This is a genomic window from Mesorhizobium sp. UC74_2, from assembly GCF_042701485.1.
Classification (GTDB): domain Bacteria; phylum Pseudomonadota; class Alphaproteobacteria; order Rhizobiales; family Rhizobiaceae; genus Mesorhizobium.
On sequence record NZ_CP170562.1, the window covers coordinates 115,109 to 338,070 of the forward strand.

Consider the following 222,962-nt stretch of genomic DNA (forward strand, 5'->3'; position numbering starts at 1 on the left):
CCCCGGCGACGGCAGTCCCTGCTCAAGCAATGGCGAGCGACATTGGAGAATGCACCCCAGCGCTGATTGCTACTGCCAGAATCTGACAGTGGACGCACCTATGTTCTCTCCATCGCAACACGGAGAGCAAGCATGCAAAGCCCCAACTTCACTATCCTCTTTGTCGACCAGCCGCAGGCGAGCGGTGCCTTCTACCAGGCCCTGGTCGGCCGTGAGCCCGTTGAATCGTCGCCGACCTTCGTGCTGTTCGTGCTGGACAATGGCTTCAAACTGGGCCTCTGGTCGCGCCACACGGCTGAACCAGCTGTCAGGGTCGCGGGCGGAGGCTCCGAGATCGTCTTCCAGTGCGAAACGCCTGAAGCCGTAGATGCAACGCACGCCAACTGGGTGGGCCGTGGCCTTTCCATCCTGCAGCAGCCAACCGAAATGGATTTCGGCCGCACCTTCGTGGCCCTGGATCCCGACCAGCACAGGCTGCGCGTCTATTGGCCGAACATCGCGCAAGACGCTCGGTCATGACGCGATACTGGCTCGCCGTAGCCTGTGCCGCGCATGTCAGGCGTGGCCGCGCCGAAGGCTTCATGCAGGTGAACCATGGCAAGGCCGCACCTTTGCGTCGTATCAATCCCGGGGACGGGGTCGTCTATTACTCACCAAGCACGACAATCGGCGAAAAGGACGGCCTGCGCTCCTTCACCGCCATCGGCCGGGTGCGCGACGGTGAACCCTATCAAGGCGTCATGGCCAGCGGGTTCCAGCCGTTCCGGCGCGATGTCGCGTGGGAACAGTCGCACGAGATGTCGATCATGCCGCTGCTCGACAGGTTGGAATTGACCGCCGGAAAGTCCAATTGGGGCTATCCGCTGCGGTTCGGGCTGATCGAGTTGACCGAGCATGATTTTCAACTGATCGCCGGGGCAATGGGAGTTCCGGCGATCAGTGATCAAAGGTAGCTCGTGAGCGGAGCGGATCACTCGACCAGGATGCGCGCTTCGCGAGCGGCTTCGACGAAGGCTTCTCTTGCCGTGTCACCGGCGGCGTTGCCGTTGATGACGGCCTGCGAGGCACGCTTGGCATCGAGATGTTTGCGCGTGCCCGCATCCGGCCAATGATTGGTAAGCAGGTCGATCGCCTGCCTTGCGTTTGAAACATGACGAATATCACCCAGTATGCCGGTGGCTACGGGCACGACTTTCGAAAACCAGCCTTCGTTCATGGCTTTGGTCCTTGGCTGTTACTGCCCGCAACAAACGCAGAACTCGACAGCCGGTTTCCCGAAAACGAAGACGATAACCGAAGCGTGAATGTCGGTCAGGATTTCAAGGCTTTGTAGACGGCGATGCCAGCTGCGAGGTCTTCCAGTGCCGCGCCGACCGACTTGAACAACGTGATATCCTGCGCGTTTTCACGACCTTTCTTATGGCCACGCGCCAATTCGTGCAGGTCGGCGATGATGGCATCGGGTTTGAGCACGCCGGAGGCGAGCGGCTGGACGATGTCTCCAGCCTCCTTGGTGGCACCCGCACGCGTGTCGACATAGACGCGGGCGCGCGCGATCGCCGCGTCGTCGGCTTCGCGCATGGTCGGCGTGAAGCCGCCGACGAGGTCTATATGGACACCCGGCTTGACGTTAGCGCCCCTGACCAGCGGTTCGTTGGAAATGGTGGCGGAAGAAACGATGTCGGCCCTGGCAAGCTCTGTATCGAGATCGATCGCTGCTTCCGCCGGCAAGCCCTCCGCGCGGAGACCGGCAGCGACTTTTTCGGCATTGGCCGGCGTGCGGTTCCAGATGCGGATCGACGTGATCGGCCTTACCGCCGAATGTGCCTTGGCCAGGAATGGCGACAACGCACCGGCACCGATCACCAGAAGCCGCGACGCATCCTCGCGCGCGAGGTAGGAGGCGGCGAGCGCCGAAGCGCAGGCGGTGCGCCATTGGGTGAGCCGCTGGCCGTCGATCAACGCCTGCGGTTCGCCGGTCTTGCCGTCGAGAAGCAGATAGAGCCCCATTACCGCAGGTTTGGCGATGGCATTGTTATCGGGTGAAACCGTGACGATCTTGACGCCGATATGGCCATCCTTGGAAGTGCCCGTGGCATTGAAGTCGGTCCAGGCCGGCATCAGCAGCAGCGTGGAAGCAGCACCGTCAGGCCGTTCGACCGTGTGGTGGTGGCGCACCGGCTGCACGGCGCCGTCATGGAAAGCGGTGCGGAGCGTCTCGACCAGACCGGAGAACGTCAGCGCGCGATCGACCTCGGCGGCCGAAATGGTCAGCATGGAAGGGTCTCCCGTTCGATCTTATTGATTTTGTCGCACGATCTTTTCCGAAAAGCCTGCAACTTTTCGGATCGCGCTCGATGAAGCGCCGATCAACTGGTCGGTTTGGGCAGAGCCGGCCCCTGGCCGGCGGAAGGCGCGCGCGCGATCGCCTGGCGCAGGTTCTCTGCTTCGACCCCGCGCTGGCGCGCGAGCTTGCGATAGCGGCCCTGGCGCATCCAGGTGGCGAAGGAGCCGACGAGGATGCCCACGGCCAATGCCAGGAACAGCATGACGAACAGCGGCAGAGTGAGCGTCAGCGCCGGATTGCCCGGGTTGAACGGGTCAAGCGTGAAGGCAACCAGCTCGCGGTTCGCCACAGCCAGCGCGATCAGCACAATGGCCAGCGGGACAAAGATGACGATGACAGCGAAGCGGTTGACCATGGCGTCTCCAGTCGGAAGGCTGGTTGCGGCCATCCGACTGGAGGCCGGAGTGGCGCTCAGGCGATTTGAAATCGCCTTACTTGTCGCCGTTCAGCCTTTCACGCAATTCCTTGCCGGTCTTGAAGAACGGCACCCATTTTTCCTCGACCTCGACCGATTCTCCGGTGCGCGGGTTGCGACCGGTGCGAGCGGGGCGATTCTTGACCGAGAAAGCGCCGAAGCCACGAAGCTCCACGCGGTTGCCTTCCGCGAGCGCGTCGGTGATTTCGTCGAAGACCGCGCCGACGATGTTTTCGACATCGCGCAGGAACAGATGCGGATTGCGGGTGGCGATGATTTGGACGAGTTCGGACTTGATCATGCGGACGGTCCCCGTAAAGGCGCGGCGGCCAATTTTATGCGGATGATTTTATTCGCTTTTTGACTTATGCCCCACGCCAGATCAAGGGTGCCAGACCGAGACGAGACCGTCAAGGAACAAGCGGTCGGCGCCGATCTGGCGTAGTACCTCTTCGCTCTCCACCGGCAGGCCAAGTGCGCGGCCGATCTGGCGGACCATCGCGTTGGGAAGAAAGAGGCTGCTGCGCTCCGTGCTTTTCCACTCCACGACCTTCAATTTTTCGTCGACGCCCTTGGTGCCGAGCCACTTCACGGCTTCCTGTTCGCCACCCAACGCGTCGATCAGCTTGTTGGCGACAGCCTGGCGGCCGGTAAAGATCGAGCCGTCAGCCAGCGCCAGCGCTTGCGGCCTCGGCAGCTTGCGCCGCTCGGCGACGATGTCGACGAACCAGTCATAGCTGTCCATGATCAGCTTGCGCACCATGGCGCGGGCTTCCTCGGTGGTCGGCGCAAAAGGCGAGGGCGATGCCTTGAGCGGCGACGATTTCACCTCCTCGAGCTTGACGCCGATCTTGTCCATCAAACCGGTCACGTCAGGATACTGGATCAGCACGCCGATCGAGCCGACGATCGAGGTCTGGTGCGCGACAATGTAATCCGACGCACTGGCGATCATGTAGCCGGCGGATGCCGCCAGCGTGCCGACTTCGGTCACGACCGGCTTTTCGGCGGCAAGCTTGCGTACGGCATCGTAGATGGTCTCGCCGCCCACGGTGGTGCCGCCCGGCGAATTGACCAGCAGGATCACGCCTTTGACATGCGATGCCTTGCGCACCGCCTCGATGCGGCGGATCAGTTCATCGTCCTGAGTGATGGTGCCTTCGATCTTGATCTTGGCGATGTGATCGACGCCGGTGCTCTCGCCACCGCGATAATACCAGGCAGACAGCATGGCCAGCCCGATCAGCAGCACGGCGATGGCGGCGATGCGCCAGAAGGTCAGCTTGCGCCGCAGGCGGCGTCGGTCGATCAGGTCGTCGGCTCTCAGGGTCATGTCAGCCTCAGTTTCTGGGCACGCAAGCAGACGCTTTTAATGCAACCGCCAATTCAGGGCTACCGCTTTCAGGCCCGTGCGCCGTGCGGCATCGTTGCCGCAAGCATTCGGGATCTGCGGATGAACTCTTCATTAGCGATCTGGCAATACTGGGCAGCGTGATAGTCGAAATGTAGGCATGGCGGTGAAAAAGGCGTCATGCTAGTCTTGACCGACCCCCTGGCGGTTTTCTCCGCTGCAGGGGTAAGTCATATTTTTGCGATTTTTCTTCGCATGCGCTTGCTTGGGCGCAAACCGGCACCAAATAAGGCGCGGGTTCGGCGGGCAAAAGGACCAGAAGGTTTACATGTTGGCACGAACGACCGACCCGGAAGGCAAGGACGAGGTTATTGTCGCGCCGAAACGCGGCGAGCTCCCGTCCGAACGCGCGGTCGCCTTCGACAGCGCGCAGCGCCATTCGCGCCGCGTTCGTATCCTCAAGCTCGCCTTGCCGGTCATCGCTGGCATCATCGCGATCGCCTTTCCGGTCTATTCCTATCTGAAAACCCCGCCGGCAGCCCCGGTTCAAGCGGATGGCAGCGCGTTCTCCAATGGCAAGCTGGTGATGGCCAACCCCAAGCTCGAGGGTTTCACCAAGCAGAACCTGCCTTATTCGATGAAGGCGCTGCGGGCGATCCAGGATGTAGCCAAGGAAAGCATCATCGGCCTTGAAGGCATCGATGCCAAGCTCCCGCTCGACAAGGATACGTCGGCGGTGGTCGGCGCAGCCAGGGGTGTCTACAACCGCGACGCCAACACGCTGGAGTTGGCCAACGACATCACCATGACCACCACCAGTGGAATGGTGGTGAAGATGAAATCGGCCTTCCTTGATATGGCGAAAGGCAATATGAAGACGAACGACCCGGTCGACATCGTCACGCGCGGCTCGCATATCCAATCCGACTCCATGTCGGTGGAAGACAGCGGCAAGGTGCTGGTTTTCGAAAAGCGGGTTCGAGTCAACCTGGAGCCTGGCGTTTTGAAGACGACCAGCGACAAGAGCGGAGAGCCGAATGCGGCCCAATAACATGAAGTGGCTTGCTGCTGCGGCATTTCTGGCAGCTGCATCCGTGCCAGCCTTCGCGCAGTCGGCCCAGACCAACATGTCCGGCCTGAAGCTTTCCGGCGACAAGCCGATTCAGATCGAGAGCGACAAGCTGGAAGTGAGGCAGGAACAGAACCTCGCCATCTTCACGGGCAATGTCAGCGTGGTGCAAGGTCCGACCCTGCTGAAGGCCGGAGTCCTCAAAGTGTATTATCTGAAGGATGCCGCCGCGGGCAAGGACGGCTCGAAGAGTGCGGCCATGGCTGGTCCCGCGCTTGGCGGCTCCACCAATATCGACCATCTCGAAGTCGACGGGACTGTTTATCTCAAGTCCGACGACCAGATCGCCACCGGCGAGCGCGGCACTTTTGACATGAAAAGCCAGGTCCTGGTGCTGACCGGTTCCAAGGTTGTGCTGAGCCAGGGCGACAATGTGCTCACCGGCTGCAAGCTGACCGTGCAGATGAAATCCGGCCTTGCCAATGTCGACGGCTGCAGCAAAGGCGGTTCCGGCCGCGTCATGATGCAGATCAACCCGGATTCGACCAAGAAACCCTGACCGAAAGCGCGATGCAGTTGCTGAAACAAACCGACGCCAAGCCGGCCGCGCCTGCCATTGTCGGTGGCGAAAAGGTCAAGCTCAAGGGCACGCTGATGGCCCGCGGCCTGTCCAAGAGCTACAAGGGGCGGCGCGTGGTGAATGGCGTTTCGCTCGGTGTACGCGCCGGTGAAGCCGTCGGACTGCTCGGGCCCAATGGCGCCGGCAAGACCACCTGCTTCTACATGGTGACAGGGCTGGTTCCAGTCGACGAGGGCAAGATCGAGATCGATGGTTTCGATGTCACCTCCATGCCGATGTACCGCCGTGCACGGCTCGGTATCGGCTATCTGCCGCAGGAAGCCTCGATTTTCCGAGGTCTCAATGTCGAACAGAATATCCGCGCCGTTCTTGAGGTGGTGGAAAAGAGCCGCAAGACACGTGAGCGCGAACTCGACGCATTGCTGGAGGAATTCCACATCACCCATCTGCGCAAGGCACCCTCCATGGCCTTGTCGGGTGGTGAGCGGCGCCGTCTCGAAATCGCGCGCGCCTTGGCGACCCGTCCGGCCTACATGCTGCTTGACGAGCCTTTCGCAGGCATCGATCCGATCGCCGTGGCCGACATCCAGCAATTGGTCCGCCATCTGACGGCTCGTGGCATCGGCGTCCTGATCACCGACCACAATGTGCGCGAGACGCTGGGCCTGATCGATCGTGCCTATATCATCCACGCCGGTGAAGTGCTCACGCATGGCCGCGCAGAAGAGATCGTCGCCAATCCGGACGTGCGGCGGCTCTACCTCGGCGAGGCCTTCACCCTTTAACTCCGGCACCGGGCGCGTACCTGGCAAGCTCCGGATTTGCATGCGGTTTTCACGACCCGCCTAACCTCACGGCCATCCGGCGTGCTAAGGTTCGTTGCTTGACAAGCAAAAGCCGGGCCATTTGATTGCATTGCTGCCGACGGCTCCACCGAATAGGGATTTCGCATCCAGAACATGGCGCTTGCTGCCAAACTACAGCTGAGACAATCGCAGTCGCTGGTGATGACGCCGCAGCTGATGCAGTCGATCCGACTGTTGCAGCTTACCCATGTCGAGCTTGATCGTTTCATCGACGAGGAAATCGAACGCAATCCCCTGCTGGAGCGCGCTGATCCGCAGCCGGATATCCCGGTGGAACCAGCGCAGCAGAGCGAAGGTGAGCGGAAGCCCACGGATGCCGACGAATGGTTCGAGGCGGAGACGGCCTGGAGTTCCGAGGCGATATCGGAAAAGCTCGATTCGTCGCTCGAAAATATCTTTCCGGATGATCCAGGTGTCAGTGAACGGGTCGGGCCCGACCTTTCACAGCAATGGAAGTCGGCGCCCGGCGGTGGCTCCGGCGCTTCCGAGGGTTTCGACATGGAGGACGTGGCTGCCGCCGCCGTTACCCTGCGCGAGCATGTCGGCGAGCAGATTGCCTTTACCTTCCTCGATGCGGGTGACCGGCTGATCGCCGCTGAACTTGCGGATGGACTGGACGAGGCTGGTTACCTGCATGCCGAGATGGGTGAAATCGCTGGACGTCTTGGGACGGATGCGGTTTCAGTCGAACGTGTTCTTGCCGCCTGCCGCGGCTTTGAACCATCCGGCCTGTTCGCACGCGATCTGGCCGAATGCCTGTCGCTGCAGCTCGTCGCACGTGACCGCTTCGATCCGGCAATGGAGGCACTTGTCGCCAATCTGGAACTGCTCGCAAGGCGGGATTTCCAGACGTTGAAGCGCCTGTGCGGCGTTGACGAGGAAGATCTCCTCGACATGCTGACGGAGATCCGGGCACTGGACCCAAGACCGGGCCTCGCTTTTTCCGGCGGTGCCAGCGATGCCATCGTCGCGGATGTCGAGGTGCGCCCGGCCGCCGATGGAAGCTGGGCGGTGGAACTCAACGCCGATGCGCTTCCGCGCGTCCTGGTCGATCAGGTCTATTTCTCCCGGGTGTTCAGCCAGACCAGGGTGCAGGCAGAGAAGGATTTTCTGTCCGAATGCCTGCAGAACGCCAACTGGCTGACCCGCAGCCTGGATCAGCGTGCGAAGACCATCCTCAAGGTGGCTTCCGAGATCGTGCGGCAGCAGGATGCATTTCTCGTCCATGGCGTGCGCCATCTGCGGCCGCTCAACCTGAAGACGGTGGCGGACGCCATCGGCATGCATGAATCGACCGTCAGCAGGGTGACGGCCAACAAGTACATGCTGACGCCGCGCGGTGTGTTCGAGTTGCGTTATTTCTTCACCGCATCGATCGCCGCTGCCGATGGCGGCGCCGCCCATTCCTCGGAAGCGGTGCGGGATCGTATCCGGCAGCTCATCGATGAGGAGAAGGCGGAAGACGTGCTCTCCGACGATACGATCGTCGACCTGCTCAAGGCCGACGGGGTCGATGTCGCGCGCCGGACGGTTGCCAAGTATCGGGAAGCAATGAACATTCCGTCTTCGGTGCAGCGGCGACGTGAAAAGCGAGCGCTCGCGGGCGTCGGTCGTTGAGAAGCCGCGGATTTCCACAGTTTTTCGTTTCGTTGACAAGCGCCGGGGAGTTGGCTAGAAGCCCGCCCGCATGAGACGGGCTACGGCCCGGAGGTGGTCGGTCCGTCGTGAAGTTGACCTGGGGGCGGTCAAGGTACGGTCCAATGGCCAGCGACAAGGTTCGGTTACAAAATCGGGCGCGGACGGTGCCGCGAAGCTTGTCTGCGCGGACCACAGGTATAAACTCCAGACAGTGTGAAGCCTGAGCAGGAAAGGTCAATTTTCAATGACGCTGCGCATTTCGGGGAAACACATGGACATCGGCGATGCGTTTCGTACGCGCATCACCGATCGGATCGGCGAAGCCATCGGGAAATATTTCGATCGCGGCTTTGCCGGACATGTGACGGTGGTGAAATCCGGTTCGCGTTACACCGCTGATTGCATGATCCGTCTGGATTCGGGCACCGCGTTGCAGGCAACTGGCGATGCCCAGGAGCCGACCGCGGCCTTCGAGGCTGCAGCGGACCGGCTGGAGACCCGCCTGCGCCGCTACAAGCGCCGCCTGAAATCGCATGCCTCGGGTGCCGGCAATGGCGCAGCCACGGATATTGCCTATACGGTGATGGCTCCGCTCGCAGATGACGACGAGGAAATCCCGGAAAATTACGCGCCCGCCATCGTCGCGGAATCGACCCTGGTCCTCAAGACCATGTCGGTCGCCTCAGCGGTGATCGAGCTGGATACCAAGGACACTCCTGTCTTCGTTTTCCGCAACGCCGGAAACGATCACCTCAACATCGTCTACCGCCGGCCGGACGGAAATATTGGCTGGATCGACCCTTCGACAACAAAGGTCGCACAGGGATAACGACCCTTGGCTGTGCTTCGGCACGGTCGAGGGTGGTGGGCGAACAAGGGATTTTTCAGATGGATCTGAGTGATCTGATCGACGTTTCGGCGATCATGCCGGCGTTGAAGGCGAACTCGAAAAAGCAGCTCCTGCAGTTGCTCGCCGAGCGCGCCGCCACGATCTCCGGCATTCCGGAGCGCGAGGTTTTCGACATCATCCTGCAGCGTGAGCGGCTGGGCTCCACCGGCGTCGGCAACGGAATCGCCATTCCGCACGGCAAGCTGCCGGGGGTAAAGCGCCATCGCCGGCGTGTTCGCCCGCCTGGAGACGCCCGTCGATTTTGAATCGCTCGATGACCAGCCTGTCGACCTGGTGTTTCTTCTGCTGGCGCCTGAAGGTGCCGGGGCAGATCATCTCAAGGCGCTGTCGCGCATCGCGCGGCTGCTGCGCGATGCCGACACGGTGGCCAAGATCCGCGGTACGCGCGACGCCAATGCCATCCTGGCGCTGCTTTCGCAGGCACCGGCTTCGCACGCAGCCTGATATCTCGGAAAATTAAAGCTTCCAGAGCAATTCCGGGAAAAGTGTGTAACGGTTTTCCGTCCGGAATTGCGAAAAACAAATACTGAGAGCGATTCCGCGTTTCCGTGAAGAACGGAAACGCTCTAAGGGCGGCGCGTGCCGCCCGTTTTCATTCCAGACAGGTGACTACCGTCCTTTATGCGGCGCATGATCCTTTCCGAAAATCGAGCCCGATTTTCGGGGTCATGCGTCAGTGGATGGCGACGGTCGTCAGGTCGTTCTCCATCGCGCCGGCAAGGGCACGGTCGCGAGCATCCGACAACAGGATCGGCTGGCCGTTTGCGGCAAACAGCGCCCACAGTTCCATGCCAGGCTGGATTTCCTCGAGACCGGGGAAGCGGCCGCGCAGGTCATCGCTCGACACTTTTCTGAGATAGGCGACCGAGCCTTCGCCAAGGTGGGCGAGTTCGCTGTTGGTCATGGTCAGTCTTTCGATAGTTCTGGGCATTTTAAGCCTCCTTTCAGCGAGGCGCCTGTCCAGGGCCGCCACGCGTAAGAGCCATCGGCAAAGTCAGTCTTTCACCGATATGTTTATTTTTCGTACCAGCCTCTCGGCTTCCGGCCGGTCGAGGTCGATCGACAGGAGGCCGTTCTTCAACTCTGCCGCCAACACCCGCATCCCGTCGGCCAGCACGAAACAACGCTGGAACTGGCGGGCCGCGATACCGCGGTGAAGGTATTCGCGCTCCGTGTCGTCGCTCTGACGTCCACGCACCACCAGCTGATTCTCTTCGGTGGTCACGTCCAGATCGTCTTCCGCGAAGCCGGCAACCGCCAACGTGATGCGCAGCCTTTCGGCATCGCCTTCGCTGCCGCGCAGCCGTTCGATGTTGTAGGGTGGATAGCTGTCGCCGGATTTCGCCAGGCGTTCCAGCGTCTTTTCCATTGCATCGAAGCCCAAAAGAAGCGGACTGGAAAAGGGCGTCATTCGACTCATCGTACCGTTGTCCTCCAAGAGCGACATGTACCGGTGAAAACCCGACTGGCATTTTCCCGGTCTTCATTGATATGGTCCGCCGCGCGGGCGAGTTCAAGCCATCAAAGGCCCCGCCAACCAAGGACACAAAATGCCGGATAAACGCAAGATCATCATCGACACCGACCCTGGCCAGGACGATGCCGTGGCCATATTGCTCGCACTGGCGAGCCCTGAACTGGATGTGGTCGGTATCACTGCTGTCGCCGGCAACGTGCCGCTGCGGCTGACTGAAAAGAATGCCCTCAAGATCTGTGAGTTGGCCGGCCGCCGCGACGTCATGGTGTTCTCCGGCGCCATCCGGCCATTGGTCCGGCAACTGGTCACGGCCGAGCACGTGCACGGCAAGACCGGCCTTGACGGCCCCGATCTGCCGGAACCGACGATGAAACTGCAGGAGCAGCATGCAGTCGATTTCATCGTGGAAACGTTGATGCGCGAGGAGCCCGGTACGATAACGCTTTGCCCGCTCGGACCGCTCACCAATATCGCGCTCGCTTTGGTACGCGAACCGAAGATCGCGCCGCGGATCAAGGAAATCGTGCTGATGGGCGGCGGTTTCTTCGAAGGCGGCAATGTCACGCCGGCAGCCGAATTCAACATCTATGTCGACCCCCATGCGGCGGACGTGGTGTTCCGCTCCGGTGTGCCGATCGTGGTCATGCCGCTCGATGTCACCCACAAGGCACTGACGACCGCCAAGCGGGTCGAGGCGTTCCGCAGGATGGGTTCGAAAGTCGGCGACGCAACCGCCTCGCTGCTCGATTTCTTCGAGCGTTTCGATGAGGAGAAATACGGCACCGATGGTGGACCGCTGCACGACCCCTGCGTCATCGCCTACCTGCTGAAGCCGGAACTGTTCAAGGGCCGTCATTGCAATGTGAGCGTCGAAACGGCCTCGGATCTGACTATGGGCATGACCGTGGTCGACTGGTGGGGCGTTACCGACCGGCCGAAGAACGCCACCGTCATGCGTGATATCGATTCAGACGGCTTCTTCGGGCTGCTGACGGAAAGACTGGGACAACTGAACTGAGATTGCGCCAGAGCGTTTCCGTTTTTCACGGGAACGCTTTCCCTGTTTTACGCAGCTCCGAACGGAAAACCGTTGCGCACTTTTGCTGGAATTGCCCTAGCGGGTCGAGCCGGCCACCCTGTAGCTGACGGTTCCATCCGCATGCATGCTGCGCTCCAGCAATATTTCTGATCCGCGCGGATGCGGTCTCGACACGTGATCGTTCACGAAAGCGGTCGTGCCGTCAGAGGCCAAGGCGACCATATACCTATAGCCTTCTCCCACGAGGCTGCCCGCCGCTGGCTGGGGGATTTGCGCGATGGATTTCACGGTTGCGCTCACGGTCGATCTGCTGACGATCGGGCTCGCTGAAGACGATAGCCACAACGGAAACAGGGCTATCAGCAAAATCAACAAGGCTGCAGCCAACAGCCGCCCGCTCGTAAGCAAGGGCTTAAGCCCGTGTGGCCCAGCGAGTGGCATGATGCGGAAACCTATTTTGCTCTCGAGAATGCCAGCCACAGACCGCCGCCGACCAGGAAACCGCCGCTGATCTTCGACAGCAGGCGGATGCGATGTGCCGAGAGCAGGCGCCCCGCACGACCGGCCGCGAGCGCGTAACAACTGTCGGAAACGGCAGCGAAGGCGAGGGCGGTCAGGCCCATTACGGTCATCTGCAGTGAAAAATTGCCGCTCGGGTCGATGAATTGCGGGAAGAACGCGCCAAAGAACACCAGTGTCTTCGGATTGCTGACAGCGACCAGAACGCCCTGCAGAACGAAGCCGCCGCGCGGCTTCCTGACCGATCCATCCGGGTTCAGGCTACCCTTGTTGCGGAACATCTGGATGCCCATCCAGATAAGGTAGGCGGCGCCGATGAGACGAACCCATTCGAACCAGTGCCCCATGCCGGCGATCAGCGAGGTCAGGCCGATGGCGACGACGCCGATCGTCATGGCGAGGCCGATCTGCGTGCCCACGACATTGCCGAGACCGGCGCGGGTGCCATGGCGGATCGAGTTGGCGATGATCAGCGTCACCGTCGGTCCCGGCACCAGGACGATGACGATGCAGGCCACGACATAAGCGGCATAAAGCGAAGGCGACATGGACGATCTCCCAATTCGATGCCGGCCTGAGCCGGCTTCGAGATCAATGCACGCTGCCTTTGGAGGTGCAAGGGGAGGGCAAGCGAGTTGTTGAGGCCCCAGTCATCGGTCGGAAGAAGGCCTGCGGAGCTTCAAGCCTTCTTTGATGTCTTCCCTGCCGTGTTCACCGCCACGGCGGCGTGGATGAGCGCCTTGAAGGCTTCTTCGTCGACTACGTCCCCTTCGTGAAAATCGATGGCGCGCCTTGTGTTGCCGTCGAGACTGGAATTGAACAGGCCGGAAGGGTCTTCCACCGAGGCGCCTTTGGCAAAGGTCAGCTTCACGGCTGCCTTGTAGGTCTCGCCGGTACAGATCATGCCGTCATGTTCCCAGACCGGAACGCCCAGCATGGAGTTGGACGGCTTGCGCCACTTGACCTCTTCGACAACATCGGGATCGGCTTGCCTGATCAGCGCGCGCAGCCGGGCGAGCGTCTCGCCGCGCCAGTCACCCAGCGCCTTGATGGTCTGGTCGATAAGTTCGGAAGGCGGAGTGTCTTCGTGAGCGGTCGAGTTCTTTGTCATGATGTCTACCCTTGGACCGGCCGAATTTCGACGCCGCCATATTGCGCGCCGGGCACACGCTTGGCGAATGAGGTCGCGGCAACCATATCCGCGACCTCTATGAGAAAGAAGCCGGCAATCCGGTCGCCGGACGCCTGGTAGGATCCTTCCGTAACGAGCGCGTGGCCATCCTGCGAGCGGACGGTCGCGACGCCGGCGGGCCATGTGGCCGTTCCGCGCAAGGCGCCGCTTTTGGCCAGGAACGTGTTGAATTCGCCGTAGTCGCGCCCGATGGCCTGCTGTTCGTCGGCGGTTGCAGCCGCGATCTTAGCGTCGTCCTGATAAATCAGCACCAGAAAGAGCATTGTGCCTCCTCGATCCCATCGTCTTTTTCAGTGGGGATTGGGTGCGCTGGCCTGGGGCTGCGCACCGGTTACATCTTCTCGCCCGGCAGCCGGCTGGCCTGCCTGACCCAATCGGCAAATTGTGCTTCGTCGAGCCTGTCTTCGTAGACGTCGTAGTAGCGCACCTCCTTCTGTTTGGAGGCGCCCGGCGGGACGGGATTCAACGACGCGCCGCGAAAGAAGGACACCTTCACGTATTTGGTGAAGAGGTGAATGCCGAGGAACCAGCCCATGCCTTCGTCGGCGACGCCGTAGAGCGGCGAGTTCCATTTCACGGCCTTGCGCAGACCGGGAACAGTGTTCTCGATGATGACGTCGAGGCGACGGGTGACATCGCCCTTCCAGCCGGGTGATGCGGCTATGTATGCCTGCACTGGCGCGTCGCCGTATCCCTTGGCGATCTGAGGGTTGCCACCCGAAAGCAGGACCGGCTTGTCCGGATCGACCTTGGTGGTTTGCTTGATGCTCTTTGCTGGTTTTGGAGCTTTTCCATCCGGCATGGCTGTCGATCCTATCCGCTGGTCGGTTGGCCGTCGCGGCCCTTGGCGATGTAAGGCAGGACGAACATGTAGAGCCCGCTGAACAGCAGCAGGAAGAGCGGAAGCAGTGGAGAATAAACGATCCATGCGGGAGGCTGTCCCATCGCCATGGCGATGAAATTGGCGGCGACGGTGGCGGTGAAGATGATCGACAGCCAGCGATGGGACTGTCGAATCCATTTGTTCCAGATCATGGTTCCCTTCTTTCCAAAGTTGGGTGACGTACCTGCCTGAGCAGCTAGAGCGTTTCCGTTTTTCACGGAAACGCGGAAACGCTCTAAGTTTTTGTTTTCGTCGCATTTTTGTAACGCCAAGTGATTCCACTTGGCTACAAAATGCTCTAGTCGCTCTTCACCAGCAGCTGTTCGAGATTTGTGAAGAACTGCTGCCAGCCGGCCTTGGCGCCGCCGAAGGCCTGCTTCTGGTCTGGCCGGAAGCCGGCCTGCTCCATGCGCAGATGCGTTCCCCTCTCCGTTGCAGTCAGTGTGAAGGTGACCACGCTTTTCATGCCGTAGGCAGGGTCGTCATGGGCGAAGTCCCAGCGGTAGGACAGGGTCTTGTGCGGTTCGATGGCCAGCACTTCGCAGTCCAGCACGCCGCCCCATTCGCCACGCAGGTTGAAGCGGTGGCCGACAACGGGCTTGAAGTCGTTCTTCATCAGCCACTCCTCGATCAGATGCGGCTGCGTCAGCGCGCGCCACAGTTTTTCCGGCGGGAACGGGATCTCCCGTTCAACGACGACGGTGCGTGTTTCGCTCATTGATCCATCCTTTTCAGCAGGTCTTCGAGGTCGTCGAAACGACTTTCCCAGAAGCCGGCCATCTCCTTTGTCCAGTCGACCAGCGGGGCCAGCGCACCAAGCTGCACGCTGTAATGTGTCTGGCGGCCTTCATGGCGGTCGCGCACCAGGCCTGCCTGTTTCAGCACGCCCAGATGTTTCGAGACGGCGGGTTGAGAGACACCGGCATGCGTTGTCAGGGCGCCGACCGTCTGCTCTCCGCCGCGACACAATCGCTCGAAGATAGCCCGACGTGTCGGGTCGGAAAGCGTTTTGAACAACAGGTCGTGCGCATCCGTCATCGAAATCAATAACCCGCTGGCTATGGATTGACATATAGCTGGCGAGTTATGGATTAGTCAAGCGCGAATCTTGGAGATCGAGAAACGACTAACTCTCGGGAGAAGCGCCGATTTTCCAGGGCAAAACGGCTTCATAGGCAGCAGCGGCACGCAGGACGGCAAGGTCGCCGCGCGGCCGGCCGATCAATTGCATGCCCATCGGCCTGCCCCTGGTGTCGAAGCCTGCCGGCACATTCACGGCTGGACAGCCGCCCAGCGTGGCAAAGGCCGTGACCTGCATCCAGCGATGGTAGCTGTCCATCGCTCGGCCCGCGACCTCGTGCGGCCAGTGCGTCGACACTTCGAACGGAAACACCTGCGCTGTCGGTAGCGCCAGCAGGTCGTAGTGCTCGAACAACGAGAGTAGCGTGCGATGCCAGGTGGTACGCCGCATCGCTGCGGCATGGATTTCGGACGCCGACAGCCGGGACGCGCCTTCCGCTTCCCAGATCGCTTCGGGCTTCAGCAGCGCGCGTTTTGCCGGATCGTCGTGGAGCAGTTTCAGTCCGCAGCCGCTCGAAGACTGGCGCAACGTCACGAAAGCCTGCCACAGGGCTTCGAAATCTGCATCCGGCAGCAGAGGCTCTACCTCGAAACCAATGTCAGAGAGGCGCTGCAGCGCTGCCTTGCAGAGATCGAGGACGCCGTCCTCCATGGGCAGATGGCCGCCGAGATCAGCCAGCCAGCCGATCTTGCCACCGGCTGTCGTGCCGTCGCCGATGCCCTTCAGGAAGGATCCCTGCGGATCATAAGATAGCGGTGCTTGCGGGTGATAACCGGCCTGCACGTCAAGCAGGAGCGCCATGTCACGCACGCTGCGGCCCATCGGTCCTTCAACGCCCATCTGTGCGTGGAAGACCTCGAAACCGGGACCGCCCGGCACAAGTCCTTGCGACGGGCGGAAGCCGAAGACGTTGTTGTAGGCGCCCGGATTGCGGAGCGAACCGCCGAAATCGCTGCCGTCGGCCAGCGGCACGAGGTCGAGCGCCAGGGCGACAGCTGCACCGCCACTGGATCCGCCAGCCGTCCAGGCGGGATCGAAGGCATTGAGGGTTGGCCCGAAGACTGGGTTGTAGGTGTTGGAGCCGAGACCGAACTCCGGCACGTTGGTCTTGCCGATGACGATGGCGCCGGCCTTGCGCATGCGCTCGACGAAATACTCGTCTGCCTCGGGCACGAGATCGGCGAAGATCGGCGAGCCGAACGTGGTCTTGAGGCCTTTCGTCTGGGCGAGATCCTTGATGGCGATGGGCAGGCCGAAGAGGCTGCCGGTCTCGCCACCGGCAGCAAGATGGGCGTCCGCCGCATCCGCCTCGACGAGGAGCTCGGCGCGATCGCGCAACGAGACGATGGCGTTGACCTTGGGATTCAGCGCTTCGATGCGATCGAGGAAGGCAGTCATGACCTTTCGCACAGAGAGCCGTCGTTCGCGGATCGCTGCGGCGAGGTCGACCGCGCTCAGGGTGCAGATAGGACCCGCCGGTGGAACGGCGTGCCGGCTCGCAGGACGAGAATTGCCCATATCAATGGTTGTCCGCGCCGAGTGCGGCTTCGACTTCCGCTGCCAGCGGGATTGCCGGTTGGGCGCCGGGCTTCAGGCAGGCGAGCGAGCCGGCGGCCGCCGCGCGGATCAGAGCCGCCTCCAATGCCAGGCCGGATTCCAGTCCTGCCGCCAGATAGCCGCAGAACGTATCGCCGGCACCGACCGTATCCACCGGAACGATCTTGAGAGCCGGCACTTTCAGGAACTCTTCGCCGGCCGCAGCCAGAACGCCTTCGCCGCCGAGGGTGACGACAATGGTGCGGCCGGTTTTCCTTGCATAGGCGCGCATGCGCTCCGGACGATCCGCTCCCGTCAACCCGAGCGGCTGGCAATAAAGGTCGAATTCGGTCTCGTTGGCCACGACATAGTCGGCCTTGGCGAGCAGCCCGGCGGCTTCGCTGCGAGCGGGTGCGGTGTTGAGCACGGTGATCGCGCCAACCTCTCTTGCCGCTTCGAGTGCCGTTTCCACGGTCTTGAGCGGGATCTCGTGCTGCAGCAGCACGACATCGCCTTTCTTGAGCTGTGCCTTGACGATGTCGCCGGGCAGCACGGCGTCGTTGGCGCCGGCCACCACCGCGATCATGTTCTCGCCATCGCCGCCGACCAGGATATGGGCGGTGCCGGTGGAGCTGTGCGTTCGGGCGACGGCCGACAGGTCGACATCGCCAGCTTCCAAGAGCGCCAGCGCATCGCTGGCGAAGCCATCCTTGCCGACTGCCCCGACCATGCGCACCTTGGCACCGGCACGCGCCGCGGCCAGTGCCTGGTTGGCGCCCTTGCCGCCAGGCGCGGTTGTGAAGGAGCTTCCCGGCACTGTTTCGCCAGGGCCAGGCAGGCGCTCGACCGTGACGATAAGGTCGAGGTTGATGGAACCGATGGTGACGATCAAGGCAGGCCCCTCAGGATTGTTCTGAGCTTGTTTTGGCGCGGACCCTAGCGTTTCTCCTGCTCGAAGGAAACCGATTTGCCGGTAAGCCGGCCATCCTTCCCCTGCGCAATTGTTCGGACATCAAGAGCGATGCAGCCGGCAAGCGGGGCACCTTGCGGATCTGTCGCCGTGCCGGTAAAATAAAATAATAAATTCAATTATTTAAATGATTCCATCAGGAAAATTGAACCATGCGCCTGCGTCATCTTCTGCTGGCCCTCGGCATCGTTTTCATCTGGGGTGTCAATTTTGCCATCATCAAGCTCGGGCTGAGACAGGTCTCGCCGTTGGCGCTGGGCGTGGCGCGATTTGTGCTCGCGGCCTTTCCATGGGTGTTCTTCATTCCGCGTCCAAAGGTGCCGTTGCGTCTGATCGCACTCTATGGCCTTCTGATCTTTGCCATGCAGTTCGGCTTCCTGTTCACCGGCATGAAGCTTGGCATGAGCGCGGGGCTGTCGTCGCTCATCCTGCAGTTGCAGGTGTTCTTCACCATTGGCCTGTCGGTGCTGCTGCTTGGCGAACGGCCGACGATATGGCAACTGGCCGGCGCCTTGCTTGCCTTTGCCGGCGTCGGCGTGGTGGCCTTCAATGTCGGCGGCGATGTCAGCGTGATCGGTCTTGTCCTGCTCGTTGCAGCAGCGGCTTCCTGGGGCGGAGGCAACATCGTTTCAAAACGGATTTCGCAGCTCTCGACGACTCCCAACGTGCTTGGACTGGTGGTGTGGGGCAGCCTTTTCGCACTGCCGGTCCTGCTGGTGGTCGCACTGGTGCTAGATCCCGATCACCTCGTTTCGAGCTTCACCAGCCTCGACTGGGTATCAGTCGGCTCGATTGCCTACATCGTCTACCTGTCGACCCTGCTCGGGTTCGCGGTCTGGGCGAGTCTGCTTGCCCAATATCCGGTATCGACGGTCGCGCCGTTCACGTTGCTGGTGCCGGTGTTCGGTTTTCTGGGCTCGGCCGTGCTGCTCGGCGAACCACTGCAAGGCTGGAAGCTCGGTGCCTCCAGCCTTGTCATTGCGGGCCTGTGCATCAATCTGTTCGGGTCGCGGATAACAACGCGGCGCGTTCGCTCAAACGCTTAGAGCGGCACCGACCGTCTCAATCAATCCGATCTTCAGGATCAGGCTGTGCCAGCCGAAAGCTGGCCCGCCTCCCAACCCAGAATGGCCCGCTTGCGGGTCAGGCCCCAATGGTAGCCGGTGAGCGCGCCGGACTTGCCGAGCGCGCGGTGGCACGGCACCACGAAGGACAATGGGTTGGCGCCCACCGCAGCACCGACAGCACGGCTGGCGGTTGGCTGGCCGATCTCGGAGGCAATCGCCGAATAGGTGCAGGCCTTGCCCATGGGGATGCGCAGCAATGCCTCCCAGACGCGCAGCTGGAAATCCGATCCGATCATCACCACGCGCAGCGGCTGGTCGGAGCGCCAGCGGGCCGGATCGAAGATGCGCGCGGCATAGGGAGCGGTGGCGCTGATGTCCTCGACATAGTTCGCATTCGGCCAGCGGCTCGACATGTCCTTGAACGCGGCCTGTTCGCTGCCGGCGTCGTTGAAGGCGAGGCCGGCCAGGCCACGATCGGTGACCATGATCAACGCCACCCCGAAAGGCGAGAGGTGGAAGCCGTAGCGAATGGTCAATCCTTCGCCGCGGGTCTTGTAGTCGCCCGGCGACATCGCCTCGTGCGTCACGAACAGGTCGTGCAGCCGCCCCTGGGCCGGACATGCCGACTTCGAGGGAGGTTTCCAGCAGCGGCATGCCCGAATCGAGCAGTCTGCGCGCATGGTCGAGCGTTACGGCCTGCAGGAAGGCCTTCGGTGACAATCCGGCCCAGCGGGTGAACAGTTTCTGCAAGCCGGTTGGCGTTTCGCCAACGTCCTCGGCCAAAGCCTCCAGGGATGGCTGGTCGCGGTAGTCGAGGCTGATCTTCTCGATGGCGCGGCGCACGACCTCATAGTCACTGCCGTCGGGCGTGATGTCCTTCTCAAGGGTCGGGGCGATCTTCATCGGCATCCTGGTATTCATAGCGAGATGAGCGTTCATGGCAATTTCTCCCGAAGCAGAATGCAGCGCATTCTGCTCCTTCTTCCTGTTTCGCCGCATGATCCTGTCCGGAAAGTCTGCAACTTCCCGGGATCGTGCTCTTGAACGCGAATATCGGGATTTCCGGGGACGGTCTCCACCCGTTTCCTGCGAAGGTCAGCGTGCCTTTACTGTGGCGAGCGCGCGGGTGAAAGCCGTGGCGAAACTCTCGCGGTCGTCGGGGTTGAGGAAGCCGCCGATCGCCACGCTTTGACCGCGCAACTCGACAGCCATTGCGGTGATGCCGATCTCGGTGTGGCGGGCCACCGAGAAGCGTGACCAGAACGGGTTGAAATGGTGTTCCTCGGTCCTGCCCGAAGGGGCGGTCTTGCGGATATCGAGCGCTGTGCGCGACACCGAGACCTCCTCGCGGGCGCGTGCCGCACGATAGTTCAGGCGGAAAGCGACATAGATGGCCAGAATGTCAAGGCCGAAGAAGCCGAAGATCGGCCAGGCGCCGTTGGCCAGGAAGACCACGCCCGTGACAGCCCAGCAAAACAGCAACGCACCGATCAGGATCGCGAAGCCCGTGCGGCCAAGCGATCGGTGCGGCATGAGCAAAGCCTGAAAGACCGGCTCGTCAGCGGCGAAAGGGGCGTTTGTATCGCTCATCGCGTAATATTATAGGAAGCGCATGGCAGTCCCCAAGCTCAAAGATCGTCGCAGTTCGGAAAAACGGTCCGCGTCCAAACGCAACGCGGCGTCGCCGCCGGCTGCAAGGAAAGCGTCGAGGAACAAGTCGGCGTATACGCCAGCCGAAGTGCACGAGATTTTCCGTCGTTTTGCCATACAAAGGCCCGAGCCCAAGGGCGAACTCGAACATGTGAATGCATTCACGCTTCTGGTGGCCGTCGTGCTGTCGGCGCAGGCCACCGACGCCGGTGTCAACAAGGCGACCCGCCCGCTGTTCAAGATCGCCGACACCCCGGAAAAGATGCTGGCGCTTGGCGAAGCCAAGGTGGGCGAATACATCCGCACCATCGGCCTGTGGCGCAACAAGGCCAAGAATGTGATCGCGCTTTCGCAGGCGCTGATCGACGATTACGGCGGCGAGGTGCCTGACAGCCGCGACGAACTTGTCAAGCTGCCTGGGGTGGGCAGGAAAACCGCCAATGTCGTGCTCAACATGGCGTTTGGTCAGCACACGATGGCTGTGGACACGCATATCCTGCGCATTGGCAATCGGCTCGGGCTTGCTCCCGGCAAGACGCCGGAACAGGTCGAGGAAGGGTTAATCCGGATCATTCCGGACGAATACATGCGCCATGCGCATCACTGGCTGATCCTGCACGGCCGCTATGTCTGCAAGGCGCGCAAGCCCGACTGTCAGGCTTGCATCATCGCCGACATCTGCAAGGCCGCCGAAAAGACCAATGCCATTCCGGCACCTCTGGTCGAACTGGCTCCGCTGGAACCTGCCGGTGAAGTGCTCTAGCGATAGGTCCTAGAGGCCGTAACCGCGCGCCATGGCAGCAGCGAACGCGGGGATCGCCAGGAAAAGCAGAGCTTCCAGCCAGATGTAACGGCGCACCGAAGTCAGCTCGTGGCCAGGCGGCTGGAACGCGGGGCTCGCTGCCGCCTGCCGGTTCCAGGAAATGAAGCGGATGGTGGGCACGATGGAGAGCAGGCCGACTGTCGCAAAGATCGCCATCTTCACCCAGAACACCCAGTTGTAGACGTAGAATTCCCAGCCTTTCAGGCCGTGGAAGACGCGGCCGATGCCGATAAGGATGATCAGAACGGCGAGCATGCCGTAATGGCGATCGACGCGGGCGAGGCGGCGCAATGTGCCGGGCGTCAGTTCGTTGCGTATCAGCACGAACTCGGCGGCGATCACACCTGCCAGCGAAAAGGCAAGCAGGTGATGCAGGATGGTCAGGACGAGATCGGTGGTTTCCATCTGCATTCCCCCTTCGCGATGGCGTTTCATACGATGTCAGCAGAGAAATGCCCAGCAGGCTTAATCGCATGCCGCTGAATTGACCTCCATCCGCGGCCGACTAATGTTGCCGGATGACGAAGCTGACACGTGCAATCAATCCCATGCCTGAGGATGTCAGGGTCGCGCTCGATCAGAATGGGCTCGAGGCCGCATATGCCGCGCGGCCCGACTACCAGCAGAATGATTATCTGGGCTGGATCTCGCGAGCCAAACGCGAAGAAACACGGCTGAAGCGGCTCAACCAGATGCTGGATGAGTTGAAGCGCGGTGGCGTCTACATGAACATGGCCTGGCACGGCTGAGCCTGCCTAATTGAGTTGCCGGTTTCTGGCCGGGGCGTGCCCTGTCGACTGGCTCTTGTTCACCACACTGCGCCTGCTAGGTGCGCCCGAGATCAAGAGGCGACAATGACCACGACAATCCGCACCGCACCGGTCCTCGAGACCGAAAGGACCATCCTGCGTGCTCACGCTTTGGATGATTTTGACGCCTATGCACAGATGTGGGCCGATCCCGTCGTGTGTCGCTTTATCGGCGGCAAGGTGCGTACGCGCGAGGAAAGCTGGATGCGCTTCCTGCGGCACGCCGGCCTGTGGTCCCTGATCGGCTACGGCTATTGGGCGATCGAAGACAAGGCGACCGGACGCTTTCTCGGCGAAGCTGGGTTTCACGATATGAAGCGTGACATAACGCCCTCGCTGGAGGGGATGCCCGAAGCCGGCTGGGTGCTGGCCTCCGAGGCGCATGGCAAGGGTATCGCCGGCGAAGTGGTGTCGCGCATGGTCGCTTGGGCCGACCAGACATTCGGCGGCGCCCGCACGGTCTGTATCATCGACCCCGAAAACGGACCTTCGCTGAGTGTGGCGGTCAGGGCCGGCTACGCGGAGGTGTTGCGCACGACCTATCATGGGGCGCCCACGATCCTTCTCGAGCGGCTGCCCATGTGATCAGGCTTTCGCTGCTTCGCGCCGCGAGCCAGAGCATTTCCATTCTTAGGGAAACGCCGAGACGCTCTAACTCTTTGTTTCTGTGCGCAATTCCGGACGGAAACCCGCCACCCACTTTTCCTGGAATTGCTCTAGTCAGCAGGCAGGCGCAGCGTCTTCAGAAGCGTCGCCAGTTCAGGCTCGTCGATCAATGTGGCCGCATCGTCGGCCTTGAGCCAGGCACGTTGACGCGTACCGGCTTCAGGCCAGCTCGCGAGCTCATCGCTGACAGAGAGCAGATAGACCGTGACGTTGACGCGCGCGAAACTGGACGTCAGGCGTTTCCAATAGGAATAGCTGCCGGCAGGCTGTTTCAATGTCTTGCCGATGACGCCTGCTTCTTCCTGGGCTTCGATGGTGGCGGCCTTGCGGCCGCTCTTGCCCGGCATCGGCCAACCCTTGGGGACGATGAAACGTTGAGTCTGGCGCGATGTCACCAACATCACTTCAATCCCGCCATCCGCTCCCTGACGAAAGGGGATGGCAGCGACCTGGCGGATTGTCTTGCCTTTCTTGGCTTGCTCGACCGCCTGTTTTTTCGGCAACGGCTTTGCAACCGACGGCTTGGTGGCGGTCGGGGCGGTATTTTTCCTGGGCGCATTTTCGCGCCCGCTCTTTTTCTTGGTTGCCGCCATGGCACTTCCAATCAAACCCGCCTGGCGGTTCAGGCAGACCTCAAGCTAACATAAACATCTGCGGTGCGCGCGATCGCTCGCGCGCTGCAATCCCATTATGGATTCTAATAGACGGCTAAGCAAATTCCATGCTGTCTTGTCAGCGACAGCCACCCACCACGCTACCGCCATTGGCCGACGATTGGCAAGGTTGCCGCAGCGCCGGCGCCACCGGCTGCGGTGGTATGACGACCTGCCGGTCGATCTCACGATAAATCTGCTGCTGCTGCTGGAATTGCTGCCGCTGGATCTGGTTTCGCAGTGCCTGCAGGTCGGCCTGGCCGATCGAGTTGATGCCAGGGCGCACAGGCTGGAGGGATTGGGCTCCGGCTGGCAAACCGGCGATAGCCGCCAGGCTCAGTCCACAGATAACGGTCGCGCAATGCCGTTTCATTGTCCGTCACCATATCGTTGGGCATTCATGCGGACTTATATAGTGCAGGCAGCCGGGAGGTCCATGTCGGCCTCACCCTGTATAGGCATAAGGTGGGCTGCGGCCGCTGCAATCGGACATGCGACGGAGTTTCCAGTGTGCAAGCGAAACGGGCCGCCCGAAGGCAGCCCGTTTCAGTGCACAGCCGGCAGGCTATCGAGCCATCATCTGACCTGGTCGGAGATGTTCTTGAACTGAGTGTTCAGCTTATCGCCGAGCGTGGTTGCCCCAGCAATGATCGCAAGCGCGATCAAGGTGGCAATCAGGCTGTATTCAATGGCGGTCGCGCCCGAATTATCTTGAACGAAACGCACAAGAAGCTGGGGCATCGTCGGACTCAATCAAGTAAGCCCAAGGTCAACAGCGTCTCCGGTATCGGCCGGAGACGCCGCGAAACCATTACTTAAGCGAGTTGGAGATGTTCGTGAACTGGCTGTTCAGCTTGTTGCCAAGCGTGCTGGCGCCGGTGATGATCGCGAGCGCGATGAGAGCGGCGATCAGGCCGTATTCGATGGCGGTGGCGCCCGATTCATCCTTGAAGAAGCGCGAAAGAAGGTTGGTCATGGTGGTACCCTTTGCCCGGTTGTGACTTTTCGTTCGACGGTCTCTTTTCGAACCGTGGCCCATCTTGCGAGACTTCAATTGCGGACCGGTTAAGGCGAATGGTAAACAAAGTGTAGATCAGGTGTTTGCTTAACAAAGCACGAACGAAAGCAGAGAAATTTCGATAAAATATTGAATATTACTTGGTCCTTAATTTCGGTTCTGGCAAATCTTCCGGAGCGAGGCCGATTAGATGCGCACTCCTATCCTGAGCAGGTTTGGCCCGGAGCGCAGGCGATAAGCCGTCACATCAGGTTCACCTGGCCTAAATAGGGTTCCCTTCGAATTTTGCTGCACTGCAAAAGGAGCGGGACAATGGTGGACGTAACTTCAAGTGAAATAGGAATTCCGCGACCCGAGCATCCGCTTGAGGGACCAAGCGTGGTCGGAAAATGGTTCATGCCGGTCTTCCTGGCGATCGTGATCGGCGGACTGGCCTATGTCGGCTATGCGCTGAGCCAGGATCTGACCAGCGCCGTGGCCGTGCCGTGGATCCTGCTCGGCCTGGCGCTGCTGATCGCGCTCGGCTTCGAATTCGTCAACGGTTTCCATGACACCGCGAATGCGGTGGCGACTGTGATCTACACGCACTCCATGCCGGCGGAACTCGCCGTGATGTGGTCGGGCTTCTTCAATTTCCTTGGCGTTCTCACCGCCAGCGGCGCCGTTGCCTTCGGCATCATTTCGCTGCTGCCGGTCGAACTCATCCTGCAAGTCGGCTCGAGCGCCGGTCTTGCCATGGTGTTCTCGCTGCTGACGGCGGCGATCATCTGGAATCTCGGCACCTGGTATCTCGGCCTGCCGTCCTCGTCCTCGCACACGCTGATCGGTTCGATCGTCGGCGTGGGTCTCGCCAACCAATTCCTGGCACCGGCCGGCAGCGCCACCAGCGGCGTCGATTGGTCGAAGGCGACGGAAGTCGGCATGTCGCTGCTGATCTCGCCGCTGTTCGGCTTCGGCATGGCGGCGCTGCTGCTTCTGGTCATGAAGCTGCTCATCCGCAACAAGGCGCTGTACGAGGCCCCGAAAGGCAATACGCCGCCGCCATTGTGGATCCGTGCATTGCTCATCTTCACCTGCACGGGCGTGTCCTTCGCGCATGGTTCCAATGACGGCCAGAAGGGCATGGGCCTGATCATGCTGATCCTGATCGGCGTTGTTCCGACCGCATTCGCGCTGAACCGCACGCCGGACGTGAACTACCTGGAGGCCTACAAGACTGCGGCTGCACAAGTAGACACGGTGCTTGGAAAGTATGTGAAGCCGGGCATAACTGTCACGGATGCCAAGGCTGTCGTCAGTGAGGCCGTCCGCACAAAGACCTGGACCGACCAGACGACGCCGGCGCTGCAGACCTTCATCCAGCAGACCAACACGCTGGTGTCGCCTTATCCGTCGGTAGAGAAGCTGCCGATCGAGCTGGTCAGCAACGCACGCAATGACATCTACCTGATCGGTGAAGCGCTGAAGCTGATCGACAAGAAGAAGCTGTTGCCGATGCAGGCCGATGACCTGAAGGTGGTGACGGCCTATCACAAAGCCGTCGACAACGCGACCAAGTTCATCCCACTCTGGGTCAAGATCGCGATCGCGCTGGCACTCGGCCTCGGCACCATGGTGGGCTGGAAACGTATCGTCGTCACTGTTGGCGAAAAGATCGGCAAGACGCATCTGACCTATGGCCAGGGCGCTTCCGCCGAACTGGTTGCCATGGGTACGATCGGCGCCGCCGACATGCTGGGCCTGCCCGTCTCCACCACCCATGTTCTGTCGTCGGGTGTGGCCGGCACGATGGCGGCGAACGGCTCCGGCCTGCAGTGGTCGACGGTGCGTAACATGTTGCTGGCCTGGGTACTGACCCTGCCTGCCTCGATCGCGCTGGCCTTCGGCCTGTTCGTGCTGATGCGCGCGCTGTTCTAGGTGCGCGCTGGTTCAGACAAGCAAGGCTGGCGCGGCTTCACCGCGCCAGCCTTTTCGTGGTTTTCGTCGCATGATCTTCGTCCGCTTTCGGATCGTGCTCGACCCAATCAAGGCTCCCAGCATCGATGAATGAAGCGCCGCGTTTCAACCTTCCGGGACATGAAAACACCGAGCAGGTGCCCGGCCTGATCTTTGCCTATCGCGCACTGCCAGGCCAGCCGGCCACCGTTCTGGCGCAGCAGGACATCGAGGCCGCGCTCGCCTCGGAAGAAGGATGGGTTTGGCTGCACGTCGATCTGGTCGACCAGCGTGCGCATGGCTGGGTAGGGCACGCCTGCCAGCTGCCTCATGCGTCGCGCGCCATACTGGAAGGGCACGACAGTCTCGTGCTTGGTCATGAGGATGGGGTGGTGCATGGCGTGTCGGCCGATATGCACAAGGATATCGAGCGTCGATCGAGCACCATCGGCCGGCTGCATTTCGCGGTCACCGAACGCCTGCTGGTGACCGGACGCCGGCATTCCCTGGAAGGTGTCGACCAGTTGCGCCGTGCGCTCGGCGACGGGTTGAAGCTGCCCACGGCCTTCGATCTGTTCGAGGCGATCGTCGGAGCCTTCTGCAAGAACACCGGCCTGAGGCTCGGCGAGGCGGCACGACAGCTCGATGAAGTGGAAGACAATCTCGTCACCGAACGGCTGAGCGATGAACGGCGGCGGCTCAAGGAAGTACGCCGGCTGGCGGTTGCCTTGCACAGGCCGGTTTCCGGCATGGTGGCTCTGTTCGAGGATGAAGACCGCGAAGAGTGGCAGCTTTCCTCGACTGCTCATGCGGTGTTGCAGCGCCTGTCGACACGGCTCGAACGGCTCGACCGCGAGATCGTCATGATCAACGATCGCGCCAGGTTGCTGCAGGAGGAAATGGCGGCGGAACTCGCCGACGAATCCAACCGCAGCCTCAAGGCCATGGCCGTGATGAGCGCACTGCTTCTGCCGGGTACGCTGGTGGTCGGAATTTTCGGCATGAACACCGCAGGGTTGCCGTTCACGCACAGCGAGACCGGCTTCCTGTGGGCGGTAGGGCTCGGCGTCGGCGCGACCGCGCTGTTTTATTGGCTTCTGCGTCGCGCCGGTGTCAGCCTGCGCTTCTGATTTCAGGATCCGACCTTCAGGTCGGATCCTCGCGATGCAGGTCGTGAATGGCCACGCCTTCCACATTCGTCGGCGGCGTCAGCCATTGATGGTGGCGCAGGGTCCGCTGTGTATCTTCCAGCCCCATGTCCCAGTGCTCGCGCATCGAAGTGCCGGAGAATTCGTAATCCTTCGCGTGCCCCTCATAGCCCTTGTGCTGGTAGATGAGGTGGATGATGTTGACGATTCCGGCGTCGGAATAGTCCGCGATCAGTGCCTCTTCCTCGGGAGTGCGCATCTCCGCCGGCACGCGCTTCAGCGCGTCGAGAAGCTGCATCTTGAGGCCATGGATGCGCTTGAAGTTGTCGGTGTTCTGGCGCGTGCGGCTGGAATACATGATGTCCTTGTGGCGCGACAGCACATCCGGCATGCCGCGCGGCAGCACACCGCGAGCGCTGAACAGATCGACCTGGAAAACCAGCGAGCTGCGGTCCTCTTCCTGGTCGAGCAGATATTGCAGAGGCGTGTTCGAGACGATACCGCCGTCCCAATAGTATTCGCCTTCGATGCGGATCGCGGGAAAGGCCGGCGGCAAGGCACCGGAAGCCATGATATGCTCTGGCCCGATACGCACCTTGTCGGTATCGAAATAGACGAAGTTGCCGGTACGAACGTTGACCGCACCGACGCTCAGGCGTTTGCGGCCATCGTTGAGCACATCGAAGTCGATCAGTTGCTCAAGGGTGTCTTTCAATTCCGCCGTGTCATAAAAACTGGTTGCGCCCTCGGCCCCAGACTGCTCCAGCCATGGGTTGGGGAAACGTGGCTTGAAGAAGCCAGGTTGTCCCATCGTCATTGTCATCCAGGAACTGGTGCGGTTGCGGATGTCGCGATAGATGTCGCCTTCCGGCGTATAGGCCCAGATCTTGCGGCCGGAAATCGTCTGCCAGAACTGTTCGAGCCGCTGCAGGCGTCGGCTCGGCTCGTTTCCGGCGATGATCGAGGCATTGATGGCTCCGATCGAAACCCCCGAAAGCCATGTCGGCTCGCAACCGGCATCGGACAAGGCCTGGTAGACGCCGGCCTGATAGGCGCCGAGCGCACCGCCGCCCTGCAGCACGAGCGCGACCCGATCATACTGCGAAGCGATTTCCTGGATGGTGGCGTTGTTCGCCTTCGTTTTGTTGCGGTCCAGCACGGTCAACTCCGGCAGATGATGGGAACGGTCAGCGCGCGCCGGCGAGGTAGTCGTGGACGACTTCGCCGAGGCAGAGGGTGAGGTCGGCAGTGAAATGCAGTGCCGAAACGACTTCGAGCACCGGCAGGCGTGCCACGTCGGCCATGACATGCGGGCGCAGGTCGAGTGCCGCAGGGGCGGTCCAGGCCTCTTTCAACGTGATGTCCGTCAGGTGGTAGCGCACGAGCTCGCAGATGCGCGGCGTGCCGTCGACATGCGGAATGATCTTGACCAGGAAGTTCGGCGCGGTCAGCGCGGCCATCACCTGTTCGCGGTCGGCTTCGCGGTGCTTGTAGCCCATCGTGCCGGTAGCACAGAGCACGGAACCATAGTGCAAGGTGCCGACGACGACCTCGCCTTCATTGACGATCTTCGGATTGGCCAGCTTCTTCGGGAAGCCCCACAATTCGCGGCCGCCGGCGATCGGAGCATCGTCGTCCAGATACATGGAATGGACGTAGACGCCGTGCTCGCCATTGAAGCGTACGGGAATGACCTGGCCGCTTTCGGTGTAGTCGCCGAAACCTGTGGAGTCCGGCATGCGGATGAATTCGTATTTCACCAGCGGTTCGCCATCTATTTCCAGCGGCGCCGGCACCACCGCTTCCAGCGCTTCACGCGTGGTGCGGTAGGTGATGATGACATATTCGCGGTCGAAGAAACGATAGGGGCCCGGCGGGAAAGAGGGATTGGTCAGCGGCATGGCGTAAGCGCGCTTCACGACGTCGGCGATTTCCAAGCTGTCACCTCGGGACTGAAGGATGTCACATCAGAAATAACGAATGTCATGTTGCATGGCAGCATGACGGGTTTGTGTCGGGTCGATGAACGATTCCAGTCGTTTGTCGGTTCCCGGATGAAATCGACACATGTTTGTGATGGAAACTTGCTGCAATGCACCTAGTTAGAATGTCACTTCAACCGCCAGCCGAGAGATCATCATGGGTTCCCTGACTTCAAAGAACGCACTCGTCACCGGCTCGACCAGCGGCATCGGTCTCGCCATTGCCCGAGCCTTTGCCGCCGAAGGCGCCAACATCACCATCAACGGGTTGGGCGATCCCGCCGACATCGAGAAGGAACGCGTGGCGATCGAAGCGGATTTCGGCGTCCAGTGCCGCTATTCCGGCGCCAACATGCTGAAGGGCGAGGAAGTGACCACGATGGTGCAGGAGGCCGAAAAGGCCTTCGGCAGCGTCGACATCCTGGTCAACAACGCCGGCATCCAGTTTGTCGCGCCGATCGAGGAGTTTCCCGACGACAAATGGGAAGCGATCATCCGCATCAACCTGCTTGCGGCGTTCTATGCGATCAAGGCGGCACTGCCCGGCATGAAGACGCGCAAATGGGGCCGCATCATCAACACGGCATCCGCGCATGCATTGGTCGCTTCACCTTTCAAGTCGGCCTATGTCTCTGCCAAGCATGGCATCGCCGGCCTCACCAAGACGGTGGCGCTCGAAGCTGCGCAGGATGGCGTGACCGTCAACGCGATTGCACCGGGATATGTGTGGACGCCGCTGGTCGAAAAGCAGATTCCCGACACGATGAAGGCACGCAACATGACGGAAGAACAGGTCAAGCATGATGTGCTGCTGGCGGCCCAGCCGACCAAGGAATTCGTGACGGTGGAAGAAATCGCGGCGCTTTCGGTGTTCCTCTGCTCGGATGCCGCGAAACAGATCACCGGCACGACGCTGCCGGTCGATGGCGGCTGGACGGCGCAGTAGGCCTCCCACAGCACGGACGACAAACCCGGCGCGGGTTGGCTGCGCCGGGTGCTCAGACCAAGCAGATCAGTGACTGGGCGAAACCAGCAGCGGCATCATTGCCTCGTTGATCCATTGCCACTCGTTGCCGGGTTTCTGGCCCGCCTGCTCGCCGCGCAGAATGGCAAGCATTTCCTGGTAGTGCGCCGAACGGGCGTGATGTTTTCTGTATTGGCCGAGATGCCAGTCGAGGAAGGCGCGGTCAGGTTCCCGGCGCATCGCTTTCGCCGATTTCTCCAGCCACTCGCGGGCGATGGCCGCACCTGTCGGCGAGAGCGGGTCCTTGCCTTCGTCGATCGCGGCCCTGACCCTGGCCAGGGTTGAATTCGCCGCTTCCGCGTAAGACTCCGGGTCGAATTCACCGTTCCACATCGTGGCTGTGTCTGCCTGCATTTCTACCAGGAAGCTCTCGTCGGTGATCATTGCGGTGATCTCGTTCCAGGCATCGATCTGGCGTGCCGTCGGATCGTCCGGCAACTCCGGCATGGAAGCGTCGATCATCTGCCGTTTCCAGTCTTCGCCCATGTCGGCGTGCACGGCCACCTTGTCGTAGAACCGTTCCATCATGCTTCGCATCTGCGTCTGGGACAGGGTTGTCATCGTCCAAAGTCTCCTCAAGTCGGTTTCGGTTGGCTGGTCGATCCTGAGCGTGGTGCGCAGCACGGAGGCGATGCGGCGGCGGGATGCAATCTCGGTTTCCAGTGTATCGAGCCGCATCGCCAGGACCTCTTTCAGCGAAAGACGCCGGCACAGGATCTTGCTGATGGCGGCCAGGCTGATGCCGGCTTCCCGCAACGCACGGATCAAGTCCAGGCGGGCGACATCGGCATCGGAGTAGACCCGGTAGTTGCTGAATGTCCGGGTTGCCGGAGGCAGCAGTCCCTTGTCGGAATAGAAACGGATCCGCCGCACCGAGATGCCGCTCAGCCGTGAAAGGTCGCCGATCGTGTGCATTTTCTCGCTCATGGAATCGTCCTAACGTCTCCACCAGGTGGAGGGTCAAGCGCGGTTACAAGGCTTTTTTGCGCAGGGCTCTTCGCGGAAGCTAGCCGTCGCTTTTCCTGTCGGCCGGCGCCGTGGAGTTGCGTATGACAAGCGCTCCGGAAAGCAGATCGTCGTTTCCGGCAGCTGCTCCGCTCCCATCGATCGCCGCCGCGACCGCGCGTTTGGCGATCTCCTCGACAGGCTGGCCGATGGTTGTGAGCCTGGGTGTTATCAGCCCGGCGAGCGGAATGTCGTCGAAGCCGATCACGGAAAGCTCATCGGGCACCTTGATGCCGAGATCGTCGGCCGCGCGCAGAAGGCCGATGGCCTGCTGGTCGTTGGCGGTCGCGATCGCAGTCGGGCGCTCGGCCCGAGCGCGATCGAGCAACCGGCGACCGAGCGCTTCGCCGGAGACGTAGTCGAAATGGCCTTCGATGATCTCCGGCTTTATGCCCGCGGCGTTGAGATGATCGACAAAACCTGCTCGGCGCGCTCGGGAAACCGGTGCGTCGGCAGGGCCCGCAATGTAGGCAATGGTGCGATGGCCGAGCCCGATCAGATGGTCTGCCGCAAGTGCGGCGCCACCATGGTGATCGACGGACAGCAGGCCATGGCCAGCCAGGCGACGATCGACAACGACGGTCGCCGTATCGCCTTTCCAGCCCCGCGACTGGCCGGATTGGATCGGCACCACGATCAAGCCCGTGGGGCGGCTCTTCAACAGACTTTCGATCTGCGCCACCTCGATCTCGGGATCGTCGTTGGTGATCGACAGAAGCACCGACAGGCCGGAGCGGAAGGCGATGGCCTCGACATGCTTGGCAAGCTCGGCAAAAAACGGATTGGTGATGTCGGGGATCACCAGGCCGATCATGTCGGTGCGGCGGCGGCGCAGGCCGCGCGCCACATGGTTCGGCTTGAAGTCGAGTTCGCGGATCGTCGCCTCGACCCTTTCGCGCAGCGCGGCGCCCACGGTTTCGTTCTTGGCCAGAACGCGCGATACCGTTCCGATCGAAACCCCCGCCTGCCGGGCAACGTCCTTGATGTTGATCACGCTGGTTCCACCCGAATGTCGTGGCGATTGTGCCACATTAGAGCGCCGCGCGTCTCTTCGGACGCGCAAAGGTCGCTCTAACATTTTCATCTGGCGCATGATCCTTTCCGAAAATCGATTCCGATTTTCAGGGTCATGCGCTAGGCTTTCGTTAGCCTTTCGCGATATTTGTCAAGAATGACGGCGAGGATGATGACGAAGCCGGTGATCATCTGGCGCATGAAGTCGCTGAGGCCGAGCAGGATAAGGCCGTTGGCCAGCACGCCGATGATGCAGGCGCCAAGCAATGTGCCGACGATCGAACCACGGCCGCCGCTCAGGCTGGTGCCGCCGATGATGACGGCAGCGATGGCGTTGAGCTCGAAGCCGATGCCGATGATCGGGCTCGCGATGTTGAGGCGCGCCATATAGATGATGGCGCCGATGCCCACCGCCGCACCGCAGATGGTGAAGGCCGCAACCTTGTAGAAGAACACGTTGTGGCCGGCGAGCCGGGTCGCTTCTTCGTTGTTGCCGATGCCGTAGAGCACGCGCCCGAACACTGTGCGGGTCAGCACGAACCAGCCGATTGCCACAAGCAGCAGCGCAATCAGGAACAGCACCGGCACGCCGTAGATCGTCTGTGAGCCGAAGGCGTTGAAGGCCGCCGGGAAGGAATAGATGGTCGACGCGCCGGTGACCTGGAGCGCGGCACCGCGGGCGATGTTCAGCGTTCCCAGCGTGACGATGAAGGAAGGGATGCCCCACCAGGCGCTGACCAGGCCATTCAACAGACCGAACAGGATACCTGCCGCAACGGCGCTTATCGTTGCCAGCATGACGGCAACCGTCGGATCGAGACCCGGAAGCGTCATCACCGTGCCGGCGACGACGGCGGCAAAGGCCAGAACCGAGCCGACGGACAGGTCGATGCCGCCGATCAGGATGACGAAGGTCATGCCGATCGAAAGCACGAGGTTGATCGTCACCTGGGTCAGGATGTTGGTGATGTTCGACGAAGTCAGGAAGTGCTGGGTCGTCAGGGAAAAGACAATGATCAGCACGATCAGCGCAATGCCGATGCCGGCCTCCCGCAGCACGGTCTTGGCGGTGGTGCCGAGCGAGCCGGTCGAAGGGCCGTTGTGTTCAGTGGCGTCCATGATTGTTCTCGTCCTTGTAGGCGAGGGAAAGGATACGCTCTTCGGAGAAGTCCTCGCGTGCGACCTCGCCGGCGATGCGGTGTTTCGACATCACCAGGATGCGGTCGCAGAGCGTGATCAGTTCAGGCAGTTCCGATGACACGACAAGCAAGGCCAGGCCCTTGTCGGCGAGACCGCGCAGCAGCGCGTAGATCTCCGCCTTGGCACCGACGTCGACGCCGCGTGTCGGTTCGTCAAGCAGCAGGATCTTCGGATCGTTGGCAAGCCATTTGGCCAGGACCACCTTCTGCTGGTTGCCGCCCGAGAGCGTCGAAGCCGCATCGGCGGTCCTGCCGTATTTCAGCTTGATCTCCTTGCCGAGTTTCTCGGTAAGCCGGCTCTCCGCATCGGCGTCCAGCAGCCCGGCGCGCGAGACCTTGCCAAGATTGGCCAGGCTGACATTGGCGGCGATGGACATGGCGAGGATCAGGCCCTCCTCCTTGCGGTCTTCGGTCAGGAAGCCGATGCCGTCGCGGATCGCCGCCTTGGGACTTGTATAGCGGCGTGGCTGGCCGTCGCGCTCCAGCGTGCCTGACAGTGGCAGGTCGGCGGCAAAGATCGCACGCAGCAGTTCGGTGCGGCCGGCGCCGACAAGGCCGGCAATGCCGAGGATTTCGCCGTAGCGTACGTCGAGTGAAACACCTTCGGCGTGCGGCGATGCCGGATGCCGAAGGTTCTTCAGCGACAATGCGATGCGGCTGCTGGCGTCGAGGTTGCGCGTCTCGGCCATCTGGGCGGCAAGCTGGCGGCCGACCATTGAAGCGACCAGTTTCTCCTGCGTCATATCGGCGATGTCGGCTGTCATCACGGATTCGCCGTTGCGCAACACCGTGACGCGATCGCAATTGGCGAAAACTTCGTTGAGATGGTGCGACACGAAAACGATGGCGACGCCCTTGGCGCGCAGACCATCGATGATGGCGAAGAGCCGTTCGGTCTCGCGCGCCGTCAACGTCGCCGTGGGCTCGTCGAGGATCAGGATGCGGCTTTCGCCCATCAGCGCGCGGGCAATTTCGACCAGTTGGCGATGCGCGACGCCGAGCGTTTCGACCGGTCGCCGGACGTCGATGTCGTCGAGCCCGATGCGAGCGAGTGCCTGACGGGCCTTGTCGTGGACGGCCCCGTAGTCGACGATGCCGAAGCGTTTGCGCGGGATGTCTTCGAAACAGATGTTCTCCGCCACCGACAGATAGGGCAGCAGATTGAATTCCTGGTGCACGACCCTGGATGCCATGTGCCTTGGCGTCGGCCGGGGAGTGGGGTGCATAGGCGATTCCGTCGAGTGCGATGTGGCCGTCGTCCGGCTTGACGATACCGCACAGGATCTTGATGAGCGTCGACTTGCCGGCACCATTTTCGCCGACCAGCGCGTGCACTTCGCCGGCCCGCAGCGAGAAGGAGACGCCGTTAAGCGCGATGACGCCACCAAAACGCTTGCGCACATCCGACAGTTCGAGCACCGGGCGCGCCTCAGTGGAGGCTGTCAGGACGGCAGCACTTTGCATTGGATTTGCCATGGGTTGTTCCGCCTTCCGCTGCCGCGCCCAGCGCAATTCCAGACGAAAAATGTGTAACAGTTTTCTGTCTGGAATTGCTTAAAAACAAAGGGTTAGAGCGTTTTCGTGTTTCCGTAGAAACGGAACCGCTCTGCTGAAGGGTGCGGCAGCAGGTCTAGGAGATTACTTCACGTCGTCCGAGGTGACGAGCTTGATGTCGGTCTTGACCCAGCCCTTGAGCGGTGCGCCCCCCTTAAGCACGCCAAGTGCCTTGTCGATGGCATCGGCCGCCATCTGCTGGCCGAACTGGTCGACGGTCGCCAGCATCTTCTTTTCCTTGAGCAGAGGCTGCACGGCCGGGATGTTGTCGAAGCCGACAACCTCGATCTGCCCGGTCTTGCCTGCAGCCTCGATGGCCTTGACGACGCCGACGGCCATGGAGTCGTTAGCGGCCATCACACCCTTGATGTCAGGATTGGCGGTCAGCATGTTGGCGAAGACCGAATTGGCTTCCTCGGTTTCCCAGTGAGCGGTGCGGGAATCGATCAGGCTGAGCTTGCCGTCCTTGATGGCATCCTCGAAGCCGAGCTTGCGCTGCGCGGCGTTGTCGGCACCGGGGTTGCCCTCGATGATGACGACCTTGGCGCCTTCGCCGAGCTTCTTGGCGAGCGCGTCGCCAGCCAATTTGGCGCCGGCGCGGTTGTCAGGTCCGACGAAGGCGAGTTCGACGCCGGCTTCCTGCTTGGCCTTCTCGTCCAGCGCCACGTCGAAATTGACGACGACGATGCCGGCTTCCATGGCGCGCTTCAGCGGTGGCACCAGCGCGCGGGAATCTGCCGGCGCCACGACGATTGCGTCGACCTTTTCGGTGATGAAACTTTCGACAGCGTTGATCTGGGTTTCGATATCAGTCTCGGACTGCATGCCGACGGCTTTCAGCGTGTAGTCACCGCGCTTGGCTTCATGCGCTTTGGCGCCTTCCAGCATGTTCTTGAAGAACTCGTTGGCGAGCGACTTCATAACCAGACCGACAACAGGTTTGTCGGCGGCGAAAGCGACAGCAGGCACGGTCAGCGAAGCCGCCAGGATGCCGGCGGCGATAATCTTTCCGAACTTCATTTCTTCCTCCACGATTTGCCATCGCGTCCTTTCCTCCCGAACGCGATGAAACGTTTCATCGCAGACTTTCAACAAAGCTGTCAAGGATATCCAGCAGGGCAAATGATGTGATCATTTCCAATGTCCTTGATCAACGCAGCCCCTTGAACGGGAAGAAGTAACTGTTCTTGCAAACGAAAAGCCGCCGGCAGGGTCGGCGGCTTCAGCTTCGTTTGCGAATACTCAGGCGGAGAGCAGAGCGTTCAAGCGATCCCAGCTCTCGACTGCTCCGGACTCAGCGCCCGACTGCACCATGCCGTCACGCGCTTCGATGGACTGGAACACGGATTGCGCGACGATCCTGGTCTTGCCGCCTACGTCTTCGAAGGTGACGGTTTCGAGCAGGACATGGCCGGGCATGCCTTCGAATTCAAAGGTTCGCACCATGCGGGCAGGGGCTGTGATTTCATGGTGAACGCCATGGAAGCCATATTCGTTGCCCGCCTTGTCGCGCTGCACGAAGCGCCAGACACCACCTTGCCTTGGCTCGAACTTGTCAATCGTCGTCGTCAGCCAGCTTGGGCCCCACCAGTTCGGGATTGCCTTGGGATCGGTGTAGACGGCGAAGACCTGTTCACGCGGCGCATCGAACGTCCGCGTCATGACGATCTCGTATTTGCCCGTTTCGGCGGTAAAGGTGGTCTTGGACATGAAAACTACTCCATTCTAAACAAAACAATTGGTTGGGTTGAGGTAACGGGGTGTTCGGCTAGTTCTTGGTGGCTTTTCCTGCTGCTGCGATATCGCTCAGAAAGGCATCGAGCCGATCGAAGCTTTCCTCCCAGTGCGTGCGGTAATTCCAGACCCAGTCGGCCACCTCCTTCAGGGCTTTGGCTTCGAGATGGCAGTGCCGTCGCTGTGCTTCGCGGGTCTGGGAAACGAGGGACGCTTCCTGCAGCACCTTGAGGTGCTTCGAGATAGTGGGAAGACGGAGGTCGAATGGCTCCGCCAGTTCGTTGACGGTGGCGTCGCTCTCAGCCAGCCGCATCAGGATGGCGCGACGGGTCGGATCGGCAAGCGCATGAAAGGTGAGGCTGAGCTGGTCCATTATTTTTCCGATCGGCTAATTAGCTAATTGGTAAAATAAGAAGGGAAACAGCTTTGTCAAGCGGAGCGTCCCCGATGACGGGAGGCGAGCACATCTTTCGTTTTTCGTGAGTGGTGCGGGACCATCACGAGATTTCCAACATGGATTGTCGAGGATGAGCCCAAGAACCCCTGCCTTGCCGGCCTGATGGTAAGGTTAACAGTTGGTTTCCCGGCAGAAGCGCAACAAACGTGATGTAAGGGCGGTCGAGGCTAAAAGCCTCATTGGGGGGAAACGATCTTGGGGTATGCTGGTGGCATCGTATTTGGAGACGATCTCGGATATTGAAGCGCGCATGCTGAAGCCCACGGCAAGAGATATCGGGATCGATGCGCGCAGCGGTCGCATAGAAGGCGCGAGCCTGCATGAGGCTGTCGCCTTGCGGACACTGCGGTTGGCGATGCGTGTTCTGCTGCCGCTGCGCCAGTTCGGGTTCTCTTATGTGGCGCGCGGCGTTCGTGCCTTGCTGCCAAGCAAGCGGTCGATGGTCTTTGCATTGACGCCTGGTGCGTCGATGCGTGTTCCTTATTGCGATCCGTACTGGTCGATCCTGCTTTTGCCCGACTACTCCTACGAGCGCTCGATGCTGACGCTGCTCGACGCTGCGCGTGACGTCGAATACGGATTCATCGATGGCGGCGCGAACTACGGCTACTGGTCGATCCTGGCGAGTGGTCCTGAAGCCGGCAACAAGCCGACCGTGGCGATCGAGGCGGCGGCGGATACATTCCGCGTGTTGGAAGATAATCGTTCGCTCAACGGCGGACGGTACAGTGCCCTGAACCGGGCTATCGGCGCGGCGAGCGGTGAGCACGTGCGGATCTTCGGCGTCAAGCATGAGGCGCGCACCACCGTCGATCCTGCCGACGGCTCACGCCCCATTCTCGAATGCGACACGATCAGCGTCGACGATCTTGCTGCACTGCCGCTTTTTGCCGGGCTCGACAAATTTATCGTCAAGCTCGACGTCGAGGGGGTGGAGATTGCCGCATTCTCCGGCGCAACGATGTTGCTCGGAGGCGATAGCGTTTTTGTCTATGAGGACCACGGGTCGGATATCGACCACGCCACCACGCGTCATGCGCTGGATGTGCTGAAATTGCGCGTCTTCTGGCTGGGGCATGGCCGGCGCCGCGAGATCACGGCGCCGGAGCAACTGGCGGATATCAAGAAATCGCGGCGTTTCGGCTACGATATCGTTGCCACGCGCAGTCCGTTCTGGATCGAACGGCTGGAAGGGCTGATCAACGAATAGAATGCCTGACGACGACAACGTCGCCTTGGCCTTTCATTCCAGGCCCTTGGCCCGGTTCCATGCCTTGGACCACATCTTCAACGCCTTCTGATCGAGCGCCTTGGGCAGATGAAAGCGCTTCTGGGCTTCCGCTGACGGATAGAGATCCGGATCGGTGCGCAGCTTTTCGTCGAGCAAGGCAAGCGCGGCCTTGTTCGCGGTCGAAAAGCCGGTGTCCCGGGCGGCCGACGCGGCAATCTCGGGCCGCATCACGAAATCGATGAAAGCGTGCGCGGCCTCCGGGTGGGGGGCGTCGCTTGGCACGGCCAGCACGTCCGCCCACATCAGATTGCCCTCGTTCGACAGCCGGTAGGTGATCGAAAACGGCCGTTTTGCTTCCTTGGCGCGGATGTCGGCGATGTGCATGTCGCCGGAAAAGCCGAGCGCCACGCAGGCATCTCCCTCGGCAAGATCATTGATGTAGCTGGAACTGTGGAACTTGCGCACATAGGGGCGGACCCTGGTGACGACATCCACCGCTTTCTGCAACTCGTCGGGATTGGTGGTGTCCGGGTCGAGGCCGAGATAGATCAGCGCGAGGCCCAGGACCTGTTCGGAATCGTCGAGCATGGTGACGCCGCATGGGGCGAATTTGCTGACGATTTCCGGGTCGAAGAGCATGCGCAGCGAGTCGACCGGCGCGTCGGGCATGATGGCTTTGATCTTGTCGATGTTGTAGCCGACACCGGTCGTGCCCCACATCCATGGCACGCCATGCGCGCCGCCCTTGTCGATCTCGTCGACACGCGCAACCACCGCCGGGTCGAGATTGCCAAGGTTGGAAAGCCGGCCCTTGTCGAGCGTGGCCCAAACGCCCACAGGCAATTCACGCTGCAGGTGTGGCGACAGGTTGATAGTGATGGCGTCGTAGCCGGATCCGCCGGTGAGGATCTTGGTCTCGACCATATCGTTGGAATCGAACAGGTCATAGGAGACCTTGATGCCGGTTTCCTTCTCGAATTTGGAGATGGTGTCGGGGCCGAAATAGGATTCCCAGGAATAGAGGTGCAGCACCTTTTCTTCGGCCAGAGCCGAGGTCGCAAAAAAGCATGCCGCGGCAAGCGCGGGCCAAAATTTCATCATTTCCTCCCTTGGTATTGTACTCCGGTTCGTTGCCGGAGCCATTCAATCAGAGCGTCGCGCAGGCCTTGCGGACGCTCCGATGGTCTTCATCGGAGCGGGCTGGACGCCGCTTGCCATCAGGCCGCATCCCTGGCGAGCAGCCGCTCCGGTGTTGTTTCGAGAAGCGTCTGATACAGATCGGGACGTCGATCGCGGAACACCCCCCAGCTGCGCCGGGCAGCCGCGATCTCATCGAGATCGAGAGCGGCTGTGATCACGCTCTCGGAGACGCGGTCGGCTTCGGCAAGCTTGGCGCCGGTGTGGTCGGTGATGAAGGAGGAGCCGTAGAACACCACCTCGTTGGTCTCACCCTTTTCGACGCCGATACGGTTCGCGGCGATGACCGGGGTAAGATTGGCGCCGGCGTGTCCTTGCATGACACGTTGCCAATGATCCCTCGAGTCCCAGCCGGGATAAGAAGGCTCCGAACCAATGGCAGTGGGGTAGATCAACACCTCGGCGCCCATCAGCACCATGGCGCGGGCGGCCTCGGGAAACCACTGGTCCCAGCAGACGCCGGCGCCAATCTTGCCGGCGGCGGTTTCGAAGACCCTGAAGCCGGTGTCGCCATCGGCGAAGTAGAGTTTTTCGGAATAGCCGGGGCTGTCCGGGATGTGGCTCTTGCGATAGTGGCCGAGCACCTTGCCGTCGGCGTCGATCATCACCAGCGTGTTGAACAATCTCGAACCATCACGCTCGAACAGCGATACCGGCAGGACGGTGCCCGTCTCGCGTGCCAGTTCAGCCATGCGGGCGATGGTCGGATGGCCATCGAGCGGGCGGGCACGGACATTGTGGCGCCTGTCCTCGTCCATGCAGAAATAGACGCCTTCGAACAGTTCCTGCAGTACGACAAGCTTCGCGCCGCGCCTGGATGCTTCGCGTACATGGTGCCCGAGCTTGTCGAGATTGGCCTCGACATCGTCTGTGCAGGAAATCTGGACGGCGGCCGCAATCAGCTGACGCATGGTTCACCTCACAAAGGTTGCTGCTGGGTGACGCAATGAATGCCGCCACCATTCTCATAGATGCGGTCCATGTCGAGCTGGACGATGCGGCGTTCCGGATGCAGCCGGCCGAGTGTTTCGCGGGCCATGGCATCGGCTTTCCTGTCGCCGAATTGCGGCGTGTAGAGCGCGCCGTTGCCGACATAGTAGTTCGCATAGCTGGTCAGGAAGTCCTCGCTCGCGGAACGCGGATTCGTTGCGGAGGGAATCGAGATCACTTCGAAACCGCGTCCCCGCGCGTCTGCAGCGTTGGCCAGGATGGCGAGCGCCTCCTCGTGAGCCCGACCCCATTCGGACGTATCGCCTGGCCAACCGCTGGCGACGAGCAGCCCGGGTTTCACGAAGCGGATCGAACCGTCGATATGCCCGTCGGTGATGTCCTTGCCGCGAACGCCAGGGACCCAGATCACGACCTCGACGCCGAGCGCCTGCTTGAGGTGCTGTTCGATCTCGGCACGACTGAGTCCGGGGTTCCGGTTGTCGTTGACCCAGCAGCTCTCGGTCAGCAACAGGGTGCCGTCGCCGTCATATTCGATGCCGCCACCTTCGCCTCTGACCGGAAAGACCCGACGATCGACGCCGGCGGATTTGGCGACACTGGAAGCTATTTCGGCATCGCGCGGATGCGCCTGCTTATTGCCCCAGCCGTTGAAGCGGAAATCGACCGCGGCAATCGTGCCGCCTGAAGCGCGCACGAATACCGGTCCGGAATCGCGCATCCACATGTCGTCGGTCGCGATGTCGACGAGCCCGACCTTGGGACCGCACAGCTCTGCCGCAAGGGCGTGATGTTCCGCTGCCGCGGCCATCGTCACCGGCTCGTTCTCGGCGATCGCCGCCGCCAGTCGACCGAGCGTCTCCTGGACACTTTCGTAATAAGCCCCTGGCCCACCGTAAACGGCCGGCGTGCTTGGCCATGCCATCCAGGTTCTGGCATGTGGTTCTGCTTCCGAGGGAACTGTCACCTTCCGGTTCTCCGCGTTCGCCGGCTTGATCGCGATCTCAGGCATGAGCGCCAATCCTGCTGTTGCCATGATGACGTGACGACGTGTCCATGATGGCTTCCTTGGTTGGTCCATTACAGTGGTTGTTCCTGGGTGATGCAGTGGATGGCGCCTCCGGCAGGCACGACAGCCCCGACATCGACGGTGACGATGCTTCGATCCGGAAAGGCGCGTGCGACCGCTGCCATGGCCTCTTCGCCCGAAGGACGGCCGAAGGTCGGCATGACGATGCCGCCATTGGCGATGGCAAAATTGATGTAGGAACGTGCGAAAACGTCGCTGGTCGCTTCGACATCGTAGGCCTCGGGGATGGGGATGACTTCGAAGCTGCGTCCACGTGCGTCGGTCTGACTGCGCAAAGCCGCAAGATTGTCGGCAAGTATGCGCCCGTGCAGATCTGCTGGGTCGGGATTGTACTCGAACATCACCACGCCGGGACGCACGAAGCAGCACATGCCATCGACATGGCCGTCCGTTTCGAGATCCAGCGGGTCGCCTGGCAGCCAAACGACTTTTTCGAGACCGAGCATGCGAATGAGTTCCTTCTCCACCCATGCCTTCGACAGGCCGGGATTGCGATTGGAATGCAGCAGGCTGGTTTCGGTCGCGATCAGCGTTCCTTCACCGTCGGTGGTCAGTGAGCCGCCTTCGCAATAGAGGAAGGAACGAAGGGCAAGGGCATTCTCTCGAGCCAGGATGCGTTCGGCCAGCGCATTGTCCTGGTCATAAGGCTCATGCTTGCGGCCCGCGGCGTTGAAGCGCCAGGATACGCCGCCGAGGCTGCCATCGGCGAGTTTCAGGAAGGTCGGGCCTGAATCGCGGATCCAGCAATCGTCGATCGGGATCTCGACGACGGTGATGCCGCTTCCAAGCATGGCGAGGGCACCACCGGCATGATCGGGATGAACCACCATGCTGACGGGTTCGAACCGGGCAATGGCCTGTGCGACATCGGCGTACGCCCGCTGCATTGCCGATAGACCGGCACCGTACAGGTCCTGACGATGAGGCCACGCCATCCACGTCTTCGCGTGGGGCTCGAATTCCGCCGGTCGACGAAATTTCAGCTGTTGCGCGGGCCACTCAATGGCATTCATGAAAACTCTCCATTCATGTGTGGAGCTCATTGTTATGCCGATGGTGATCCCATACAACTGAGAAGGATTCCTGCTATTATTGAATGGAATTCATGAATGGTGCGGTTTCGACATATTCCTCCCACTCAGTTCCTGAAGGGGTTCGAAGCAGCTTCGCGGCTCGAAAGCTTCAGCCGTGCCGCCGAGGAACTCGGCCTTACCCAGTCGGCAATCAGTCATCAGATGCGCCTGCTCGAGGGCCATGTCGGACAGCCGCTGTTCCTGCGCATCGGCCGTGAGGTTCGGCTGACGGATGCGGGGCGCGAGTATCAACGCACGGTACGCCGCTGCCTCGAATTGATGGAGGAGGGCTACCGGCGCCTGGAGCCCTATCGAAAGCCCGGCAGCGTCGTCATCTATGCGCCGCGGGATTTCAGCCGGCGATGGCTGCTTCATCGCTTGCCCTCCTTGCAGGCGGCTGTCCCTGCCTGCGAGCCCTGGCTCGATACCAGCGGCACTGCGATCGATTTCCAGACGATGGAGATAGACCTGGCGATCATCCACGCCGAAGCGCCGCCTGAGGGGTACGAGAACCTGCTTATCGCAAAGGACATCCTGTCACCGGTTGCATCTCCGACGCTGGCGGGAACACTGGACGAACCGTCCGACCTGCTTCGGGTCCCGCTCATCCATGACGAGCGGCCGCTTGGCTGGGCAGATTGGCTGAGGGGCGCTGGCGTCGAGGCGAATGGCAGTTGGCACGGTAGCAACTTCAGTGATTGCGATCTTGCACTTGCTGCGGCCGAACACGGCCAGGGCGTGGCGCTGGGCAGCCTGCCGCTGGTCGAGGTTGCCCTGGCAACGCGGGCGCTCGTGCACCCTTACGGCTACGCCCTCGAAACCGGCCGCGCATGGTATGCCCTGTCCACGCGGGACCGGCTCAGGGATGTCGATGTTCAGGGGGTATGGGATTGGTTGGCTGGACAGGCCATGCATGGAGGCGATCGATGACAAGTCCCATGGCATCGGCCGAAGCGACAACAGTGTAGCCATATCGATTTGAATGTCAGCGACCGAGTTCTCGCAGCCATTTCTCGAAAGTTGGCGTCGCCGATTGATCGATGTGGGTAACCGCAGGCACCTGGCCGGCAGCCGCCTTCCGGACATCGCTTGGGCTTAGCCTGAATTCGTGGATGAACGCGCGCGTGAAATTCGCTGCAACGTCGAAACCTGCTTCCTCGGCAATGTCCAGCACGCGCTGGTTGTTGGCCGGATCGCTGAGCGCCGCATAAGCATCCTGCAGGCGCCTCCTGCGTATATAGTTGAGAACCCCACCGCTTGCCTCGAACAACTGGTAGAGGCGAGTGCGGGAGATACCCATCGCACGAGAGATGCTGTCGGGATTGAGATCCTGCGAGCCGAGGTTGCTGTGAATGTAGTGGTGCACCCGCTCCATCGCGCTCAATGTCAACGGGTTGACGCCGTTTTGGCGACTGGCCGCTGCCTCCGCAAGGCAAGTCACAAGCATGTCTCGTATTGTGTAGACGATCTTCACAAGGTCGCTGGCCACAAGTGTCGGCAGTCTTGTTTCGACGCTGCCGATATAGTCGATCAAAAGGGTCGCGTAGTTGCCCGTGAAGACTGAATTGTTGGCTGCGACCAGCATACCGGCGTGACCGGCGAACAGGTCGTACGGCATATAGAGCAGGGTCACCTCGCTTTCGGTGGCCCTTCCGCGATAGGGGTGGCCGAGCGAGCGAAATGTGACCGTGTCGCGGCGGCTTTCCACGACATGGCCATCGACCTCGGTCCAGGCATTTCCTCTGTGTGGAATGCCGATGTACCAATGGTCTATGGAGCTCGAACGAAGTTTTTCAGCCGACCGTGCGTAGCGATACGCATCGGTGCGCTGCCGCACGAGCAGCATCTTGCCAAGATTCCAGGCCGTATGTTCGGCGGCAAAGCCATTCTGCGGAGTCACCCCGTCAGGCAGGTTGACTTCGACTATGGGCTCCAGGTGAGAACGCCAGATGGAGAATTGTTCTGCCGGTTCGAGTGGCGCTGTTGAAAAACGCAGCGGCGTGAGGGCCGGCGGCGCGGAAAAAGCCGCACCGTTCGCCTGATCGGGTTCGCGTGGCCAACGTCGCCGCTCCACGCGGGGCGTCCCTTCCGGGTCGGCCGACGCGTTCACCCTATCAGGCTGGTCTGAACGATCGCTCACTCAGGACCTCCAACCCGGACCATCTTGCCGAACAAACGCTGCAACCTTTCAAAAAGTTGCAGAGCAAAAGCCGGTTTCTTCTACGTGCCTTAGATTCATGGCGACAATTTGTGGCTGCGGAACCGTCCGGACTGGCCCGCATTTCACGCACGCGTCGTCGCCAGACTTGGCTGAGAGAAATGTACACCGGGATAACATCTCGGATTCAAGGATAACGACAGCTCCAAGAACATATGCTCTAAATATTTAATGCCTAATTACCAATTAACATCGTTAAATATTGGCAGGTAGATGGAGTATAACAAATAATATTTGGAAAGAATTCGAATTGCGAAACAAATAAGCAAAAAAACTGAGTTTGCGTAAAATCGTTGGAGGCGTTGTTGAGTAGAGTAACCAACTATTTATTTCGTTCCGAGCCGGCAAATATTGAGCCGACTTGGAACGACATTTTGCGGACACCGCGTCCCAAATCTTCCAGGACAATTCTCGTTGCCGGTGGTGCGGGATTTCTGGGCTCGCATCTGTGCGAGCTCTTGATCCGCAAAGGACATCGGGTCGTCTGTATCGACAATTTCTCCACGGGCAGGCCGGAAAACGTCCGGCATCTGAGGTCGTCGGGGGCCTTCACATTGCTTCGCCACGATGTCGTTGATCCGATCGATCTGAAGGTCGACGAGATCTACAATCTCGCTTGCCCGGCTTCGCCGCCGCACTATCAGGCCGATCCGATCCACACCACCAAGACCAGCGTGCTTGGTGCGCTGAACCTGCTGGAAAATGCTGCCCGCTACAACGCCCGCATCCTTCAGGCCTCGACTTCAGAAGTGTATGGCGATCCGAACGTTCATCCGCAAGTCGAGAGCTACTGGGGAAACGTCAATCCGTTCGGGCCGCGCTCCTGCTATGATGAAGGCAAGCGTTGCGCCGAGACACTGTTTCACGACTTCAGCAGAATGCGTGGCGTCGAGATCAAGATTGTCCGCATCTTCAATACCTACGGACCGCGCATGCGGCCCGACGATGGCCGCGTTATCTCCAATTTCATAGTCCAGGCTCTCCAGGACAGGGATATCACCATTCATGGCGACGGTTCGCAGACGCGTTCCTTCTGCTTTGTCGATGACCTGATTGACGGTTTCCTGCGCATGATGGCGTCGCCGCCGTCGCTGACGGGGCCAATTAATCTGGGCAATCCGGTCGAGTTCACAGTCGGCGAACTCGCCGAGCAGGTGCTTGCCCTGACCGGGTCGCGATCGCGCGTTGTTCATCGCCCGTTACCGACAGACGATCCCCGTCAGCGGCGTCCCGATATTTCGCTGGCGATGCGCGAACTGGGTTGGCAGCCCAGGGTGGTGCTGGCCGAGGGGTTGAAAAAAACCATTGCTCATTTCCAAGCCGTCCTCGCCGCCGAAGGGCGCGAGCTTACGGAGGTGGCATGATGGGCAGCCGGCGTATCCTCGTTACCGGTGGCGCCGGCTATATCGGAAGCCACACAGCCAAGCTGTTGCGGTCGAGAGGCATGGAGCCGGTGGTCTATGACAATCTGGCAACTGGAAACCGTTCGGCGGTACGCTGGGGGCCGTTCGTGCACGGCGATGTGCTGGATACCGTTCATCTGACGCGCACGATGGAGCGTTTTCAGCCGACGGCGGCCATTCATTTCGCCGCTTCCGCCTATGTCGGCGAATCCGTCGAGGATCCTTCAAAATATTACCACAACAACGTCGCGGGGATGCTGTCGCTGCTCGACGCCGCCCGGCAGGCCGGGCTGGAAAAGGTCATCTTCTCATCCAGTTGCGCGACCTATGGCGTGCCCGCCAGTCTTCCGATCGCCGAGAACATGCCGCAGGTTCCGATCAATCCCTATGGCAAGACAAAGCTGATCGCGGAACATATGCTGGCCGACTATGCCACGGCGTTTGGCCTGCACTATGTGGCGCTGCGCTATTTCAACGCCTGTGGAGCCGATCCCGAAGGTGAGCTTGGCGAGTGGCATGATCCCGAAACGCATCTCATTCCACGGGCGTTGCTGGCTGCCGCCGGCCGCATCGAAAGGCTCGAAGTGTTCGGCGACGACTATGACACCGCCGACGGCACCTGCATACGCGACTACATTCACGTCAGTGATCTCGCCTGGGCACATGTACTGGCCTATGAGCATCTGGCGCGGGGTGGCGGCAATCTCGCCGTGGATCTCGGCACCGGGCACGGTGCCTCCATCCTCGAAATCCTCGAAACCATCGATCGCGTCACCGGGCACAGCGTCCCGATCGCCATCCAGCCGCGCCGCGCCGGTGATCCCCCCGTGCTCTACGCAGATCCGAGTCTTGCCCGCTCGACGCTTGGCTTCTCGCCGCAATATTCGGATCTCGACACCATCGTACGTACGGCAGCGCCTTTTTTCGGTCTGGAGGTGCAGCCATGATGAGATCCTCCATCATCGAAAACCGCTGTGCCCGACCGGCTCAGAAGCCGTTGATGGCTCCGGTCCTCACTGGTCATCGCCGTGCGGAGTATTTCGTAGGCGTCGCGCTCTGGTTCATGGCGCTGCTTTATTTCTGGGTCTGGTGGCTCCAGCCGTCCCATCACTTCAGCCTGTTCGGAAGTGCTCTGACCACCTACGAACTTGCCTGGATCACACTGATGCCGGTCTATCTGATCGTTGTCTTCGCGCGTGCCCGCCATCCCACCGGTTCCTTGCGGATACCTGCAGGCAGTCGCGTCGCCATGGTGGTGACCAAGGCACCCTCGGAGCCGTTTTCGGTCGTTGCCGAGACCTTGCGCGCGATGCTGGCGCAGACCGTTCCGCATGATACGTGGCTTGCCGATGAAGATCCTTCGCCCGACACAATTGATTGGTGCCGTTGGTATGGCGTCTTCATTTCGACCCGTCGCGGCCGACCTGACTATCATCGCCCCGCATGGCCACGGCGCACGCGCTGCAAGGAAGGCAATCTCGCCTTCTTCTACGATCACTACGGTTACGACCGCTACGATTTCGTTTCGCAGCTGGACGCCGATCATATCCCGGAACCCGACTATCTATGGAACATGCTGCGGCCTTTCGCCGACCCGTCGATCGGCTATGTTTCCGCGCCGAGCATCTGCGATCGCAATGCTGACCGAAGCTGGTCGGCTCGGGGGCGGCTTTATGCAGAGGCAAGCCTGCATGGGGCGATGCAGGTTGGCCACAACGCCGGGCTCGCTCCACTCTGTTTCGGATCACACTATGCGGTGCGCACGGCTGCGCTCAAGGAAATAGGCGGCCTGGGGCCGGAACTGGCCGAGGACCATTCCACGACCCTGATGATGAATGCACACGGCTGGCGTGGCATTCATGCGGTGAACGCAATCGCACATGGCGACGGGCCCAGTACTTTTGGCGACCTCGTTACCCAGGAATTCCAGTGGTCCCGCAGCCTGGTGACGCTGCTTTTGCAATATTCGCCGGTCTATGTGCCTCGCCTGCCGCGGCGCTTGCAGTTCCAGTTCCTGTTTTCCCAACTTTGGTACCCGCTTTTTTCTTCGCTGATGGCTTTGATGGTGGCGACGCCGGTCATTGCGCTGCTGCGCGACGAAAATTTCGTGGCTGTCACCTATCCGGACTTCCTGGCGCATTTCCTGCCGCAATGGCTGATCCTCATAGCGCTGTGTTTCCGTTGGCGTGCCGCAGGCTGCTTCAGGCCGGTCGATGCCAAGATCTGGAGCTGGGAAAGCGCATTCTTCCTGCTGGCCCGCTGGCCGTGGGCCCTGGCTGGCAGTGTCGCTGCCGTGCGCGACTGGATGACGGGAACCTTCGTCGAGTTTCGTGTTACTCCCAAGGGAGCTTCGGAAGTCGATCCGTTGCCCTTCAAAGTGTATGCGCCATACGTGGCGATCGCCGTTGGCTCCGCCTTGCCGGCCTTGTTGATCGAAGACGCGGGCGCAGGCCGCGGTTTCTATCTCTTCGCAATCATAAACAGCGCTTTCTACGCCATGCTGACGGTGGTCATCCTGGCCAGGCACGGTCGCGAAAATCGCATGAAGGTGGTCAGCCGGTTTTATCGCCCTGCCGTGACCGCGGGCGTTCTTTCGATGATCGCGCTGCCTGCTTTTGCTGCTGTCCTGCACGGCCGTGAGAGCGTCGAAGTTCTCGCCTGGGGCGCGCAACACCTGCAGTTGTTCGAGGAGCGCTATTCGGCTGCCGGTGCCGGGATCGGCCGCACGGAACTGCGCAAGACGGTGTTCAGGCCACATTGGCGCTGGGCCGTCGAGGATACGACGGAGTGAGTACTGAAACTTGAAACGGGGGCGCCGCAAGGCGTTGGGTGCCATGAAAATCGCAGTCATTGGAACCGGTTATGTCGGCCTCGTCAGTGGGACATGCTTTGCTGAATGGGGTCACGAGGTGATCTGCGTCGACAAGAATGTCGACAAAATCTCGGGTCTCCTCAAAGGGCGATTGCCGATTTACGAGCCGGACCTCGACAAGATGGTTGCACGCAACCAGGCGGCGGGACGACTTGCCTTTACCTGTGATCTTGCCGCGGCGGTGACGAATGCACAGGTCGTGTTCATTGCGGTCGGCACGCCTTCGCGGGCAGGGCAGGGCGATGCCGATCTTTCGTTTGTCTACATGGCGGCGCGCGAGATGGCGCCGTTCCTGGCCGAAGGCGCAGTGGTCGCGGTCAAATCGACGGTCCCTGTCAGTACGGGCGATGCGGTGGAAAAGATTATCGCCCGTGCGCGTCCGTATGGGTCGTTTTCGGTAGCCTCCAACCCGGAATTCCTGCGCGAAGGCGCGGCGATCGGTGATTTCATGAAGCCGGACCGCGTGGTCATCGGCGTCGAGGACGGTCGCGCGCGGGCTGTGATGGCAGCCCTCTATCAGGGGGCGCTGGGCGATATTCCGCTCGTCTTCACGGACAGGCGCACGTCGGAGCTCATCAAATATGCCGCCAACGCCTTTCTGGCCACCAAGATCACATTCATCAACGAGCTGGCGGACCTCTGCGAGAAGGTCGGCAGCAACGTGGGCGAACTGGCGCTGGGTATCGGGCTCGATCGGCGCATCGGCACCAGCTTCCTCAATGCCGGCCCAGGTTACGGCGGATCCTGCTTCCCGAAGGATACGCTGGCGCTGCTGAGGACCGCTCAGGACTACGGCGTGGTTCTGCGCATCGTGGAGGAAACGATCGTCGCCAACGAGGCCCGTAAACGCAAGATGGCGCTCAAGGTCATCGAGGCTGTCGGTGGTGACGTCGAGGGGCTGACGATTGCTGTGCTCGGATTGACCTTCAAGCCGGACACCGACGACATGCGCGAAGCGCCTTCGGTGCCGCTCATCGAGACACTGCAGCGTTATGGGGCCATCGTCCGTGCCTATGATCCGGTCGGACTGGAGAACGCTGCACGTATGCTGGAGGACGTCACCTTTCTGGACGATCCCTACGAATGTGCTCGCAATTCGGATGCGGTGGTGGTGCTTACCGAATGGGACAGCATCCGCCGCATCGACCTAGGCCGTCTCAGGCGGCTGGTGCGGACGCCGGTGCTCGTCGACCTGCGCAATGCGCTGGAACCGGGCGCGGCGTCCGCCGCAGGATTCCACGTTTCGGTGGTCGGGCAATGCTCCGAGCACGCGGAATGGGCGACACCCACAACGGACGAACCGGATTTCGAAAAGACAGCTTCCGGCTTGCCGCGGATGCTGCGTGGAAAGTGAGGCGCGGATGAACAGTCATCACATCGATTGCCTGCGGCGCGGTGGTGTTGCACCTGGCGCATGGCTGTTGACGGTCGCGGCTTTCGGCCTCGCGCTGTGTTGTGGAACGGCGACCTCTGCCGCCGAGCCAGGCGCGCTGCCTGCCCAAGCGAGAGCCATGACCGCCCTCGAACTCTATGACCTCTACCGGGACAAGACCTGGCAGTGGAGCGATGGCGCGGGACGCTTCCAGGAAGAAGGTCGCATTTTCCGGGCCTGGTCTGGCAACGGAGCCAATGCCAGTTGGGCAGAGGGACGTTGGACCCTGACCAATGACGGGCAGTTGTGCCTGCGGGCTGTGTGGCACGGCTCCAGCGGCAGCTCCCCCAACAAGACCTGCTTCCGCCACATGGTTCATGACGGCACGGTCTATCAAAAGAAGGAACCGTCCGGAGGCTGGTACGTGTTCAGGCACACGGCGCCGGACAAGGACGACGAGTACGGAAAGCTCGTCAAGCAAGACACAGTGAGCGCCAAGGTGATGGCCTACCGGCCGGTGGCGCAAGCGACAGAAACCCCAAAATTCGCACCATTGCCGACGCGGGCGCCGGTCGGTGCGTTTTGACAGTGGAGAACGACAATGAAGAGGAAACTTGCAGCTATCGCGCTCTCGTGCGCGGGACTGATGCTGACTGGGGTAAGCCTGGCGGCCAACAAACGTCCACTTGGAATCCCCAATGAAAACTCGGCGACGGCAACCATGCCTTCCGACAAGCGTCCAGTGATCACCCCGACCTCTGTCGGCTTTGGGGCTTATGACCCCCATGGTGATTTCGGCACCGACGCCAACTCGAAGATCGAGCATCTGTTCCTGCCTTGGGAGGACGTCGACCTTCGCACCCTCGCACTGGCGGACGACTACGCGCAGAAACGCGGGCGGTCGCTGCTGGTCACCGTCGAACCATGGTCGTGGTCGCCCAACTGGCGGCTGTCTTCATCGCAACTGTTGCACAGCATCCTGAGCGGTGAACGCGACGGCTACATGGCCGCGGTCTGCTCTGAAGCGGCCAAGTTGAAGAGCGATGTCACCATCCGCTGGGCACAGGAAATGGACGAGACCAACAACCAGTTCACCTGGGCGCACTGGAATCCAGCTGACTATGCGAAAGCCTACCAGCGCATGGTGACCGTGTGCCGTGAGCACAACAAGACCGCCAAATACATGTGGTCTCCATTGGGGAACGCAGGGCTGGAAGCATTTTATCCGGGCACGAATTTCGTCGACATCGTCGGCCTGTCGGTGTTCGGCTATCAACCCTACGACCAGGGTGTCGTCGGTCACGAAACGAGTTTCGTCGAGCAGATGCGGGAGAAGTACGCCCGCGTCAAAGGCTTCGGCAAACCGATCGTGGTTGCAGAGCTCGGTTATGAAGGGGATGCCGGATACGTCAAGGATTGGGCGCAGACTGTCGCCAAGTCCTATCCCGAATTTCCCGAGCTGAAGGCGATCGTCTATTTCGATGACCGCGAGGTCTATCCGTGGCCGAAGGGATATGGCCTGCCCAACTGGCGTGTCGTGCAGACGCGCGAAGCATCCAACTGATGAGAACCAGGGCGGGAGAAAAGAGATGACCATTGCACAGAGACTGATCATGGTTGCGGCATTGGTCGGCGCGGCGGGGGCCGCGACGGTTGCCGCTTCGGCCGCGCCAAGCGCTGCCACGATCAGACAGGCCGAACCGCTCAGCAACGAAGATCTCTATCGGCTCTACAGCCAGCGGTCGTGGATATGGAAAGACGGCGCCGGGTATTTTGCCGTGCCGCAGCGCCGTTTTTCGGCATGGACTGGGAAGGGCAAGGACGCTTCGTATGGGGTGGGAAGCTGGTTCATTGCCGATGCAGGCCGGCTTTGTTTCAGAGCCGACTGGTACGCCAAGAGCGGCGCCGCGCCAGCCCTCACCTGCTTCAGCCACCGCAGGAAGGGCAACGTCATCTACCAGAGGCGTGAGCCCAAGGGCGATTGGTACGTCTTTGCAAACGCGCCGGTCCGGAAGGGTGATGAAATCACCAAGCTGCGTCGGGGCGACTATGTCGTCGCGAAACTGGGCAAGGTCGAGGACAAACTGACACTCGGGCGCTGACCCGAGCAATTCCAGGAAAAGTGTGTAACGGTTTTCCGTCCGGAATTGCGTACAAACAAAGAGCCTGAGCGTTCCCGTGTTTCCGTGAAAAACGGAAACGCTCCAGTCCGGCAGCTGTTCGAGCAGCTGCCGGTTCCCTCTTGAGGACATCTGGCGTCAGGTTCTGAGGAAACAGTGCGAGGTCTGCCCGAAGCCGCTTGGCGAGCAGATATGCGGCGCGCGACCATAGAATCGCACGTTATCGGAAATGTTCTGCGTGCTCTTGGCCACCGCAGCGCGGCGGCTGACCGTCGCGATCCTGCTTTTAGGCTTGATGACCTCCGCCGTGAAGGCATGGCTCGTCTGCGTGGTAACGGACACGGATCTTACATTGCTGTCGGTAATGGAGTTGCAGCCCGATAGGGCCATTGCCACGATCGCGGCACAAAGCAGCGGAACCGTGTGAAGCTTACTGCCGGCCCGGGAGGGGGCAGCCTTCGAAATCGAAGCCATCCTGTCATTCCTCATTGGTTGGGGCATGCACGTATGCAACCAAGAGATACACCGAGTCGCTTAAGACACCGTGGAAACAACGCTGCAAATGCACAGCTTTCGCGGAGCCTGTTCTTAACGACTTGCGTGGAAGTGGGCGACGGTTCCGTACTGCTACAGCGGCACCGTCTTGATTGCCGGGGCCTTCTAGCGTCGCTCTCCCTCGCCCGACAGTAAAAAATAATCGCAGCGCGAAACAATCGAAGAGTGTGGACGTTGGAAGAAGCCTCCGTCCGCCCTGCTCGGATGATGGATCGCTTACCGTGCCTCGGTGAGGCGGTCATTGCCGTGCAAAGAAACATTCACAGGCGCCGTTCCGAAACTCTGGCCGACGGGGTCCGCGCAAAAAACATTCGATATCGATGGCATGGAAAGAGGCGTTTTTCTTTCCCATGAACTCAATTTCCGTAACGATTATCGATATCGAACATTGAATGGCGACGGCCCCTTCCGGTTTCATTGCCCGGGAGAAGTACGGTCTTCCGGAGAACGGGATATTGCCTTGACAACAACCGACCAGCAAAAACCGCGCCTTTTTCTGCTTTCTCCCAATTTTGAGGATGCGGCATATCCTGAGCAGCGCTTCTTTTGTCGCCATTCGGCGCTGGTCGAAGGGGTCATTGCTTCGTTTCCGGTACTTGAGGATCTGCTGGATATCCGACGGATCGATTTCAAACGGCCGCGTGCAGAGGTTGTTGCCCTGGTCGGAGAGGCGAACCGGGCATTGCCTGTTCTCATACTCCGGTCCGGTGAAACATCGGGACAGGCTTCAGGTGAAGCCGGTGGCAGGCAGTTCGTTGCTGGTGCCGAACCGATCATCGCAGCTCTTGTGGAGCGCGAACTCATCCCGCCGCCTCATCCCTAGAGGTCGGGTGGGAGCCTTTCAGCGAAGTGAGCGGGGCATTCCGAATTTCGCTCATCCGCTGAAAGGCTTTTCTCCATAAGCGGTCAATTTCGCCAAATAGACTATAAAGTCTATAGAATTAATCGACTAAAATCCCGGGAATACGCGATCAGAAAGGGGATGACATGTCCTACGTCCTGAGTGCACTGGATAAGAGCCCGCTTGCCGGCCAGGACAGTCCGACGGATGCCCTGAAGCGCACCATCGCATTGGCACAGCTGGCGGAGCGCCTGGGCTACCATCGCTTCTGGGTGGCCGAGCATCACAATGTTCCCGACCTTGCCAGCTCCTCGCCGGAAATCCTGATCTCCCATCTGCTCGCCCACACCAACCGTATCAGGATCGGTTCGGGCGGTGTCATGCTGCAGCACTACAGCGCCTACAAGGTGGCGGAGAACTTCAACCTGCTCGCGTCGCTGGCGCCAGGCCGCGTTGACCTTGGTGTCGGCAAAGCGCCAGGCGGCCTGCCGCTGTCGACCCGTGCACTGCAGGCAGATCGCGATCCGTCCCGCAAGTCTGACTTTGCGCAGCAGATCGCGGAATTGGGTGCCTATCTTGACAGGCAAGGGCCGGTGGAAGGGTTGGCCGCAACGCCCTTGCCGACGATTGCGCCGCAGCGTTTCCTGCTCGGCGCCAGTGTCGAGAGCGCCGAACTTGCCGCGGCACATGGCTGGGAGTTTGTTTTTGCCCGCCACCTCAACGGTGACGATGCCCTGCTCGATGCGGTCGCGTCGACCTATCGCAGCATTGCCGGTAAGGCGCCGATCGTCGCCGTATCGGCGATCGTTTCGGAATATGCCGGCGAGGCCATTGCCGAGGCGGAAAACACCAAGCTGTTCAAGGTGCATGTGCCGGGTGCCCAGAGCGTAACGGTCGGCAGCGCGGAGCAGGCCGAGGAATATGCCCGTCAGGTGGGCGCCGCCGAGTATCGCATCGAACCGAAGCAATCGAGCGTGATCGCCGGCACGCCCGATCAGGTGTGGTCCGAATTCGATCGCCTGGCAGATCGTTACGGCATCGCCGAATTCATCGTCGAACCGGCCGTCAACGGCTCGTGGCGTCTCGCCACGCTGGAGCTCCTGGCGCGTCGACGCTCGGCTGTCGCCGCGTAAGGCGCAACCCGACCAGGAAGAAGGATTTCGCGCATGAGTGAAAAACGCATTCCATTCGGCATCATGCTGCAAGGCCCCGGGGGGCATATGAATGCCTGGCGGCACCCCAGCGTGCCGGCCGACGCCAGCACCAACTTCGACTACTATGTCAGGACTGCCAGGCAGGCCGAAGCCGCTGGTATCGCTTTCGCGTTCGTCGCCGATGGGCTCTACGTCAACGAACAGTCGATCCCGCATTTTCTCAACCGGTTCGAGCCGATCGTGCTCCTGTCGGCATTGGCCGCGGCGACGGATCGCATCGGCCTGGTCGGAACGCTTTCCACATCCTACAGCGACCCGTTTACCGTCGCACGGCAGTTCGGTTCGGTGGATCTGGTCAGCGGCGGCCGCGCCGGCTGGAACGCCGTTACCTCCCCTCTCGAGGGGTCGGCCAGGAACTATGGCCGGGACAAGCATCCCGAGCATGCGCTGCGCTATCAGATCGCCGCCGAGCATATCGAGATCGTCAAAGGCCTGTGGGATTCCTGGGACGACGATGCCTTCGTGCGCGATCGCGAGACTGGCCAATATGCCGATTTCTCCAGGATGCATCGTCTGAACTACAAGGGGCGGTTCCACTCGGCGGAAGGGCCGCTCAATCTGGGCCGCTCCGCCCAGGGACAGCCGGTGCTGTTTCAGGCCGGCGCCTCCGAGGACGGTGTGTCGTTGGGCGGCCGTCATGCCGACGCCGTCTTCGCCGGCGCCGACTCCTTCGAGGAAAACCAGGCGCTTTCCCGGCGGCTCAAAGATGCTGCCGTGGCGCATGGGCGCGGTGCCGACGACATCAAGATATTCCCGGGCATTGCACCGATCGTCGGAGCGACCGAGGCAGAGGCGGAGCGCAAATATCAGTTGATCCGCGATCTCGTCAGCGTGCCGGAAGCGCTGCGCTATCTCGGCCGCTTCTTCGATCATCACGATTTCGCGGCCTATCCGCTCGATGAGCCGTTCCCCGATCTGGGCGATATCGGCCAGAACAATTTCCGTTCGACCACCGATCGTATCAAGCGGACCGCAAGAGAGCGGGGGCAGACGCTTCGGGAGGTCGCCCTGGAGGTTGCCACGCCGCGTACGCGCTTCATCGGGACACCGGAAAAGGTGGCGGACGAGATCATCCGCTGGGTCGATGGTGGAGCTGCCGACGGTTTCGTTCTTTCGTTCCAGGTGATCACCGAAGGTCTCGATGACTTTGCCGAACACGTCCTGCCACTGCTCGAGGCGCGCGGCCGACACAGCAATCAGCTCGCTGGCGCGACGCTGCGCGATCATCTCGACCTGCCCTTCAAGCAGAGCCGCTACAACCAGTCCGCCGAGGAAGCCAAATCCGCAGCGGAGCGCGCGGCCTGATGACCATTCATCAAGCCGCTCCGCTCAAGGATGACGTCGCGTCGACGCTGCTTGCCTATCGTGACGAATTCGTCGCTCTGCGGCACAGGCTGCATAGCGAGCCGGAAATGGGTTTTCGCGAGGTGAAGACCTCGGCGCTGATCGCGGAACTGCTGGAATCCTGGGGCTACGACGTAACCCGCGGCGTCGGCAAGACCGGCGTCGTCGGCACGTTGCGCAATGGCGCTGGCGATGCCTCGATCGGCATCAGGGCCGACATGGATGCTCTGCCGATCCTGGAGGCGACGGGCCTGGCCTATGCCAGCACGACATCAGGCACCATGCATGCCTGCGGCCATGATGGTCATACGACGATCCTACTGGCAGCCGCGCGATACCTTGCCGAGACGCGGAAATTCTCCGGGACGTTCCGGGCGATCTTCCAGCCTTCGGAAGAGGGTGGCGCCGGTGCCCGCGCCATGATCGCCGACGGCCTGTTCGACCGGTTTCCCGTCGACACGGTTTTCGGGCTGCACAACTGGCCTGGCGTGCCGGCCGGCCAGTTCGGTTTCCGCTCCGGCCCGACGATGGCTTCGGTCGACCTTGTCATCATCCGTGTCATCGGCAGGGGCGGCCACGGTGCAAAGCCGGCGCAGGCGGTCGATCCGGTTGTTGCAGCGGCCTCGCTGGTGCTGGCGCTGCAGACGGTCGTCTCGCGCAACGTAGATCCGCTCGAGACCGCCGTGGTGACCGTCGGCACCATCAATGGCGGCATTGCCGCCAATGTCATTCCCGACAGCGTCGAGCTGAAACTGACGGTTCGCACCTTCAACGAAGCGGTGCGAGAGCAGATCAAGGCCCGCATCATCGCCTTGGCGGAAGCGCAGGCTGCAAGCTACGGCGCGCGTGTCGAGATCAGCTATCCGCGCGGTTATTCCACGCTGGTCAATCACGAGCGAGAGACGGCATTCGCGCGACGGGTTGCTTCCCGGCATTTCGGTGAGCGCCGGCTGGAGACGGATTTCCGGCCGATCACCGCCAGCGAGGATTTCGCCTTCATGCTGCAGGAGCGGCCAGGCAGCTACCTCTTCATCGGCAACGGCGACAGCGCCGACCTGCACAGCCCGCGCTACGACTTCAACGACGAGATCCTGATCGATGCCGCCGGCTACTGGGTGCATCTGGTGCAGGACTATCTGGCCGATCGCAACGGCAGCCATCCAACTCCTGAAGGAACCGAGGTGCCATGACCGACGGCTTTCTTTATACCACGCCACTCGATCCGCGCGCGCAGCCGCTGATCGAGGCCCTTACCTGGGAATATGAGACACGCTACGGCAACTACTGGGGTGAACCGGCCGGTGCAGAAATGGCTCGCTATCCTGCCGAGCTGTTCGCGCCACCGCACGGCGCTTTCGTCCTGCTGATGCGCGGCGGCACGGCCATCGCCGGAGGCGCCTTCAAGCGCTACGACGAGCGCACCGCCGAGCTCAAGCGCGTCTGGACACATGTCGATCTGCGCCGGCAAGGACTGGCGCGTATCGTGCTGGCGGAACTCGAAACGCAAGCCGTGCGGCAAGGCTACAGCAGGATCTACCTGACGACCGGCTTTCGCCAGCCAGAGGCTGCGGGTCTCTATCTCAACAATGGTTACACCGCGCTGTTCGACACGACAGTCGATCCGGAGATCCACGGCTCGCTTCCCTTTGAGAAGGACCTCAGCGCACTGGTGACAGGCGTGGCTGAGCCCATTCGCAAGGCAGGGTGAGTACATATTTCACGAAGAGGTTCTGTAATAATGCATGGAATTTGGATGGCAATGTCAATTCGAAGTGAAAACTTGAAAAAACTTGCCGTGACCGAGAGAAAATAATTCTGAATATAAAATCATAAAACCGAGAAAATCTGGCGATATACATACTTTTTCTGGAGAGGCGGAATCGAAATGACAACAGTTACGGATGTTGGCGACATTTCCGCTGCCGGGCGATCACGATCCATCGAAAGCCACACCGGCTATAAGGTCGTGCCGGCCAAGCATCACTGGCGCACGGTCGGCACGATCGTCGCGGTTCTGGTGATCGCGGCCACACTGCATTCCGTCCTGACCAATCCACGCTGGGGCTGGGATGTCTTTGCGAAGTTCTTCTTCTCCGAACCGGTGCTGGTTGGCCTCGGCCGCACCTTGCTTCTGACGGTGCTCGCTTCCGCGCTCGGCTTCCTGCTCGGTACGGTGCTGGCCTTTGCGCGTGTGTCGACCTCACCGCTGCTGTCGGGCGTATCCTGGGCCTATATCTGGTTCCTGCGCTCGATCCCGCTGATCGTGCTGCTGCTGGTTCTGAACAATCTCGGCTACCTCTATCCGACCGTCGATGTCGGCGTGCCGTTCACCAGCATCCTGTTTGCGCAATACAACACCGTCGAGGTACTCAGCCCGTTTGCGGTGGCGCTGATCGGCCTCAGCCTCAACCAGGCCGCTTTTTCGGCCGAGATCATTCGTGGTGGCATCCTGTCGGTCGATCACGGACAGCATGAGGCCGCTGCCGCGCTCGGACTGTCACGGCGGCGGCAGGCGCTCAACATCGTGCTGCCGCAAGCGATGCGCGCGATCCTGCCCAGTGGCTTCAACGAGATCATCGGCCTCGCGAAATCAACCTCGATGGTCTATGTGCTCGCCCTGCCGGAGCTGTTCTACACAGTTCAGGTCATCTACCGCCGCAACCTGGAAGTCATCCCGCTGCTGATGGTGGCCACGGTATGGTACCTGGTCATCATGAGCGTGCTCTCGCTCATCCAGATCGCGATCGAGCAGTATTACTCCAAGGGTGCCACCCGCAAGGCGCCAGGCCCCGTGTTCAGGCGCATTGCCGCATTCCTGTCGGGGCTGCCCTTCGGACCGGTTTTGGTCGGGAAGCAGATTGCGGTGGAGACGAAGCAGGCCGTCGTCCGCAAGCCCCTGGCTGCCGTCAATCTGGGCGATCGTGGTGCCGGCCGCATCGAGATCCGCGATGTCAGCAAGCGCTTCGGTACCCTGACCGTACTCGACCAGGTCAGTCTCACTTTGGCACCGGGAACGGTCACGGCCATTATCGGCCCGTCGGGCGCCGGCAAGTCGACGCTGCTTCGCACGATCAACCATCTTGAACGCACGGATGAAGGCTTCATTTCGATCGATGACGAGTTGATCGGCTATGCGCGCGACGGCAACGTGCTCTACGAACTGAAGGAAGGCGCCATCCGCCGCCGCCGTTCGGCCGTCGGCATGGTGTTCCAGAATTTCAACCTGTTCCCGCATCTGACGGTGGTCGAGAACATCATCGAGGCACCCGTTTCCGTGCATGGGATTCCGCGTGCCGAAGCGATCGAAACCGCTCTCGACCTTCTGGCCCGGATCGGGCTCTCCGATAAGGCCAATGCCTATCCGCGCCATCTGTCGGGCGGCCAGCAGCAGCGTGTGGCCATCGCCCGGGCACTTGCACTGAGGCCGAAGGTCCTGTTGTTCGACGAGCCGACCTCGGCGCTCGATCCGGAGCTGGTCGGCGAAGTCCTCGACGTCATCAAGGAACTGGCGGATTCCGGCACGACCCTGGTGATCGTCACCCACGAAATCGGCTTCGCCCGCGAGATCGCCGACACCGTCGTCTTCATGGAAAGCGGCAAGGTGGTCGAGGTGGCGCCGCCGGCCAAACTCTTCAGCGAACCGGCCCATCCGCGCACCCGCGCCTTCCTGGCCAAGGTTCTCTAGCCCGCATTCTTTCCTTCGCCAGTCACATGTCCGGAGCACCGGCGCGCCCGTCCTTTCGTGACGGGCAAGGTATCGTACGTCTCGAAACAGGAGCAGGCACATGACATTCCATCGCAGTCGGTTTTCCTTCGTAGCAGCGGGGCTCGCCAGCCTTGGGCTGTGGGCGACGACATCCATGGCGGCCGAGTTCGATCTCAGCCCGGAACAGCCAACGCGCATTCATGCCGAGAAGAGCGAAAAGGCGATCGCGGCGATCCCTAAGGACTACAAGTTCGTCGAGCCCGGCGTCCTGACCATCGGCATCAATCCGTGGGATCCACCGGTCGCCACCTATGCAACCGACGCCAAGGCCGTCGTCGGCACCGACCCGGACCTGGCGGTTCTGCTTGCCGAAACGCTGGGTCTCAAGCTCAACCTTGTCGCCGTTGCGTGGGAAGACTGGCCGCTCGGCCTGTCCTCCGGCAAGTTCGATGCCGTCATCAGCAATGTGACGGTGACGGAGGAGCGCAAGGAGAAGTTCGACTTCTCCACCTACCGGCAGGATGTGCTGGGCTTCTATGTGAAGAAGGACAGCGCAATCACGTCGATCAAGGAGCCGAAGGACGTTGCCGGGCTGAAGGTCATCACGGGGGCCGGCACCAACCAGGAGAAGATCCTGCTGGAATGGGACCGCGAGAATGTTGCTGCGGGCCTGAAGCCGGTTGAGGTGCAATATTATGATGACCGCGCTGCGAGTCAGCTGGCGATCCAGTCGGGCAGGGCGGACGCTGAATTCAATCCGAATGCTACCCTGGCCTATGGCGCGGCAGTGAACGGCGGAACCAAGCTGGTGGGCGTCGTCAGCGGCGGCTGGCCGCGTACCGCCGAAATCGCGGTGGCCACCCGCAAGGGCAGCGGGTTGGCTGACCCGTTTACGGTTGCTGTCAACGAACTGATCGCCAGCGGCAAGTATGGCGAGGTCTTGAAGAAGTGGAGCCTGACCGAGGAGGCGATCGACAAGTCGGCCACCAATCCCCTCGGCCTGCCGAAACCCAACAGCTGAGTAGGGGCTGAAAGCCGCGGGCGTCTCGCACGCCTGCGGTCCAGTCCGCGGTTTATCTTCAGAAAGAGTCACGCCATGCTTTCCAGAACACGCCTTCTTGCTCCCGTTTTCCTGGCTACATTGCTTGTGGCTGCGGGTGCTGCCGCCACCGCCCAGTTCGATCTCAGTCCGGAGCAGAGTGGCCGTGTGCGCGCCGACAAGGACGACGTGCTGGTCAAGACCATTCCGAAAGATTTCCATTTCGTCGACGAAAGCGTGTTCACGGTGGCGGTGGCTCCGTCCGGTGTGCCGCCGATCGCCAGCTACGCCACGGATGCCGCGACCGTCATCGGTGCCGACCCGGATATCGCCCAGCTTGTCGCCGACAAGCTCGGCCGGCCACTGAAGCTGGTGGCCGTCGCCTGGGAGGACTGGCCGCTCGGCATTGTCTCCGGCAAATTCGATGCCGTCATTTCCAATGTCGGCGTGACCGAGGAACGCAAGCTCAAATATGATTTCTCCAGCTACCGGCAGGGCCTGCACGGCTTCTATGTCCGCAAGGACAGCCCAATCCAGAAGATCGCCGAGCCGAAGGACATTGCCGGGCTGAAGATCGTCACCGATCCCGGCACCATCCAGGAGAAGATCATTGTCGAATGGGATCGGCGCAACCGTGAGGCCGGGCTGAACCCGGCCGAGATCATCCTGTTCGACGACGAGGCGGCGTCGAACCTGGCGCTGCGGTCGGGGCGAGCCGATGCCGTCTTCAGCGTCAATGCGGTGCAATCCTATCAGGCTGCGGTGACCGGCGACGCGCGGCTGGTGGGCACCGTCAATGCCGGCTGGCCGCTGACCACGGATGTCGGCGTGGTAACGCGTCGTGGCAGCGGTATCGCCGATGTCGTCACGGCGGCGCTCAACGAAACGATCAAGGACGGCAAATACAAACAGGTTCTCGATAAATGGAACCTTGGGCCCGAAGCGATCGATCAGTCGAGGACCAATCCACCCGGCCTGCCGAAATACTGATCTCCAACCCGATGCGGAAACGTCCAGCCTGGCGCGAGTACAATCGATGACGAAGCCCATCATTCGACGTCTCGCTTTCCTCACGCCGGGCAATTATCCGGACAACGATCCAGCCGCCGGCTTCGAGAGGACGCTGCAGCTGTTCGAATTCGGCGAGGACATCGGTTTCGATGGCGCCTGGGTCAGGCAGCGTCATCTGGAACCCGGGATCTCGTCGGCCGCTGCCTTTCTGGCGGCGGCAAGCCAGCGTACCCGCAGGATCGAACTCGGCACTGCGGTCATCCCGATCGGATATGAAAGCCCTTATCGGCTGGCGGAAGATCTTTCGACCGTCGATGTCCTGGCGCGCGGGCGGCTCAATGTGGGATTGAGTGCCGGCACGCCACCGCACGCCGAGACGCTGGGGCCGCTGGTGTTCGATGGCGACTGGCGCGGTTTCGATTTTTCATATGAGCGGGTGCTGCGTTTCGTCCGCAACCTCAAGGGCGAGCCAATCGGCGCGCCCGGCGCGATCGTCGAATTTCCGGGCGGTCGCGTCACGCCGAGGCTCCAGCCCTATGCGGCTGGCCTTTCGGAGCGGATCTGGTATGGCGGCGGCTCGCTACGATCCGCCGAATGGGCAGGGCGCAGCGGTCTCAATCTCTTGATTGGCAATGTGACTTCGGGTGAGGGTACAGACAATTTCTTCGAAGCCCAGGTTCGGCAACTGGAAGTTTTCAAGGCTCAGGCCGGCCACGGTCGTGTCGCGCTCGGCCGTGTCATCGTCCCTTTCGATGGTGCCGACGCAGTGACGCGCCAGCGCTATCGCGCCTATGGCGAGGGCCGGGACGATAGGACAGGCAAACCACATGGCGAGCGGCGCACATTGTTCGCGCGCGATCTGGTAGGCCCATCACAGGCCATCGTGGAGGCGTTGCTCAGCGATCCCGTGTTCGCCGAAGTGGAGGAATTGCGCCTCGAACTGCCTTACAGTTTCCGGCACGAGGACTACGAGCAAATCCTGTCCGACGTGGTGGAGCACATCGCGCCGGTTTTCGGATGGGCGGAAAAGATTGCCGAAACAAAGTCGGCACCTGCTTCAGCCTGACAATTTGCGCGAGTCGGCGGCGTTCAAGATACCGTCTGGGCGGCGTCAGCGCTCGTCAACGTCGACACGCTCCTGGTCTTCGCTCGAGATGCTCGGTGCCATCCGATCATTATGGTCGGTATCGAAGGCCAGTTTGCGCTCCCAGGGATCGAAAAACTTGACGATCGAGCGCGCTGTTTTGGCCTTATGGCCAAAGTGGTTTTCTTTCATACTGAACATGGCGCAGGTTTCCCTTCTGCGTTACTCACCCGAAAAGCCGTCGAGTCGACAGGATATCCAGACGGCTTGCCTTGCAGTGTCTGCCCCCCCCGCACCATCAAGGCAGTCTACATCTAAACGGACCAAGATGAAGGCGCTTACTCCATTTGGGGCATCAGCCGTGACAATTACGTGTCTGTCTGTAACGTATTTGGCAGAATGCTGTGCTCAATCGGTAAATGCCACAGAGGCGCGGCTACCGGGTACGGTCACAGCACTCCGAACCGTTTCCTGGCGGCATCGGTGGCAGGCATGAACAATGCGACGATCGTGCCTTCGGGGTCGCGGAACTGCATCGAGCGGTTCCCCCAAGGCATCATCTTGGGTTCGTGCACCAGCTCGACCTTGCCCCTCAGCCGGTCAAACTCGGCATCGACGTTGTCGACTATGAATTCGATGATCGCCGTGCGGTTGGCGGATGGCTCGGCGCTGCCTTCCTTGAACAGGGCTACCGTCTCCGCACTGCCGATCGCAAGCGTGGCCGATGGCATGACGATCTCGGCAAAGACAGGGGCCAGCCACTCGGCGTGTTGGCCGGTCACCGTTTCGTAAAAGCCGACCATGCCTTCCACGTTGGAGGCGATCAGGCGAATGGATGCAAATTTCATCGTTTGTGATCCTTCATTTGGCGCGACGGATATGACGTCGCGACAAGCTTGTGGCACACGCCTGTTGCCACCATAATGGCAGCAGGAGTCAGCATCGCATGCGTCGTGCCGATCGATTGTTTCAGATCATCCAAATCCTGCGGCGGTCGACCCGCCCGGTGACCGCCGCGGCCCTGGCCGCGGAAATAGAGGTATCCAAGCGCACTGTGTACCGCGACATCGCCGACCTCATCGGCCAGAGGGTTCCTATCGTGGGGGAGGCTGGTCTCGGCTATCTGCTTGCTCCAGAATATGACATGCCACCGCTGATGCTGACGCCCGACGAGCTCGAGGCCGTCGTGTTGGGATCGCAATGGGTTGCGGCACGTGGCGACAAGGTTCTCTCAGCCGCGGCCAATGATGTCGTGGCCAAGATCGCGGCAGTCGTCCCCGAACGCCTGCGGCAGTTCATCGTCGCACCGAGTGTCGGTGCCAAGCCGGGAAGAACCATGTCGCCGGACCCGGTCGACACGACGGAACTGCGGACGGCGATCCGCGAAGGCAGGAAGCTGCGTTTGCGTTATCGGTCCGAAAATGGCGTGGAGACGGACCGCATCGTCTGGCCGGTTATCCTGGGCTACGATGAGGCGACACGGCTGATCGTCGCCTGGTGCGAGTTGCGGCAGGGGTTCCGACATTTCCGCACCGACCGGGTGATACAGGCCACCGTTCTTTCGGATGCCAATGGCCTGCGCAAAGGCGAGTTGCGTCGCCGCTGGGAGCTTTGGCGCGAACAGCAGCGCCGGGATCGAATTCAGCACGAGTGAGGTGCTGACTTTGTCCGCCAGCCAAAAGCTGGAACCCGGCCATTGGGCCGGGTTCCGAGATCCAATTCAGGACGACATTTTAGAAATCGCGCTGGAAACGAAGCACGCCGCCGACCCCGTCGCTCTTGGCGTGGTACTTGCTGGCAGACTTGTTGAAATAGTCCACTTCGCCGGTGATCGTGAACCCCGGAACCAGCTGATGCGCGATGTTTGCCGCCAGGGCGAAGGTCTTGCCCTGGTCATAGGAGGCCTGGATGTTGAACGCGGTCTTCTCGTTGAACTTGTAGGTACCGCCACCCCAGATGGCCCACTTGCCATCCCATGTCTTGTAGAAATTGCGCAGTGAGTTCTTCTCGGTGCCGTAGCCGCCGAGCACGAACAGCGAAATCTGATCGGTTGCCTTCACGTCCAGGCGGACCTTGCCGGCCCATTCTTCATAAGCGCTGTTGTAGGCTGCAACGCCGGAGATGGATCCCCAGCCCTGGGTGTATTTAGCGCCTGCGACCACGTGCGGAACGTAGCTGTCGATGGTCTGGTTTGCAGCCCTGGCGACCCACAGGCCGGCTTCATTCTTGACACGGGTATTGTAGCTGCCCGATCCCTGTTCCAGCGAGACGATCGCCGAGAAGCCGTTGCCGGCATCGAAGGTGTAGCTGATCAGGTTGGTGTCGTACTCGCCGAAGGGGATGAAATCGTCGTTGATGACGTTACCGGCATAACCCGAGAAGGTGTTGAAGGCCGATTCATCCTTACCGACACGCAGGCCGCCAAGCTGGATCCACGCGAAATTCAGCGTCACATCCTTGTTGCGGGCATTGGCGTTGTCGCCGCTGTTGCCGAAATTGAAGCGGGTTTCGGTATAGGTCTTCAAGGTGCCGTATTCGGTTTCCTGGCCGGTCCAGGTCTTCAGCGTGAAGCGGGCGTTCTTGGCATAGGTATCACGCTCGCGGCCATTCAGTCGGTCTGTCGTCTTGACGCCGCCAAAATCGCCGAGACCGACGTCATAGCGTACGTAACCACCGACGCGCAGGCAGGTTTCGGTGCCCGGGATATAGAAGTAGCCGGCGCCGTAGACGTCGCAGATCTTGACGTATTCCGCCGGCTCCGGTTCGGCGACGACGACAGCGTCGGCGGCGCGCGCACCGGAAACCGCGAGCAAAGCCGCAGCCGAGCCGAGGAGAAGGCTCTTAACGTTCATTTTCAAACTCCTGTCTTTGGAAAAGTGTCCTCGAAAAGGCAGAATCTTTTTCCTTTTCGAGCGAAGCCTTCGCATCGAATTCGGTCTTCGGCAAATTGATTTCAGTTTTTTCTGATTATTTCTCGTATAGTTTCTTCAAATGTTGTCACAATGACACTATTTATTTCGGAATCTAACCATATTCATATTTAAAGTCAGGAATCTAATTAAATTTATTTTACGACTTGTATTTATAAGAGTCGTCATTTGCTCGTCTTCGTAATATATAAAAACCACATCGACCTCCAGTCGATGGGGTGGTTCCGCATCGATGTATCCCCTGCAATCGATGCGGAGCTACCGTCTAATAAAATGCTGACCAAATCGGAGTATTGTTCGCCGACTAGATGAAGTTTTTCTGGATAGGTTTGTCGTCCCGCGCCCGATGGCGAAAGGAACGCAAAATTTTGCTAATCAGAATTTCGTGTTGCTTTCGCGCGCTCGATCCTGGCCCGGATGCGACGATCTTTCTCGCCTGTTGGCGAAAAAACGATTGGATTTCGGTTGTCGCATCGAAATGCGGCGAAGGATCTTGGTGGCGATTTCCAGCTCCGAAACATCGAAATCGGACAAGATGTCTTCATGCAGTTCGCAAAGCACGTCTTCGAGCTTGGCAGCCAGGGCGGTGCCTTCTTCAGTAAGCCAAAGGGCTTTTGCGCGTTGATCCTTCGGATCTTCGCGACGTTCAATCAATTTGGCAGCCTCAAGCTGGGTAATCATGTCGGCAAGCGTCGCTGCGCGGATGCCGATACTGTTCGCTACCTCGGATTGCCAGACGCCATTTCCCAGTCTTGAAACCCAAATCAAGGGCATTGCACGGGCTTCGGAAATGTCGTGGCGCATGAATTTCCGCTCTGCGTGGGAACGCCAGCATCTGTCAGCGCGAACCAATTCCGATACCAAGTCCCGACGCGCGCTATTCAAATCGAACCGCCTTTATTCCAAATGCACTCATATTCTTCGGGCAGTCCTGCTGACCCCTCCCGACTTCCCTTGCTCCAATGTCCAATCGAAAAGACGTCGCGGCATTGGAAGTGCATCTTCCACTCCAGGCTGCAAAGGTCGCGATTCCGTGAATGGTTCGTGGAGGTTCCGTGGAGGAAAGGCCTTTTGACGTCACATGGATGCCGACGAACGATCCTCTCATGCAAGCGGGCAAGCGCCGACAAGCAAGCGATTGTGAGCCGGCTGATCTTGTGTCAGGCAGAAACCGATTTCCCATCCATGCCAGGGGCAGGGGAAAGCGGCAGCGAAACCTCGATGACCAGACCGCCGCTTGGCGACGATCTGGCCACGGCATCTCCGCCATGCGCGCGCAGGACGGCTCTCACAATGGCCAATCCCAGTCCGCTGCCGCCACTCTTGCGAGAGCGGGATTCGTCCGCACGCCAAAATCGCTCGAACATTTTTTCATGGCTACCAGGAGGTACACCCGGACCGGAGTCGGAGCAGCGAATGATGCCGACCGAGCCGGAGACGAAGGTCTGCATGTGTACCGTGCTGTGCGGAGCGTAACGGCGCGCATTGTCGAGCACGGCCAACAACGCCTGGCGCACGCGATTGCGGTCAATTTTGCACGGAACGGACTGCAGGTGCCGTTCCAGCTTTATGTCAGCCGCCGCCATCTCCGGTTCCATGGCACCGGCAATAGCCTCGACCTCACGCGCCAGATCGACCGTTTCCAGCTTCAGCTCGAGATGGCCGGCGCTGGCTAGGCCAAGGGTCCGCAAGTCTTCGACGAGATATGTCAAACCGTCGACATGCGCGATGAGATTGCCGTACAGCTCTCTGGTCGGCGGAAAGACACCGTCGGCCAATCCTTGTAAACGCCCGCGGAGGATCGTCAGCGGCGTGCGCAGTTCGTGTGCGATGGCGGAGTTCGAGAACCGCAATTCGGATTCGGCGGTCTCCAGGCGCCAGGCCATCGCGTTGAAATCGCTGATCAGCGTTTCGGCCTCTCCAAAGCCATTCTGCACCACTTCGGCGCGGGCGCTGAAGTCCCCGCTGGTGATGGAGCGAAGCGCTTTGGCAACGGTTTCGAGGGGGCGTAGAATTCGACGCGCCAGTCTCCATCCGACGATCCCTGCTGCAACCAGGCTGATCGCGACGAAAATGGCAAGCGCGACGAAATCGGTGAATACCCAATCGCTCTCCTCACCCTGGATCGAAACGGGGACGAGCCATTCATAGTTGTAGTAGTAGAAAATCCCGCCGAAGAACATGACCGCGAGCGCCAGCAGCGTCACGGCACTGATCGACAGCATGACCTGACTGCTGAGGGTCCCTTTTTTCATCGACGTCCGGTCAATTGTTCGGCTTCGCAGCGGATATGGCGCACATCTGGCGTCCTAGCGATAGCTGGTGACCAGCTTGTAGCCTACCCCGCGCACTCCGGTCATGAGACCATCGGCTCCAGCCGCGGCAAGCTTGCGTCTCAGATTGCTAACATGGCTGTCCACCGTGCGCTCCAGTGCCTCTCCTTCAGGGAGGCACGCATCGACCAACTCGCTACGCTCGAAGACCCGGTTCGGTGAACTGGCCATGTGGGCCAGAAGGCGAAACTCGGTCCGGGTCAGCTCCAGCGAGACCTGACCCTTCACGGTTTCCACCGATGCCATGTATGCGTCGGGATCAACCGTCAGCGGTCCGACCCTGATCGCGTTTCCCGCATCTCTCCTCCGGGTTCGCCGCAGCACGGCCTTTGCGCGAGCGACAACCTCGAGGGGGTTGAACGGCTTGACGACATAGTCGTCGGCGCCGATGCGGAGAGCCTGCAGCTTGTCCAGGTCTTCGGCAAGCGCCGTGACCATGATAACGGGCGTGTCGCCTCGTCGACGCAGGGCGGCAAGCACCTCATAACCGTCCTGTCCCGGCATCTTCACATCGAGAATGATGATGTCGGGCCGAAGGCGCAGATGGTGCGCCAGTCCAGTCGGGCCGTCATTCGCGCTGACGGTCCGAAAGCCTTCCCGGCCGAAATAGGTTTCGAGAATGTCGACGATTTCGGGCTCGTCCTCGACGATCAGCACAAGTGCGTTTTCCATCATCATCGGCAAGTTGTCTTCCGGCGTACTGTCGCCCGGTGTTCCGTCGTCTGGCGATGGTTGGGCGGCAAAATTTCAAGAGCGCTCATGTCGCAGCCCGCCTAGACGGGCGCTTGACCGCGCTGCGTTCAGGATGTGTCGATATTGTGTGGAGTTTTTGTGGAGCGCCGAGGGCGTTTTGGAGAGGAAGCAAACCAGGTCTGAAGGAGCCTGAATAAGGGGGTCGGTTCACTGTTGGTAAACCATCCATGGCCGATCGTCCGGACATGGCTGAATTGATTCCCTTCCCTCTTCATTCTCGTGCAACCCTGGTCCGCTCGATCTCCGATGATTTGGAGGTCGTTCATGGTCCGAGCGCCAACGCGTTCTGGCGAGAGCGCATCGCTGGTATCGTCGCCGGGTTGCGCGCCGACGGTGTCACTGATGACGCGATCCGAACGGAGATCCTTGGCCTGCAGTCCGCTGTTCAATGCGAATTGCAGAGACGCGCCAGCTCGGCCGCTGCGGTCTAGATCTGATCCCTGCTGTCAAACACTGCTTGTTTGGCTGAGCAGCAATCGACGACTTCGCCCAAGTCTGAGACTTACCATCAACGCCTTTACACCCTGCATTCACGCAGGAAGGGATGAAGGGTGGTGGGGAAGACGTGCAGGTCGTCCTGGCGTTCTGTCATCCGGCCACGCATCCTGATGGCAGATGGCGGCACCGCCAGTGGAACCGGATCCTCTCGCAGAACTGGGTGCATGAGACCGTCACCGGCGGCCGAAAGCGCTTCCGTGTCATGGCTCCCGGACGGCCGCTATCACAACAAATGATATCAGACCGGCAGCGGTGCCTTCTTCGCGCTCTGCATCCACGGGCAATGGCTCTACATCGATGCGCTGGCATCGATTGGCTGAGCGGCAGAACCCGCAGTTCTTTCACCCAAAAGACCGGGATGGCAAGGTTGGCCGCGGATTGCCCAAGGATTGCCCAGCGCAGCCGGCATCTAGATAACCTTCCGCACATCCTCTTCAAAACTCAGGACATGATGTAGCGCGATGCGTTCGGCGGTTTCGCCGTCGCCGCGGCAGACCGCTTCGAGCATCTGGGTCTGCTCGTGCAGCACCTTATCCAGGCCAGACATCAGCTCGGGGAAGCGCCGTGTCGCCACATGCAGGATGCGCAGCGACAGGTTGTGGTAGTGGTCGAGCGTGTCGAACAGATAGGGGTTCTTGGCGGCGCGGTAGATGAAGCGGTGGATGCGGCGGTCGAGCGCCAGCAGCGGCTCGGCTTCGGGCGGGTTCGAAAAAGCCGCGAGTTCTTCCAGCAGTTTGCGCGCTTCGCGCCGTTCCGGTTCGCGCAGGCGCTCCGCCGCCAGCCGTGTCGCCCAGGACTCGATGGTGGCGCGCGCTTCGTAAATCGCCGATAGGTCGCTGATGTCGATCTTGCTGACGGACGTGCCGCGGCGGCCGTTGACATCGACGAAGCCGTCGCGTTGCAGCCGCAGCAGCGCCTCGCGCACCGGTGTGCGGCCGACGTCGAGCCGCTGCATCAATTCGCTCTCGCGCAGCAGCGTGCCCGGCGCCAGCTTCACCGTGATGATGTCTTCCCGCAGCTGCAGATAGGTGCGCTCGGCCAGCGTCGCGCCGGCCTCGTCTTCCTCATGCATCCACGCGTCCATCGCCCTGTCTCCGCTGCGCCGGCGCCCGATCGCCGGGAATCGCTTGACAATGGATATGTATAATATACTGATCGATATATTACAAATATATTGATCAGATTGCAGGGAGGTATCGGTCATGAAAAAAAGGAATTTTTCGTCGTCGTCGCTTAAGGGAGGTTTCGCCGCTGTGCTCGGCTTCGGCATGGGATTGCTTGGCGTGTTTCCGCCTGCCTCGGCGGAGGATCTGGAGACGCTGAAGCCGGGTGTGCTGCAGGTCACCATCCAGCCCTACATGCCCTATACGGCGATGAAGGATGATAAGCTGGTCGGGCTGGACAGCGATATCCTCGCCACGGTTGCCAACAAGCTCGGCCTCAAGATTGAAGTCAACGTCACCGATTTTCCCGGCATGCTCGCCTCGGTGCAGTCGCGACGCGCCGACATCACGATCGGCGGCATCGCCTGGTCGGATGCGCGCCAGAAGGTCGGCCTGTTCACCGATCCGCCCTATTATTCGCCCCCGGCCATGGCTGTCGCAGGCTCCGACACATATCCGGACGTCAAGAGCCTGGAAGGCAAGGATCTCGGCACGGTCACCGGCTATGTCTGGGCGAAATCGATCGCCCAGGTGCCGAATGCCACGCCGCATACCTATCCTTCGGCCGACAGTGTGTTCCAGGACCTTGCGTCGGGCCGGCTCAATGTGGGTTTCCTCGATCCGTTGCTGATCGTCTACCAGCAGAAGCAGCGGCCGGACATGAAGTTCCGCGTCGAATACCTGACGCCGCCGACTGCCGACGAGGTCAAGGAGTATCCCGACTACCAGTATTTCCAGCCCTACATGACCGGCTTCTACCTGCCCAAGGAAGCGCCCAAGCTGGCCAACGCGGTCTCCGACCAGATCGATGCCATGTACAAGGATGGCTCGCTTGCCGCGCTTATCACCAAATGGGGCGGCGACCCCAAACAGTTCCTGGTTCCGTCGCCGGAGATGGCGGCGCAGCGCCGTGGCGTCGATCGTCCCGCGGACTGGTCGCCGCCCTCGATCGCGCCTTGACGGGCGGAGGGCCGGACAATGTCCCCTTCCGACGTCTTCAGCGGGTTCCTCCAGGTTCCCTGGGGCGACTACATGGGCAATATCGGCTGGGGTCTGTTGAGGACCCTAGCCTACACCATAGCCAGCTTCGCCGGCGCGGCACTTCTCGGCCTTGTGCTCGCGCTGATGCGCCTCAACCGCCTGCGTCTGGTGCGGCTGCCGGCCGCGCTCTACACGGAGGTCTTCAAGAACGTCCCGCTGCTCGCCATCATCTTCGTCACCTATTTCGGCCTGCCGTCGGTGGGGGTGAAGCTCAGCGTGTTCGCTGCCGGCGTGCTCAGTCTCGTGCTGTTCTACGCGGCCTATCTGTCCGAGATCTTCCGCGCGGCCATCGCCGGTATCCATTCCGGCCAGAACGAGGCAGCACAGGCGCTGGGTCTCGGCCGTGGCGCCACCTTCGGCAATGTCGTGCTGCCGCAGGCGCTGCGTCTGGCGCTGCCCGGCACCAACACCATGTTCGTCGACCTGCTCAAATCGACCTCGCTGCTGGTGACGATCTCGGCTGCCGAACTGATGACCCAGGCGCAACTGATCGCCTCCGAGACGTTCCGAGCGCTGGAGGTCTACCTCGTCATTGCCGCCATCTATTTCGCGGTCTGCTATCCGGTCTCGCAAAGCCTGCTCTGGCTGGAGCGCACGATCCAGGCCGGTGTGCCGTTGTCGCGCGGCCGGCGTCGGCGGCTGCGGCTGGCGAAGATCCTGCTCGCGGGAGGAACTGCATGACCCAGCATCCAGTCAGCATGACGCAAGGCGTCGCGATGGCGGCCACCAAACCGGCCGTCACCATCCGCGGCCTCCGGAAATCCTTCGATGGCAGGCAGGTGCTCGGCGGCATCGATCTCGATGTGCCGGGCGGCCGCATCGTCAGCATCATCGGCCAGAGCGGCGGCGGCAAGACGACGCTGATGCGCTGTGTCAACCTGCTCGAACAGCCTGACGACGGCGTCATCGAGGTCAATGGCGAGGCGATCTGCGCCAGTGGAGCGGTGACATGCAAGGATCTCGCCAGGCTGCGCCAGCGTGTCGGCATGGTGTTCCAGCGCTTCAACCTGTTCCCGCATCTGACCGCGGTCGAGAATGTCGTGCTCGCGCAGATGCACGCTGCGGGGATCGGCGAGCGCGAAGCGGTCGAGCGCGCCGTGCGGCTGCTCACCCGCGTCGGTCTGGCGCATCGGGCGACAGCCTATCCGGAGCGCATGTCGGGTGGTGAGCAGCAGCGCGTGGCGATTGCCCGGGCGCTGGCGCTTGGGCCTACCGTGCTGCTGTTCGATGAGCCGACCTCGGCCCTCGATCCGGAATCGACCGGCGAGGTGCTGCGGGTCATGCGCGAACTCGCCAATGACGGCATGACGATGATCCTGGTCACCCATGAACTGCCCTTTGCCCGGGAAGTGTCGGACTGGGTCGTCTTCATCGATGGCGGCAAGATCATCGAGCAAGGTGCTGCGGCGGATGTGCTCGACCGGCCACGCGAGGCGCGCACGCGTGCCTATGTCGCGAAATACGCTGCATCCGGCTGAATGCCGGCGTCAAACCATCGCGCGGCGGCACCCCCGGCGTTGCCGCCGTCCTCCTCCCAACTGGTATGGATTCGATGAGCAGGATTTCGACCGACGTCGCCGTGATCGGCGGCGGCGTCATCGGTCTGGCGATCGCGCTTCGGCTTCGCGCCGACGGTCGCGAGGTCGTGGTGATCGAGCCAAACGAACCCGGCAGCGGCGCCTCCTACGGCAATGCCGGTACCATCGCCGACTATGCGGTCCTGCCGGTAGGAACGCCAGCGGTCCTGCGCAACCTCTTGCCGCTGCTGCTCGATGCCGACAGTCCCCTGTCGATCCGAACTTCCGCCTTGCCCACTCTGTTTCCCTGGCTGGCGCGCTTCGCGTGGGAGTCGCTGCCGCACCGCTATCGTGACAATACCCGCCGGATTGCCGAGCTCCTGTCCGACGCCCCGGCGGCATGGCGTGAGTTCGCTGCGGAAATCGGCGCATCGGACCTGCTCTCGACGAGAGGTTGCCTCTATCTCTACAAGACGCAAAAGGCTTTCCGGGTGGCCGCGACCGATATCGCGCTGCGCCGCAGCTACGGCGTTGCCCAGCAGCTGCTTTCCCCCGACGAGGTGCTGCGACTGGAACCCCGGCTGCCGCCTGTCGAGGGCGGTGGCCTGTTCTTTCCCGGCGCGATCAATCTCATCGATCCGGGCGAGACGATGCGCCGTCTGTCCGCGAAGGTTCACCAGGCGGGCGTGACACTCATCCAGGCTTCCGCACAGAGGATCGTGCGCCAACCGGGAGGAACCCGAATCATCGCCGCACCGTTCGAAGTCCGTGCCCGTACTGCCGTCATCTCTGCCGGTGCCCGCTCGCAGAAGCTGGCTGCTCAGATCGGCGACCGGGTCCGGCTCGATACGGAACGCGGTTATCATCTCGAGTTCGATATGGACGAGCCTCCAATCGAACGGCCTGTCTGTCCAACGGAACGCGGCTTCTATTTCTGCCCCATGCACGGCCGGTTGCGCGTTGCAGGCCTGGTGGAACTCGGGGGCCTGACAGCGCCCGCCACCCCGCGGCTTGTTCAGAAGCTGACAGCGAATGCGCGCGGGATTTTTCCGAACCTCGGTGAGCCGAGCCGGACCTGGCTCGGGTTCCGGCCTTCAATGCCCGATTCTGTCCCGGTGATCCGTCCATCCAGGGGAGGGCGAGACGTCATTCTTGCTTTTGGTCATGGCCATATAGGATTGACCCTCGCTCCCCGTACGGCCCGACTGGTGAGCGCTCTCATTACCAGCTGATCCCACAGCGGATTCCCCACCGACGGGATGTCAAGGAGGGGGCGCCTGCCGTCAGGCTAAGTTCTTGAGGAGCATTGTAGCATCTGAATAGTTCTGGCGGAGAGAGCGGGATTCGAACCCGCGGTACGGTTTCCCGTACACACACTTTCCAGGCGTGCGCCTTCAACCACTCGGCCACCTCTCCGTCGTTTGCGCTGTCGCGGCCGGTTTCGCCGCGCCGGTCTTCGGGAGCGCGTCCCTTGCTGGAACCGAACCGTGGTTCGCGTGGGATTGCCTCGACCGATGGCCAATCCGTTCCTGCGCCCTGAGCCGTCGAAGCTTCGGGTGCGGGGCTCATCTAGTCGATCCGGCAGCGAATGCCAAGTCATATCGGCGGTATTCCGGGCGCTTCTTCATGCTTTCTTTTTGAGATCCGCTCTTCGCCATCCCGGCATGTGACCGCAGGAAGGGCACCGTTCCGGATGAAACGTCACCGCCAGGCATCCAGAGAGCGCGTCGATGGATGCGAACATTGCTTTTATCGGCTGCACGCCGATTGCGTGGGCCGGCGTCACGCCATATCTGTAAAGGCGAAACAGACGCTGGAAAGGTCTGCATGTTTCGTTTCCTGTTCCGACTTGCCGCCATGGTGGCACTGGCGATCGCGGTCATCATGGCCGTGCTCGACGCCACTCGCATGGTTGCTGCCTCGCATCTGGTGATGACCCCGCTCAAGGTCAGCTGGAGCGCGGTTTCGCCTGACACCCTGGCCAGGACGGAAGCGTTCGTGCGCGAGAAGGCGGGTGCCGTCGCCTGGGATTCGGTGATCGACAAGGCGCTCGACCTGCCGGGCTTCGTGCTGTTCGCGGCGCTGGCCTTCCTGCTCTATGCGATCGGCTACCGCAGGCAGCGGCGTGCGGGAAACTTCGCGGTCAATGCGTAACATTCCGGTGTCTGCGACGAACTAGAAGTCGAAGAAACAGGGAGACAGCTCATGTTTTTCCTCAGTGACATGCTGAACAAGAAGATCAATCTACCAAAACCCGAAGAGGCATTGCCCGGCCGCGAGCGGCCGATCCCGACCGCCTCGAAACACTATGTCTCGAAACGGCCGCTGAAGGGCCCTTATCCCGATGGGCTGGAAACGGCCCTGTTTGGCCTGGGCTGCTTCTGGGGCGCGGAACGGCTGTTCTGGCAGACGGACGGCGTCTGGGTAACGGCCGTCGGCTATGCCGGTGGCATCACCCCCAACCCGACCTACCAGGAAACCTGCACCGGGCTCACCGGTCACGCCGAGGTCGTGCTGGTGGTGTTCGACCCGAAGGTCGTCTCCTACGCGGAACTGCTGAAGATATTCTGGGAAGCGCATGACCCCACGCAAGGCATGCGTCAGGGCAATGATGTCGGCACGACCTATCGTTCCGCCATCTACACGTTCTCGGACGCCCAGCAGCAGGCCGCGATCGCCTCGCGCGATGCCTATCAGGCCTCATTGCGTGCTGCCGGTCGCGACAGGATCACGACCGAGATCGCGCCGGCGCCGGAGTTCTACTTCGCCGAGGAGGATCACCAGCAGTACCTGGCGAAGAACCCCTACGGTTATTGCGGGTTGAAGGGCACGGGCGTGAGCTGCGCCATTCCAACTCCCGCCGCGACGGCCTGACGACAGCCGGCGGGGCAGCAGGGTCTGCCCCCTCGTTGCCGCTAGCACCCTATTCAGAAACGATTTTCCATGGCGCCGCTTCGGCGCCATGCTTTTTCCAAAGGGTCAAAATTCCACGTGAATTTTGTCCCTAGCCGTGCAAGATAAAGCTTGAGCGGGAGGGAACAGCTCCTGCCGGACGTCGCAAGCCGGGCCGGAACCCGGACCTGCGGCAGACTGGAAAAATAAACCTCAGGGGTGTGGATCCTATGAAACGTATCGTTCTCGGCCTTCTGGCCGCAACCGCGCTGGCCTTCCCGGCAATGGCCGAAGACATCAAACCGGCGCTGCTTTACGATCTCGGCGGCAAGTTCGACAAATCCTTCAACGAGGCCGCCTACAACGGCGCCGAGAAATTCAAGAAGGAGAGCGGCGTCTCCTATGTCGAGTTCGAAGTCTCGAACGCCTCGCAGCGCGAACAGGCTCTGCGCCGCTTCGCCGAAGACGGCCGCAGCCCGATCGTCATGGCCGGCTTCTCCTGGGTCGATTCCCTGACCAAGGTTGCCAAGGAATATCCGGAGCTGAAGTTCGCCATCATCGACGATCAGGTCGACCTGCCGAACGTGCGTTCGCTGAAGTTCAAGGAGCAGGAAGGTTCCTACATCGTCGGCCTGCTGGGCGCGATGGCCTCCAAGAGCAAGAAGGTCGGCTTCATCGGCGGCATGGATATTCCGCTGATCCGCAAGTTCGGCTGCGGTTATGTCGGCGGCGCCAAGGCCAGCGGCGCGACCGACGTGATCTACAACATGACCGGTGACACGCCGGCTGCCTGGAACGATCCGGCCAAGGGCGGTGAGATCGCCAAGACCCAGATGGACCAGGGCGCCGACGTGATCTACGCCGCGGCCGGTGGCACCGGCGTCGGCGTGCTGCAGGCGGCCGCGGATGCCGGCAAGCTCGGCATCGGCGTCGATTCCAACCAGAACGGCCTGCAGCCGGGCAAGGTGCTGACTTCGATGCTGAAGCGCGTCGACGTAGCCGTTTACAGCGCGTTCATGGATGCCAAGGATGGCAAGTTCACCGGCGGCATCAACAATCTCGGCCTGAAGGAAGGCGGCGTCGACTACGCCATGGACGACAACAACAAGGATCTCATCACCGCCGACATGAAGGCGGCCGCCGACAAGGCCAAGGAAGAGATCATCGCCGGCAAGATCGAAGTGCACGACTATTCCAGCGACAACAAGTGCCCTTATTGATCTGCCATTGAACAGGGAATGAAGACCGCCGGGCGAAAGCCCGGCGGTTCTTTTTTGCCGGCGAACGTGGTCCATCGACGCTGTGCGATTGGGGCTTGTCGGCTTGCAAGAGCGCAGGCAGGTGGCTGCTCTCGTTCGGGAGACGTCCATGTCCATCATCATCCGCATCATGCGGCATTCCGATCTCGCATCGCTGGCGGCATTGCGCCATGTCGCCTTCTTCGCCGATGGCAAGCATGCGCGGGAAGCGGATGTCCTCGCGCTGGCCCGGCTGGTCGAGGGCGACGGCTTCGAGGCAGGGTTTGTTGCAGAGGTTGACGGCGAGCTGGCCGGCTCATGCCTGTTCGTGCGCGAGGAGATCGAGCCGTTGCATGATGTTTCGCCATGGCTTGCGGGACTGGTCGTCGCGGAACACCATCGCGGGCGCGGGCTTGGCCGCATGCTGATCGAAGCTGTCGAAACGCATGCCCGATCAGCTAACTGCAGGGAACTCTATCTCTATACCGATGCCGCGGTGGCACTTTACGCCAGGCTCGGCTGGATCGCCGTCGAGCGGATGGTCGTCGACGGGGAACCGCTGGTGCTGATGCAACGGAAATTTTAGCACGCTTCGAGAAGCCGGCTGTCGAGGCGTCTCTAAGCACTCCCTTACATGCTAAAGTCGTTGCAGGGGCGGTGCTGCAAGGGAGAGACGGCATGGCAAAGGTAACCGGTATCGGCGGCATGTTCTTCCGTGCCCGCGACCCGAAGCTGCTGGCCGAATGGTACGAACGTCATCTCGGCATCGACGACATCGCCAGGACGGTTTGGCGTCAGGACGCGGGACTCACCATATTCACGCCATTCGCCGAGGACACCGAATATTTTGGTCGTGCGGAACAGCAGTGGCTGATCAATTTCCGTGTCGATGATCTGGACGACATGATCGCCAGCCTGAAGGCCGCGGGCATTGCGGTCGAAACGCGCGAAGAGTGGGATTCGGAAGTCGGCCGCTTTGCCCGTATCCACGATCCGGAAGGCAATCCGATCGAATTGTGGGAGCCGTCGGCGGACGCCGCACCGATGACGGAAGAAGCCGACAACCCCTGAGCCTTGTTTCAACCCAGGCTCAGACGCCCGGCGAGATAACCAAAGGCGAAGGCGATGATCAATCCCGCGGCCACCGCGATGGCGAGCCGCCCCGGCAGGGCATGCAGGCCGATGCCGACCGGCGGAAGCGGCGCGCTGATGGTCCGGTTGCCTGCCTTTGCATTGGCCAGCGGCGACATCTGCGGCAATTCGGCAATGCGTGCGGCGACTTCCTGCCAGGGACGGTTGGTCTCGTCCGTGGCGCCGCGGTCGAACAGATGCATGCGTTCGGCCAACTGGATCACCGCGTTGCGGAAGGCGGGATCGATCTCGAGATCGCGTTCGGCCCGTTCGCGGTCGCGTTCATTCATAAGACCGAGCACATAGTCGCTGGCGCGCGCGATACGATCGCTCTCCCCGGTCATCGCTGTGCTCTCCTTGCCAATCGGATGCCTTTACCAGTGTGGCGGCTTGGTCACCGGAACGTCCGGTGCGGTCTGCTCTTCCAGGGCCAGGAAGCGGTTGGTCAACGCATCGAGCTTTTTCTGCAGGCGCTCGATCGTCTTCCACTGTTCGGCGATCTGGCCGGACAAGTCCTCGATGGTCTTGTCTTGTTCGGCGACGTGGATTTCCAACGTCGTCAGTCGTTCTTCTGACATGTGAATTTCCCTGGGGACCCTGCTTTGGCGGGCTTGAGTTGCGGTACAGCGGCTGCCAATGGCGCATGCCCCGTGTGTTCGAAATTGACAAGCATGCCGGGATTTGTCGAGAGTGGATGCCATAGCCGGCCAATTGGCAGGGGACGGGCGCCGTGCTAGTCAATTTGACCAAACGATAAAAAAATTGTGGGAACGATCGCATGGCGGAAGCCGCAATCGAGCTGGTCGGCATCAACAAGAGTTTTGGCGCGGTGCGTGCCAATCGCGACATCAACCTCGAGATCGCTCGTGGGACGATCCACGGCATCGTCGGGGAAAACGGTGCCGGCAAGTCGACGCTGATGTCGATCCTCTACGGCTTCTACCAGGCTGACAGCGGCGAGATCCGCGTCAACGGCAAGCCGGCCTCGATCAAGACATCCAATGATGCCATCGCCACCGGCATCGGCATGGTGCACCAGCATTTCATGCTGGTCGACAATTTCACCGTGCTTGAGAACATCATCCTCGGCGCCGAGAGCGATGCACTGCTCAAATCCTCCATCGCCAAGGCGCGTTCGGAACTCGAACGGCTGGAGCGCGAATACGGGCTGGAGGTGGACCCCGACGCCATCATCGAGGAGCTGCCTGTCGGACTGCAGCAGCGCGTCGAAATCCTCAAGGCGCTTTATCGTGGCGCCGAGATCCTGATCCTGGACGAGCCTACCGGCGTTCTGACACCGGCCGAGGCCGATCACCTGTTCCGGATCCTCAAGCAGCTCAAGGATCAGGGCAAGACGATCGTGCTGATCACGCACAAGCTGCGCGAGATCATGGCGATCACCGACTCCGTCTCCGTCATGCGCCAGGGAACGATGGTGGCGACGCGCGAAACCAGGAAGACGACCGTCGAGGAACTGGCCGAGCTGATGGTCGGCAGGCGCGTGCTGCTGCGGGTCGAGAAGGGCGAAGCCAAGGCGGGCGAGGTCAAGCTTTCGGTCAAGAACCTGGTCGTCAGGGACCAGCGCGGCGTCACCATGGTCGACGATGTTTCGCTCGACGTGCGTGCCGGGGAGATTGTCGGCATCGCCGGCGTCGCAGGCAACGGTCAATCGGAGCTGCTGGAGGCGATCTCGGGCATCCGCAAGGCGGTTTCGGGCAGCGTGACGCTGGACGGCAAGCCGATCGACCTGACCGGCGCCGCTGACCCCGGCGAACTGCGCCAGCGCGGGCTGGCGCATGTGCCGGAAGACCGGCACCATGTCGGCCTCGTGCTGGCTTTCGAGGAAAACGAGAACTCGATCCTCGGCTATCACAATGACAAGCGGTATCTCAAGGGACCATTTCTCGACGTCGATGCCATCATGGCCGACGCCAAGGACAAGATCGCCAAATACGACATCCGTCCCGCCAATCCGCGGTTGAAGACCGCCAATTTCTCGGGCGGCAACCAGCAGAAGATCGTGCTGGCGCGCGAAATCGAGCAGGACCCTGGCGTATTGATCGTCGGCCAGCCGACACGCGGCGTTGATGTCGGCGCCATCGAGTTCATCCACAAGCGGCTGATCGCCATGCGCGACCAGGGCAAGGCGGTGTTGCTGGTCTCGGTCGAACTCGACGAGATCCGCTCGCTGTCCGATCGGATCCTGGTGATGTTTGCGGGGCGTGTCGTCGGCGAACGTGGGCCCGAGGCCAGCGAAGGCGAACTGGGCCTGCTGATGGCCGGCGTCGAGCAGAAGGAAGCCGCCGAATGAGCACGCCTTATGCCAAGCTGCCGGCCTGGGCCGATTACGGGCTGATCCCGCTGATCAATCTGGCAGTGGCCTTCATCGTCGCGGGCCTCGTCGTGCTGCTGGTCGGCGAAAATCCGTTCCGGGCCGCGGTCATCCTCGTGGAAGGAGCCTTTGGCCGCGGCCAGGGCATTGCCTACACGCTGTTCTACGCGACGAATTTCATCTTCACCGGCCTTGCCGTTGCCGTCGCCATGCATGCCGGGCTGTTCAACATCGGCGGCGAGGGCCAGGCCTATGTCGCCGGCCTCGGCGTGGGCCTGGTCTGCCTGGCACTCGACAGGGTCGTGCCCTGGTACGTCACTTTTCCCTTCGCGATTGCCGGCGCGGCGCTCTTCGGCGCGGCATGGGCGTTTCTTCCCGCCTATCTGCAGGCCAAGCGCGGCTCGCACATCGTCATCACCACCATCATGTTCAACATGATCGCGGCAAGCCTGATGATCTATGTGCTGCGCGACATCCTGAAGCCCGAGGCGATGCAGGAGGTGAAGACGCGCATGCTGGAGGCGGGCGCACAACTGCCACGGCTGAACTGGATCATCGAGATGTTCGGGACAGCCAAGATCCGTTCCGCGCCCTTCAACGTGTCCTTCCTACTGGCGCTGGTGATGGCCTATCTGGTCTGGCTGCTGATCTGGCGCACCAAGCTCGGTTACGAGATACGCACGTTCGGTTTCAGCCAGAAAGCGGCGCGTTATGCCGGCATTTCGGAAGTGCGCGTCACCATCATCGCCATGCTGATCTCAGGCGCGCTCGCCGGCATGATGTCGATCAACGCGATCATGGGCGACCAGCACAGCGTTTATGTGGATCTCGCCGGCGGCGCCGGCTTCATCGGCATCGCGGTCGCGCTGATGGGGCGCGCGCACCCGGTCGGCATCATCCTCGCCTCGATCCTGTTCGGCATGCTCTATCAGGGCGGCGCAGAACTCTCCTTCGAGATGCCGGCGATCAGCCGCGACATGATCGTCATCATCCAGGGGCTGGTGATCCTGTTCGCGGGCGCGCTCGAGCACATGTTCCGGCCGTACATCCAGACGCTGTTTGCTTCGATCAGCCCGAAGTCTGTCGGCTTGGCCGCCGTGAAGGGCGAGGGGGCCTGAGATGAGTTTCTTCGACGTCATCATCCAGACGCTGGACTCCACAATCCGCCTGTCGGTACCGCTGCTCCTGGCCTGCCTTGCAGGTCTCTATTCCGAGCGGTCGGGCATCTTCGACATCGGCCTGGAAGGCAAGATGCTGGCAGCCGCCTTCGCGGGCGCCGCAGCCGCTTCTGTGTTCCATTCGGCCTGGATCGGCCTCGGCGTCGCCATCCTGGTCTCGGTGTCGCTTGCCCTGGTGCACGGCTTTGCTTCGATCACGCATCGCGGCAACCAGATCGTTTCCGGACTTGCCATCAACTTCATCGCCGCCGGCTCCACCATCATTCTCGGCCAGGCCTGGTTCCAGCAAGGCGGTCGTACGCCGGCGCTGGCGCCGAACGAACGGTTCGAGGCGATCACGCTTCCTGGTGCAGACGCGATACGCGACGTGCCGATCATCGGCCCGATCTATGCGGAGCTGATCTCAGGCCACTCGCTGCTGGTCTATGTCGCCTTCCTCGCCGTGCCGTTCACCTGGTGGGTGCTGTTCCGCACACGCTTCGGCCTCAGGCTGCGCGCCGTCGGCGAGAACCCTGCCGCGGTCGATACGGCCGGTATTTCCGTCGCCTGGCTGCGCTACCGTGCCGTGATCTGCACCGGCGTCCTGACGGCAATCGCCGGCGCCTATCTTTCCATGGTGCAGAGCGGCGGTTTCGTGAAGGACATGACGGCAGGCAAGGGTTACATCGCGCTGGCCGCGCTGATCTTCGCCAAGTGGCGGCCGGTCAACGCGATGTTCGCCTGCCTGCTGTTTGGTTTCCTCGACGCGCTGGCGATCCGCCTGCAAGGCGCCCCCCTGCCGATCATCGGCAAGGTGCCGGTGCAGCTCATGCAGGCGCTGCCTTACATCCTCACCGTGATCCTGCTGGCCGGTTTCATCGGCAAAGCGATCCCGCCGCGCGCCGGTGGCGTGCCCTATGTGAAAGAACGCTGATCCATGTCGCATGACCTCTACCTCGCCGCCAAGGCGGCCATGGCCAAGGCCTACGCGCCCTATTCGAAGTTCCCGGTGGGGGCGGCGCTTCGCACCGAGGACGGTCGGGTCTTTGCCGGGGCCAATATCGAGGTGGCCTCCTATCCAGAAGGCTGGTGCGCGGAGACGACTGCGCTCGGGCACTACATCATGGGCGGCGGCGGCAAGATCGTGGAAATCGCCGTCATCGCCGAACGCATGGCGAAGTGCTCACCCTGCGGCGGCTGCCGCCAGCGGCTGGCCGAATTCACCCGGCCCGACACCAAGCTCTATCTCTGCGACGAGACAGGCGTGGCCGAAACCGTCACCATGGGCGACATGCTGCCTTATGGCTTCAGGGGCGACATCCTCAAATGAAGGACGCAATCGATCGCCTCGTCGAACGGCTGGATGGCCTCGTGCCGAGTGTCGCGCTGGTGCTGGGCTCGGGTCTCGGCGGTCTCGTCGACGAGATCGAGAATGCCGTGCGCATTCCTTACGCGGAATTGCCGGGTTTTCCGAAGAGCGGCGTGACCGGTCATGCCGGTGCGGTGGTCGCGGGGCATTTCGCCGGCAAGCCGGTGCTGATGCTGGCCGGCCGTTCCCACTATTACGAGCACGGCGATGCGGCCGTCATGCGCCCGGTGATCGAGGCGCTGGCCGGCATCGGCATAACCAAGCTGATCCTCACCAACGCCGCAGGCTCCGTCGATCCCGACATGCCGCCGGGATCGGTGATGCTGATCAACGACCACATCAATTTCTCGGGTTCCAATCCGCTGTTCGGCGAGCCGACCGACCGCCGCTTTGTCGGCCTGACGGAAGCCTATGACCCCGGCATGCGCGCGGCGATCGAGCGGGCCGCGAAAGCGGCCAATACCAAGCTGCACCAGGGAGTCTACATGTGGTTCTCGGGTCCTTCCTTCGAGACCCCGGCGGAAATCCGCATGGCGCGCATCATGGGTGCCACCGCGGTCGGCATGTCGACCGTGCCGGAGGTGATCCTGGCTCGCTTCTTCGGGCTCAGCGTGGCGGCCTGTTCCGTCATCACCAATCTCGCCGCAGGCATGACCGGCGCCGAACTCTCGCACACCGAGACCAAGGACATGGCGCCGATCGGCGGTGCCAAGCTCGCCAAGGTGCTGAAGAGGGCGTTCCAGGACGGACTGCTGGACGCGGCCTGATGCTGCCTCAGGAAATCATCCGCAGGAAACGTGACGGGCTGAAACTGTCGGCCGAAGAGATCGCGGCTTTCGTTTCCGGCATGACCTCCGGCACGGTCACGGAAGGGCAGGTGGCTTCCTTCGCCATGGCTGTCTTCTTCAACGGCATGAACCGCGACGAGGCGGTGGCCCTGACCACGGCCATGCGCGATTCCGGTGATGTGCTCGACTGGTCGGACCTGCCCGGTCCCGTGACCGACAAGCACTCCACCGGCGGCGTCGGCGACAATGTCTCGCTGATGCTGGCGCCGATCGTCGCGGCCTGCGGCGCCTATGTGCCGATGATTTCCGGCCGTGGCCTCGGTCATACCGGCGGCACGCTGGACAAGATGGATTCGATCCCCGGCTATGTCAGCCAGCCCGATCTCGCCTTGCTGCGCCGGGCCGTGCTGGAGGCAGGCGCCGCGATCATCGGCCAGACCGGCGACCTGGCTCCGGCCGACAGGCGGCTCTACGCCATCCGCGACGTCACCGCGACGGTGGAATCGGTGCCTTTGATCACGGCCTCGATCCTGTCGAAAAAACTCGCGGCCGGGCTGCAGTCCCTGGTTCTGGATGTGAAGCTCGGCAACGGCGCCTTCATGGAAAAGTCGCGCGACGCCACCGCGCTTGCGACCAGCCTGGTCGAGGTCGCCAACGGCGCCGGGTTGAAGACCAGCGCGCTGGTGACGGGTATGAACGAGCCGCTCGCCTCGGCTGCCGGCAATGCCGTCGAGGTGCAGAATGCGGTTGATTTCCTCACCGGGCGCAGCCGCGACAGGCGCCTGCAGACGGTAACGCTGGCCCTGGCCGCTGAAATGCTGCAATCGGCCGGCCTCGTTGCCTCCAATCAGGACGGGCTGCAGCGCGCCATGGAGGCACTGACCAGCGGTCGAGCCGCGGCGGTATTCGGCCGCATGGTTTCGGTGCTGGGTGGCCCGGCGGACTTTGTCGAGAAGGCCGCGAAATACCTTCCGCAAGCGCCCGTGCGGCTTGAGGTGAAAGCGGATCGCAGGGGATTTGTCACCGGGATCGCGACACGCGCAATCGGGCTTGCCGTCGTGGCCCTTGGCGGCGGTCGGACGCGGCCGGAAGACAAGGTCGACCATGCGGTCGGGCTGACCCACCTTTTGCCGGTTGGCGCGGAAGTGCGTCCGGGTGAAGCCATCGCGCTCGTCCATGCGCGCTCGCCGGGGGATGCCGAGCAGGCGGCGGCTGCCGTTTCGGCTGCCTATTCGGTTGGTCCGGCCAAGCCAGCCACCGAGAAGGCGATCCTGCGTCGCGTTGGTCCACGCGGCTAGACTGTCGGCGGTATCATTGCACCATCAGCAGTTCGCCATCCTCGACCGCGTATTTGCCGAGGCGGCTCAGGAAGCTCATGCCGATCAGGTTGGTGCTGAGTGCCCTGTCGTCGATGACGACGGCGTCTATGTTGTCCAGCGCGATCTTGCCGACCTGGAGACTCGCAAGCCGCACCACCGCTACCTTGACCGGGCCATTCGCCGTCGAGACCTGCTGGGTGAAATCGGACGGGCTGATCGAAAGCCCGACACGCCGCGCCGTCGAGGTGTTCAGCGCCACCAGCGTCGCACCCGTATCGATGAGTGCGTCAACCTGCCTGCCGTTGATCTTGAAGGGTGAGCGGAAATGACCGGTGGCATCGGCCTTGATCAGCACCTTGCGGCCGAGCGGTTGCTGAGCGGCCTGTCCGGCCGTGCCTGAACTGCCCGGCAGGTTCACTGCCGTGGCAGATACGTCGCCGCCCCTGCCGAATAGGGTGTTGAGCAGATCGGGGTTCGATTGGAAAACGGAAGGGATTGCCGCCGTGCCGCCGGCAAAAACGCCCAGAATGACCAGTTTACGCAGCATCAGAACGCCCCCACTCGGGGTGATCCTAGGCAGCCTTGGTATCCGGCACTTTAATTTCGGGCCTTATTGGCCCTGAAACCACGCGAATGCGTAAACAAAAGGTTAAAAGCCTATTTCGTGCCGAACATGCGATCGCCGGCATCACCCAGGCCAGGCAATATATAGCCCTTCTCGTTGAGCGCGCGGTCGATGGAGGCGGTGTAGACCGGCACGTCCGGGTGAGCTGCGGTGAAACGTTCGATGCCTTCAGGAGCGGCGAGCAGGCACAGGAAAAGGATGTTGGTCGCACCGCGTTCCTTCAGCTTGTCGATCGCCGCGATTGCCGAATTGGCGGTGGCCAGCATCGGGTCCACCACGATGATCAGACGGTCGGCAAGATCGCTCGGTGCCTTGAAGAAATATTCCACTGCTTCCAGCGTGTCGTGATCGCGGTAGAGGCCGATATGGGCGACGCGGGCGGCAGGTACGAGGTCGAGCAGGCCTTCCAGCAAACCGTTTCCGGCGCGCAGCACGGAGGCGAAGACCAGCTTCTTGCCTTCGAGCGTGGGGGCTTCCATCGTCTCCATCGGCGTCTCGATGGTGGTCTTGGTGAGTTCCAGGTTGCGTGTGACCTCGTAGCCGAGCAGCAGCGAGATCTCGCGCAGCAGCCGCCGGAACGACGCCGTCGACGTCTCCTTGTTGCGCATGATGGTCAGCTTGTGCTGGACAAGCGGATGGTCGACGACGGTTACGCCCTTCATGAACAACTCCGGCACAGGACAAGCTTCCCAATGAATAGTGAACGTCGTTGGCCTTGTGGAGTCATCTGACGAACATTTGCCGGGGATAGTTCCCCGGAACTCGGGTCATTGACGACCGATGGCCGATTTTCGTGCAGCTAGCCCAGCTTTCTGAAGATCGCCCAGATGTTGCAGTCCGCATGATGTTCTTCAGGGTGCAGTCGTTTCAAGTCGTGTTGAATTTGGGTTGCGCGCTCGAAATCCAGGATAAGTCCCTGGCTTGAGAGTTCGTCATTCCGAAAAACGTCCGGGAAACCGCCGCAGTTGGTCAAGGCACTGATGTCGTGATCCTGGTCGAGCAATTCATAGCCGCAGAATGTGAAACCGTCCCACGCAAAGCTGCTCACATCTTCCGCCGGTGCTTTAATGGTGCCAATGATATTCAGGTTTCGAACGTCATCTATTTGGGAGAGCATGAAGTCCGGATCGGTGAAAAAATGTAACATAAAGTCTTCGTTCACGATTTTTTCCCAATAAATGTCCTTTACCTCCGCAAGTACAATTTCATTCAGCATTCCATCCAGGCCGACGACTTCCGTGAGTTGAGGCAAGCCTGACCATTCTATGTAATTATGCCATACGGCACCGTTCGACGGATCAAATTTCTCCATCGCGGTATAGAGTTTCTGAAATTGTTCCATGGCTATCCGGGGGGCTCGATGCGGCCTCTATGATTTCCCGAGTCTTGCCAGGAGACCAGCCCGAGTCTTCTTGTCGACGAAAGCCGCCTCGATCGCCGCGCGCGTCACTGCCGTCAGCGCCTTGTCGTTCAGGCCGAACTGTTCGGCTGCGATATCGTATTCGCGTTTCAGCGACGTCCAGAAATAGGGCGGATCGTCGGAATTCAGCGTCACCTTGCAGCCGGCCGCCTTCAGCGCCGGGAAGGGATGGTCGGCAAAGCTCTCGAACACCTTGAGTGCGATGTTGGATCCGGGGCAGCATTCCAGCACCACGCCTTCATCGGCGATGCGGCGCACGAGGTCCGGGTTCTCGATCGCGCGGACGCCGTGGCCGATGCGGGTGGGGCGGATGTGGTCGAGTGCGGCCTGCACGCTTTCCCAGCCCATCAGTTCGCCGGCATGGATGGTGATGCCGAGACCGGCTTCGCGCGCGATCTCGAAGGCGCGGACATAATCCTCGAAATCACCCATGCGCTCGTCGCCGGCAACACCGAAGCCGGTGACCAGCGGATGTCCGCATCGGGCGGCGAAGCGGGCGGCCTTCTCGATCGACTCGACGCCGACATGCCGCACGCCGGTGACGATCATGCGCCCTTCGATGCCGGTCTTGGCCCTGGCGCGCGTCATGCCTTCCCCGAGTGCGTCGGTATAGGCCTTGGGCGACAGGCCGGCGCGTACGGCATGGTCCGGGGAGGTGAAGACTTCCGAATAGATGGCGCCGTCGCGCGCCAGGCTGGTCAGATAGTGCTCGGCCAGCAGCGCATAGTCCTCTTCCGTGCGGAAAAGGTCGGCGGAAAAGTCGTAGGCGGCGAGAAAGGAGGTGAAATCGTGCCAGACGAAGGAACCGTCACGGATGAAGGGAGATGGGTCCTTGCCGTATTTCCGTGCCTGCCGCACAACGAGCTCCGGGGCTGCCGCGCCTTCGATGTGGCAGTGCAATTCGGCTTTCAAGACCATGAGGCATTCCTGTGAACGGGGCCGTCCGGCGCGGCCGAACACCGCGCCTTTGACAATAGCGTCGCCTACTGCGATCGGCTATGGTCCGGCCGATTTTATGGCGGATGAAAAAGATGTCTGTTGAGAGAACCACCGCGACCGGAGGCATGGAGACCTCCTACGGCTTCCGGCAGGTCGGAAGCGGCGAGAAGCAGCCGCTGGTCAACGAAGTGTTCCACAAGGTCGCCAAACGCTACGACCTGATGAACGACCTGATGTCGGCCGGCATGCACCGCCTGTGGAAGGATGCCATGGTTGCCTGGCTCAACCCGCCGAAGCGATCGGACTGGAGGGTGCTGGACGTGGCCGGCGGCACCGGCGACATCGCTTTTCGAATCATCGATGCCAGCCACGGCCAGGCCCAGGCGACCGTACTCGACATCAACGGTTCGATGCTGGGCGTCGGCCGCGAGCGCGCGGAAAAGCGCGGATTGGCCGCGAACATCGATTTCGTCGAGGCCAATGCCGAGGACCTGCCTTTCGCCGACAGTTCCTTCGACGCCTACACGATCGCCTTCGGCATCCGCAATGTGCCGCGCATCGAAGTGGCCCTGAGCGAAGCCTTCCGGGTGCTCAAGCCCGGCGGACGCTTCCTGTGCCTTGAATTCTCCGAAGTGGAGATGCCGCTGCTCGACAAGGTCTATGAAGCCTGGTCGTTCAACGCCATTCCGAAGATCGGCAAGGCGGTGACCGGCGATGGCGAACCCTATGCCTACCTGGTCGAATCCATCGCCAAATTCCCGAACCAGCAGAATTTCGCGGCGATGATCGGCAAGGCCGGCTTCGGGCGCGTCAGCTTCCGCAACTATACTGGTGGTATCGCCGCCGCCCATTCGGGCTGGAAGCTTTGAAGCGGGTGCGTTCATGAGTTCCGTCGGAGCGGCGTTCCGGCTCGTTCGGGCCGGCTGGGTGCTGGTGCGCGAGGGTGTCGTCGCGGCAATCCCTGGCGACCAGCTGACTGGAATGCCGAAGTTCGGCTGGCGGATGGCCAGGCTGTTCACGCGCCGTCGGGCCTTGCGCGAAGGCCGAAGCGATCGCATGGCGCATGCCGTGGCGCGGCTGGGCCCGTCCTACGTCAAGCTCGGCCAGTTCCTGGCGACGCGGCCGGACGTGGTCGGCAACGACATCGCGCTCGATCTCGCCCTGCTGCAGGACAAGATGGGCACGTTCCCTCAATCGCAGGCCGTGGCGGCGATCGAGTCCTCGCTCGGCCGGCGGGTATCCGACCTGTATGCCCGCCTGGAGGAGCCGGTTGCCGCGGCCTCGATCGCGCAGGTGCACGAGGCCGAAGTGCTGCGCGACGGCATTCCGACCAAGGTTGCGGTCAAGGTGATCCGGCCGGGCGTGCGCAAGCGCTTCCATCACGATCTCGAAAGCTATTTCCTGGCCGCGCGCCTGCAGGAAAAATACATCCCGTCGTCGCGGCGCCTGCGTCCGGTCGAAGTCACCGAAACGCTTGCCCAGACCACCAAGATCGAAATGGACCTGCGGCTCGAGGGGGCGGCCCTTTCGGAACTTGGCGAAAACACCAAGGCCGATCCCGGCTTCCGCGTGCCGGCCGTCGACTGGGAGCGTACCGGCCGCGACGTGCTTACCATGGAGTGGGTCGACGGCATCAAGATGAACGATATCGCCGGTCTCGCCGAGGCCGGCCACGATCTCAAGGCGATCGCCGCCAACCTGATCCAGTCCTTCCTGCGCCACACGCTGCGCGACGGCTTCTTCCATGCCGACATGCATCCGGGCAATCTGTTCGTGGAAGCCGACGGCACCATCGTCGCGGTCGATCTCGGCATTGCAGGCCGTCTCGGCAAGAAGGAGCGGCGCTTCCTGGCCGAGATCCTGTACGGCTTCATCACCCGAAACTACCTGCGCGTGGCAGAGGTGCATTTCGAGGCCGGCTATGTGCCGCACAAACATGATGTCGCCGCCTTCGCGCAGGCGATCCGTGCCATCGGCGAGCCGATCCATGGCCAGCCGGCGGAGACCATTTCGATGGCCAAGCTGCTGACGCTGCTGTTCGAGGTGACGGAACTGTTCGACATGCAGACGCGGCCGGAACTGGTTTTGCTGCAGAAGACGATGGTGGTGGTGGAAGGCGTCGCCCGCACGCTCGACCCGGCGTTCAACATGTGGAAGACGGCCGAGCCGGTGGTGGGCGACTGGATCCGCTCCAATCTCGGTCCGCGCGGCATGCTGGACGATGCGCGCGAGGGCGTCGGCGCGCTGGTTTCGCTGGCCCGGCAGGCGCCGGATCTTGCTGCGCGCGCGGAGCGGCTGTCGCGCGAGATCGACCTGATGGCCGAACACGGCCTGCGCTTCGACGACGCCACCGCAAAGGCGATCGGCAAGGCCGAGGCGCGTCACACGCGCTCCGGGCGCGTGGCGCTGTGGGTGATCGCGCTGACCTTGATCTTCATTGCCTGGAAGCTAATCTGACAGCACTGCTGTTGAGAGCAAAGCATGACCCTTTCCGGAAAGCGTATCCTTCTTGTCATCGGCGGCGGTATCGCGGCCTACAAGTCGCTTGATCTGATCCGCCGCCTGCGCGAGCGCGGCGCTGCCGTGCGTTGCGTGATGACTTCGGCAGCGCAGGAATTCGTCACCCAGCTTTCCGTCGGTGCGCTTTCGGCGGATCATGTCTTCACCGATCTGTTCGACCGGCAGGACGAGCACGATGTCGGCCACATCAGGCTTTCGCGTGAGGCCGATTTGATCGTCGTGGCGCCGGCCACGGCCGATCTGATGGCCAAGCTCGCCAACGGCCACGCCAACGACCTTGCTTCGACGGTGCTGCTTGCCACCGACAAGCAGGTGCTGATGGCGCCGGCGATGAACCCCAGGATGTGGGCGCATCCGGCGACGCGGCGCAATCATGCCACGCTTATCAAGGACGGCGTGGCATTTGTCGGCCCGGCCAGGGGCGAGATGGCCGAAAGCGGTGAAGCCGGTGAGGGCCGCATGGCCGAGCCGCTGGAGATCGTCGCGGCGATCGAGGCACGGTTCGACGATCTGCCGAAACCGCTGGCCGGCAGGAAGATCATCATAACGTCCGGTCCGACGCATGAGCCGATCGATCCCGTGCGCTACATTGCCAACCGCTCGTCGGGCAAACAAGGTCATGCGCTGGCCGGCGCGCTCGCAAAGCTCGGGGCCGATGTCCATCTGGTCTCCGGTCCGGTGACGGTCGCCGATCCTGCCGGTGTGGCGACGATACATGTGGAGACGGCGCGTCAGATGCAGGCCGCCGTCGAACAGCTGCTACCGGCTGACGCGGCGGTGTTCGTGGCGGCTGTTGCCGATTGGCGGACGGCGAATTCCGCCGGCGAGAAGATCAAGAAAGTGGCGGGCGAGGGACCACCCGCGCTGCAGATGGTGGAGAATCCCGATATCCTGGCCGGTGTCGGGCACCATGCGAAGCGGCCCCGGCTGGTGGTCGGCTTTGCCGCCGAGACCCAGGATATCCAGAAGAACGCCGAGGCCAAGCTGAGCAGGAAAGGCGCCGACTTCATTGTCGCCAACGATGTCTCGCACGACAGCGGTGTCGGCCCTGCCGGTGTGATGGGCGGTGACCGCAACCGCGTCCGTATCGTTTCCAGGGGCGGCGTCGAGGAATGGCCCGAACTCACCAAGGCGGAGGTCGCCTCGCGTCTGGCGGAGCTGATCGCAGAACGCCTCAAGGCAGTCTGACCGGTCTCAGGCTTCCTGTGGCTGTCGCGGCCGTCCCGGTACCGAGAAGAGTCTGTATGCCGCGATGGCGCCGAGCAGGCCGAGCGGCACGAAGGCCAGGAACAGCCAGATCCCCGCATTTGCTGCCGCTGCCCGGTTGAGACCTTCCGAAAAGCCGCTGGCGTTGGCGACAATGCCGGCACTTGCGGCACCCACCGCATAGCCGATGCGCTGCATGGTCGGCACCGCCGACGATGCGATGGTCTGTTCGCTGGCGGGCGCGGAAGCGACGATCATTCGCGTCACGAAAGGCCAGGCGATGCCGAAGCCGCCGCCTTGCAGCAACGCGCAGAACAGGATGAGCGGGATCGAGCCGTGCGGGACCGCATAGGCGAAGCCGGCAATGCCGGCGGCGATCATCGATGCGCCGCAGACGATGATGGTCCGCTCGCGCTCAGGTGGTGCGTTGGCTACGAGGATCGACAGGATCGACCAGGCGATCGATTCCGCGGCGATGATGTAGCCCGTGGTCAGCATCGGGATGCCGTGCAGATTGGTCAGGATCAATGGTCCGTAGACCGTGAAGGAGCAGGTGGCCACCGAGAACGCAGCGATCATCGTCATGCCGCTGCCGACCGGCGTGCGCCATGAGAACAGGTTTGCCGGAAACAGCCTGGATTGCGGCTTCAGCGCATCGATCCGGAAAAACAAGGCCAGCCCGCCAAGTCCCAGGCCGAGCAGCAGGCTGGAGCGCAGCAGCGCGACATCGATCCCGGCCGAAGCGATCAGGATCACGCTGACCGCCAGGCAGGCCAGCGGCAAGGCCGGAAAGGGCGGTAGCGCTGTGTCGCCGCTTTGCGTGCGTCGTGCTTCCGGTGTGTTCAGCACAACAAGGCTCGCCGTGGCCATCACCACGCCACCAATGACAAAAACACCAAAGGCCCAGCGCCAGGAAAGCAATTCGGCCATCAATGCACCGATCATAGGGCCGCTGAAGGCCGCGACGCCCCAGATCGCCGACATCAGGCCGAAGAGTTGCGGCCAGATCGCGCGCGGAAACAACCGCTCGACCGAGACAAAGGCAAGCGAAACCAGTGCACCGCCGCCGAGGCCTTCGATGAGGCGGCCGGCGAGGAAGGCCTGCATGGATGGCGCGGTCGCACAGATCAGCGCGCCAGTCGAATAGAACAGGGCGGCGACCATGACATTGCTGCGCAGCGCGACATAGCTGACCATGCGGCCCGCTGCTGCGCCTGCAACGATGGCGCCGAGCTCGTAGATCGCCAGCGACCAGCCGACCAGTTGCACGCCGGACAGATCGCCCACCATCGCAGGCATGATGGTCGCCACCATCGTCTCGTTGGTGGCGTGCAGCAGGATGCCCAGCGAAATGAAGCAGAAGCGCGCGAGGTCTCCGCTGGCCCACAATGCACGCCAATCCACCCGGTTCGCCTTGTCCTGTGCCATGCGCTTTCGTCCGAAATCGCCAGCTACGACCGGCGTTTTAATTTTCCAAGTAGTTACTTGTAAAACCTCAAGCGCGGTTGAATGCAAGCGTTATTTTTGCAGTTCGCCAGCGGAGTCCCGACCGCACCCTGCCTGTTGCCGGAGATCTGTCTTTCGTTCATCACATCGCCACGAATAGTCTGCAGCGTCGCCGAATCTGATGAAACGAGGTCCTCGATGCGTCTTTTCACCCTCATTCTGCTTGGAGCAACCGCGATGACTGCCCCTGCTCATTCCGCCGATCTTGTGCTCAAACGGGCGGTCCTCGGCACCGGGGGCGTCGGTTATTTCGAATATGAAGCGACGGTCACCGGCAAGGAGACGCTCACTCTGCGATCGCGGCTCGACCAGGTCGACGATATTCTCAAGAGCATGATCATCCTCGATCCCGCCGGCACGGGTTCGGCCACGCTGCCGGGCAAGGCCGGTGCCGACGAAGCCTTCAACGCGCTGCCATTCTCCCGATCGGATCTGGACAGCATGCCATCCCTGATGACGGCGCTTAAGGGTGCGGAGATCAAGGTCGCGGCGCCGCGCAGCATTGCCGGCCGTATTGCCAGCATCCAGCCGGAGCAGGTCATCGACAAGGACGGCCGGACAATCACGCGGACACGCGTCTGGGTGTTTTCCGGCGCTTCGATGGATCAGTTTGTTCTTGAAGATGCGCAAGGTCTTGAGTTTGCCGATGCGCGTCTGGGCGAGCAGGTTTCCGGCGCGCTGACCGCGCTGCGCAGCGCACAGGATCGCTCCGGGCGCGACATCTCCATCCATCTGGCGGACGGTGCGCAACGCACCGTGCGCATCGGCTATGTTGCTGAAGCGCCTGTCTGGAAAACCGCGTACCGTCTGACCCTGCCGAAAGCCGGTGAAGACAAGGCACAACTGCAAGGTTGGGTGGTGCTGGAGAACATGACCGGCGATGCCTGGAAGGATGTTGCGGTGACACTGTCGTCGGCCGCGCCTGTCACTTTCCGCCAGGCGCTCTACGATCCCTATTATGTTTCGCGCCAGACCATCGCGCCGCCGGTGAGTCAGGCTGCCTTGCCGCGAACCGATCAGGGGCAGGTCGCGCTCGGTGGGGCCGGCTATGCCGAAATGGCTGTACCCGCAGCGCCGGAACAGAAGCAGATAATGCGCAGCAGGAAAATAGAAGCTGTTCAGGACGAGATGGTCCAGCAGTCCGAGACCGCGCCGCCGGCATCGACGGAAGAGAACGCTGCCGGCGCCAGCTTCACGCTGTCGATTCCGGTCAGCGTCGGATCCGGTGAAAGCCTGACCATACCGTTTGTCGATCAGAAAGTGCCGGCGGAAGCCGTGTCCTGGTATCAGGGCGGCGGGCGCAATCCCTGGCAGGGGATGACCCTCAAGAATGATGGAACGACGTCGCTGCCCGCCGGATCGGCCACCATCTACGAGGCGACCGACGCGGGTCCGCTGTTTTCGGGTGAAGCGCAATTTCCGCTTCTGCCGGCGGGCGATTCCCGCCTTGTCGGTTTCGGTGCGGAGCAGAAGATCCTTGTCGACCGCGAAAACCGGACGGCCTCGTCCGTTACCAAGGTCAAGTCGGTCGATGGCGCATTGCAGATCGAAAGCAAGCTGCGCGAGACAACGCTCTACCGCGTCAAGAACATCGCCGCCGAGGCGAGGCGCATGGTGATCGAGCAGCCGCGCGCCCAGGACTGGCGTCTGGTGCAGCCGAAAGCCGAGGAAGCGACGCTGGCCGGTTCCGCCTACCGGATGCGTTTTGAGGTTGAGCCTGGCAAGACCAGGGAATTTCCGGTGGTGATGGAGCGGCCTGTCGTCGAGACCGTCGCCATTCAGGAACTGACCGCCGAGCGCATCCTCGCGCTGATCGCCAGCACGGAGCTTGATGCCGAAAGCAAGGCACGACTTGCCGCGATTGCGGAAGCGGCCAAGGCGAGCGACGAGGCAAGTCTGGCATTGGCGAGCCGGCAGGAGCGCCGTGACGGAATCACCGCCGATCAGGAACGCATTCGTGAGAATATCGGCGCCGCGCCCGAAGGATCGGATCTCGCGCGCCTTTATGCGCAGAAGATGCTGGATCAGGAACGAGCGCTGGAGCAATTGGACAAGGATATTGTCGATGCTCGTGCGAAGTATGAAGAAGCGCGCCGGGTGCTGGGCGATCGGGTGCGGGCGTTCTGATATTCGTCTTGGCGGGGCGCAAGACGCCCCGCGCCAAAGCAATTCCAGGAAGCGTGCGTAACGGTTTCCCGTCCGGAATTGCGTGAAAACAAAGAGTTAGAGCGTTTCCGTGAAAAACGGAAACGCTCCGGGACCGAAACCCAGCCTATTTCAACGAATGCTGCAATTCCAGTGACGTCACCGCGGCCGCGACATTGAGGCCGGTCTGTGCCTGCACCGAGAGTGGCTGCAGCGCATAGGAATTGTCGAAACCGCCGACCAGTACGTTGAGGCCGCCGCCGGTCACCACGCTGGCCTCGGCGTTGACGCCGAAATACTTGCCGGCAAGGGCGCCGGAATCATAGCTGCTCGAGGCGGCCAGGACCGCCCAGGACAGTTGACCCTGGTGGGTCATGCCGAGGTCGACGCCGAGCTTGGAGATGACCCCGGTATAGAGCTCGGACTTGCGGCTGTTGTAAGGACGGTAGGTGCAGGTGACGCCCTTGTTGGAGGCGACGATATAAGACTGGCCGCCGTCGATGACGCAGTCGAGAACGCCAAGTTCGACCTTGCCGGCGCTCGCCGGCGCGGCAACAGTCGTCATGGCCAGGGCGGCTAAACAAGCAAGTTTCTTCATGGTGGCGATCCTTCTGTAGTTCATGCCGGACAACGGCCTAATGCCAAGACCGTTCCCTCAAAACCGTGGCGCGATGGTGGCGCAATCGTGGTCGAGTTGTCGCGTGGTTAAGATGCGCTACCTGCCGTTGCCGATTGGCCACGGTTCAAACGCGTCCGTTCAGACGCGCGCCGGCACAAATGGATGAATTTTGTGGCTTAGACCCCGCCCACGCGCGACAGGCCGTCACGCGCCGGCTGATAGGTTGGCGCCAGTCGGGCCGCTTCCTTGTAGGATTTGATTGCCTTGGCCTTTTCGCCCTTGCGCTCGTAGATGAGCCCCTGGTTTGTCCAGGCTTCGGCATTCTTGCCGTCAAGCTTGATGGCCATGTTGAAATCCGCGAAGGCGTTGTCGTCCTGGTTGAGCGCCAGATAGGACAGGCCGCGGCCGTTGTAGGGCTCGGAAGCTTCCGGCGACAGCGAGATCGCGGTCGAGAAATCCTCGATGGCGAAAGTATGCTGGCCCTGGCTCTGATAGATCAGGCCGCGGTTGTGATAGGCGCGGGCATCGGTCGTATCGAGCTGGATCGCCTTCTGGAAGTCGTTGAAGGCATCCTGGGTGCGGCCGGCTTTGCGGTACAGGTTGCCGCGACCGATATAGGCAGCATCGTAATTCGCGTTGATCTGGATGGAACGATTGTAGTCGGCCAGTGCCTTCTGCTGGTCACCGATGAAACGGTAGATCAGCGCGCGGTTCGAATAGGCCTGGTAGAAATCGGGCTTCAACTGGATCGCGGTGTCGAAATCCTTCAGCGCAGCCTGGTAGTTGCCGCCGCGACCGTAGGCCGAACCGCGCACGTTGTAGGCTTCCGGATCGCGTGGGTTGCGGTCAACGACCGAAGACAGCGAAGAGATGTTCTGGCTCGATCCCTGGGCCTTGTCGATCGCATTGAGTTCGCCTGTCGGGGTCGACTGGCAGCCGGCCAGCGCCAGGCCCGCCATCAGGGCGGCGCTCAAGACAAAACCATTCAAGGAGTTTTTGCGCTCCGTGGTCAAAACATGCATCGGCTGCCGCATCCTCAACATCGACGCCCGGCATCGCAGGCGATCGCTCCGGCCCCTGTCCCGCCGTCCTGCGTTATACAAATATCCGCTTGCGTCAAACAAAAAGGTGGCGGCGATTTACATCGCGCCACCTTGGCGATCCTTCGAAAAGGATGGGTGAAGGCAGGTTTAGCGCGGAGCGCGCGCTGCACCGGCGCCGGTCGGAGCCGGGCGCGGGGTCGAGGGCAGCAGGCCTTCGCGCTGGGCGCGCTTGCGAGCCAGCTTGCGGGCGCGGCGCACGGCCTCGGCCTTTTCACGCGCACGCTTCTCGGACGGCTTCTCGTAGTGACCGCGCATCTTCATTTCACGGAAGATGCCTTCGCGCTGCATTTTCTTCTTGAGCGCGCGAAGCGCCTGATCAACGTTGTTGTCGCGGACGAGTACCTGCACGGGCGATCCTGTCTTTCACTTTGAAATCAATAGGCAAGCGGCAATAGCCACAAGCCTCCGCGGCGGCTTCCACCACGAATTCCGGCGGCTGATAGCAGAATCAGGACTGAATGTCCACAGTTGCTTGTCGGGCTTTCGCGGTTTTTGCCGCGTCGCGCCTTTCATTGCCGCCAATACAGCCAGAATGAAGCGCCCGGGTGCAGCCGTCAATTCAAACAGTCGCGATTGCATCCGGGCGTTTCGTCGCTCCTCGTCGCTCCCTGTTCAGGTGCGGTTGATCGAGACGCCACCATCGGCGAACAGCGCCGTGCCGGTGGTGAAGGAAGAGGCATCCGAAGCCAGATAGAGAGCCGAGCGGGCGATTTCCTCCGGCCGCGCGATGCGTTTCAGGGCATGCAGGCCTTCAACGAAGGCGCGTTCGTCGGCGGTCTTGAAGGTTGCAGCGGGTGTATCGGTGCCGCCGGGCAGCAGCGCGTTCACGCGGATGCCTTCGCGGCCATATTCGGCGGCAAGGACCTGGGTGAGTCCCACCAGGCCGGCCTTGGCGGCGGCATAGGCGGCCATGCCGGGCATGCCGGCGGTGACGCCGACGAAGCTCGATGTGAAGATCAGCGAACCGTTGCCGCGTGCCAGAAGCGCGGGGATCTGATGCTTGGCGGCGAGGAAGGCGCTGGTCAGATTGGTGTCGAGCACGTTCTCCCAGGTCTGGCGCGGCATTTCCGGCACCGGTCCCATCGGGCCGACGGCACCGGCATTGTTGAAGGCGATGTCCAGTCCGCCGAAGCGGCCCTGCGCCAGCTCCACCAGGGTCCTGGCATAGGCTTCGTCGTTGACGTCGCCGGCAAGAGCGACTGCCTCGCCACCTTCCTCGGCGATCTCGGTGACCAGGGCATCAAGTTCAGCCTCGCGGCGCGCGGCGGCAACGATCCTGGCGCCTTCCCTGGCGAAAAGCAGCGCGGTGGCACGACCGATGCCGGAGGAGGCGCCGGTGACGATGGCGACCTTGTTGGTCAGTGCGAGCATGGTTTTGTTCCTTTCCGATAAGTGGATGGCGCTTGCTCGCAGATCGGCGAAAGGCGAACCACCCGAAACCCGCTTGGCGGATCGGGGAACGACACGGCGCAAAACGGCAATTGCCGTCGCAAATGGTGCAAGGATGGCTGCAAGGTTTCGCTAGTGATACTCCTCGCGCATCGGACCCCCGACTGCCATCCGCGAGGCTAGGTAACGTGAAGAAATATTCAGTATTCGCCATCGCCCGCGAGGCCATGCGTGGCCACAAGGGCTGGGAAGAGCAATGGCCTTCGCCGGAGCCGAAGAAGAGCTACGACGTCATTATCGTCGGCGCCGGCGGGCACGGCCTGGCGACAGCCTACTATCTGGCCAAGGAACACGGCATCACCAATGTCGGCGTGATCGAGAAGGGCTGGCTCGGCGGCGGCAACACCGGCCGCAACACCACCATCATCCGCTCCAATTATCTCTACGACGAGAGCGCGGGCATCTACGACCACGCGGTGAAGCTGTGGGATGGGCTTTCGCAGGATCTCAACTACAACGTCATGTACTCGGCGCGCGGCGTGATGATGCTGGCGCACAACGTACACGACATCCAGGTGCTGAAGCGCCATGTCCATGCCAACCGCCTCAACGGCATCGACAATGAATGGCTGACGCCGGAAGAAGCCAAGGCCTACTGCCCGCCGCTCAACATCTCGCGCAACGCACGCTATCCGGTGGTGGGCGCCACGCTGCAGCGGCGCGGTGGCACTGCCCGTCATGACGCGGTTGCCTGGGGTTATGCCCGTGGAGCGGCGGCGCGCGGCGTCGACATCATCCAGAATTGCGAGGTCACCGGCATCCGGCGCGACGCCAGCGGTGCGGTGACCGGTGTCGAGACCTCGAAGGGTTTCATCGGCGCACGCAAGGTCGGCGTGGTCGCAGCCGGCCACTCCTCGGTGATCATGCAGATGGCCGATGTGCGCATGCCGCTGGAAAGCTATCCGCTGCAGGCCCTTGTCTCGGAGCCGGTGAAGCCGGTGTTCCCCTGCGTGGTCATGTCCAACACGGTGCATGCCTACATCTCCCAGTCCGACAAGGGCGAACTGGTGATCGGCGCCGGTACCGACCAGTACGTTTCCTATTCGCAGACCGGTGGATTGCATATTCTCACCCACACGCTGGATGCGATCTGCGAGATGTTCCCGATGTTCACGCGCATGAAGATGCTGCGCTCGTGGGGCGGCATCGTCGACGTGACGCCGGATCGTTCGCCGATCCTGGCCAAGACCCCGGTCAAGGGGCTCTATGTCAATTGCGGCTGGGGCACGGGAGGCTTCAAGGCGACGCCGGGTTCGGGCCATGTCTTTGCCCACACGATCGCACGCGATGAACCGCATCCGATCAACGCGCCCTTCACGATCGAGCGTTTCCGCAATGGGCGTCTGATCGACGAGGCGGCAGCTGCTGCCGTGGCGCACTGATGCAGACGCTGGCGGCAACCATGGCTCTTGCTGCACCCTTCGTGCTGACCGGCGAGAAGGGCATGTTCCATCTGCCCGACGCAAGCGAAGTCCGGCTGCAGGAAGTCAGCCGGGCCGCCCATGAGGACGATTGGCCTTTTTCGGTCCCGTCCGGCTACCTCGGTTGCGTATGGAGTGCCGGCCACAGGACGGTTTCCTTTGTCGAGAAACTCGTATCGCCCGGCGAAGGCAACGCAAAGGATCCACGGGTCGTCATCGTTACGACCGACCCGTTCCAGCTCACCTTGCTCAACATGGCCAATCGCGACCTTTTTGCACCGGCGGACTCGGTGGAGACGCTGATCAAACGCGTCGCGCCTTTCGAAACACTCGGCGAGAAACTTTGCGACCAGCCGCAAGGCGCGCGCATCGGCGACGGCGAACTCTAGGATCAAGACAATGCTTCTCATCCGCTGCCCCTATTGCGAGGAAGAGCGTCCGGAACTCGAATTCCGCAACGCCGGCGAGGCGCACATCGCGCGCCCGACCGATATCGCCGCCGTCAGCGACGACGATTTCGAAAAGTTCTTCTTCATCCGCGCAAACCCCAAGGGGATCATCTACGAGCGCTGGCGGCACGTGCATGGCTGCGCCCGTTTCTTCAACGCGGTGCGCGACACCGTCAGCGACAAGTTCGTGATGACCTACAAGGCCGGCGAGCCGAAGCCTTCCAAGCTGCCCGGAGTTTCCAAATGAGCGGTGCCTTTCGCATCAGCAATGCCGGCCGGTTGACACCCGCCAGGACCGCCCGCTTCACCTTCGATGGCAAGGCCTATACCGGTGTCGAGGGCGACACGCTGGCTTCCGCGCTGCTGGCCAATGGCGTGCATCTGGTCGGCCGCTCGTTCAAATACCACCGGCCGCGCGGTTTCCTGTCCGCAGGAGCGGAGGAGCCGAACGCGCTGGTGGAAATCGCACGCGACGGCGCCCGCAAGACGCCCAACGTGCGTGCCACGGTGCAGGAGCTCTATGACGGGCTGTCGGCCAGGTCGCAGAACCGCTGGCCATCGCTGTCCTTCGATGTGGGTGCGGTCAACGACGTTGCTTCGCCGTTCTTTTCGGCGGGCTTCTACTACAAGACCTTCATGTGGCCGAAATCGGCGTGGAAGAACCTCTACGAACCGAACATCCGCTCGGCCGCCGGCCTCGGCGTGGCGCCGGACCAGCCGGACCCCGACCACTATTCGTCCCGCTTCGCGCATTGCGACGTGCTGGTGCTGGGCGGCGGCGCTGCCGGGCTTGCTGCCGCGCTCGCGGCGGCGGAAACCGGCGTGCGTGTGATCGTCGCCGACGAGCAGTCCGAATTCGGCGGCGCGTTGCGCTTCGAAAGCGGTGCACGCATCGAAGGCCAGGGTGGCTGGGACTGGGCACAGGGTGTCGTGGCCAGGCTGAAAGGCATGGGCAATGTGCGGGTGCTGCCGCGCACGACGGCTTTCGGCTATTATGCGCAGAACTTCATCGGACTGGTGGAGCGCGTCAGCGACCATCAGGCGGATCCCGGTCACGACGTGCCGCGTGAGCGGCTGTGGCAGGTGCGCGCCAAGCGGGTGGTGCTTGCCACCGGCGCGATCGAGCGCCACATGGTGTTCGCCGACAATGATCGTCCGGGCGTGATGCTGGCATCCGCTGCGCGAACCTATCTCAACCATTATGGTGTCGCGGTCGGCCGCAATGTCGGCGTCTATACGGCGAACGATTCCGCCTATGCCGCGGCGATCGACCTGAAGAAGGCCGGCGTCAATATCGCGGCCATCGTCGATCTGCGCGACAATCCTTCCGGTGCGCTGATCGACCAGGCGCGCGCCGCCGGCATCGAGATCCATGACGGCCGCGCGGTCACGCGCGTCGGCGGCAAGTTGCGCGTCTCGTCCATGACCGTGCAGCCGAAGAATGGTGGCGGCGAGCGCACGATTGCCATCGACGCGTTGCTGATGTCGGCGGGCTGGACGCCGTCGGTGCATCTGTTCTCGCAATCGCGCGGCAAGGTCGCCTTCAACGAAGACAAGCGTTTCGTGCCCGGCACCTATGCGCAGGATTGCGTGTCGGTCGGCGCCTGCAACGGCACCGACGGCCTCGCGGCTTCGATCGACGAGGCCTACGCTGCAGGCGCCAAGGCCGCGAAGGAGACCGGGGGCAAGGCCGCCAAGGCGGGCAAACCGAAGGTCGATGCCGACGAAATCTGGTCGCGCGGCATGCTGGGCTCCGCTCCGGGCGCAGGCCCGGATACCACGGTGAAGGCCTTCGTCGATTTCCAGAACGACGTCACCGCCAAGGATATCCGCCAGGCGGTGCGCGAAGGCATGCGTTCGATCGAACATGTCAAGCGCTTCACCACCAACGGCATGGCTACCGACCAGGGCAAGACCTCCAACATGCACGGCCTGGCGATCGCTGCCGACATGCTGGGCAAGGCCATTCCGGAAGTAGGCCTCACCACGTTCCGTGCGCCCTACACGCCGGTCACCTTCGGCGCCATCATCTCGCACGCACGCGGGCCGCTGTTCGATCCGACACGCCGCACGCCGATGTATGGCTGGGCCGAAAAGCATGGCGCGGTGTTCGAGGATGTCGGGCAATGGAAACGCGCCTGGTATTTCCCGCGCGCCGGGGAAGACATGCACGCGGCCGTCAACCGCGAATGTGTCGCGGTGCGCAAGACGGCGGGCCTTTTCGACGCTTCCACGCTCGGCAAGATCGAAGTGGTCGGGCCCGATGCCGCCAAATTCATGGAACTGCTCTACACCAATCCGTGGGAGAAGCTGGAAGTCGGCCGCTGTCGCTATGGCATCATGCTGCGTGAGGACGGCTTCATCTATGACGATGGCGTGGTCGGCCGCCTCGCCGCCGACCGCTTCCACGTGACGACGACGACCGGTGGTGCGGCCCGCGTCATGAACCATATGGAAGACTATCTCCAGACCGAATTCCCGCATCTCGATGTCTGGCTGACCTCGATTTCCGAACAATGGGCGGTGATCGCGGTGCAGGGACCGAAGTCGCGCGACATCATCGCGCCGCTGGTCGAGGGCATCGACATGTCCGACGAGGCGATGCCGCATATGTCGGTGCGCGAAGGCAGGATCTGCGGCGTTCCGACCCGACTTTTCCGCATGTCGTTCACCGGCGATCGCGGCTTCGAGGTCAATGTGCCGGCCGACTACGGTCAGGCCGTCTGGGAGGCCCTTTGGGCCGAGGGGCAGAAGCATGGCGCCGCGGCCTATGGCACCGAGGCCATGCATGTGCTGCGCGCCGAGAAAGGTTACATCATCGTCGGCCAGGATACGGACGGTACCGTCACGCCGAATGACGCCGGTCTCGACTGGGCGGTCGGCAAGAAGAAGACCGACTTCGTCGGCATCCGTGGCCTGACGCGGCCTGACCTCGTTGCCAAGGGTCGCAAGCAGCTCGTCGGTCTCAGGACCAAGGACCCGAAGATCGTTCTGGAGGAAGGCGCACAGGTCGTCGACAACCCGAACCAGCCGATCCCGATGAAGATGATCGGCCATGTCACGTCGAGCTACTGGTCGGAGAACTGCGGACGCTCGATCGCGCTGGGGCTGGTTGCCGGCGGACGTGACCGCATGGGCGAAACGCTCTATGTGCCGATGCCGGACAAGGTGATTGAAGTGGAAGTCACCGGCATGGTGTTCTTCGACGAAAAGGGAGAGCGCCTCAATGGCTAAGGCTGCCCAGAAAACCGGTATCGTCCAGGCGGAGCGCCATCCCGCACTTGCGGGGCGCAATGCCTCGGCTGCCCATGTGACGCTGACCGCGTTCGAACCGGCTGAACGTGTTTCGCTGCGCGCCCCCGAGGCTTCGCTTGCGGCCTTGTCCAAGGCTCTCGGGCTGACCCTGCCCAAGAAGCCGAAGAGCTCGGCCTCGAAGGGCGGCCGCCTTGCGCTTTGGCTCGGGCCGGACGAATGGCTGGTCATCGATGATGCCGGCGGCGACCCGCTGGCCGATTGCGCCAAGGTCAAGCAGTTGCATTCGGCGGTCGGCGTCTCGCACAGGAACGTGGCGATCGGGGTGACCGGCCCGGGTGCGGAAGCGACGCTCAGCGCCGGCTGCCCGCAGGACCTGTCATTGGCTGTCTTCCCCGTCGGGGCCTGTTCGCGCACCATCTTCGGCAAGGTCGAGATCGTGATCCATCGCACGGCGGAAGACGCTTTCCGCGTCGAATGCTGGCGCTCCTTCTCGGACTATGTCTTTACTTTCCTTTCCGAGGCAGCACGCGACGCGGCAGCATAGAGCCGCGCGTTCGTCTGAACGCGCAAGGCGAGGAACCAAAAGGCTGGCCGTGCCGTTTCCTGCCCGAACAGAGGGAAGATCCATGGCCAGTGCACCCAAATCCGCCGCATCGCCGAAACCGACAAAGACGGATGCGGTGCGCTCGTTCGAACATGTACGGCGCAGCGGGCATGATGCCGAAGAAGAACTGGAAGAGGGGCTGGAAGATACGTTCCCGGCCAGCGATCCGGTCGCGGTAACGAACACATCCATCTCGGGAGCGCCGGCAAAGCCGGGCAAACCAAAGCGATAGGTTGCTTCGGCCGATCATCCGTCGCTGATCCACATCCAAGGAAAAAGGGCGGCTGGTCAACCAGCCGCCCTTTTTGCCGTCAGCTTGTAAGGGAGGGGGGATGCCTTACCGGATTGACGGCATGGTCCAAGGGCTGCCCTCAACGCCGAGGCGCGGGCCGTTGGTGGTCTTGCCCTGTTCAATCGAGCCGGTCGACGAATAGTCGACATTACCGGTGGTCTGGGCGTGAGTGGCGGGGGCATGGGTCTTCACGGTTTCGCCAGCGAAGGCGGCGCCCGAAAGGGCAACCAGGGCGGCGAGGGCAAGAGCTGTCGTTTTCATCGACTTTCTCCGGTTCAAGATCTGAATTCAATTTCCGTACGTGTACGCTGCATCGCACATGTATGCCTGCCAGGCTGAAAGTTCAAGAGAAAATTGTACGCGTACGAAAAATTTCTTTGAGAATGTGTAGATGCCGCCGTTGACGCGGCGTGTGTGTCCACGCCAGGCCATTGAAAAGACTGGGTGAAACTACCTGGGGAGTGGGGGTTGGCGCGGTTTGTCGCAGGTGCCGGGACTGGCTTTGGCACTGCATATGAAGCCAGAAATACCGGCGGCGCAGTTGGCCGCAGCCTTCGGGCTCATTGCGATATCGACTGTTCCGCTTGAGCGTTTCCGCTTTTTACGGAACCGCGGAAACACTTGAGATTGCTCGAGCGTCTCAGCACTTCTTGGGAGGCTGATCCCCAAGCGCAGGAATATCCTGGCCTTGCAGGGCCGCCAGCCCGAACTCGCACATCCGCTTCACGAAAGCCTGCTGGTCGCCGAAATGGTAGAAGGGGAAAGTGATCAGCAGTGAGATCGTACCGTGCCCGGTCGCCCACAACATGGTGGCGATGGCGTGGGGATCACCCTTCAGCTTGCCGGCAGCGACGCAGGCTTCGACGCGGTCGATGAGCAGTTTCATCGCCGGGTTTTCCTCGTCGAGCTTTTCGAATGAGCGGCCTTCGGGCAGCTTTGTCTTCTCGGTCATGAACACGGTGCGGTATTCATTCGGATTGCCAAGGCCGAATGCCGCATACTCGGTCATGACCGCGCGCAGCGCATCGATCGGATCATCGGGAGCATTCTGCTCGATGCGCCTGGCCAGTATCTGGAAGGCGTCTTCGGCCAGGGCAAACAGGATGTCCTGCTTGTCGGCGAAGTAGGAATAAACCGACATCGGCGCATAGCCGACCATCTTGGCCAGCTTTCGGATGGTCAAACCTTCGTAGCCTTCCTCCTGTACCAGCTTGTGAGCCGCGGCCACGAGTTCCGATCGCAATGCCGCCTTTTGTTGTTCACGGCGTGTTTGCGCATTCTGGGGCAATCTTGTTGCCTTTCTTTTTTGTTTTGCTCCCATTCCCCTCAGGCTGACAGTATATACTCAGTACAGTCATCCGCAAGATATCGTTGGGGAAATTGCCTTCCAGGACCTTACTCAAATGGCTCCAATGCCACCATCGACGGCAAGGGAATGGCCAGTCATGAAGGTGTTTCTGGGATCTGCTGCGAAAAGCATCGCTTCGATGATCTCCGGCACTTCACCAACACGTTTCATAGGCACGCCGCGCGTCAGTTCCGACAGGGCCAATGTTTCGGGAGCGCCCGATAGTTTTATGAAGTCGTCGACCATTTTCGTGCGCGTATGCGCCGGACATATGGCATTCACCCTGACCCCCTTGGTGGCATATTCGGCGGCCGCTGATTTCGTGAGGCCGACGACGCCGTGCTTTGCCGCGGCATAGACCGAAAGCTTCGGCGCGCCGACCAGTCCCGCCACGGAGGCGACGTTGACGACCGCGCCGCCTTTGCCACCCGCCTTGAATTGCCGTTCCATCTGCGGGATCTGGTGTTTCATCGCGTAGAAAACGCCGAGCAGGTCGATTTCCAGGATGCGGCGCGCCTCATCGGAAGCAACCTGCGGCAGACGCACGAAACTCTGCGCGATGCCGGCATTGTTGACGGCGACGTCGAGCCTGCCGAACCGTTCGACAGCAAGCCCGACCAATGCTTGCGAGAGCGTTTCGTCGGCGATGTTGCCGGCCAGCGTTGCCGTTTCAGTGTCGAGGGTCGCTGCAAAGTGCTGCAGTGCATCGCCGTCGATATCGGAGAGGACCAGCCGGGCGCCCTCGGCGGCGAAGCCTTTGGCCGCACCCTGACCGAGGCCGCCCGTGGCGCCCGTGATGAGCACCGTCGCTCCGTCGAAACGGCCCATGGTCATTTTCCTTTTTCGATCAGTTGTACGGAAAGGTGGGCGAGCAGCTTGACCGCGTCGGCATAGGTCTTCGCCTTGGCGGGGTTGGAAGCGTTGCCGTCCAGGGAGCGTTTGTAGACGCCCTGGCAGATCGCCGCGAGCCGGAAGAAGGAGAAGGCAAGCAGGAAGGTCCAGTTGTCGATGCCGTCCAGTCCGCGGCGGCGGCAATAGGAAGCGACATAGTCTTGTTCCGACGGCAGTCCGGCTGTTGCGCGATCGATGCCGCCGAGTCCCTTGAAGCCGGATTGATGCGGCAGGCGCCATTGCATGCACTGATACGCGATGTCGGCAAAGGGATGGCCGAGTGTCGACAGTTCCCAGTCGAGCACGGCAATGACATCGGCACCCGCCTGCGCAAACATCATATTGTCCAGCCGGTAGTCGCCATGCACGAGGGCGAGTTGCCCGTCGTCGGCAGGCTTGTTCGCCTCCAGCCAGGTGATCAGGGTCTCCATCTCGGCATTGGGCTCGGTTTCGGAGGCGCGATACTGGCTCGCCCAACGTCCGAGCTGGCGTTCGAAATAATTGCCGGGCTTGCCGTAGTCGGCGAGGCCGACCGAGTTGATGTCGACATTGTGGAGTGCCGCCAGCGTTGCGTTCATCGCGTCATAGATCGCCGCCCGTTCCGGTCCGCTCGAGGCCTCGGGCAGGGCCGGATCCCAGAATATGCGGCCTTCGACAAAGGCCATGACGTAGAACATGCGTCCGATCGGCGAATCCTCTTCGGACAGATGCAGCATGCGTGGCACCGGCACGTCGGTTTCGGCCAGTGCCCGCATGACACGGAACTCGCGATCGACCTGGTGAGCCGATTTCAGCAGCTGCCCGGGCGGCTTGGCGCGCAGCACATAACGACCGCTTGCCGCGGTCAGCAGATAGGTCGGGTTGGACTGGCCCGACTTGAACTTCTCGATCGACCGCAGCTTGGAGAAGCCATGAATTTTCTGCTCCAGGTAAGGAGCAAGCAGTGTCGGATCGAGCGTGTTCGGGTCGGTCATGCGTCCTGCGCTTCGGGTTCGACGAAGGTCAGTGTCAGCCAGCGCGCGGTGAGCGCGGGTTTCAACGAGCCTTCGATCTCGATGGTCACGTCATGGGCCGTCTGTACCCAGCCGGATGGCCGTGCCTTGACGTCGGCCAGCACGAAACGGGTGCGAATACGGGCGCCGGTTTTGACCGGAGCCAGGAACCGGACTTCGTCGAAGCCGTGATTGACACCCATCTTGCCCTTGGCAAGCGGCGGCAGGGTTTCGAACGTCATGGCCGAAAGCAGCGACAGGGTGAGGAACCCGTGTGCGATCGTGCCGCCGAACGGCGCTTCCGCCGCGGCGCGCTCCGGATCGCAATGAATGAATTGATGATCGTCGGTTGCGTCGGCGAACTGGTCGATCATGGTTTGAGTGACCACACGCCAGGGCGATAGGCCGACTTCCTTGCCGACACTGGCGAGCAATATTTCGAGGCTGATGGGTTGCACGGATATCTCCTGGCGCCGTCGCGGCTTCATTCCTTGAACAGGGTCAGGCCGTGCTGCACCGATTGTCCGCCATCGATCGGCAGGATCGCGCCGGTGACATAGCTGCCAGCCCGGCTGCACAAATAGAGCGTGGCGCCGCCAATGTCATCCGGCTGCCCGATGCGGCCGATGGGAACATGGCCGCCGACATGCCTGGCTTGTTCCTCCGTGCCGGTGGCAAAGGCTGTCATGCGGCTCTGGAAAGGCCCGGGGGCAAAGGCGTTGACGGTGATGCGTCGGGCGGCAAGTTCCATGGCGAGCGTTCGGGTCAGGTGGTGAACCGCGGCCTTGGAGGCCGTATAGGAATAGGCATCGTCTGCCAGCGGTTGTGTTCCCATCACCGAACCCAGATTGATGACACGGGCCGGGTCGGCATCGGAAGCCGCCTTTTCCATCAGCGGCAGCAGTTCACGTGTCAGGTGGAAGACGGCGGTGACGTTGACGCCGAATACCTTTGCCCAGGCGTGATACGGGAAGCTCTCCAGTGGTGCGCCCCAGGAAACGCCGGCATTGTTGATGAGGATGTGCAGCCGGTCGGTTCGTGCCTTCACGGCTTCAACCAATGCCGCGATTCCGGCTTCGGAAGAGACGTCGCCGCCGAAGCCTTCCGCCCTGCCGGATGCGCCAAGCGCATTCAAGTCATCGGCGACTTTGACGCAGTCCTCGCCTTTGCGGGACGCGATCATGACCGTTGCGCCGCCGCGTACCAGAGCGGTTGCGGCCATGCGGCCGATACCGGTTGCGGCTCCCGTCACCAGCGCGGTCTTGCCCGCCACCGAGAACAGTTCATCGAGATAGCTCATCGGTCCTCCCGCTGCTTCGGTCCGATCGGAGTTTGCACGTCCTCGGATTGACAACATACCGAGTAGTATGTTGAACTTCGACCCTTGTAAAGCCGGCAAAAATCGAGGGGCAATGGCAGCGGGACCGCACTTGGCGGAGCGGGAAGAGGAGGCCAGGGCCGTCGGCGGCGCCACCGCCGCCGACGGCTCCCGTACCGCGATCCTCGATGCCGCTGCCGCCTGTTTCATGGCCAAAGGTTATGCGGCCAGTTCCATTGATGATGTCGCGCGCAGCCTCGGATCGACCAAGGGGCGCATCTATCACCACTATCCGTCGAAGGGAGACCTCTTCGCCGATGTCTTTCGCGCCGGAATGGACATGAACTACGCCGCGATCGAACCGGTGCGCGACACTGCCGGACCGGCGGTGGCACGCTGGCGGCGCATGGCGGCGGTGCACACGCGCCAGATGATCGTGACCAGGTCCTACCAGCGCGTCGTCTGGGAAGGTGTCGAGCTTTACCTGCGTGGCGCGACCACGCCGGAACAGCGCGAGGAATTCGCGCGGCTCATGCAATACCGCAACGACTATGGCGCGATCTTCCGGCAGGTGATCGTCGCCGCGCGCGAGGCTGGCGACATGCGTTTCGACGATCCGCGCATCACCGAACAGCTGATGTTCGTCTCGCTGAATTCGCCGCTGTTCTGGTACACGCCGCGTCCCGGCGAAAGCGAGCACGACATAGAGGCGATCGTGGCACAGGTTGTCGACTACACTGCGCGCGGGTTGGGTATCAGCGCATGACCGCGAAAATTGCAGTTTCCGTAAAAAGCGGAAACGCTCCAGGGAAGGGAGCCCATGATGGCTGACATGAATCTCGGCATGACCGAACGGCTGAAGCCGATCCATGCCCAGGTCGCCGCGATGGTGCGTGACGAGGTGACGCCGCTCGACGAGGAGTTCCTGGCCGAAGTCGGCAAGGCCGGCGATCGCTGGGCCTATACCAGACGCCAGACCGAGATCCTCGAAGGGCTGAAATCCAGGGCGCGCGAGCGCGGCCTGTGGAATTTCTGGCTGACCGGTTCTGAACGCGGCTACGGGCTCACCACGGTTGAATACGCCTATCTCGCCGAAGAGATGGGCAAGGCGCATCTCGGTGCCGAGACCTTCAATTGCTCGGCACCCGACACCGGCAATATGGAGGTGCTGGAGCGCTATGGTTCGCAGGCGCAGAAGGACAAGTGGCTGGCTCCGTTGCTCGACGGCAAGATTCGCTCCGCCTATCTGATGACGGAACCGGACGTGGCGTCCTCCGATGCCACCAACATTTCCATGCGTTGCGAACGCGACGGCGACGATTATCTGCTGAACGGTGAGAAATGGTGGGCTTCCGGTGCCGGTGATCCGCGCTGCGCCATCTACATCGTCATGGTGAAGACCGGGGGCGACGGCGAGCCCAGGCACAAGCAGCATTCAATGATCCTGGTGCCTGCGGACAGCACGGGTGTCGCCAGGGTGCGCGCCATGCAGGTCTATGGCGACGACGATGCCCCGCATGGGCACATGCATCTGCGCTTCGACAATGTTCGGGTGCCGGCCGCCAACATGATCCTCGGCGAGGGCAGGGGCTTCGAGATCGCCCAGGGCCGGCTGGGCCTGGCCGCATCCATCACTGCATGCGCGCCATCGGCCAGGCCGAAATGGCACTCGAGCTTCTGTCCAGGCGCTCGATGCGTCGCGAGGCGTTCGGCCAGCCGCTGGCCAGGCTCGGCGCCAATTTCGATATCATCGCCGAATGCCGGATGGAGATCGAAATGGCGAGGCTGCTCTGCCTCAAGGCAGCCTGGATGATCGATCAGGGTGATGCACGCGCCGCCGCGCCCTGGATCAGCCAGATCAAGGTGATCGCGCCGCGGGTCGCGCTGAAGGTGGTCGACGAGGCGGTGCAGATGCATGGTGCGCAAGGCATCAGCCAGGACACCCCCTTGGCGCGTAGCTGGACGCATCTTCGTACATTGCGGCTGGCCGACGGACCCGATGCCGTGCACCGTCGCCAGGTCGCACGCGAAGAACTCAGGAAATATACGCAGGAAAAGTTCTAGGGTTGGTTCAGCGTGCAAGTGGGGAGAAGAGCATGAAAGCCATCATTGCCCGTGCCTTCGCGCCGCTCGAACAGCTCACCTATGGCGATTGGCCGGAACCCGAGGCGAAGGGTGATGCCGTGGTCATCGAAGCCGAGGCGATCGGCGTCAATTATCCCGACGGACTGCTGGTCCAGGGTCTCTACCAGATGAAGCCGCCGACACCGTTCGTGCCTGGCATGGAGGTGGCAGGCCGGATCGCCGCCATCGGTCCGAAGGTGACGGGTCTGAAGGTCGGCGACAGGGTCGCCGCACTCACCGTCATCAGCGGCTATGCCGAAAAGGTGGCCGTTTCCGAAGCCGTGACCATGAAGCTGCCCGATGCGATGGACGCCGCGGATGCCTGCGCGCTCATCTGCGGCTATGGTACGTCGCATCATGCCTTGAAGCAGCGCGGCCAACTCATGCCCGGCGAAACGCTCTGCGTGCTGGGTGCGGCGGGCGCCACCGGCATTGCTGCCGTGCAGATCGGCAAGGCCCTTGGCGCCAAGGTCATCGGCGTGACCTCCTCGCCCGAAAAGCAGCGTATTGCCCTTCAGGCCGGTGCCGACATCGCGATCGGCTACGAGAACCTGAAGGATGCCCTCAAGGAGATCACTGGCGGCAAGGGTGTCGATGTCGGCTTCGATCCCGTCGGCGGGGACGCGTTCGAAGCGCTGGCGCGCGCCATGGGCTGGAACGGGCGGTTGCTGGTCATCGGCTTTGCCTCCGGAACCATTCCCAGGCTCGCGGTCAACCTGACATTGGTGAAGGGGTTCTCCGTCGTCGGCGTCTATTGGGGCGATTTCACCATCAAGGAACCGCTGGCCTATGCCGACAACATGCGCGAGCTGGTCGGCTGGTATCTTGCCGGCAAGGTCAAACCGGTGATCGAAGGCATCTATCCATTGGCCGATGCGGCCAGTGTCCTGAAGCGTGTGCTGGGGCGTGGCGCCTCCGGCAAGCTGATCCTCAAACCATAACCTCAGGCAAGGAATGCAGCCATGACCATTCCCTCCGAAATGCAGGCACTTCTTCTGGTCGGTGACGGCTATGCGCGCGAGCCGAGCGGCAGTGTGCTGGAAGCGATGGCACCCTATGTGCGATCGGGCACCATCGGCGTGCCGGTGCCTGGGGCGACACAGGTGCTCATCAAGGTGAGCCTGGCTTCGATCAATCCTTCCGACGTGATGTTCGTGAAAGGGCTCTACGGCCAGCCTCGGGTGCAAGGCCAGCCCGCCGGTTTCGAGGGCGTCGGCACCGTTGTCGCTGCAGGCGAGGACAGCTATGCGCAGAGCCTCGTCGGCAAGCGTATTGCCTTTGCCACCGGTCTCACCAACTGGGGCGCCTGGGCCGACTACGCGCTGGCCGAAGCGCTGGCCTGCATCCCGCTGATCGACAGTGTTCGCGATGAGGATGCAGCGGCGATGATCGTCAATCCGCTGACGGCAATCGCCATGTACGGCATCGTCAAGGATGAAGGGCACAAGGCCTTCGTCATGACCGCCGGCGCCAGCCAGCTCTGCAAGCTGATCATCGGGCTCGCAAAGGAGGACGGCTACCATCCGATCGTGACGGTTCGTCGCGACGACCAGATCGCGCCGCTGAAGGAACTGGGTGCGGCACATGTGCTCAACGAGAAGGCGCCGGGCTTTGCCGGCACGTTGCGCGAGGTGATGAAAGCCGAGCAACCCCGCATCTTCCTCGACGCCGTCACCGGCCCGCTCGCCTCGCTGGTGTTCGACGCCATGCCGAAACGTTCGCGCTGGATCATCTATGGGCGGCTCGATCCGTCGGATACGCTGATCCGCGAACCTGGCCAGCTGATCTTCCAGCAGAAGCAGGTGGAAGGCTTCTGGCTGACCGATTGGATGCGCAGGCACAAGGATCGCCGCGGCCCGGCGGCGCTTGAGGTGCAGCGGCGTTTTTCCGACGGGCGCTGGTCCACCGACGTGACTGCCGTGGTGCCGCTGGCGGAGGCGATGGAGCGCGTTCCGGCCGAACTTGCCAAACCCAATGGCAAGGTCTTCATCCGGCCCTGATCGCAATCCTGCGGCAATGTTGGCCGCCTAGACAGGCTGCTTCTGGACTCGCCGGCGCGGGACATCGGCGCGTGGACTGTACCGCACAGCCCAGGCCATGATATGCCCGCGCCGAGTTCGAGGTGGCTTCCGGTTGCGAGAAGCCGCCGGCATTGGGCAATGTTGGGCGATGGCAAAAGTCAGGCAGTCTTGGGACTGGGGTGGTCTTGCCCTGTGGACGGGCGGCTTTGTCGTCATTCTCGTGATGGCCGGCATGGCACCCGATCACCGCTCGGTGATGCGCGCCTACCGCATTGCCAGCGACATGTTTCTTGCCGGCAAGCCGCTCTACGATCTCGACGTCGCCATGGGCTATCTCTACTCACCTGCCTTCGCGGCACTGTATGTGCCGTTCATGAAACTCGGACCGGTCATCGGCGATAGCCTGTGGCGCATCCTGGGTTTTGCGGTACTGACTTATGCGGTCTGGCGGCAGGTTCGAACGATCGAGCCCGAAAACCGGCTCTGGATGTTTTCATATGCGCTGTTCCTGGCCGTGCCGATCACGGCCGGCGCGCTGCGCAATGGCCAGGCCACCATCCTGCTGACGGGCGCCTGCTGGCTGCTGGTACTTTCGGCACTCGAAGGGCGGCGTGCGGAGACATTCCTGTGGGCAACGATCGCGGTGATCGCCAAGCCGACCGCCCTCATCGTTTTTCTGCTGGTCGGAGCTCTTCGGCTGCGGCTTGTCCCAGTCCTTGCCCTGTCGCTGCTGTTCGTGCTGGCGCTTCCCTACGCCTTTGCGCCAGTAGCCTATATCAACCAGCTCTATCGCGACTTCGCCACGCTGATGACATCGATGTCGGTCGACAAGTCGAGTGCCTTCGAGATGGCTGACTTCACGGCTCCCTTCACCGCTCTCGGCCTGACTGTCTCCACCCAGGCCGCCACCGTGGTGCGGATCGTTGCTGCTGTGCCGACGCTGCTTCTGGTGCTGTGGTACGATCGTCATCTCGACCGCCGGCTTGCTGGTCTGGCGGTTTTCCTGACCGCGGCTTTCTACATGAGCGTGCTCAACCCCCGGGTCGAATACAACACCTTCGCCTTGCTGGCGATGCCGGCCGGTGTCGCCCTGGCCGTAATCTGGGACAATGAAGAAGGTGGCACTCTGCGCGGCATTCTGGCCTTGGCCTTGTTCGCCACGGGTCTCAGCGGCATCAACCCGCATCTCAGGAGGCCTTGCGCCTCTGGTTCCGCCCTGTTGCGATGACGGCGATCACACTCCCCATCCTGTGGTGGTTCTGGTCGGTGGCGCAGGGCAAGTTCAAGCGCCAGGGGACGATGGCTCATGTCTGAACCCAAGCCGACGCTCGACATCGTTGCGCCTTTTCTGAACGAGGCGGCTTCCGTGCCGGGCTTTGCGCGGCTGCTCGCGGAACTCGAGGCAGAAGTCCAGCAACGTTTCGGTCTCAAGACACGCAAGATCCTGGTGGACGACGGCAGCACCGACGACAGCGCCGGGCTTTTCGGCAAGGCACTGACGGGTGACTGGGAAATCGTGCGGCTCAGCCGTAACTTCGGCAAGGAGGTGGCCGTTCTTGCCGGTCTCGACAGGACGCGGGGCGACCTGGTGCTGATCATGGATGCCGATCTGCAGCATTCGCTGGATGTCAGTCTGAAGCTCATCACCGAACTGGTCGAAAACCCCGACATCGACGTTGTCTATGCCCGTACCAATCGCGAGGGCGCGAGCTGGAAACGCAGCCAGCTGGCCAAATTGTTCTACAGCCTGATCAACTCCAGCCAGCGTTTCGATATCCCTGAAAATGCCGGCGACTTTCGTGTCATGCGCGCGCCGGTGGCAAAAGCGTTCACCCTGCTGCGTGACAAGCGGCGCTTCAACAAAGGCCTCTACGCCTGGGCTGGTTTCCGACACAAGGCGCTCATCTACACGCCGGCGGATCGCGCCGGCGGCACCAGCAAATGGAGCCGGGGCAACCTGCTTGCCTTTTCACTCGAAGGCATTGCCTCCTTCTCCGTGGTGCCGTTGCGCATCCTCACCCTGAGCGGACTTGCCGCGGCCCTGGCCGGGGGCGTCTATGGCCTGAAGATATTCTTTGAGGTGTTTTTCTACGGCATCGCCGTGCCAGGCTTCCCGAGCCTGCTGATCGCCGTCGTGGTCTTGGGTGGCTTCAACCTCGCACTGCTCGGCCTCATCGGCGAATATGTCTGGGTGGCATTGAGCGAAAGCAAGGACCGTCCGGTCTATATCGTGCGCGATGTGGTGAGCGACGCAAAGGACGGCAAAGAGCCGTGACACGGCAGATCCGCCTGATAGCCGACGACTACGGGCTGGCGCCTGGGGTATCGGACGCCATCCTCGACCTGCTGCAAAGGGGACGCCTCACCGGCACCGGCTGCATGACCGGATTTCCGGAATGGCAGCAGGCAGCGGCGCATATCAGACCCTTCATCGGCGAGGTTCCGGTCGGACTGCACCTCACCCTGACCGATCAGCCTGCTTTGACAGCCGGTTCCAGCCTGGTGTCTGAAGGGCGGTTGCCGCCGCTCTCCAGGCTGGCGGCGCCGTTGAGGCAGAGACGTATCAACACAGGCGACGTTCACGCCGAACTCGATGCGCAGCTTGCCCGCTTTGTCGACGCGCTTGGCCGCATGCCGGATTTCATCGACGGGCACCAGCATGTGCATTTCCTGCCTGCTGTCCGAGACTGGCTGAAGGCGCGCTTTGCCGGTTCCGGAAAGCCGATGCTGCGCGGCGCACCCAGGGTGCCGCTTCAGGTCGGCGCCACCGCCATCAAGACGGCAGTGATTGCGGCGCTGGCGCGTGGCTTCGACCGGAGCATGGAGGCTGCCGGGTTCGTGGTCATGAAGCCGCTTGCCGGCATCTACGACTGGAAGCGGCCAGATGATTTCGAGCCGACCTTGCGCGCCGCTGTTTCGACTTTGCGCGAAGACGGGGTTTTCATGTGTCACCCGGGCCATGTCGATGCCGAGCTCGTGTCGCGCGACCCGATGCAGAAGGTGCGCGAGGTCGAATATGCCTTCCTGGCCTCGGACGCGTTCGGTTCGTTTCTTACAGCGAATGATGCCGGCGTGCGGAGTGGCCTGTCGTGAGCAGCGAGCCAGGCCGTTCGCTCGGCAACAAGATGATCCGTTTCGCTGTTGTCGGTGTCGCGAATACGGCAATCGATCTCGTCGCCTTCACCGTATTGCTGTGGCTAGCCGTTTCGCCGCTGGCCGCCAATGTCGGCGCCTGGCTCGTCGCCGTCGCGTTCTCTTTCGTGGCCAACCGTTTCTGGTCGTTCGAGCGCGACCGCTCGATCCCGCTCAGCCATTCCGTCTTCCGTTTCGTCTCGCTGGGCGCGCTGATCTCGCTTGGCGTTTCCAGCGCCTTCATCGTCGGACTGTCCGGATGGATCGGTGTCTGGCCAGCCAAGATCGCCGGCGTCATTGCGGCGGCGGTGCTGAATTTCCTCGCCGCGCGCTGGTCGATCGAGGGGCGGTTGCTTCGCTAGAGCATTTTGTAGCCAAGTGGAATCAGTTGGCGTTACAAAAATGCGACGAAAACAAAAACTTAGAGCGTTTCCGCGTTTCCGTGAAAAACGGAAACGCTCTAGGCTGTATCGATCAACGCAGACCTTCCATTTCGCGGATGCGCCGCGCGCTGTCCGGTTCCATCTGGCGGGTAACCGCACCGATCAATGTCTCGGCGACCACGAAGAGTGCGGCGGACGAGTCCCAGGGCGAAGGAACGGCCGTGCGTCCGGCAATGACGTGGCGGGCGAAGCGGGCAATGGGCGATAGCCACTGGTCGGTGAACAAAACGATCTGCACACCGCGTTGATGGGCTTTCTCGGCGAAGCGGATCAGGCTGTCCTGATAGCGGCGGATGTCGAAGATCACCAGCACGTCGCGCTTGCCCATGTCGATCAGCCGATCCCGCCACATGCTTTCCTGACCGACAAGGTGGAAGACGTTGGGACGGATGATGGCAAGGTGGGCGGCCATGTAGCGCGCCAGCGGGTCGGTGAAACGCCCGCCGATCAGGAACATGTGGCCGCGATGGTCGGCCATCTTTTCCGCGATCTCGTTCAGCTGCTTGTCCGAAAGGTGGCGGAAGGTCTCGCGCAGATTGTCGAGGGTGGCCTCGATCATCGGCGATGCTGCGTCGCTTCGGCTGGGAGCCGTGGTCGTGCGCGAGGCCGGCGACTGCAACTGCGCGGCGAGCTCGTCCTGGAGAGCGGATTGAAATTCCGGGTAGTTCTGGAAGCCAAGCCGGGCGACGAAACGCAGGATCGTCGGCGAGGATACCCCGGCCTGCTGGGAGAAGTCGGCCACCGTTTTCAGGCCGATGACGGGGTAGTTGGCAACCAGCGTCTGGGCAGCTCGGCGTTCGCCTGCCGGCATGGCATCGATACGGTCCGCGATGAGCTCTGCGATGGATGTGGTTGTCGTCTGCGTTCCCAACCCGGTATCCCCCACGCATTTCGGAAAAGGCGTTTGACAAAGACGGACAAAGTGTATGAAATCATTCATGGGAGCGCAATGAAACAAAATACGTAACATACGATACGTTCCCGGGGACGGCGGATCGGATGGAGAGGACAAGCCACAACAGGCATCCGGATGCGGATTCCGTAAGGGTGACGAACCCTGGCGGCGCGGGTGCCTTTGTCTTCACCTGCGACCACGCTTCAAATTTCCTTCCTGCCGAATTCGGCACGCTTGGTCTTCCGGTTTCCGACCTTGCCCGCCACATTGCATGGGACCCCGGCGCGTTGCCGGTGGCGCAGATATTGAGCGAGCGGCTCGATGCGCCTCTGGTCGAAACCTGTGTCTCGCGACTGGTGCTGGACTGCAATCGGCCCCTTGATGCACCGGATCTGGTGCCACCGGTCAGCGAAACGACGGTCATTCCCGGCAATGAGAACCTGTCATCCGAAGCGCGCCAGGCGCGCATCGATCGTTGCTGGAAGCCTTTTCACCAAACGATCGAAGACCTGATCGAGGCGCGGACGGCGCGTGGGCTGGAGACACGACTTGTGTCGGTGCATTCCTTCACGCCGGTCTACAAAGGCATCGATCGTCCCTGGCATATCGGCATCATCCACGACGAGGACACGCGGCTGTCGGCGCCGCTGATTGCCGCGCTGGAGCGGGAAGGCGGTTTCACCGTCGGCGCCAACCAGCCCTATTCGCCGGCGGATCGCGTCTACTTCACGCTGGAGCTTCACGCGCGCTCGCGTGGCCTGTTGTGCGCGATGATCGAAATCCGCAACGATGAGATCCGGGATCAAGCCGGACAGAAAAAATGGGGAGAACGGCTGGCGGGCATCTTCACCGGCCTCGAACCGGCGCGGCTGCCAAAGCCGCCGCCATTGAAAACGCTACAAACGATCGAAGGCACCATCTGAAAGTATAAATAAGGGAACACTCTTATGGCAGCGCCTGGTTACTCTGAACACGACAAGAGCGAGGACGTCAAAGTCCTCCATTCCATGGGCTACGCCCAGGAACTGGAAAGGAGAATGAGTCAGTTCTCCAACTTCGCCGTTTCTTTCTCGATCATCTGCATCCTGTCCGGCGGCATCAACTCGCTGGCGCAGGCGACGTCCGGCGCCGGCGGCGCCGCCATCGGCATCGGCTGGCCGCTCGGCTGTTTCGTGTCGCTGGTGTTCGCGGTGGCGATGGCGCAGATCAGCTCGGCCTATCCGACGGCCGGCGGCCTCTATCACTGGGGTTCGATCCTGGGCAACCGCTTCACCGGTTGGTTGACCGCCTGGTTCAACCTGCTCGGCCTGGTCACCGTGCTGGGGGCCATCAACGTCGGCACCTATTATTTCTTCATGGGTTCTTTCGGCACGCCCTATTTCGGCCTCGAGGACACGACCACAACACGCATCATCTTCCTTGCGATCATCACGGGCGCGCAGGCGCTGGTGAACCACATGGGCATTGGCCTCACGGCCAGACTCACCGATTTCTCGGGTTACCTGATCTTTGCCACGGCGATCGCGCTGTCCATCGTCTGTCTGGCGGCTGCGCCCAGCTATGACATCGCCCGTCTGTTCACCTTCGCCAATTATTCGGGCGAGATCGGCGGCAATGTCTGGCCGCAGAACTCGACAATGTGGGTCTTTCTGCTCGGCCTTCTGCTGCCGATCTATACCATCACCGGCTACGATGCGTCGGCGCATACATCGGAAGAGACGCTGAAGGCGGCCCATTCGGTGCCACGCGCCATGGTCAGCTCGGTGCTGTGGTCCGCGGCGTTCGGCTACATCATGCTCTGTTCCTTCGTGCTGATGCTGCCGAACATGGAAGATGCGGCGAAGCAGGGCTGGAACGTGTTCTTCTGGGCGATGAACGAACGCGTCAATCCGGTGGTCAAGGACATCCTCTACCTCGCCATTCTGCTGGCGCAGTGGCTGTGTGGCCTGGCGACGGTCACCTCGGTATCGCGGATGATCTTCGCCTTCTCGCGCGACGGCGGCCTGCCCGGTTCCAAGGCCTTGTCCAAGGTCAGCCCGACCTACCGCACGCCGGTGGCCGCCATCTGGACCGGATCGATCCTGGCGGTGCTGTTCGTCTGGTTCTCGTCGCTGGTCTCGATCGGCGACACGCCGGTCTACACCATCGTCGTGGCCTGCACCGTCATCTTCCTGTTCTTCTCCTTCACCATCCCGATCGCGCTCGGCCTCTTCGCCTGGGGTACGTCGAAGTGGAACGTGATGGGGCCGTGGAATCTCGGCGAAGGCGTCTTCAAACTGTTCGCCGTGCTCTCGATCATCGCCATGATCCTGATCTTCGTCATCGGCGTGCAGCCGCCCAACGACTGGGCGCTGTACATCACCGTCGGCTTCCTGGTCGTTACCGCCATTGTCTGGTTCGGCTTCGAGGCCCGTCGTTTCCAGGGACCTCCCATCGGTGACGAGGTGGCCAAGCGCGCCGCCGAAATCGCTGCCGCCGAACGTGCGGTCGGCGAGACCGGTGGGGCTCACTGAGGCCCAGCAGCTACGACCGTGGCCGTCTCCGGCCACGGTCGCCTTCCGCAAAATATGTTCCAGAAAAATTGAAGCCGGAGTGCTCTAAGAATGGCAGGCAACCTTTCGTTCGATCAGTTGAAGAAGGCGGTCCAGGCCGGGGAGATCGATACCGTTCTCGCCTGTGCTGTCGACATGCAGGGCCGACTCGTCGGCAAGCGTTTCCTGGCGCAGTATTTCGTCGATTCCGCGCATGACGAAACGCATGGCTGCAACTATCTGCTGGCGGACGACATCGATATGGAGCCTGTGCCCGGCTACAAGGCTGCGAGCTGGTCGAAGGGATATGGCGACTTCGTCATGAAGCCCGACCTGGCGACGCTCAGGCAGATACCCTGGCTCGAGAAGACGGCGCTGGTGTTGTGCGACCTGCTCGACCATCACAGCCACGAGGATCTTGCCCATTCACCGCGCGCCATCCTGCGCAAGCAGGTGAAGCGGCTGACCGAACGCGGCTATATCGGCTATTTCGCATCCGAGCTCGAATTCTACCTGTTCAGCGAGAGCTATGACGCTGCCCGCAAGAAGCATTGGCAGGGTATCGACACGGCGTCGCCCTATATCGGCGACTACCAGATCGGCATCACCACCAAGGAAGAAGGCATCATGCGCCGCCTGCGCAACGAGATGCAGGCTGCCGGCATTCCGATCGAGAACTCCAAGGGTGAGTGGGGTCCCGGCCAGGAAGAGATCAACGTGCGCTATGCCGAGGCGCTGGAGATGGCCGATCGCCATGTCATCCTCAAGAACGGCGCCAAGGAAATCGCCGACTCCGAAGGCAAGGCGATCACCTTCATGGCCAAGTACAATTACGGCCTGGCGGGAAATTCCAGCCACATCCACAATTCGCTGTGGAGCGCGGACGGCAAGACGCCGCTGTTCTACGACAGACAAGGCCCGTGGACGCTGTCGGCGCTCGGTCAGGCCTGGTCGGCCGGACAGCTGAAATACGCCAAGGAGTTCACCTGGTTCCTGGCGCCTGACATCAATTCCTACAAGCGCTTCCAGTCCGGCACGTTCGCACCGACCAAGATCATGTGGTCGGAAGACAACCGCACTGCCGGCTTCCGCCTGTGCGGCGAAGGCACCAAGGGCATCCGCATGGAGTGCCGCATCGGTGGCGCCGACCTCAATCCCTACCTCGCTTTCGCGGCGCTGATCGCGGCAGGCCTTGCCGGTATCGATGAGAAGCTGGAACTGCAGAAGCCATTCGTCGGCGATGCCTACCAGGCCTCGCGCCTGCCGGAGATCCCGAAGACCCTGCGCGAGGCGACCGAGACCATGGCCAAGTCGAAGATGCTGAAGGCAGCTTTCGGTGAGGACGTGATCGAGCACTATGTGCACACCGCCCGCTGGGAACAGTTCGAATACGACCGCCGCATCACCGATTGGGAGCTGCACCGCGGCTTCGAGCGGTATTGATCGCCAGAGCGTTTCCGCTTTCGCGGAAACGCCATCCGCATGGAGCCGGACAGGGCTGTTTGACGAAATGCATTTCGTATAGACGCTGCTGTTCGGCTTATCCCGTTCGCGGGCTCTTTGAAAAAGAAGCGGCGAACCACCTTTTTTGATATGAAGGACATCGATATGACCGAAACGGTCAAGCTCACATCTCCCATCGACGGCTCGATCTATGTCGAGCGACCGGTCGCGACGGACCAGGCCATCAACGCCGCGGTGGAGCGCGCTCGTACCGCCCAGGCAGACTGGGCGCGGCTGCCGGTGGCGGAGCGTGCCAAATACATGCTGAAGATGCTGGAGGCGCTCGTCGGCATGGCCGACGAGATCGTGCCGGAGCTGGCCTGGCAGATGGGTCGGCCGGTACGCTATGGCGGCGAGTTCGGCGGCGTCAAGGAACGCACGCAGTACATGGTCGAGATTGCCGAGCGTGCTCTGGCGCCGGTGCCAGCCTCCAATCCGAAGGACGGGTTCCGTCGCTATGTGAAGAAGGATCCGCTCGGCGTTGTCATGGTGATCGCGCCGTGGAACTATCCCTATCTTACATCCGTCAACACCATCGTGCCGGCGCTGATCGCCGGTTCCACCGTCATCCTCAAGCACGCCGCGCAGACCTTGCTTGTCGGCGAGCGTTTCGCCAAGGCTTTCGAGGCTGCCGGACTGCCGAAACATGTCTTCCAGAACATCGTGCTCAACCATGCGCAGACCGAGAAGCTGCTGGGCTCCGGCAAGATCGACCATGTCAACTTCACCGGCTCGGTCGCCGGCGGGCGCGCCATCGAGAAGGCGGCGGCGGGCACCTTCATGACGCTTGGTCTCGAACTCGGCGGCAAGGACCCGGCCTATGTGCTGCCGGACGCCAAGCTCGATCATGCGGTCGCCAATCTCGTCGAAGGCGCCTTCTTCAATTCGGGCCAGTGCTGCTGCGGCATCGAACGCGTCTACGTGCACGAGAAGGTCTATGATGATTTCGTCGAGGGCTTCATCGCGGAAACCAAAAGCTATGCGCTGGGCAATCCGCTCGATCAGGCAACCACGATGGGGCCGATGGCGCAGGCGCGTTTTGCCGACTTCATCCGCGAGCAGAAGGCCGAGGCCCTGCGCAAGGGTGCAACCGCGCACATGAACACCAGGGACGCCGCGGACAAGGCCGGGTCTCCCTATCTGCCGGCCGAGGTCCTTACCAACGTTGATCACCAGATGAGCGTGATGCGCGAGGAGAGCTTCGGCCCGATCGTCGGCATCATGAAGGTGCGCAACGACGAGGAGGCGATCGCGCTGATGAACGACAGCCCATACGGGCTGACGGCCTCGATCTGGACGGCCGACACCGACCGTGCCGTCGCCATCGGCGATCGCGTCGAGACCGGCACCGTGTTCATGAACCGTTGCGACTACCTCGACCCGGCGCTGGTGTGGACCGGCGTCAAGGACACCGGCAAGGGCGCAGCGCTGTCGCAGATCGGCTACGACAATCTGACCCGGCCGAAGAGCTACCACTTGCGCGAGAAGGTATGAGCCAGGAAAGGCCAAATCCCAACCCGATCGCCGGGAACCTCCGGACGGATGTGAACCATCCGTTTCCGGACGGCCCCGTCGGTCTGGGCGGTTGGCTGGTCCTGCCGATCATCGGACTGCTGGTAACACCGCTGCGCGGCGTATTTCATCTGGCAGGCTACGGAGAGTTGCTTGCGTCGATGCAGCGCCTGCCGGGCAGTCTGTCGGCCTTCCTGGTACTGGAGTTTGTCGGCAACATCATTGTCCTGATTGTGCTGCCCGTTATCCTGCTGGTGCTGCTGTTTCGGCGGAGCGCCTCCTTTCAGCGCCTGTTCGTCATATGGGCTGCCGGAGGCCTGGCCTTCATCGTCCTCGATCTGATCGGAACGCAGGTCCTTTTCGGGGATCTCCTGGAGGCAACCGATCAGACGCTGCTGGATGAGCAGACGATAACAGAACTCCTCCGTAGCGTGGTCTTTTCGGTGATCTGGATACCGTACATGAGGCTCTCGCGACGCGTCGCCAACACATTCACCAATTGAATTCATCCAATAGGCAAACAACACATGTCCAAACTCGTCTCGAAATGGAATTACCCCACCACCGTGCGTTTCGGCGCCGGCCGCATTTCGGAATTGCCGGATGCGCTGGCCGCGACCGGTATCAAGAAGCCGCTGTTCGTCACCGATCCGGGCCTTGCCAAGCTGCCGGTGGTCGCTTCCACGCTCAAGATCCTCGACGAGGCGAAAGTTCCCTACGCCGTCTTTTCGGAAGTGAAGCCGAATCCGATCGAGTCCAACCTCACTGCCGGCATCGCGGCCTTCAAGAAGGGCAAGCATGACGGCGTCATCGCCTTCGGAGGTGGCTCGGCACTCGATCTCGGCAAGCTGATCGCCTTCCAGGCTGGCCAGACCCGTCCGGTCTGGGATTTCGAGGACATCGGCGACTGGTGGACGCGCGCGAACTCCGACGCCATCGTGCCGATCGTTGCCGTGCCGACCACTGCCGGCACAGGCTCGGAAGTCGGTCGCGCCGGCGTCATCACGCATGAGGAGAGCCACACCAAGAAGGTGATCTTCCACCCGAAGATGCTGCCGGGCATCGTCCTCGCCGATCCTGCGCTGTCGGTCGGCATGCCGGCCTTCATCACCGCCGGAACCGGCATGGACGCGCTCGCCCATTGCCTGGAGGCCTATTGCGCACCGGGCTATCATCCGATGGCCGACGGCATCGCCGTCGAAGGCGTGCGGCTGGTGTTCGAGAACCTGCCCAAGGCCTACGCCGACGGCAAGGACCTGACTGCGCGCGCGCATATGATGAGCGCGGCTGCCATGGGCGCCACCGCTTTCCAGAAAGGTCTGGGGGCGATCCACTCGCTGTCGCATCCGATCGGTGCGCTCTATGACACCCATCACGGCATGACCAATGCCGTCTTCATGCCCTACGTGCTTGCCTTCAACCGCGATGCCGTCGAGGGCAAGATCGAACGCCTGGCTGCCTATTGCGGGATCAAGGGCGGCTTCGACGGCTTCGCCAAGGCCATCATCAAGCTGCGCAAGGAACTCAAGGTTCCCCACACGCTCGGCGGCCTGATCAAGGGGCTGGACATGGACAAGAAGCGCAAGGCGCTGATCGCCGACATGGCGATCGTCGACCCGACCGCCGGCGGCAATCCTGTTAAGCTGACTAAGAAGGCGGCGTTGTCGCTGCTGGAAAACTCTTTGTCGGGAACGGTATAAGAGACGCGCGAGACAGGTGCGACTGTCTTTCGCAAGCTTGCGAAAAATAAAAAAAGCAAGGGGAACGAAAGAGCTGGGAGGAGGCGCCAAAAAGTTTAGCCGGAAAATGATTGGGCACCCGATTGCGGGTGTCCGGCAGTTGTAGTTAACTTTTTCCTGCCCTTCGGGGCGCGGGGGCGGTCCGCCTTCATCGGACTGTCATATATCGAGGATACCAGCCAGTTGCTGGCGTCCCACGGCGCAGTTCAACGGAGAGACAAATGTTCAGATTCACGGGAAAAGTGCTTTCCCTTACGGCAGTGGCCCTGATGGTCACGACGGCGATCTCGTCGGCCGAGCCTTCAGCTGAGCTCGTTGCCGCGGCCAAGGCCGAAGGTCAGCTCACCACGATCGCGCTGCCGCACGACTGGTGCGGTTACGGCGCCGTCATCGACGCCTTCAAGGCTAAATATCCGGAAATCAAGGTCAACGAACTCAACCCCGACGCTGGTTCGGGCGATGAGATCGAGGCGATCAAGGCCAACAAGGACAACAAGGGCCCGCAGGCGCCTGACGTCATCGACGTCGGCCTCTCCTTCGGCCCGTCCGCCAAGAAGGACGGCCTGATCCAGCCTTACAAGGTCTCGACCTGGGACTCGATCCCCGACAGCGCCAAGGATGCCGAAGGCTTCTGGTACGGCGACTACTACGGCGTGCTGTCCTTCATGGTGAACAAGGACCTGGTCAAGAACATCCCCGCCGACTGGGACGACCTGCTGAAGCCGGAATACGCCAACTCGGTTGCGCTGGCCGGTGATCCGCGCGCGTCCAACCAGGCGATCCAGGCTGTTCACGCCGCCGGTCTCGCCTCCGGCGCCGCCGCTGGCAAGGCCGCGGGCGAAGCTGGCCTCGAGTTCTTCAAGAAGCTCAACGCTGCCGGCAACTTCGTTCCGGTCATCGGTAAGCCGGCGACGCTGGCCCAGGGCCAGACGCCGATCCTGATCAACTGGGACTACAACAACCTGTCGGGCCGTGACACGCTGAACGGCAATCCGCCGACCGAGATCGTCATCCCGGCCAAGGGCGTTGTCGCCGGTGTCTACGTGCAGGCGATCAGCGCCTACGCGCCGCATCCGAACGCTGCCAAGCTCTGGATGGAGCACCTCTATTCCGACGAGGGCCAGATCGGCTGGCTGAAGGGCTATTGCCACCCGATCCGCTTCAACGATCTCGCCAAGAACGGCAAGATCCCGCAGGAGCTGCTCGACAAGCTGCCGCCGGCCGCTGCCTATGAAAAGGCCGTGTTCCCGACGCTGGACGAGCAGGGTGCCGCCAAGGAAGCGATCACCAAGAACTGGGATTCGGCGGTCGGCGCCAACGTCAAGTAATTTGCTGATGACAGTCCGGGCGGCTCCCTGCCGCCCGGATTCTTCTTGGGTAGGGACAGGCCGGCATGACTGATATCAGCCTTTCAGGACCGGCCGCCGCCGGGAAGACCCTACCGCCGGCGCAGGCGCGCACGATGCGGCTGCCGACGCAATGGCTGGGCGTGGCGCCGTTCATCATCTTCTCGCTGATGTTCCTGATCCTGCCGACGCTGTATCTGATTGTCGGCGCATTCCAGAACGTGGATGGCGCCTTTACGCTGGAAAACATTGTCGAGCTCTCGCAGCCGACGATTATTGCCGCCTACTGGATCTCGATCAAGGTTTCCGTCGCGTCGTCGCTTCTTGGCGCGTTCATCGGTCTGGCCATCGCCATCGCGATCGTGCGTGGCGGGCTGCCCAACTGGACCCGCTCCGCGACGCTCACCTTCTCCGGTGTCGCCTCGCAATTCGCCGGCGTGCCGCTGGCTTTCGCCTTTCTCGCGACGCTGGGCCGTTTGGGCCTCGTCACCGTGCTTCTGCGTTCGGTCGGTTTCGATCTCTACCAGCACGGCTTCAACGTGCTCTCCTTCTGGGGCTTGACGCTCACCTATCTCTATTTCCAGATTCCGCTGATGGTCGTGATCATCACGCCGGCCATAGACGGTATCCGGAGGGAATGGGGAGAGGCCGCCGCCACGCTTGGCGCCACCCAATGGCAATACTGGCGCATGGTCGTCATCCCGGTGATCTGGCCGAGTTTCCTCGGTACGGTCATCCTGCTCTTCGCCAATGCTTTCGGGGCCATCGCAACCGCCTATGCGCTGACCGGCTCATCGCTCAACATCGTGCCGATCGTGCTCTACGCGCAGATCCGCGGCGACGTGCTGCACAATGCCAATCTGGGCTATGCCATCGCCTTCGGCATGATCTTCATCACCGGACTCGCCAATGTCTTCTACATCTGGTTCCGGACCCGTTCGGAAAGGTGGCTGAAATGAAGTCGGGCAAGTTCTGGGCCTGGGTCACCTTTATCCTTGGCGCTGCCTATTTCTTTGTTCCGCTGATCGCGACGATGGAATTCTCCATGCGCATGAAGCGTGGAGAGTATTCGTTCGAAGCCTACAGGGTGGTGCTCGGCGATGCGCGCTTCCAGGAAAGCTTCACCTTCTCGGTGGTGGCCGCCGTCTTCACCATCATCCTTGGCGTTCTGCTGGTGGTGCCTACCGCTTATTGGATCAGGCTGCGCCTGCCGCAGCTCCGGCCGGTGGTCGAATTCGTGACGCTGCTGCCGCTGGTCATCCCGGCGATCGTCATCGTCTTCGGCTACATCCGCATGTACGGCTCGAATTCGCCGCTGCCGTTCCTGTCGAGCGATATGGGTACCAATGCGCTGCTGGTCATCGGCTACGCGACGCTGGCGCTGCCTTACATGTATCGCGCGGTCGACACCGGCTTGCGGACCATCGACGTGCGCACCCTGACCGAAGCCGCGCAAATCCTCGGCGCGGGCTGGACGACGATCATCAGCCGCGTCATCCTGCCCAACGTGCTGATCGCCGTGCTTTCTGGCGCCTTCCTGACCTTCGCCATCGTCATCGGCGAATTCACCATAGCCAGTTTGCTCAATCGCCCCGCCTTTGGTCCTTATCTGCAGAACATCGGCGCCAACCGTGCCTATGAGCCGGCGGCACTTGCCATCATCGCCTTCGCCATCACCTGGGGTTGCATGTCCGTGATCCAGGTACTCTCCCGTTTCGCGCCGAAATCGGCGAACCGCCCGAATTGAGCCCCGAGAAAGTCCAGCCCATGGCCGATCCATTCCTCTCGATCCAGCATGTGAAGAAAACCTTCGGTCCCACCACCGTGGTCGAGGATTTCAACCTCGATATCGAACGCGGCGAGTTCGTTTCCTTCCTCGGCCCGTCGGGCTGCGGCAAGACGACGGTGCTGCGCATGGTCGCCGGCTTCGAGGAACCGACCGCCGGATCGATCATCGTCGGCGGCAAGGATGTGACCCGGCTGAAGCCCAACCAGCGCAATGTCGGCATGGTGTTCCAGGCCTACGCACTGTTCCCGAATCTCACCGTGGCGCAGAATGTCGCCTTCGGCCTCAAGGTCGCCGGCGTCGCCAAGGCCGAGAGTGACCGCCGCGTCGCCGAGATGCTGGAACTGATCAAGCTGCCGCAACTGGGCGATCGTTACCCCTACCAGCTTTCCGGCGGCCAGCAGCAGCGCGTCGCCCTGGCCCGCGCGCTGGCGCCAAAGCCGAAGCTGCTCCTGCTCGATGAGCCGCTGTCGGCGCTGGACGCCAAGGTGCGCGTGTCGTTGCGTGATGAAATCCGTTCCATCCAGAAGGAGCTGGGCATCACCACCATCTTCGTGACGCACGACCAGGAAGAGGCGCTGTCGATCTCGGATCGCATCGCGGTGATGTATGGCGGCAGGGCCGAACAGGTCGGCGCACCATTCGAAATCTACAACCGCCCGGCCACAAAATTCGTCGCCAATTTCGTCGGCACCCTCAACGTGCTGGAAGGCGTGGTCAGCGATGCCGGTTCGGGCCGCGTACGCATCAATGCCGAAGAGATCGGCCTCAAGGGCAAGCTGAACGGCTCCAAGACCGGCGACACGCTTTCGCTGGCGCTGCGACCCGAAGCGATCGCGCTTGGACCGCGCCCGGGCCACGACGCCACATTGTCCGGCGAGATCGCCGACGTGCATTTCCTGGGGTCGGTGATCCGCGTCAGGGTCGGCATCGGCGCTTCAAAGATTTCGCTCGACACCTTCAACAACTCCTCGACCCCACCGCCGAATGTCGGCGACAAGGCGGAGATTTCCTTCTCCTCAGGCGACGTGCTGGTCCTGCATTAAGATCGTTTCGCCGCCCGCTGGGCTGCCGCGCATCTCCGGTTGAGGCGCGCGGTACCCGCTCATCTGGTCCAAAGTCTCGCCTGCCGGCTGTCCATTGCGGCGTGCCGCGCAAAGGCGTATTCCGGCACAAGAGATGAGCCGGATAACGAATTCTCGAGTTGATGATGTATCCGGCGAATGGCTGTGCGTCCGAGGGCGCGCCGCCTGAAGGGACCGGATACGCATGAGCCTTGCCGTCTTCCTCGCCGTGCTGGCTGCTGCCGCCATGCACGCAAGCTGGAATGCGATGGTCAAGGTACACCCCGACCGCTTCCTCTCGGTCACCGTGCTGACGCTGGGCATGGCTTCGATGGCGCTGCTGGCTCTGCCCTTTGTCGAATTCCCCAGGAGTGAAGTCTGGCCGTGGATCCTGGCTTCGACCATGTTCCACATGGGCTACAAGCTTTGCCTGATCGGTGCCTACAAGGCCGGCGATCTTGCCCAGACCTATCCGCTGGCACGTGGCACCGCGCCTTTGCTTGCTGCCATAGGTGGCATCTTCGTCGTTTCGGAAGTGCCTGGGCCGCTGTCGATCATCGGCATCCTGCTCCTGTGCGCCGGCACGCTGGTCATGTCTTTTCGCGGCGGCAGTGATCTTGAGAAGCTCAATCCGCACGCTGTGGGCTATGCGCTCGCCACCTCCGTTTTCATCGCCAGCTATACGTTGTCCGACGGCAGCGGCGCGCGCCTTGCCGCCAGCGCTTCGAGTTACGCCGTCTACCTGTTCCTGGCCGACGGCATCTGGTCGTTGATCCTGTGCCTTCTGGTGCGTGGGCCGCAGTCATTGCCCGCGATGGCACGCGACTGGAAGGTCGGTGTCGTAACAGGCGGCCTGAGTGGTGCAGCCTACTGGATCGTCATGTGGGCAATGACCAAGGCGCCGATCGCATCCGTGGCCTCGCTGCGCGAGAGTTCGATCCTGTTTGCGATGCTGATCTCGGTCGTCGCGCTCGGCGAAAAGATGACGGTGTGGCGCTCGGCGGCCGCACTCGGCATTGTCGCCGGCGTCGTCGCCTTGAGACTGGGCTGAGCGCAAAAGCCGCGGATCTGAGAAGGGAATGCAGATCGCATTCCGCCGCATCAGTCCTCGCTGATCTGCAGATCGAAGACCATCAGGCCGTCCGTGCCGCCATCAAGCGCGGCGACAAGGCGTCCGCCGGCTAGTCTGTGCGCTTCGTGAACCAGATAGGCATCACGGGCGACGGCATCAGTGAAGTCGATGGTGAAGCCATGCGTGAAACCGCGAGCGAAGGGTTCGGGGCTGATGTTGCGGTTGAAATGCACAGCGCCCATGCCGTCGATCACAGTGCGAAGTGCGGAGAGGTCTGCATGAATTGCCGATCTCTCCGCCGCGGGAACATCATCGCGGAACTTCACGAAAACACAGTGGCGGATCATGGCGTTCCTACGCGATCCTTTCCTGCGTCGCCGGATCGAAAAACACCGCCTTGGTCAGGTTGAAGGTAAGCGGGGCGGTGGCGCCGGGCTTGATGCGTGCATCGGCGCGCAGGCGAGCCACCACGCCCTTGCCGCCGAGATTGGTGACCGCGAAGGTGTCGGAGCCGGCAGGTTCGACGACTTCTATGTGGCAATCGGTCGTCACCAGATGTTTCGCGTTGCGGTCGGCGCCATCGGGATCGGTCAGGGCTTCGGGGCGGATACCGAACACCACTTCCTTGCCACGATAGGCCGACAGGGCGTTTGACGCGCCATTGAGCGCGAGCGAGACGGGGGCGGCTCCGGCACGGGCGAGCTCGACGGTGGCTTCGCTGCCGCTCTGGCCGATGGTTGCAGGCACGAGGTTCATGGCCGGCGAGCCCATGAAATCGGCGACGAACATGTTGACCGGATTGTTGTAGATTTCCGCCGGCGTGCCGAACTGCTGCAGGATGCCGTCCTTCAACACCGCGATCTTCGTCGCCAGCGTCATCGCCTCGATCTGATCGTGGGTGACGTAGACGATGGTCGTCTTCATGCGCTGGTGCAGGCGCTTGATCTCCGTGCGCATGTCGATGCGCAGCTTGGCGTCGAGATTGGACAGCGGCTCGTCGAACAGGAAGACCTGTGGCTTGCGCACCAGGGCACGGCCCATGGCGACGCGCTGGCGCTGGCCGCCGGAAAGCTGGCTGGGTTTGCGGTCGAGCAGGTGGCTGATCTGCAGGAGCTGCGCCACTTCGGCGATCGCCTTGTCGCGCTCGGGCTTGGCGACACCGCGGATCTCCATGCCGAAGCCGATGTTTTCGCCGACGGTCATGTTGGGATAAAGCGCATAGGACTGGAACACCATGGCGATGTCGCGCTTCGAGGGGTGCAGTTCGTTGACACGTTTGCCGGCGATGCGGATCTCGCCGCTGGTGATCTGTTCCAGCCCGGCGATGGTGTTGAGCAATGTCGACTTGCCGCAGCCGGAGGGGCCGACCAGCACAAGGAAGCCGCCTTCCTCGATGCCGAGCGTGACGCCCTTCAGGATCCTGGTCGTGCCGAAGGATTTTTCGAGATTGTCGATCTCAAGAAAGGACATGGTGCCTTAGCCTTTCACGGCGCCGGCCATCAGGCCGCGCACGAAATAACGTCCGGAGACGATGTAGACGATAAGGGTGGGAAGGGCCGCCAGGATCGCGCCGGCGAAGTGGACATTGTATTCCTTCACGCCGGTCGAGGAGTTGACCAGATTGTTCAGCGCCACCGTGATGGGAATGGAATCGACGCTGGAGAAGGACGATCCGAACAGGAAGTCGTTCCAGATATTGGTGAACTGCCAGATCACGGTCACCACGATGATCGGGCCCGACGAGGGCAGGAGGATTCGCCGGAAGATCTGGAAGAAGGAGGCGCCGTCGATCTGCGCTGCTTTGACCAGCTCGGTCGGGAAGGCTTCATAATAGTTGCGGAAGAACAGCGTCGTGAAGCCGAGGCCATAGATGGCGTGGATCAGGACCAGGCCTGGCACCGTGCCGGCCAATCCAAGCAGGCCGAGGATGCGTGCCGAAGGGATCAGCACGATCTGGAAGGGGATGAAACAGGCGAGCAGCATCATGCCGAAGACGATGTTGTCGCCCTTGAAGCGCCACTTGGTCAGCACATATCCGTTCAGCGCCCCGAGTATCGTCGAGATCGCCACCGCTGGCACCACCATCAGCACCGAATTCAGGAAATAGGGCTTCAGGCCGGTCGGCGAGACACCGATCTGCGCTGTCGACCAGGCCGACAGCCAGGGTGCGACAGTCCATTGCTGCGGCAGGGCCAGCATGTTGCCCTGACGGATTTCGTCGAGGGGCTTCAGCGAGTTCACCACCATCACGTAGAGCGGCAGCAGGTAGTAGACCGCGAACAGGATCAGCAGCGCATAGATCAGCGCACGGACGACAACGCCGTTGCGCGTGGCGACGTCTTGCGAGGGGGCGCTCATTTCTTCTTCCCCCCGAGTTCGGAGTAGAGATAGGGAACGATGATGGCGAAGATCATCATCATCATGATGATCGCGGACGCAGCACCCATGCCCATCTCGTTGCGGCCGAAGGTGAATTTCTGCATGAACAGCGCCGGCGTCCAGGTCGCGGTTCCCGGGCCGCCATCGGTCATGGCCACCACCAGGTCATAGGATTTGATGGCAAGGTGGGCGAGCACGACGAAGGCGGACAGGAAGACCGGGCGCATCAGCGGGATGATGATGCGGCGGTAGATGACAAAGGTGGAGGCGCCATCGATCTGGGCGGCCTTGATGATCTCGTTGTCGACGCCGCGCAGTCCGGCGAGGAACATCGCCATGACAAAACCCGACGACTGCCAGACCGCGGCGATGACGATGGTGTAGATCGCCATCTTGCCGTCCTTGATCCAGCGGAACGAGAAGCTTTCCCAGCCGATCGACTGCATGACATGCTCGAGACCGATGCCGGGGTCGAGGAACCATTTCCATGCGACGCCGGTGACGATGAACGACAGCGCCATCGGGTAGAGGTAGATCGGACGCAGCACGCCTTCGCCGCGGATCTTCTGGTCAAGGAAGATGGCCAGTGCGAGCCCTATCACCGAACAGATGACGATGTAGAGGATCGAGAAGATCGCGAGGTTCTTCAGCGCGACCATCCAGTTCGGATGATTGAACAGGCGCACATAGTTGCCGAAACCGACCCAGGTCGAGAAATCCGGCAGCAGCTTCGAGCCCGAGAAGGACAGCACGGCCGTAAACGCGATGAAGCCGTAGACGAAGATCAGGATCACCGCGAAGCTCGGGGCCAGCACGATCTTCGGCAACAGGTCCTGCAGGGTGGCGCGCGGATTTGCTAGGGCATTTCGCCCGGTCATGGTGGCGTCGGCCATGGGTCGCCTCGGTTCGAAAAAGAATGGGTGCCCCGGCCGAAGCCGGGGCACGGAAGTTCAGACCTTGTCAGCCCTTGGCGGCGGCAACGGCTTCGGCCAGTGCGGCGGCGGCAGCCTTGGAGTCCAGCTCGCCGTTGAAGTGACGGGTGATCACGTCATACATGGCGTTCTTGACCGCTGCCGGTACGGCATAGCCATGGGCCATCGAGCCGAACAACTTGCCGGACGAATTGGCTTCGGCGAGATCCTTGATGCCCTTCTTGCCGCAGTCGTCGAAAGCGGTGTCCGGCACGTCGGTGCGTGCCGGCACCGAACCCTTCACCACGTTGAACGACGACTGGAAGTCGGGGCTCTCGATATCGGAGGCCATGGTGAGCTGTGCCGCCTTCTTGTCGTCGCCGACCTTGAACATCATGAACATGTCGGAGTTGAAGGTGACGGACCCTTGAGTGCCTGGGAAGCGGATGCAGACGAAGTCCGAGCCCGGCTTCTGGCCGGCCTTGAGGAATTCGCCCTTGGCCCAGTCGCCCATCATCTGCATGCCGGCCTTGCCTTCGATGACCATGGCCGAGGCCAGGTTCCAGTCGCGGCCGGAGAAGTCCTTGTCGACATAGCTCTTGAGCTTGGCCATGCGGTCGAAGGCTTCGACCATCTTCTCGCCACCGAGGGCGGCGGGATCGTTGTCGATCATCGAGGCCTTGTAGAAGTCGGTGCCAAGCGAAAGCACGACGGCGTCGAAGATGGTGGCGTCCTGCCAGGCCTGGCCGCCATGGGCTAGCGGCGTGATGCCGTTTGCCTTCATCTTGTCGAGCACGGCGATCAGCTCGTCCCAGTTCTCGGGAACCTTGCCGCCAGCGGCATCGAGTGCCTTCTTGGAGATCCAGACCCAGTTGGTCGAGTGCACGTTCACCGGTGCCGCGATCCACTTGCCGTCATGCTTGGCGAAATTCTGCAGCGCGGTCGGGACCACCTTGTCCCAGCCTTCCTTGTCGGCCACTTCGCCGAGATCGCCGACGACGCCCTGCTTGGCCCAGTCGGTGATGTCGAAGCCGAGAGCCTGCACTGCGGTCGGCGGATCACCGGCGGTGACGCGGGCGCGCAGTGCAGTCATCGCCGCTTCACCGCCGCCACCGGCCACCGGCATGTCCTTCCAGGTCACGCCCTGGCTTTCGAGCTTTTTCTTCAGAACGTCGAGCGCGGCCGCCTCGCCACCAGAGGTCCACCAATGCAGCACTTCGACCGAGCCACCAGCGGCATAGGTCGATGCAGCATAGCCGGCGGTGAGTGCCGAGCCGAGCATCGTTCCGATAAGCAGTTTGCGCAACATGAACTTCCTCCCTTGTTGCAGTCACATGACCGGCTGTCGCCGGCTACCTCCCAACTCGGTTCGAGCACCAGGGATGCGCGGACCGTGATGAAACCTGAATGTCTTTCCCGGTGTAATTCCTCGGCCCGCGACTGGGCCGGCCGGCCATCCCGATGCGCCCTCCCTGATCGCGTTAGGATGTCTGGAACTTCGTGAATCCAATCGATCGCGAGCATCGGTCGGAATTATTCATGGAGTATGATCAATTCCGAAATGCCTGGCAAGAGCAGCGTTTGATCATTCTCGCCGGAGACAGGCTTAGCCAGCTTCGAAAAGCCACGCGGTGCGTCGAACACAGTTTCGTTACCGGATATCCGCTGCTGAAAGGCGCCTTTATCCCGCCCAAATCCGGGCGGAGCAAAAGGGCGAGGGGAATTCTGTCAGAAGATCCATGGAGGATGAAATGCTTCGTAAGGTTGTTCTAGCAACCGCGGCGATAGCCGTGTTCGGCATGCCCGCTTTCGCCGCAACCGAGTACTGGGTGGCGAAATCCGCCGCCACCAAGAAGTGTGAGATCGTCGACAAGAAACCGGACGGCACCAAGCTGATGGATGTTGGCACGAAGGCCTACGCAACCAAGGGCAATGCCGAGAAGGCGCTGAAGGAACTTAAGGAATGCAAATAAGCTGAACCTTCGGGTTCAAGCTACCCTTGCCCGTCTCGGTCTTCCGGACGGGTTCTTTTTTCCCGCTTTGTTCCCGAGGAGTCGCAATCCAGTTCCCGCAGAGCGCAAAGCCGGCTTCGCGGGCGGGTCCCCCGGGACTATCGTGAGTGTTCTCATATCCACCATCGGCTGCAGGAGCGAGCGCGTCGTGGCATCCAAATCGCCATCTGAAAGCCCTTCGGTTGGCGCAGGCGGCGGGCCCATAACTTTTGCCGCGCTGATCTTTCCACAGTTTCCAATGATGGCGTTCAGTTCGATCATCGAACCGCTGCGCGCAGCCAATACGCTGGCAAAAAAGGAATGCTACCGCTGGATCATCGTCGGGGCCGACAGCGGGGTGGTCGAAGCATCAAATGGTGTCGTTATCCAGCCGGGCTTCGCGGCAGCGGCCAATCCGAAAGCGGACCGCATCGTCGTCTGTTCCGGCGGCAATGCCGATCATCTGGTCGCGACAGACGCCGTCAGCTGGATTCGCAAGAGCCTGCGCGGCGGCGCGCATCTCGGCGCGGTGGCCGATGCGGCCTTCTTCCTTGCACGGGCCGGCCTGCTCGACGGGCACGCCTGCACCCTGCATTGGACAAGCCAGGCAGCCTTCACCGAGGCATTTCCCGAGATCGACCTTCGCCGCGATCTCTACGTCATCGATCGTCGGCGTTTCACGTCTGCGGGCGGGGTCGGCAGCCTGGACATGATGTTGGAAATCGTTGCCGGCGACTATGGCGCCGAACTCGCCGCTGGTGTCGCCGAATGGTTCGTACACAGTCCGCTGCGCTCAAGCGTCGATCGCAAGCTGATGCCGTTGCGGCTGCGTACCGGCGTGCGCAATGAATTGGTGCTGTCGGCCATCGCCATCATGGAAGACGCGGTCGAGGAACGGCTCGCCATGGGGGACCTGGCAGAGCGCCTTGGCGTTTCGCCGGACCGGTTGGAACGCAGTTTCCGCGCTGAACTTTCCACGTCGCCGAACAGTTATTATCGCCGGCTGCGATTGAAGCGCGCCGCCGATCTGCTGGCGCATTCGACACTCGCAGTGCGGGAGGTTTCGCTGGCCTGCGGCTTTGCCTCGATGTCGAGCTTTGCCCGTGCCTTTCGCGAACAGTACGGCCATACGCCAAAGGCGGCGCGACGAAACTAGCGACGCGGATCACCGCACGATCCTTGCGGCTTTCAGCACAATTCCGATCGGCCATTTGCCCCATTGTCCAAAGCCCCAGGAGGCAGGCATGAGCATTGTGGTTTTCGACCCCGACAGCACCGACGACGTCGACTTCAAGGATCGCATGCGTCACCCGGCGACAGCAGATCCCGCCGGTGGCATGTGGCTTTCCGACACGGAGCCTTCTTTCATCGACGCGGCGGCGCTGAGGAAGGAACGGCTCGAGCGGCTGCGCGGCTGGATGCGTGAGGCAGGTTATGGCGCCGTGGTGCTGTTCGATCCCTACAACCAGCGCTACGCCACCGGCTCGCGCAACATGTTCGGCTATTTCCTGCGCAATTCGACACGCTACTTCTTCATCCCGACCGAAGGGCCGATCGTGCTGTTCGAATATCCGCAGAGCTACCATGTCTCCATGGTGCTCGACACGGTGGACGAGGCCAGGCCTTCGAAACTGGTGTGGTCCTCGGTTTCCGGCCGTGACGACGAGACGGCCGGGCCTTTCGCCGACGAGATCGCCGATCTGCTGAAGACGCATGGCGGCGGCTCGATGAAGCTTGGGCTGGACCGCTGCAGCCACCTGCAGGCATTGGCGCTGCAGAAGCGTGGCTGCGAGGTGAAGGACTGCCAGGGTGAGATCCTGGCCGTGCGGGCGATCAAGACACCGCAGGAGGTGAAATGCCTCGTCGCCTCGATGGCCGGCGCAGAGGCCGCGGTTGCCGCCGTGCGCGAAGCGATCAAACCCGGCGTCGCCGAAAACGAGCTCTTCGCCATCATGTATCACGAAGTCATCCGGCAGGGCGGCGAGTTCATCGAGACACGGCTCCTGACCTCTGGCCAGCGCACCAATCCCGTTCAACGAGGCGAGCGGCCGCAAGGTACGGCCTGGAGAGCTGGTGGCGCTCGATACCGATACGATCGGCTGCTATGGCTATTATTCGGATTTCTCCCGCACCTTCCGTTGTGGACCGGGCAGGCCGAGCGACTACCAGAAGATGCTTTACCGCATGGCCCATGACCAGGTGCAGCACAACATTTCGATCGTGAAGCCGGGGATGGCGTTTCGTGAGATCGCCGAGAAAGCCTGGAAGATCCCGGACCGTTTCGTCGACCAGCGCTACACCTCCGTCATGCACGGGGTCGGCATGCACGGCGAAACGCCTTTCATCGCGCACTCCATGGATTATGAAACCTATGGACGCGACGGCATCATGCAGCCCGGCATGGTGGTTTCCGTCGAAAGCTACATCGGCGAGAAAGGCGGACGCGAGGGCGTCAAGCTGGAGGACGAAATGCTGATCACCGAAACGGGGACGGAATTGCTGTCGCGCTTTCCCTACGAGGATGAGTTCCTCGAAGGCCATGCCTGATGAAGGCGCCTGTTTCGATCCGGCGCGGCACCGCTGCCGCCGTTTTCATCGACCTGCAGGAAGAGCACCGCAAGGACAGCCGTTATCTGGTCGAAGGCTTTTCCGGCCTGCTTGCCAATGTGCAGCGGCTGCAGGCCGCGGCGCGGGTGAACGGCGTGCCGCTCTATCATTGGGCCTACATCGTCGATCTCGACACGCAGGAGCGGCCGTTTCACCCTCTCGATGGAAATGGCAAATCGGCCTTCTCCAGCAAGGACGATCCGCTGACGGCAATCTGCGCTGAAGTGGCACCGGCAGCCGGCGAAACGCTGCTGATCAAGGCGCATGCGAGCGCCTTCCACACAGCGGAAGCGATCGAGCTTCTCAAGGCTGACGGCATCGAGTGGCTGATCGTTGCCGGGGTCTGGACCGAGGCCTGCATCGACGCGACGGTGCGCGACGCGGTGACCGCCGGCTTTCGCGTGCTGCTGGTCAAGGATGCCTGTGGCAGCGGCAGTGCCGCCATGCATCAGACGGCGATCCTCAATCTTGCCAACCGTCTCTACGGCGGCGCCGTGGCCGATACGGGCACGGCATGCCGGCTGATGGCGGGCGAGGTGGTTACCGCCTGGCAGGTGGAAGGCTCCGTGCCGATGCGCTTCACCTATGAAAACGCGGCGGAACTCTATCAGTCGCTTTGAATGCCGGGATCACCGGAACGCCCGGCCGGAGTTGAGGGATGATCGATCGCGGAAGATACGCGGCACTGCTCGATCCGGAGTACTGGACCTACATCGACGCGGTGACCGCAAGGCATCTCCCGGCCGTCGTCGACATGCCTGTCGACCAGGAGCGTGCATTTTATGACGAGATGGCGGCCGCCTTTCATGCCGGCCGCCCTGCCGGTGTCGAAACCGAGGATGGCGCGATCCCGTTGGCGGATCGCACCATCCCATTTCGCCGTTACCGGCTGGATGGCCGCCCGCCGCGGGCGGCCATCCTCTATTTTCACGGCGGCGGTTTTGTCTTCGGCGGATTGGACAGCCACGACGACATCTGCGCCGACGTCTGTGACGAAACCGGCTTTGCCGTGATCTCCATAGATTACCGTCTGGCTCCCGAACATTTGCATCCTGCCGCCTTTGAAGATGCTGTCGCCGCTTTCGACTGGCTTGTGGCCGGAACCGAACTTCCGATCGTGTTGTGCGGAGAGAGTGCCGGCGGCAATCTGGCCGCCGCCGTGGCCCATGCCACGCGTGAGCGGCCAAGACCGGCAGTCGGTCAGGTCCTGATCTATCCGAGCCTTGGCGGCGATCCTTCGGCGGGATCCTATGTCGAGCATGCCGAAGCGCCGTTGCTGTCAACGGCCGATCTCGCTTTCTACAAGCAGGTACGCACCGGCCAGGCGGCTGGACCGGGCGACGCGACACTGGAACCGCTGTTGGACGCCGACTTTGCCGGATTGCCACCGACGGTGATCGTGACAGCCCAATGTGATCCGTTGTCGTCGGACGGCGAAACCTATCGCGACCGCATCCTCGCCGCCGGGGGAAGAGCGGCATGGCTCAACGAAAGACGGCTGACGCATAGCTTCCTGCGGGCTCGCAAGCGCGCACCGCGAGCGGGCGAGGCAATGACAGATATCGTCGCGGCGATCACGGCGCTGGGTGAGGGCCGCTGGCCGTATTGATCGGCTGCGTTGCCTGGCGTCTGTCGTTTTGCACGGGCGTCGCGCTTTCCAGCCAACAGGCGCGGAACAGCGCACAAGATTTACGGGAAACGGAACATTTCCGGTTCCGCTCCGGACTTATCCTTCGCTCTACCGAGAACGCCCGGCAATTGCCAAGCCGTGAACAAGCCGGGGTCAGGCAGGGGAGAGCCATGATCAAGCTGATGTTGACCGACCGGCCGCTGCACCCGCGCGCCGAACCGATGGCGCATGACTTCAGGAAAGGCGGGATGAACAGGCGAGAATATCTCGCCGCGATGGCCGCGCTCGGAGTGAGTGCAGCCGGCGCTTTTGCGCTTGGCGGGATCGCGCCGACACCTGCCCGCGCCGAGGAGCCGAAGAAGGGCGGCGTGCTCAAAGTCGCCATGAACGTCAAGGGTTTCAAGGATCCGCGTACTTTCGACGGCGTCGAGATGTCGAATGTCGCACGGCACTGCAACGAATATCTGGTGCGCTGGAACCGCGACTTCAGCTTTGAGCCCTGGCTGCTGGAAGCCTGGGAGATGAGTGACGATGCCAGGACGCTGACGCTGAAGGTGCGCAAGGGCATCACCTGGTCGAATGGCGACGCCTTCAATGCCGACGATGTCGTCCACAACCTGACCCGTTGGTGCGAGGCCGATGTCGCCGGCAATTCGCTGGCCGCGCGGATGGGGGCGTTGGTCGATGGCAATTCCAAGAAGGCTGTGGCGGGCGGCATCGAGCGCGTGGACGACCACACCATCCGTGTCAACATGCCGAAACCGGACATCTCGCTGATTGCCGGCATGGCCGACTACCCGGCGCTGATCATGCACCGCTCCTATCAGGGCGACGGCGATCCGAAAAAGGCGCTGGCCATCACCACTGGCCCATTCGAACTGGTGAACTGGGATGCCGAAACCGGCGCCGAGGTCAAGCGCAAGGAGAAATGGTGGAAGGGCGAAGTCCATCTCGATGGGATCAAGTGGATCGACTATGGCTCCGATCCGAGCCCGATGCTGTCGGCCTTTGAATCCGGCGAGATCGACACCAACCATGAGACGTCGGCCGATATCCTGTCGCAGACCGAGGCGATCGGGCTCGGTCAATCCGAGATCGCGACCGGCTCGACGATCGTGGCGCGTTTCAACGTCAACAATGCTCCTTATGAGGACGTCAGGGTAAGGCGCGCGGCACAGCTCGCAGTGGACAACAGCGCGGTGCTCAAGATCGCGCTCGATGATCGCGGCAAGCCAGCCGACAACCATCATGTCGGGCCGATGCATCCCGAATATGCCGATGTCGGTCCCGCGATGCGCAAGGTTGATGAGGCCAAGGCTCTGCTCAAGGAAGCCGGCAAGGCCGATCACGAGTTCGACCTGATCTCCGTCGATGTGGAATGGCAGAAGTCGTCAGGCGACGCGATCGCGGCGCAGATGCGCGAGGCTGGGTTGAAGGTGAAGCGAACGGTACTGCCAGCCGCCACCTTCTGGAACGACTGGAGCAAGTATCCCTTTTCCTGCACGGAATGGCTGGGGCGGCCGCTGGGAGTGCAGGTGCTTGCGCTCGCCTACCGCTCCGGCGCCGCCTGGAATGAAAGCGCTTACTCCAGCAAGGAATTCGACGAACTGCTCGACAGGGCGCTGGCGATGCCAGAGGCCAGGCAGCGACAGGAGGTCATGGGCAAGATCGAGCGGAATCTGCGTGATGCCGGCATCATCATTCAGCCATATTGGCGCTCGGTCTTCCGCAGCTTCCGCAGCGGCGTGCACAATTGTGAGCAACACCAGGCGCTTGAGCAGCATTTCGAGAAGGTGTGGCTGGAAGGGTAAGGCGCCGCAGAGCGCCTGCGTGACCTGTCACAAAACCCCACAAAACATGGTGTAGGAGCGCTTCGCGGAAGCGTTCCTGCAGATGGGTATGATGCTGAAAGGCGATTTCCCAATCTGCACCAACAAGGGAACGCCGGACGCCCCAAAGCCGCCAATGTCGCGGTGCATTGGGTGTTGCGCATATTTTGTGCGCTTGGGGTTTTGGGGGTTATCGTGCATTCGTTGAAAGCGCTCTATGAGCGCAGCGGGTTCGTGCTGTGGTTTCTGACCGTCGTAACCGCGGTCTGCCTGGCGGCCCTTAAACCGCTGTCACATTCGGTGCTGCCAGCCTATGAATTCGGCACCGCGATGTTCCACGCGGGACGTCCGCTCTACGACCTCAACAGCGCGATGGGCTATCTGTATACGCCCGCCTTCGCCGCGCTCTACAGCCCGTTCGCCTGGCTCGGGTCCGAACTGGGCGGAATCCTGTGGCGGCTTCTCGGCGTAGGTCTGCTCACCTTTGCGATCGTCAAGCAGGCTCGCGTCTTCGACAAGGTCAAGGCGGAGCACATTGCATCACTGGCTTTTTTCCTGGCCATCCCGCTGTCGCTCGGTGCCATCCGCAACGGTCAGGCAACGGTGCTGCTGACGGCGGCCTGCTGGCTGTTGACCTTGTCCGCCCTGGACAATCGTCGCGCCGAAACGATGCTGTGGGCGTCTGTCGCCTTGATTGCCAAGCCGACAGCGATCGTCATGATCCTGCTGGTTGGAGCCATGAGACTGCGGCTGCTCCCTTTCCTGCTCCTCGCGATCGGTCTGGTTTTCGCCATCCCCTATGCGTTTGCGCCGGCAGACTATGTGAATGCCCAGCATGCCGAATTCTTCCGGCTGCTCACATCAATGGGGGCAAATCGGTCTGGAACCTTCGAAGCGGCTGATTTTACGGGGCTTTTCGCTGCTCTGGATATTTCCGTTCCAGCCGGCGTGACCATCGTCCTGCGTTTGGCCGTGGCTGCCGCCGTGCTGCTTGCCTCGCTCTGGCTGGACAGGAAAAACGATCGCCAGTTGAGCGCCTTCGCCATTTTTCTGCTGGCGGCGTATTACATGACGGTTTTCAACCCAAGGGTCGAATCCAACACCTATGTCATGCTCGTCGCGCCGGCCGCGCTTGCCATTTCCCTGATGAGAACCCGGGATGAGGGCTGGAACCTGCCACTGGTCCTGGGAGCCGTGGTCTTCATGTGCGGATGGACCGGGATCGACCGCAGCCTTCACCTCGCCCTGAATCCCTGGTTCAAACCGCTGGCTATGACGCTGGTTCTTGTCCCGGTTCTGCATTGGCTTTACCGGCAGGTCACAGCCGGTGCAGACCAGCGGCTGTCGGCGACGATATCGCGAGCCAGGACGGGTTAGCAGCAGAGCTATCGCTGCCAGAAGGGTAGCTTGGCGATCTCGTCCTCGACCTGTTCCCTGGTGAGACCCAGATCATCGATCAGGTGAGGATTATCTCTTGCCAGCCGTTTGAGTTCCCACCGAAAGCGTGTGCGTTCCTGCCAGGCCGCAATGCTGTCGAACAGGTTCAACAGACGGTGGCGTGGGTGCGGCGCCCGCCTGGCTGATGGTCCTGTTCGCCCTGATGGTGAAGGGCTGACGCAAAGGGAGTCGTTCATGGCAACCTCCTATCGGCTCGAGGGGCTAGGCCCTCGCCTGGGAAATGAGGTTGAATTCTGCCGGACGCAGCCAGCGTCGTAATTAAGGCCGTCCAAATAGTTCTCAAAACTTCCAAATGAGCTAGGTTTGTGGTTCCGAAGACCTTCGGACGGGATATCGGCAAGCGAGCCAGCCCACTCCTGAATTCAGTGAAACCCTCATCGCAGCGGTCAAGAGATGCCCACTTCACCATCCTTTCTCGGCTTTTCCAGTCACCTCGCCGATGGTCGCATGCCACGTGCGGTCATCTTCGGAGCTGGGTATGGCAGCACCTATCCCGGCGAGGACAGCAGCGGTTACGTCTCGGCTGCCAATGCGATCCGCGCGGCCAGCCAGGACGATGCAGGGCTTGTCGGACACTGGGACTTCGATCTTGGCGGTCCGCTGTTCGGTGGCGGACCAGCCTCCTGTACCGATGTCGGCGACATTGCGACGACCATGCACGACAATGCCGGCAACCGGGCGGGGATCGAAGCGAAGACCCGCGAGGTCCTGGCGCTGCAGGCCGTGCCGATCCTGCTCGGGGGTGACGATTCCGTGGTCATCCCGTTCCTCGCCGGTTTTGCGGAGCATGGGCCGGTCTGGATCCTGCAGATCGACGCCCATATCGACTGGCGTGACGAAGTGCATGGCGAACGCTACGGCTATTCGAGCCCGATGCGCCGGGCGAGCGAGATGCCGCACGTCGCAGGCATGGTGCAGGTCGGCCTGCGCAGCGTCGGCAGCGCAGGGCGGTCTGAAATCGAAGCGGCGCAACACTATGGCAGCCGCTTTGTCACCGCCCGCGACGTGCATGCCAAGGGCGTCGAAGCTGCTCTTCGGCATATTCCAGAGGGTGCAAGGGTGGTCGTTACCCTCGACTGCGATGGCCTCGATCCCGGCATCATGCCGGGTGTCGCGGCACGCACGCCTGGCGGACTGACCTACACGCAGGTGATCGATCTGATCGCGGGCGTCGGCGACCGGGCCAGGATCGTCGGGTTCGATCTCGTCGAGTTCTATCCTCCGGCCGACATCGATGGCCTGACGGCGCAGACCGCGTCACGCCTTCTCGTGAATGCGATCGGTGCCATTGTCAGGCAAGCGTGATCCGGCCAGTCGACCGCCGCCGGTCAGGATTTCTGCCCAAGGCGGGGCTCCGTCCCTGACAGCAGCCGGCGAATGTTGGCGCGGTGGCGCATGATCACGTAGACGCCACCCGCAAGCACCAGCAACCGATAGGCCAGAGGCTGATCCAGGAAGCAGACGAGCGCGATGGCGGTCACGGCCGCGAGCATCGAGCTCAGCGAAACAATTCTCGATACGGCCAGCGAAATGCCAAAGACCGCTGCCGCGCCCAAACCCACCGGCCAGGACATCGCCAGCAGCACGCCGAGCCCTGTCGCGGCCGACTTGCCTCCTGTGAAATTCAGCCAGATCGACCGGCCATGCCCCAGCAGCGCAGCGAGCCCGGCGAGGCAGACAAGCCAGGGTTCCAACATGTGCAGGTCAGCCGCGGGCACCGCATCCTGGAGCATTGAAGAGAACCAGGGGGAAAACCAGCGCGCAAGGACGACTGCCGCCACGCCTTTCAGGACATCGACCAGCAGAACCGCCAGGGCCGGGCCTTTTCCGAGCGTTCTAAGGACATTGGTTGCCCCGGTTGATCGGGAGCCGTGCTCCCGGATGTCGATGCCTTTCAGCCATCTGCCGGCCAGATAGCCCGAGGGTATGGAGCCGAGAAGATAAGCCGCCGCCAACACGACGATGTTCGCAGCCCAGAAAACCATGGCAATACCTCGATCTTCAGGCAGAGATCGTCTGAAGATCGCCGCCATTGTCCGTCCAGCACCAATTACACCGGGCTGCCTTGCGTCGACAGGGGTTTTCCATTGGGCGAGTTGGCCCCGGGGTGCTGGATCGACCGGCCTCCGGTGTCCCGGTTTCCTCAGAGCCGGAAAGGCTCTAAGGATGCGCCATGCCAGCATCGCGCTTTGCCTTTGGCCCTTTCGTACTCGATCCGGATGCGGGAACGCTGACCCGGAACGATGCCCCTGTGTCCATGGGCTATCGTGGAGTGAGGTTGCTTGCGGCTCTTGTCGGGCGGGCTGGCGAAATCCTCAGCAAGACCGAACTGATGGATGCAGCCTGGCCGGGCATGGCCGTCGAGGAAGGCAATCTGACGGTGCAGATTGCGCAACTCAGGAAGCTGCTTGGTCCAGATGGTGATGGCAGCGGTGAATGGATCGCCACTGTGCCACGCATCGGTTATCGCTTCTCAAGCAGCGTCGAAAAACTCGACAGCGTGCAGCGGAAACCCTTGCCGTTGCCAGCAAAGCCCTCCATCGCGGTGCTGCCCTTTGTCAATGTCAGCAATGATGCCGAGCAGGAATCCTTCGCGGATGGGTTGACCGAGGACCTGATCACCGACCTTTCCAGGATTCCCGGGCTGTTCGTCATCGCGCGCAATTCGGCCTTTGCCTACAAGGGGAAGGCAATGGACGAGCGCACCATCGCACAGGACCTTGGTGTGCGTTACCTGCTGGAGGGAAGCGCGCGCCGCGCTGCCGGGCATGTCCGCATCAACGCCCAATTGGTCGACGCCGTGAGCGGCGAGCATCTCTGGGCCGAACGCTTCGATCGGGGGCTCGAGGATATCTTCGCCGTTCAGGACGAGGTGACAGCCAAGATCGTCGAAGCGCTGCTGGGGCGGCTACGCGCCTCGACGCCGCGCAATCGACCCAGGAATCTCGAAGCTTACGACCTCTGCGTCAGGGCCCGCAGGTTGATGGACGATTCGCCACAGACGGCACGGGAAGCGCATCTGATGCTGACGCGGGCGGTTTCGCTCGATCCCGATTATGCCGAACCCTACCGCTGGCTTGCCATGAACCGCTGGATGGGATGGGTGCATTGGGGCGGACCGACCGAAGAGGATCGCACCATTGCCCTGGAACTGGCGCGCAAGGCCGTGGCGATCGATCCGAACGATGCCGGCTGCCGCTGGGTGCTGGCCTATCTGTTGACCTATGAACGCAGTTTCGCGGAAGCGGACGCGGAATTCGCCAGGGCGATCGAGCTCGATCCCAACGAGGCCGATGCCTGGGCGGCATTGTCCGACGTCGCCGTCCTGGCCGGGTGGATCGATGAAGGGCTCGAGCACATCCGCAAGGCGTTCCGGCTGAACCCCTACCCGGCCAGCTGGTATTATTCGACGCTCGGCCAGGCGCAATATGCCTCCAGGGACTATGTGGCCGCTGTCGAGACGCTGCGCAGCGACGAGACGTATCGCACAAGCTCGCGCCGTTTCCTGGCGGCAAGCCTTGCACAGCTCGGTCACCTCGATGAGGCTCGCGCCGAGGTTGAACTGTTTCTTGTCGGCAACCCCCATTTCACGACCAGCCACTGGGCTGCGACGGAGCCATTTCGCGACACCGCGATGCTGCAGCATTTCGTCGAGGGTTTTCGCAAGGCCGGTCTTCCGGACTGAATGTCCGCAGCCGGCGTCGGGGGTCAGCGGTTGCCCGGGAACTGGTCGGTTCCGGGCAGGGCATGCAGCCAGGGCTCGCGGCGCGGAATCCAAAGCTCGTATTGCGGGACAAGACCGGACGGCGCCTCATCGAGCGTACCGGCCATGATCTCCGCCTCGGTGTCGCTGAGCGCGAACACCTGGCTACCACAGGTCGGGCAGAAGCTGCGGTCTTTGTAAGCCGAGGTCTGTCCTTCGCACTTGAATGCTGCCAGCGGCCAGATTCCGTAGAAAGTGAATGCCGACCCGCTGGTGCGCCTGCAGTCGGTGCAATGGCAGAGGCCCACGCGCAACGGATCGCCCGATACCCGATAGCGAACCTTGCCACACGCACAGCCGCCCTGGCGTTCTGTGGTCATTGTTGGAATCTCCAATCGATTTGCAGCAATCCTTGCTGCGATGCTACCTCTTGTCCATAAAGAGAGATTTGCCCATCCGCTTGGCCGTGGCCGAGCGCGTTGAAAAGAGCGGTGCCTCTTCGAATTAGGGATGATGGACGCACACATGCGCATTGATCAGCTTCAAGATGTTTTTCGTTCGGGCGCTGCGCTGGAGTTCTTGTTTTTCTGGGGGCACCAGCCATCCAGCGATGGTCGCCTCACCGTATCCTGCTTCAGCCAATGGTGGCCGTCTCCCTTTGAAGTTGCCGGTATACAGTATCGCACCGCGGAACATTGGATGATGGCCGAAAAGGCCAGGCTTTTCGGAGACAATGAGACGAGGTTGAAGATCATCGGAGCTTTCAGTCCCAAGCAGGTAAAGCAGTTTGGCCGTGAAGTGCGCAACTTTGATGGGCCGTGCTGGGACAACAACAAGGAGCGCATCGTTGCGGAAGGCAGCTTTGAAAAATTCAGGCAGAATCCGGAGCTGACGGCCTTTCTGCTAACGACAGGTGAAAAGGTTCTTGTCGAAGCAAGTCCGGTTGATCGGGTCTGGGGCATCGGACTGGCAGCGGATGACGACCGCGCCAAGAATCCGATGCTGTGGCAAGGCCAGAACCTTCTTGGCTTTGCTCTGATGGAAGCAAAGGATCGGTTGCGCAACTAGCAAGGCGAGAGCCAAGCCAGGCGATCAAGCCTGAGCGTGTGACAGGTCTTGCAGACTGCTTGCAAGTTGCGTTTTTCGATGCTGCGAATGGTGGAAGAATTGGACCCGACGATTTTTCGGGTGACGATCATTCACGACCGGAAGTCCGGATGATGGGCGTGACAGGGATTGAACCTGTGCCCCCTCCACGTAGCATGGATTGACGCCCTCTCATGCTGGCGCGATTGTGCAATGGTGCGGGCACGGAGCAGGCCGCTCGGTGTGTGGCTATTCATTCTCTTGGTAGCTGGCGCTCTGCCAGCAATGGCCGTACGAACTCATCGTAGGTGCTGGGCCGGTCTGTTTGGCGGGGGTACGGCCTATGGAAGGCTGGCGAATGGCTTGGAGCCTGTTCTAGCTGGCCTTCAATCTCAAGGTGTTTCGCCAATCGACGAAGATTGGCTCAGCTGCCAAATGATCGCCAAGTGCCGGGCGAGCCTCCTGTTGTGCAAACATACCCAATTACAGTGGATGTCGGCGTCCGGCTATAGAGCCTGTCTCCAGCGTTCCAACTGCCGGCTGTCGGCTCGGCTCCTTGAACGGCAACCCCTTCTCTAGGGCCCGCAAGGCTGTTGAACAATGTTGTACCTCCCCAGAGTGCGATACCTGCGGCGGCTCTGTTGTTGCTGCCGCTCGCGTTGATATCGTAAGACGTCAACACCCCGATAGAATAGGCAACGCCGTTTGCAGCCAGCTTGTTGACCCAGTTATCGCAAAGCACTGGCGATACAGCTGAGGCAGCGACCCTAATTCCAAAATACGAAAACTCGGAGCCGGCAAAGCCGATCCGGTTGCCCAGGATTTTGGTGTTGTAAGAGGACGTAACCAAAATGGCTGCGCCATCGTCAGTTGTGTAGCCAGCGCGGTTGTTTCCTTGCAGAGCGTTCCTCTCGATCACCCAGTCGACAGGTGGATAGGTCGAATGGCCGACTGCAATACCGTTTGACTTACATGATCGGATGAGGTTGCCGATGAGGTAGACGCGCTCAGTAGGTCCAGCAGGGACAACCCCATATTGGAACCACTCGAAATGGTTGTTCCTAATTTCGAGATCTCTGCAGTTCGCAAGTTTAGCGCCCCAGACTGCCGTTGGTTCAGGTGACTGGGTCACCGCCCCTGCCCCATAGAAACGACAGCTTTCAATGATGCCATCCATTTCCAGAGGAACAGTTGGCGGGCTAGTCAGGTTGGGATTGAAGCTCTGCCCGTCGACCCAAATTCCTGCGTTTTGCACATCCATTGCTACGATATTACGTGCGACGATGCTCTTGCCGACAAGAGGTTTAACATCAGCCGACGCATACATGTTGGTGAAATCGCCGGCATAGTTGTGGAAGCCATAGTAACAGGTGCCACCCTTCACGTTCTCCACGAGCACGTTGTAAGCAGCCGCGAGAGAAATCAGATATCCCGCCTGGTTTATGTTGCCGCAAGTTATGTTCCTGATGATGACGTCATGCGGGTGTCCGGTACCCGCGGCCGTTCCTCCCCAGTGAGCTAGCACCGGGCAGAACATTGGGCTGTTTGGGAATTTGATGTTCTCGATCAGGATATTGTTCGACGCAGCGGTGATGATGATGCCGTTGCCTTCAACCCAGTCACTCTCAATCGTCATGTTGAAGACATGGACGTTTGCAACCGAGACGTTCGCGGTGAACTTGCCGATCGCAATCGGGCACTGAAAGTCGCCCGGGATGCCCGGTGTCGTTCCAAAATTCTTGATGGTGCCATTGTAGACGCGGCAGTTGTTTCCAGGAACAACGCATCGCACCGATCCCGAAATACGGAAATTCAACCGCGACTTGCACAGGGCCAACGTGCATCCGTCTGGCAACTCTAACTCGGCGGTTAGGTTGTATGTCTTACCCTGCTCTCCACAAAGTGTTCTGCCCGCTGCGAATTTGAGGGCGCACTGCCAAGCTGCGGTGTCGTTGGTGACATCGTCGCCGATAGCGCCAAACCAGGCCGCAAAAATCTCGTCGTGAAATTGGCGAATCCACGCGCCACTTGTTCCGGTGGTGTCCGTCGAAGGTGGAACGAAGATACCTTGCATGGTGTCTTGAGACACGGAAGCAGATTGGTTCGAAGAATTCCACACAAACGTGCCGTTTCGAGCGCCTGCCCCCGTCACTATCGCGGAAGTATATGTTGCCGGACTAAGCGCCTGCAAATCAGTAAGGGTGGAAACACTCGCAACCATAGGCATGCCATGTTCTCCATGGGAGTTGGATTGTCAGTGGAATTGAAGTCGAAAGATTACTAAGAGGCGCGCTGGGCTGGTCTATTTGGCAGCTTTCGGCCTATGGAAGGCCGACGAATGGGTGTGGGGACTGCTTCAGTTGATCAGCTAGTCAACGAGCCCAGATCTCGCAATAGATGAAAACCGCGCTAACTGTAGTCTTGGATCGCGATCCGGATATGAGTCGACTGAAGCCCTCAGCTTTCGCTTTTTGTCGATGTTCTTCCACCTTTCCAGTGGAACCGACGATCAGTTTCCATTCAGGAGCGGTGCCGTTTGGAGCTTTTCTCCAATTCGTAAGGTCGACGTCTATTTGCGACAGAGGAGACGGCCGGCACGCTACCGTATGAGGCATGTAGCCTAGGCGAGTACGACCATCGATCGCTTGTTGCGCTTGCTGCACGCTTGTGCACCCCGCGACTACTGTCGCCCCTAGTACCGCCAAGAACTGAATCTTGATCCGCATTTCTTTCCCCCGCCCAGACTGATCGCCGAAATACCACAAGCAGATATCGTCGAACTAGCCGCCCTTGGCCTTGGCGTAGGCGTTCGGCGCCGCTGACGGCTTATCGGCAAGTAGATTGGAATAGATGGCGCGCCGCATTTGTCGTAGGCCGGGACTCGTTCCTTCAGCGCGCAGCCCTTGCGCCGGACAATCTCAGTAAGCAGGACCGACAACGGACGATCGCCGCCTACCTCCAGCATCTCGAGCTTATCGTATTGCGCATGGATGTCGCATTTAATGGCGATGATGGTCTGCCGGCAGAAACCGCCGGTCGACAAGGAGCAGCGCGACGTGTGGCTCGGCCACGACGAGAAGCGCACGGCCAATGCCTATGAAGCATTGGATCCGGAACACCTGGCAGACTGCATGCAAGCGACCGAAAGGTCGTTGCAGAACTGCAAAAACACACCAAACGCGCCCTGTTTGACTGCAAGTCGCGACTTCAAGGTGGTTGTGGGAGGGAAGGCTTGAAACTGAAAGCCTTGGAAAGGAAGGGTTCGGATGGTGGGCGTGACAGGGATTGAACCTGTGACCCCTACGATGTCAACGTAGTGCTCTCCCGCTGAGCTACACGCCCATCCGACGCCGCGCATACACCACTTTTGTTTCGGCGCGTCAATAGCGAGAAACACCGAAAGAAAGCCGACATCCAAAATGTCGCGATGGCACTGATCCCTAGACAGAATATCGGCTGCCCTGGCGGTCGAATTCCTTCGTTGGCAGGGTGATGGGGGAGACAATCCCAACCGGACTGGAGCCGAATCGACCACAGTCATGCACAGGCGCACACAGACTTGCGCCTCCAAAATGGCCGCGATGTGCGTTGCGGTCGTGCCGGCCGCTCAGGCGGCGTGCAGCATCTTCTCGACTTCGTTGACGAGGTCGCGCAAGTGGAATGGCTTTGACAGCACCTTGGCGTCGCGCGGCGCCTTCGAATCGGGGTTCAGCGCAACAGCGGCGAATCCTGTGATGAACATCACCTTGAGATCCGGATCGATTTCCGTAGCCCGACGGGCGAGTTCGATGCCGTCCATCTCGGGCATGACGATGTCGGTCAACAGCAGCGAGAACGGCTCTTCACGCAGCCGCTCATAGGCGCTGGCGCCATTGTCGAAATCACTGACCTGGTAGCCCGCGCGCTCAAGCGCCTTGACCAGGAACCGGCGCATATCGTCGTCGTCTTCCGCCAGCAGAATGCGTGCCATTCTCGTCCCGTCCGAATCATCCCCCGAGATTGTGGAGGAACAATCCCGTTAACCATCACGTATATGGAATCGCGAGGGTAAACATCAAGTGAATGATGGGTGTCTATCCCTTGCGTTAAGCCGCCGAAACGCTGGACACGGCCCAAACACGGTGGCACGGTGGGGCCATGAGAGACGCGTTGCGATGGGTTCCTGAAATTTGACGTCGCCAGTCGAGGATTTTGCGGCCGTCCCGCCCTTCGAAGTCCGCTCGGGCGCAGAGCAGCGCGTTCCTTTCGTCTTTAATTCCCCGCACAGCGGCCGCCACTATCCCGATCGGTTCCTGGCGATGGCCAAGCTCGACCGAAGCACCATCCGCCGTTCCGAGGATTGTTATGTGGATGAACTGTTCGGTGCGGCGATCATGCTCGGCGCACCGATGCTGGCCGCCAATTTCCCGCGAGCCTATCTCGATGTGAACCGAGAGCCGTGGGAACTCGACCCACGCATGTTCGTCGAACCGGTGCCGCCTTATTGCAACATCCGCTCGGCACGCGTGGCTGGCGGGCTCGGCACCGTGCCGCGGCTGGTGGGGGAGGGGCTGGACATCTATGCCGCGCGGTTGCCGATCGCCGAGGCCTTCCAGCGCATCGAGCTGATCTACAAGCCCTATCACGAGGCGCTGAAACGGTTGATTGCCGGCACGCATGCCCGTTTTGGCTACGCGGTGCTGATCGATTGCCATTCGATGCCGGCCAGCGTGCGCACCAGCGACCAGGGCGTGCGCCCCGATTTCATCATCGGCGACCGTTTCGGCACGTCCGCTTCGGCGATGCTGACGCACGAGGCGATCTCGCTTCTCAGCGGCATGGGTTACACGGTCGCCTACAACAAACCTTATGCTGGCGGCTTCATCACCGAGCATTATGGCCGGCCGGTGCGCAACCTGCATGCGCTGCAGATCGAGGTGAACCGCGGACTCTACATGAATGAACGCACCTTCCAGAAATCCGTTGGGTTCGATCCTCTGGCGCAGGATCTGGCGCGCTTCGCGGCGGACCTGATGGCGGTACCGGATCACCACTTCCTTGATCTGCCGGAAGCGGCTGAATAGGAATAGTGATGTATCGGTAGTGAGATGGTGAATGGTGTGACGACACAGTCCTGCCACCGCTCGCCATTTCGCTGCCCACGACCTCACCACCCCATAAAAAAGGACCGCATCGTTGACACGACGCGGTCGAAGTCTAGGGAGGAAACGCCCAAGATGGGCATGGACAGGAGAACCTGTCCGCCTTCGAGGTTATTGTGCATTGCACAAAAGTCAATCTGATAATTAATTCAAAATGAAATAGGAAAGGATCGCCGCCCCGTGCGCGTGACATTCCCGCAACGCTTTTGTTAAGTACGCGCCAGGCACATGATCCGGCCCGGCAATTGCAGGAGAGGCACTTTGAACATTTCCCCCGACTTCATGCGGCGGATCGCCGGCGCAGCCGCGGTCGAGACCTTACCGCGCTTTCGCAGTCAGGGCGCCGTGGTCAACAAGCTCTCCGGCGGCTTCGATCCTGTCACAGAGGCTGATCGGGAGGCGGAACGAGCGATCCGCGCGCTGATCGGCGCAGAGTTTCCGGATCACGGCATCCTGGGTGAGGAACACGGCAGCGAGAACCTTGCCAGCCGGCATGTATGGGTGATCGATCCGATCGACGGTACCCGCGCTTTCATTTCCGGCCTTCCTGTATGGGGCACGCTGGTGGGGCTGACGGTCGACGGTGACGCGGTGGCCGGGCTGATGTCGCAGCCTTTCACCGGCGAATTGTTCTACGCCAATGCCGATGGCGCTTTCTATGAAGGGCCCGGCGGTCCGCGCAAGCTGGCGGCGCGCAAGACGACGAAACTGGAAGACGCGACACTGTTCACCACCACCCCGGCGCTTTTCAAGGGCGAAGCGCGCAGCCGTTTCGACCATTTCGAGACCAAGGTGCAGTTGTCGCGTTACGGTACCGACTGCTACGCCTTCGCGATGGTGGCAGCGGGTACGGTCGACATCGTCGCCGATCCGGGACTGAAGCCCTATGACATCGTCGCCCTGATCCCGATCATCGAGAAAGCAGGCGGCGTCATCACTACTTTCGACGGGCGACCGGCCGAGAATGGCGGCGATATCCTTGCGGCAGCGACGCCCGAACTGCATGAGGCTGCCATGGCGGCGCTGCGGGGCTGAGCGACGGATTCGTCGCGGTTTTCGAAGGTCTGACGGACTTTCAAAAGCCTCCAATTGACAGCCGAGGGCCTGCGCAGTTGATCAGAAGCCGTCGCAATCCTCGGCCAGGCGCTTCTGGCGCGCGTTGACGATCTTGCCGTCGGCGATGCGGTAGGTTTCCTGGTTGAGTGTGAGGCCTGGCTGGAAATCATAGCAGACGATCATCGTGATCGAGGTTTCGTCTTTTTCCTGCAGCCTGTGGCGAATCTCGGCGTTGGCCAGGACATCCTGAGACTGCTCCATATAGGCGATGAATTCCTCACGGCTCTGCGACTTGCCTGAGGCCTCCGTGTGAAAGACCGCGTTTGGCGCAATCAGGCCGGCAAGACCGGCAACGTCGGATTCCGAGAGACGTCGATACCATTCCCGCACCACGCGTTCCGGTTCATCGGCCTGCGCTGGGGCTGCCAACGCACCGGCGAACAGCGAGCCAGTCAACACGATAAACTGCAGGGTGCGGGTCATCTTCGTCCTGTCTCGTGTTCCGTGTTTCAACCCGACGCTGCCTCTGTCTGCGTCGCGCTGCCCGGTATGAAGGCGTCGAAAGCCGCCAGGAACTGCTCGCGGTAATAATCCTTCTCTTGCAGGATTTCGTGCTTGGCGCCGTCGATCATAACGAAGGAACCGAGCCGGACGTGGCGGGCGAAATGCTCGACCGCGCGGGTCGAGACGACGCGATCACTGCCGGCGCCGATGATCAAAGTCGGGATCTTCATCGCTGCCATGAATTCAGGGTCGCGCACGGTCTCCGCGGCGGCTGCGGCGGCGCGCAGCCAGCGAACCGTGGGACCGCCCAGCGCCAGCTGCGGATAGGCCTGATACAGCCCGGTGTTGCGACGATAGCGCTCGGGATCGCTGGTCAGCAGATTGCGTTCGAATGGCGTCGGCAAGGCCTTGCGTGGTCCCCAGGCGGCGTAGAGCCGGCCAAGGCCCAGACAAGTCAGGACACTGCCGAGGCGGCGCACGGTCGTCATCGAAACCCGCTGATCGGGCAGATCGAGAAATGGCGCGATCAACACCATGCGCTGCACACGGTTGACCATGTTGGCGCTGGCAAGCAACGCCACGAGAGCGCCGGCAGAATGCGCGAGGATGTAATACGGTCCGCGGCAGTCGGGCAGGACCACTTCCGTGAACAGTTGCTCCAGATCCCTGGCATAGTCCTGAAAGCTTTTCACATAGCCGCGCTGCGGGTTCTTAAGCAGCCGGTCGGAAGCGCCCTGGCCGCGCCAGTCGAGCATTGCCACCCCGAAACCGCGCTCGGTCAGGTTCCGCACGGTCTCGAAATACTTCTCGATGCATTCGTTGCGGCCGGGCAGGACCACCACCGTGCCCTTCAGTGGTCTGCCGGTGGCGGCAAACCTGGCGAAGCGGATCTGCTTGCGGTCGCGCGTGGTGAGGAAGCCGGAAAAGGCGTTTTCCGGGACGGGATTGCCGTCAAGTTCGTAGAAGAGATCCGTCATCGGGCGCTTCGAGTGTTCGCGCCCGCGGGCGGGCCAACCAGCAGGTGATAGAGGCTATCCGCTAAAATGCAAAGCAAATCCGGTGACGCGCCAGACCGCCAAAACGTCTGAAGCCGGAAGCGCGTGACGCAGCGCTTCCGGCTCCTGTCGATCCGGGAGGAAGGGACGTTGCACCCGGCTCGGCTTCGTCGCGGCGCTATTTCGCCGCTGATTTCGATGTTGGAATGAAGGTAGCGTCGGCCGTCTGAACGGCGGCAGAAGAGGTGGTTCATCTGCCGTTCATCTCAAACTAGCGCCTGGAACCTTGGTCGAATGCCTTGAAACCGCTTTCCGGCACCCCCAGATGTCCGTTGCGGCCGCCGATGTCGGGGTCGCTGGTTCATTGGAAACGCCTCCAGGGTTTCGCCTGAACCATCACGCAAACCATGTTGCTCAACAGGAGAACACACCATGCGTCATGTCGATTTTTCCCCGCTTTATCGCTCGACCGTCGGTTTTGACCGTCTGTTCACGATGCTGGATTCACTGGCTCAGCCTGAAGGCGGCCAGAGCTATCCGCCCTACAACATCGAGCGCACCGGCGAGGATTCCTACCGGATTTCCATGGCCGTCGCCGGTTTCTCGGATGACGAGATTTCGATCGAGGCCCACCGCAATGTGCTGACCATCAAGGGTGAGCGCAAGGACGAAGCCGATGGCGAAGGCTCGGAAGTGCTTTATCGCGGCATTGCCGCTCGCGCCTTCGAGCGCCGCTTCCAGCTGGCCGACCATGTCGACGTCGTCGGTGCTGCGCTCAAGAACGGCCTGCTTCACATCGACCTGAAGCGCAACATCCCCGAAGAGCTGAAGCCCCGCAAGATTGCGATTTCGGCGGCGCCGGCCAAGACCAAGCAGATCGAAGCCAAAGCGGCCAACTAAGTCGCCGGTTTCGGCGAATCTCCCTCCCGAGATGAAAGCGGCGCCTTGCGGCGCCGCTTTTTGTTGTGATCTGGGATGCCCAGGAGCCTACATACCGCTTTTACGATTGAGCGCGATGGCCCCGCAAATGATGGCGAGCGTGGCAAGCCCGCAGGCAGCAGCGAGATAGCTCTCCTGAAAGCCGACGGCCTCGATCAGAGGCTGGCTGACGAGTGGCGAGGTGAAGTGGCCGATGAACATCGACGCTGTCACCATGCCGGCCAGGCGCCCGCGAGTGGCCGAACTGGCCTGCGTGATGATGCCGGACATCAGGTTGGGTATGGTGAGACCGAGACCCGCGCCGGCAATCGCCATCGCAAACAGCACCGACGGCATCGTCGTTGAGAAGGCCACCAACACAAATCCCAGGGTCATCAGGCAAAGGCCGATGACGAAAATCGCCGGCACGGAAAGCCTGGCGCGCAGTCGGCCGTAGGCAAGTGCGGAACCCGCCATGACCAGATTGTGCAGACCGAGCGCAAAGCCGGCATTGCTTGCGGCACCGATACCGATCGTGCGCAGGTAGAAAGGCAACTGCGACGGGATGAAATAGAAGATCATGTTGACGAGGAAGGCGAGCACGCACAGGGCCGCGACCGGCAGCCAGCGAACCGCGTGTTCGGAGGGAGTGCCGATGGCCTGTCGACCGTCGGGCGTCGACCTCCCTGGTTCCGTCAGGAAAGCGATTGCGGCGGGGATGATGGCGAAAGCCACGGCATAGATCGCGAAAGGGGCACGCCAGTGATAATCGGCGAGAAGACCGCCCGCGGCGACGAAAACAACACCGCCTATGCCGGTGAAGGCCTGCTGCAATCCCAGATAACGCTCGCGCTCGCTGCCGCTGAAATAGTCGCCGACGAGCGCGGTGGTCAGCGTCATGATGCCGCCAATCGCGATGCCGAGCGCGGCGCGACCGGCAAGCAGCGCTGGCAGGCTGTCGACGAACAGGCCCGAGATACCGGAGAGTCCATAGAGCAGGATCGAGCCGATCAGCAGGCGCAGCCTTCCGTAACGATCAGCGAGGCCGCCGATCAGCGGCGCGCAGAAGGCAACGAACAGGGCCGGCAGCGTCAGCACCATGCGGCTGAGCAGCTTGACACCATCGACATCGGCAAAGTGCGCCTCGAGGGCCGGCAACGAGGGTGAGATCGTGGTGCCAGCCATGATCGTCAGGGTCGCGACCGTGAGCAGCGTTATCTTGCGGCCAATAACCGATCGCGCGCCCGGCGCCGTGACTATCGATTGCACCATTGTCATGCCTCGTCTCCATGCTCCTGGGCTGGCACCCCGTCCTTCATGGCGAGCGGTTGCTTCCCTATGGCGTGTCCGGAACGCCGTGCTGTGGCCATCCGGACCGATCGGGCAGGGGTTCTACAAGTTCAAGTGAACTTGAAGTCAAGAGGCCTCGAGCGAATTCTGCCAGACCGGTTTCAGTTCCTGCCGGGAAGTTATGAAGCGAGGGTCAGGTCCTTTGCAGCGCGAGGTGCGCGCCTAGCCCGACCAGCAGCGCACCGCCGGCGCGGCGCATCAGCCGCTGGGCGCCGCTGGAGCGTTTCAGACGCGTGACGATGACGCCGGCGAGCAGGACGCAGACGATGTCGGCGGAGGAAAAGATCAGGTTGGCGAGGCTGCCGAGGATCAGGAATTGCGCCCAGACCGGGAACGATGCCGAGGGATCGATGAACTGTGGCAGAAAGGCCAGGAAGAACAACGCCGTTTTCGGGTTAAGCACCTCGACGGTGATGCTCTCCACGAAAGCGCGGCGGCCCGATTTCGCACCAATGGCATGGGGGTTGATTTCACCGCCGTCCGACTTTGCGCGAAACATCGAGATGCCAAGCCAGACCAGATAGGCAGCACCTGCGAGCTTCACCAGCAGATAAAGAACGGGGACAGCGTGAAAGAGCACCGAGAGCCCTGCGGCTGCGGCGACCACATGCACCGTGCAGCCAAGATGGATGCCGGCTGCTGCCATGAAACCCGACCAGCGACCGCGCGCGATGGTCTGCGCCGTCGCGTACAGCATGGCAGGGCCTGGGATATAGGCGAAAACCGACGTCGTGATGAAAAAGGCGATGAGGAGCTCGGTGGAGGGCATGGGTTTTTCTCTGAAGCCGTCAGCTGACCGATGTTTTACACAAAACTCTGCCCGGGCCCATCATGGCAGATGAATTTCCGCCTTCATGAAGGTCACGGCCCTGCCGGTGATCAGCACACGATCGCCAGCGAGTTCACACAGGAGATGGCCGCCGCGTGCCGAAGCCTGGAACGCCGACAAACGAGTCTTGCCAAGCTTGCCTGCCCAGTGAGGAACAAGTGTCGCGTGGATCGAGCCGGTCACGGGGTCTTCCGGGATACCGACGCCTGGCGCGAAATAGCGCGAAACGAAGTCGTGGGTGCTGCCCTTGCCGGTGATGACCAGGCCCTGCTGTTTCAGGGTCGCGATTCTCGTCAGGTCCGGGACGAAGGCGCGGACAGCGGCTTCATCCGGCAGTTCGACGAAGATGTTCTCGAAATTGCGAAAGGCCTTGTGGTCGATATCGACGAACAGCCCGTCGATCGGCGCTGGCAGGTCCGGCAGTGTCTCCGGAGGAAAGCTCGGCAGATCCATACGGTAGGCGCCGTCGACGCAGGCAACACGCAGCTCGCCGACGCGCGTCGAAAAGATCATTTCGCCGGCCACCTCGTGATGCGCGGCAAGTACATGCGCGGTCGCCAGCGTGGCATGCCCACAGAACTCGACCTCATGCACCGGCGTGAACCAGCGCAGGTCCCAGCCCTTGCCGTTCGGTCGGGCAAAAGCGGTTTCGGCCAGATTGTTCTCGGCAGCGATGGACTGCATGGTCTCTGTTGCCAGCCAGTCGTCGAGAACAAGCACGGCGGCCGGATTGCCACCGAAGATCCGATCCGAGAAAGCGTCGACCTGATACATCACCGTCATGGCAGTTGCTTTCACTGCGTTTCAAGCCTTGAGTTGTTCGGCGAAGCGGTCGACATCCTTTTCGGTGGTGGCGAAGCTGGTCACGAACCGGTAGAGCGCTTCATTCTCGGCGATATGACCGTCGAACCCATGCGGTTTGTGCCAGTCGTAGAACGCAGCTCCTGAAGCCAGAAGCCGCGCGGCCTTCTTCTTGTCGAGAATCGCGAAGACCTCGTTGGCCTGCGGCAGCCAGGCCAGCTTGGAGTTTTCGTCATCCTCGATCGCCGCTGCCAGGCGCCCGGCCATGGCGTTGGCGTGGTGCGCGGTTTCCATCCACAGTCCGTCCTTGAAATAGGCATCGAACTGGGCGGCGATGAAGCGCGATTTCGAGAACAGCTGCGCAGCACGCTTGCGCAGGAAAGCGAGCTCCTTGGCGCGATCGAGATCGAACAGCACGATCGCTTCCGCACACCAGCAGCCATTCTTGGTTCCGCCGAAGGACAGGATGTCGATGCCGCGCTTCCAGGTCATTTCGGCGGGGCTCGCCTCCAGCGAAGCGAGCGCGTTGGCAAAACGGGCGCCGTCCATATGCAGCGGCAGGCCGTAGCGGCTGGCGATCCTGGAAATGGCCTCGATATCCTCCAGTCCGTAGACCGTACCTGTTTCGGTCGACTGCGTGATGGAGATCGCCATCGGCATGCCGGCATGAACGTTTTCTCCGGCAAAACGCTGGATCGCCCGCTCCAGGGCCACTGGGTCGATGCGGCCAAGCGCACCGTCGACAGGCCGCAACCGCGAGCCGCCGGTGAAGTATTCCGGCGCACCGCATTCGTCTTCCACGATGTGCGATTCGCGATGGCAGAAGGTGATGCCGCCGGGTTTGTTGTAGGCGGTGAGCGAAAGCGAGTTGGCGGCGGTGCCGGTGGCCACGAAGAAGACCGCGACTTCGCGTTCGAAAATCTCGCTGAAGCGCTGAGCGACTGCCTTGTCGAGATCGCTGTCGCCATAGGCCGCAGCAAAGCCGGTGTTGTGCGCATTGAGTGCGGCGGCGACCTTGGGATGGGCACCGGCCCAGTTGTCGGAGGCAAAAAACATGCTTCGAGGCCTATTTCCTGGCAATTCGGGGAAGGCGCGAACCATGACGGCATTCCGAGCCACTCTGCAAGGTCCAGCACTGGCCGGATGTTTGGAGCCAGAGCTCATTGGAGCGCCGAGCGTCCTCCTGGACGCGCGCTCTAACACTTTGATCGGGCGTATGATCCTTTCTGAAAACCGATTTCGAGTTTCGGGGTGATAGGCTACGCTGTCCGGCCAGAAAGTTTCTGTGGCGGCGGATCGCGCGTAATTTTCTTTCGCTAATCGGCTGAAAAATTTCCGAATCGGTCTTGTGTGGTGCCGGGATTTCTGTCATAGAAATTTAGGACAGCATTGCTGTCTTATTTACCGGTACCAACCAGGCTGGATTGGCGTAAGATAAGCGCCTGTCCGGCTGCCGCCACGAGTGGCGTGCGATGACAGGCCGAACCGCGGCCGGACGATACCCGGCATGGTTCGCCAGGATTTCGCGACAGGTGCGAGAAGTGTGGAGAGGGAAGTGTCAAGCTTCCCATGGAGAAGCAGCGCCCGAGTGGCGCAGAACAGAGGATAGGACGATGACGGAAGTGACGCCATCTGTGACGACGGTATTTGCCCCGGTTGCACAGACGAAAGCGGCCACCGTCAAAACCGCTCTGCGAACCACCACCAATCCGACTGCCGGACTGTTCGACCGATCGCCCTCGGCCCAGGGCATGTATGATCCGCGCAACGAGCATGACGCCTGCGGCGTCGGCTTCATCGCCCAGATGAAGGGCGTGAAGTCGCACCAGATCGTCAAGGACGGCCTGTTCATGCTGGAGAACCTCACCCATCGCGGCGCGGTGGGGGCGGATCCGTTGATGGGCGATGGTGCCGGCGTTCTCGTGCAGATCCCCGACCGTTTCTTCCGCGAGGAGATGGCCAAGCAGGACATCGAACTGCCGCCGGCCGGCCAGTATGGCGTTGGCCACTGGTTCATGCCGCGAGACCCCGAACTGCGCGCCCATGTCGACGCGATCATCACCGAGTCGGCGCAGTCGGAAGGCCTGCCGCTCATCGGCTTCCGCGACGTTCCGGTCGACAATTCCTCCTTGTCCAAGGCGCCCGATATCGCGGCCGCCGAGCCGTTCCATCGCCAGGTGTTCATCGGCCGCACGCCGGACATCGACAATGACGAGGAATACGAAGCGCGCCTCTATCTCCTGCGCAAGGTGATTTCGGGCCGCATCTATGCCGAGCACAACAACAAGGACATCGGCTCGTACTGCGTGTCGCTGTCGGCGCGCACCATCGTCTACAAGGGCATGTTCCTGGCCTACCAGGTCGGCGCCTACTACAAGGATCTGTCCGATCCGCGCTTCGAGACCGCGTTGATCCTGGTCCACCAGCGCTTTTCGACCAACACTTTCCCGTCGTGGAAGCTGGCGCATCCTTACCGCATGGTCGCCCACAACGGCGAGATCAACACAGTGCGCGGCAACAACAACTGGATGGCGGCGCGCCAGGCCTCGGTCGATTCCGAACTGTTCGGCAACAACATCTCCAAGCTGTGGCCGATCTCCTATGAAGGACAGTCGGACACGGCCTGTTTCGACAACGCGCTCGAGTTCCTGTTCCAGGGTGGCTACACGCTGGCGCATTCGATGATGATGCTGATCCCGGAAGCCTGGGCCGGCAACAAGTCGATGGATGCCGACCGCAAGGCTTTCTACGAATATCATGCGGCGCTGATGGAGCCGTGGGATGGCCCCGCCGCCGTCTGCTTCACCGACGGACGCCAGATCGGCGCGACGCTGGACCGCAACGGCCTGAGGCCGGCGCGCTACATCGTCACCGACGACGACCGTGTCATCCTGGCCTCCGAGGCCGGCGTGCTGCCGGTCGAGGAAAAGCACATCGTGCGCAAGTGGCGCCTGCAGCCCGGCAAGATGCTGCTCATCGACCTGGTCGAGGGCCGCATCATCTCGGATGAGGAGATCAAGAAGGAGATCGCCGCACAGCATCCCTACAAGGATTGGCTGAAGCGCACCCAACTGGTGCTGGAAGATCTGAATCCGGTGGAGCCGCGCGCGCTGCGCAAGGACGTGACCCTGCTCGATCGCCAGCAATCCTTCGGCTACAGCCAGGAAGACCTGAAGCTGCTGATGGCGCCGATGGCCGTCACCGGCCAGGAAGCGGTTGGCTCGATGGGCACCGACACGCCGATTTCGGCGATGTCGGACAAGTCGAAGCTGCTCTACACCTATTTCAAGCAGAACTTCGCCCAAGTCACCAATCCGCCGATCGACCCGATCCGCGAGGAACTGGTGATGAGCCTGGTGTCCTTCATCGGACCGCGGCCGAACATTTTCGACCTGGTCGGTTCCTCCCGCAAGAAGCGGCTGGAAGTACGCCAGCCGATCCTGACCAACGGCGATCTGGAGAAGATTCGTTCCATCGGCCATACCGAGGACCGTTTCGACACCAAGACCATCGACGTCACCTATTCGATCACCGAAGGAGCCGCGGGCATGGCGGGCGCGGTCGAGCGCCTGTGTGATCGCGCCGAAGCGGCGGTTGCCGGTGGCTACAACATCATCATCCTGTCCGACCGCCAGGTCGGCCCGGATCGCATCGCCATTCCGGCGCTGCTGGCGACGGCCGCCGTGCACCATCACCTGATCCGCAAGGGGCTGCGTACCTCGGTCGGTCTGGTCGTGGAATCGGGCGAGCCGCGCGAAGTGCACCACTTCTGCTGTCTCGCCGGCTACGGCGCCGAAGCGATCAACCCGTATCTCGCCTTCGATACATTGCTCGACATGCACAAGAAGGGCGAGATGCCGGAAGAGGTCGATGCCTCGGAAGTCGTGTCGCGCTACATCAAGTCGATCGGCAAGGGCATCCTCAAGGTGATGTCCAAGATGGGCATATCGACCTACCAGTCCTATTGCGGCGCGCAGATCTTCGACGCCGTCGGCCTGAAGGGCGATTTCATCGAGAAGTACTTCACCGGTACAGCGACCCTTATCGAAGGCGTCGGGCTCGACGAAGTTTCGGAAGAGACGGTGGCACGCCATGGTGATGCCTTCGGCGATGATCCCGTGCTGCGCACCACCCTGCAGGTTGGTGGCGAGTACATGTACCGCATGCGCGGCGAGGCCCACATGTGGACGCCTGACGCCGTGGCCACGCTGCAGCATGCCGTACGCAAGGGCTCATGGTCGACCTTCAAGGAATTCTCGCAGCAGATCGACAGCGAGACGGCACGTGCTCAGCAGATCCGTGGCCTTTTCCGCGTCAAGCTCGCTGAAGAGACCGGCCGCAAGAAGGTTGCCCTGGAAGAGGTGATGCCGGCGGCCGAGATCGTGAAGCGTTTCTCGACGGGCGCGATGTCTTTCGGCTCGATCTCGAGGGAAGCCCACACCACGCTGGCAATCGCCATGAACACGATCGGTGGCAAGTCGAACACGGGTGAGGGCGGCGAGGAGCCGGACCGCTATCTGCCGTTGCCGGGTGGCGGCCGCAATCTCGAACGTTCGGCCATCAAGCAGGTGGCGTCGGGCCGCTTCGGCGTGAGCGCCGAATATCTCGTCAACGCCGATATGATGCAGATCAAGGTGGCGCAGGGCGCCAAGCCCGGCGAAGGTGGCCAGCTGCCCGGCCATAAGGTTGACGCCACCATCGCCAAGGTTCGCCATTCGACGCCGGGCGTCGGCCTGATCTCGCCGCCACCGCATCACGACATCTATTCGATCGAAGACCTGGCACAGCTGATCTACGACCTGAAGAACGTCAACCCGGCCGCTGACGTGTCGGTGAAGCTGGTGTCGGAGGTGGGTGTCGGTACGGTTGCCGCGGGCGTCGCCAAGGCACGCGCCGACCACATCACCATCTCCGGCTATGACGGTGGTACCGGGGCCTCGCCGCTGACCTCGCTCAAGCACGCGGGTTCGCCCTGGGAAATGGGGCTGGCCGAGACGCACCAGACACTGGTGCTGAACGGCCTGCGTTCGAGGGTGGCGCTGCAGGTCGATGGTGGCCTTCGCACCGGTCGCGACGTCATCGTCGGCGCGCTGCTTGGCGCCGACGAATTCGGCTTCTCGACCGCACCGCTGATCGCTGCCGGCTGCATCATGATGCGCAAATGCCACCTCAACACCTGCCCGGTTGGCGTCGCCACCCAGGATCCGGTGCTGCGCAAGCGCTTCAAGGGCACGCCCGAACACGTCATCAACTACTTCTTCTACGTGGCGGAAGAGGTGCGCGAGCTGCTGGCTGAAATGGGTTACACCCATCTCGACCAGATCATCGGCGACACCGATCTTCTGGAAAAGCGTGAGGTCATCAATCACTGGAAGGCACGTGGCCTGGACTTCTCGAAGATGTTCTACAAGCCCGAGGCGCCGCGCGAGGCCGTGCACTGGACCGAGCGCCAGAAACACCCGATCGACGACGTGCTCGACCGCCAGATGATCGAACAGGCCAAGCCCGCTCTCGAGGCACGCCAGCCCGTCGAGATCGCGCTGCCGATCCGCAATGTCGACCGCTCCGCCGGCGCCATGCTGTCGGGCGAGGTCGCCAAGCGTTTCAGGCACAAGGGCCTGCGCGAGGACACCATCAAGGTGACGCTGACCGGCACCGCCGGCCAGTCCTTCGGCGCCTTCCTGGCGCGCGGCGTGTCGTTCGAACTGATCGGCGCCGGCAACGACTATGTCGCCAAGGGCCTGTCTGGCGGCCGCATCGTCATCCGTCCGCCGGAAGACGCCAAGATCGTCGCCGAGGATTCGATCATCGTCGGCAACACCGTGCTCTACGGCGCCATCGAGGGTGAATGCTACTTCCGTGGCGTGGCCGGCGAACGTTTCGCCGTGCGCAACTCCGGCGCGGTAACAGTCGTCGAAGGCGTGGGCGATCACGGTTGCGAATACATGACCGGCGGCGTCGTCGTCGTCATCGGCAAGACCGGTCGCAATTTCGCGGCCGGCATGTCGGGTGGCGTCGCCTATGTGCTGGATGAAGAGGGCGATTTCGCGCTTCGCTGCAACATGGCCATGGTCGAGCTCGAGCCGGTCCCGGAAGAGGACGACCTGATGGAAAAACTGCTCCATCACGGCGGCGACATCGATCACAAGGGCCGCGTCGACGTGTCCGGCGACATGACCAGCCACGACGAGGAGCGCCTCTATCAGCTGATCTCGAACCATGTGCACTTCACGGGTTCGACGCGGGGCAAGGAGATACTCGACAACTGGGCGAGCTTCCGGCCGAAATTCCGGAAGGTCATGCCGGTCGAATATCGTCGCGCGCTGCAGGAGATGGAGCGCGCCCGCATGAGCGTGGCGGCCGAATAGGCATCCGGTGAGCCGGGGAGCAGGCGCTTCCCGGCGCCCGTCACACGATACAGCCAATCATTGACCCGATCCCGCGGTTGCGCTTGCGGCCGGATGAGGATAACGGGTGCGGCGGTAACCCCGCCACGTGCTCTACAGGAACCGAGACATGGGCAAGGTAACAGGTTTTCTCGAGATCGATCGGCAGGTGCACAAGTACCAGCCGGCATCCGACCGTATCCGGCATTTTCGCGAATTCACGCTGCCGATGTCGCAGCCCGAGGTCGAGAAGCAGGCCGCGCGCTGCATGGACTGCGGCATTCCCTTCTGCCACGGCCCGACGGGCTGTCCGATCCACAACCAGATCCCTGACTGGAACGACCTCGTCTACAATGGCGACTGGGATGCTGCGATCCGCAACCTGCATTCGACCAACAATTTCCCGGAATTCACCGGCCGCATCTGCCCGGCGCCGTGCGAGGAAGCCTGCACGCTGAACCTGGAAGACATTCCGGTCGCCATCAAGACGGTGGAGCAGGCGCTGGCCGACAAGGCCTACGAGACCGGCTTCGTTCGCCCTTATCCGCCGGAAAAGAAGACCGGCAAGAAGGTTGCCGTCATCGGGTCGGGCCCGGCTGGCATGGCCGCGGCGCAGCAGCTTGGCAGAGCCGGCCATGACGTGCATGTCTTCGAGCGCGAGAGCCGTCCCGGCGGCCTGCTGCGGTTCGGCATTCCAGACTTCAAGATGGAAAAGCATTACATCGACCGCCGCGTCGAACAGATGGCCGGCGAGGGCGTGACATTCCATTGCGGCGTCAATGTCGGCGTCGACAAGAAGGTCGAGGAATTGCTCGCCGAATATGATGCCGTGCTTTACTGTGGCGGCTCGGAAACGCCGCGTCCGGCCGGTATTCCTGGCGACGATCTCGAAGGCGTGCATGACGCGATGCCGTACCTCGTTCAACAGAACAAGCGTGTCGGTGGCGAGGACATCCAGTCGGTCGCCTGGGCGTCGCAGCCGATCGTGGCATCCGGCCAGCATGTCGTGGTCGTCGGTGGGGGCGACACGGCTTCCGACTGCGTCGGCACAGCGTTCCGCCAGGGTGCGGTGCGTGTCACCCAGCTCGATATCCGTCCGCAGCCGCCCGAGAAGGAAGACAAGCTTTCGGTCTGGCCCTATTGGGCAACCAAGATGCGAACCTCTTCCAGTCAGGCGGAAGGGGCCGAACGCGAGTTCCAGGTGGCGACGCTGGAATTCATCGGCGAGGAAGGCCAGCTCACCGGCGTGAAGTGCTGCGAAGTGGACGAGAAGCGCAAGCCGATCCCCGGCACCGAATTCGTCATCCGCGCCGATCTTGCCTTCATCGCCATCGGTTTTGCCGGCCCGATCGACGGCGCCGTGACGGCTGAGCTGGACGGCAAGCTCGAGATCATCACCGACGTGCGCCGTTCGAAGAATGTCGCGGCCAACGACCAGGATTATCGCACCAATATCGACCGGCTCTATACAGCCGGCGATATCCGCCGGGGCCAGTCGCTGGTGGTGTGGGCGATCCGGGAGGGCCGTCAGGCGGCGCGTGCGATCGATGAGGCGCTGACCGGCGCGAGCGTGCTGCCGCGCTGATCTGCTCCGCGGGTGAGCCTGGAAGACGAACCCGCGGACGTTTGCCATTTTCATGGAAGAGGCGTGCTGTCTTCGGACAGGTTCGAAGGCCGCTGCTTGCTATGGCCGCAAGGCGCCGGTCTTGTCTGGAGCAACCGGCGTGCCTGAAGCAGCTGGCGCCGGTTTTGCAGACCCGCCAAAGTCATCGGCGCGGCCGGGCGACGCGGCTGGGGCAATACCTTGGACGGCCAGCTTTTCGCCTGGAAGTATGAGGGCGGGCTTTGAGGGCTGCGTTGCTCCAAGCAACTCCGTTCCCCCATCGAGCGCCGGATCGCCAAGTGCGATCGGTTCGGTGCGATCCACCGGCATCGGCGCCGCCGGTGTCAGCGGCTGACCTGCCGGCAGAGGGCCAACAGGCAGGGATACCGGTGCTGTTGGAGCCGACAGACCGAGTATCTTCATCAGGGGCTTTTCGGCATAAAAGGCCAGCTTGCGCTTGCCGCCGCGGGTCAGGTTGATGCCATCGTCGGCGCGCAGGCGCACCGGCTGGCCATTGACGTCAGGGCCGGTCGAGACAAAAGCGCCGTTCTCGTCGACGAAGCCGTCCCAGATGTCGACGAACTCGCCATTATAGGTCTCCGCCGCCGCGCGATAGATACCGTTGAAGGCCAGCATGTCGGCGGTCATTTTTTGTGTCTTGAAGGCCGGCATGCCGACCCAGAGATAAGGGATCTTGGAAGCCGCCAAAGCCTTTGCAAGCGCCTCGGTGCGCAGTTCATAGGCCTTGGTCCAGACTTCCGTGCGCGGCTGCTCGCGTTCTTCCCCCACCTTCATCTGCTGGCGATCGTTTGACCCCATCATGACGATGACGACGGCAGGCTTCTCGGCCGCCAGCAACGCCGAAATCTCCTGCGGCCAGTTGTAAACGTCGTCGCGTACGAAACCGGAGGAGCCCTTGGCCTTGTCCGCAACGCGGATGGCGGGATTGTTGGCGAAGACCTCATTCAGCCCTTCGGCGAGGCCGCTCGCGATGAAGTCGCCGATAACGAGGATGGTGCGGGCATCGGTTGTCTTCTCGACTACCGGCACCTCTGGCTCGGCCGGTTTGCGCACGACAGGCTTCTTCTTTTTCGGACGCGCCGGGAAGCGGTCTTCCGGCAGCGGCGCTACACGCTCGCTTCGGCGCGGGAAGAAGAGGTCGCGCAACGACCATGGCCGCGCTTCTTCTTCCTGGCCGAAGGCGGGGACGTGGATCACAGCGGCGGTACCGACCAACAGCAGGACCGCTGCGACGATGAGGAGCGGCAGCCGGCGTAGTCTTGCCATCAAGCGCGTTGCCGCCGCCAAGCTGCCTCTCCGTTTCCGATACGGGCGATCCGATCAGCCGGCCCACCCCATTCTTTCAATGTCTGGCGGCGCCTAGCGCCGCCGCAGCGTCTTCAGCACTTCCATGCTGGGATTGCCGTCCGGGGTCAAGCCGACCTTGGACTGATAGGCCATGATGGCATCCTTGGAGGCCTGGCCAATCTTGCCGTCGAAATTGCCGCTGTAGTAGCCGTTGTCGGCCAGGCGCTGCTGCAATTCCTGCTTCTCCGCAAAGCTCAGCTTGGTGAACGGCCGGCTCCAGTCATTCACCAGCGTGCCGTAGCCGGCAATCTGGTCGGCCAGCAGGCCAACGGCGAAGGCGTACTTGTCGGCGTTGTTGTAGCGCTTGATCACCTGGAAATTGCGGGTGACCAGGAAGGCCGGGCCTTCGCGACCGCCCGGCAGCTTCAGCTCGGCCTTGTCGGCGCCGTTCCTGAAGGGCTTGCCGCTGGCGCGGGCAACACCGAGCGACTGCCATTTGGCGAGCGACATGGAGCCGCCCGGCATCTTGCCATCCGGCAGGGCCACCTCGTAACCCCAGGTCTTGCCTGATTGCCAGCCGTTCTTCTTCAGGAGATTGGCTGCGGTTGCCAGCGCATCGGGCACCGAATTCCAGATGTCGCGACGGCCGTTGCCATCGAAGTCCACCGCATAGCTCTGGTAGCTGGTCGGAATGAACTGGGTGTGACCCATCGCACCGGCCCACGAACCTTGCAGATGGCTTTCATCGATATCGCCGGTCTGCAGGATCTTGAGTGCCGCGATCAACTGCGTGCGGGCGAATTTGGAGCGTTTCTTGTCGCCATAGCCGAGTGTCGCCAGCGAACGGATGACGTTGCGCATGACATCGGTGCGCTTGAGCATCTCGCCGTAGTTGGATTCCATCGACCAGATTGCGAGCAGGATGTAGCGGTCGACGCCGAAGCGGGCCTCGATCTTGTCGAGCCATGGTTTCCACTTGCGCGCCATTGCCTGTCCATTGGCGATCGACTGCTCGTGGACGCGGTTGTCGAAGTAATCCCAGGCAGGGGCAGTGAATTCGGGCTGGAAACGCGCCTTTTCAAGCACTTCCAGATCGGGGTCTCTGATGTTGCGGAACGCTTCATCGTAGATCGCACCCGACACGCCCGATTGCACGGCGGTGGCACGGAACGAGGCGACCCAGTTGCGGAAGCCGGCGTCGGCTTGCGCAGGCCCGGTCGGGATCAACAGGGCAATCGATAGCGCCGTCGCCATCGCAAGACTGGCAAGGCGCTTGGAGCCATTCCGGTAAAAGTGCGCAGCGGTTTTGCGTCCGGAATCGTACAAAACCGAGGAGCTGGAGCGTTCCCGCGTTTCCTTAAAGAACGGAAACGCTCTAGCGGCGGTGCGAAAGGGCATCATGTCCTCCATTTTCATCGCAGGAAGAGCATTCATGACCGAACCCGGTTAGGATTTGGTTTACCATAGAGCGGCCGGTCTGCAAAAACACGACCGACAGAAATTTTGACAGGAAGCCTTCGGCCGTTCATTAGAGTGCTTCCGCGTCAGCGGAAATACGGAAGCACTCTAACTCTTTGTTTTTGCGCAATTCCAGACGCAAAACCGTTGCACACTTTTGCTGGAATTGCTCTAGTCTTCAATTCCGGCATGAAATGTCCCGGCAAAAGGGTTGTCCCCGCAACGGATGATGGATCTATGAGAAAAGTCAGAAAGGCAGTTTTCCCGGTCGCAGGCCTCGGCACGCGCTTTCTTCCCGCAACCAAGGCCATTCCGAAGGAAATGCTGACCGTCGTCGACAGGCCTGTCATCCAATATGTGGTCGATGAAGCACGGGAAGCCGGCATCGAACATTTCATTTTCGTCACCGGCCGCAACAAGGCGGTGATCGAAGACCACTTCGACGTGCAGTTCGAGCTTTATGACACGCTCGCCCAGCGCGGCAAGGATCAGGTGCTGGAACGCCTGCAGCGCCTGCAGCCTGCACCGGGGCAGACCTCGTTTACCCGCCAGCAGGTGCCGCTGGGCCTTGGCCACGCCGTCTGGTGCGCGCGCGAACTTGTCGGCGACGAACCTTTCGCCCTGTTGCTGCCAGACATGATCATGCAGTCGCAGAAGAGCTGCATGAAAGACATGGTCGAACTTTACGAGGAGACCGGCAACAACATCATCGCTGTGCAGGAATGCGACCCGGCCGAGGCGCACAAGTATGGCATTGTCGGTCGTGGTGAGGACACCCATACCGGTTTCCGCATCACCGAGATGGTGGAGAAGCCGAAGAGGGGCACGGCCCCGTCGAATTTCTACATCAACGGCCGCTACATCCTGCAGCCAGAGATTTTCCAGATCCTGGAAAACCAGGAGCGCGGTGCCGGCAACGAGATCCAGCTGACCGACGGCATGCTGAAGCTGATGAACAGGCAGTCGTTCTACGGCTACCACTATCGTGGTCGCACTTTCGATTGCGGCTCGCCGGAAGGATTCGTCGAGGCCAATGTCGCCTTCGCACTATGGCGCGAGGGCACTGACAGCAGCATGGCCGGCGTCATCCGTGGGCTGCTGGACGAATTCGAGGGCGCCGGGATCAAGACTTCCGCCGTCTGAGAGTTGTCGGCCGGGTTTTCTTAGAGCGTTTCCGTTTTTCACGGAAATGCGGAAACGCTCTAAGTTTTTGTTTTCGTAGCATTTTTGTAACGCCAAGTGATTCCACTTGGCTACAAAATGCTCTAGCCCGGCCAGATGCCCTTCGAGGCGAGCGGCAACGCCCATTGTCGTCTTACCGCTGCACGGTCAGGCCGAGATAGACGCTGTTGGTCTTGCTATCACGACCGTCGATGCTGCTGGTCAGCCGCTCATGACGCACATAAGAGGTCAGGCCGAGATAGCGGTTTAGCCACCATGTCGCGCCGACCTGCGCGCTGTAGATCAGATCATGATCGCCGGTGCCCTTGTAGTCACGATAGGACAGGCCCAAGGCGGCGTTTCCGGTGAGATTGGCGCGCATTTCGCGCTGGAGAGTGATGGTTGAATTGTAGAGCACCGAACCGCTCTGGCCGGGCGTGGTGGTATCTTCCAGCACGGTTTGGCCATTGAACCCGACGATGGTGCCCCGTACCGGCGACCAGCGCAGATCCGCTGCCACCGTCGCACCCGACACCGGAAGCAGGCGACTGTCGTCGAAAGTCTGGCGCAGCCAGCCGACCGACATCTCGCCGTTCAGCTTCTCGCCCAGGTTGAGCTCCACGCCGCCGCGCAGGCCGAGACGCTTGGACGAGCGTTCGTAGCCGTTGAGGTCAACCGTTTCGTCAAACGCGCGGCGGCCAATTTCGACCTCGGCAAAGGGGGTTAGTGCCGGTGAGATCTGATAGCCGCCCCGCAAGGTGGTGGTGTAGAGCGTCGAGTTACGGGTTTCCTGAGACTGGATCGTGCCATCGCCAAGCGTCGCGTCGCCAAAGATGCTACGCTCGGCCGCTCCGGTCAGACCGAGGCGCAGCTTGCCGACGTCCTTCTGCAGGGCAAGACTGCCTTCGAAGGTTTTGCGCTGCGGCTGCGTGATCGCACCCGGCACGCCCTCGGGCGAGGTCGCGCCTTCCGGTGCCGTATCAAACCCAAGCCTGCCGATGGCACGCCAGTCGTGATCGAGATCGACATTGAGCGTGCCCTGGAGGTTACCGCGCCATTCCTTGAGGTCCTGACCAGAAAGGCTTTTTTGGTAATTGAAATTGCCGTCGATGGTGGCCGAATTGGTTGCCCAGTCAGAGACCGCATTGAGGCGCAAGGTGCTTTGCGAAATCGTAGCTGAGCGGCCGGAGGCGCTGTTGTTGGCGTTCGAAGTAGCAAGCACGCCTTGCTCCAAGGAAGGCCTCAGCGTGAAGCTGCCGACCTTGATGCCGAGCGGAGCATAGGGCGTGTCGTCCCGTCGCATGGCGCCGCCCTCGATTGCTTCGGTGCGTGCTGCGCGCGGGTCGAGGGGAGCGCGGTCCGCCGAATCGATTGTTCCGGTGCGAACGATGCGGTCGACTTCCTGATCCGCCTCTGCCGCTGCAGCAGCGGTTCCAGGGCGACGAGGCGCGTTGCGCCTGGTTGTTGCTCGATTGGCCTGGTCACCGTCTTGCGTGGTTGTCGCTCCGTTGCGGCTGCGCTGTCTGGCGGTGCCCTGAAGATTGGTACCGGCGGGCTGTCTTGCCGCGGTGGTCCCAGGCTGGCGACGTGGTGCTGGGGCAGCCTGATCCGCGAAAGGGTCGGCTGCTTGCGCGGCCCCAGGGCCATTTGGATCGTCTGCTCCAGGCTGAGCGGGATTGGTCGCGTTCAGTTGGCCAGGACCGGCAGGAGGCGTGCCGCCCAGTGCATTGGGGTCATCCGGCAAAGCGCCTGGGCTGGCAGGCTGATATGCCGGATTCGGGATTCCCTCCGCAGGCCTGATCGCTGGTGGCAAAGCACCCGGTGTGCGGTTGAGCGGCGGCAGGCCGTTGGCGCCGAGCTGTCCTGCCGGCGGCAGGCCGCCAGGCTGGTTCTGCGTGCCGACCTGCTCGTTGAGGGGGCCGCGCAAATCAAATTGCTGGGCAAAGGCAGATGACGCCAGCAGCAAAGGCAAAGCCGTTGCGGCCAGCAGCAAAGCGCCGGCGGCCGTCTTTCCTTGGCTGCTTCTGTCAGGCTGGGCCCGCGACATCGTTACCACACGTTTGTGGCGCACACCCCTGGCGCCATGCTTACCGAACCGTAAATTGGGATGGTTAATGGAGTGTTAGGTTTGGACGCCGTATGGCCGGCAAACGAATGAAATGGACAGATCGAGCGGGAAAGGATAATCGCTTCGTCCATGCATGCTGCAAGCTTGAAAAAGAGGCCGGCGGATCGTCAGGCCGCCATTGCTTCGGCGCTCAGGACCGTGGCCACCGAACAGGCCGGACTGGCCGCGCTCAGCACGGCGCTGGAGAACGGCCTGGCCGAACCGTTTGCACGGGCTGTCGACATCCTGTCGCGCATTACCGGTCGCGTCATCGTCACTGGCGTCGGCAAGAGCGGTCATATCGGTTCCAAGATCGCCGCCACGCTGGCTTCCACCGGTACTCCGGCCTTCTTCGTGCACCCCGTCGAGGCCAATCACGGTGATCTCGGCATGATCGCGCCGGACGACGCGATCATCGCGCTGTCGTGGTCGGGTGAGAGTCTCGAGCTGAAAGGCATTATCGATTACTCACGGCGTTTTTCGATCCCTCTGATCGGGCTGACATCCGGCGAAAAATCGGCACTGGGGCGCGCGGCTGATGTGGTTCTGGCGCTGCCCAAGGCTCAGGAGGCCTGCCCGCATGGCTTGGCTCCGACCACTTCGACGCTGCTGCAACTGGTGATGGGTGATGCCCTGGCGATCGCGCTGCTGGAAGCGCGTGGTTTCACGCCGGATCATTTCCGCACTTTCCATCCGGGTGGCCAGCTCGGCGCCAATCTGACGTTGATTTCCGAGATCATGCGCACCGGTGACCAGATTCCGCTTGTCTCGCTCGGCACCAGGATGCCGGAAGCGGTGATGACCCTGGCGCAGAAGAAAGTCGGCTGCGTGTGTGTCATCGATGGCGACGGCAAATTGGCCGGTATCGTCACCGACGGCGACCTCGCCCGCAATCTGCATCGCAATCTCGGTGAGACGACGGTCGACGAAGTCATGACCCGCACGCCGAAAACGGTCGAACCGCAAATGTTCGCCGGCGCGGCCATTGCCTTGCTCAACAAGCACAACATCAGTGCGCTTGTTGTGGTGGAAGGCGGAATGCCGGTGGGCGTGGTGCATTTCCACGATCTGCTGCGCATCGGCGCAGCCTGATCTGAAACGTCGTTCCAGGCAGGGAGGCAACGCGTCGTAGCGCTGCCCGTCAGGAACCTCAGATCTTTTCGACGGTCAATTCCAGGGTCCGTTTCCGACGCGCCCGTCACCCGCACACGCACACCGGCCGGCAGATCAGGTCCAGAGACCCGCCACAGCGTGTCGCCGAGCTGGATGCGGCCGCGACCTTCGCGGATCGGCTCGGCCAATGTCGCAGTCCGGCCAACCATCTGCTCGCCGCGCCGGTTGAGCAGCGGTTGGTCGCTGCTCTCGCGTTTGCTGCTGAAGAAACGCTTGCCGGCATAGGCAGACAACAATGCCAGCACGAGGAATGACAGCACCTGCGCCTGCCAGGTCCACAAGGTGGTATCCCAAAGCACCAGCGAGGCCGCGCCGATCAGCAGCGCGGCTATGCCGATCCACAAGAGGAAGACGCCGGGGGCGAGGATTTCGGCCACCAGCAGCGCGAAGCCGAGAACCATCCAGTTCCAGGGGCCGAGTTCGAGGAGAAGACGCTGCAGCATGGGCTGGGCTCCGCAATCAGCTCTCGTTTGGCCGTACCAGCGGCGGGCGTGCCGCCTGCCGCTGCGCACCCGGACCGTCGCCCTTGAACACCTCCTTGGCAATCTCACCGATGCCGCCCAGCGTACCGATCAGCGACGACGCTTCCATAGGCATCAGCACGATCTTGGAATTGCCAGCCGTGCCGATCTTGGCCAGCGCCTCGGTGTATTTCTGCGCCACGAAATAGTTGATCGCCTGCACGTCGCCCTTGGCGATGGCTTCCGAGACCACCTGGGTGGCACGTGCCTCGGCTTCGGCGGAGCGCTCGCGCGCTTCGGCGTCGCGGAAGGCGGCTTCGCGGCGGCCTTCGGCTTCGAGGATCTGTGACTGCTTCAGGCCTTCGGCAGCCAGAATCTGCGCACGCTTGTCACGCTCCGCCATCATCTGGCGGGCCATGGAATCGACCAGATTGGCCGGCGGGTTGATGTCCTTGATCTCGACGCGGGTGATCTTGACGCCCCACGGGTGAGCGGCCTCGTCGACCACGCGCAGCAGGCGCTCGTTGATGGCATCGCGGTTCGAGAGCAATTCGTCCAGGTCCATCGAGCCCATCACGGTGCGGATGTTGGTCATGGTCAGGTTGAGGATGGCGTTCTCCAGCCCCGAGACCTGATAGGCAGCCTGTGCGGCGTTCAGGATCTGGTAGAAAGCGATGCCGTCGACACCGACTATGGCGTTGTCGCGGGTGATTATCTCCTGGGTCGGAACATCAAGCACCTGCTCCATCATGTTCAGCTTGGCGCCGATGCGCTCGAAGATGGGATTGATGATGTTGAGGCCGGGCGTCAGCGTCTTGGTGTAGCGGCCGAAACGCTCGACCGTATGGTTGAAGCCCTGCGGCACCGTGCGAATGCCTTTGAAGAGCAGGATGAGAACCAGCGCGACCAGAACGACGATCGCGATATCGAAACCGGTGAAACCGCTGAAATCCATTCGGCTCTCCCTCAATTGCCGACAGAGTTGCGAGGCTGAACCTCACGAAACACTTAAGTGTGTTTCAGTGTCGTTACAATCCGGGGCAGCTACAATCGAGGAGGGAACGCAGCTTTGTCTTGTTCGAATACTCTTCGCCGGCGATCAGATCCAGCCTGCCAGCTCCCGCCGTGCCAGGGTCTCGATCACGTCCATGCCTTCCGGGCTGTCATTCAGGCAGGGAATGTGAGCGAATCTCTCGCCGCCGGCATGCAGGAAAATCTCCTGTGCTTCCTGCGCGATCTCTTCCAGCGTCTCGATGCAGTCCGACGAGAAGCCTGGATTGACGACGGCGATACGCCTGACGCCTTCCTTGCCAAGTCGCTGCATCGTCTTGTCGGTGTATGGCTGCAGCCATTCCTGTGCGCCGAAACGCGACTGGAAGGTGGAGATCAGCTTCGCTTCACTCCAGCCGAGTTTTTCACGCAGCAGTCGCGTCGTTTCCAGGCAATGCTGCTGGTAGGGATCGCCCTTGTCGGCATAAGGCTTCGGGATGCCGTGATAGGAGGCGACCACCACTTCCGGTTCGAAGTCCAAGGTGGCGAGATGTTTTTCGATCGAGCGGGCGAGGGCATCGATATAGACCGGCTCGGCATAGTAGGGCGGAACGGAACGCACAGCCGGTGCACGCCGCATCGTCATCAGCGCGCGGAACAACTGATCGTTGGCGGTGGCTGTCGTCGTTGCCGAATATTGCGGATAGAGCGGAAAAGTGAGAATGCGGTCGCAGCCTTGAGTGACCAGCTTTTCTACCACCGAGCGTGTCGACGGATTGCCGTAACGCATAGCCCAGTCCACGCTGACATTGGCAAGATCGCCTAGGCGTTGCACCAGCTTCTCACCTTGGCCGCGCGTGTAGGTGCGCAGCGGCGACTCGTCCTTCTCGCGATTCCAGATCTTGGCGTAATTGGCGCCGGACTTCCTTGGCCGCGTCGTCAGGACAAGGCCGTAGAGGATCGGATACCAGAGCAGGCGCGGCAGCTCGATAACGCGCGGATCGGAGAGGAATTCTCGTAGATAGCGCCACATCGGCCCATATTCGGTGCCGTCAGGCGTGCCGAGATTGATCAGCATCAGTCCCACTTTTTCGAGACTGTTATTTTTCAGGCTGCCAGCGGCCACGGGAGCCTCGATTTCGGTAGCGAATGTCATGGGCATCTAATTAACAGTGCCGGACGCGGTTTCAATGCCGCGTCTGGCCGCACCCTGGAACATCTCGCTGGCCCAGACGGACCAGCAAGGCGTTCACTTCGCCGGTATCTTCAGCTCGCTTCCCACCAGCAGCCGATGCGGTTCCTGGCCGGGATTGGCGTGTGCTATGCGCCGCCATTTGGTGCCGTCACCATAGGCTTTTACGGCGATATCCCAATAGGTGTCGCCCTTGACGATGGTGTGGGTGCCACCGGCCCGGACTGGCGTTGCGGCGTCAGCGGGCTTGGCAGCTTCCGCTGGAGCAGCTTCGCCTGGTTTTGCCGCCGGTGCTTCGACCGCTGGTGGCGTGTTGGCAATGTCGTTGGACGCGGCAGGCGGAGCCGGCACGGCTGGCGCAGCCTCGGGTGCCGAGGTACCGCCTTGCGCCGCGTCCGCCGGTTTTGCCGGCTGTGTCGCACCCACCTCTGTGATGCGGCCTTCCAGCTTCGGCGTGTACGGACTATGGGCGCCAACATAGTCGGCTACAACCTGTTCCAGGCTCGGGCCGTAGTCGTAGGCATCCTTGCCGTCGATGAACAGCTTATAGCCGTCGCCGCCCTGGCGGACATAGTTGTTGGTGGCGACGATGTATTCCTTGGCCAGATCGATAGGCTTCCACTGGCCGCCTTCCATGACCTCGACCGATTTGATGCGGCCCGCGTTGGCCGGCGCAGACCTGTCGAAGGAATATTTGAGACCGGCCACTTGCGGGAACTGGCCCTTGCCTTCTTCAACCCCCGAAACGCCATGCTCCAGCGCGCCGACCACGGTCTTGCCAAGAATCTTGAAGGTGGCGACGGTGTTCTGGAACGGCAGCACCGTCAGCACTTCTCCCATCGAGACCTTGCCTTGGTCGATCGAGGCGCGCAGGCCGCCACCGTTGGTGAAGACGATCTCGACGCCCTGGCCCTTCACGCGGTCGAGCACCGCGTCTGAAACGAGGTTGCCCATGGCGCATTCGCGCGTCCGGCAGCTTTCGCGGCTGCCGTCGATGGCGGCGGTGGTTTCGCCGACCTGCTTGGCCTTCAACTCCTCGATGGGCGCACCGAGTTCCTTGATGCGTGCGAGCACCTGCGGGTCCGGCGTCACCGACTTGTCGAGCGGGATCGGGTTGCCACTTGCTTCCTTGACCACGCCATTGTCGTCGAACACGACCTTGAATTCGCCGAGAAGCTTGGAATAGGAGGCGGCCTGCGTCACCGGTACCTTGTAGCCGTCCGGGTTGTCGATCATCGTCGGGTAGGGACCCTCGGCCTTCGGATCGGTGTTGGACAGCAGCGAATGCGAATGTCCGCCGACCACCACGTCGATGCCGGGGATCCTGGCAATCATCTCCTTGTCGCGCGGGTAGCCGACATGGGTCAGTGCGATGATCTTGTTGACGCCCTGGCCTTTCAGCTTCTCGACTTCGGCGGTGATGGTCTTGACGTCGTCCTCGATGGTGATGTTGGGACCAGGGGTGGCGAGATCGGGTGTGTCGTTGGTGACGGCACCGATGATGCCGATCTTCTGGCCGCCGAGTTCAATGACGACGGACGGTTTGATGCGGTCGCCAACCTTGGCGGCGGCACTTGCCTTCACATTGGCCGAAAGCACCGGGAACCTGATGACGTCGAGGAACGGTGCCAAGGCATCTTCACCATCGTCGAATTCATGATTGCCGACGGTCATGGCGTCGAACTTCATCTGGTTCAGGAATTCGGCCTCGGTCCGGCCTTTGTAGGTCGTATAGAAGAGCGAGCCCTGGAAGTTGTCGCCGCCATTAAGCAGCAGCACGTTCTGGCCTTCCAGCTTCTTGCGCTCGGCGGCAATCGCCGTGACGAGACGTGCGGCGCCACCAAAACACTCACCTTTGGTTTCTTCCTCGGCGGAACAGGTGGATTCGTACTTGTTGTTGCTTTCGATGCGGCTGTGCCAGTCATTGATATGCAGGATGTTCAGCGTGTAGTCGGCAAAGGACATGCCAGTACTCATGCCGAGTGCCGAGGCCGAAAGTGCCGTGGCGACAGCGATCTTCTTCATTCCTGCTCTCCCGTTGCGTTCGTGCGGTCTCGCCCTGGGCAATGATCGTGTCGAACCCGGAGCGATGCGAATGGCCTGCCGTGGTGTTGTAGGCGCCCTGCTTGACTGGAGTTTTACACGCCCTTGCGGGCATGTTCCCATTGCCTTTCCGCCGTTGCAAGCGGATTCGCGGCCGCGGTTTTGCCGGCGAAACGTCTCGCGCAAACGAGAATGGCCGCATCGCTTGGATGCGGCCATTCAGCCATTCAAGGAATACCGGTCGTTGGCGCTCGTTGTGCCGGCTTTGGTCAGCTGCGGCGCGTCAGCACGAAATTCTGGCCGGCCTGGCTGGTACAGTTGAGCTGGTTGATCGAGACGAGAAGGCAGTTGAAGGCGATCGGCGACTGGCGGATCAGCGACGTGCCGTTGATCTCGATCGAAGTCTGGCTGGTCATGCGATAGCTGCCGTCGGCAAGCTTCTGGCCGGTGTCGGTGGCAACCGTCTGGAATTTGCCGGCCGAAATGGTCGAAAGCCCGGTCCCCTGCGCATCGATCCAGGAGCCCTCCACACCCTTCGGCGCGGCAGCAGGTGGCGGTTCGCCGGGGCCACCCCCGGTCTGGCAGGCGGCCAGTGCCACGGTCGCGGCTACGGCTAGGCTGGCCGAAACAAGTTTGCGCGCTGTCATCATGTCGTAAAACCTCTCCTCGGTCCGCGCCTCTTCCATCGCTCGAATTGATGATGAAAACAAGGCTCGCTAATAGATGCGATGCGTGAAGCGTGGCCTGCCGGCAACAGTTTTGGGGGCGCCACGGTCCACCGTTTTGTCGGGGAGAGCTGATTGACAGCCTCTTGAAAGGCTGCAACTTTCGTATATCGAAGAACACAAATGTTCTTGGAGAGGCGCGCCGGAAACAACCGGGCGTCCTGGGGAGGAAAAATGGATACGTTTTTGACCGGCCTGAAATCGGCCGTGGATACGCTTGGCGCGACGGTTCTGTTGCCCATCGTCATTTTCATCATCGCCGTGGTGCTGGGTGCCAAGGTGGGGAGGGCATTTCGCGCCGCTGTCACCATCGGCGTCGCCTTCATCGGTATCAACCTGGTGCTCGGGCTGATGCTCACCTCGATCGGCGACGTGGCCAAGGCCATCGTCACCAACACCGGTATTCAGCGTGACATCGTTGACGTCGGCTGGCCCTCTGCCGCGGCCATCGCCTTCGGTTCTTCCGTCGGTCTCTGGGTTATCCCGATCGGTATTGCCGTCAACGTGGCGCTCCTGCTCCTGCGCCTCACGCGGACACTCAATGTCGACGTGTGGAATTTCTGGCATTTCGCCTTCGTCGGCTCGCTGGCCACGGCTGCCACCAACAGCCTTGCCTATGGCCTGATCGTCGCGGCTCTGGTGGCGGCCCTGGCTCTCCTGTTCGCCGATTGGTCAGCGCGTGCCGTGCAGCAGTTCTACGGCATTCCGGGCGTATCGGTGCCGCATCTGGCATCCGCCCAGATCCTGCCGATCGCGATCGTGCTCAACTGGGTGATGGACCGCATCCCCGGCATCAACAAGATCAACATCAGCACCGAGACGATCGAAAGGCGCTTCGGCGTGTTCGGCGAACCTGTGGTGCTCGGCCTGATCATCGGCCTCGTGCTCGGTCTGATAGCCTACTACAACGCCGGCGATTTCGGCACTGTGCTCTCGAAGGTGCTTTCCACCGGCATGACGCTTGCCGCGGTCATGCTGCTCCTGCCGCGCATGGTGAAGGTGCTGATGGAGGGCCTGCTGCCGGTGTCGGATGCCGCGCAGGAATTCGTGCGCAAGCGCACTGGCGACCGCGAACTGCTGGTCGGTCTCGACTCGGCGATCCTGATCGGGCATCCGGCCGCGATCTCGTCCTCGCTGATCCTGGTTCCGATCGCCATCATCCTGTCGGTGATCCTGCCGGGCAACCGCGTCATCCTGTTCGCCGACCTTGCCGTCATCCCGTTCATCGTGGCCATGACCGCGCCACTGCTCAAGGGTAACGTCTTCCGCATGGTGGTGGTGGGCACGATCACGCTCGCTCTCGGCTTTTACGTTGCCAATGCGCTGGCACCGCTGTTCACCAGTGCCGCCGTCGCGTCCGGCTTCAAGATGCCTGAGCATGCAGTGCAGATCACTTCGGTGGTGGACGGCTTCCTGTGGATTCCCTACGTGATCATCGAGGCGATCCAGGGCCTTGGCGTTGCCGGCCTTGCCGTGCTGGCGCTGGTGATTGCAGGTGCCTTCGTGCTCTACCGCCGCAACACGCTGGGCTGGGAACGGGCGGCCGGCGCCGAGGACGAAGCGGCCTGATGCCGCATAGGACGGGTCTCCGTCCGCCGGAGGCGGGTTGCACCCGCCTGAAATGAAACATGGGGCCGGCGGCGCGAGATCGTCGCCGGCCCCAAACTTGGAGAAGAAAAGCATGGCGCAAGCCTTGATCGACCATATCGACCCCGAAGCGATCCTGCTTGGCGTTAGTGCCGACAGCAATGAGGCCGTGATCCGTCAACTGGCATCGCGGCTGGAAGCACTGGGTTATGTCAAGCCAAGCTATGCGGATGCGGTGGTGAAGCGCGAGCAGACCATGCCGACAGGCTTGCCGCTCGGGCTCGCCGAAAATGTCGCTGTGCCCCACACGGATCCCGTCCATGTCAACAAGGCCGGCGTTGGGCTGGCAGTGCTGTCGAAGCCGGTCGACTTCGCCAATATGGAAGAACCGGACGAGGCGGTGTCTGTCGGCATCGTCTTCCTGCTTGCCATCAACGACAAGGACAAGCAGATAGAGATGCTGCAGGAGATCATGGGCACGATCCAGAGCCCCGAAGCGCTGGCAAGCCTGAAACAGGCCATGAGCGTGGACGACGTCAGAGCAGTACTGAGCCAGCGGTAAGGGACATCCAATATGGCCAAGCAGAAGACCATTCTTTTCGCCTGCGGCACTGGTGTCGCTACGTCCACGGCGGTCAACGCCACGGTGACGGAAGCCATGAAGGCGCGCGGGCTGACTTTCAACGCGATGCAATGCAAGGCGACCGAGGTGGCCAGTCTGGCGGATGGCGTCGACCTGATCGTCTCGACCACACCGATCTCGGCTTCGGTGACTGTGCCCATCGTCAAGGGGCTGGCCTTCCTCACCGGTATCGGCAAGGACAAGGCGCTGGATGATATCGAGGCCGAATTGAGGAAGTAGCATCGGTCGCTGCAACCCTGCGACCGTTTCGACCCCCAGAATGAAAAAGGGCGCCAATCGGCGCCCTTTCTTGATTCACGTGCTTGTCAACGCACCAGGATGTTGCGGAACTGCCAGGGATCCTTCTCGTCGATGTCTTCCTTGAACAGGCCGGGCCGGCCGTCCAGCGGCGTCCAGTCGGTGTAGTATCCCTTGACCGGGCCGAGATAGGGCTTCTGCACTTCCAGGCAGCGGGCGAAGTCCATCTCGTCGGTCTCGACGATGCCGGCTTCCGGGTTTTCGAGTGCCCAGACCATGCCGGCAAGCACTGCTGACGACACCTGCAGGCCGGTGGCGTTCTGATGCGGCGCAAGCTTGCGGGCTTCCTCCAGCGTCAGCTGCGAACCATACCAATAGGCATTCTTCTTGTGGCCGTAGAGCAGGACGCCGAGTTCATCGGAACCATCGACCAGCTCGTTTTCCTCGAGCACGTGGTGCACCGGCTGCGCCTTGCCGGCTGCGCCGAACATCTCGTGCAGCGACAGCACCGCGTCGTTGCTCGGATGGTAGGCATAGTGGCAGGTCGGGCGATAGGTCACCTCGCCATGCTTGTCGCGCACGGTGAAGAAGTCGGAGATCGAGATCGCCTCGTTGTGGGTGACCAGGAAGCCGTATTGCGGACCGGGGGTCGGCACCCAGGTGCGCACACGCGTGTTGGCCCCCGGCTGCTCCAGGTAGATCGCCGCCTTCGAGCCCTTCTTGTGTTTCTTGGCGTTCTTGGGCATCCACTTCTCGTGAGTGCCCCAGCCGAGCTCGGCCGGCTGCAGACCTTCCGAAATGAAACCTTCGACCGACCAGGTGTTCCAGAACACGTTCAGCGGCTTCGGCTTCTTGCTGCGCTGGGTGTCGCGCTCGGCGATATGCACGCCCTTGACGCCTACCTTCTTCATCAGCTTGGCCCAGCCTTCGCGGTCATGCTGCGCGGGCGTCTCGACCTCAAGACCGAGTTCCCTGGCGAGCTCGATCAGCGCCTGCTTGACGAACCAGGACACCATGCCGGGATTGGCGCCGCAAGTGGAGACGGCCGTCGGGCCGGCCGGATGCTTGCGCTTTTCGGCCAGGAGGCCTTCGCGAAGCGCATAGTTGGTGCGCGAGGCGTTGCTGGCTTCGGTGTCGAAATAGAAGCCGAGCCAGGGTTCGACGACCGTATCGACGTAAAGCGCACCGAGCTTGCGGGTGAGCCGCATGAGGTCGACCGAGCCGGTGTCGACCGACAGGTTGACGCAGAAGCCCTGGCCGCCGCCGTTGGTCAGCAACGGGGTCAGCACTTCCTTGTAATTGTCCTTGGTGATGGCCTGCTTGATGAAGGTGATGCCGCGTTCATCCGCCAGTTTGCGGTTCTCCTCGCTGGGATCGATGATCACCATGCGGGACTTGTCGAATTTGAAATGGCGCTCGATGAGCGGAAGCGAGCCACGGCCGATCGAACCGAAACCAATCATCACGATCGGGCCGGTGATCTCACCATAGACGGGCCATTTTTCATTCGCCATTTTTTGCGGCACTCCTTCTTTGTCGTAAGACCTCACAGAAAAGCCGGGCGCGGATGCGCCCGGCTGCAACTGCTAAACCATACATGCTTGTCACAATAAAGCGAATCCGGCCGCTGGCGTTAACGGCGGAGCCGCCGGCCGTCAGCTTGTCGTCATTCCCTCAAGATACGCGACCAGCCGGTCACGATCGGCAATCAGGCCCTTGTAGTCGAGTTGTGCCTCATCGAGTTCGCCGAGCTGCGTCGCGAAACCGGCGGCGACACGGGCGCGGTCGGGATGACGGATCAGCATCGCCAGCGGGTCGAGATAGATGCGGATGGTGAAGAGAATGTCGCGCGACACAGGCAGCTTGCGCAGGGTCTGCCGTTCGACGCGGATGAAGGCGTGCGCGTTGATGTCTCCATCCGGGAAGGTCGATTGCCGCTCGGCGGAGCGGGCGATGCGCTGGCGATCCGAAAGCGGATGATAAAGCGCGTCATTGGCCTGGATAGACCAGTTGAAGCGCTCAACAGCCTGGCCCTGAAGGTTGTCGAACATGCGGCTGATGATGTCGGCCGGGCGCGTGCCGGTGCCGAACCCCGGGACGGGATCGTGGATATGGTGCAGCGGCTTGCCGAATTTTTCCGTCAGCGACCAGGACGACGGGAAGCACAGGGAGCCTGCGGCGAGGCGCCAGCCATCGTCGCCGCGGCGCATCAGGATGAGATCATCCTGCGTCATCAACGAAGCCGCCACCAGCGGTGAATCGGCCAGCGCGCCGGGTTCCGGGGCGCCCAGTGCCCGTGCTTCGGCCAGCGCCTGCGCATGGTATTGGTGCATGCTCGTTTCAATGAGCTCGAGCACCTCGCGCTGTGCGTCGCGCGTATCGGCTTGTTCGACAAAAACCTTGTCCGGCAGCTCGGCATAGAGGCGATGCTTCTCGGCCAGCTGGGCACCAAAATAGCCGTCGACCTCCAGCCAGCGCTCGAGTTCCAAAGGTTTCAGACCGATGGCAAAGGCTTTCGATGAGCCGTCATAGGGCGTGTGCGGGGGCAGGGGACGCTGCAGGGTCATCAGTCTTTCAGCGCCTCCAGCCCGGCAGCGGTGCTGGTCGCGGCAAAGTCGATCACCTCGTAGTCGGCGACCTCGGCCCTGGTGAAAGGATCTTCGGCCAGCCGTGCATCGAGCGCTTCGCGCGTGCCGCGGGCGAGGATGACGCCGCCGGTCCGCGGCCGCTTGGCGCCGGATGCGATGAAGACGCCGTCGGCGTAACCGGCCTTGACCCATTCCATATGCGCGTCGCGCAGCCGGTCGATCTCGGCAAGCGGCGCCGTATAGGTGAGGTTGACGACAAACATGGCTTCTCCAGTCAATAAGCGAAGTGGGTGAATTCAGGCCAACGCGGATGGTTTCGCCGTACCGTCTGCGCCCAGCTGATCCGGGATGTGTTCATTTCGCAAGGTCGAGTGCTTTCTCAAGTACGGGATCGCGGCCGGCCGCGTAGTCTGCGAATGTCGGGTCGACCAGGACATCGGGCTTCAGTGAAATGCTGCGCGGGCCAAACGCCACCGTTGGCCAATAGCATTCGGCCGGATCGAGGCAGCCATTTTCGTAGTCTTCGAAAGTGTCGCTGTAGTGGACTTCGATACCGGAGTTCGGAAGCTTGATGTCATCGCCTTCAGCCCAGAAGCGGCCATCGTCGCCCATCGGTTCGCCGACGAGGATGACGTTGTCCTGAGACGCACCCTTCAACATCGCGGCCGTGACGAGCGCTGCCGAAAATGTCGCGCGACCAACCAGCACCATGATCTGACCGCCGCGCGGCATGAGCTTGGGTAACGCCTGAGAAAAGAGGATGGTGTTGAAGAAGTCTCCGCCATTGTTGAAGCGCAGGTCAACGATGACGGTATGCGGTCGCTTTGCCACGACCGATCTGGCGAGGATGTCCCCCAACTTCAGTTGAAGAGGCGTTTTCCCCAGGCTGTTGATCGAATTGCTCCGGATGTAGAGCACGTGCTGATCTTGGTCGAGCCAACGCTGTTCGACGTCGGTGCGGGCGGCGTATGCCGGTGAATGTGTTGCTGCGGTGTCCAGAACATGCGGCCAGCGTTTCGGACTATCCTGCGCATCCGGTACCAGTATCGAATAGACACGTTTGGTCGGTTGTTGCTCGTCGCCAGGAGCGCGACTTGGAGCCGGTGCGAGCGTCCTCTCGCTGATCTCGCCGTCTTTTGAAACTGTCAGCGTCACCTCGTCGTCAGGGCTGACCCCTATTGCTTTCAGCACGTCCGGGCTGGTGAGGAAGGCGGCACTCAGATAGCGCACCCGCATGCCGGTACCAGAAATGAAGGGCGTGACACGCATCAGCGCCTCTTCGCTGGACAAGGTGCCGAACTTCTCTATCCGGGCCCCGAGCAGATCCTTGTGGGCTTCGTCAGTGCTGACGACATAGAGGCCATCGGCAAACCACCATGCGCGGACGGGAAGCGGGCGCAATTCCGTGCCGATCGCCGCCGTGGTGTGGCCATTGCGGGATGTTGCGGCCGCCTTTTGCACCGCAAGGGCAAAATCCGCAGCAGACATGGAGCCGGCATCGGCGAAAGCCGCGTCGACCACGCGGTCGAAATCGCGTCTCTTGGCGTCGTTGAAGCTTTTGTCGCGCGGCAACCACGCGTCGCGCAGCACGACAAGATCCTCGCGCATCTGGTCGGGTGTCAATCCGACGTCCGGCTGTGCTCCCGCCGGCGAGGGTAAGCCGAGTGCCAGTGCCGTGGAAATCAGGATGGCCAGCGCACAGGCTCGTGATGGGCCCGACGGCCATATCGGCATTGGTATTCCTCTCGTTGGCGTGGAGGCTATCGACGCAGTTTTGCCGCGATCAGTCCGCGCAGCGAGTTCCCAACGTAAAGCCGCTTTGCAGCGACAAGATCGTGCAAGGTTAGAACCGCTTCATGCGCCCTGCCTTGGTCCAGCAATTCGCCGCGCAATATGCCTGGCAGCAGACCACAGGCAACCGCAGGCGTGAGCAGTGGGCTGTCATCGTCGGAATCGATGAAAAGATTGGTGATGGTGCCTTCGCAGATTTCACCGCGTTCATTGGCCAGCAACACCTCGTCGACGTCCGCCGCGGCATATTCTGTACGCGCCTGCTGGTAGATGTCGCGACGGCTGGTCTTGTGGCGCAGCAGTGTGTCCTGGGAGGAGAGTTGCGCCTGCGCCAGTTGCAAGGTCCAGACGGTGCCGACAGACAAGAACTGGAACGGCTGCGCTGTTGCTTCCACACTGCCGCTTGCGGCGAGGGTAAGGCGCACGCGTTGCGCCGCCGACGCGTCTTTGACAGCACTCAGCAATGCGGTGTTTGCGGCGTTGGCGTCGTGGCGGAAACCGAGGGCTTCTGCCGAGGCTCCCAGTCGGGCAAGATGGCGGTCGAGACGCAGGAAGCCGGTTCCAGGCTCCCAGCGCAGTGTCTCGATCAGCGAGATGCCGGGAGCGTTCCCGTCGCGAAGCGGGCTTTCAGCAGGCACTCTTCATACTCCTCCTCCGCCGTGGAATCGAACACAACGCCGCCACCGACATTGTAGACGGCCTCGCCATTGGCAAAGAGCGAGATGGTCCGGATGGCGACCGAAAACCGCATCGTCCCGTTTGGCGCTATCCAGCCGATGGCGCCGCAATAGGCGTCGCGTGGGGTCTGTTCCAGTTCGCACAGGATTTCCATGGCGCGGATCTTTGGCGCTCCGGTGATCGAGCCGCAGGGAAAGAGGGCGGCAAAAATGTCCCGGATGGTAAGATCGGGCAGCAGCCGGGCCCGCACCGTCGAGACCAATTGATGCACGGTCGGATAGCTCTCGATGCGGAACAGGTCCGGCACATCGAGCGTGCCGACTTCGGAAATCAACGAGATATCGTTGCGCAACAGGTCGACGATCATGCGGTTTTCCGCCTGGTTCTTCTCGTCGTTGCGCAGGAATTCCTTGAGGGCGGCATCCTCCTCCGGCGTGTTGCCGCGCGGCGCTGTGCCCTTCATCGGATGCGTCTCGATCCAGCCGTCGCCGTCCACCTGGAAGAACAGTTCCGGCGAGCGCGACAGCACCGTCGGACCCGCCAGGGAAACGAGCGCGCCATATTTCACCGGCTGGCGCGCAATCAGCGCGTTGAAGGCGTCGAGCGGATCCCCCGACCATTGCGCCTTGACGGGAAAGGTGAGGTTGCCCTGGTAACAATCGCCCTTGCGCAGATGCAGATGCAGCCGTGCAAAGCGCTTTTCATAGTCTTCATAAGACCATTGCGCCCTGGCGTCGAAGATCGGGCCGTTGGTGGCGGGCTCGACCGACGGCTGGATGCGATCGGACGGTCCGTCGAAGACGCCGAGTGCGACCAGCGGTGCACGTCGGCCCTCGGGCAGCAGCGGCTTCAACTTGGACTCGAGCAGATAACCGGCCTCATAGGAAAAATAGCCGGCCAGCCATTTGCCGTGGCGGCGTGCGGTCTCTGCCTGTTCCAGCGCATGTTCGAAATCCTGCGGGCTATCGGCAACGATCAGTGCCGAAGGCTCTTCGAACAGCACGTCGCGACCAGCCGGGTCGTCGCGGAAAAGTGCGAAAGGGGCTGCCGTCAATTTACCGTGTACCCCCAACCCTGTCACGCTCCGCCATCTTGCGCCTGATCCCGAAAATCGCTTCCGACTTTCAGGTTCGTGCATGAAGCCGAACGCGGGCGCCTTCGAGCAATTCCAGAAAAAGTGTTTAGCGGGTTTTCGTCCGGAATTGCGTAAAAACAAAGAGTTGGAGCATTCCCGCTTTTGGGAGAAAAGCGGAAATGCGTTAGTCCAGTGCTTCCAATTCGTCGATCAGGTTGGAGATGACGCCGAGCCCGATCTGCCAGAACGCCGGGTCGCTGGCATCCAGGCCGAACGGCTTCAGAAGCTCGGAATGGTGCTTGGTGCCGCCGGCGCGCAGCATGTCGAAATACTTCTCCTGGAAGCCGCGTTCGGCGTTCTGGTAGACCGCATAGAGCGAGTTCACCAGGCAGTCGCCGAAGGCGTAGGCGTAGACGTAGAACGGCGAATGAATGAAGTGCGGGATATAGGTCCAGAAGGTCTCGTAGCCCTCGCGCAGCTTGATCGCCGGCCCCAGGCTCTCGGCCTGCACTTCCAGCCAGAACTTGCCGAGCTGGTCGGAGGTCAGTTCGCCGTTCTTGCGCTCGGTGTGCACCTTGCGCTCGAATTCGTAGAAGGCGATCTGGCGCACGACCGTGTTGATCATGTCCTCCACCTTCTGGGCAAGCATGGCTTTGCGCTCGCGCCGGTCCTCGGTCTTGTCGAGCAAGGAACGGAAGGTCAGCATTTCGCCAAACACCGAGGCGGTTTCCGCCAGGGTGAGCGGTGTGGAGGCCATCAAGGCACCCTGACCGCCGGCCAGAACCTGATGCACGCCATGGCCGAGTTCGTGCGCGAGCGTCATCACGTCGCGCGGCTTGCCCATGTAGTTCAGCAGCACATAAGGATGCGCGGACGGCACCGTGGGATGCGCGAAGGCGCCGGGCGATTTGCCGGGCCGTACCGGCGCGTCGATCCAGTTGCGGTCGAAAAAGTGGCGCGCAATGTCCGCCATCTCCGGGGAGAAGCGGTGATAGGCTGACAGAACGGTGTTCCTGGCTTCGTCCCACGGTATGGTCGCTTGAGGCGTTTCGGGCAACGGCGCGTTGCGGTCCCAGTGGTTCATCTCGTCCATGCCGAGCCAGCGCGCCTTCATGCGATAATAGCGGTGCGAAAGGCGCGGATACGCATCGCGAACGGCGCTCGCCAGCGCATCCACGACGCTGCGCTCGACGCGGTTGGCGAGATGCCGCGAGTCCGCGATATCCTCGAAACCACGCCAGCGGTCGGAAATCTCCTTGTCCTTGGCCAGGGTGTTGGTGATCAGCGTGAACGTGCGCAGGTTCTTGGCGAAGGTGGCAGCCAGTGCTTCCGAAGCCTGACGGCGGACCGCGCCATCCGCATCCTGCAGCCTGTTCAGCGTCGGTTCCAGAGTGAGCTTTTCGCCATCAATGTCGAAACGCAGTTCCGTCATCGTCTCGTCGAACAGGCGGTTCCAGGCCCCGCGGCCGGTGACCGACTTTTCGTGGAACAACTGCTCGATGCGGTCTTCCAGCTGGAAGGGTTTGTCCTTCCTCAGATCCAGGACCCAGGGCCGGTAGTGGCCGAAAGCCGGGTCGGCATCGAGCGCCTGTTCGATCGCCCGGTCCTCGACGAGGTTCAATTCCAGGCCGAAGAACAGCAGATGCGAAGATGCGTCCGTCATCTTTTCCTGCACGTCGCCGTAAAGCTTCGCACGCTGCGGGTCGGAGGTGTCGCCAGCATAGACAAGGCCGGCATAGGAGACGATCTTGCCGACAAGCTCCTCCAGAGCCTCATAAGCCTTCAGCGCCTCGCCGAGCTTGCCCTCGGCGCCGCGTGCCGCCTCCGCTGCCAGCGTGCCCTTCCAGCGGCTCTCAAAGGCGATCGCATCGGCACCGGCCTTGTCGATGTCGCGCCGCAGTTCCGGGGCATCCATGCCGGGATAGAGGTCGGCAAGATTCCACTCAGGCAGGTTGCCGAGCTCCAGAGCCTTGCGACCGGACTGGGCCGGTGCATGCAGCCGGCCGAAAAAAGTATGCATTTCAATACCTTCCGGAAATGTCGCGCGAAGCCGATCAATTTCTAAGCAATTCGTTCACCGGCTTTTTTGAAAGCTTATTTAGAACCCTGTGCCAAGATGATCCATAGGATAAGGCGCGGAGCAGGGGCGAATTCGCAACACTCATGACAGGTTCGATCCTCATCGTCGATGACGACCCGGTTCAGCGCAGGCTTGTGGAGGCTGCGGTCGGTCGTTTCGGCCATTCAGCACTCACTGCTGAAAACGGCGAAGCCGGCCTTGCCGTCATGGACGGGCCCGATGCACGCGAGGTTTCTGTCGTGGTGCTCGACCTTGCCATGCCCGGCATGGACGGCATTGCGGTCCTGCAGGCCATGCGCGACCGCGACATCCATATCCCTGTCATCGTGCAGACCGCGCAAGGCGGCATCGAGACCGTGGTGAACGCAATGCGTCATGGCGCCTTCGATTTTGTCGTCAAGCCGGCCTCGCCGGAGCGCCTGAACGCGGCGATCACCAGTGCGCTCAAGGTGGAGGAGGTCGAGGTCGCGGTGAAGCGATCGTCGCGCCGTCTTGGCCAGACGCTCACTTTCAAGGACCTCGCCACGCGCAGCTCGTCGATGGAGCGAGTGATCCGGCTTGGCCAGAAAGCGGCGGGGTCGTCGATCCCGATCCTGATCGAAGGCGAGTCCGGCGTCGGCAAGGAAATGGTGGCCCGAGCCATCCAGGGCAGCAGCGATCGCAAGTCAAAACCGTTCGTCACCGTCAATTGCGGTGCCATTCCCGACAATCTCGTCGAATCAATCCTGTTCGGTCATGAGAAAGGCTCTTTCACGGGCGCCACCGAAAAGCACACCGGCAAGTTCGTCGAGGCGCATACCGGGACGCTGTTCCTGGACGAAATCGGTGACCTGCCCCTCGATGTACAGGTGAAGCTCCTGCGTGCGGTGCAGGAAGGCGAAGTCGACCCGGTCGGCGCCCGCGCTACCGTCAAGGTCGATATCCGCCTTATCTCGGCTACTCATCGCGATCTGCTGCAGCAGGTGAAGGACAGCCGTTTCCGCGAGGATTTGTTCTATCGGCTCAACGTCTTCCCGATCCTGGTGCCGCCTTTGCGTCGTCGCAAGGAAGACATCCCCTTTCTTGCCCGGCATTTCATGGACAAGGTGTCGCCCGTCGCTCCGCGCCGTCGCCTCACCCTATCGGACGCCGCCCTTGCCATGCTCCAGGCCTATGATTGGCCGGGCAATATCCGCCAGCTGGAAAATGCCATCTATCGGGCATCCGTGCTCGTTGAGGGCGAGGTGCTGACCCCGGAGGAGTTTCCGCAGATCCGTGCCCAGGTGGAAGGCACGGTGGTGCTCGAAGCCGCGGCGCCGTCGGTTGTGCCCGATCTGCCCGATGAGATCGAACCAGCACTGCCTCGTGAGCGACCCATTGCCGGGGAGGTCGTCAGCGATCGTATGCCGAGGGTTGAACCAAGGTTCGGCACGCTGACCGCGCTGGACGAGCGCGGCAATGTCCGTTCGCTTGCCGCGGTCGAACTGGAGATGATCCGGCTCGCCATCGATCACTACAATGGCCAGATGAGCGAGGTGGCCAGACGGCTTGGCATTGGCCGCTCTACACTGTACAGAAAACTCAAGGAGTACGGCATTGACCCGGAAACCGGGCGCGCGGAAAAAATGGCTTCCTGAATCCCGCGCAAGCTTCGGGTGAGTTTCCTGGTTTAAACCAGTGGTTTACCACGAGTTGAGGCGCAGCATTTTGGGCGGGATATCGCCATGGTGTTACCGCATTTCAGCTTCAATAAGCGTCGATTAACCATTAGGATCGATTATCGGGTGTGAATCCAACCGCATCCGTTTGATCAAATCCGGGGACAAACGGCAGTCTGCAAGGCCATTTGATTTGAGCAGAATCGAACGACACCAGAACAGGCGTCCATCCTCGTTGAGCGTCTGGCAGAAGTGGCTGACCGGCGCGGTTATGGCTGCGGGGCTGCTGGCCGTCTCGGCAGGAACCGCCAGCGCCGAGGTTCGCGCGCTGAAGCTGCGCAACCTGCACACCGGCGAGGTTGACGAGATCGTCTTCAAGCGGAACGGCCGCTACGACCAGGCTGGCCTCAAGAAACTGAATTTCTTCCTGCGCGACTGGCGTCGCAACGAGCCGACGAAGATGGATCCGCGCCTGATGGATCTGGTGTGGGAAGCCTATCGGCAGAGCGGTTCGCGTGGCTACATCCAGGTGATCTGCGGCTATCGCGCGCCCTCCACCAATGCCATGCTGAAATCGCGCAGCCGCCGCAGCGGCGTTGCCGAGAAAAGCCAGCATATCCTCGGCAAGGCGATGGATTTCTACATCGAAGGCGTGCCGCTGAAGAAGCTGCGCGACATCGGCCTCAAGATGCAGGGCGGCGGCGTCGGCTATTATCCGACTTCCGGCTCGCCTTTCGTGCATATGGACGTCGGCAATGTGCGCCACTGGCCGGGTATCAGCCGCCAGGAACTGGCGCGCCTGTTCCCGAACGGCAAGACGCTGCACGTGCCGAGCGACGGCCGGCCGTTGCCTGGTTATGAGCAGGCGATGGCTTCCTACAAGGCGCGCAAATCCAATGGTACGCCCAACATCGAACTCGCCAGCGCTGGCGGCTCGACCCACAAGTCGGGCGGGTTCCTTGCCGCTTTCTTTGGCGGTGGCGAGGACGAGGAAGACGATTCGGCCGATGTCGCCATGGCGCCGGCGCCCAAGCCGAAGGCCGCGATGAAGCCAGCCGCATCGGCCAAGAGCAGCCTGCCGGGCATCGCCATCGTCTCGCCCGAGAACGCACAGCGCATCGACATGCCGGCCGCTACCGAGCCGGAAGAGCCGCAGATGGCTGAAGAGCCGAAGCAGACACCGGAAACGATCCTTGCCGCATTGCCGGCGCGTTCGGTGCCAGTGCCGGGTGCCGCGCCGCGTCCGAAGGCGGATGTGGGCATTGCAGCAGCGCCGACACCTGAAACCGTTCCGTTCGGTGTCGCCGACGCTTCTGCCGTCGAGCAGGCAGAACAGCCTGTCGTCGTGGCGGCTGCCGCGCCGGTTCCACCGGAAAACGTGCCTTTCGGCATGGCTGATCCCAATGCGCCTGCACCGATTGCCGAAACCACGTCGGTTGCTGGCGTGCAGGCTGTTGCCGGCAATGTTCCGTTGCCGACACGCCGTCCCAAGACGCCTGGCGCAGCTGAGCCCAACCAGGAATCGGTGCTGCTCGCGCTGGCCGATACCGCCAAGCGTGACGGGCAACAGACGGCGACCGACGCGTTGGCCATGCTGCCAACCCAACGTCCTGACGAGGTCAAGGCGGTCCTGGAGCAAGCGTCGACCGACACTTATCAGGTTGCGGCTCTGCCGACCTCGCGTTCGGCTTTCAACGACCCCTCCGGTGTCGATGCGGCAACCCCGCGCGCTGTCGTGGCAAGCCGTCCGGCCGGATCCGACCCGGCTGCGGCGATGGGCGGCAATGTGAAGACGACACGCAAGGCAGCGCGTGCCAATGCGCAGGACGCCAAGCCCGATCACAAGTCGGTGGTTGTTCCGGCGGCGCCAAAAGTGGCGCGCTGGGCCCTCCAGGGCAATGAGCAGATCGCCAAGGTGACCGATTCCACCACGGCGCCGCGCATGGCTTACAACGTGGTTCGCACGGCGCCGAGCGAGGTCTATACGGCCGGCTTCCAGACCGCCAACGAAATGGCGGATTCGAACCGCTTCACCGGGACCGCGGTGAAGTTCATGTCGGTCGCACGCTTCCCGACCAAATAGATCGTAGGGTTCTGAAATGCGAAAACCGCGCCATATGGCGCGGTTTTCGTTTTTAGCATGCTGCAGACGGGCTGGCTCTACAGCAATTCCAGGAAAAGCGTGCAACGGTTTTCCTGGAATTGCGTAATAACAAAGAGTTAGGATTTGCGCAGCTTGCTGGCTTCGCGTGCCAGAGCCTCGATACCAGCCCAATCCCCGGCCTTGACCATCTCGTCGGGTGCAACCCAGGAGCCGCCGACGCAGATCACGTTGGGAAGGCTGAGATAATCGGTTGCGTTCTTGGCGCCGATGCCGCCGGTGGGGCAGAATTTCACATCGGCAATCGGCGAGGCCAATGCCTTTAGAAAGGCTGCCCCACCTGCCTGCTCTGCAGGGAAGAACTTCAGGAAGTCGAGCCCGGCCTCCCGCGCGGCCATGATTTCGCCGGGCGTGATCGCCCCCGGCAGCAGCGGCACCGGGCTGTCAGCGGCGGCGGACAGCAACTGGCTTGTGATGCCGGGGCTGACGATGAATTGCGAGCCGGCCTTGGATGCCTCCTCGAACTGCCGCGCATTCAAGATGGTGCCGGCACCGACGATCGCTTCTTCGACCTCTGCCGCCGCGCGATGGATTGCCTCAAGCGCGGCGTCGGTGCGCAGGGTGATTTCGATCGCCCTGAGACCGCCGCGCGCCAGCGCGCGTGCCAACGGCACCGCGTCCCTGGCGTCGGCAATCTTGATTACGGGGATGACTGGCTGGCCATCGAGCAGCGAAAGAAGTTTCTGGGTTTTGCTGGTCATGACGTCGCGCTTCCTTGCTGTTTTCAATCGATTTAACAGACGGTGTTTTTTGAGTCTACGGTGTCATGATGACACTGTGTTGGAGCGGTTGGCATCAGCAGGTCAGGCTCGGTGCGACCTGAAAATCGTGCTGACAAGTCGCGCAAGCCAGTTCCAGAAGGAGGACCGGCCCTTGGCTGCCCGCAATGCATGGCCGATTGCTGCCTGGGTAGCCCGACCGGCAATGCCGTCGGCGGCGAGACCATGTTCTTGCTGAAATCTGCGCACAGCGCTGGCCGTGCCGGGACCATAGATGCCATCCGTGTCGACGACGTAGTCCAGGGCAACCAGAGCTTCCTGCAATTCGGTGACCAGTTCACCCCGTGAGCCGATCTTCATCAGCCGGTCGCCAGGCGCGGGTCCCTCCACCTGCTGCCTGTAGGCTTCCGCCAGTTTCAGGTGGTAGCCGTTCTTGGCGAAGCCGGGGCCGTTGTAGCCATGGCCAACGGCTTCCCAATCATGGGCGTTGAGTGCCGTGGCAAGTCCCGATCTGTCGATATAGCGCGCCATCAGCCGGGCCTGGCCGGCGGCTCCGGAGCGTGCTTCTTCGACGAGGCCGTCGACCGTATCGAAGCCCAGCCATTGCCAGTGCGCACCCATGACCTGGCCCAACCCCCAGGAAGTTGATTCGTAGGCCGCCTGCCGGTCGATCTCCGCTGCCCGTTCGATGAGCTGCCAGCGCGCAGCCTGGCTGCGCGGATTGGCTATCTCGCCTGCAACGGGAGAGGCAAGACCCGCGGCTCGCGCCGTTTCCCGTCTGTCCTCAGCAAGCCGGCGATCGAAATAATGTCCCTCAAAACGGATCAAAGGTTCGTTGCGTCCGTCGATCCTGGCAAAAACCTGGCCGGCACTTTCAATCTCGGCAATGGCAAGCAGCGCCTTGGGCTCCAGCCCGAACTCCCGCGCTGCCTTTTCAATTTCGTCCGCTGTATGCTTGCTGAACATGCGACCCTCACTCCCCGAGACGGGAGCCATTCAAACGACCCTAGCGGCCGCGGATGAACATTTGCGTAATCGGACCATCGCTTGGAGCAGGTGATGCGCCTGTAATCCTTGACCTTTCCGGCCTACATTGAAAATCATCGGGCAAGGCGGTACGGCAACGGACATGAACCTGTCCGTTTCTCCTTTCCGCGTCGCAGCGCTTTATCGTTTTGTACGTCTCGATGGCTACGAGGCGCTGCGTCAGCCGCTGGCCGCTTTCTGTTGCGGACGTGACATCAAGGGCACGCTGCTTCTGGCACGCGAAGGCATCAATGGCACCGTCGCCGGCAGCGAAGAAGCCATTGCGGAACTCATCACGCATCTGGAGGCGATGCCTGAATTCGCCGGCCTGGAGGTCAAATATTCCGCAGCCGCCGAAATGCCGTTCCATCGCATGAAGGTGCGGCTGAAGCGAGAAATCGTCACCATGGGCGTGGAGGACATCGATCCGCTTCGCGCCGCTGGCAGCTATGTCGACGCGGCCGACTGGAACGCCTTGATCTCCGATCCTGATACAGTCGTCATCGACACGCGCAACGACTACGAGGTGACACTGGGCACATTCAAGAACGCCATCGACCCTCACACCAAGAGTTTTCGCGAGTTTCCGCAATGGGCGCGCGAACACAGTGCGGAACTCGAAGGCAAGAAGATCGCCATGTTCTGCACTGGCGGCATACGCTGCGAGAAGGCGACGGCCTATGTTAAGTCGCTCGGCTTTGACGATGTGTTCCATCTCAAGGGCGGCATCCTGAAGTATCTGGAGGATGTGCCGCAGGAAGAGAGCCTCTGGAAGGGCGAGTGTTTCGTCTTCGACGAACGTGTCTCGGTCTCGCATGGGCTCGAAGAAGGGGAGGCGGAGTTGTGCCGGGCTTGCCGGCATCCACTGACCCCTGAGGAGCGGATATCGCAGCAGTATCAGCCAGGTGTCTCCTGCCCGCATTGCTATGAAGCGCGCAGCGATGAGGATCGCGCCCGCTATGCCGAACGTCATCGCCAGGTGGAACTGGCGGACCAGCGCGGCGAGCGCCGGCACATCGGCAGCTAGAAGGGCTTTTATCGCCTGCCTGGCGGGGTCGGGTTTTAGAACGTCATTGTAATGTTGCCTTTGCGCGCCTACCTCTGCGGGGATCAACCGCCGAGCCTAGAGCGCTTCCGTTTTTTCACGGGAACGCGGAAACGCTCTAACTTTTGTTTTTACGCAATTCCAACCAACGCTTTTGTTGGAATTGCTCTAGCTGGAGCCATTGATGTTCGACCCCAAGAAACTGCTCGACGATCTCCTGAGTTCACAGGTTCCTGGAACTACCGGAACGGTGCGCGACAAGGCGGGCCAGGCCGTGCAGATGGCCAAGGACAATCCGCTTGCCGCTGGTGCGCTTGCCGCCGTGCTGCTCGGCACCGGCGCCGGGCGTCAGGTTACCGGTACCGCAGTGAAGCTCGGCGGTCTCGCTGCCATTGGCGGTCTCGCCTACAAGGCCTACCAGAACTACAAGGCCGGCCAGCAGCCGGCCGAAGCCGCGAAGCAGCCGGAACTGCTGCCGCCGCCGGCCGGTGACAGCTTCGATCCGGCGCAGGCGCCGCAAGGCGAGGGTGAGTTCGCGCTCACCATCGTGCGCGCCATGATCGCCGCCGCCAAGGCCGACGGACGCATCGATGAGGAAGAGCGCGGCAAGATCATCAACAAGGTCAGCCTTTCCGGTCTCGGCGCCGAGGCGACGGAGTTCTTGAAGGAAGCCTTGGCCGCGCCAGCCGACGTTGATGCACTCGCCTCGGCTGCCAGGAACGAGGCGCAGAAGATCGAGCTTTACACGGCCTCGCGCCTGGCCATCGAGCCGGACACGCGTGCCGAGCGTGGCTATCTCGACATGCTGGCTGGACGGCTCGGCCTGGACGACAAGCTGGTCGACCATATCGAGGCGACTGTTTCGGCAGCGAAGGAACCCGTGCCGGCATCCGGCGCCAATACCAAGTGGTAGGCGTTGCCACGACCGGGACGGCGTTGCTGCTAACCTTTCGTTAACCAGTCAGGCGCATCATTTTAACTAGTCGGATCGGCTTTCCTCCTCCCAAGCTGGTTCAGATCGGGGCGGTCGCCAATGACCGCCCTTTTTTGTTGCTCCCCAATTATTCCGGCTCTGCTGGCGCTTGTCATCGAAGGCGTCGTTTGCCATGCCTCTTTCTTTCCAGGAGGTCGACATGGCAATCAGAGGCACTGCAATCGTCACGGGCGCTGGCACCGGCATCGGCAGGAGCGTGGCAACAGCGCTGCTGAAGGAGGGCTGGAACACGGTGTTCTGCGGTCGTCGCAAGGCACTGCTGGATGAGGCGATCGCGGGTGCCGGCAAAACCGAGGCTCGTGCACTGGCGGTGGCGTGCGATATCACCCAACCAGACCAGGTCGAAGCCCTGTTCGGGGAAGCCGTCGCAACCTTCGGGCGTGTTGACCTGCTCTTCAACAATGCGGGCATGGGATACAAGTCGACGCCGATCGATGAAATTCCGGTCGAGGTCTGGAATGATGTCGTGGCGGTCAATCTGACCGGCTCATTCCTGTGCGCTCGCGCGGCCTTTGCCGCCATGCGCCGGCAAGCACCGATGGGCGGCCGCATCATCAACAACGGCTCGGTTTCGGCGCAGGCGCCACGACCGGGTTCCGTGCCATACACGGCCACGAAACATGCGATCAGCGGCCTCACCAAAACACTGGCGCTCGATGGCCGCCCCTTCGACATCGCCTGTGGGCAGATCGATATCGGCAATGCACTGACCGACATGGCCGTGCCGATGACGGTAGGGGTGCCGCAAGCCAATGGTACGATTGCCGCGGAAGCGGTGATGGATGTCGAGCGCGTGGCGGAAGCGGTTGTCTATATGGCCGGCCTGCCGCTCGATGCCAACGTGCTGTTCATGACGGTGATGGCAACCAAGATGCCACTGGTGGGACGGGGTTAGGCACTCTCCGTCCTCGCTCATGAGGGTGAACGGTCAGCATTCCCCATCCTTGAGCCTGGCGGTCCCTGCCGCGCGGCGTGCGCAGTCATTGCCATAGGTCTTGCCGTCGCATCCGCAGACCGGCCGATATTCCTCCGTGCAAACCTCAGGTCTGGGCATGCAGATCCCCATGCGGTCGGCGTGGCCGCATTGGGTTTCGGCAGGAAATTCGCAGAACTGGCCGGCATCGCAGGTGAGACCCCTTATGCCGCCGCAGGCCCTGACCGGCTCGTCGGCAAGGCTGGGAAGGATGGTCGCGCCAAGCAAGGCGAAAGCCGCAAACCCGATGGCGACGATGCGTCTCATGTCGTGGCCTCCTCGGGCTTGGCGTTCGCTGCGAGGAAGCTACCGATGCGCTCCAGCGCGCGAAGAATGTTCTCTTCCGAATTGGCATAGGACAGCCGCATATAGCCTTCGCCGAGCACGCCGAAATCCGGTCCTCCGATCAACGCCACGCCGGCTTGCTCCAGCAGCGCCGTGGCCAGCTTCTTGGCCTCCCAACCGGTGCCCGAGATGTTGGGGAACGCGTAGAAGGCTCCTTTTGGCGCGATACACGAAATACCCGGCAGCGTGTTCAGGCCTTCGACCACCAGCTTGCGACGACGGTCGAAGGCTCGCATCATGGTCGCGACCTCATCCTGAGGTCCATCTATGGCGGCGATGCCGGCATATTGGCTTGGCGCATTCACGCAGGACCAGCAGTTGACCGCAAGCTTGCGCACCTTGTCGTAGAGATGCGCACCCCGCTCCCCGTTCGGCCAGATCGACCAACCCATACGCCAGCCTGTCATGGCCCAGGTCTTCGACCAGCCGTTGAGCACGATCAGCCTGTCGCGGATTGCCGGAAACTGGAGCAGGGACGTGTGTGCCTCGCCGTCATAGGTCATCACGTCATAGATCTCGTCGGAGAGGATGGCGACGTGCGGATGCTTCTCCAGTCCCTTCACCAGTTTCTCGATCTCGGCGCGCGGGGTAACGCCGCCAGTCGGATTGGCCGGTGAATTGAGAATGAGCAGCCGGGTGGCCGGCGTGATCAACGCCAGTGTCTCCTCGGCCGAGAAAGCAAAGCCGTTTTCCTCACGGATCGGCACCGGCACGGGCCGCGCGCCGGTGAATTCGATCATCGACCGGTAGATCGGGAAACCGGGGTCCGGATAAAGAATATCCGTGCCTGGCTCTCCGAACATCAGGATGGCGGCGAACATGGTCGGCTTGCCGCCCGGCAGGATCATCACATTGTCCGGTGAAATCTCGATGCCGGTGGTCGTCAATGTGCGACGCGCGACGGCTTCACGCGTGGGCAGAAGACCGGTGGCGGGCGTGTAGCCATGATGGCCGTCGCGCAGAGCCTTGATCGCCGCCTCGACAATGTGCCCCGGCGTGCGGAAATCCGGCTGACCAATGCCGAGATTGACGATGTCGCGGCCCTGCTGGGCAAGCGCGGTGGCGCGGGCGAGCACGGCGAATGCGTTTTCCTCGCCGAGGCGGTCGAAGGCAGGGATCGTGTGGATCATTTTGTTGGTCCAACTGGCGCTAGTTGCGGGCTGATGTTTTTTGGAAGGGTGGAGAGGCCCTGTCAAATAAGGCGATTTCGAAGAATTATTGCATCGATCTTAGACCAAAGGTCGCATCTGCAGATGGTTTGTGACCACCTATAGATGCAATAATTCTTCGAAATCGCCTAATATGGAGCTGATGGTGACCGAGGACCTGAAAAACTGGCAGCCGCGTCCGCGTCCCGAACGCAAGGTGCTCGAAGGTCGCTATGTACGCCTTGAACCTCTCGATGCCGCTCGCCACGGCGACGGACTTTTCGAAGCGTCTTCCGTGAGCGACGCCGACGCCCGTTTTCGCTGGTTGTCGGAATTCGCACCTGAGAAACGAGAGGACTTTCAGCCATGGCTGGAGAAGGCGGAAGCCAGCGTGGACCCACTCTATTTTGCGGTGATCGACAGGGCGAGCGGCAGGGTCGCCGGACGTCAGACACTGATGCGTATCGAACCTGCCCATGGCGTCATCGAAATCGGCCATATCTATTGGGGGCCACTGGTCGCGCGCAAACCGGCAGCGACGGAGGCACAGTTCCTGTTCGCGCAATACGCTTTCGACGATCTGGGCTATCGGCGCTACGAATGGAAATGCAACAACAACAACGCGCCCTCAAAACGAGCGGCGGAGCGATTCGGTTTTGAGTTCGAGGGTATTTTTCGCCAGAACCTCGTCATCAAGGGTGAGAATCGCGATACAGCGTGGTATTCCATCATCGATAAGGAGTGGCCGGAGCTGAAAAAGGCGTATGAAGCCTGGCTTGATCCGAGCAATTTCGACGACCAAGGCCAGCAAAAGCGCCGTCTGGAGGATTTCCAGGCCTAAATATATTTAGGCTTCCTAATGTGTCTTTGTTAGCCGGGAAATTTTTTTCATGCTTCGGTGCATGACCCTCATCGGATACTTTAATATCCAAATGGATTGAATTAAGTTCGGCGCCCAAAGAGGGGTGACCGATGGGTCGTGAATATCAATCCCACACAGACGGTGACCACGATCACGGTGGTGCAGGACATCAGCACGAAACTTCAGACAAGAAGCGCGTGCTGATTGCTGCAATACTGACCGGTGGATTCATGGTTGCCGAAATAATCGGCGGGATGCTCACGGGTTCTTTGGCACTGCTTGCCGATGCCGGCCACATGTTCACCGACGCCATCGCGCTGGCGCTGGCGTGGTATGCCTTCCATCTCGCCGATAAGCCAGCGATAGGCCGGCACACCTATGGCTATGGCAGGGTCAAGACCCTTGTCGCCTACACCAACGGGCTGGCGATTTTTTTCGTTGCGGTGTGGATCTGCTACGAGGCCTGGCGGCGGTTCCAGGCACCTCCGCCGGTGCTGGGCGGGCCAATGCTCATGGTCGCGCTGCTCGGGCTCGTGGTGAACATCGCAGGCTTCGTCATCCTGCATGGTGGAAGCCGCGAAAGCCTCAACATGCGTGGTGCCATCATACATGTTCTGGGCGATCTTCTGGGCTCGCTGGCCGCAATCGTTGCAGCGCTGGTCATCATGGCCACCGGCTGGACGCCGATCGACCCGATCCTGTCGGTGCTGGTCGCGGTGCTGATCCTGTCAACTGGCTGGAGCCTGATGCGCGCAGCCGCGCATGTGCTTCTGGAAGGCTCGCCCGCGGGCCTCGATCGCGACATGATCACCCAGGATCTGCAGGCTTCCATCAAAGGCGTCCGTGAAATCCATCATGTCCATCTGTGGTCGATCGACGGCGCCAGCAACATGGCGACGCTGCATGCAAGCCTGATGGATGGGCTGGACGCGCATATTGCCGTGGATGCCATAAAACAGCGCCTGTTCACCCAGCATGGCATCAGCCACGCAACCGTTGAGATCGACTACGACCGCCGTGCCGAAGACGGCCGCGCGCGCGACCAGGTCCGTGGCGTCACATCGCAGCCCAGGCACCTGCATTGAAGCGTCGTCTGTGCTAACCATCCTGTCAGGAAGTGCAGGTGGTCCGGAGTGATGATGAGCCCTGAAAACAAGAGCGCCGCGATCGCTGCGCTGTCGATCATGCTGCTGTTCGGCGTGACCGCTTATTATCTGCCGACCATCATGCTGGCGATCGGCCATTTCTCGACGGTGCTGGCCGGCGCTTTCGCGGTTCTGTTCGTGGCCGCCTTCTTCCTGGTGTTCTGGCTGCGCGGGCGAAGCCGCACGCAAGGGAGGGATTGAGAATGCGCGTACTGATCACCGGCGCGGCTGGCATGATCGGTCGCAAGCTCGTTGCGCGGTTGCTCGAGGACGGAACACTGCGTGGCCGTAAGATCAGTCAACTCGACCTGCATGATATCGTAGTGCCCGAGGCGACCGGCAGCGCCGATGTCGTCATCAATAGCCATACCGGCGATCTCTCGGTTTCGGGAGCCGCCGCCACGCTGGTTGCGAAAAAGCCGGATGTTATCTTCCATCTGGCGGGAGTCGTTTCGGGCGAAGCGGAAGCCAATTTCGACCTCGGTTATCGTGTCAATCTCGACGGCACCCGCGCCTTGTTCGATGCGGTTCGCCTTGCCGCCTACAATCCGCGCCTGGTGTTCACGTCCTCGATCGCCGTATTCGGAGCGCCCTTTCCGGAAGTCATCCCGGACGATTTTCACGCGACGCCACTAACCTCCTACGGTACCCAGAAGCTGACGGGGGAAGCCCTGCTGTGCGATTATTCGCGGCGCGGTCTGTTCGATGGCGTCGCGATCCGGTTGCCGACCATCTGCGTGCGGCCCGGTAAACCGAACAAGGCCGCATCCGGTTTCTTCTCCGGTATCATCCGCGAACCGCTGAAGGGCGAAAGCGCAGTGCTGCCGGTCCCGCGTACGGTCGTGCACACCCATGCCAGCCCTCGATCGGCGGTAGGCTTCCTGATCCGTGCTGCCGAGATCGATGGTGCGGCGGTCGGGCCGCGGCGCGCGCTCAACATGCCCGGCGTCGGCGTCAGCGTCGCAGAGCAGATCGATGCTCTCGGGCGCGTTGTCGGCAGCAAGGCGGTAGCGCTGATCCGCGAGGAGCCCGACGAGACTGTCTGGGCGATCGTGAAGAACTGGCCGACCCGTTTTGAAGCGCGCCGGGCACGGGAACTCGGTTTTGTCGCCGAAACCAGTTTCGATGACATCATCCGCGCTCATATCGAGGACGAGATGAATTGATGGATCGGCGGGCCACCGTCTCCTTCTGAACGAAGAGAAGATCAGGCGCCGAGGCTGGCGGTCAACAGGATCACGCCGAACAGGAAGACCAGGGCCGCGCCGCCGATTTCGATGGCCGAATGGACGCGGTTGCCGAGGCGGCCGTCGCCTGCAAGCGCCACCGCCCAATCTTTTGCCGTGACGGCCAGCGTCGCCAGGATGGAAACGGTGATCGCCGTACCGACGGCCATCGCCAGCACCGACAGGATGCCGCCGGCCCAAAGCCCGTTGAGGAAAGCAAAGGACAGTACGATCAGGGCACCGGAGCACGGTCGGATGCCGACGGCGGCGACGGCCGTCCAGGCGGTGCGCCAGTCGAAGCGATCGCCGGAAAGCAGGGTCGGGTCCGGTGCATGCGAATGCCCGCAGGTCTTACAGACCTCGCCCGGCCCATGATGGTGATCGTGATGGTGGCCGCCATGGTCGTGGTGGTCATGCGCATGATGCTCATGGCCATGGTGATCGTGATGGTCATGATCATGCGCGGCGGGATCATGCGTGTGGGCGGCGTGAGCGTGGCTGGCGTGGCCGGCATGCGCGGCTGACAGGCTATAAGCTGGTGCTGTTCCGAACAGCCGCGTCAGCGACGGACCGAGCTTTCGCCACAGCAACCAGGCACCGAATGCGGTGACGAACGCATAGGAGGCAATCTCCAGGAACCATGCCGTGTCGGTCATGGAGACCGAGGTACCGCGCAAGACGAAATAAGCGAGCAGCATCACCACAATCGCCGTCACGGCCTGCAGGAAGGCGGAGATGAACGAGAGCAGGATGCCACGCCGCAGCGCGACCTCGTTGGCCAGCATGTAGGAGGAGATCACGGCTTTGCCGTGACCGGGGCCGGCAGCGTGGAAGATACCGTAGAGGAACGACAGGCCAATCAGCAGCCACAGCTTCGAGCCGTCCTGGCGCATCGCTTTGATGGCCTCGGCGAGTGCGTGGTAAAAGCGCTGCTGGTGCAGGTTGACCCAGTTCAAAAAGCCCGCAAACAGACCCGTCGTCGGCGTCATGGCATCATTCGTGCCGATGCCGAGCGAACTCTGCGCATAGGCGTGGCCGGCCGCGGTGATGAAGGCCACACCGAGCAGGCAGAAGATCAGGCGGACGGTCATCCTGTTCATCGAGGTCACCCTTCCGTGCGGCAGTTCAGCTCGAGCTTGGTGGCGAAGATCTTGCTCATGTCGGTGCCCGTCGGGTCATTGAAGAAGGCCTCGGTGAGCGTTTTCTGGTTCTGGGCGATCGCCGTGTCCGGATCGGGCCGTACCACCGCGCGTGCGCATGAGGCCGGCAGATCCTTCACGGACAGGTTGGCATCGTCGGTGAAATCGATGGCGGTGTAGAAGGTCGGGTCATAGACGCCGAGATCGATCTTGCCCTTCAGCTTGATCGGCTCCTGCGGCTGATCTTCGAACAGCACGATCAGCTGGTTGTTGTCGAAGGAGGCAACGATTTCGGGCGGCGCCTTCATCTTGATGTCCTTGCCGTCGAGCGTGACCACCTGGAAATAATTGTATTCGGCAAGTGATGCCTTGATGGTGTTCGCCACTTCCTTCAGCTCGGCGTCGTCCAGCTTGAGGTCGGAATTCTTGTCGAATTCCATCAGCACGGTCGAGGAAAACAGCTCGTCGAAACGCCACAGGTGGCGCAGCGCGGCGATCGACTTGTGGTCGGGAGAAAGCACGACGTCCAGGCGGGCCTCGGCAAAGACGTGCGGGTGGACAAGAGCCGGCGTCGTGCCTGCGAGAAGCAGGCCGAAGGTAACGGCCATGGTGGCTTTTGATGCCTGAAGCTGCATGGCCGGCGGCGATTCCCCAGTGTCAGTGTGGCCTGAGGGTTACCAGAAACCGGGCGAAAATGGGACCTAGCTAACGAAAATGTTATGACGTTTCATGCGTCTTGAACCACTGCACCATGAAGTCGACGAAGACACGCACCTTGGCGGGCAGGTAGCGGCGGTGCGGGTAGACGGCGAAGATGCCGCCGTTGAAGTCGATGCGGTCTTCCAGCAAGGACACCAGCCGGCCGCTCTTGATTTCGGGTGCTGCGATAAAATCAGGCAGCAGTGCAAAGCCAAGCCCGTCCAGCGCGGCCATGCGGGTGGTGATCGGGCTGTTGACCATCATCGGACCGCTGATCGGGATGCTGGTGATATCGCCGTCATCGTCGCGGAACGGCCAGTTCGAAGCCCAGCGGCCATTGGTGTCGACCACGCAGGGCATATGCGCGAGATCCTGCGGTCGGGTCGGCTTGCCATATTTGGCGATCAGTTCCTGCGAACCGCACAGCTTGAGCGAGAACGGGGCCAGCTTGCGTGCGATCAGCGAGGAGTTTTCCAGCCGGGTGATGCGGATGGCCAGATCGAAACCTTCTTCGACAAGATCGACGAAACGGTCGTCGAGATGCACCTCCAGCGAGACATCCGGATATTGCTTGGCGAAGTCGATCATGGATTGACCGACCGCCGCGTCGGCCATGGTACGTGGCGCGGTCAGCTTGATCCTGCCGCGCACGTCGCCGGCGCTGTCGCGCACCGCGTCGGACAGGCTGTCGATCTCACGCACGATCTCGGAAGCGCGGCGGTAATAGGTGTGACCCGCTTCCGTCAGCGAGAACTGGCGTGTGGTGCGGTTGAGCAGCAGCGCACCGAGTTCGTCTTCCAGCTCGCGCACATATTTGGAAAGCAGCGCCTTGGAGCGGCCGATCTTGCGGCCGGCCGCCGAGAAGCCTTCCGCCTCGACCACGTCGATGAAGGCGCGCATCCGGGTTAGCGTGTCCATGGCGTCAGGCCTTTCCGATCGTTTCGAGAATGCGTCGTCCAAGCCCGATCAAGGCGAGATCGCTCCCGACGGGGCCAAGCAGGGAGAGGCCGAAAGGCGCGCCATCGACCATACCCAGCGGCAAGGTCAGTTGCGGAAAGCCGGAGAGGCCGGACAGGCAGAGCAGATGCAGGGCGCGCTCGCGATAGATCTGGGTGTCCTCGAAACTCGAAGCCGCGAGTGGTGCTGCGCCAGGGACAGTCGGCAAAACGAGGATGCCGTCCTTGGCGAGGCGGTCGGCCAGTTCGGCGCGGAAGGCATCGCGCCGTGCGGTCTCGACCTTTGCGGCTTTTGCGTCGATGGTGGCGCCATAGGCGAAACGCTCCTTCACACCCGGGCCGAGGCGGCGGTCTTTCTCCGAAATCCAGGTTCCGTGCGATTCCCAGGCCTCGCGTGCCTGCAGCCTGCGGAAACACCAATAGAGATCGTCGAGATCATGGGTGAGGGCAGGGCCATCCCGCGGTTCACCAAGGACCGGCGCGATCGTCTTGATCATGGCCTGGTATGCATGCCTCTCCGCTTCGCCCAGCAGGAGGGCGTCAACGGGAGCCATACGGAACGCGCGCGCCGGCAGCACCGCGTCGCTTTCGCCGAGCAGCCGCCGCGCCACTTTCTCGTACACATCGATGTCCCTGCCGAACCAGCCGAAGGTGTCGAAGCTGGGTGCCAGTGGCATGGTGCCTTGCAGGGAAACCACGCCATGCGTGGCGCGCAGGCCGATCAGGCCGCAGAAGCTGGCCGGTGCGCGGATCGAACCGCCGGTATCGGAGCCGGTGGCAATGTCGGCGAGCCTGCCCGCAACCGCAGCCGCCGAGCCGGACGAAGAACCCCCGGTGACACGGTCAGGCGCAGCGGGATTCACCGGGCGTGGATAGTGAGCGTTCTGGCCCATCAGCGAAAAGGCGAGCTCGTCGGTCTGCGTCTTGCCGACGAATCGCGCGCCCGCGTCGAGCAGCCTTTGCACCGCGGGTGCTGTCGATGGCGCCGGTTTGCCGGTTTCCCCCTTGTCCGGATTGCCGCAGCCGGTGACATAGCCAGCAACGTCGAAAATATCCTTCACCGCCAGCGTCAGTCCAGCCAATGGTCCGGATTGTGCATGGGAAACAGGGGCTTGGCTGAGATCGAGGAAGGCGTTGAAGCGGTCGTTCTGCTTGGACATCGTTCAATATCTGGATACGGTGCGTCCACAGTCGTTCGACAGCGGATTTTTTTCAAGCCGAGGTTCGATTTTAATTGATTGTGAAAACATGCGCGCCTATATCGCGCTTGCCCAAAGTCGCACGTGCCTGTGGGCGTCCCCCGACCCTCGAATGGCGAGGATATCGGGACGGTACCCGGGAAGTAACGAGCCCGGTCGGTTCAGCGGCCAACCGCCGATCCGAGGACGTCTTGAAGCAACGACGGTGCGGGCCTTTCTGGTGTTTTCCGGTTGTCCATAGACCGGGGTTACTGAAGAGGCACACCCTCATTGCCGGCAGTGCGGTTGGGAACTCCCATCCAAGCCAAGGCAGACAAAGCGGACCATAGCCGGGCAAGGCTAGGTCCATCGCCGCGAGACGGCTTTCGATGGCTCCGGGGTCTCCACCGGCTGGTGCTATCGGATTTTCGTCCCGCCTTTGTTTGACCGCGTGTTCGCGAGGCCGAAGCCCGCGTCCCGCACCTTTGCACGTGCCGCAAGGCGCGATGGAGAGTCCTATGGCTACGCAACGTGTTCTCGATTTCCTCGCCACCCGACGTCCGGAAGGCCCCTGCCTTGTCGTTGACCTCGACGTCGTGCGTGACAATTTCCGCGCCTTCGAGAAGGCGCTGCCCGATTCCAAGATCTATTACGCGGTGAAGGCAAACCCGGCGCCGGAAATCCTGCGCCTGCTTGCTGCGATGGGTTCGTCCTTCGACACCGCGTCGGTTGCCGAGGTCGAGATGGCGCTGGACGCGGGTGCAACCGCCGACCGCATCTCCTTCGGCAACACCATCAAGAAGGAGCGCGACATCGCCAGGGCCTATGCGCTCGGCATCCGTCTCTATGCCGTCGACAGCGTCGAAGAGGTCGAGAAGGTTTCGCGCGCCGCCCCGGGTGCCCGCGTGTTCTGCCGTGTGCTGACCGATGGCGAGGGCGCAGAATGGCCGCTGTCGCGCAAGTTCGGCTGCGTGCCGGCGATGGCCGTCGACGTTCTGCGTCACGCCAGGAAGCTCGGCCTCGATGCCTATGGCGTGTCGTTCCATGTCGGCTCGCAGCAGACCGACCTTACCGCCTGGGACCGTGCCCTGGCCGACGCCAAGCGCGTGTTCGCGACATTGGCCGAGGAAGGCATCGTACTCAAGATGGTCAACATGGGCGGCGGTTTCCCGACCCGTTACCTGAAGGACGTGCCGGCGGCGCAGGCCTATGGCCAGGCGATCTTCGGCGCGCTGCGCAAGCACTTCGGCAACGACATTCCGGAAACCATTATCGAGCCGGGTCGCGGCATGGTGGGTAATGCCGGCGTGATCAAGTCGGAAGTCGTGCTGATCTCGAAAAAAGCCGACAACGACAACGTGCGCTGGGTCTATCTCGACATCGGCAAGTTCGGCGGTCTCGCCGAGACGATGGACGAGGCGATCCGCTATCCGATCGTGACCGCGCGCGACGAGGACGAGAAGGCGCTCTGCGTGCTCGCCGGCCCGACCTGCGATTCGGCCGACGTCATGTACGAAAAGGCACCCTATCCGCTGCCGCTTTCGCTCACCATCGGTGACGAAGTGCTGATCGAGGGCACCGGCGCCTACACGACCACCTATTCGGCGGTCGCGTTCAACGGCTTCGAGCCCCTCCGATCCTACGTGATCTGACGGGCGGACAGCGCGTCAGATCACCCCGCTCGCCGGTGCCTTCTGGTGCCGGCGGTGGGTTCGCTTGTGGAACAGTTCTCCGCTCGTGAAGGATCGCGGAAATGGACATTGCCAAAACCCTGCCGGCAGCTTTGCCTGCCATTCTCATCACTGCCGAAACTGCGGCGGACATCGGTGCCCGTGAGGCGCTGCTCGACCGCGCCATGGGCGCGGGACGCAAGCGCAAGTCGTCGGAGAAACTGCGGCGCGGCCGCCGTCCGTCCGAGGGACTGGCTTTTGTTGCACGCAACGAGGGCGGCGCCGTCGTCGGTACCGTCCGGTTGTGGGATGTGCGCTTGGGCGACCATGGCGCCGCAGCGCTGCTGCTTGGCCCGCTCGCCGTCGATCCGACCGCCAAGAGTGCCGGCATCGGTTCGGCCTTGATGCATCACGCCGTTGCTGAAGCAGGGCGACTTGGTCACCGGGTCATCCTGCTTGTCGGCGATGCTCCCTATTATGCGCGCTTCGGCTTCTCGGCCGAAAAGACCGGCCGACTGGCCATGCCCGGTCCTTATGAACGCGACCGCTTCCTGGCGCTGGAACTGGTGCCGGGTGGGTTGGATGGTGCCAGGGGCACTTTGAAGGCTTCGGGGCGCAAGGCAGGCGAGCGCGCGGCGATGCGGATCGCAGCAGCCTGAGACGGCGGGGGCCGGACGGCGGCAGGCAGCTTCAGGCTCGGTCTGCCGCCGTATTATTGATTTCTAACCGATATATGCCAGGACAAGCCGTAGCGTATCCTGGCGATGGTCTTCGGGTCAGCCGATCAGTTGGCTGAGTGCCATGGCGACCGACATGTCGCCCTCGACCTTCAGCTTGCCGGTCATGAAGGCCATGGTCGGGTTGAGGTCGCCGGCCAGCAGCGATTCCAGATTGTCGAGCGAAAGCTTGATGGTGCAGTCGGTCGGGGCATCGGTGGTGGAGATCGATGCGCCATCGATGACGATGACACCGTCGGCACCGGTATCGAACTTCACCGACTTGTCGAAGCCGGCGCTTTCGACCTTGGACTTGAGGCTTGCCGCGATTTCCTGAACGCCCATGATTATCTCCCAGTCTTTTGCGCGTCGCGCGTGTTCGTTTCCATCCGGCTTTGCCGGGCACTGCGGCGTTCAAGCCTCGCGCGAACGCGTTCAAGGAGGCCTCGGCGCCGAAGCCGTTCTATAGCCTTCAGTTGACGTTTACGTCAACGTGATTTCTGCATCTGCGGATGGATCGTGGCAAGAAAAAAGCCTGCGCACGCCATTGCGCAGGCTGACGGGAATCGTGCGGAAAGCAGCCCAACAGAGACGACAGTAGGTCGTTCTCCGATGGACTGAAGGTCGACTAGAACTCCATATCTTCCATGCCGCCGCCGTCGAACCCCGCATCCTCGGCGGCAGGCTCCTTCGCGGGCTGTTCAGCCGCCTGGGCTTCACCCGCGCCAAACATGCTGCCGACAGCGTTTGCCAACAGCATGCCGCCGGCGACACCCATCGCGGTTTGTGCCGCGCCGGCAAGGAAGCCGCCGCCGGCGCGTTGCTGGCCGAAGCCGCCGCCTTGTTGGTAAGGCTGTTGCCCCATCCCAGAAGCATATGCGGCGTTCGTTCCGACCTGCGGGACGGATGTGCGACGCGGCTGCCGGCTACCGCCGAACAGCCCACCGAAAAGGCCACCATTGGACGAGCGAGAAGCTTCGGCTTCAAGCTGTTCGATGTGGGCCTGGGCGGATTGCAAGGCCTGTTCCTGCACCACGATGGTCTGCGCCATGTAGTACGGTGCGCCGGGCTGGGATGCGATCTTGTCGCGGATGAAGGCCTCGGCTTCGTTGTCGCGCGGCGGCGACTGCTGCTCGACAAGGGCTAGCTTGCCGAACAGCTGATCGATCGCCTGGCTGTCGTTGCGGTCCATGCTGGTCTCCTCAATTGTGCCGGTTGTCGAGCGCGTTTATTCGCGCTCGCCCGTGAAATTCAGCAGCAGCTGGAAGATGTTGACGAAGTTCAGGTACAGCGAGAAGGCACCCCAGACGGCCATTTTCTGGCGCGATTCGCTGTCGAAGTTCTCGGCGTACTGTTCCTTGATATTCTGCGTGTCCCAGGCGGTCAGACCGAGGAAGACGACGATGCCGATGACCGAGATCGCGAACTGCAGGGCTGACGAACCAAGGAAGATGTTGACGATGCTGGCGATGACGACGCCGATCAACCCCATGATCAGGAAGGACGAGAACTTCGTCATGTCGGTCTTCGTCGTGTACCCGTAGAGGCTCATCGCGCCGAACATCGAGGCGGCGATGAAGAAGGTGCGCGCGATCGAGGTACCGGTGAAAACGAGGAAGACTGACGCGAGCGACAGTCCCATGACCGCGCAGAAGGCCCAGAACATGGCCTGGGCGCCGGCAGCCGACATGGTCTGGATGCGGAACGAGAAGAGCAGCACGAAAGCAAGCGGTGCGAGCATCACCACCCATTTCAACGGGCTGGAGAAGATCGGCACGTAGAGCGCGGGAATCGAGCTTACGGTGAAGGCGACGACGCCGGTCAGGACGAGTCCGAGCGCCATGTAGTTGTAGACGCGCAGCATGTGCTGGCGCAGGCCCTCGTCGAAGAGGACGGCGCTGGGCTGGCCGAAGCCTGCGTGTTGACGATAGTCGGGCGAGTTCATGTCAGTGTCTCCTTGGGTGGATGATCAATAAAGGCTGTCGGCAAGCTTCTTGGCCGAGGTGCCGAGTTCCCTCGGATTGCCGCGTCCAACCAGCGCGTAGGCGACTTCGCCGATCTGGAAGTAGCTTGATGCGGTGCCGCCGATATCTGTCTGCTTGGGTTTGACGACGTCGAAAGTCCCCGGTCGAACCGCGAACAGCGACGCGTCGCCGATCGAATCCGAATGGACCGCCAGTTCGACGCTCGGACCGAAGCGGGATGGATAGATCTGGACGTCCCGGACGCTCCAGTCCCTGGGCAGCGCAGGCATGGTGATCGCGGTCGCCGACAGGATCTCGGCTGGATCATAGTCGCGGACTTTCGGCTGCGACGTCATGGATGCACGCAGCAGGCTGGTGCCATGGGCGCGGACGGCCTCCTCGACATAGGCCGGCGGTGGAACCGAAGCGATCGACTGGCTGACGCCGAACGGTCCTATCGCTTCATGAGCGATCCAGCCGGCACCGACGAACATCGCGACTGTCGCTGCGCGCTGGAGAACGGCGAAAATCCGACCCCGGAGAAGACCGCGCTGGAGCTGCCGGGCTGCCTCCGTCGTGCTTGACCGAACCGCACGTGATGGCGCGGAAAGAGCCAGGCGAAGTTCATCATGCAGCCGCAGGTCCGCCATCACGCGGGCAGCTTCTTCGGGGCGTGCGGCCAGGTAGGCCTCGACGTCGATCCGACGCGACGTGTCGAGCTGATCGTCGACATAGCTGAGGATATCGGTGTCCGTCACCGGGTCCGTCACGATGTTCCTCCTACAATCCTGAGATGTCCGGGCCGGGACGAAGGGTTCTCTTCCATTTCACGCAGCGCCGCACGGGCGCGTCCCAGCCTCGACATCAACGTGCCGACCGGAATGCCGAGCGCGTCGGCAGCTTCCTGGTAGGAAAGGCCCTCGATCGCCACGAGATGGATGGCGGCACGCTGTTCCTCGGGCAGTGCGAGGAAGTTCTCCCGCACCTGGGCAAGACGAGCCGAATGTTCCTGTGGCGCTTCCATGGAAGTGTCGGTGAGCTCTGCTGCAGCAGCCATCCGCCGCTGCTCGGCGCGTGCCGAGCGCATGCGATCGATGAAGGTGTTGTGGAGGATCGAAAGCAGCCAGCCGCGCAGATTGCCGCCGGAGCGGAAGCCCGAGCGGCGCTCATATGCGCGCACCAGCGCGTCGTGGACGAGGTCCTCCGCGTCCGCGTCGTTGCGCGTCAGGGAGCGCGCGTAGCGACGCAGCGAGCCGAGCTGAGCAAATACGTCAAAGGATGACCGTCTGGTCTTCATGCGAGGTATACGGTGCCTGTTCGGCATTTAATCCCTCGTGGCGTGAAAGGATCTTCGCATTTCACTGCAACTGGCCGGCCCTTCGGCGTTGAGGTGTGATCTTTCGGAGGATCCAGGCGATCAAGACGGCGCCTAAAAAGGTCAGGGCCGTCAGGCCTATGCCCAGTCCGAGCCATTGGAATTCATTGAGTTCGCCAAACCACGAAGCGCCTTTTGCCGCCAGCCAGCCGGGTGCGAGCATAAGCGGCGCCCAGACCAGCGCCGACCCGATGTTTGCCAGCTGAAACCGCTTCTGATCCATCGCCATCATGCCTGCGACAAGCGGCACGGTGGAGCGAAGAGGACCGAAGAAGCGCCCGAAGAATATTGCTGCGAAGCCATATTTCCTGAAGAACAGGCGTGCCTGCGCCACGCCGCTCCGGTATCGTCTGAGCGGCCATCGATGCACGATGCCCGGTCCCGTCCAGCGACCCAGAACATACGAGACGATGTCGCCCAGGACCGCCCCGATGACTGCACCCAGGACCACGGGAACCGGATCGATCACGCCCGCGCCCACAAGCCCTCCGATCAGCATCATGAGCGCTGTCGCAGGAATGAGAAGTCCGACAAGAACCGGGGATTCGCCGAAGGCGACAAGGCCGACTGTCACGCCCGCCCACATCTGATGTTCGCGCAAGAATGTCTCTGTCGTCTGAAGAATTCCGTCCATCATAAGGCTCCCGCCTCGATTTCGTTTCGGGGAAGGGCAGTCGCCACCATGGCCCTGAACGCCATCAGTATGGCGAAGCTCCCAATTGCTGGCCGCCCATCGCTGGGTGCTCGGACTGGGCTGGGCAAACCGGTGAGGAGGATCGTGCGGATTCGCCCAAAGGCGTGCGCATGCGGATGGCTGCAACGGCCCGATCTGGTATGGATCAGACTATCGGAGGCGCACAGGCATCATAGGCGCGAGCCAGATCGGTGGACGCACAGTGTCTTGTAGGCGTTGCACCCGAAGCGATCGCCATGGGCAGGGCCAATGTGGGGAGTTCGGGCGGGATTGCGGCCGCATCACGTCCGCTGTCCTTCAGGCAGAGCGGACGATCGGCCCTTACCGTCGAGATGGCTATGCGTTTGTGGTTCGTCTGGCGTGCCAGGGCCAGTTCCGTATTCTTCGGCTGTGGGGAGCCTGGAGACGACGAAGCGGAAAATGGCAATTGACCGAACGCAAAGATCGCAGCCAGGAGCAGCATCGCGGCCGACAACAGTGTCAGGTTCGACTGTCTCACATGTCTACGGCGGGTCATGAAGCTCCGGTCGGTCACAGGCTTGATCGGCCAAAGGGGCATATAGTGATGCCCGCCCCCTATTCCCAGCATCGTCGATCACATTGCCGCGCGGGCTGGTTACGGGTGTTGCGGCTTCTTGCGGAATACCTTAGATGGCCAGCCGGCAGCGGCATGTCTCAATGCAACGGCGCATCAGGCCGCAAGGCGCGGCCGGAAGCGTCATCAAGCATCGGGGCTTGATCCGCTTGGGGGTAATCGCAACATGTCAGGTTTCCTGGTTCTGCTGACGCAGGCCTCTGTCTATTTCGCGGCGATGGCGTTTGTGTTCCGCGTCAGGACAAGCCTCGGCATGGGCGTCTTTTTCTGCACGCTCGGAGCGATGCACTTCCTGGAGACCTATCTCGCGGCTGTTTATTTCATCCAGCTGCCGTTCGGGCTGATCTCGCCCGGCTCGACCGTGATGTTCGCCGGCAAGCTCGCCTTCTTCCTGCTGCTCTACATCAAGGAAGATGCCGAGAGCATGCGGCAGCCCACCTACGGCCTGCTGATCGGCAATCTGCTGATGGTGGTGCTGGCCCTGCCGCTGAATTACTACAGTGATCCGGCGCAACTCGCCTGGCGCCAGCCGGAGATGGATTTCATCAACCAGATCGGTTTCCTGATGGTCTGGGGGACTGCTCTGCTTTTCATAGACCTGATCGGCATGGTGCTGCTCTTCGAGCGGCTCGGAACAATCGTCACAAACACCATCCTGGGTCGCATGTTCATCAGCCTGGCGATCGTCCTCAGCTTCGACCAACTGTTTTTCTATCTGGGCCTCTATCTCGTAACCGGGGCTCCCTTGTCTGCCTTCTACGGTGGGTGGATCGCCAAGATCGGCTCAGCGCTCTTCTTCAGCGCGATGCTGGCGCTTTATCTGCGATTCGTCGAAAAGAGCCCGCTTCCGGTCGGCGTCAGACGCGCCACCGACGTATTCGACAGGCTAACTTACAGGCACCGTTACGAGAAGCTCGTCGGGCGGATCGGAAAAGACCCGCTGACAGGCCTGCAGGATCGTGGCCAGCTCGATGAAAAAGGTCCGGTCATGCTGACGGAAGCGCTCAAGTCGGCACTTCCGCTGAGCCTGATGATGATCGACATCGATCATTTCAAAGCCGTCAATGACAACCATGGACATGCCGAGGGCGACAGGATTCTTCAGGCAGTTGCCGACGCTCTTTTGAACGCCAAGCGGGAGGGTGACGAACTCTTTCGTTACGGCGGTGAAGAGTTCGCGCTGCTTTGCCCGGAAGCGTCGGCGGGAGCATTCATGCTTGCCGAACGCATGAGGGCGGCAGTCGCTAACACGGTCCATCCCGAACTGAACCGATCAGTGACTGTCAGCATCGGCATCGCAACATGCCCAATGAACGCCACGGATTTTCGTGAGCTTCTCATGTTGGCCGATGCTGCCTTGTACGAGGCAAAGGCGAAAGGCAGGGACCGGGTGTCGATATCGACCGTGACAGCCGGATACCGGTAACGGACAGCATTCAGCAGCCTGAACCGGGTCAACCGGCACTGCCAGCAGATGCCGCGGGCGCTACCAGCTTACCAGCCGACCGTCGAATGCCAGGAAGGCCCCGCTGTGTTCCGGTTTTGCCGCGGCAATGATCGATCGCAACGCTCTTGCGCTTTCTTCCGCCGGCAGGACGGCTTCCGCACCACCCATGTCGGTCTTCACCCATCCGGGATGCAGCGACAGCAGGGTGATGCCGTCGGGCTGCAAATCCCGCGCAAGCTGGACGGTCGCCATGTTGAGCGCGGCCTTCGAGCAGCGATAGGCGTAATCGTCGTCATCGTCGTCGAGCAGGCCTTCCGCCATCGACCCGGCCCGCGAGCCGACGTTGGCGACGACTGGATCGGTGGCAAGGCGCATGTTCGCTCGCAAGGCCCGTGTCAACAGGAGCGGGCCAAGCGTGTTGATGCGCAGAACGTCCAGGAATTCGTCCGGTTTCAGGCGATCCAGGCCGGGGAATGGGCTGCGCACCCCTGCATTGTTGACGAGCACGTCGAGCGGCTGGCCGACGAGCCGCGACTCCAGCATTGAAATCGATGCCGGATCGGCAACATCGAGCGGCTGGTACTCGATGCCGGCCTCAAAGCCGTCGGCAGGCCGGCTGCGGCTGCAGCCGATGACCTGCCAGCCGCTTGCCGCATACTGCCGTGCCAGTTCGCGTCCAAGTCCGCGTCCGGCACCGGTGACAAGGACGGTCTTAGCCGCCACTTGCGGCGCTCCGCGGCCTGACGGCTGCTTCCTGACGCGCGATCGCGGCATAGATTTCGCCGGAAAACTTTACCGTGCGTTTCTGTGTCTCGTAGTCGACATGAGTGATGCCGAACGGCGTGGTGTAGCCATAGGCCCATTCGAAATTGTCCATCAGCGTCCAGGCGAAGTAACCGCGCACAGGCATGCCTTCGTCTGCCGCCCTGGCGATCTGTTCCAGATGTTCGACATAGTAGGCGGCCCGCAATTCGTCCCAGACATGGCCGTCCGTGCCCACCGTCTCAGGCCGCGTGGCCACGCCGTTTTCGGAAATGTAGATCTCCTTCGGCGCGTAGTTATCATTCACATAACGCAGTACATCGTACATGCAGCGCGGCCAGATCTCGTAGCCGACGGCGGAGTAGAGGCCTTCCGGCTGGACGCGCCGATAGTTCAACGGCGCCAGTTCCGTGCCTTCGGCGATGACCGAGCGGCGGTAGATGTTGACGCCGAGATAGTCGACGGGCGCGGCGATGATGGCGTTGTCGTCGGCATGGATAGCTGGAAGCAGATCTCCATAGAGGTCAAGCATGTCCTTTGGATAGCTGCCCTTGAAGACAGCATCGAGGAACCAGCGGTTCTGTGCGCCGTCGAAGCGTCGCGCGGCGGCAATATCACGTGGGTCGGCGCTGGCGGGTTCCGCCACATTGAGGTCGAAGACGATGCCGACGGAGGCGTCCGGTATCTCGGCGCGGATGATCGGAACCGCCTTGCCGTGACCGAGCAGCGCGTGATGGCTCGCCGTTACGCCACCCCTGGTGCCGTCGCGCAGGCCCGGGGCGTCTTCGCCCGAGGCATGGCCCGACCAGCAGAAGGTCCATGGCTCGTTCAGCGTCGTCCATTTCTTGACGCGATCGCCAAAGCTGCGGGCGGCCAGCCCGGCATAGTCGGCCAGTGCGTCGGCGGTGGCGCGATTGTACCAGCCGCCTTCGTCCTGCAATGCCTGCGGCAGGTCCCAGTGGTAGAGGGTCGCATAAGGTTCGATGCCGGCAGCCAGGAGATCGTCGATCAGCCGGTCGTAGAAGGCTGCTCCCTTGGTGTTGACGGTGCCGCGTCCCTCGGGCAGCAGCCGCGTCCAGGCGAAAGAGAAGCGGTAGGCGCCAAGCCCGAGCGTCTTCAGGACGGCGATATCGTCTTTCCAGCGATGGTAGCTGTCGCAGGCAATGTCGCCGCTGGAGCCGTCGATGATGACGCCGGGCACCTTGCAGAAGCGGTCCCAGATGCTCTCGCCTTTTCCGTCGGCCGCCGGCGCGCCTTCGATCTGGTAGGCGGCCGTGGCGGCGCCGAAGACGAAGCCCTGTGGCAGAACGAGCGAGGCTGCACGGGTGTCCAGGGTGCGCCTGTTATCGATGCTTGATGTCATATTTTCTCTCGACTGTGCTGATCAGGCTGGCCGCCGCCAGTGTCAGCAGGATGTAGAAGATGGCGGCGGAGTTGTAGGGTGCGAAAGGCAGGAAGCTTGCCGACTGGAATTCGCGCATGCGCTGGGTGATGTCGCGGATGGACAGGATCGACAGCAGCGAGGTGTCCTTGAGGATGGCGATGAGTTCATTGCCGAGCGGCGGGATGATGATGCGGAAGGCCTGCGGCAGGATGACGAGACGTGCCGTCTGCCAGCCGTTGAGGCCGAGGCTGCGTGCAGCCTCGATCTGGCCGCGTGGGATGGCGTTGATGCCGGAGCGGAAGATCTCGGCCAGGTAGGCGGAATAGGCAAGCGCCATGGCTGCGATGCCGCGGGCGAGATTGGGCGGGTCGAATACGCCTTGGGTGGCATCTTTCAGCGCGCCGGCCAGCGGCAAGCCGACATAGAGCACGATCACCAGCATGGGGATGCCGCGAATCGTGTCGACGATGAATTCCGAGCCGATCGAAAGCGGATGGCGGCGATGGATATGGCCGCCGAAGGTGAGCAGGCCGGTGACGATGGCGAGCACCGCAAGGGTGATGCCTGAGGCCTTGTCGGAATCCCTGAGGGCGGCAGTGCGCCAAAGCACCGGCAGGTCGGCTGGCGCGCCAGCCGCGGGCAACAGCGCGGCGCTGACATCGGCCTTCTTTTGGAGCGCGGCGACGGCTTCCGCCGGTCCTTTGAAAGTGCGCAGCGGTACTTCGTCACCCGGCGCTCCGGGAAACTGACCGTAGCGAACAGCGCCGATCGTGCCGGACGGCGTGCCGGACACGACGGCGACCTTGCCGTCCAGGCTGCCGACCAGCACATAGTCCTGGCTCGGTTGCAGGAGGAACCACGCCGCCGCACAGGCGAGCAGAGCAGTCAGTCCAACGAAGATGAGATTTGCGCGCCGACTGTAGTCGAGTTTGAGCAGGCCGACCCAGACCAGACCGAGCAGTGCCGCCAGTATGTAGGCGGCGACTGCTGCACGGATGGTCGTGGCAACACCGGCGGCGAAGGCCATGGGCGCCAGGAAGAGGACGACGACCAGGCCGATGCCGTTGAGCGCAAGCAGGATAGCCCGGCCGGCTTTCGTCGCACGTGGTTCTTTTTGGCTGAAAAAGAAAAGCGCGAGTGCGGCGACAGAGACTGCCAGATAGCCCCAGAAAAGCCCTGACGCGTAACCCTGCACCATCGCATCCGCAGTATCGGTGAGCTGGCGCGGAGTGACGCCCTGCATCACCAGTTTCGAGGTGAAGGGATCGACCGCATTGGCAACGACCGACGCCACGTAAGGGCGGACGATTCCGGTGCTGGCGACAGCGGTGGCTGCCAGCAGGTTCACCACGGCGCATGCGTTGGCAAGATGCGGTCTTGGTGCCGATATGCGTGAAAACACGACGCTTCCGATACCCGCTGCAAAAGCCATGACCAGGAGCAGGAAGCCTGGAACAAAGACCGAGGAACCGTGCTCGACACCCACGATGGCACGTAAGGAACGCTGATAGTCCGGCGAACTCGCGAACAGGTAGACGATAAAGGGCAGGGCGGCTGCGATGATCAGATTGCTGGGTCGCAGGCGCATGAGGTAGCGCATCTCTGTCCGCCCTCCTTCGGAAAAAAGCTCCGGCGCGGCGTCACGCCGGAGCTTGTTGAAGCGACGTCGCTACTTGGTGCCCCAGTACTTGGCGATCAGCGTGTCCAGCGTGCCGTCCGCCTTGATCGCTGCGATGCCTTCATTGAAGGCTGCGATGTTCTCGTCACCCTTGCGGAAGACGAGGCCGAGCGGATCGGATTGCAGGTTGCGGATGGGTACCACCAGCTCGCCGGCAAATTCCTTCTCATAGGCGGCGGCGTTGGCGCCGTTGATGACGACGCCGTCGACGTCCTTGTTCTTGAGTGCGATGAGGGAGGCCGCGAAGCTGTCATAGGCCGTCACGTTGTCCTTGCCGGCGACGCTTTCGGCCACCTGGGCGTCGGTTGTGTTGGCCTGGGCGGAGAGCTTCTTGCCCTTTGTCTTGAAATCTTCCGCGGTCAGCCCTTCATCCTCGACCCGCATCAGGATTGCCTGGCTGTTGACGATGTACGGCTCGGAAAAGTCCATCGCCTTCTTGCGTTCGTCGGTGATGGAGACACCGGACGCGACGAGATCGAAGTTGCCCTGGTCGAGTGCGGCGAAGATGCCGTCCCAGCCGGTGGTGACGAACTCCGCCTTGCAGTTGATCTTGGCGCAAATGGCGTTGACGACATCGACATCGAAGCCGACGATCTGGCCGGTCGCCGCGTCGACGCTCTCCATCGGCGGGGAGGTGGTGTCGGATCCCACCTTCAGCAATTTGCCACCGAGATCAGCCGCGTGGGCCGTACCAGACATCAGCAGCGCGAATACAAGTCCGGTCAGGATTCTCTTCATGCTCTTCCTCCCGTTTTTTGAGCTTGATGATCGGATCAGGTGCGGCCGATGCGACCGCCCAGATTGTCGGGCTGCCGGCCGATGAGTTCGGGCCGGAAGACCTCGGCGAGTTTTGCCGCGCCTTCATCCACCATGCGCAGCAGCAGGAACTCGCCGAGCCGGCGTCCGAGCAGCTCGATTGGCTGGTAGAGGGTGGTGATCGGCGGACTGAAATAGGCGCTGACGTTGATATCGTCATAGGCGATGACGTCGACATCTTCCCCGACACGGAGGCCGAGGCTGCCCAGCGCCGAAAGCACGCCCAAGGTTGTGGCTTCGTTCACGCACACCAGTGCCGTCGGCGGCGAGGGCTGCTTGAAGAGGCCCAAGGTCGTGTCGCGACCGAAACGTGCGGTGAGGTCGCCGCCATTCACGAGATCCAGCGAGGGTCGATGCCCTGCCTCCTTGAAAGCACGGCTGAAGCCATCGATCCTGTCCAGCGCATAGGACAGGCGCGGCTCGGCATTGATGAGCGCGATGCGGCGGTGTCCGCCGGCGATCAACCGGGCGGTG

At 61.8% G+C, this 222,962-nt stretch carries 222 protein-coding genes, 2 tRNA genes and 6 pseudogenes (2 of these 230 running past the window's edge); 114 read left to right on the forward strand and 116 right to left on the reverse strand.

Annotated features, from left to right (window positions below):
- The 3 genes from ACFJIU_RS00545 to ACFJIU_RS00555 all read left to right on the forward strand — a co-directional run.
- Window positions 1-66 carry the end of a helix-turn-helix transcriptional regulator gene (locus ACFJIU_RS00545; RefSeq protein WP_379066573.1) on the forward strand. 624 nt of this gene lie to the left of the window's left edge, so only the last 66 of its 690 coding nucleotides appear in the window; its start codon lies beyond the left edge, outside the window; it ends in the stop codon at window positions 64-66.
- A 66-nt stretch (window positions 67-132) separates the two neighbouring features.
- Window positions 133-519 (forward strand): VOC family protein, encoded by a 387-nt coding sequence (locus ACFJIU_RS00550; protein ID WP_379066575.1) that lies wholly within the window; start codon window positions 133-135, stop codon window positions 517-519.
- The gene (locus ACFJIU_RS00555) at window positions 516-953 is read left to right on the forward strand and encodes an EVE domain-containing protein (RefSeq protein ID WP_379066577.1); all 438 of its coding nucleotides are present in this window, start codon (window positions 516-518) and stop codon (window positions 951-953) included. The genes ACFJIU_RS00550 and ACFJIU_RS00555 overlap by 4 nt, the downstream gene beginning before the upstream one ends.
- A 17-nt stretch (window positions 954-970) precedes the next feature.
- Here ACFJIU_RS00555 and ACFJIU_RS00560 read toward each other — a convergent pair whose 3' ends face one another.
- The 5 genes from ACFJIU_RS00560 to sppA all read right to left on the reverse strand — a co-directional run bounded on the left by ACFJIU_RS00560 (window position 971) and on the right by sppA (window position 4,095).
- Window positions 971-1,216, reverse strand: coding sequence for a DUF982 domain-containing protein (locus ACFJIU_RS00560; RefSeq protein WP_379066579.1), 246 nt, complete (start codon window positions 1,214-1,216; stop codon window positions 971-973).
- Between the two features lie 95 nt (window positions 1,217-1,311).
- Entirely contained in the window at window positions 1,312-2,277 is a 966-nt protein-coding gene (locus ACFJIU_RS00565; protein WP_379066581.1) for an ornithine cyclodeaminase family protein, read from the reverse strand.
- 92 nt (window positions 2,278-2,369) lie between these two features.
- Window positions 2,370-2,702 (reverse strand): DUF1049 domain-containing protein, encoded by a 333-nt coding sequence (locus ACFJIU_RS00570; protein ID WP_379066583.1) that lies wholly within the window; start codon window positions 2,700-2,702, stop codon window positions 2,370-2,372.
- A 76-nt stretch (window positions 2,703-2,778) separates the two neighbouring features.
- Window positions 2,779-3,063, reverse strand: a complete 285-nt coding sequence (locus ACFJIU_RS00575) for an integration host factor subunit beta (protein ID WP_129413282.1) — start codon at window positions 3,061-3,063, stop codon at window positions 2,779-2,781.
- A gap of 81 nt (window positions 3,064-3,144) precedes the next feature.
- Window positions 3,145-4,095: a signal peptide peptidase SppA gene (sppA, locus tag ACFJIU_RS00580; protein ID WP_379066585.1), complete on the reverse strand. Its 951-nt coding sequence runs from the start codon at window positions 4,093-4,095 to the stop codon at window positions 3,145-3,147.
- A 346-nt stretch (window positions 4,096-4,441) separates the two neighbouring features.
- Here sppA and lptC point away from each other — a divergent pair, with 346 nt between their 5' ends.
- The 6 genes and pseudogenes from lptC (at window position 4,442) to ptsN (ending at window position 9,620) form a co-directional block, all read left to right on the forward strand.
- Entirely contained in the window at window positions 4,442-5,164 is a 723-nt protein-coding gene (gene lptC / locus ACFJIU_RS00585; RefSeq protein ID WP_379066587.1) for an LPS export ABC transporter periplasmic protein LptC, read from the forward strand.
- Window positions 5,151-5,741, forward strand: coding sequence for an LptA/OstA family protein (locus ACFJIU_RS00590; RefSeq protein ID WP_129413285.1), 591 nt, complete (start codon window positions 5,151-5,153; stop codon window positions 5,739-5,741). The genes lptC and ACFJIU_RS00590 overlap by 14 nt, the downstream gene beginning before the upstream one ends.
- A 95-nt stretch (window positions 5,742-5,836) precedes the next feature.
- Complete coding sequence (lptB, locus tag ACFJIU_RS00595; RefSeq protein ID WP_245488616.1) at window positions 5,837-6,547, forward strand: LPS export ABC transporter ATP-binding protein; 711 nt, start codon at window positions 5,837-5,839, stop codon at window positions 6,545-6,547.
- A 174-nt stretch (window positions 6,548-6,721) separates the two neighbouring features.
- Entirely contained in the window at window positions 6,722-8,245 is a 1,524-nt protein-coding gene (gene rpoN / locus ACFJIU_RS00600) for an RNA polymerase factor sigma-54 (RefSeq protein WP_379066589.1), read from the forward strand.
- Window positions 8,246-8,510: 265 nt separating this feature from the next.
- Window positions 8,511-9,095, forward strand: a complete 585-nt coding sequence (gene hpf, locus ACFJIU_RS00605; protein ID WP_379066590.1) for a ribosome hibernation-promoting factor, HPF/YfiA family — start codon at window positions 8,511-8,513, stop codon at window positions 9,093-9,095.
- A 59-nt stretch (window positions 9,096-9,154) separates the two neighbouring features.
- A pseudogene (ptsN, locus tag ACFJIU_RS00610) lies at window positions 9,155-9,620 on the forward strand (PTS IIA-like nitrogen regulatory protein PtsN).
- Between the two features lie 229 nt (window positions 9,621-9,849).
- On the opposite strand, the gene ACFJIU_RS00615 reads toward ptsN, so the two are convergent.
- Both ACFJIU_RS00615 and ACFJIU_RS00620 read right to left on the reverse strand, forming a co-directional pair.
- A complete protein-coding gene (locus tag ACFJIU_RS00615) occupies window positions 9,850-10,107 on the reverse strand; it encodes a DUF1150 family protein (protein WP_054309700.1) in 258 nt (85 codons plus the stop codon).
- A gap of 63 nt (window positions 10,108-10,170) precedes the next feature.
- Window positions 10,171-10,596 carry an Hsp20 family protein gene (locus tag ACFJIU_RS00620; protein ID WP_326890129.1) on the reverse strand — a complete coding sequence of 142 codons (426 nt, stop codon included), beginning with the start codon at window positions 10,594-10,596 and terminating at the stop codon, window positions 10,171-10,173.
- 130 nt (window positions 10,597-10,726) lie between these two features.
- On the opposite strand from ACFJIU_RS00620, the gene ACFJIU_RS00625 reads away from it, so the two are divergent.
- Complete coding sequence (locus ACFJIU_RS00625) at window positions 10,727-11,671, forward strand: nucleoside hydrolase (protein ID WP_379066593.1); 945 nt, start codon at window positions 10,727-10,729, stop codon at window positions 11,669-11,671.
- A 473-nt stretch (window positions 11,672-12,144) separates the two neighbouring features.
- On the opposite strand, the gene ACFJIU_RS00630 is transcribed toward ACFJIU_RS00625, so the two are convergent.
- The 9 genes from ACFJIU_RS00630 to ACFJIU_RS00670 all read right to left on the reverse strand — a co-directional run bounded on the left by ACFJIU_RS00630 (window position 12,145) and on the right by ACFJIU_RS00670 (window position 17,795).
- Window positions 12,145-12,759, reverse strand: a complete 615-nt coding sequence (locus ACFJIU_RS00630) for a LysE family translocator (protein ID WP_379066595.1) — start codon at window positions 12,757-12,759, stop codon at window positions 12,145-12,147.
- Window positions 12,760-12,890: 131 nt separating this feature from the next.
- Complete coding sequence (locus ACFJIU_RS00635) at window positions 12,891-13,322, reverse strand: DUF1801 domain-containing protein (protein ID WP_379066597.1); 432 nt, start codon at window positions 13,320-13,322, stop codon at window positions 12,891-12,893.
- A gap of 5 nt (window positions 13,323-13,327) precedes the next feature.
- Window positions 13,328-13,666: a YciI family protein gene (locus ACFJIU_RS00640; RefSeq protein ID WP_379066599.1), complete on the reverse strand. Its 339-nt coding sequence runs from the start codon at window positions 13,664-13,666 to the stop codon at window positions 13,328-13,330.
- Window positions 13,667-13,734: 68 nt separating this feature from the next.
- On the reverse strand, window positions 13,735-14,205 hold the full coding sequence (locus ACFJIU_RS00645; protein WP_379066601.1) for a DUF1801 domain-containing protein: 471 nt from the start codon (window positions 14,203-14,205) through the stop codon (window positions 13,735-13,737).
- A gap of 11 nt (window positions 14,206-14,216) precedes the next feature.
- Window positions 14,217-14,438: a hypothetical protein gene (locus ACFJIU_RS00650; RefSeq protein WP_379066602.1), complete on the reverse strand. Its 222-nt coding sequence runs from the start codon at window positions 14,436-14,438 to the stop codon at window positions 14,217-14,219.
- Window positions 14,439-14,584: 146 nt separating this feature from the next.
- The gene (locus ACFJIU_RS00655) at window positions 14,585-15,004 is read right to left on the reverse strand and encodes an SRPBCC domain-containing protein (RefSeq protein WP_379066604.1); all 420 of its coding nucleotides are present in this window, start codon (window positions 15,002-15,004) and stop codon (window positions 14,585-14,587) included.
- Window positions 15,001-15,324, reverse strand: coding sequence for an ArsR/SmtB family transcription factor (locus ACFJIU_RS00660; protein WP_379066606.1), 324 nt, complete (start codon window positions 15,322-15,324; stop codon window positions 15,001-15,003). Before ACFJIU_RS00660 ends, ACFJIU_RS00655 begins: the two co-directional genes overlap by 4 nt.
- Before the next feature lie 88 nt (window positions 15,325-15,412).
- Window positions 15,413-16,885 (reverse strand): amidase, encoded by a 1,473-nt coding sequence (locus tag ACFJIU_RS00665; protein WP_379066608.1) that lies wholly within the window; start codon window positions 16,883-16,885, stop codon window positions 15,413-15,415.
- A gap of 1 nt (window position 16,886) precedes the next feature.
- The gene (locus ACFJIU_RS00670; protein ID WP_379066610.1) at window positions 16,887-17,795 is read right to left on the reverse strand and encodes a ribokinase; all 909 of its coding nucleotides are present in this window, start codon (window positions 17,793-17,795) and stop codon (window positions 16,887-16,889) included.
- 230 nt (window positions 17,796-18,025) lie between these two features.
- Here ACFJIU_RS00670 and ACFJIU_RS00675 point away from each other — a divergent pair, with 230 nt between their 5' ends.
- Window positions 18,026-18,919: an EamA family transporter gene (locus ACFJIU_RS00675; RefSeq protein WP_379066612.1), complete on the forward strand. Its 894-nt coding sequence runs from the start codon at window positions 18,026-18,028 to the stop codon at window positions 18,917-18,919.
- 38 nt (window positions 18,920-18,957) lie between these two features.
- Here the strand turns inward: ACFJIU_RS00675 and ACFJIU_RS00680 are convergent.
- Window positions 18,958-19,861 (reverse strand): annotated as a pseudogene (locus ACFJIU_RS00680) (methylated-DNA--[protein]-cysteine S-methyltransferase).
- 174 nt (window positions 19,862-20,035) lie between these two features.
- Window positions 20,036-20,530, reverse strand: coding sequence for a DUF2244 domain-containing protein (locus ACFJIU_RS00685; RefSeq protein ID WP_379066614.1), 495 nt, complete (start codon window positions 20,528-20,530; stop codon window positions 20,036-20,038).
- 22 nt (window positions 20,531-20,552) lie between these two features.
- Here ACFJIU_RS00685 and nth point away from each other — a divergent pair, with 22 nt between their 5' ends.
- Entirely contained in the window at window positions 20,553-21,353 is an 801-nt protein-coding gene (gene nth, locus ACFJIU_RS00690) for an endonuclease III (RefSeq protein WP_379066616.1), read from the forward strand.
- A gap of 9 nt (window positions 21,354-21,362) precedes the next feature.
- On the opposite strand, the gene ACFJIU_RS00695 is transcribed toward nth, so the two are convergent.
- Complete coding sequence (locus ACFJIU_RS00695; protein WP_379066618.1) at window positions 21,363-21,824, reverse strand: DUF2214 family protein; 462 nt, start codon at window positions 21,822-21,824, stop codon at window positions 21,363-21,365.
- Between the two features lie 137 nt (window positions 21,825-21,961).
- On the opposite strand from ACFJIU_RS00695, the gene ACFJIU_RS00700 reads away from it, so the two are divergent.
- Entirely contained in the window at window positions 21,962-22,162 is a 201-nt protein-coding gene (locus ACFJIU_RS00700) for a YdeI/OmpD-associated family protein (protein ID WP_379066620.1), read from the forward strand.
- 105 nt (window positions 22,163-22,267) lie between these two features.
- A complete protein-coding gene (locus ACFJIU_RS00705) occupies window positions 22,268-22,807 on the forward strand; it encodes a GNAT family N-acetyltransferase (RefSeq protein ID WP_379066622.1) in 540 nt (179 codons plus the stop codon).
- A 131-nt stretch (window positions 22,808-22,938) separates the two neighbouring features.
- Here ACFJIU_RS00705 and ACFJIU_RS00710 read toward each other — a convergent pair whose 3' ends face one another.
- From ACFJIU_RS00710 to ACFJIU_RS00725, 4 genes are all read right to left on the reverse strand, one after another.
- Window positions 22,939-23,481 (reverse strand): NUDIX hydrolase, encoded by a 543-nt coding sequence (locus ACFJIU_RS00710; RefSeq protein ID WP_379066624.1) that lies wholly within the window; start codon window positions 23,479-23,481, stop codon window positions 22,939-22,941.
- Between the two features lie 139 nt (window positions 23,482-23,620).
- Complete coding sequence (locus ACFJIU_RS00715) at window positions 23,621-23,914, reverse strand: hypothetical protein (RefSeq protein WP_379066626.1); 294 nt, start codon at window positions 23,912-23,914, stop codon at window positions 23,621-23,623.
- Window positions 23,915-24,117: 203 nt separating this feature from the next.
- Window positions 24,118-24,282, reverse strand: coding sequence for a Flp family type IVb pilin (locus ACFJIU_RS00720; protein ID WP_379066628.1), 165 nt, complete (start codon window positions 24,280-24,282; stop codon window positions 24,118-24,120).
- Window positions 24,283-24,352: 70 nt separating this feature from the next.
- Entirely contained in the window at window positions 24,353-24,517 is a 165-nt protein-coding gene (locus ACFJIU_RS00725; protein ID WP_379066630.1) for a Flp family type IVb pilin, read from the reverse strand.
- 354 nt (window positions 24,518-24,871) lie between these two features.
- Here ACFJIU_RS00725 and ACFJIU_RS00730 point away from each other — a divergent pair, with 354 nt between their 5' ends.
- On the forward strand, window positions 24,872-26,476 hold the full coding sequence (locus ACFJIU_RS00730) for an inorganic phosphate transporter (protein WP_379066632.1): 1,605 nt from the start codon (window positions 24,872-24,874) through the stop codon (window positions 26,474-26,476).
- 125 nt (window positions 26,477-26,601) lie between these two features.
- Window positions 26,602-27,624 carry a transporter gene (locus ACFJIU_RS00735; RefSeq protein ID WP_379066634.1) on the forward strand — a complete coding sequence of 341 codons (1,023 nt, stop codon included), beginning with the start codon at window positions 26,602-26,604 and terminating at the stop codon, window positions 27,622-27,624.
- Window positions 27,625-27,640: 16 nt separating this feature from the next.
- Here the strand turns inward: ACFJIU_RS00735 and ACFJIU_RS00740 are convergent, their stop codons facing one another.
- Window positions 27,641-28,801, reverse strand: coding sequence for a patatin-like phospholipase family protein (locus ACFJIU_RS00740; protein WP_379066636.1), 1,161 nt, complete (start codon window positions 28,799-28,801; stop codon window positions 27,641-27,643).
- Between the two features lie 28 nt (window positions 28,802-28,829).
- Window positions 28,830-29,579, reverse strand: coding sequence for an acetoacetate decarboxylase (locus tag ACFJIU_RS00745; protein ID WP_379066638.1), 750 nt, complete (start codon window positions 29,577-29,579; stop codon window positions 28,830-28,832).
- A 202-nt stretch (window positions 29,580-29,781) separates the two neighbouring features.
- Here ACFJIU_RS00745 and ACFJIU_RS00750 point away from each other — a divergent pair, with 202 nt between their 5' ends.
- Window positions 29,782-30,570, forward strand: a complete 789-nt coding sequence (locus ACFJIU_RS00750) for a 3-hydroxybutyrate dehydrogenase (RefSeq protein WP_379066640.1) — start codon at window positions 29,782-29,784, stop codon at window positions 30,568-30,570.
- A gap of 66 nt (window positions 30,571-30,636) precedes the next feature.
- Here ACFJIU_RS00750 and ACFJIU_RS00755 read toward each other — a convergent pair whose 3' ends face one another.
- The 7 genes and pseudogenes from ACFJIU_RS00755 to ACFJIU_RS00785 all read right to left on the reverse strand — a co-directional run bounded on the left by ACFJIU_RS00755 (window position 30,637) and on the right by ACFJIU_RS00785 (window position 37,527).
- Window positions 30,637-31,575: a MerR family transcriptional regulator gene (locus ACFJIU_RS00755; protein ID WP_379066642.1), complete on the reverse strand. Its 939-nt coding sequence runs from the start codon at window positions 31,573-31,575 to the stop codon at window positions 30,637-30,639.
- Between the two features lie 79 nt (window positions 31,576-31,654).
- Complete coding sequence (locus ACFJIU_RS00760) at window positions 31,655-32,647, reverse strand: LacI family DNA-binding transcriptional regulator (RefSeq protein ID WP_379066644.1); 993 nt, start codon at window positions 32,645-32,647, stop codon at window positions 31,655-31,657.
- A 140-nt stretch (window positions 32,648-32,787) separates the two neighbouring features.
- Window positions 32,788-33,786 carry an ABC transporter permease gene (locus ACFJIU_RS00765; protein WP_379066646.1) on the reverse strand — a complete coding sequence of 333 codons (999 nt, stop codon included), beginning with the start codon at window positions 33,784-33,786 and terminating at the stop codon, window positions 32,788-32,790.
- Window positions 33,773-35,330 (reverse strand): annotated as a pseudogene (locus tag ACFJIU_RS00770) (sugar ABC transporter ATP-binding protein). The gene ACFJIU_RS00765 and the pseudogene ACFJIU_RS00770 overlap by 14 nt, the downstream one beginning before the upstream one ends.
- Window positions 35,331-35,504: 174 nt before the next feature.
- Window positions 35,505-36,440: a sugar ABC transporter substrate-binding protein gene (locus ACFJIU_RS00775; protein WP_379066648.1), complete on the reverse strand. Its 936-nt coding sequence runs from the start codon at window positions 36,438-36,440 to the stop codon at window positions 35,505-35,507.
- Between the two features lie 222 nt (window positions 36,441-36,662).
- Window positions 36,663-37,130 carry an SRPBCC family protein gene (locus ACFJIU_RS00780; protein ID WP_379066650.1) on the reverse strand — a complete coding sequence of 156 codons (468 nt, stop codon included), beginning with the start codon at window positions 37,128-37,130 and terminating at the stop codon, window positions 36,663-36,665.
- Between the two features lie 58 nt (window positions 37,131-37,188).
- On the reverse strand, window positions 37,189-37,527 hold the full coding sequence (locus tag ACFJIU_RS00785) for an ArsR/SmtB family transcription factor (RefSeq protein WP_379066652.1): 339 nt from the start codon (window positions 37,525-37,527) through the stop codon (window positions 37,189-37,191).
- A 292-nt stretch (window positions 37,528-37,819) separates the two neighbouring features.
- Between ACFJIU_RS00785 and ACFJIU_RS00790 the strand changes: the two genes are divergently transcribed.
- A complete protein-coding gene (locus ACFJIU_RS00790) occupies window positions 37,820-38,821 on the forward strand; it encodes an FkbM family methyltransferase (RefSeq protein WP_379066654.1) in 1,002 nt (333 codons plus the stop codon).
- A 33-nt stretch (window positions 38,822-38,854) separates the two neighbouring features.
- On the opposite strand, the gene ACFJIU_RS00795 is transcribed toward ACFJIU_RS00790, so the two are convergent.
- From ACFJIU_RS00795 to ACFJIU_RS00810, 4 genes are all read right to left on the reverse strand, one after another.
- Entirely contained in the window at window positions 38,855-39,943 is a 1,089-nt protein-coding gene (locus ACFJIU_RS00795; protein WP_379066656.1) for an extracellular solute-binding protein, read from the reverse strand.
- Window positions 39,944-40,059: 116 nt separating this feature from the next.
- A complete protein-coding gene (gene aguB, locus ACFJIU_RS00800; RefSeq protein ID WP_379066658.1) occupies window positions 40,060-40,950 on the reverse strand; it encodes an N-carbamoylputrescine amidase in 891 nt (296 codons plus the stop codon).
- Window positions 40,951-40,958: 8 nt separating this feature from the next.
- The gene (locus tag ACFJIU_RS00805) at window positions 40,959-41,999 is read right to left on the reverse strand and encodes an agmatine deiminase family protein (protein WP_379066660.1); all 1,041 of its coding nucleotides are present in this window, start codon (window positions 41,997-41,999) and stop codon (window positions 40,959-40,961) included.
- A gap of 68 nt (window positions 42,000-42,067) precedes the next feature.
- Window positions 42,068-43,012 carry an agmatine/peptidylarginine deiminase gene (locus ACFJIU_RS00810; protein WP_379066662.1) on the reverse strand — a complete coding sequence of 315 codons (945 nt, stop codon included), beginning with the start codon at window positions 43,010-43,012 and terminating at the stop codon, window positions 42,068-42,070.
- Window positions 43,013-43,186: 174 nt separating this feature from the next.
- Here ACFJIU_RS00810 and ACFJIU_RS00815 point away from each other — a divergent pair, with 174 nt between their 5' ends.
- The gene (locus ACFJIU_RS00815) at window positions 43,187-44,080 is read left to right on the forward strand and encodes a LysR family transcriptional regulator (RefSeq protein ID WP_379066664.1); all 894 of its coding nucleotides are present in this window, start codon (window positions 43,187-43,189) and stop codon (window positions 44,078-44,080) included.
- Window positions 44,081-44,135: 55 nt separating this feature from the next.
- On the opposite strand, the gene ACFJIU_RS00820 is transcribed toward ACFJIU_RS00815, so the two are convergent.
- Entirely contained in the window at window positions 44,136-45,290 is a 1,155-nt protein-coding gene (locus ACFJIU_RS00820) for a helix-turn-helix domain-containing protein (protein ID WP_379066665.1), read from the reverse strand.
- Between the two features lie 428 nt (window positions 45,291-45,718).
- Between ACFJIU_RS00820 and ACFJIU_RS00825 the strand changes: the two genes are divergently transcribed.
- Genes ACFJIU_RS00825 through ACFJIU_RS00855 form a run of 7 tightly spaced genes read left to right on the forward strand, consistent with a single transcriptional unit; the run spans window position 45,719 to window position 53,117 of the window.
- Window positions 45,719-46,732, forward strand: a complete 1,014-nt coding sequence (locus ACFJIU_RS00825; RefSeq protein ID WP_379072874.1) for a UDP-glucuronic acid decarboxylase family protein — start codon at window positions 45,719-45,721, stop codon at window positions 46,730-46,732.
- Window positions 46,732-47,718 (forward strand): UDP-glucose 4-epimerase GalE, encoded by a 987-nt coding sequence (gene galE / locus ACFJIU_RS00830; protein WP_379072875.1) that lies wholly within the window; start codon window positions 46,732-46,734, stop codon window positions 47,716-47,718. The genes ACFJIU_RS00825 and galE overlap by 1 nt, the downstream gene beginning before the upstream one ends.
- Entirely contained in the window at window positions 47,715-49,562 is a 1,848-nt protein-coding gene (locus tag ACFJIU_RS00835; RefSeq protein WP_379066667.1) for a glycosyltransferase family 2 protein, read from the forward strand. Before galE ends, ACFJIU_RS00835 begins: the two co-directional genes overlap by 4 nt.
- A gap of 43 nt (window positions 49,563-49,605) precedes the next feature.
- Window positions 49,606-50,997 carry a UDP-glucose dehydrogenase family protein gene (locus tag ACFJIU_RS00840; protein WP_379066669.1) on the forward strand — a complete coding sequence of 464 codons (1,392 nt, stop codon included), beginning with the start codon at window positions 49,606-49,608 and terminating at the stop codon, window positions 50,995-50,997.
- A gap of 7 nt (window positions 50,998-51,004) precedes the next feature.
- Window positions 51,005-51,601 carry a DUF995 domain-containing protein gene (locus ACFJIU_RS00845; RefSeq protein ID WP_379066671.1) on the forward strand — a complete coding sequence of 199 codons (597 nt, stop codon included), beginning with the start codon at window positions 51,005-51,007 and terminating at the stop codon, window positions 51,599-51,601.
- 15 nt (window positions 51,602-51,616) lie between these two features.
- Entirely contained in the window at window positions 51,617-52,579 is a 963-nt protein-coding gene (locus ACFJIU_RS00850) for a glycoside hydrolase family 26 protein (RefSeq protein WP_379066673.1), read from the forward strand.
- 25 nt (window positions 52,580-52,604) lie between these two features.
- Window positions 52,605-53,117 (forward strand): DUF995 domain-containing protein, encoded by a 513-nt coding sequence (locus tag ACFJIU_RS00855; protein ID WP_379066675.1) that lies wholly within the window; start codon window positions 52,605-52,607, stop codon window positions 53,115-53,117.
- Between the two features lie 156 nt (window positions 53,118-53,273).
- Here the strand turns inward: ACFJIU_RS00855 and ACFJIU_RS00860 are convergent, their stop codons facing one another.
- Window positions 53,274-53,609 carry a hypothetical protein gene (locus tag ACFJIU_RS00860; RefSeq protein WP_379066677.1) on the reverse strand — a complete coding sequence of 112 codons (336 nt, stop codon included), beginning with the start codon at window positions 53,607-53,609 and terminating at the stop codon, window positions 53,274-53,276.
- A 322-nt stretch (window positions 53,610-53,931) separates the two neighbouring features.
- Between ACFJIU_RS00860 and ACFJIU_RS00865 the strand changes: the two genes are divergently transcribed.
- The 9 genes from ACFJIU_RS00865 to ACFJIU_RS00905 all read left to right on the forward strand — a co-directional run bounded on the left by ACFJIU_RS00865 (window position 53,932) and on the right by ACFJIU_RS00905 (window position 63,911).
- Window positions 53,932-54,513: a DUF3088 domain-containing protein gene (locus tag ACFJIU_RS00865; RefSeq protein ID WP_379066679.1), complete on the forward strand. Its 582-nt coding sequence runs from the start codon at window positions 53,932-53,934 to the stop codon at window positions 54,511-54,513.
- A 164-nt stretch (window positions 54,514-54,677) separates the two neighbouring features.
- A complete protein-coding gene (locus tag ACFJIU_RS00870) occupies window positions 54,678-55,664 on the forward strand; it encodes an MsnO8 family LLM class oxidoreductase (RefSeq protein ID WP_379066681.1) in 987 nt (328 codons plus the stop codon).
- Window positions 55,665-55,697: 33 nt separating this feature from the next.
- Window positions 55,698-57,050 carry an LLM class flavin-dependent oxidoreductase gene (locus ACFJIU_RS00875; RefSeq protein ID WP_379066683.1) on the forward strand — a complete coding sequence of 451 codons (1,353 nt, stop codon included), beginning with the start codon at window positions 55,698-55,700 and terminating at the stop codon, window positions 57,048-57,050.
- The gene (locus ACFJIU_RS00880) at window positions 57,050-58,279 is read left to right on the forward strand and encodes a M20 aminoacylase family protein (RefSeq protein WP_379066685.1); all 1,230 of its coding nucleotides are present in this window, start codon (window positions 57,050-57,052) and stop codon (window positions 58,277-58,279) included. Before ACFJIU_RS00875 ends, ACFJIU_RS00880 begins: the two co-directional genes overlap by 1 nt.
- Window positions 58,276-58,797: a GNAT family N-acetyltransferase gene (locus ACFJIU_RS00885; protein ID WP_379066687.1), complete on the forward strand. Its 522-nt coding sequence runs from the start codon at window positions 58,276-58,278 to the stop codon at window positions 58,795-58,797. The genes ACFJIU_RS00880 and ACFJIU_RS00885 overlap by 4 nt, the downstream gene beginning before the upstream one ends.
- Before the next feature lie 177 nt (window positions 58,798-58,974).
- On the forward strand, window positions 58,975-60,774 hold the full coding sequence (locus ACFJIU_RS00890) for an ATP-binding cassette domain-containing protein (protein WP_379066689.1): 1,800 nt from the start codon (window positions 58,975-58,977) through the stop codon (window positions 60,772-60,774).
- A gap of 100 nt (window positions 60,775-60,874) precedes the next feature.
- On the forward strand, window positions 60,875-61,816 hold the full coding sequence (locus ACFJIU_RS00895) for an ABC transporter substrate-binding protein (RefSeq protein ID WP_379066691.1): 942 nt from the start codon (window positions 60,875-60,877) through the stop codon (window positions 61,814-61,816).
- A gap of 75 nt (window positions 61,817-61,891) precedes the next feature.
- The gene (locus ACFJIU_RS00900) at window positions 61,892-62,824 is read left to right on the forward strand and encodes an ABC transporter substrate-binding protein (protein ID WP_379066693.1); all 933 of its coding nucleotides are present in this window, start codon (window positions 61,892-61,894) and stop codon (window positions 62,822-62,824) included.
- A gap of 46 nt (window positions 62,825-62,870) precedes the next feature.
- Window positions 62,871-63,911 carry an LLM class flavin-dependent oxidoreductase gene (locus tag ACFJIU_RS00905; RefSeq protein ID WP_379066695.1) on the forward strand — a complete coding sequence of 347 codons (1,041 nt, stop codon included), beginning with the start codon at window positions 62,871-62,873 and terminating at the stop codon, window positions 63,909-63,911.
- Between the two features lie 45 nt (window positions 63,912-63,956).
- On the opposite strand, the gene ACFJIU_RS00910 is transcribed toward ACFJIU_RS00905, so the two are convergent.
- Entirely contained in the window at window positions 63,957-64,130 is a 174-nt protein-coding gene (locus tag ACFJIU_RS00910; protein WP_186307092.1) for a hypothetical protein, read from the reverse strand.
- A gap of 248 nt (window positions 64,131-64,378) precedes the next feature.
- On the reverse strand, window positions 64,379-64,777 hold the full coding sequence (locus ACFJIU_RS00915) for a VOC family protein (RefSeq protein WP_379066697.1): 399 nt from the start codon (window positions 64,775-64,777) through the stop codon (window positions 64,379-64,381).
- Between the two features lie 98 nt (window positions 64,778-64,875).
- Between ACFJIU_RS00915 and ACFJIU_RS00920 the strand changes: the two genes are divergently transcribed.
- Entirely contained in the window at window positions 64,876-65,583 is a 708-nt protein-coding gene (locus tag ACFJIU_RS00920) for a helix-turn-helix transcriptional regulator (protein WP_379066698.1), read from the forward strand.
- A gap of 79 nt (window positions 65,584-65,662) precedes the next feature.
- Here ACFJIU_RS00920 and ACFJIU_RS00925 read toward each other — a convergent pair whose 3' ends face one another.
- From ACFJIU_RS00925 to ACFJIU_RS00940, 4 genes are all read right to left on the reverse strand, one after another.
- Window positions 65,663-66,781 (reverse strand): porin, encoded by a 1,119-nt coding sequence (locus tag ACFJIU_RS00925; RefSeq protein WP_379066700.1) that lies wholly within the window; start codon window positions 66,779-66,781, stop codon window positions 65,663-65,665.
- 453 nt (window positions 66,782-67,234) lie between these two features.
- Complete coding sequence (locus ACFJIU_RS00930; protein WP_379066702.1) at window positions 67,235-67,663, reverse strand: MarR family winged helix-turn-helix transcriptional regulator; 429 nt, start codon at window positions 67,661-67,663, stop codon at window positions 67,235-67,237.
- 356 nt (window positions 67,664-68,019) lie between these two features.
- On the reverse strand, window positions 68,020-69,084 hold the full coding sequence (locus ACFJIU_RS00935; RefSeq protein ID WP_379066704.1) for an ATP-binding protein: 1,065 nt from the start codon (window positions 69,082-69,084) through the stop codon (window positions 68,020-68,022).
- A gap of 84 nt (window positions 69,085-69,168) precedes the next feature.
- On the reverse strand, window positions 69,169-69,864 hold the full coding sequence (locus ACFJIU_RS00940; protein WP_379072878.1) for a response regulator: 696 nt from the start codon (window positions 69,862-69,864) through the stop codon (window positions 69,169-69,171).
- A 248-nt stretch (window positions 69,865-70,112) separates the two neighbouring features.
- Here ACFJIU_RS00940 and ACFJIU_RS00945 point away from each other — a divergent pair, with 248 nt between their 5' ends.
- Window positions 70,113-70,376, forward strand: a complete 264-nt coding sequence (locus ACFJIU_RS00945; RefSeq protein ID WP_379066706.1) for a DUF6074 family protein — start codon at window positions 70,113-70,115, stop codon at window positions 70,374-70,376.
- Window positions 70,377-70,852: 476 nt separating this feature from the next.
- On the opposite strand, the gene ACFJIU_RS00950 is transcribed toward ACFJIU_RS00945, so the two are convergent.
- Window positions 70,853-71,527 carry a GntR family transcriptional regulator gene (locus ACFJIU_RS00950; RefSeq protein ID WP_379066708.1) on the reverse strand — a complete coding sequence of 225 codons (675 nt, stop codon included), beginning with the start codon at window positions 71,525-71,527 and terminating at the stop codon, window positions 70,853-70,855.
- Window positions 71,528-71,645: 118 nt separating this feature from the next.
- On the opposite strand from ACFJIU_RS00950, the gene ACFJIU_RS00955 reads away from it, so the two are divergent.
- The 4 genes from ACFJIU_RS00955 (at window position 71,646) to ACFJIU_RS00970 (ending at window position 75,396) form a co-directional block, all read left to right on the forward strand.
- Window positions 71,646-72,566 carry a substrate-binding periplasmic protein gene (locus ACFJIU_RS00955; RefSeq protein ID WP_379066709.1) on the forward strand — a complete coding sequence of 307 codons (921 nt, stop codon included), beginning with the start codon at window positions 71,646-71,648 and terminating at the stop codon, window positions 72,564-72,566.
- An 18-nt stretch (window positions 72,567-72,584) separates the two neighbouring features.
- Window positions 72,585-73,328 (forward strand): amino acid ABC transporter permease, encoded by a 744-nt coding sequence (locus tag ACFJIU_RS00960; RefSeq protein WP_379066711.1) that lies wholly within the window; start codon window positions 72,585-72,587, stop codon window positions 73,326-73,328.
- A complete protein-coding gene (locus tag ACFJIU_RS00965; RefSeq protein WP_379066713.1) occupies window positions 73,325-74,125 on the forward strand; it encodes an amino acid ABC transporter ATP-binding protein in 801 nt (266 codons plus the stop codon). Before ACFJIU_RS00960 ends, ACFJIU_RS00965 begins: the two co-directional genes overlap by 4 nt.
- A gap of 74 nt (window positions 74,126-74,199) precedes the next feature.
- Entirely contained in the window at window positions 74,200-75,396 is a 1,197-nt protein-coding gene (locus ACFJIU_RS00970; protein ID WP_379066715.1) for an NAD(P)/FAD-dependent oxidoreductase, read from the forward strand.
- A 94-nt stretch (window positions 75,397-75,490) separates the two neighbouring features.
- On the opposite strand, the gene ACFJIU_RS00975 is transcribed toward ACFJIU_RS00970, so the two are convergent.
- Window positions 75,491-75,580: transfer RNA gene (locus ACFJIU_RS00975), tRNA-Ser, on the reverse strand.
- 411 nt (window positions 75,581-75,991) lie between these two features.
- Between ACFJIU_RS00975 and ACFJIU_RS00980 the strand changes: the two genes are divergently transcribed.
- The 5 genes from ACFJIU_RS00980 (at window position 75,992) to ACFJIU_RS01000 (ending at window position 79,365) form a co-directional block, all read left to right on the forward strand.
- A complete protein-coding gene (locus ACFJIU_RS00980) occupies window positions 75,992-76,318 on the forward strand; it encodes a hypothetical protein (protein WP_379066717.1) in 327 nt (108 codons plus the stop codon).
- 51 nt (window positions 76,319-76,369) lie between these two features.
- Entirely contained in the window at window positions 76,370-77,038 is a 669-nt protein-coding gene (gene msrA / locus ACFJIU_RS00985; RefSeq protein ID WP_379066719.1) for a peptide-methionine (S)-S-oxide reductase MsrA, read from the forward strand.
- A 248-nt stretch (window positions 77,039-77,286) separates the two neighbouring features.
- Window positions 77,287-78,276 (forward strand): BMP family protein, encoded by a 990-nt coding sequence (locus tag ACFJIU_RS00990; RefSeq protein ID WP_379066721.1) that lies wholly within the window; start codon window positions 77,287-77,289, stop codon window positions 78,274-78,276.
- 148 nt (window positions 78,277-78,424) lie between these two features.
- Window positions 78,425-78,880 carry a GNAT family N-acetyltransferase gene (locus ACFJIU_RS00995; RefSeq protein ID WP_379066723.1) on the forward strand — a complete coding sequence of 152 codons (456 nt, stop codon included), beginning with the start codon at window positions 78,425-78,427 and terminating at the stop codon, window positions 78,878-78,880.
- 92 nt (window positions 78,881-78,972) lie between these two features.
- Window positions 78,973-79,365 carry a VOC family protein gene (locus tag ACFJIU_RS01000; protein WP_379066724.1) on the forward strand — a complete coding sequence of 131 codons (393 nt, stop codon included), beginning with the start codon at window positions 78,973-78,975 and terminating at the stop codon, window positions 79,363-79,365.
- Window positions 79,366-79,373: 8 nt separating this feature from the next.
- Here the strand turns inward: ACFJIU_RS01000 and ACFJIU_RS01005 are convergent, their stop codons facing one another.
- Together ACFJIU_RS01005 and ACFJIU_RS01010 are read right to left on the reverse strand one after the other, a co-directional pair.
- A complete protein-coding gene (locus tag ACFJIU_RS01005; RefSeq protein ID WP_379066726.1) occupies window positions 79,374-79,769 on the reverse strand; it encodes a hypothetical protein in 396 nt (131 codons plus the stop codon).
- 30 nt (window positions 79,770-79,799) lie between these two features.
- Window positions 79,800-80,003, reverse strand: a complete 204-nt coding sequence (locus tag ACFJIU_RS01010; protein WP_379066728.1) for a SlyX family protein — start codon at window positions 80,001-80,003, stop codon at window positions 79,800-79,802.
- 200 nt (window positions 80,004-80,203) lie between these two features.
- Here ACFJIU_RS01010 and ACFJIU_RS01015 point away from each other — a divergent pair, with 200 nt between their 5' ends.
- The 6 genes from ACFJIU_RS01015 to deoA are packed head-to-tail and all read left to right on the forward strand — an operon-like array spanning window position 80,204 to window position 86,369.
- The gene (locus tag ACFJIU_RS01015; RefSeq protein ID WP_379066730.1) at window positions 80,204-81,736 is read left to right on the forward strand and encodes an ABC transporter ATP-binding protein; all 1,533 of its coding nucleotides are present in this window, start codon (window positions 80,204-80,206) and stop codon (window positions 81,734-81,736) included.
- On the forward strand, window positions 81,733-82,875 hold the full coding sequence (locus tag ACFJIU_RS01020; RefSeq protein ID WP_379066732.1) for an ABC transporter permease: 1,143 nt from the start codon (window positions 81,733-81,735) through the stop codon (window positions 82,873-82,875). Before ACFJIU_RS01015 ends, ACFJIU_RS01020 begins: the two co-directional genes overlap by 4 nt.
- 1 nt (window position 82,876) lies before the next feature.
- Window positions 82,877-83,848, forward strand: coding sequence for an ABC transporter permease (locus ACFJIU_RS01025; protein WP_379066734.1), 972 nt, complete (start codon window positions 82,877-82,879; stop codon window positions 83,846-83,848).
- Between the two features lie 3 nt (window positions 83,849-83,851).
- Entirely contained in the window at window positions 83,852-84,244 is a 393-nt protein-coding gene (gene cdd / locus ACFJIU_RS01030) for a cytidine deaminase (protein WP_129413386.1), read from the forward strand.
- Window positions 84,241-85,050 (forward strand): purine-nucleoside phosphorylase, encoded by an 810-nt coding sequence (locus ACFJIU_RS01035; RefSeq protein WP_379066736.1) that lies wholly within the window; start codon window positions 84,241-84,243, stop codon window positions 85,048-85,050. Before cdd ends, ACFJIU_RS01035 begins: the two co-directional genes overlap by 4 nt.
- Window positions 85,050-86,369 (forward strand): thymidine phosphorylase, encoded by a 1,320-nt coding sequence (gene deoA, locus ACFJIU_RS01040; protein WP_379066738.1) that lies wholly within the window; start codon window positions 85,050-85,052, stop codon window positions 86,367-86,369. Before ACFJIU_RS01035 ends, deoA begins: the two co-directional genes overlap by 1 nt.
- 13 nt (window positions 86,370-86,382) lie before the next feature.
- On the opposite strand, the gene ACFJIU_RS01045 is transcribed toward deoA, so the two are convergent.
- The 4 genes from ACFJIU_RS01045 to ACFJIU_RS01060 all read right to left on the reverse strand — a co-directional run bounded on the left by ACFJIU_RS01045 (window position 86,383) and on the right by ACFJIU_RS01060 (window position 89,353).
- On the reverse strand, window positions 86,383-86,937 hold the full coding sequence (locus ACFJIU_RS01045; RefSeq protein ID WP_379066740.1) for a TIGR02281 family clan AA aspartic protease: 555 nt from the start codon (window positions 86,935-86,937) through the stop codon (window positions 86,383-86,385).
- Between the two features lie 110 nt (window positions 86,938-87,047).
- A complete protein-coding gene (gene upp, locus ACFJIU_RS01050; RefSeq protein WP_379066742.1) occupies window positions 87,048-87,677 on the reverse strand; it encodes a uracil phosphoribosyltransferase in 630 nt (209 codons plus the stop codon).
- Window positions 87,678-87,814: 137 nt separating this feature from the next.
- Window positions 87,815-88,357, reverse strand: coding sequence for a hypothetical protein (locus ACFJIU_RS01055; protein WP_379066744.1), 543 nt, complete (start codon window positions 88,355-88,357; stop codon window positions 87,815-87,817).
- A 27-nt stretch (window positions 88,358-88,384) separates the two neighbouring features.
- Complete coding sequence (locus ACFJIU_RS01060) at window positions 88,385-89,353, reverse strand: adenosine deaminase (protein WP_379066746.1); 969 nt, start codon at window positions 89,351-89,353, stop codon at window positions 88,385-88,387.
- A 113-nt stretch (window positions 89,354-89,466) separates the two neighbouring features.
- On the opposite strand from ACFJIU_RS01060, the gene ubiE reads away from it, so the two are divergent.
- The 3 genes from ubiE to coaBC are packed head-to-tail and all read left to right on the forward strand — an operon-like array spanning window position 89,467 to window position 93,082.
- The gene (ubiE, locus tag ACFJIU_RS01065) at window positions 89,467-90,243 is read left to right on the forward strand and encodes a bifunctional demethylmenaquinone methyltransferase/2-methoxy-6-polyprenyl-1,4-benzoquinol methylase UbiE (protein WP_379066748.1); all 777 of its coding nucleotides are present in this window, start codon (window positions 89,467-89,469) and stop codon (window positions 90,241-90,243) included.
- 13 nt (window positions 90,244-90,256) lie between these two features.
- Window positions 90,257-91,831, forward strand: a complete 1,575-nt coding sequence (gene ubiB, locus ACFJIU_RS01070; RefSeq protein WP_379066750.1) for a 2-polyprenylphenol 6-hydroxylase — start codon at window positions 90,257-90,259, stop codon at window positions 91,829-91,831.
- A gap of 24 nt (window positions 91,832-91,855) precedes the next feature.
- The gene (gene coaBC, locus ACFJIU_RS01075) at window positions 91,856-93,082 is read left to right on the forward strand and encodes a bifunctional phosphopantothenoylcysteine decarboxylase/phosphopantothenate--cysteine ligase CoaBC (RefSeq protein WP_379066752.1); all 1,227 of its coding nucleotides are present in this window, start codon (window positions 91,856-91,858) and stop codon (window positions 93,080-93,082) included.
- A 6-nt stretch (window positions 93,083-93,088) separates the two neighbouring features.
- On the opposite strand, the gene ACFJIU_RS01080 is transcribed toward coaBC, so the two are convergent.
- On the reverse strand, window positions 93,089-94,528 hold the full coding sequence (locus tag ACFJIU_RS01080; RefSeq protein WP_379066754.1) for an MFS transporter: 1,440 nt from the start codon (window positions 94,526-94,528) through the stop codon (window positions 93,089-93,091).
- A 255-nt stretch (window positions 94,529-94,783) separates the two neighbouring features.
- Here ACFJIU_RS01080 and ACFJIU_RS01085 point away from each other — a divergent pair, with 255 nt between their 5' ends.
- On the forward strand, window positions 94,784-96,733 hold the full coding sequence (locus ACFJIU_RS01085) for a DUF4139 domain-containing protein (RefSeq protein WP_379066756.1): 1,950 nt from the start codon (window positions 94,784-94,786) through the stop codon (window positions 96,731-96,733).
- Between the two features lie 145 nt (window positions 96,734-96,878).
- Here the strand turns inward: ACFJIU_RS01085 and ACFJIU_RS01090 are convergent, their stop codons facing one another.
- From ACFJIU_RS01090 to ACFJIU_RS01105, 4 genes are all read right to left on the reverse strand, one after another.
- Window positions 96,879-97,349 carry a DUF992 domain-containing protein gene (locus ACFJIU_RS01090; RefSeq protein ID WP_129413396.1) on the reverse strand — a complete coding sequence of 157 codons (471 nt, stop codon included), beginning with the start codon at window positions 97,347-97,349 and terminating at the stop codon, window positions 96,879-96,881.
- 197 nt (window positions 97,350-97,546) lie between these two features.
- Complete coding sequence (locus ACFJIU_RS01095) at window positions 97,547-98,392, reverse strand: tetratricopeptide repeat protein (protein ID WP_379066758.1); 846 nt, start codon at window positions 98,390-98,392, stop codon at window positions 97,547-97,549.
- Between the two features lie 168 nt (window positions 98,393-98,560).
- A complete protein-coding gene (rpsU, locus tag ACFJIU_RS01100; protein ID WP_129413398.1) occupies window positions 98,561-98,821 on the reverse strand; it encodes a 30S ribosomal protein S21 in 261 nt (86 codons plus the stop codon).
- A 264-nt stretch (window positions 98,822-99,085) separates the two neighbouring features.
- The gene (locus ACFJIU_RS01105) at window positions 99,086-99,844 is read right to left on the reverse strand and encodes an SDR family oxidoreductase (RefSeq protein ID WP_379066760.1); all 759 of its coding nucleotides are present in this window, start codon (window positions 99,842-99,844) and stop codon (window positions 99,086-99,088) included.
- A gap of 206 nt (window positions 99,845-100,050) precedes the next feature.
- On the opposite strand from ACFJIU_RS01105, the gene ACFJIU_RS01110 reads away from it, so the two are divergent.
- From ACFJIU_RS01110 to ACFJIU_RS01135, 6 genes are all read left to right on the forward strand, one after another.
- Window positions 100,051-101,304: a sarcosine oxidase subunit beta gene (locus ACFJIU_RS01110; RefSeq protein ID WP_379066762.1), complete on the forward strand. Its 1,254-nt coding sequence runs from the start codon at window positions 100,051-100,053 to the stop codon at window positions 101,302-101,304.
- The gene (locus ACFJIU_RS01115; protein ID WP_379066764.1) at window positions 101,304-101,732 is read left to right on the forward strand and encodes a hypothetical protein; all 429 of its coding nucleotides are present in this window, start codon (window positions 101,304-101,306) and stop codon (window positions 101,730-101,732) included. Before ACFJIU_RS01110 ends, ACFJIU_RS01115 begins: the two co-directional genes overlap by 1 nt.
- 10 nt (window positions 101,733-101,742) lie before the next feature.
- A complete protein-coding gene (locus ACFJIU_RS01120; protein WP_379066766.1) occupies window positions 101,743-102,039 on the forward strand; it encodes a sarcosine oxidase subunit delta in 297 nt (98 codons plus the stop codon).
- Window positions 102,036-105,026, forward strand: a complete 2,991-nt coding sequence (locus ACFJIU_RS01125) for a sarcosine oxidase subunit alpha (RefSeq protein ID WP_379066768.1) — start codon at window positions 102,036-102,038, stop codon at window positions 105,024-105,026. Before ACFJIU_RS01120 ends, ACFJIU_RS01125 begins: the two co-directional genes overlap by 4 nt.
- The gene (locus ACFJIU_RS01130) at window positions 105,019-105,591 is read left to right on the forward strand and encodes a sarcosine oxidase subunit gamma (protein ID WP_379066770.1); all 573 of its coding nucleotides are present in this window, start codon (window positions 105,019-105,021) and stop codon (window positions 105,589-105,591) included. Before ACFJIU_RS01125 ends, ACFJIU_RS01130 begins: the two co-directional genes overlap by 8 nt.
- Before the next feature lie 82 nt (window positions 105,592-105,673).
- Window positions 105,674-105,883, forward strand: a complete 210-nt coding sequence (locus ACFJIU_RS01135; RefSeq protein WP_379066772.1) for a hypothetical protein — start codon at window positions 105,674-105,676, stop codon at window positions 105,881-105,883.
- 105 nt (window positions 105,884-105,988) lie between these two features.
- Here the strand turns inward: ACFJIU_RS01135 and ACFJIU_RS01140 are convergent, their stop codons facing one another.
- The 6 genes from ACFJIU_RS01140 to ACFJIU_RS01165 all read right to left on the reverse strand — a co-directional run bounded on the left by ACFJIU_RS01140 (window position 105,989) and on the right by ACFJIU_RS01165 (window position 110,474).
- Window positions 105,989-106,204 (reverse strand): DUF680 domain-containing protein, encoded by a 216-nt coding sequence (locus ACFJIU_RS01140; RefSeq protein WP_379066774.1) that lies wholly within the window; start codon window positions 106,202-106,204, stop codon window positions 105,989-105,991.
- A gap of 379 nt (window positions 106,205-106,583) precedes the next feature.
- Window positions 106,584-107,231, reverse strand: coding sequence for a TetR/AcrR family transcriptional regulator (locus ACFJIU_RS01145; protein ID WP_379066776.1), 648 nt, complete (start codon window positions 107,229-107,231; stop codon window positions 106,584-106,586).
- Window positions 107,232-107,342: 111 nt separating this feature from the next.
- Window positions 107,343-108,119: an SDR family NAD(P)-dependent oxidoreductase gene (locus tag ACFJIU_RS01150; RefSeq protein ID WP_379066778.1), complete on the reverse strand. Its 777-nt coding sequence runs from the start codon at window positions 108,117-108,119 to the stop codon at window positions 107,343-107,345.
- 2 nt (window positions 108,120-108,121) lie between these two features.
- Window positions 108,122-109,156 carry a phosphotransferase family protein gene (locus ACFJIU_RS01155; protein ID WP_379066780.1) on the reverse strand — a complete coding sequence of 345 codons (1,035 nt, stop codon included), beginning with the start codon at window positions 109,154-109,156 and terminating at the stop codon, window positions 108,122-108,124.
- A complete protein-coding gene (locus tag ACFJIU_RS01160) occupies window positions 109,153-109,662 on the reverse strand; it encodes a MaoC family dehydratase (RefSeq protein ID WP_379066782.1) in 510 nt (169 codons plus the stop codon). Before ACFJIU_RS01160 ends, ACFJIU_RS01155 begins: the two co-directional genes overlap by 4 nt.
- Entirely contained in the window at window positions 109,659-110,474 is an 816-nt protein-coding gene (locus ACFJIU_RS01165) for an SDR family oxidoreductase (RefSeq protein WP_379066783.1), read from the reverse strand. Before ACFJIU_RS01165 ends, ACFJIU_RS01160 begins: the two co-directional genes overlap by 4 nt.
- Before the next feature lie 112 nt (window positions 110,475-110,586).
- Between ACFJIU_RS01165 and ACFJIU_RS01170 the strand changes: the two genes are divergently transcribed.
- The 8 genes and pseudogenes from ACFJIU_RS01170 to ACFJIU_RS01205 all read left to right on the forward strand — a co-directional run bounded on the left by ACFJIU_RS01170 (window position 110,587) and on the right by ACFJIU_RS01205 (window position 118,131).
- Window positions 110,587-111,258, forward strand: coding sequence for a TetR/AcrR family transcriptional regulator (locus ACFJIU_RS01170; protein WP_379066785.1), 672 nt, complete (start codon window positions 110,587-110,589; stop codon window positions 111,256-111,258).
- Window positions 111,259-111,315: 57 nt separating this feature from the next.
- Window positions 111,316-112,556: pseudogene (locus tag ACFJIU_RS01175) on the forward strand (acyl-CoA dehydrogenase family protein).
- Between the two features lie 32 nt (window positions 112,557-112,588).
- Window positions 112,589-113,557 carry an NADPH:quinone oxidoreductase family protein gene (locus ACFJIU_RS01180; RefSeq protein WP_379066787.1) on the forward strand — a complete coding sequence of 323 codons (969 nt, stop codon included), beginning with the start codon at window positions 112,589-112,591 and terminating at the stop codon, window positions 113,555-113,557.
- Between the two features lie 21 nt (window positions 113,558-113,578).
- Window positions 113,579-114,616 (forward strand): zinc-binding dehydrogenase, encoded by a 1,038-nt coding sequence (locus ACFJIU_RS01185; RefSeq protein WP_379066789.1) that lies wholly within the window; start codon window positions 113,579-113,581, stop codon window positions 114,614-114,616.
- A gap of 169 nt (window positions 114,617-114,785) precedes the next feature.
- Window positions 114,786-115,865 carry a glycosyltransferase family 87 protein gene (locus tag ACFJIU_RS01190; protein ID WP_379066791.1) on the forward strand — a complete coding sequence of 360 codons (1,080 nt, stop codon included), beginning with the start codon at window positions 114,786-114,788 and terminating at the stop codon, window positions 115,863-115,865.
- A gap of 78 nt (window positions 115,866-115,943) precedes the next feature.
- Complete coding sequence (locus ACFJIU_RS01195; protein ID WP_379066793.1) at window positions 115,944-116,912, forward strand: glycosyltransferase family 2 protein; 969 nt, start codon at window positions 115,944-115,946, stop codon at window positions 116,910-116,912.
- A complete protein-coding gene (locus ACFJIU_RS01200; protein ID WP_379066795.1) occupies window positions 116,909-117,730 on the forward strand; it encodes a ChbG/HpnK family deacetylase in 822 nt (273 codons plus the stop codon). Before ACFJIU_RS01195 ends, ACFJIU_RS01200 begins: the two co-directional genes overlap by 4 nt.
- On the forward strand, window positions 117,727-118,131 hold the full coding sequence (locus ACFJIU_RS01205; RefSeq protein WP_379066797.1) for a GtrA family protein: 405 nt from the start codon (window positions 117,727-117,729) through the stop codon (window positions 118,129-118,131). Before ACFJIU_RS01200 ends, ACFJIU_RS01205 begins: the two co-directional genes overlap by 4 nt.
- A gap of 112 nt (window positions 118,132-118,243) precedes the next feature.
- Here the strand turns inward: ACFJIU_RS01205 and ACFJIU_RS01210 are convergent, their stop codons facing one another.
- Entirely contained in the window at window positions 118,244-119,023 is a 780-nt protein-coding gene (locus ACFJIU_RS01210; RefSeq protein WP_245488618.1) for a MurR/RpiR family transcriptional regulator, read from the reverse strand.
- Between the two features lie 188 nt (window positions 119,024-119,211).
- Here ACFJIU_RS01210 and ACFJIU_RS01215 point away from each other — a divergent pair, with 188 nt between their 5' ends.
- The 11 genes from ACFJIU_RS01215 to ACFJIU_RS01265 all read left to right on the forward strand — a co-directional run bounded on the left by ACFJIU_RS01215 (window position 119,212) and on the right by ACFJIU_RS01265 (window position 131,639).
- Window positions 119,212-120,030 (forward strand): N-formylglutamate amidohydrolase, encoded by an 819-nt coding sequence (locus ACFJIU_RS01215; RefSeq protein ID WP_379066799.1) that lies wholly within the window; start codon window positions 119,212-119,214, stop codon window positions 120,028-120,030.
- A 24-nt stretch (window positions 120,031-120,054) separates the two neighbouring features.
- Window positions 120,055-121,620 carry an amino acid permease gene (locus ACFJIU_RS01220; RefSeq protein ID WP_379066801.1) on the forward strand — a complete coding sequence of 522 codons (1,566 nt, stop codon included), beginning with the start codon at window positions 120,055-120,057 and terminating at the stop codon, window positions 121,618-121,620.
- 90 nt (window positions 121,621-121,710) lie between these two features.
- Complete coding sequence (locus ACFJIU_RS01225) at window positions 121,711-123,081, forward strand: glutamine synthetase family protein (RefSeq protein ID WP_379066803.1); 1,371 nt, start codon at window positions 121,711-121,713, stop codon at window positions 123,079-123,081.
- 165 nt (window positions 123,082-123,246) lie between these two features.
- Complete coding sequence (locus tag ACFJIU_RS01230) at window positions 123,247-124,635, forward strand: aldehyde dehydrogenase family protein (RefSeq protein ID WP_379066805.1); 1,389 nt, start codon at window positions 123,247-123,249, stop codon at window positions 124,633-124,635.
- Window positions 124,632-125,156, forward strand: coding sequence for a DUF2569 domain-containing protein (locus ACFJIU_RS01235; RefSeq protein ID WP_379066807.1), 525 nt, complete (start codon window positions 124,632-124,634; stop codon window positions 125,154-125,156). Before ACFJIU_RS01230 ends, ACFJIU_RS01235 begins: the two co-directional genes overlap by 4 nt.
- 24 nt (window positions 125,157-125,180) lie before the next feature.
- Window positions 125,181-126,353 (forward strand): iron-containing alcohol dehydrogenase, encoded by a 1,173-nt coding sequence (locus ACFJIU_RS01240; protein WP_379066809.1) that lies wholly within the window; start codon window positions 125,181-125,183, stop codon window positions 126,351-126,353.
- A gap of 260 nt (window positions 126,354-126,613) precedes the next feature.
- On the forward strand, window positions 126,614-127,720 hold the full coding sequence (locus tag ACFJIU_RS01245) for an ABC transporter substrate-binding protein (RefSeq protein ID WP_129413425.1): 1,107 nt from the start codon (window positions 126,614-126,616) through the stop codon (window positions 127,718-127,720).
- 134 nt (window positions 127,721-127,854) lie between these two features.
- Window positions 127,855-128,697 (forward strand): ABC transporter permease, encoded by an 843-nt coding sequence (locus ACFJIU_RS01250; RefSeq protein WP_379072881.1) that lies wholly within the window; start codon window positions 127,855-127,857, stop codon window positions 128,695-128,697.
- The gene (locus ACFJIU_RS01255; protein WP_379066811.1) at window positions 128,694-129,485 is read left to right on the forward strand and encodes an ABC transporter permease; all 792 of its coding nucleotides are present in this window, start codon (window positions 128,694-128,696) and stop codon (window positions 129,483-129,485) included. Before ACFJIU_RS01250 ends, ACFJIU_RS01255 begins: the two co-directional genes overlap by 4 nt.
- Before the next feature lie 20 nt (window positions 129,486-129,505).
- Window positions 129,506-130,570, forward strand: a complete 1,065-nt coding sequence (locus tag ACFJIU_RS01260) for an ABC transporter ATP-binding protein (RefSeq protein WP_379066813.1) — start codon at window positions 129,506-129,508, stop codon at window positions 130,568-130,570.
- A 223-nt stretch (window positions 130,571-130,793) separates the two neighbouring features.
- Window positions 130,794-131,639 carry an EamA family transporter gene (locus ACFJIU_RS01265; protein WP_379066815.1) on the forward strand — a complete coding sequence of 282 codons (846 nt, stop codon included), beginning with the start codon at window positions 130,794-130,796 and terminating at the stop codon, window positions 131,637-131,639.
- A gap of 50 nt (window positions 131,640-131,689) precedes the next feature.
- Here the strand turns inward: ACFJIU_RS01265 and ACFJIU_RS01270 are convergent, their stop codons facing one another.
- The 5 genes from ACFJIU_RS01270 to ACFJIU_RS01290 all read right to left on the reverse strand — a co-directional run bounded on the left by ACFJIU_RS01270 (window position 131,690) and on the right by ACFJIU_RS01290 (window position 136,259).
- Window positions 131,690-132,007, reverse strand: coding sequence for a Dabb family protein (locus ACFJIU_RS01270; protein WP_379066817.1), 318 nt, complete (start codon window positions 132,005-132,007; stop codon window positions 131,690-131,692).
- Between the two features lie 7 nt (window positions 132,008-132,014).
- Window positions 132,015-133,130: an ABC transporter ATP-binding protein gene (locus ACFJIU_RS01275; protein ID WP_129413431.1), complete on the reverse strand. Its 1,116-nt coding sequence runs from the start codon at window positions 133,128-133,130 to the stop codon at window positions 132,015-132,017.
- Window positions 133,131-133,136: 6 nt separating this feature from the next.
- Window positions 133,137-134,018: a carbohydrate ABC transporter permease gene (locus tag ACFJIU_RS01280; protein WP_379066819.1), complete on the reverse strand. Its 882-nt coding sequence runs from the start codon at window positions 134,016-134,018 to the stop codon at window positions 133,137-133,139.
- Window positions 134,015-134,932, reverse strand: a complete 918-nt coding sequence (locus tag ACFJIU_RS01285) for a carbohydrate ABC transporter permease (protein ID WP_379066821.1) — start codon at window positions 134,930-134,932, stop codon at window positions 134,015-134,017. Before ACFJIU_RS01285 ends, ACFJIU_RS01280 begins: the two co-directional genes overlap by 4 nt.
- 67 nt (window positions 134,933-134,999) lie before the next feature.
- Window positions 135,000-136,259: an ABC transporter substrate-binding protein gene (locus tag ACFJIU_RS01290; protein WP_379066823.1), complete on the reverse strand. Its 1,260-nt coding sequence runs from the start codon at window positions 136,257-136,259 to the stop codon at window positions 135,000-135,002.
- A gap of 442 nt (window positions 136,260-136,701) precedes the next feature.
- On the opposite strand from ACFJIU_RS01290, the gene ACFJIU_RS01295 reads away from it, so the two are divergent.
- From ACFJIU_RS01295 to ACFJIU_RS01325, 7 genes and pseudogenes are all read left to right on the forward strand, one after another.
- On the forward strand, window positions 136,702-136,923 hold the full coding sequence (locus ACFJIU_RS01295) for a hypothetical protein (RefSeq protein ID WP_379066825.1): 222 nt from the start codon (window positions 136,702-136,704) through the stop codon (window positions 136,921-136,923).
- Between the two features lie 277 nt (window positions 136,924-137,200).
- Window positions 137,201-138,097: a GlxA family transcriptional regulator gene (locus ACFJIU_RS01300; RefSeq protein ID WP_379066827.1), complete on the forward strand. Its 897-nt coding sequence runs from the start codon at window positions 137,201-137,203 to the stop codon at window positions 138,095-138,097.
- An 88-nt stretch (window positions 138,098-138,185) separates the two neighbouring features.
- A pseudogene (locus ACFJIU_RS01305) lies at window positions 138,186-139,488 on the forward strand (M24 family metallopeptidase).
- Window positions 139,488-140,168, forward strand: coding sequence for an isochorismatase family protein (locus ACFJIU_RS01310; RefSeq protein ID WP_379066829.1), 681 nt, complete (start codon window positions 139,488-139,490; stop codon window positions 140,166-140,168). Before ACFJIU_RS01305 ends, ACFJIU_RS01310 begins: the two are co-directional and overlap by 1 nt.
- 38 nt (window positions 140,169-140,206) lie before the next feature.
- Window positions 140,207-141,157 carry an alpha/beta hydrolase gene (locus ACFJIU_RS01315; RefSeq protein WP_379066831.1) on the forward strand — a complete coding sequence of 317 codons (951 nt, stop codon included), beginning with the start codon at window positions 140,207-140,209 and terminating at the stop codon, window positions 141,155-141,157.
- 194 nt (window positions 141,158-141,351) lie between these two features.
- Window positions 141,352-142,989 carry an ABC transporter substrate-binding protein gene (locus ACFJIU_RS01320; protein ID WP_379072884.1) on the forward strand — a complete coding sequence of 546 codons (1,638 nt, stop codon included), beginning with the start codon at window positions 141,352-141,354 and terminating at the stop codon, window positions 142,987-142,989.
- 213 nt (window positions 142,990-143,202) lie between these two features.
- Window positions 143,203-144,384, forward strand: coding sequence for a glycosyltransferase family 87 protein (locus ACFJIU_RS01325; protein WP_379066833.1), 1,182 nt, complete (start codon window positions 143,203-143,205; stop codon window positions 144,382-144,384).
- Between the two features lie 8 nt (window positions 144,385-144,392).
- Here ACFJIU_RS01325 and ACFJIU_RS01330 read toward each other — a convergent pair whose 3' ends face one another.
- Window positions 144,393-144,641 (reverse strand): DUF1127 domain-containing protein, encoded by a 249-nt coding sequence (locus ACFJIU_RS01330; RefSeq protein WP_379066835.1) that lies wholly within the window; start codon window positions 144,639-144,641, stop codon window positions 144,393-144,395.
- 217 nt (window positions 144,642-144,858) lie between these two features.
- On the opposite strand from ACFJIU_RS01330, the gene ACFJIU_RS01335 reads away from it, so the two are divergent.
- Complete coding sequence (locus ACFJIU_RS01335) at window positions 144,859-145,770, forward strand: agmatinase (protein WP_379066837.1); 912 nt, start codon at window positions 144,859-144,861, stop codon at window positions 145,768-145,770.
- Between the two features lie 23 nt (window positions 145,771-145,793).
- Here the strand turns inward: ACFJIU_RS01335 and plsY are convergent, their stop codons facing one another.
- A complete protein-coding gene (gene plsY / locus ACFJIU_RS01340) occupies window positions 145,794-146,450 on the reverse strand; it encodes a glycerol-3-phosphate 1-O-acyltransferase PlsY (protein WP_379066839.1) in 657 nt (218 codons plus the stop codon).
- A gap of 188 nt (window positions 146,451-146,638) precedes the next feature.
- Here plsY and ACFJIU_RS01345 point away from each other — a divergent pair, with 188 nt between their 5' ends.
- The gene (locus tag ACFJIU_RS01345) at window positions 146,639-148,150 is read left to right on the forward strand and encodes a winged helix-turn-helix domain-containing tetratricopeptide repeat protein (protein ID WP_379066841.1); all 1,512 of its coding nucleotides are present in this window, start codon (window positions 146,639-146,641) and stop codon (window positions 148,148-148,150) included.
- Window positions 148,151-148,173: 23 nt separating this feature from the next.
- Here ACFJIU_RS01345 and ACFJIU_RS01350 read toward each other — a convergent pair whose 3' ends face one another.
- On the reverse strand, window positions 148,174-148,548 hold the full coding sequence (locus ACFJIU_RS01350) for a GFA family protein (protein ID WP_379066843.1): 375 nt from the start codon (window positions 148,546-148,548) through the stop codon (window positions 148,174-148,176).
- A 145-nt stretch (window positions 148,549-148,693) separates the two neighbouring features.
- Here ACFJIU_RS01350 and ACFJIU_RS01355 point away from each other — a divergent pair, with 145 nt between their 5' ends.
- Window positions 148,694-149,236: an NADAR family protein gene (locus ACFJIU_RS01355; protein WP_379066845.1), complete on the forward strand. Its 543-nt coding sequence runs from the start codon at window positions 148,694-148,696 to the stop codon at window positions 149,234-149,236.
- Window positions 149,237-149,678: 442 nt separating this feature from the next.
- On the opposite strand, the gene ACFJIU_RS01360 is transcribed toward ACFJIU_RS01355, so the two are convergent.
- Window positions 149,679-151,481, reverse strand: a complete 1,803-nt coding sequence (locus ACFJIU_RS01360) for a right-handed parallel beta-helix repeat-containing protein (RefSeq protein ID WP_379066847.1) — start codon at window positions 151,479-151,481, stop codon at window positions 149,679-149,681.
- Window positions 151,482-152,256: 775 nt separating this feature from the next.
- On the opposite strand from ACFJIU_RS01360, the gene ACFJIU_RS01365 reads away from it, so the two are divergent.
- A complete protein-coding gene (locus ACFJIU_RS01365) occupies window positions 152,257-152,490 on the forward strand; it encodes a hypothetical protein (RefSeq protein ID WP_379066849.1) in 234 nt (77 codons plus the stop codon).
- Window positions 152,491-152,521: 31 nt separating this feature from the next.
- On the opposite strand, the gene ACFJIU_RS01370 is transcribed toward ACFJIU_RS01365, so the two are convergent.
- Together ACFJIU_RS01370 and cpdR are read right to left on the reverse strand one after the other, a co-directional pair.
- Window positions 152,522-152,596, reverse strand: a tRNA-Val gene (locus ACFJIU_RS01370).
- Window positions 152,597-152,861: 265 nt separating this feature from the next.
- Complete coding sequence (gene cpdR, locus ACFJIU_RS01375; RefSeq protein WP_018429348.1) at window positions 152,862-153,224, reverse strand: cell cycle two-component system response regulator CpdR; 363 nt, start codon at window positions 153,222-153,224, stop codon at window positions 152,862-152,864.
- 199 nt (window positions 153,225-153,423) lie between these two features.
- On the opposite strand from cpdR, the gene ACFJIU_RS01380 reads away from it, so the two are divergent.
- Window positions 153,424-154,317, forward strand: coding sequence for an N-formylglutamate amidohydrolase (locus tag ACFJIU_RS01380; protein ID WP_379066851.1), 894 nt, complete (start codon window positions 153,424-153,426; stop codon window positions 154,315-154,317).
- A gap of 339 nt (window positions 154,318-154,656) precedes the next feature.
- Window positions 154,657-155,430: a histidinol-phosphatase gene (hisN, locus tag ACFJIU_RS01385; RefSeq protein WP_379066853.1), complete on the forward strand. Its 774-nt coding sequence runs from the start codon at window positions 154,657-154,659 to the stop codon at window positions 155,428-155,430.
- Between the two features lie 81 nt (window positions 155,431-155,511).
- Here the strand turns inward: hisN and ACFJIU_RS01390 are convergent, their stop codons facing one another.
- Window positions 155,512-155,934 carry a nuclear transport factor 2 family protein gene (locus tag ACFJIU_RS01390; protein ID WP_379066855.1) on the reverse strand — a complete coding sequence of 141 codons (423 nt, stop codon included), beginning with the start codon at window positions 155,932-155,934 and terminating at the stop codon, window positions 155,512-155,514.
- A gap of 26 nt (window positions 155,935-155,960) precedes the next feature.
- Window positions 155,961-156,932 (reverse strand): alpha/beta fold hydrolase, encoded by a 972-nt coding sequence (locus ACFJIU_RS01395; protein WP_379066857.1) that lies wholly within the window; start codon window positions 156,930-156,932, stop codon window positions 155,961-155,963.
- 450 nt (window positions 156,933-157,382) lie between these two features.
- Here ACFJIU_RS01395 and ACFJIU_RS01400 point away from each other — a divergent pair, with 450 nt between their 5' ends.
- Entirely contained in the window at window positions 157,383-157,850 is a 468-nt protein-coding gene (locus ACFJIU_RS01400) for an Hsp20 family protein (protein ID WP_379066859.1), read from the forward strand.
- Between the two features lie 87 nt (window positions 157,851-157,937).
- On the opposite strand, the gene ACFJIU_RS01405 is transcribed toward ACFJIU_RS01400, so the two are convergent.
- The 4 genes from ACFJIU_RS01405 to ACFJIU_RS01420 all read right to left on the reverse strand — a co-directional run bounded on the left by ACFJIU_RS01405 (window position 157,938) and on the right by ACFJIU_RS01420 (window position 161,904).
- Window positions 157,938-159,146, reverse strand: a complete 1,209-nt coding sequence (locus ACFJIU_RS01405) for an MFS transporter (RefSeq protein ID WP_379066861.1) — start codon at window positions 159,144-159,146, stop codon at window positions 157,938-157,940.
- A gap of 205 nt (window positions 159,147-159,351) precedes the next feature.
- On the reverse strand, window positions 159,352-159,987 hold the full coding sequence (locus ACFJIU_RS01410; RefSeq protein ID WP_379066863.1) for a LysE family translocator: 636 nt from the start codon (window positions 159,985-159,987) through the stop codon (window positions 159,352-159,354).
- Between the two features lie 60 nt (window positions 159,988-160,047).
- The gene (locus ACFJIU_RS01415; RefSeq protein ID WP_379066865.1) at window positions 160,048-160,845 is read right to left on the reverse strand and encodes a PhzF family phenazine biosynthesis protein; all 798 of its coding nucleotides are present in this window, start codon (window positions 160,843-160,845) and stop codon (window positions 160,048-160,050) included.
- Between the two features lie 6 nt (window positions 160,846-160,851).
- Window positions 160,852-161,904, reverse strand: coding sequence for a threonine aldolase family protein (locus ACFJIU_RS01420; RefSeq protein WP_379066867.1), 1,053 nt, complete (start codon window positions 161,902-161,904; stop codon window positions 160,852-160,854).
- Between the two features lie 557 nt (window positions 161,905-162,461).
- Between ACFJIU_RS01420 and gltB the strand changes: the two genes are divergently transcribed.
- Both gltB and ACFJIU_RS01430 read left to right on the forward strand, forming a co-directional pair.
- Window positions 162,462-167,216: a glutamate synthase large subunit gene (gltB, locus tag ACFJIU_RS01425; RefSeq protein WP_379066869.1), complete on the forward strand. Its 4,755-nt coding sequence runs from the start codon at window positions 162,462-162,464 to the stop codon at window positions 167,214-167,216.
- A gap of 148 nt (window positions 167,217-167,364) precedes the next feature.
- On the forward strand, window positions 167,365-168,819 hold the full coding sequence (locus tag ACFJIU_RS01430) for a glutamate synthase subunit beta (RefSeq protein ID WP_379066871.1): 1,455 nt from the start codon (window positions 167,365-167,367) through the stop codon (window positions 168,817-168,819).
- Between the two features lie 99 nt (window positions 168,820-168,918).
- Here ACFJIU_RS01430 and ACFJIU_RS01435 read toward each other — a convergent pair whose 3' ends face one another.
- Window positions 168,919-170,145, reverse strand: coding sequence for a DUF459 domain-containing protein (locus ACFJIU_RS01435; RefSeq protein ID WP_379066873.1), 1,227 nt, complete (start codon window positions 170,143-170,145; stop codon window positions 168,919-168,921).
- Between the two features lie 72 nt (window positions 170,146-170,217).
- Window positions 170,218-171,399: a lytic murein transglycosylase gene (locus ACFJIU_RS01440; RefSeq protein WP_379066874.1), complete on the reverse strand. Its 1,182-nt coding sequence runs from the start codon at window positions 171,397-171,399 to the stop codon at window positions 170,218-170,220.
- Window positions 171,400-171,840: 441 nt separating this feature from the next.
- Here ACFJIU_RS01440 and galU point away from each other — a divergent pair, with 441 nt between their 5' ends.
- Window positions 171,841-172,746 (forward strand): UTP--glucose-1-phosphate uridylyltransferase GalU, encoded by a 906-nt coding sequence (gene galU / locus ACFJIU_RS01445; RefSeq protein WP_379066876.1) that lies wholly within the window; start codon window positions 171,841-171,843, stop codon window positions 172,744-172,746.
- A 172-nt stretch (window positions 172,747-172,918) separates the two neighbouring features.
- Here the strand turns inward: galU and ACFJIU_RS01450 are convergent, their stop codons facing one another.
- On the reverse strand, window positions 172,919-174,691 hold the full coding sequence (locus ACFJIU_RS01450; protein WP_379066878.1) for an outer membrane beta-barrel protein: 1,773 nt from the start codon (window positions 174,689-174,691) through the stop codon (window positions 172,919-172,921).
- A gap of 270 nt (window positions 174,692-174,961) precedes the next feature.
- On the opposite strand from ACFJIU_RS01450, the gene ACFJIU_RS01455 reads away from it, so the two are divergent.
- Window positions 174,962-175,963 (forward strand): SIS domain-containing protein, encoded by a 1,002-nt coding sequence (locus ACFJIU_RS01455; protein WP_379066880.1) that lies wholly within the window; start codon window positions 174,962-174,964, stop codon window positions 175,961-175,963.
- Between the two features lie 58 nt (window positions 175,964-176,021).
- Here ACFJIU_RS01455 and ACFJIU_RS01460 read toward each other — a convergent pair.
- From ACFJIU_RS01460 to ACFJIU_RS01480, 5 genes and pseudogenes are all read right to left on the reverse strand, one after another.
- Window positions 176,022-176,487: pseudogene (locus ACFJIU_RS01460) on the reverse strand (NfeD family protein).
- Window positions 176,488-176,503: 16 nt separating this feature from the next.
- Window positions 176,504-177,460, reverse strand: a complete 957-nt coding sequence (locus ACFJIU_RS01465; protein ID WP_379066882.1) for an SPFH domain-containing protein — start codon at window positions 177,458-177,460, stop codon at window positions 176,504-176,506.
- A gap of 144 nt (window positions 177,461-177,604) precedes the next feature.
- The gene (gene hemH, locus ACFJIU_RS01470) at window positions 177,605-178,657 is read right to left on the reverse strand and encodes a ferrochelatase (protein WP_379066884.1); all 1,053 of its coding nucleotides are present in this window, start codon (window positions 178,655-178,657) and stop codon (window positions 177,605-177,607) included.
- An 87-nt stretch (window positions 178,658-178,744) separates the two neighbouring features.
- The gene (locus tag ACFJIU_RS01475) at window positions 178,745-180,712 is read right to left on the reverse strand and encodes a 5'-nucleotidase C-terminal domain-containing protein (RefSeq protein ID WP_379066886.1); all 1,968 of its coding nucleotides are present in this window, start codon (window positions 180,710-180,712) and stop codon (window positions 178,745-178,747) included.
- A gap of 287 nt (window positions 180,713-180,999) precedes the next feature.
- Window positions 181,000-181,380, reverse strand: coding sequence for a hypothetical protein (locus tag ACFJIU_RS01480; protein WP_379066888.1), 381 nt, complete (start codon window positions 181,378-181,380; stop codon window positions 181,000-181,002).
- Window positions 181,381-181,629: 249 nt separating this feature from the next.
- On the opposite strand from ACFJIU_RS01480, the gene ACFJIU_RS01485 reads away from it, so the two are divergent.
- The 3 genes from ACFJIU_RS01485 to ACFJIU_RS01495 all read left to right on the forward strand — a co-directional run bounded on the left by ACFJIU_RS01485 (window position 181,630) and on the right by ACFJIU_RS01495 (window position 183,904).
- Window positions 181,630-183,024, forward strand: coding sequence for a PTS galactitol transporter subunit IIC (locus ACFJIU_RS01485; protein ID WP_379066890.1), 1,395 nt, complete (start codon window positions 181,630-181,632; stop codon window positions 183,022-183,024).
- A gap of 112 nt (window positions 183,025-183,136) precedes the next feature.
- Window positions 183,137-183,604, forward strand: a complete 468-nt coding sequence (locus ACFJIU_RS01490; RefSeq protein ID WP_379066892.1) for a PTS sugar transporter subunit IIA — start codon at window positions 183,137-183,139, stop codon at window positions 183,602-183,604.
- A gap of 12 nt (window positions 183,605-183,616) precedes the next feature.
- Complete coding sequence (locus tag ACFJIU_RS01495) at window positions 183,617-183,904, forward strand: PTS sugar transporter subunit IIB (protein WP_326889975.1); 288 nt, start codon at window positions 183,617-183,619, stop codon at window positions 183,902-183,904.
- Window positions 183,905-183,990: 86 nt separating this feature from the next.
- Here the strand turns inward: ACFJIU_RS01495 and ACFJIU_RS01500 are convergent, their stop codons facing one another.
- From ACFJIU_RS01500 to ACFJIU_RS01530, 7 genes are all read right to left on the reverse strand, one after another.
- A complete protein-coding gene (locus ACFJIU_RS01500) occupies window positions 183,991-185,436 on the reverse strand; it encodes a homospermidine synthase (RefSeq protein WP_379066893.1) in 1,446 nt (481 codons plus the stop codon).
- A 141-nt stretch (window positions 185,437-185,577) separates the two neighbouring features.
- A complete protein-coding gene (locus ACFJIU_RS01505) occupies window positions 185,578-186,489 on the reverse strand; it encodes a DUF3445 domain-containing protein (protein WP_379066895.1) in 912 nt (303 codons plus the stop codon).
- Complete coding sequence (locus ACFJIU_RS01510; RefSeq protein WP_379066897.1) at window positions 186,489-186,773, reverse strand: YciI family protein; 285 nt, start codon at window positions 186,771-186,773, stop codon at window positions 186,489-186,491. The genes ACFJIU_RS01505 and ACFJIU_RS01510 overlap by 1 nt, the downstream gene beginning before the upstream one ends.
- 91 nt (window positions 186,774-186,864) lie before the next feature.
- Window positions 186,865-188,244, reverse strand: a complete 1,380-nt coding sequence (locus ACFJIU_RS01515; RefSeq protein WP_379066899.1) for a peptidase S41 — start codon at window positions 188,242-188,244, stop codon at window positions 186,865-186,867.
- A gap of 26 nt (window positions 188,245-188,270) precedes the next feature.
- Complete coding sequence (locus ACFJIU_RS01520; RefSeq protein WP_379066901.1) at window positions 188,271-188,939, reverse strand: aminotransferase class IV family protein; 669 nt, start codon at window positions 188,937-188,939, stop codon at window positions 188,271-188,273.
- Window positions 188,888-190,033 (reverse strand): aminodeoxychorismate synthase component I, encoded by a 1,146-nt coding sequence (locus tag ACFJIU_RS01525; protein ID WP_379066902.1) that lies wholly within the window; start codon window positions 190,031-190,033, stop codon window positions 188,888-188,890. The genes ACFJIU_RS01520 and ACFJIU_RS01525 overlap by 52 nt, the downstream gene beginning before the upstream one ends.
- 205 nt (window positions 190,034-190,238) lie before the next feature.
- A complete protein-coding gene (locus ACFJIU_RS01530) occupies window positions 190,239-192,074 on the reverse strand; it encodes a M3 family oligoendopeptidase (RefSeq protein ID WP_379066904.1) in 1,836 nt (611 codons plus the stop codon).
- Window positions 192,075-192,217: 143 nt separating this feature from the next.
- On the opposite strand from ACFJIU_RS01530, the gene ACFJIU_RS01535 reads away from it, so the two are divergent.
- Together ACFJIU_RS01535 and ACFJIU_RS01540 are read left to right on the forward strand one after the other, a co-directional pair.
- Complete coding sequence (locus ACFJIU_RS01535) at window positions 192,218-193,750, forward strand: sigma-54-dependent transcriptional regulator (RefSeq protein ID WP_379066906.1); 1,533 nt, start codon at window positions 192,218-192,220, stop codon at window positions 193,748-193,750.
- Between the two features lie 292 nt (window positions 193,751-194,042).
- Entirely contained in the window at window positions 194,043-195,854 is a 1,812-nt protein-coding gene (locus ACFJIU_RS01540; protein ID WP_379072886.1) for a DUF882 domain-containing protein, read from the forward strand.
- A gap of 137 nt (window positions 195,855-195,991) precedes the next feature.
- On the opposite strand, the gene ACFJIU_RS01545 is transcribed toward ACFJIU_RS01540, so the two are convergent.
- The gene (locus tag ACFJIU_RS01545) at window positions 195,992-196,633 is read right to left on the reverse strand and encodes a 2-dehydro-3-deoxy-phosphogluconate aldolase (RefSeq protein ID WP_379066908.1); all 642 of its coding nucleotides are present in this window, start codon (window positions 196,631-196,633) and stop codon (window positions 195,992-195,994) included.
- Between the two features lie 102 nt (window positions 196,634-196,735).
- A complete protein-coding gene (locus ACFJIU_RS01550) occupies window positions 196,736-197,617 on the reverse strand; it encodes an N-acetylmuramidase domain-containing protein (RefSeq protein WP_379066910.1) in 882 nt (293 codons plus the stop codon).
- A gap of 163 nt (window positions 197,618-197,780) precedes the next feature.
- On the opposite strand from ACFJIU_RS01550, the gene ACFJIU_RS01555 reads away from it, so the two are divergent.
- The 3 genes from ACFJIU_RS01555 to ACFJIU_RS01565 all read left to right on the forward strand — a co-directional run bounded on the left by ACFJIU_RS01555 (window position 197,781) and on the right by ACFJIU_RS01565 (window position 200,611).
- The gene (locus tag ACFJIU_RS01555; protein ID WP_379066911.1) at window positions 197,781-198,704 is read left to right on the forward strand and encodes a rhodanese-related sulfurtransferase; all 924 of its coding nucleotides are present in this window, start codon (window positions 197,781-197,783) and stop codon (window positions 198,702-198,704) included.
- 202 nt (window positions 198,705-198,906) lie between these two features.
- Window positions 198,907-199,635 carry a tellurite resistance TerB family protein gene (locus tag ACFJIU_RS01560; protein WP_379066913.1) on the forward strand — a complete coding sequence of 243 codons (729 nt, stop codon included), beginning with the start codon at window positions 198,907-198,909 and terminating at the stop codon, window positions 199,633-199,635.
- Between the two features lie 220 nt (window positions 199,636-199,855).
- Window positions 199,856-200,611, forward strand: coding sequence for an SDR family oxidoreductase (locus ACFJIU_RS01565; RefSeq protein WP_379066914.1), 756 nt, complete (start codon window positions 199,856-199,858; stop codon window positions 200,609-200,611).
- A gap of 33 nt (window positions 200,612-200,644) precedes the next feature.
- On the opposite strand, the gene ACFJIU_RS01570 is transcribed toward ACFJIU_RS01565, so the two are convergent.
- Together ACFJIU_RS01570 and ACFJIU_RS01575 are read right to left on the reverse strand one after the other, a co-directional pair.
- Window positions 200,645-200,956, reverse strand: coding sequence for a Kazal-type serine protease inhibitor family protein (locus tag ACFJIU_RS01570; RefSeq protein ID WP_379066916.1), 312 nt, complete (start codon window positions 200,954-200,956; stop codon window positions 200,645-200,647).
- Window positions 200,953-202,164 carry a pyridoxal phosphate-dependent aminotransferase gene (locus ACFJIU_RS01575; RefSeq protein WP_379066917.1) on the reverse strand — a complete coding sequence of 404 codons (1,212 nt, stop codon included), beginning with the start codon at window positions 202,162-202,164 and terminating at the stop codon, window positions 200,953-200,955. Before ACFJIU_RS01575 ends, ACFJIU_RS01570 begins: the two co-directional genes overlap by 4 nt.
- A gap of 184 nt (window positions 202,165-202,348) precedes the next feature.
- Here ACFJIU_RS01575 and ACFJIU_RS01580 point away from each other — a divergent pair, with 184 nt between their 5' ends.
- From ACFJIU_RS01580 to denD, 4 genes are all read left to right on the forward strand, one after another.
- Entirely contained in the window at window positions 202,349-203,023 is a 675-nt protein-coding gene (locus ACFJIU_RS01580) for a GNAT family N-acetyltransferase (RefSeq protein ID WP_379072888.1), read from the forward strand.
- Window positions 203,024-203,274: 251 nt separating this feature from the next.
- On the forward strand, window positions 203,275-204,129 hold the full coding sequence (locus ACFJIU_RS01585) for a cation diffusion facilitator family transporter (protein WP_379066918.1): 855 nt from the start codon (window positions 203,275-203,277) through the stop codon (window positions 204,127-204,129).
- A gap of 51 nt (window positions 204,130-204,180) precedes the next feature.
- Window positions 204,181-204,390 (forward strand): hypothetical protein, encoded by a 210-nt coding sequence (locus tag ACFJIU_RS01590; RefSeq protein ID WP_379066919.1) that lies wholly within the window; start codon window positions 204,181-204,183, stop codon window positions 204,388-204,390.
- Between the two features lie 2 nt (window positions 204,391-204,392).
- Entirely contained in the window at window positions 204,393-205,355 is a 963-nt protein-coding gene (denD, locus tag ACFJIU_RS01595) for a D-erythronate dehydrogenase (RefSeq protein ID WP_379066920.1), read from the forward strand.
- A gap of 41 nt (window positions 205,356-205,396) precedes the next feature.
- On the opposite strand, the gene ACFJIU_RS01600 is transcribed toward denD, so the two are convergent.
- From ACFJIU_RS01600 to ACFJIU_RS01615, 4 genes are all read right to left on the reverse strand, one after another.
- Window positions 205,397-206,506: a nickel/cobalt transporter gene (locus ACFJIU_RS01600; protein WP_379072891.1), complete on the reverse strand. Its 1,110-nt coding sequence runs from the start codon at window positions 206,504-206,506 to the stop codon at window positions 205,397-205,399.
- 14 nt (window positions 206,507-206,520) lie between these two features.
- A complete protein-coding gene (locus ACFJIU_RS01605) occupies window positions 206,521-207,189 on the reverse strand; it encodes a DUF1007 family protein (RefSeq protein ID WP_379066922.1) in 669 nt (222 codons plus the stop codon).
- Window positions 207,190-207,271: 82 nt separating this feature from the next.
- Window positions 207,272-208,171 (reverse strand): LysR family transcriptional regulator, encoded by a 900-nt coding sequence (locus tag ACFJIU_RS01610; protein WP_129413487.1) that lies wholly within the window; start codon window positions 208,169-208,171, stop codon window positions 207,272-207,274.
- 4 nt (window positions 208,172-208,175) lie between these two features.
- Window positions 208,176-209,369 carry an amidase gene (locus ACFJIU_RS01615; RefSeq protein ID WP_379066924.1) on the reverse strand — a complete coding sequence of 398 codons (1,194 nt, stop codon included), beginning with the start codon at window positions 209,367-209,369 and terminating at the stop codon, window positions 208,176-208,178.
- 536 nt (window positions 209,370-209,905) lie between these two features.
- Here ACFJIU_RS01615 and odc2 point away from each other — a divergent pair.
- Window positions 209,906-211,039, forward strand: coding sequence for an ornithine/lysine decarboxylase (odc2, locus tag ACFJIU_RS01620; RefSeq protein ID WP_379066926.1), 1,134 nt, complete (start codon window positions 209,906-209,908; stop codon window positions 211,037-211,039).
- Between the two features lie 101 nt (window positions 211,040-211,140).
- The gene (locus ACFJIU_RS01625) at window positions 211,141-211,716 is read left to right on the forward strand and encodes a GNAT family N-acetyltransferase (protein WP_379066928.1); all 576 of its coding nucleotides are present in this window, start codon (window positions 211,141-211,143) and stop codon (window positions 211,714-211,716) included.
- A 117-nt stretch (window positions 211,717-211,833) separates the two neighbouring features.
- On the opposite strand, the gene ACFJIU_RS01630 is transcribed toward ACFJIU_RS01625, so the two are convergent.
- The 7 genes from ACFJIU_RS01630 to ACFJIU_RS01660 all read right to left on the reverse strand — a co-directional run bounded on the left by ACFJIU_RS01630 (window position 211,834) and on the right by ACFJIU_RS01660 (window position 216,323).
- Complete coding sequence (locus ACFJIU_RS01630) at window positions 211,834-212,118, reverse strand: SCP2 sterol-binding domain-containing protein (RefSeq protein ID WP_379066930.1); 285 nt, start codon at window positions 212,116-212,118, stop codon at window positions 211,834-211,836.
- 283 nt (window positions 212,119-212,401) lie between these two features.
- Window positions 212,402-212,965 (reverse strand): DUF2076 domain-containing protein, encoded by a 564-nt coding sequence (locus ACFJIU_RS01635; RefSeq protein ID WP_379066932.1) that lies wholly within the window; start codon window positions 212,963-212,965, stop codon window positions 212,402-212,404.
- Between the two features lie 36 nt (window positions 212,966-213,001).
- The gene (locus ACFJIU_RS01640) at window positions 213,002-213,718 is read right to left on the reverse strand and encodes a Bax inhibitor-1/YccA family protein (RefSeq protein ID WP_379066934.1); all 717 of its coding nucleotides are present in this window, start codon (window positions 213,716-213,718) and stop codon (window positions 213,002-213,004) included.
- Between the two features lie 24 nt (window positions 213,719-213,742).
- Window positions 213,743-214,507 carry an anti-sigma factor family protein gene (locus ACFJIU_RS01645; protein WP_379066936.1) on the reverse strand — a complete coding sequence of 255 codons (765 nt, stop codon included), beginning with the start codon at window positions 214,505-214,507 and terminating at the stop codon, window positions 213,743-213,745.
- Window positions 214,504-215,034, reverse strand: a complete 531-nt coding sequence (locus ACFJIU_RS01650) for a sigma-70 family RNA polymerase sigma factor (protein ID WP_379066938.1) — start codon at window positions 215,032-215,034, stop codon at window positions 214,504-214,506. The genes ACFJIU_RS01645 and ACFJIU_RS01650 overlap by 4 nt, the downstream gene beginning before the upstream one ends.
- 61 nt (window positions 215,035-215,095) lie before the next feature.
- Window positions 215,096-215,746, reverse strand: coding sequence for a DedA family protein (locus ACFJIU_RS01655; protein ID WP_379072894.1), 651 nt, complete (start codon window positions 215,744-215,746; stop codon window positions 215,096-215,098).
- A gap of 205 nt (window positions 215,747-215,951) precedes the next feature.
- Complete coding sequence (locus tag ACFJIU_RS01660) at window positions 215,952-216,323, reverse strand: hypothetical protein (protein ID WP_379066940.1); 372 nt, start codon at window positions 216,321-216,323, stop codon at window positions 215,952-215,954.
- Between the two features lie 244 nt (window positions 216,324-216,567).
- On the opposite strand from ACFJIU_RS01660, the gene ACFJIU_RS01665 reads away from it, so the two are divergent.
- Complete coding sequence (locus tag ACFJIU_RS01665) at window positions 216,568-217,827, forward strand: diguanylate cyclase (RefSeq protein ID WP_379066942.1); 1,260 nt, start codon at window positions 216,568-216,570, stop codon at window positions 217,825-217,827.
- Window positions 217,828-217,887: 60 nt separating this feature from the next.
- Here the strand turns inward: ACFJIU_RS01665 and ACFJIU_RS01670 are convergent, their stop codons facing one another.
- From ACFJIU_RS01670 to ACFJIU_RS01690, 5 genes are all read right to left on the reverse strand, one after another.
- Complete coding sequence (locus tag ACFJIU_RS01670; RefSeq protein WP_379066944.1) at window positions 217,888-218,571, reverse strand: SDR family oxidoreductase; 684 nt, start codon at window positions 218,569-218,571, stop codon at window positions 217,888-217,890.
- On the reverse strand, window positions 218,561-219,973 hold the full coding sequence (locus tag ACFJIU_RS01675) for a GH1 family beta-glucosidase (RefSeq protein ID WP_379066946.1): 1,413 nt from the start codon (window positions 219,971-219,973) through the stop codon (window positions 218,561-218,563). Before ACFJIU_RS01675 ends, ACFJIU_RS01670 begins: the two co-directional genes overlap by 11 nt.
- Window positions 219,954-221,594 carry an amino acid ABC transporter permease gene (locus ACFJIU_RS01680; protein ID WP_379066948.1) on the reverse strand — a complete coding sequence of 547 codons (1,641 nt, stop codon included), beginning with the start codon at window positions 221,592-221,594 and terminating at the stop codon, window positions 219,954-219,956. Before ACFJIU_RS01680 ends, ACFJIU_RS01675 begins: the two co-directional genes overlap by 20 nt.
- Before the next feature lie 69 nt (window positions 221,595-221,663).
- On the reverse strand, window positions 221,664-222,410 hold the full coding sequence (locus ACFJIU_RS01685; protein WP_379066950.1) for a transporter substrate-binding domain-containing protein: 747 nt from the start codon (window positions 222,408-222,410) through the stop codon (window positions 221,664-221,666).
- A 35-nt stretch (window positions 222,411-222,445) separates the two neighbouring features.
- On the reverse strand, window positions 222,446-222,962 hold the 3' end of the coding sequence (locus ACFJIU_RS01690) for a LacI family DNA-binding transcriptional regulator (RefSeq protein WP_379066952.1). Its footprint extends 554 nt past the window's final position; 517 of the gene's 1,071 nt are visible here — the last part of the coding sequence; its start codon lies off the right edge, out of view; it ends in the stop codon at window positions 222,446-222,448.

Coding starts and splice junctions, on each gene's coding strand:
- ACFJIU_RS00550 (WP_379066575.1), top strand. CDS start 133: ATGCAAAGCCCCAACTTCACTATCCTCTTTGTCGACCAGCCGCAGGCG.
- ACFJIU_RS00555 (WP_379066577.1), top strand. CDS start 516: ATGACGCGATACTGGCTCGCCGTAGCCTGTGCCGCGCATGTCAGGCGT.
- ACFJIU_RS00560 (WP_379066579.1), bottom strand. CDS start 1,216: ATGAACGAAGGCTGGTTTTCGAAAGTCGTGCCCGTAGCCACCGGCATA.
- ACFJIU_RS00565 (WP_379066581.1), bottom strand. CDS start 2,277: ATGCTGACCATTTCGGCCGCCGAGGTCGATCGCGCGCTGACGTTCTCC.
- ACFJIU_RS00570 (WP_379066583.1), bottom strand. CDS start 2,702: ATGGTCAACCGCTTCGCTGTCATCGTCATCTTTGTCCCGCTGGCCATT.
- ACFJIU_RS00575 (WP_129413282.1), bottom strand. CDS start 3,063: ATGATCAAGTCCGAACTCGTCCAAATCATCGCCACCCGCAATCCGCAT.
- sppA (WP_379066585.1), bottom strand. CDS start 4,095: ATGACCCTGAGAGCCGACGACCTGATCGACCGACGCCGCCTGCGGCGC.
- lptC (WP_379066587.1), top strand. CDS start 4,442: ATGTTGGCACGAACGACCGACCCGGAAGGCAAGGACGAGGTTATTGTC.
- ACFJIU_RS00590 (WP_129413285.1), top strand. CDS start 5,151: ATGCGGCCCAATAACATGAAGTGGCTTGCTGCTGCGGCATTTCTGGCA.
- lptB (WP_245488616.1), top strand. CDS start 5,837: ATGGCCCGCGGCCTGTCCAAGAGCTACAAGGGGCGGCGCGTGGTGAAT.
- rpoN (WP_379066589.1), top strand. CDS start 6,722: ATGGCGCTTGCTGCCAAACTACAGCTGAGACAATCGCAGTCGCTGGTG.
- hpf (WP_379066590.1), top strand. CDS start 8,511: ATGACGCTGCGCATTTCGGGGAAACACATGGACATCGGCGATGCGTTT.
- ACFJIU_RS00615 (WP_054309700.1), bottom strand. CDS start 10,107: ATGCCCAGAACTATCGAAAGACTGACCATGACCAACAGCGAACTCGCC.
- ACFJIU_RS00620 (WP_326890129.1), bottom strand. CDS start 10,596: ATGAGTCGAATGACGCCCTTTTCCAGTCCGCTTCTTTTGGGCTTCGAT.
- ACFJIU_RS00625 (WP_379066593.1), top strand. CDS start 10,727: ATGCCGGATAAACGCAAGATCATCATCGACACCGACCCTGGCCAGGAC.
- ACFJIU_RS00630 (WP_379066595.1), bottom strand. CDS start 12,759: ATGTCGCCTTCGCTTTATGCCGCTTATGTCGTGGCCTGCATCGTCATC.
- ACFJIU_RS00635 (WP_379066597.1), bottom strand. CDS start 13,322: ATGACAAAGAACTCGACCGCTCACGAAGACACTCCGCCTTCCGAACTT.
- ACFJIU_RS00640 (WP_379066599.1), bottom strand. CDS start 13,666: ATGCTCTTTCTGGTGCTGATTTATCAGGACGACGCTAAGATCGCGGCT.
- ACFJIU_RS00645 (WP_379066601.1), bottom strand. CDS start 14,205: ATGCCGGATGGAAAAGCTCCAAAACCAGCAAAGAGCATCAAGCAAACC.
- ACFJIU_RS00650 (WP_379066602.1), bottom strand. CDS start 14,438: ATGATCTGGAACAAATGGATTCGACAGTCCCATCGCTGGCTGTCGATC.
- ACFJIU_RS00655 (WP_379066604.1), bottom strand. CDS start 15,004: ATGAGCGAAACACGCACCGTCGTCGTTGAACGGGAGATCCCGTTCCCG.
- ACFJIU_RS00660 (WP_379066606.1), bottom strand. CDS start 15,324: ATGACGGATGCGCACGACCTGTTGTTCAAAACGCTTTCCGACCCGACA.
- ACFJIU_RS00665 (WP_379066608.1), bottom strand. CDS start 16,885: ATGGGCAATTCTCGTCCTGCGAGCCGGCACGCCGTTCCACCGGCGGGT.
- ACFJIU_RS00675 (WP_379066612.1), top strand. CDS start 18,026: ATGCGCCTGCGTCATCTTCTGCTGGCCCTCGGCATCGTTTTCATCTGG.
- ACFJIU_RS00685 (WP_379066614.1), bottom strand. CDS start 20,530: ATGAGCGATACAAACGCCCCTTTCGCCGCTGACGAGCCGGTCTTTCAG.
- nth (WP_379066616.1), top strand. CDS start 20,553: ATGGCAGTCCCCAAGCTCAAAGATCGTCGCAGTTCGGAAAAACGGTCC.
- ACFJIU_RS00695 (WP_379066618.1), bottom strand. CDS start 21,824: ATGCAGATGGAAACCACCGATCTCGTCCTGACCATCCTGCATCACCTG.
- ACFJIU_RS00700 (WP_379066620.1), top strand. CDS start 21,962: ATGCCTGAGGATGTCAGGGTCGCGCTCGATCAGAATGGGCTCGAGGCC.
- ACFJIU_RS00705 (WP_379066622.1), top strand. CDS start 22,268: ATGACCACGACAATCCGCACCGCACCGGTCCTCGAGACCGAAAGGACC.
- ACFJIU_RS00710 (WP_379066624.1), bottom strand. CDS start 23,481: ATGGCGGCAACCAAGAAAAAGAGCGGGCGCGAAAATGCGCCCAGGAAA.
- ACFJIU_RS00715 (WP_379066626.1), bottom strand. CDS start 23,914: ATGAAACGGCATTGCGCGACCGTTATCTGTGGACTGAGCCTGGCGGCT.
- ACFJIU_RS00720 (WP_379066628.1), bottom strand. CDS start 24,282: ATGCCCCAGCTTCTTGTGCGTTTCGTTCAAGATAATTCGGGCGCGACC.
- ACFJIU_RS00725 (WP_379066630.1), bottom strand. CDS start 24,517: ATGACCAACCTTCTTTCGCGCTTCTTCAAGGATGAATCGGGCGCCACC.
- ACFJIU_RS00730 (WP_379066632.1), top strand. CDS start 24,872: ATGGTGGACGTAACTTCAAGTGAAATAGGAATTCCGCGACCCGAGCAT.
- ACFJIU_RS00735 (WP_379066634.1), top strand. CDS start 26,602: ATGAATGAAGCGCCGCGTTTCAACCTTCCGGGACATGAAAACACCGAG.
- ACFJIU_RS00750 (WP_379066640.1), top strand. CDS start 29,782: ATGGGTTCCCTGACTTCAAAGAACGCACTCGTCACCGGCTCGACCAGC.
- ACFJIU_RS00755 (WP_379066642.1), bottom strand. CDS start 31,575: ATGAGCGAGAAAATGCACACGATCGGCGACCTTTCACGGCTGAGCGGC.
- ACFJIU_RS00765 (WP_379066646.1), bottom strand. CDS start 33,786: ATGGACGCCACTGAACACAACGGCCCTTCGACCGGCTCGCTCGGCACC.
- ACFJIU_RS00775 (WP_379066648.1), bottom strand. CDS start 36,440: ATGAAGTTCGGAAAGATTATCGCCGCCGGCATCCTGGCGGCTTCGCTG.
- ACFJIU_RS00780 (WP_379066650.1), bottom strand. CDS start 37,130: ATGTCCAAGACCACCTTTACCGCCGAAACGGGCAAATACGAGATCGTC.
- ACFJIU_RS00785 (WP_379066652.1), bottom strand. CDS start 37,527: ATGGACCAGCTCAGCCTCACCTTTCATGCGCTTGCCGATCCGACCCGT.
- ACFJIU_RS00795 (WP_379066656.1), bottom strand. CDS start 39,943: ATGATGAAATTTTGGCCCGCGCTTGCCGCGGCATGCTTTTTTGCGACC.
- aguB (WP_379066658.1), bottom strand. CDS start 40,950: ATGCGTCAGCTGATTGCGGCCGCCGTCCAGATTTCCTGCACAGACGAT.
- ACFJIU_RS00805 (WP_379066660.1), bottom strand. CDS start 41,999: ATGCCTGAGATCGCGATCAAGCCGGCGAACGCGGAGAACCGGAAGGTG.
- ACFJIU_RS00810 (WP_379066662.1), bottom strand. CDS start 43,012: ATGGCGTGGCCTCATCGTCAGGACCTGTACGGTGCCGGTCTATCGGCA.
- ACFJIU_RS00815 (WP_379066664.1), top strand. CDS start 43,187: ATGGTGCGGTTTCGACATATTCCTCCCACTCAGTTCCTGAAGGGGTTC.
- galE (WP_379072875.1), top strand. CDS start 46,732: ATGGGCAGCCGGCGTATCCTCGTTACCGGTGGCGCCGGCTATATCGGA.
- ACFJIU_RS00835 (WP_379066667.1), top strand. CDS start 47,715: ATGATGAGATCCTCCATCATCGAAAACCGCTGTGCCCGACCGGCTCAG.
- ACFJIU_RS00840 (WP_379066669.1), top strand. CDS start 49,606: ATGAAAATCGCAGTCATTGGAACCGGTTATGTCGGCCTCGTCAGTGGG.
- ACFJIU_RS00845 (WP_379066671.1), top strand. CDS start 51,005: ATGAACAGTCATCACATCGATTGCCTGCGGCGCGGTGGTGTTGCACCT.
- ACFJIU_RS00850 (WP_379066673.1), top strand. CDS start 51,617: ATGAAGAGGAAACTTGCAGCTATCGCGCTCTCGTGCGCGGGACTGATG.
- ACFJIU_RS00855 (WP_379066675.1), top strand. CDS start 52,605: ATGACCATTGCACAGAGACTGATCATGGTTGCGGCATTGGTCGGCGCG.
- ACFJIU_RS00860 (WP_379066677.1), bottom strand. CDS start 53,609: ATGGCTTCGATTTCGAAGGCTGCCCCCTCCCGGGCCGGCAGTAAGCTT.
- ACFJIU_RS00870 (WP_379066681.1), top strand. CDS start 54,678: ATGTCCTACGTCCTGAGTGCACTGGATAAGAGCCCGCTTGCCGGCCAG.
- ACFJIU_RS00875 (WP_379066683.1), top strand. CDS start 55,698: ATGAGTGAAAAACGCATTCCATTCGGCATCATGCTGCAAGGCCCCGGG.
- ACFJIU_RS00880 (WP_379066685.1), top strand. CDS start 57,050: ATGACCATTCATCAAGCCGCTCCGCTCAAGGATGACGTCGCGTCGACG.
- ACFJIU_RS00885 (WP_379066687.1), top strand. CDS start 58,276: ATGACCGACGGCTTTCTTTATACCACGCCACTCGATCCGCGCGCGCAG.
- ACFJIU_RS00890 (WP_379066689.1), top strand. CDS start 58,975: ATGACAACAGTTACGGATGTTGGCGACATTTCCGCTGCCGGGCGATCA.
- ACFJIU_RS00895 (WP_379066691.1), top strand. CDS start 60,875: ATGACATTCCATCGCAGTCGGTTTTCCTTCGTAGCAGCGGGGCTCGCC.
- ACFJIU_RS00900 (WP_379066693.1), top strand. CDS start 61,892: ATGCTTTCCAGAACACGCCTTCTTGCTCCCGTTTTCCTGGCTACATTG.
- ACFJIU_RS00905 (WP_379066695.1), top strand. CDS start 62,871: ATGACGAAGCCCATCATTCGACGTCTCGCTTTCCTCACGCCGGGCAAT.
- ACFJIU_RS00910 (WP_186307092.1), bottom strand. CDS start 64,130: ATGTTCAGTATGAAAGAAAACCACTTTGGCCATAAGGCCAAAACAGCG.
- ACFJIU_RS00915 (WP_379066697.1), bottom strand. CDS start 64,777: ATGAAATTTGCATCCATTCGCCTGATCGCCTCCAACGTGGAAGGCATG.
- ACFJIU_RS00920 (WP_379066698.1), top strand. CDS start 64,876: ATGCGTCGTGCCGATCGATTGTTTCAGATCATCCAAATCCTGCGGCGG.
- ACFJIU_RS00925 (WP_379066700.1), bottom strand. CDS start 66,781: ATGAACGTTAAGAGCCTTCTCCTCGGCTCGGCTGCGGCTTTGCTCGCG.
- ACFJIU_RS00930 (WP_379066702.1), bottom strand. CDS start 67,663: ATGCGCCACGACATTTCCGAAGCCCGTGCAATGCCCTTGATTTGGGTT.
- ACFJIU_RS00935 (WP_379066704.1), bottom strand. CDS start 69,084: ATGCTGTCGATCAGTGCCGTGACGCTGCTGGCGCTCGCGGTCATGTTC.
- ACFJIU_RS00940 (WP_379072878.1), bottom strand. CDS start 69,864: ATGGAAAACGCACTTGTGCTGATCGTCGAGGACGAGCCCGAAATCGTC.
- ACFJIU_RS00945 (WP_379066706.1), top strand. CDS start 70,113: ATGGCCGATCGTCCGGACATGGCTGAATTGATTCCCTTCCCTCTTCAT.
- ACFJIU_RS00950 (WP_379066708.1), bottom strand. CDS start 71,527: ATGGACGCGTGGATGCATGAGGAAGACGAGGCCGGCGCGACGCTGGCC.
- ACFJIU_RS00955 (WP_379066709.1), top strand. CDS start 71,646: ATGAAAAAAAGGAATTTTTCGTCGTCGTCGCTTAAGGGAGGTTTCGCC.
- ACFJIU_RS00960 (WP_379066711.1), top strand. CDS start 72,585: ATGTCCCCTTCCGACGTCTTCAGCGGGTTCCTCCAGGTTCCCTGGGGC.
- ACFJIU_RS00965 (WP_379066713.1), top strand. CDS start 73,325: ATGACCCAGCATCCAGTCAGCATGACGCAAGGCGTCGCGATGGCGGCC.
- ACFJIU_RS00970 (WP_379066715.1), top strand. CDS start 74,200: ATGAGCAGGATTTCGACCGACGTCGCCGTGATCGGCGGCGGCGTCATC.
- ACFJIU_RS00980 (WP_379066717.1), top strand. CDS start 75,992: ATGTTTCGTTTCCTGTTCCGACTTGCCGCCATGGTGGCACTGGCGATC.
- msrA (WP_379066719.1), top strand. CDS start 76,370: ATGTTTTTCCTCAGTGACATGCTGAACAAGAAGATCAATCTACCAAAA.
- ACFJIU_RS00990 (WP_379066721.1), top strand. CDS start 77,287: ATGAAACGTATCGTTCTCGGCCTTCTGGCCGCAACCGCGCTGGCCTTC.
- ACFJIU_RS00995 (WP_379066723.1), top strand. CDS start 78,425: ATGTCCATCATCATCCGCATCATGCGGCATTCCGATCTCGCATCGCTG.
- ACFJIU_RS01000 (WP_379066724.1), top strand. CDS start 78,973: ATGGCAAAGGTAACCGGTATCGGCGGCATGTTCTTCCGTGCCCGCGAC.
- ACFJIU_RS01005 (WP_379066726.1), bottom strand. CDS start 79,769: ATGACCGGGGAGAGCGATCGTATCGCGCGCGCCAGCGACTATGTGCTC.
- ACFJIU_RS01010 (WP_379066728.1), bottom strand. CDS start 80,003: ATGTCAGAAGAACGACTGACGACGTTGGAAATCCACGTCGCCGAACAA.
- ACFJIU_RS01015 (WP_379066730.1), top strand. CDS start 80,204: ATGGCGGAAGCCGCAATCGAGCTGGTCGGCATCAACAAGAGTTTTGGC.
- ACFJIU_RS01020 (WP_379066732.1), top strand. CDS start 81,733: ATGAGCACGCCTTATGCCAAGCTGCCGGCCTGGGCCGATTACGGGCTG.
- ACFJIU_RS01025 (WP_379066734.1), top strand. CDS start 82,877: ATGAGTTTCTTCGACGTCATCATCCAGACGCTGGACTCCACAATCCGC.
- cdd (WP_129413386.1), top strand. CDS start 83,852: ATGTCGCATGACCTCTACCTCGCCGCCAAGGCGGCCATGGCCAAGGCC.
- ACFJIU_RS01035 (WP_379066736.1), top strand. CDS start 84,241: ATGAAGGACGCAATCGATCGCCTCGTCGAACGGCTGGATGGCCTCGTG.
- deoA (WP_379066738.1), top strand. CDS start 85,050: ATGCTGCCTCAGGAAATCATCCGCAGGAAACGTGACGGGCTGAAACTG.
- ACFJIU_RS01045 (WP_379066740.1), bottom strand. CDS start 86,937: ATGCTGCGTAAACTGGTCATTCTGGGCGTTTTTGCCGGCGGCACGGCG.
- upp (WP_379066742.1), bottom strand. CDS start 87,677: ATGAAGGGCGTAACCGTCGTCGACCATCCGCTTGTCCAGCACAAGCTG.
- ACFJIU_RS01055 (WP_379066744.1), bottom strand. CDS start 88,357: ATGGAACAATTTCAGAAACTCTATACCGCGATGGAGAAATTTGATCCG.
- ACFJIU_RS01060 (WP_379066746.1), bottom strand. CDS start 89,353: ATGGTCTTGAAAGCCGAATTGCACTGCCACATCGAAGGCGCGGCAGCC.
- ubiE (WP_379066748.1), top strand. CDS start 89,467: ATGTCTGTTGAGAGAACCACCGCGACCGGAGGCATGGAGACCTCCTAC.
- ubiB (WP_379066750.1), top strand. CDS start 90,257: ATGAGTTCCGTCGGAGCGGCGTTCCGGCTCGTTCGGGCCGGCTGGGTG.
- coaBC (WP_379066752.1), top strand. CDS start 91,856: ATGACCCTTTCCGGAAAGCGTATCCTTCTTGTCATCGGCGGCGGTATC.
- ACFJIU_RS01080 (WP_379066754.1), bottom strand. CDS start 94,528: ATGGCACAGGACAAGGCGAACCGGGTGGATTGGCGTGCATTGTGGGCC.
- ACFJIU_RS01085 (WP_379066756.1), top strand. CDS start 94,784: ATGACTGCCCCTGCTCATTCCGCCGATCTTGTGCTCAAACGGGCGGTC.
- ACFJIU_RS01090 (WP_129413396.1), bottom strand. CDS start 97,349: ATGAAGAAACTTGCTTGTTTAGCCGCCCTGGCCATGACGACTGTTGCC.
- ACFJIU_RS01095 (WP_379066758.1), bottom strand. CDS start 98,392: ATGCATGTTTTGACCACGGAGCGCAAAAACTCCTTGAATGGTTTTGTC.
- ACFJIU_RS01105 (WP_379066760.1), bottom strand. CDS start 99,844: ATGCTCGCACTGACCAACAAGGTCGCCATCGTCACCGGCGCCTCCTCC.
- ACFJIU_RS01115 (WP_379066764.1), top strand. CDS start 101,304: ATGCAGACGCTGGCGGCAACCATGGCTCTTGCTGCACCCTTCGTGCTG.
- ACFJIU_RS01120 (WP_379066766.1), top strand. CDS start 101,743: ATGCTTCTCATCCGCTGCCCCTATTGCGAGGAAGAGCGTCCGGAACTC.
- ACFJIU_RS01125 (WP_379066768.1), top strand. CDS start 102,036: ATGAGCGGTGCCTTTCGCATCAGCAATGCCGGCCGGTTGACACCCGCC.
- ACFJIU_RS01130 (WP_379066770.1), top strand. CDS start 105,019: ATGGCTAAGGCTGCCCAGAAAACCGGTATCGTCCAGGCGGAGCGCCAT.
- ACFJIU_RS01135 (WP_379066772.1), top strand. CDS start 105,674: ATGGCCAGTGCACCCAAATCCGCCGCATCGCCGAAACCGACAAAGACG.
- ACFJIU_RS01140 (WP_379066774.1), bottom strand. CDS start 106,204: ATGAAAACGACAGCTCTTGCCCTCGCCGCCCTGGTTGCCCTTTCGGGC.
- ACFJIU_RS01150 (WP_379066778.1), bottom strand. CDS start 108,119: ATGGGCCGTTTCGACGGAGCGACGGTGCTCATCACGGGCGCCACGGGC.
- ACFJIU_RS01155 (WP_379066780.1), bottom strand. CDS start 109,156: ATGACCGACCCGAACACGCTCGATCCGACACTGCTTGCTCCTTACCTG.
- ACFJIU_RS01160 (WP_379066782.1), bottom strand. CDS start 109,662: ATGAAGCCGCGACGGCGCCAGGAGATATCCGTGCAACCCATCAGCCTC.
- ACFJIU_RS01165 (WP_379066783.1), bottom strand. CDS start 110,474: ATGAGCTATCTCGATGAACTGTTCTCGGTGGCGGGCAAGACCGCGCTG.
- ACFJIU_RS01170 (WP_379066785.1), top strand. CDS start 110,587: ATGGCAGCGGGACCGCACTTGGCGGAGCGGGAAGAGGAGGCCAGGGCC.
- ACFJIU_RS01180 (WP_379066787.1), top strand. CDS start 112,589: ATGAAAGCCATCATTGCCCGTGCCTTCGCGCCGCTCGAACAGCTCACC.
- ACFJIU_RS01185 (WP_379066789.1), top strand. CDS start 113,579: ATGACCATTCCCTCCGAAATGCAGGCACTTCTTCTGGTCGGTGACGGC.
- ACFJIU_RS01190 (WP_379066791.1), top strand. CDS start 114,786: ATGGCAAAAGTCAGGCAGTCTTGGGACTGGGGTGGTCTTGCCCTGTGG.
- ACFJIU_RS01195 (WP_379066793.1), top strand. CDS start 115,944: ATGTCTGAACCCAAGCCGACGCTCGACATCGTTGCGCCTTTTCTGAAC.
- ACFJIU_RS01210 (WP_245488618.1), bottom strand. CDS start 119,023: ATGCCGGCAGGCGAACGCCGAGCTGCCCAGACGCTGGTTGCCAACTAC.
- ACFJIU_RS01215 (WP_379066799.1), top strand. CDS start 119,212: ATGGAGAGGACAAGCCACAACAGGCATCCGGATGCGGATTCCGTAAGG.
- ACFJIU_RS01220 (WP_379066801.1), top strand. CDS start 120,055: ATGGCAGCGCCTGGTTACTCTGAACACGACAAGAGCGAGGACGTCAAA.
- ACFJIU_RS01225 (WP_379066803.1), top strand. CDS start 121,711: ATGGCAGGCAACCTTTCGTTCGATCAGTTGAAGAAGGCGGTCCAGGCC.
- ACFJIU_RS01230 (WP_379066805.1), top strand. CDS start 123,247: ATGACCGAAACGGTCAAGCTCACATCTCCCATCGACGGCTCGATCTAT.
- ACFJIU_RS01235 (WP_379066807.1), top strand. CDS start 124,632: ATGAGCCAGGAAAGGCCAAATCCCAACCCGATCGCCGGGAACCTCCGG.
- ACFJIU_RS01240 (WP_379066809.1), top strand. CDS start 125,181: ATGTCCAAACTCGTCTCGAAATGGAATTACCCCACCACCGTGCGTTTC.
- ACFJIU_RS01245 (WP_129413425.1), top strand. CDS start 126,614: ATGTTCAGATTCACGGGAAAAGTGCTTTCCCTTACGGCAGTGGCCCTG.
- ACFJIU_RS01250 (WP_379072881.1), top strand. CDS start 127,855: ATGCGGCTGCCGACGCAATGGCTGGGCGTGGCGCCGTTCATCATCTTC.
- ACFJIU_RS01255 (WP_379066811.1), top strand. CDS start 128,694: ATGAAGTCGGGCAAGTTCTGGGCCTGGGTCACCTTTATCCTTGGCGCT.
- ACFJIU_RS01260 (WP_379066813.1), top strand. CDS start 129,506: ATGGCCGATCCATTCCTCTCGATCCAGCATGTGAAGAAAACCTTCGGT.
- ACFJIU_RS01265 (WP_379066815.1), top strand. CDS start 130,794: ATGAGCCTTGCCGTCTTCCTCGCCGTGCTGGCTGCTGCCGCCATGCAC.
- ACFJIU_RS01270 (WP_379066817.1), bottom strand. CDS start 132,007: ATGATCCGCCACTGTGTTTTCGTGAAGTTCCGCGATGATGTTCCCGCG.
- ACFJIU_RS01275 (WP_129413431.1), bottom strand. CDS start 133,130: ATGTCCTTTCTTGAGATCGACAATCTCGAAAAATCCTTCGGCACGACC.
- ACFJIU_RS01280 (WP_379066819.1), bottom strand. CDS start 134,018: ATGAGCGCCCCCTCGCAAGACGTCGCCACGCGCAACGGCGTTGTCGTC.
- ACFJIU_RS01285 (WP_379066821.1), bottom strand. CDS start 134,932: ATGGCCGACGCCACCATGACCGGGCGAAATGCCCTAGCAAATCCGCGC.
- ACFJIU_RS01290 (WP_379066823.1), bottom strand. CDS start 136,259: ATGTTGCGCAAACTGCTTATCGGAACGATGCTCGGCTCGGCACTCACC.
- ACFJIU_RS01295 (WP_379066825.1), top strand. CDS start 136,702: ATGCTTCGTAAGGTTGTTCTAGCAACCGCGGCGATAGCCGTGTTCGGC.
- ACFJIU_RS01300 (WP_379066827.1), top strand. CDS start 137,201: ATGATGGCGTTCAGTTCGATCATCGAACCGCTGCGCGCAGCCAATACG.
- ACFJIU_RS01310 (WP_379066829.1), top strand. CDS start 139,488: ATGAAGGCGCCTGTTTCGATCCGGCGCGGCACCGCTGCCGCCGTTTTC.
- ACFJIU_RS01315 (WP_379066831.1), top strand. CDS start 140,207: ATGATCGATCGCGGAAGATACGCGGCACTGCTCGATCCGGAGTACTGG.
- ACFJIU_RS01330 (WP_379066835.1), bottom strand. CDS start 144,641: ATGAACGACTCCCTTTGCGTCAGCCCTTCACCATCAGGGCGAACAGGA.
- ACFJIU_RS01335 (WP_379066837.1), top strand. CDS start 144,859: ATGCCCACTTCACCATCCTTTCTCGGCTTTTCCAGTCACCTCGCCGAT.
- plsY (WP_379066839.1), bottom strand. CDS start 146,450: ATGGTTTTCTGGGCTGCGAACATCGTCGTGTTGGCGGCGGCTTATCTT.
- ACFJIU_RS01345 (WP_379066841.1), top strand. CDS start 146,639: ATGCCAGCATCGCGCTTTGCCTTTGGCCCTTTCGTACTCGATCCGGAT.
- ACFJIU_RS01350 (WP_379066843.1), bottom strand. CDS start 148,548: ATGACCACAGAACGCCAGGGCGGCTGTGCGTGTGGCAAGGTTCGCTAT.
- ACFJIU_RS01355 (WP_379066845.1), top strand. CDS start 148,694: ATGCGCATTGATCAGCTTCAAGATGTTTTTCGTTCGGGCGCTGCGCTG.
- ACFJIU_RS01360 (WP_379066847.1), bottom strand. CDS start 151,481: ATGCCTATGGTTGCGAGTGTTTCCACCCTTACTGATTTGCAGGCGCTT.
- ACFJIU_RS01365 (WP_379066849.1), top strand. CDS start 152,257: ATGGCGATGATGGTCTGCCGGCAGAAACCGCCGGTCGACAAGGAGCAG.
- cpdR (WP_018429348.1), bottom strand. CDS start 153,224: ATGGCACGCATTCTGCTGGCGGAAGACGACGACGATATGCGCCGGTTC.
- ACFJIU_RS01390 (WP_379066855.1), bottom strand. CDS start 155,934: ATGACCCGCACCCTGCAGTTTATCGTGTTGACTGGCTCGCTGTTCGCC.
- ACFJIU_RS01395 (WP_379066857.1), bottom strand. CDS start 156,932: ATGACGGATCTCTTCTACGAACTTGACGGCAATCCCGTCCCGGAAAAC.
- ACFJIU_RS01400 (WP_379066859.1), top strand. CDS start 157,383: ATGCGTCATGTCGATTTTTCCCCGCTTTATCGCTCGACCGTCGGTTTT.
- ACFJIU_RS01405 (WP_379066861.1), bottom strand. CDS start 159,146: ATGACAATGGTGCAATCGATAGTCACGGCGCCGGGCGCGCGATCGGTT.
- ACFJIU_RS01410 (WP_379066863.1), bottom strand. CDS start 159,987: ATGCCCTCCACCGAGCTCCTCATCGCCTTTTTCATCACGACGTCGGTT.
- ACFJIU_RS01420 (WP_379066867.1), bottom strand. CDS start 161,904: ATGTTTTTTGCCTCCGACAACTGGGCCGGTGCCCATCCCAAGGTCGCC.
- gltB (WP_379066869.1), top strand. CDS start 162,462: ATGACGGAAGTGACGCCATCTGTGACGACGGTATTTGCCCCGGTTGCA.
- ACFJIU_RS01430 (WP_379066871.1), top strand. CDS start 167,365: ATGGGCAAGGTAACAGGTTTTCTCGAGATCGATCGGCAGGTGCACAAG.
- ACFJIU_RS01440 (WP_379066874.1), bottom strand. CDS start 171,399: ATGGCGACGGCGCTATCGATTGCCCTGTTGATCCCGACCGGGCCTGCG.
- galU (WP_379066876.1), top strand. CDS start 171,841: ATGAGAAAAGTCAGAAAGGCAGTTTTCCCGGTCGCAGGCCTCGGCACG.
- ACFJIU_RS01455 (WP_379066880.1), top strand. CDS start 174,962: ATGCATGCTGCAAGCTTGAAAAAGAGGCCGGCGGATCGTCAGGCCGCC.
- ACFJIU_RS01465 (WP_379066882.1), bottom strand. CDS start 177,460: ATGGATTTCAGCGGTTTCACCGGTTTCGATATCGCGATCGTCGTTCTG.
- hemH (WP_379066884.1), bottom strand. CDS start 178,657: ATGCCCATGACATTCGCTACCGAAATCGAGGCTCCCGTGGCCGCTGGC.
- ACFJIU_RS01475 (WP_379066886.1), bottom strand. CDS start 180,712: ATGAAGAAGATCGCTGTCGCCACGGCACTTTCGGCCTCGGCACTCGGC.
- ACFJIU_RS01480 (WP_379066888.1), bottom strand. CDS start 181,380: ATGATGACAGCGCGCAAACTTGTTTCGGCCAGCCTAGCCGTAGCCGCG.
- ACFJIU_RS01485 (WP_379066890.1), top strand. CDS start 181,630: ATGGATACGTTTTTGACCGGCCTGAAATCGGCCGTGGATACGCTTGGC.
- ACFJIU_RS01490 (WP_379066892.1), top strand. CDS start 183,137: ATGGCGCAAGCCTTGATCGACCATATCGACCCCGAAGCGATCCTGCTT.
- ACFJIU_RS01495 (WP_326889975.1), top strand. CDS start 183,617: ATGGCCAAGCAGAAGACCATTCTTTTCGCCTGCGGCACTGGTGTCGCT.
- ACFJIU_RS01500 (WP_379066893.1), bottom strand. CDS start 185,436: ATGGCGAATGAAAAATGGCCCGTCTATGGTGAGATCACCGGCCCGATC.
- ACFJIU_RS01505 (WP_379066895.1), bottom strand. CDS start 186,489: ATGACCCTGCAGCGTCCCCTGCCCCCGCACACGCCCTATGACGGCTCA.
- ACFJIU_RS01510 (WP_379066897.1), bottom strand. CDS start 186,773: ATGTTTGTCGTCAACCTCACCTATACGGCGCCGCTTGCCGAGATCGAC.
- ACFJIU_RS01515 (WP_379066899.1), bottom strand. CDS start 188,244: ATGCCGATATGGCCGTCGGGCCCATCACGAGCCTGTGCGCTGGCCATC.
- ACFJIU_RS01530 (WP_379066904.1), bottom strand. CDS start 192,074: ATGCATACTTTTTTCGGCCGGCTGCATGCACCGGCCCAGTCCGGTCGC.
- ACFJIU_RS01535 (WP_379066906.1), top strand. CDS start 192,218: ATGACAGGTTCGATCCTCATCGTCGATGACGACCCGGTTCAGCGCAGG.
- ACFJIU_RS01540 (WP_379072886.1), top strand. CDS start 194,043: ATGGCTGCGGGGCTGCTGGCCGTCTCGGCAGGAACCGCCAGCGCCGAG.
- ACFJIU_RS01545 (WP_379066908.1), bottom strand. CDS start 196,633: ATGACCAGCAAAACCCAGAAACTTCTTTCGCTGCTCGATGGCCAGCCA.
- ACFJIU_RS01550 (WP_379066910.1), bottom strand. CDS start 197,617: ATGTTCAGCAAGCATACAGCGGACGAAATTGAAAAGGCAGCGCGGGAG.
- ACFJIU_RS01555 (WP_379066911.1), top strand. CDS start 197,781: ATGAACCTGTCCGTTTCTCCTTTCCGCGTCGCAGCGCTTTATCGTTTT.
- ACFJIU_RS01560 (WP_379066913.1), top strand. CDS start 198,907: ATGTTCGACCCCAAGAAACTGCTCGACGATCTCCTGAGTTCACAGGTT.
- ACFJIU_RS01565 (WP_379066914.1), top strand. CDS start 199,856: ATGGCAATCAGAGGCACTGCAATCGTCACGGGCGCTGGCACCGGCATC.
- ACFJIU_RS01570 (WP_379066916.1), bottom strand. CDS start 200,956: ATGAGACGCATCGTCGCCATCGGGTTTGCGGCTTTCGCCTTGCTTGGC.
- ACFJIU_RS01575 (WP_379066917.1), bottom strand. CDS start 202,164: ATGATCCACACGATCCCTGCCTTCGACCGCCTCGGCGAGGAAAACGCA.
- ACFJIU_RS01585 (WP_379066918.1), top strand. CDS start 203,275: ATGGTTGCCGAAATAATCGGCGGGATGCTCACGGGTTCTTTGGCACTG.
- ACFJIU_RS01590 (WP_379066919.1), top strand. CDS start 204,181: ATGATGAGCCCTGAAAACAAGAGCGCCGCGATCGCTGCGCTGTCGATC.
- denD (WP_379066920.1), top strand. CDS start 204,393: ATGCGCGTACTGATCACCGGCGCGGCTGGCATGATCGGTCGCAAGCTC.
- ACFJIU_RS01600 (WP_379072891.1), bottom strand. CDS start 206,506: ATGACCGTCCGCCTGATCTTCTGCCTGCTCGGTGTGGCCTTCATCACC.
- ACFJIU_RS01605 (WP_379066922.1), bottom strand. CDS start 207,189: ATGCAGCTTCAGGCATCAAAAGCCACCATGGCCGTTACCTTCGGCCTG.
- ACFJIU_RS01610 (WP_129413487.1), bottom strand. CDS start 208,171: ATGGACACGCTAACCCGGATGCGCGCCTTCATCGACGTGGTCGAGGCG.
- ACFJIU_RS01615 (WP_379066924.1), bottom strand. CDS start 209,369: ATGTCCAAGCAGAACGACCGCTTCAACGCCTTCCTCGATCTCAGCCAA.
- odc2 (WP_379066926.1), top strand. CDS start 209,906: ATGGCTACGCAACGTGTTCTCGATTTCCTCGCCACCCGACGTCCGGAA.
- ACFJIU_RS01625 (WP_379066928.1), top strand. CDS start 211,141: ATGGACATTGCCAAAACCCTGCCGGCAGCTTTGCCTGCCATTCTCATC.
- ACFJIU_RS01630 (WP_379066930.1), bottom strand. CDS start 212,118: ATGGGCGTTCAGGAAATCGCGGCAAGCCTCAAGTCCAAGGTCGAAAGC.
- ACFJIU_RS01635 (WP_379066932.1), bottom strand. CDS start 212,965: ATGGACCGCAACGACAGCCAGGCGATCGATCAGCTGTTCGGCAAGCTA.
- ACFJIU_RS01640 (WP_379066934.1), bottom strand. CDS start 213,718: ATGAACTCGCCCGACTATCGTCAACACGCAGGCTTCGGCCAGCCCAGC.
- ACFJIU_RS01650 (WP_379066938.1), bottom strand. CDS start 215,034: ATGAAGACCAGACGGTCATCCTTTGACGTATTTGCTCAGCTCGGCTCG.
- ACFJIU_RS01655 (WP_379072894.1), bottom strand. CDS start 215,746: ATGGACGGAATTCTTCAGACGACAGAGACATTCTTGCGCGAACATCAG.
- ACFJIU_RS01660 (WP_379066940.1), bottom strand. CDS start 216,323: ATGACCCGCCGTAGACATGTGAGACAGTCGAACCTGACACTGTTGTCG.
- ACFJIU_RS01665 (WP_379066942.1), top strand. CDS start 216,568: ATGTCAGGTTTCCTGGTTCTGCTGACGCAGGCCTCTGTCTATTTCGCG.
- ACFJIU_RS01675 (WP_379066946.1), bottom strand. CDS start 219,973: ATGACATCAAGCATCGATAACAGGCGCACCCTGGACACCCGTGCAGCC.
- ACFJIU_RS01680 (WP_379066948.1), bottom strand. CDS start 221,594: ATGCGCTACCTCATGCGCCTGCGACCCAGCAATCTGATCATCGCAGCC.
- ACFJIU_RS01685 (WP_379066950.1), bottom strand. CDS start 222,410: ATGAAGAGAATCCTGACCGGACTTGTATTCGCGCTGCTGATGTCTGGT.